Source organism: Brevibacillus sp. GCM10020057 (assembly GCF_042683565.1).
Taxonomy (GTDB): domain Bacteria; phylum Bacillota; class Bacilli; order Brevibacillales; family Brevibacillaceae; genus Brevibacillus.
In genome coordinates this window covers 626450-857135 of sequence record NZ_JBHUJW010000043.1, presented here as the reverse complement: position 1 = coordinate 857135, position 230686 = coordinate 626450, and the positions used below count along the sequence as shown (strand labels likewise).

Sequence of the window (230686 nt, the reverse complement as noted above, 5' to 3'; positions counted from 1 at the left end):
AAACAACGAAATCCGCCTGGTTCGCAGAGCTGGACAACAGCATGTGTACTGGAATGACACCGATGTGACTGACTGGATTCGTACGCCGGAAGTGAGCCAGTACGCGTCCATCGTAGCCAGCTACGGTGCCGTTCGTGAACAGATGCTGGTGCTGCAGAGAAATTTGGCAAGGCAGGGCAACGTCGTCATGGACGGCAGAGACATCGGCACACATGTGTTACCTGACGCCGAGGTCAAGATTTATCTGACCGCTTCCATCCGGGAGCGGGCGGAGAGAAGATGGAAAGAATTGCTCGCAAAAGGCAGCTCGGCACAGTTGGCTGATCTGGAAAAAGAGATTGAAGAGCGGGACTTTCGCGACATGAACAGAGAAGTGGCTCCTTTGCGCCAGGCGGAAGATGCCGTCCTGGTGGACACGACAGGGATGACCATTGATCAGGTAGTGGAAAAAATCCTGCAAATTTGCGAGCGAATGGGAGAGTCAACCCTGTGAGCTATTATCGTACTTTTCGCAGCTTTTTTCGGATTATTTTTTCGCTTGTCTTTCGATGGCAAGTGATCGGGCGGGAACATATACCTAAGGAAGGCCCAGTCATTCTTTGTGCCAATCATATTTCGCTGTGGGACCCTCCCTTGCTCGGCTCGGGCATTGAACGCATGGTGAACTTCATGGCCAAAGAAGAGCTTTTCCGTATCCCTGTGCTGTCCTTTTTGATTACGAAGTTCGGCGCCTTCCCCGTGAAGCGTGGAGCTGGCGACCGTGCGGCGATCCGCACGACGTTGAAATTGTTGGAAGATGGAAAAGTCTTGGGAATCTTCCCCGAAGGAACGCGCAGCAAAACAGGAGAACTGGGTGAAGGAATGCCGGGGACAGCGATGTTTGCACTCAAATCGCAAGCGACAGTGATTCCTGTCGCGATCATCGGGCCTTACCGCCTGTTCCGCCCCATCAAGATCGTATACGGCGAGCCGATCGATCTCACCCAACTGCGTGAGGCCAAGCCGAGCGCCGATACGTTGAAACAGACGACTGACCTGATCATGCAGCGCATCCGGGAGTTGCACGATCAGCATCGCTTCTAGGCAGGCGGTATAGAATTACCGATGGGTAGAATACTAATTCTACTGGAACATACTGGCTTCATCAGCAGGAACTGCGAGCCTTCGGGCGGCAGTTAAAAATATACATGCTCCCGCTTCTTGTAACGTGGTGAATTTGTAACGTCTACATAGATGGCCTGGGACTGGATGGTATTTAAGGAGGTTTTTTGGATGATGGAAGAAACGAACGTAAGTCTTACAGATGCAGCGACGGTTTCCGTGGGGGATGTCGTAAAAGCGACCGTTACGAAAGTAGAGGACAAACAGGCATTAGTGGATGTAGGCTACAAATACGACGGTCTTATTCCGATCAGCGAACTTTCCCCGTTGCATGTAGAAAAAGTCTCTGACGTTGTAGCTGTCGGCGACACTTTTGATGTAAAGGTCATTAAGCTGAACGATGAAAAGGAAGAGCTCGTCGTATCCAAGAAAGCAGTTGCGATGGCATCTGCCTGGGCTGAGCTGGAGCAAAAAATGCAATCCGGCGAGATCATTGAAGCAACTGTCAAGGAAGTTGTGAAGGGCGGCCTGGTAGTAGACGTCGGCGTCCGCGGCTTCATTCCGGCTTCCATGGTGGAGCGCCATTTCGTTGAAGATTTCTCCGACTACAAAGGCAAAACGCTGACCCTCAAAGTCGTGGAAATGGATAAGGAAAAGAACAAGGTTATCCTTTCCCACAAAGCAGTGCTGGAAGAGGAAGCCAAACAGCAAAAGCAAAAAGTGCTCGAATCAATTCAGCCAGGCCAAATCCTGGAAGGTACCGTTCAGCGCATGACCGACTTCGGTGTATTTGTTGACATCGGCGGAGTCGACGGATTGGTACACGTCTCCGAGCTGGCGTGGAACCGTGTGGAAAAACCGTCCGATGTTGTAAAAGAGGGCGACAAAGTAACGGTGAAAGTCCTGAAGGTCGACAAGGCAAACGAGCGGATCGGGCTGAGCATCAAGGAAACGCAAGCAGGTCCTTGGGCGAAGGTCGCAGAAGAGTTCAAAGCCGGTTCGATCGTGACAGGTACCGTGAAGCGGCTGGTTTCCTTTGGTGCATTCGTGGAGGTGGCTCCTGGCGTCGAAGGTCTGGTGCACATTTCCCAAATCGCCAATCGCCGTGTAAACACGCCAGGTGAAGTGCTCAAGGAAGGCCAGGAAGTACAAGTGAAAGTTCTCGATGTTGTTCCGCAAGAGCAGCGCATCAGCCTGAGCATCCGCGCAGTCGAGGAAGATCGTGCCGAGCAGGCAGAACGCGCCAGCAAAAAAGAGCAGCAGCAATTCCAGCAAGAGAACAACCAGCCTATGGGTGTGACGCTGGGCGAGCTGTTCGGTGACCTGAAAGACAAGTTCAAGTAAGCATTTGACTGAAAAGATGGGGGATACGCGTCTGGCGTGTCCTCTTTTTATATTTATGCAGGAATGTATCGGATTCCGGTACACGAGTGAAGCGAAGGCACCGCCATAAGGGTTGGAGCCGCCCATTATTTCCAGGATGATGCCGCATGGTGCAGGGCAGAGTAGGAAATCAGATTGGATCGTTCTGTACGCAAGCTAGAGCATATTCAACATGCTTTATCCACCAACCCATTTGCACGCAATGCTTTTGACGACGTGAGCTTTGTCCCGAACAGTTTGCCAGGCATTCCGTATGAGAGCACTTCCCTTGCTTGCGATCTGGGACCCTTTCGTCTGGCGTCGCCGATCCAGATCAATGCCATGACCGGGGGAGCAGATGCGACGACGACGATCAACCGGAAGCTCGCCGTCATCGCGCGGGAACGTGGATTGGCGATGGTTGTCGGCTCGCAGATGGCGGCGTTGCGAGATCAGGGCGTACGGGACAGCTATTGTGTAGTGCGGAAGGAGAATCCGCACGGGATCGTATTTGCCAACATCGGAGCCGAAGCGACCGTGGCAGAAGCGTCAGCTGCTGTCGAGATGCTGGAGGCGGACGGGCTGCAAATTCATTTGAATGTCATGCAGGAGCTGCAGCAGGCAGGCATTTCTCTCATCGATGTCGGCGGCAAGGGTGGAACAAACTTTGCGAAGGTCGAAAATATGCGCCGGGACGAGCCGTTATGGATGTTCGAGGACTGGGGATTGAGTACCGTAGAAAGTCTGTTGGAGGCTTCATGTGTCAAAGCAGAAGGGCTAAGTCTCATCGCGACCGGAGGGATTCGGCACGACCTGGATGCAGCCAAGGCGATTGCGCTGGGGGAATGGGCGCAAAAGGCGTGAGCGGGCAAAGCATCGACTCATGAAAGGTTGGGACTTGAGGCATACTTTGGGGAGACCACCACTTTTGAGGAGATGAACATGAACGACGGTACCATTGCACTCCTCATCCAGTGGAGCCTGCTTTGTCTCGTCTGGATGGGGAGCATGGATGCACAGCTGCAAGAAATGGGACTGCGGCGCAAGCCTGTACTCGCGTTTATTTGCGCCTTTTTGCTTTCTACCTTTGTTTCCTGGAAGCTGTATTTTGCACCGGTTGAAGTCAGCCTGAGCGGCATGCTGCTTCCGTTCATCGCCAGCGTTTGCCTGTACGCCAGACTGCCTGTTTTGTGCAGGCTGTATCTGGTGGGAGCCTGTGCCACGGCCATCTTGCTGTTTTGGTTGAGATGGCTGTTTTTTATCGACCCTGTATTGCTCTTCTGGGATGAGCGTGTCATCCTCCCGACAGCGGCGATCTTGTCCATTTTTGTGATGAGCCGTCATGGCGGGGCGCAGCTGTTTCAGGTGATGGTTTCCTTGCCGCTTGCGGACTTGCTTTACTCGCTGTTTATGTGGAAGCTTTCCGGTACGTGCCGGCTGGGAGATGACTTTTCCCAAGACTTGCTGTGGAGCACAGTCTCTCTCTGGACGGTCGCAAGCATTGTGCGGTTGGCCGTCATACGTATCACGAAAGGGCGGAAAACCGAATCCGCCTCGTCCAATCAGAAAAGGGGATGAGCGCTTTGTTCAAGCAACTGCTGGCCAATGAATACGTGTTTCCGCTCATGCTCGGCTTCGTGTTTGGCATTTTGTGCAGGGTCAGCTTGCTGCGGACCGATTATCGCCAGTACCCGACGTACCCGCACGGAAAGATCATACACGTCTCACTCGGGGTCATTGCCTCGGCACTGGGCGCTCTCGCCATTCCTGCCCTGCTCAAGGAAAACTATACGGCTGTCACTTTCCTCACGCTTGCTGCCCAGCAGTTTCGCGACGTGCGCAACATGGAGCGGACTACCTTGAGCGAGATTGACAAGCAGGAGCTTGTTCCGCGCGGCGGTCCGTACATCGAAGGCATTGCTATGGTGTTTGAGGGACGAAATTACCTGGTGATGTTCACATCGCTCGTGACGACGACAGCGATGATTTTTTTCAATTGGTGGGGCGGGATCATCGTCGGCTTGATTGCCCTTGCGCTTGCCGTCAAGCTCAAATCCGGCAAAACATTGGAGCTGATCGTGGACATCGTGCCAGCACCTGTGCGGGTAGTGGGCAAGGATTTGTACGTCGGGGACATCTACATCATGAACGTCGGCCTCGAAGAATCGCAAAAAATCATACGCGAGCAGGGAGTAGGATATATCCTGGTGCCAAAGGATGCGAACGCCAAAGTGACGATCGCGCATCCGGGCCAGCGCCAGGCGATTCTGCACGATGTGGCGACGCAGCTCGGGGTTTTCACCGATTCGGGGGAACCTTCGCTCACGCCGCTCGTCAAGCGCGATCTTTCTACAGGGCGTTTGGGCGTCTTTCTTCTGCCGCAGGTCAAGGACCCGGAACGCACAAAGGCGGTGATCGCAGCGGTGCCGATTCTGGAGAGTGTCTTCCGTATGCCGCAAAAGACGAAAACAGCCAAGCAGGAGGTGTAGGGCATGAGCAGCCAGATCGGCCAGATTTTGGCCGTCATCACCTTGTCCAAGGATAATATCGGAGGCGGAGCACCAATCTTTGTAGAGCCCACAAAGGAAAGGATGCAGCAGACCGCCTCTGCGCTGGAGAAGATTTTGGACGCGATGGTGCATGAAATCAGCGAGGAGACCCTCATCATTGTTCGGCATAAGTAGTCTATGGTATGATTAGCAAGTAAATCCTTGTCCGCAGCCTTTTTCGCGACGTCAGGCAGGTCTGCTGGATGAGGACGCAGGTGCGCGGGATTTTTTCGGCTGTACAGGTCGTGAGTTCCCGTCCGTTTAAATCGTAAATGAGAGAGAGTGTTGTTGATTATGGGATTGCCAGTGGTAGCCATTGTGGGGAGACCCAACGTGGGCAAGTCCACGATTTTTAACAGACTGATCGGCGAGCGGGTCGCCATCGTGGAGGATATGCCGGGAGTGACCCGAGACCGTCTGTACGGAAAAGGAGAATGGTTGACGCATTCCTTTCACGTAATTGACACCGGGGGGATTGAGTTCGGCGAGACGGATGAAATTTTGACCCAGATGCGCTATCAGGCGGAATTGGCCATTGATGAGGCGGATGTCATCGTGATGATCGCTGACAGCCGGACAGGCGTGACTGATGCCGATATGGAGCTGGCGCGCATGCTGAACCGGACCGGGAAGCCGATTGTGCTCGCCGTCAACAAGGCGGACAACCCGGACATGCGCGCAGATATTTACGACTTCTACTCCCTTGGACTGGGCGAGCCGTTCCCGATTTCCGGGGCGCACGGACTGGGGCTGGGGGACATGCTCGAGGAAGTCGTGAAACATTTCCCTGAGAAAAACGGAGAGGAGTACAGCGACGATGTTATCCGCGTATCGATCATCGGGCGTCCGAATGTGGGCAAGTCTTCCCTGACCAATGCCATTCTGGGGGAAGAGCGGGTCATTGTCAGCGATGTTGCGGGTACCACACGCGATGCAATCGACACGCCGTTCGAGCGGGACGGCCAGAGCTACATTCTCATCGACACCGCCGGGATGCGCAAGCGCGGCAAAGTGTACGAGAGCACCGAGAAGTACAGCGTGATGCGTGCGATGCGCGCCATCGAAGAATCTGACGTTGTCCTCGTGGTTCTCAACGGTGAAGAAGGCATCATCGAGCAGGACAAGAAGATCGCGGGCTATGCGCATGAAGCCGGGCGGGGCGTCATGATCGTCGTCAACAAATGGGATGCGGTGGAGAAGGACGACAAGACGATGCAGCGCTTCACGGAGCTGATCCGCGAAGAGTTCAAATACCTCGATTACGCGCCGATCCTGTACATATCCGCCAAGACCAAGCAGCGCGTGCATACGATCCTGCCCAAAGTAAATGAAATCGCCCAGGCGCATGCGATGCGGGTGCCGACCTCCGTGCTGAACGATCTGGTGACGGACGCGACCATTCGCACTCCTCCGCCGTCCGACAAGGGAAAACGGCTCAAGATCAACTACGCGACACAGGCAACGGTCAAGCCGCCGACGTTCATTCTGTTTGTCAACGATCCGGAACTTATGCATTTTTCCTATGAAAGGTACATAGAAAACAAAATACGCGAGGCGTTCGTCTTCGAGGGCACGCCGATACGTATTTGGACGAGGAAAAAAACGTAGGGAGAGAACAGCGCCATGGTGGTATTATCCTGGGTACTCAGCTATCTGATCGGTTCCATCAGTTTCAGCTACCTCATTGCCAAAAAGGTGGCGGGAATTGACATTCGTGCTCATGGGAGCGGCAATGCAGGCGCTACGAACACGCTGCGTGTGCTGGGGAAAGGTCCCGGCATTGCCGTCCTGATTTTGGACGCTTTGAAAGGCTTGGCGGCGATGGGCATCACTCATCTGATTACGGGCGACCCCACTGCTTATGCCGTATCGGGGTTATTTGCCATCGCCGGCCACAACTGGCCGATCTTTTTCGGATTTCGCGGAGGAAAAGGCATCGCCACCACGCTTGGTGTCGCGCTCGGCTTCTCGCCCCTCGCTTTCCTCGTCGGGGCGGTAGTGGCTGTGATCCTGATTGCCGTGACGCGCTACGTGTCCCTGGGATCGCTTGCCCTCGTTACCGTGTTGCCGATTGTTGTGTACGTGCTCGACAAGCCTGCCGCATTTTTCTGGACAAGCTTGATTCTCGCGGTTTTTGCTTACGTACGGCATCATAATAATATCCGAAATCTTCTCGCAGGAACCGAGAGAAAGTTGGGCGACAAGTCGAACCGCAAACTGGGCTAGCCTGATTCGCTTGCGGTGAAACAGGTTGTAGCTGGCGTATAGGGAGGAGATCGATTGATTCAGCGTGTAGCCGTAATCGGTGCCGGCAGCTGGGGAACTGCACTTGCTTCCGTGTTGGCGGATAACGGGCATGAAGTCACCCTCTGGGTGCGCGATCCCAAGCAAGCCGAGGCAATCAATACAACACATACGAACCAAAAGTATTTGCCGGGAGCCAAGCTCTCTGACCGGATTGTGGCGTCTGCCGATCTGCCGGGGGCTGTTGCAGGAAAGCGGATCGTGCTCCTGGTCGTACCATCACACGCCGTGCGGCAAATGTGCCGTGAACTGGCAATGCTGGTGGAACCGGATGTTTTGCTCATTCACGCCGTCAAAGGCTTTGAATTGGAAAGTCTGAAAAGGATGTCAGAGGTTATTCGCGAAGAATTCCCGCAGCCCATCGCATCCAGACTGGCAGTGATCTCTGGTCCGAGCCACGCCGAAGAAGTGGTCCAGCGGCAGCCCACCACGGTCGTCGTCGCTTCGGAATCCGAAGAGAGCATGCTTCGGGCCCAAGATTTGCTGATGAACAGAAACTTCCGCGTCTACACCAATCCCGACCTGGTCGGTGTGGAAATCGCGGGAGCTTTGAAAAACATTATTGCTCTTGGCGCAGGCTTGTCAGATGGCCTTGGCTTTGGCGACAATGCCAAGGCAGCCTTGCTGACGCGCGGTCTTGCTGAAATCACGCGGGTTGGCCTCAAGCTCGGGGCGTTGCCGCAGACGTTTTCCGGACTGGCCGGAATCGGCGATCTCGTCGCCACATGCACCAGCAGGCACAGCCGCAACTGGCGGGCAGGCTCTCTCTTGGGACAAGGAAAGTCGCTGGATGAGGTTCTGGGCGAGATCGGGATGGTCGTGGAAGGTGTACGCACGACACAAGCGGCCTTCGCGCTCGCGAAGCGCGAAGATGTAGAAATGCCGATCACGCATGTCCTCTACGACATTTTGTTTGCGGGCAAAGATCCGCGCCAAGGTGTGGAGGAACTGATGGGCAGGCTGAAAACCTATGAGATGAAATATTTGAATCCGGATCATGTGTAGGCAAATGTCTCACACATTTAGGCTCCTGCACATACCATAGGGTGTAAACCCAGGTAGCAGGAGGAGATCCATTCATGAGCAATCCATTCTCAGGCGGTTTTCTGGATCGGTTGAAGGGCAAAGGAATGGGCAAAATTGATGAAGCCAAGCTTCGTTCCTTAGCGAGTCAGGTCAAGAAAAGCGATTTTGAAGACGAGGAAAAGCTGCGGCAAATTATCAAGACGCTCGCTACGCTTAGCGGAAAACAGCTGACGACAGAAAAAGAAGACAAGATCGTCGAGATGTTTTACAATCAGGAAATTAACATCCACGATATGTCTTCTCTGACAAAGCTGCTGAAATAAGAGAAATGGGCGGTTATGCCCGTTACCTGATGGGAAAACCGTCATACAGTAAGACTAGGAACAATCATGGCTCTACAGGGACATGGCTGACCTACAGAACGAAGAAAAGAGGGATCTTATCCCTCTTTTTTTCGTTGCTTGGAGTTGTTGCTGCCGACCGTTTGCGTCAGCAGGCTTTGCACCAGAGGGGACTGCAGCAGGCCCAGCAGCTGACCGATGTCGATATTTCCAAGCGGATTGCTGCTCGTTGTCGTTTCCGGCTCGCTTGCTTCTTCCGCCATTCGTGATGCCTCCGATACTCCTTTGCGCCTGGTGGCCGGTTTTTCTGCCGCAGCGACCGTCTCTCCTTTTTCCGCCGGGCTTTTCCCCAGGTTCTCAATAATTTCTATAGCTCCGTACAGCGTATCCATCGTTTCTTCTACCTGGCGGATGGTACTGCTGATTCCTTTAATATTGTTGCGCATTTTTGATACCGACGTGCGCAGGTCAACGGCTGGCACGATTTTTTTCGGAGTAACCGCCAGCGATACGTCAGTCACTTGCTCACTCAGCTTCTTGCTGGGGATCGGGGCGTAGGGATTGCGCCATTTTCGGCTGCCGCTCAGTTTGTTGCTCAATTGCCAACCCTCCTATGGGCGAATTCATCACGATAGTCTATGCGAATGTCCAGTAGGAGGTTCGCAACCGTCAGACGACAATGGAGAAGTATGGTATAATGAAGCAAAAAATGCAAAGGATGCTGTATGGCCAGATGTATATCGACCCTATGACCAAGATGAACATCTCCTTAGTGGCGATGGGACTGATGTTCGTCTGCAACCTGATGATGGTATTTGCCAGGAAAATGTCCAATGCGCTGCTGCGCTTTTTCGTGAAGACGGTAGCCTTCCTCATACTGGTAGCCATTTTTGTCATGATCCTGATCGTGATTTTCGTGTAAGGAGAGGAAATGATGTCGCAATTAACGCTTGTGACGCGTGCGGGAAGCCACGAACTGCCCGTAGAGTTGAACCAGACCGTCGTCAACATTGCCAAAAAGCACAAGATTATCTGGGGACATGCTTGTCAGCGGGGCATATGCGCGCAGTGCCGCACCCACGTCCTGGAGGGCGCCGAGTTTCTGAATGAAGTGACACCCGAAGAAAAGCTGCGGCTGCGCAAGGCGGAGCGGGCAGAAGGCTACCGGCTCGGCTGCCAGATTCAGATCGTCCGGACGGGCAATGTGAAGCTCGCTCACCGGCCGTACTGACAGGAGATTGACAGGATGGGAAAAATAACGTTTTTACCGAGCGGCAAGAGCATCAAGGCACGGCCGGGACAGACATTGGTCAGTGCAGCAGCGGCGGCCCGCGTGGTCATTCCGCAGCGCTGTGGCGGACATGCCTCCTGCCTGATGTGCCGCGTCGTGCTGGAAAAGGGTGAATTGTCCGCTCCCAGCGCGCTGGAACGCAGGAAAATGCCGGAAAACGACTTGCTGGAGGGAATCCGGCTCGGCTGTCAGGCGAAAGCGACGGACAAAGACTGTACGGTTCGCATCCCGGAAAGCCGCTGGAAATCTGTCGTTCAAGCCGCACTGGAGCGACAGCGCAATGGAGAAGATTAAGGTAAGAGGTGTAGCTGCATCATGAAGCATTCATGGCGTAAACCGGTCAGGCTTTTGCTTTGCTTGACCATTATCTCCGCCCTGCTATCCGGCTGTATGTATCCGGATGAGCGGCGCGCGGAGAATCAGGTGCCGAGCGCGTTCTATCTGGAGGCGACGCAAAAGGCCGTGGAACAGTTCCAGAAGGATACGGCTGTCCTGCCGATCGTCACAAAGCCGTTGGACACGCCGATCTTTGAGAAATACGAGATCGATTTCCTGAAAATGAGACCGAAATACTTGCCGGACGCTCCGGGGAACTCATTTGAGAAAGGCGGCATCTACAAGTACGTCCTGATTGATGTGGAGACCAAGCCGCAAGTCCGGCTGCTCAATTTGAGCGCGGTCAGCATCGTCGCCGATGTACAGTCGGCTGTCAACCGGTACCGCAATTTCTACAACAAGCTCCCGGTCAAAGAAGACCTGGGGAACGGCTATTACAGAATCGACCACGAGGAGCTCGGCGTCAAGACGTGGCAAGTCCCGTCGACGCTGGGCAATACGCTGCTGCCGCTCGTGATGAACGCCCAGGGCGAGGTAGGCATCGACTACGCGGCGGATATTGCCACGGTGCTGCGGGATACGAAGGCGACTGTGCCGAAAAATACAGACCCGCGCTACGTTTTCGCCCGCGAATCCATGTTTGTCCCGGCCAAGTCCTTCCCGTACGAAATGGTGAACGGAGAGCCTCGGCTGCTGAAACTGTAAAAGAAGAAAAAACGACTCGTCACGGAGTCGTTTTTTTTGTTCTAGCTCTCCCATACAGACATATATTTGTACTGTCCACAAAACTAGTACGAGATTCCCGGGAAAATACTGGCGGTCAGGGATAATTCGGAAAAACGGTCATAGTGTAAAAATAGACAAATAGAAGGAGGTCATCGATGGTGGAACGAGTCGACATCTTTAAAGACATTGCCGAACGGACGGGCGGAGATATCTACCTGGGGGTGGTAGGGCCCGTACGTACGGGAAAATCGACCTTTATCAAGCGGTTTATGGAGCAGGTCGTCATCCCGAATATTCAATCGGAAGCAGAGCGAATCCGCGCCACGGATGAATTGCCGCAGAGTGCTTCTGGTCGAACGATCATGACGACAGAGCCAAAATTTGTTCCGAACCAGGCCGTCAATGTACATGTAACCGAAGGGCTCAGCATCAACGTCCGCCTCGTTGACTGCGTCGGCTATACGGTACAAGGGGCAAAAGGATTTGAAGACGACAACGGCCCGCGCATGGTCAATACGCCATGGTACGAGGAGCCGGTCCCCTTTGAGGAAGCAGCAGAGGTGGGAACGCGCAAAGTCATTCAGGAGCACTCGACGATCGGGATTGTCGTCACGACGGATGGCAGCATCGCGGAAATACCGCGTGTCGGATACATTGACGCGGAGGAACGCGTCGTCAATGAACTGAAAGAAGTCGGGAAACCGTTCGTGATCGTCGTCAACTCCACACGTCCGCGCTCGGATGAGACGCAAAACCTGCGCCTGCAGCTCCAGGAAAAATACGATGTGCCCGTGGTCGCCTTGTCTGTGGATCACATGACGGAACAGGAAATCTTGCTTCTCATGAGAGAGGTGCTGTTTGAGTTTCCTGTCCATGAAGTCAACGTCAATCTGCCGAGCTGGGTTATGGTACTGGAAAGCGGACACTGGCTGCGTCAGAACTACGAAGAAGCCGTACGTGAGACCGTGCAGGACATCCGCCGGTTACGCGATGTGGACCGTGTCGTCGGCTTTTTCAATGAATACGACTTCGTGGAACGTGCCACACTCGCAGGCATGCACATGGGGCAAGGGATCGCGGAGATCGACCTGTACGCGCCGGATGAGCTGTACGACCGCATCCTGATGGAAATCGTCGGCGTCGAAATCAACGGCAAGGATCACTTGCTCAAGATCATGCAGGAGTTTGCGCACGCCAAGCGGGAGTATGACCAGGTGGCGGAAGCCTTGCATATGGTTCGCAGTACAGGTTACGGAATCGCGGCTCCGTCGCTGCATGAGATGACCTTGGACGAACCCGAACTCATTCGCCAGGGACCTCGCTTCGGTGTCCGCCTGAAAGCGACAGCGCCGTCCATTCACATGATTCGGGTAGACGTCGAATCCGAATTTGCGCCGATTATCGGTACAGAGAAGCAGAGCGAGGAGCTCGTCCGCTACCTCATGCAAGACTTTGACAAAGACCCGCTCTCGATCTGGAACTCGGATATTTTCGGGCGCTCCCTCCATTCCATCGTGCGGGAAGGCATACAGGCCAAAATCACCATGATGCCGGACAATGCCCGCTACAAATTGCAGGAAACGCTGGGACGAATTATAAACGAAGGCTCGGGCGGACTGATCGCGATTATACTCTAAGAATCAGGAGAAAAGTACCAGGAATTGAAATGCGATAAGGGGCACCCGGCGTGACGGGATGCCTTTTTTCTTGTATTTCGCTTTATTTCGACAGGAGGGGCTTGAATTTAAGAAATCTGTGTATTACTATAAGCTTGTCAGAACGGTAAAAACAACCAATCGTGTATAAAACGACCCGTTTCGGTTAAGAAAAATAGTAACGGTCTTGGTGTTCTTTGAGGGGAGGTGAACAAGAATGAACAAAACAGAACTGATTGCAAAAGTGGCTGATACCACTGAACTCACCAAAAAAGATGCTACCAAAGCAGTTGACGCGGTGCTGGATGCGATTGCGGAAGCATTGAAGACGGGTGAAAAAGTACAGCTGATCGGCTTTGGTAACTTCGAGGTTCGTGAGCGTGCGGCTCGCAAAGGTCGTAACCCACAAACAGGTGAAGAGATCGAGATCGCTTCCAGCAAAGTACCTGCGTTTAAACCAGGTAAGCAACTCAAAGACTCCATCAAGTAATCGTCACTTTTCGTGATCGAAACACTTACATAAAAAAATCCACATGATCCAATGTGGATTTTTTTCTTCCCCAAAAAACAGTTTACATAGGAAAAACCTTTTTCGATCTTTTTGTTTTTTTGTAGACAGTATGGTAAGATGGGCTTGTTTGTCCGTTACACTCACTTTTGGAAGCAGAGAGCGAGAGAGTAGGAGGTACCGCAATGAACGTCGATCTCGATAAAATCAAGCAGGCGGTTCGCATGATCCTGGAGGCAGTGGGAGAAGATCCGGATCGGGAAGGGTTGCTTGACACCCCAAAACGGGTAGCGAAAATGTACGCCGAAGTATTTGAAGGCATGCATATAGACGAGGAAGAATATTTTGAAACGATCTTCAGCGAGCAGCACGAAGAAATGGTGCTGGTCAAAGACATTCCGTTCTATTCGATGTGCGAGCATCATCTCGTGCCGTTTTTCGGCAAAGCGCATGTCGCCTACATTCCGCGCGGCGGACGTGTAGTGGGCCTGAGCAAACTGGCGCGGGCAGTCGATGCCGTCGCGCGTCGTCCGCAATTGCAGGAGCGCATTACTTCCACCGTCGCTGACGCGATCATGCGCAAGCTGGACCCCCACGGCGTGGTGGTAGTGGTGGAAGCCGAGCATATGTGCATGACCATGCGTGGCGTGAAGAAGCCAGGCTCCAAAACGGTGACGTCTGCGGTTCGCGGGCTGTTTGAAAAGGATGCGGCCGCACGGGCGGAGGTATTCAGCCTGATTCGCTAACCGCCCCCGAAACTCGGCTGATCACAAGAAAAAAACCGAGAAGCTATTGACACTACAGGTAAATTATTGTATAGTAAGGATGTACGTCGGGATGTGGCGCAGCCCGGTAGCGCGCACCCTTGGGGTGGGTGAGGTCCAGGGTTCAAATCCCTGCATTCCGACCATTTACATCGCGAAGCAGAAGCCTGAATTATCAGGCTTCTTTTTTTATCCAGGCAGCAGTGCGAGATCCCTGCGAAATGATTCCATATTCATTGTTGGCTTCCTGTTCGATCTTTTCTATAATGAAGAGAGATACAGTCGAAGAAAGGTTGTTAGTAACCATGAATGTACCCGTATCGCTACAGCCGTATTTGAGCCAGCTATCGACTTTCAGGAGCGCTACGCCTGCGCAGGCCCCACTTGCTGGCGCAGATGACGGATTGTTTTCCGACATGCTGCAGGAACAGCTTGCAGCAGGGCAGCGTGTGATTACTGCGGAGGAGATCATTGCCGACCTGGACGGCTCGCCTGAGTGGACGTATACGCAGGGCAGTGCCGCTTCCCGGGCAGGCCGGACTGCCGAAGCGACCGGTAGCGGACGAGCCCCTTCTACTGCTGCGCTGCTGGAAAAAATCGACCGCGTGGCACAGTCCATCGGGGTGGATAACGATCTGGTGCGTGAGGTGGTGCGCGCCGAGTCCAATTTTAACCCGTCAGCCTTGTCAAAAGCGGGAGCCAAGGGACTTATGCAGCTCATGGATCAAACGGCGCGGGCGATGAATGTGCGCAATGTGTACAATCCGGACGAGAACCTGGCAGGCGGGACCAAGTATTTGAAGAGTCTGCTGGATCGCTATGACGGCAACGTGAAGGTCGCGCTGGCTGCGTACAATGCCGGGCCGGGACGGATCAACCGCCTTGGTATCGACAGTGACGAGGAGCTCGAAGAAAAATATAGCCAACTGCCGAAGGAAACACAGCGCTATGTGGAGAAAATCATGAACAGATTGCAGGGAAGCCGGACATCTTAGAAGGCAATGACACATAACGCAATGGGCAAGGAGGAAGCAACGTGAGTCAACCATCCTCGTATAACCAGGATTATTTTGTGGTGAAAGCAAAAGAAAACGGGGTGCATGTCATCGGACTGACCCGAGGTTCGGATACACGCTTTCATCATACGGAAAAGCTTGATAAAGGCGAAGTGATGATCTTTCAGTTCACCGAGCATACATCGGCAATCAAAGTGCGCGGGAAGGCCGTCATCTACTCGCAGCACGGAACGATCGACACGACCGAATAGGCAAGGCATTTTGTGCAAAAGCAGGCATAGCCTGCTTTTTTTGTTTGTACAATGGTGGAGAGGAGGGATGTCTATGCCACGAAGACTGTTTGCGGCCATTGTTGTTTCTGCCTTTTTGGCTCTGATGCTGTCACTTGTCCCGCGAGCGGGCTGGAAACACACGGATGTACCCGCCTTTCTGGCAGCTGGCCCCATCCATCTTGACGAGCAAAATGCGCTGGATTTGTTTACAATGGTGAAAACAAATTATATGATAAAGCGTATAAAATGGGAGAACCCGTCGGTATATGTCGATCTGGCGGTGAAACCAGCCGAAAAAGTCGAGCTTTCACGGGTTTACCGGGATTTTTACAGCTTGACACACGAGCTGTTTACACGCACAGACAACGTCAAACAAGTATACTTCCGGGTGCTGGAGGTAACAGACGCCCCGAAGGAGTCGCGTCTCCTGGTGGCATTGGAGACTGGCAGCGCCAGGGAGGCAGCGTTTGAACAGGCCCCCGATCAGTTGACGGATGTGGAGTCTTACGTGAAACGAACGTTCCCTGTGACAATCGATCCGTATTTTTACGAGAGAATTAGTCCCTGATGATAGAAGTATGGTATGATAATAAGGACGGCCATTTGACCGGGTAATACAGATTGACCGACCGTGAGCGGAACAGGCATACATCATCAGGTTGTGCACAGCTTGTGGAGGAGGACGCATGAGCAAAGAACATACCCCATACGTAGAAGAAGTTCGGTTGATTATCGAACAGATCTACAAACGCAGTACCCATCCCTTTGTAGAGCATTATGTGGACGTTCCTTCCATGGCGGAAAATCGTCTGGCCTTGTTGTATCTGTTTTTGATGGAACAGGGGATGACAAAGGAACGCTCCATGGTATTCTGCACGGCGACTGGGCTTGTCCAATTGGGTTTGGACATTCACGAGCATGTGAAAAACGATTACGACCGGAGCTTGCACGAGGAGCGCAATCGGCAATTGACCGTTTTGGCGGGCGATTATTACAGTGCCCGTTACTACGCTCTGCTGGCGGAAGCAGGCGAGATCGAAGCGATTCAAGTATTGTCCGGAGCGGTTCAGCGTGTGAACGAAGCGAAGATGAGGCTCTATCTGGCAGGCCAGAACGGCAAAATATCGTCGACAGAGGAGTATTGGGAGCTGCGCAATACGATTGACACCGGGCTGTATGTGGCGGTCGTGGAGGCGTATGCCGATTCCGAGGATAACCGCCGTTTTTGGACGAACCTGATGAAAGAGACGGCAAAAGTAGAGAGCGTGATCGGGGAATGGGAGCAGCTGAAATGGCAAGAACAGGTTCCGTTTGGTTTTGCCCGTTTCATGCTGCAAAAACCGGGAGCGACCATTGCGCAGGTCATGTCCGGCATTGAGCAGAAAGCGCTGGAAATGATCGGTATGTGTGAGCAGATGGTCCGTACGCTGCATCCTGCCGAGACGCGCAATATGCTGGCGACGATGACGGCCCGTTATGCCCACCGGATCAACCGGCTGAAACGGGTTATTGAGGAGTTGTAGTCCAATTGAACCACACCCAAATGAACGAGAAGGCAAAGTACGTTCATTCCGTGTTTGAAAGCATCGCGGAAGAGTACGACAAAATGAACAACGTCATCAGCTTTGGGAGCCATGTAGCCTGGAGAAACTACACGATGAAGCAGATGAACATCCAGCCGGGACAAAAAGCGCTCGACGTCGCCTGCGGGACAGCTGACTGGACGATTGCGCTCGCCCAGGCGGTCGGCAAACAGGGGAGCGTCATCGGTCTTGACTTCAGCCAGAACATGCTGGATGTTGGCGCTTACAAGGTCGCACAGAAAGGACTCGGAGATGTTGCCAAGCTGGTGCATGGCGATGCGATGCAGCTGCCTTACGATGACAACACGTTTGACTTTGTGACGATCGGCTTCGCCCTGCGCAACGTGCCGGATATTCAGACCGTGCTCAACGAAATGACGCGCGTCGTCAAGCCAGGAGGGAAAGTCGTTTCGCTGGAAGTGTCCAAGCCTCCGAACTTGGCGTATCGCAAGCTCTTTTATCTTTACTTCTATAAAATTTTGCCGCTCATTGCAAAGTGGACGGTGAACAAATACGAGCAGTACGCTTGGCTGCCCGCATCGCTGACAAACTTCCCAGACAGCCGCGAACTGGCGCGCATGTTCCAGCAGGCCGGACTGGACCCTGTTCAGGTCAAGCTGTTCATGGGTGGCGTAGCTGCCCTGCACATGGGAGTCAAACCTTAATGTACGCAGCTGGTCGCCTGCATGATTGGCAGCGTGGTTGCCAGCAGGACAGGGCGGGGGTGTCCCATGTATTTTTTCAGTGATAGGAAGTGTATTTCATGAGTCTTAGCAAGTTGAAAATTATTTTGGAAATGATCAAGTTCGAGCACTCCCTCTTCGCCCTGCCCTTTGCTTTTATGGGAGCTGTTTTGGGGAATATTGTAATTGAAAAAACCTGGCCTACCTGGACAGAAATTTTTTGGGTCACCGTCGCCATGGTAGGGGCGCGCAGCGCAGCCATGTCGCTGAACCGGGTCATTGACCGTTACATCGATGCGAAAAACCCGCGGACTGCGAACCGGGCGATTCCCGCCGGTCTGATTTCGATTGTTGAGGTCATCCTGTTCATCATCGTTTCGTTTGCAGTCCTTTTCATCGCCGCGTTCCAATTAAACGCTCTGGCTGTGAAGCTGTTGCCTCTGGCCGTATTCGTACTGGTCGTGTACTCGTACACCAAACGCTTCACCTGGCTGTGCCACTTTGTGCTTGGCGTTGCCATCGGGTTCGGGCCGCTGGGCGGATGGGTAGCCACGACCGGGCAAGTGGACGGGACCGGTTTGCTGTTGTTCGCATCTGTCCTGTTTTGGACGGCTGGCTTCGATATTATCTACGCGTGCCAGGACAGCGAGTTTGACAGGAAAGAAGGCCTGTTCTCGATGCCGAGCCGGTTTGGCATCGCCAACGCGCTGATGATTGCGCGTTTTTGCCACGTCTTGACTTTCATCGGTCTCTTGTCCTTGTACGCAGTGGCGCATCTGTCCATCTGGTTCCTGGTAGGTGTGCTGATTTCAGGCGCCATACTCATTTATGAGCACACCTTGGTCAAGCCGACCGACTTGTCCAAGCTGGACGTCGCTTTCTTTAACATGAACGGGATTTTGAGCGTCGTCATGTTTGCCTTCACTATGATCGATCTGGTGATCTCATGAGCCAGCAGAAATGGGCTGTCGGCATCACAGGAGCGAGCGGCGCGATTTATGGCGTACGGTTGGTGCAGGAGCTGCTTCGTGCCGGACATATCGTTCATCTCATGATTACCGAAGCGGGCTGGCAAGTTTTTCGCGACGAGCTGGACTGGAGCGCGGATGATCGGGAGGCCCTGCTCCAGGAAAAGCTTCGGCAAAATTTCCCCGGAGAGCTGCACTATTGGGGCCTGCGCGACTTCAGTTGTCCGGCAGCCAGCGGTTCTTACCGCTGCGACGGCATGATCATCGTGCCTTGCTCTATGGGGACGTTGTCTGGCATCGCCCACGGCGCATCCGGCAACCTGCTGGAGCGGGTAGCCGACGTCATGCTCAAGGAAGGACGGCGATTGGTTATCGTTCCGCGTGAGACGCCATTGAATGCGATCCATCTGGAAAACATGCTGAAACTGAGCCGTCTGGGAGTCAAGATTTTGCCCGCCATGCCCGGCTTCTATCAAAAGCCGCAGACGATGGACGACCTGATCCATTTTGTCGTAGGAAAAGCTTTGGATGCCATGGATGTACCGCACTCGCTGTTTCGGCGTTGGGGAGAATAGTCCGTGCCGCGGACTGCCTTGAGCACTGCGTCAGCCGCGACTGTCAATCTGCTGCAAATGATTCTCCACAAGTTCTACGGTTACGAGATTTCAATCGTTACACAGGAACTGCACCTGGCAGAAATGTTGCGGGAGGCAGCCGCTGTGCTGATGATCGGAGATGAGGCGATCCAGGCGGCGAGCAAAGAAAAGGCAAGACAAGACAATGGGCCGCGCATCTGCTATGCCCAAACCCGTTTCGGGTGAGACAAGACAGAATGGGCCCTTTATTTTCAAGGTTTGCAGCACGATTTCGGCGACGTACAGCGGATTGGACTGGAGTATTACTACCGATGCGCAGCGGAGCTGGGACTTCTACCGGCACCGGCAACCGTCGACCTTTGGCAGGCTGGTGGACGGCAGACCAATACTACGTTGACGAGATAGGTGGAACGGATGAACCTAGTCGATATTTACTTCAAAATGAAAAAGGACGTCCAGTACATTGAGGATGAACTGGAAAAATCCATTGATACAGATATGCGGGAGCTTTACCAATCTGCCACGCATCTGCTGAAAGCGGGCGGCAAGCGGATACGCCCGGTCTTTGTGTTGCTCGGAGGAAAGTGGGGAGAGTACGACCTCAAGCGGCTGAAGCATGTGGCCGTTCCGCTGGAGCTGATTCACATGGCCTCGCTCGTTCACGACGATGTGATTGACGATGCCGACAAGCGCCGGGGCAAAGACACGGTGCGGATGAAGTGGGACAATAAGGTGGCGATGTACGCGGGTGACTATATTTTCGCGCGCGCCTTGGCCATCGCCGCGCAGCTTCCGATTCCCAAACTTCACCAAATCTTGTCCAATGCCATGGTCGAGCTGTGCAAAGGCGAGATCGAGCAAGTCAAAGATTTGAAAAACTGGAACCAAAACTTCCGCACCTATTTGCGCCGCATCAAGCGCAAAACGGCTCTCCTGATCGCGATCAGCTGCCAGCTGGGGGCAGTGGCAAGCGGTGCGAGCGAAGAGCTGATCCGCCGGATGTACTGGTATGGCTACAATGTGGGCATGGCGTTTCAAATAACCGACGACATTCTCGACTTTACAGGGACAGAGAAGCAGCTGGGCAAACCGGCTGGCAGCGACCTCGCGCACGGAAACATTACGTTGCCTGCACTCTACACCGCTCACTTCGGTCGGGCACGAGACCGCTTCCAGCAGTGGATTGCGGAAAATACGTTCTGGGATCATGTGGACGAAGCCATCCAGCTGGTGCGTGCGGATGAGGGCATCGCCTTTTCCCAGCGGCTGGCGGAGCGTTACATCGCGCGTGCCCATGCGTTTTTGGCCGATCTGCCGAACAACCAGGCCAAGACTTCACTCGCCGGGATTGCAGATTTTATTATCGAGCGCAAATTTTAATCGGTTTTTGCGGGCGTGACGGTTGCCTGTCCCCTGTTCTTTTGATAAAATTTTCGTTGGTGTGTGATGCACCAATACATAGTTCTGATGGAGGCATACTTACGATGGAAAAAACGTTCCTTATGGTTAAACCTGATGGCGTACAACGCAATTTGATCGGGGAAATCGTTTCCCGTTTTGAGAAAAAAGGCTACCAGCTGGTAGGCGCAAAATTGATGGTAGTTAGCCGCGAGTTGGCTGAACAACATTACGCAGAACACAAAGAGCGTCCTTTCTTCGGCGAGCTGGTTGACTTCATCACGTCCGGTCCTGTATTCGCAATGGTATGGCAAGGCAACAACGTTATCTCCACAGCGCGTGCGATGATGGGCAAAACCAACCCTGCTGACGCTGCGGCTGGAACGATCCGCGGAGACTTCGCTACTTCTGTAGGCATGAACATCATCCACGGTTCTGACTCCCCAGAGAGTGCTGAGCGTGAAATCGCCCTGTGGTTCTCCCCAGAGGAAGTTCTTTCCTATGAAAAAACGATCCAACGCTGGATCTAAGCCCAAGTCTGTCAAAAGCCCCGATCTCGGGGTTTTTTTCATTTTTTCGCCACAAAACGTTGCGGAATTCGTAGGATTAGCATGAAAAATGGCGAATTAAAAAATAAGCTGGCGAAGGAGGGCACACATATGGAGGACAAAGATTTTCTTCAATTTATAGCAAGTGTCAAAAAAATGACCGGAATCGATCTGGCCCTCTATAAGGAAGCGCAAATGAAGCGCAGGCTGACCTCGCTGCGACTGAAGCGGGGATATCAGTCGTTTTCCCATTACTTTGATGCCATTGCCAAAGACAAGGCGCTATTTTACGAGTTTTTGGATCGAATGACGATAAACGTATCAGAATTTTTTCGCAATCCGGGCAGATGGGAAGTGCTTGAGAACAAAATCTTGCCGCGCCTCGTGAAGCAATCGCCCCGGATAAAATGCTGGAGCGCCGCCTGCTCGACAGGAGAGGAGCCGTACACGCTGTCCTTGATTTTGCTGCGCAAGCGGATCGAGGCGACCCTGCTCGCTACCGACATCGATGAAGGGGCGCTCACCAAGGCAAAGCAGGGGGTCTATACGGACCGTTCTTTGCAGGATTGTCCCCAAGACCTCGTTGCGAAGTATTTCTTCAAGGATGCGCTTAGCTATCGGATCGCGGACGAAGTGAAAAACCGCGTGACGTTCAAGAAGCACAATTTGCTCGCCGACCCTTTCGACACCCAGTTCGATCTGATTATTTGCCGCAACGTCATGATTTACTTCACGGAAGAAGCCAAGCACGAGCTGTACCACAAATTCAGCCGCGCTCTGCGACCGGGCGGCGTGCTGTTCGTCGGGAGCACCGAGCAAATCTTCCAGCCGCAGCAATACCAGCTTGAGACAGAAGATACGTTCTTTTATCGAAAAATGGGATGATTTCTGGCATGGCTTTGTATATCTCTGCCCTTTTTTCCCAACACTAATGCTACCGACATGAAAAATCTGGGGGGCATCAGATGGATAAACACAAAGTCATCGAGGCATATCGTCGGGGACTCATCACTCTGCAGGAGTGTGGGCAAATACTGGGTGCGGAGAAGCAGCAGCTGGACGATCTGCTGCGTGTGGATCATTCCCGCCAGCCGCTTGGCTCCAATCCATTTCTAATGGTTGACCACTTTTAATCAACGCCATGACATGCTGCAGCGCTTCTCCCATCCGGAGGGGCGTTTTTCCTGTCACGGGACAGTTTCTCCGGCAGATTGCGACTTGGGTATTTCCAGCAGGTTATAGGTATGATATTATAGCGCTTAAAAGTGATAAAGGACAGCGCCCGATTTGTCAGCAGAAAAGTCGGGGAGAAGGCTGCCTGGAGGATGGAGGAAGCTAGACATGCGTTATTTGACAGCAGGAGAGTCTCACGGACCGCAATTGACGGCGATCATCGAGGGCGTACCGAGCAATCTGCCGATTTCCGTCGAGGCGATCAATGAGCAGCTGGCGCGCCGCCAAAAAGGGCACGGACGCGGCAGAAGAATGCAAATAGAAAAGGACCAGGTAAAAATTTTGTCCGGTGTGCGGCACGGTTATACGACAGGGGCGCCGATCACACTGGTCGTAGAAAATAAAGACTGGACGCACTGGCAAGGGATCATGAGTCCAGAGCCGGTCGACGGAACAGAAGAAAAACGCCGTGTGTCACGTCCACGTCCAGGCCATGCGGATTTGAACGGTGCGATCAAATACCACCAGCGCGATATGCGCAATATTCTGGAACGTTCCAGCGCGCGCGAGACGACTGTTCGCGTCGCGGTCGGCGCTGTTGCCCGTCAGCTGCTGGCAGCGTTCGGCATCCGGATTGGCGGACACGTCCTGCAAATCCATGACGTGGTGGCAAAAAGGGAGCAGGTGAGCCTGGAAGAGCTGATTGCCCGCACGGAAGAATCACCGGTTCGCTGTCTGGATAAGGAAGCGGAGATAAAAATGATGGAAGCGATCGACAAGGCAAAAGAGGACGGGGATTCCCTTGGGGGCACCGTGGAAGTCATCGTCGAAGGCGTGCCGATCGGTCTGGGAAGCCATGTCCAGTGGGATCGCAAGCTGGATGGACGACTGGCGCAGGCGATCATGAGCATTCAGGCCTTCAAAGGGGTAGAAATCGGTATCGGTTTTGAAGCGGCAGGGCTGAAAGGCTCCCAGGTGCACGATGAGATCGTCTGGAGCGAAGAAACGGGCTACAGCCGCAAGACCAATCGCGCTGGCGGGCTGGAAGGCGGCATGACGACAGGGATGCCGGTCGTTGTGCGCGGCGTGATGAAGCCGATCCCGACCTTGTACAAGCCGCTCATGAGCGTCGACATCGATTCAAGAGAGCCATTCGCGGCAAGCATCGAGCGCTCCGACAGCTGTGCCGTACCAGCGGCGAGTGTCGTGGCAGAAGCGGTCGTGGCATGGGAGATTGCCAATGCCATGTGCGAAAAATTCCCGTCCGACTCCATGGATGACATGTTGGCAAACGTCCAGGAGTACCGGGCGTACACGGAGAAATTCTGATGAAACACGAGACGTTGACAGTAGAGCTGGGAGAGCGCTCCTATCCCATCGTCATTGGCGATGGTCTCCTGCAGCAAGCACCGCGTTTGCTGCAGGAGGCTGCGATCTCAAAAGCGAGCCATCACTTGATCGTTACGGATGAACATGTAGCAGCGAATTACCTCGAGCCGCTTCGCGAAGCTTTGGCGGAAGCGGGCTATCGCACCACGGCGAGCGTCATCGCCCCCGGTGAGCAGTCCAAAAGCCTGGCGGTGTACGAGCGCATCATGACGGAAGCGATCCAGAGCGGACTCGACCGCAAGTCTGCCGTATTGGCGCTCGGCGGCGGTGTGGTCGGCGATTTGGCGGGGTTCGTGGCGGCGACGTACATGCGGGGAATTTCTTTTGTCCAGCTGCCGACGACGCTACTCGCGCACGACAGCTCGGTGGGAGGCAAGGTCGCGATCAATCATCCCCTGGGCAAAAACTTGATCGGAGCCTTCCATCAGCCGCGAGCGGTCATTTATGACACGTCCGCGCTGCGTTCATTGCCCAAGCGGGAAGTAGCGGCAGGCTTTGCCGAAGTGATCAAGCACGGCTTGATCTCCGACGAGGCGTTTGTCGAGTGGCTCGAGGAACATGCCGACCGTCTGTGGGCGTTGGATTCTGAATGGTTGGCCAAAGCGATCCACCGCGGCTGTGCAGTCAAGGCGGCGATTGTGTCCGAGGATGAAACGGAGCAAGGCAAGCGCGCTCTCCTGAACCTGGGGCACACGTTCGGGCATGCCTTTGAGGCGCTCAGTTCCTATTCTGTGCTGAACCACGGCGAGGCGATCGCAATCGGAATGTGCCTGGCTGCCAAAGTGGCTGAGCGGGTCGGATTTGCAGAAAAGAGCGTGTACGAGCGCACAGAAAGGGTGCTTCGGCTGTACCACCTGCCGACGAAATGGCCGGGAAATCTCGCGCCGGAAGCGGTGCTCGAAGCGATGAAACGGGACAAAAAGACGGTCGGGGGCAAGCTCGCCCTTGTTTTGCCGCGGGCAATCGGACAGGCAGAAGTCGTCAAAGACATCGAGGAAGACATCATCTTGACAGTCATGCGAGAAGAAGCGGAGGCAAAGTAATGGGAATGCGAGGAATCAGAGGAGCGATCACGGTAGAAGCTGACACGCGCGAGGAAATCGTCTCTTCGACGAAATGGCTGCTGGAGGAAATGGTCAGCCGCAATGAAGTGGCACCGGAAGACATTGCCAGTATCATCATCACGACGACTGATGATTTGACCGCGACGTTTCCGGCGCAGGCTGCCCGCTTGCTGGAGGGAGACGGCTGGCAGTACGTTCCCCTCATGTGCGCGCGGGAAATTCCGGTGCCAGGCAGTTTGCCGCTCTGCGTGCGCGTGATGATGCACGTTAATACGGAGAAAAAGGCGCGAGACATCCATCACGTGTTCCTTCGGGATGCGGTCAAGCTCCGCCCTGATTTGACAAATCGATAGTTGACATTCCGGGCGCTCTCTTTTACGATAGGTGAAACGAGAGCGTCTCGTTTTCCGGTTCGATACATTACCGGCTGAGAGCAGAGCAAGCAGAGCAGAGTTGAGATGAGTTAGGTTGAGGAGAGAAGAGCAGGCTGGGTATAGCAATAGACCCATTCCAGTGCTCGCACTGGTTTTTTTATGAAAAACATTCCCCGTTTTTCATAAATCAAGATCGTCGCCTTACGCGGTCACCAAATAGCGGCCTTCGCTGTTGTTTGTATCGTATTTCTCCCCCTACCTCTCGCTCTAAGCAGCGGGCAGGAAAAAGAACAGGCAGTCCGCCGTCTTTTTTCCCCCGAAAAGGAGATGAGAGTCCATGTTTTTCCCTTCCCTGGCCGAGATTCAATCCCTTTCGGCTACCTATTCGTTACTCCCTGTGAGCATGACTTTACTCGCTGACCATGAGACACCGATCCGCCTGTACCAGAAGCTGCGCACCAGCGACTCGTTTCTGCTGGAAAGCGTGGAAGGCGGTGCGAGATGGGCGCGGTTTTCGTTTATCGGCATGAACCCGTTCCAGATTGTCGAAGCCAAGGGCGAAGACATCACCATTACCCGCCGCAGCGGCGAGCGAGTGACGCTGCAAGGCAATCCCGTTACGTTCTTACGTGAGGAAGCCGATCGCTACAAAAGTCCAAAGCTGCCCCGGCTGCCCCGGTTGAGCGGCGGCGCGGTCGGATTTTTCGGCTACAACACGCTGCGATATTTTGAAAAGCTGCCGGCTCACCGCCACGAGCCGCTGCGAGTGCCTGACATGCGCTTTCTGTTCGTGGACGAGATGATCGCCTTCGACCACCTGAAGCAGGAAATTCAGCTGATCGTCAATCTGCATGTCGAAGCAGGCGATACGCCGACTGCCATCGCCCGAAAATACGCGCAAGTCTGTGAACGGCTGGAAGAGCTGGCTGCCAAAGTAACGGCACCGATGGCGGCAGAGAGCCGCATTCAGGTCGGCGAGCAGGAGGCTGCGCCGCTGAAGGTAGAGCCGAACATGACACGCGAAGAGTACGAGCAAATGGTCGTGAAGGCGAAGGAATACATCGCGGCAGGTGACATTTTTCAAGTCGTTCTCTCCCAGCGTTTTACTGTCAAGACCGACGTCGATCCGTTCGCCGTCTACAGGCTGCTGCGCACCTTGAATCCTTCCCCGTACATGTACTACCTCGAGTACGAGGGAGAGACGGTCGTGGGCACTTCTCCGGAGCTGCTCGTGCGCGTCGAGGATGGAAAAGTGGAAATGCGCCCGATTGCAGGCACTCGCAAGCGGGGCGGGACACCTGCGGAGGACGAACGACTGGCGGCCGACCTGCTGGCGGATCAGAAGGAGCGCGCCGAGCATTACATGCTGCTGGACCTGGGACGCAACGACGTCGGCAAAGTATCGGCTTACGGCAGCGTGAAAGTGGAAGAAGCGCTGGTTATCGAAAATTACTCCCACGTCATGCACATGGTCTCGCATGTCACAGGCAAGCTGCGCGAAGGATTGCACCCGTTCGATGCGTTGCTGTCCGCGTTTCCGGCGGGGACGGTATCAGGCTCGCCCAAGCTGCGGGCGATGGAGATCATCGCCGAGCTGGAGCCGGATGCCCGCCACCTGTACGCGGGCGCGATCGGATACATTTCATTTGACGGATCGGTCGACAGCTGCATCACCATTCGGACGCTGTTCTTCCAGGACGGATACGCACACGTCCAGGCGGGGGCGGGAATCGTAGCCGACTCCGTACCTGCAAGCGAATACCAGGAGACGATCAACAAGGCGGCAGCGATGATTTCCGCGCTGGAAAAGGCGGAGCAGCTGTTTGCGCGCAAGGAGGAATTGTCATGCTGACACAGGCGCTGGAGCACATTTTGCAGGGGAAGCACCTCGATACGGAAGTCGCCGAAAGAGCCATGGGCGAGATCATGGATGGGAAAGCGACTCCAGCACAAATCGGAGCTTTTCTCGCCAGTCTGCGACTGAAAGGCGAGCAGGTGGCGGAGATCATCGGCTTCGCCCGCGCCATGCGAGCACGAGCCACGAGATTCCCGCTCGACATCCCGGGCCTGGTCGATACGTGCGGAACCGGCGGAGACGGAGCGCACACCTTCAATATTTCTACCGCGAGCGCCTTTGTGGCGGCAAGCGACGGCGTGCGGATTGCCAAGCATGGCAACCGCGCCGTCTCCAGCAAGAGCGGCAGTGCCGATGTGCTGGAAGCGTTGGGCGTGCCAGTCAATTTGACGCCAGAGGCAGCAGCGGACTGCTTGCGCATCACCAATCTGTGCTTCCTGTTTGCGCCGCTTTACCACCAGGCGATGAAGCACGCTGCCGGGCCGCGCAAGGAGCTGGCCGTACGCACTGTTTTCAACTTGCTTGGCCCGCTGACCAACCCGGCAAATGCCAGCCATCAGTTGATGGGAGTCTATGACGCCAGGTTGCTGTCGACAGTGGCATCCGTCCTCGGGCAGCTCGACGTCAAACGGGCGTTGGTCGTGGCGGGAGCAGACGGACTCGATGAGTTGACCGTGACAGGGATCAGCCACATCGCGGAGCTGCGCGATGGACAGATCAAGACCTACGAGATAGAACCGGAGCAGTTCGGACTGCGCCGCCATGACAAAGAAGCACTGCGCGGGGGAGATGCCGCTGAAAACGCGGCGATCATCCGCGATGTATTCGCCGGCAAGCGCGGCGCGGCCCGTGATATTGTCCTGCTGAACGCAGGGGCGATTCTGTACCTCGCAAACCGGGTAAGCTCGCTGGAGGCGGGCGTCATCCGCGCAGCGGAGTTGATCGACGACGGACTGGTCATGAGCAAGCTGGAGCAAATCCGCGAGGTCGCAGGGGGTATGGTACATGCTTCGTAAAATTGTCGAGAAAAAACGGGAAGAGGTAGCCCGCCTGCGCAGTGTCAGCTCGCTTCCATCCTTGCTGGCAGCCGCGCAGCAAAAGGGAAAGCCGCGCGGATTTCGCCAGGCGCTTGAGACGAGTGTCCGGCCTGTCAGCCTCATCGCCGAGGTAAAGAAAGCATCGCCGTCCAAAGGGCTGATCCGCTCCGACTTTGAACCGGTCGCGATTGCCAAGGCGTATCAGGCAGCCCAAGCGGAATGCATCTCCGTACTCACGGACGAATCGTTTTTCCAGGGCAGTCTCGCTTATTTGCGAGCGATTCACGATGCGGTAGAGCAGCCGCTGTTGCGCAAGGACTTTCTCATTGATGAGTGGCAGGTAGTCGAGGCGAGGGCAGCAGGGGCAGATGCGGTTCTGCTCATCGCGGCGATCCTCGACGGTGAGCAGCTGCGGCATCTCTATCAGACAGCCAGGGAACTCGGCATGGACGTCCTGGTCGAAGTGCACGATCGCCGGGAGACCGATTTGGTGCTCACTTCGATCACGCCGACGCTAATCGGCATCAACAATCGCAATTTGCACACGTTTCAGACCGATCTTGCTGTCACTCGCGAAGTGATCGCGGACATTCCGGCTTCCATCACAGTGGTGAGCGAGAGCGGCATTTCCCTTCCGGCCGACATCGAATACGTGCGAACCGCCGGGGCACGTGCCGTATTGGTGGGGGAACATTTCATGCGGCAAAGCGATGTGGCAAAGGCAGTCATCTCCCTCGTGGGCGAAGCTGCTATGCGGCAGGCGGGGGTGAGAAAGTGACCCGCATCAAGATTTGTGGCATCAAACGGGCGGAAACTTTGGCACAGCTCGCGTCACTGGGAGTGGATTACGCCGGCTTCGTCTTCGCTCCGAGCAGACGCAGGGTCGAGGCAGCCGCCGCGCGAGCGCTGCTTGACGCCGTGCCTGACCACCCGCCAGCAGTAGGTGTATTTGTCAATCCGACGCTGGACGAACTGGACGAGGTCCTGGGACAGGTGCCGCTTGCTGTGGTTCAGCTGCACGGGCAAGAATCGCCGGAATATTGCCGCATCGTCAAGGAGCGCTATTCGCTGCCAGTCTGGAAAGCGCTCGCGGTGGGCGGAGAAGACGACGCGGTGTCAGAGATCGGACGGTATGCGAAGGCCGTAGGCGCTTTTCTGTTTGATACCTACGACCCAGGCCAGGCTGGGGGCACGGGAAAACGCTTCTCCTGGGAGCATATCCCGCAGCTACAGGCGGCTTGCCAGGATCGGACCTGCATCATCGCTGGCGGCATCAACGCCGAAAATGTCCAGGAGCTTGTCCTTCGCTATCAGGCGGGGATGATTGATGTATCGAGTGGAGTAGAGACAGACGGAGAAAAAGATACAGAGAAAATAAAAACGTTGGTGGAGAGGGTGAAGGCGCATGTTGGATAAAGCGACAGCTACGCGAACCGTGCCGGATGAAAAAGGCCGGTTCGGAGCCTATGGAGGAAAATTTGTACCGGAGACGCTGATGAACGCGTTGACCGAGCTGGAGGCAGCGTTTGCGGAAGCGAAGCAGGACCCGGCTTTCTGTGCGGAATTGAACCACCTCTTGAGCGAGTATGCCGGCCGGCCGACGCCGCTCACCTACGCCGAGCGTCTGACCGAGGAGTTAGGCGGCGCGCGCATTTACCTGAAGCGGGAAGACTTGAACCACACCGGCGCACACAAGCTGAACAATGCCTTGGGGCAAGGACTGTTGGCCAAGCGGATGGGGAAAAAGTCGATCATCGCGGAGACAGGGGCAGGTCAGCACGGGGTGGCTTCTGCAACTGTGGCAGCGAAGCTCGGCCTCTCCTGCAAAGTATTTATGGGCGAAGAAGACATTCGCAGGCAATCCTTGAACGTCTTTCGCATGCGGCTTCTGGGCGCGGAGGTCATCCCGGCTGTCTCCGGCTCCCGCACGCTCAAGGATGCCACCAATGAAGCGATCCGTTACTGGGTCTCCAACGTGGACGAGACGTTTTACGTGATCGGGTCCGTAGTCGGTCCGCATCCGTATCCGTACATGGTGCGCGAATTCCAAAAGATCATCGGGGAAGAGACGCGCGCGCAAATTTTGCAAATGCTCGGGAGACTGCCGGATGAAGTTATCGCATGCGTAGGCGGCGGCAGCAACGCGATCGGGATGTTCTATCCCTTTATCCAGGATGAGACAGTGGCGCTGCGGGGAGTAGAGGCAGCCGGAAAAGGCTTGGAGACAGACAAGCATGCCGCCACACTCACACTCGGTCGCCCAGGCGTCATCCACGGCTCGCTGACCTACTTGTTGCAGGACAGCCATGGCCAAGTGCAAGAAGCGCATTCGATCTCGGCCGGGCTGGACTACCCAGGCGTCGGTCCCGAGCATGCATACTTGAAAGACAACGGCCGTGTGACCTACACCTCTGTCACCGATGCCGAAGCGCTGGAGGCTGTGCAAATTCTTTGCCGGACAGAGGGCATCATCCCGGCGCTGGAGAGCGCGCATGCGATCGCGGAAGCTGTGAAGCGCGCCCCGCAAATGTCCAGGGACGAAATTCTCGTCATCTGCCTGTCCGGTCGCGGCGACAAGGACGTGCTGACCATTCAGGACGCATTGGGACAACAAATCGAAGGAGGCGTTCAGTGATGACGGCAACCGTGAATCGCATTGACCGTTTGTTTGCAGACCGCAGCCGCAAACGTTTTATCCCTTTCATTACCGTCGGAGACCCTACCCTCGAGGCGACGTACCAGCTCGCCCATGCCTTGGTAGAGGCGGGGGCAGACATCCTCGAGCTGGGCATCCCGTATTCAGATCCGTTGGCGGACGGACCGACCATCCAGCGGGCTTCACAACGAGCGCTGGCGAATGGCATTTCCATCCAGGATGGACTGGAGCTGGTGGCTCGGCTGCGCTCGTCAGGCATGGAAACGGCGCTCGTTTTATTCACCTATGTCAATCCCGTGCTGCAGTACGGCATTGGACGCTTTTTTGCCGATCTCGCCAAATACGGGGCAGACGGCGTCGTCATTCCTGATTTGCCGATCGAGGAAAACGGCCCGGCGGTAGCGGCAGCGCAAAAATACGGCATCCATGTGATTTCGCTGGTGGCACCGACCTCCCAGTCGCGCATCCGGACAATCGGCGAACAGGCGACGGGCTTCCTCTACTGCGTCTCGTCTCTCGGCGTGACCGGTGCGCGTGCCTCCTTGCGCGACGATCTGGCAGATTTCCTGGGCAGAGTAAAGGCAAGTACGAAGGCCCCGACTGCTGTAGGCTTTGGCATCTCCACGCCGGAGCAGGTAAGAGCCGTCGCTCCCCACACGGACGGCGTGATCGTCGGCAGCGCCATCGTGCTTGAAATCGAACGCCATGCCGAGCAATTGAAGGAGCCCGATCAGTCCGCAGAGGCTGTCGCAAAAATAAAAACGTTTGTACATCAGTTGGCCAGTGCGTTACAATAGTTTCAAAAACGTGACTGGAGTGAATCGTGGATGCAACCGAAGCAGCGCATATTGAATGCCCCGGTTTACCAACCTGGGAAACCGATTGATGATGTCAAGAGGGAGTACGGTTTGACAGATGTAATCAAGCTGGCGTCCAACGAAAACCCGTATGGCTCCTCGCCAAAAGCAAAAGAAGCGATCACCGCGCATCTGGACAACCTGGCGCTCTATCCCGACGGGGCCAGCCTGAACCTGCGCTGGGATTTGGCAGAGTTTCTCGGAGTCAAGCCGAGTCAACTGATTTTCGGAAACGGATCGGATGAAAACCTGTTGATGATCGCCCGTGCCTATTTGAGCGAGGGGACCAATACTGTCATGGCGAAGCCGACGTTTTCCCAATACCGCTCCAATGCGATCATCGAAGGGGCAGAGCTGATTGAAGTGCCGCTGAAGGACGGGGTTCACGATCTGGAAGCGATGGCGGCGGCGATCAACGAGCAGACTCGGGTCGTCTGGGTGTGCAACCCGAACAATCCGTCCGGTACGATCGTGACAGCGGCAGAGCTGGAAGCATTTCTGAAAAAAGTGCCGAAAAACGTTCTCGTGGTACTGGACGAAGCGTATTACGAGTACGTCGTAGACCCGGAATATCCGCAAACGGTGCCAATGCTGGCTGACTATCCGAACCTGATCATCCTGCGCACCTTCTCCAAAATTTACGGCCTTGCGACTTTGCGCGTCGGCTACGGCATCGCTTCCGAAGAGATTGTCTCCCATCTGGAGCATGTGCGCGAGCCGTTCAATACAGGGACGCTGGGTCAGGTAGCAGCTCGTGCTGCGCTGCACGACCAGGAGTTCGTGAAAACCTGCCGCGAGCGTAACCGCGAAGGCATGAAGCAGTTCACGGATGCGTTTGACGCGTGGGGTCTGGATTACTATCCATCCCAGACGAACTTTATCCTCGTCAACCTGAAACAGGATTCAGATGCCGTATTCAAACAGCTGCTTAGCCAAGGCATTATCGTTCGTTCGGGGAACGCGCTCGGCCATCCTGGTTACCAACGAATTACCATTGGTACGCCGGAGCAAAATGAGAAGGTTCTCTCCGCACTGAAAGAGATAGTCACAGGCGCATTGAAAGAATAACGCGGATGCCGGGACACCCCCCGGCATCTTTGTCTACATGCAACCAGGAAGGATCGAACTTTTCTATGAAAAAAACAACCATAGCTGTGCTGGGCGTCGGGCTTATCGGCGGATCGATTGCCTTGTCCATGCGCCGTGACCCGGCGATTCGCGTCGTCGGATTCGACGTGCGTCAGGATCGGTTGGACAAGGCTTTGACGCTGGGCGTGATTCATGCCGGGACAACCGACTTGCAGACGGCCGTGCGAGAAGCAAACATCATTTTTTTGGCCGCGCCCGTGGAACAGATTTTCACGACATTGCGGCGTCTGTCCGAGGTGGAGCTGCAGCCGGATGTGATCGTGACGGATGTAGGAAGCACCAAGGCCAAAATCGTTCGGGAAGCGCTCAAAGTGATTCCGCCTCACGTGACCTTTATCGGCGGGCATCCGATGGCGGGCTCCCACAAATCCGGAGTGGAAGCAGCCTCTGACCGGCTGCTGGAAAATGCTTATTACGTACTGACCCCCGACGCGAACACACCTGATCATCTCGTTAACCGCCTGATCCAAGTCCTCTCCTTGACGCGGGCGAAAGTCGTGCAGATGGACCCTGAGACACATGACCAGGTAGTCGGAGCCGTCAGTCATTTTCCGCACATTCTGGCCTCTGCACTCGTTAATCTCGTTGCCGGCTACGATGGCGATAACGCTTGGCATGCGCGCCTGGCAGCAGGCGGCTTCCGCGACATTACCCGCATCGCCTCCAGCAATCCGCGGATGTGGCGGGATGTCTTGCTGCAAAACCGTGAGCCGCTGCTGAAGATCGCGAAAGACTGGACGAAAGCGCTGGAAGACGTGATGGAACTGGTGGAAGCGGGCGATGCGGAGAGGATCGAACAGTTTTTCCAGACGGCGAGAGATTTCCGCGAAGGCTTGCCGGAGCGAAAAGCTGGTGCCTTGCCGCCGTTGTATGATCTGTATATTGACATTCCCGACCATCCAGGGGAAATCGGCAGGATTACCACGCTCCTTGGGGCGAAGCAAATCAACATCATCAACCTGCAAATCCGCGAGACTCGCGAGGACATTTACGGTGCCCTGCGCATTACGTTTCAGTCACAGGCGGAATTGGAAAAAGGGGAAGAATTGCTCCGTTATTTCGACTACAATGTATACAGACGGACGTAGTTTTTGCTGCCATCCGACTTTACAACGAAGACGCTTCACAGCATGACTGTTAGACAATTAAAGGGGAGTGGAACCGTGCTTCGCGTAAGACAAGCCAAAAAAATAAAAGGAACCGTTCGAGTTCCGGGAGACAAATCCATTTCGCATCGGGCGGTCATGTTCGGGTCTCTGGCTGAAGGGACGACGACCATTGAAGGCTTCCTGCCAGGTGCCGACTGCCTGAGCACGATCAGCTGCTTCCGCCGCATGGGGATCGTGATCGAACAGGCAGGGGACAAGGTAACGGTACACGGCAAAGGATGGTACGGGCTGCAAGAGCCGACGGAAAGGCTGGACGTGGGCAACTCCGGCACGACGATTCGCCTGATGGCCGGCATCATGTCAACACAGCCTTTTCATGTTGTGATGGAAGGCGACGAGTCCATTGCCAAAAGGCCGATGCGCCGGGTAATCGGGCCGCTCCGCCAGATGGGCGCGAAAATCGACGGCCGCAAAGACGGGGAATTCACGCCGCTGGCCATTCGCGGGGGAGAACTGCAAGGTATTTCGTACCAATCTCCCGTCGCCAGCGCGCAAGTCAAGTCGGCCATATTGCTCGCGGGCTTGCAGGCGAAAGGGGTTACCAGCGTGACAGAGCCGCACTTGTCCCGCGACCATACGGAGCGGATGTTGCAGGCGTTCGGCGTGCAGGTCGTTCGTGACGGCCTGACCGTCTCGGTAGAAGGCGGCCAGACGCTGCGTGGACGAGCGATTCAGGTGCCAGGCGACATTTCTTCCGCAGCTTTTCTGATCGCAGCCGTGATGATGGTCCCAGGCAGTTCCCTTCTGATTGAAAACGTAGGGGTCAACCCGACACGGACGGGAATCATCGACGTGGTCAGGGAAATGGGCGGAGACCTTGTGTTGCTCAACGAACGGGTAGTGAACGAAGAGCCGATTGCCGATCTGCTGGTCAAGCATTCCCCGTTGCACGGAATCGAGATCGCGGGTGACATCATTCCACGGCTGATTGACGAAATTCCGGTGATTGCCGTCATGGCGACACAGGCAAAAGGGCGTACCGTCATTCGCGACGCCCAGGAGCTGAAGGTGAAAGAAACGGACCGGATCGCCACGGTTGTAAGCCAGCTGTCCAAATTCGGGGCGAAAGTGATCCCGACAGACGATGGCATGATTATTGAAGGGGAGAGCAAGTTGACAGGAGCGTCGATCGATAGCATGGGCGATCACCGGATTGGCATGGCGATGGCGATTGCCGGCCTTGCTGCAGCAGGCGAAACAGAGATCGCCAATGATGAAGCGATCAACGTTTCGTTCCCTGGGTTCGCGGCTTTGCTGGAGCAAATCAGCGAGTAAGCAAAACGAAGAGGCACCCGCATGCGCGCATGCGGGTTTTGTTTTGCCCAGGGATGGGGGAGCTGACCTTGCTTCCATCAGCAGAAAAAAATTTACGCTCTCTGTTTTTAGCGAAAATGATTTGACAAGCGCTTACATTCCGTTTATTATAAAAATACAGTATGGTTTCTCTCCACTCCTATCCAATATCTATAGCACGATCGTGCTACCGTCGTTTGAATGCGCTTACATCAACGGCGGTATTTTTTTGTACTTTTTGCCTGATTCACGCATATGCTCGTACAAATCGGAACTCGAGGACCAGGGATCGTGAGGGGGACGAGCAGTGGTGAGAGAAGAAATCGTCATTCGCGGCGGGAAGATTGTGACCCCGTTCTATGTGAAAGAGGCAGATATTTGGATCGCAAACGGCAAGATCACGCGTGTTGCCAAAGATACGATGCCAAAAATTTCACTGACGAAGCCCCCTGTCGAGCTGGATGCGACGGGAATGTACTTGCTGCCCGGTTTTATCGCCATTCCCGACAGCCCAATCTATCGGGTGAAGGAGCGGAATCAATACATGTCATGCATCCAGAACTTCATCAAAAGAGGCTGTACAAGCCTTGTCGATACGTTCGATCCTGAAGCCTGGATGAATGACTCCCAGATTCGTTATCAGCAAACGGCCCATTTTAATAGCATGATCGATTACGTGTGGCATGTCGGAATCGATGCGAGGCAGTTGGGCGGAGGAGAGGCAGCCAGGTGGTTCCATTCCGGATATCCTTCTCTGCTCATCCGGATGCGGGATGAAGAAGATTTTTCCAGCATAAACTGGGAAACGATTTCGCGTTTACATACGTCAAATAAGACGATTCTTCACTTACACGTGCCTCCTGGTTCGATGGCCAAGGAGCAGAGAGAGAGGCTCCTGCAGCTTTGGCTCACAGCCACCCGGTATTGGAAGCTTCGCACGGTACTCACCGATTCCACAGCAAGGTACGATCTCGATACGGATTCGTACTACCATATTTTTCGACTCAGCAGAGAGTGGACAGAGCGAGCCATGCGGCAAATGCACCGGCATTGGTTCCGCAATTTGCCCTACATCGCTCCGCTGCACGACATCCAGTTCGACGTTCGCCGAAGCTGGTGCAGCGATGAGGAACTGCTTTGTCTGATCGTCCGGCTCGCCTCGGCAAACGTGGCGAAGGCAGTCGGTCTTTATCCGGCAAAAGGAGCGTTGCTGCCTGGCTCTGACGCGGATATCGTTTTCCTGAAAACGGAAAACTGGTTGACAAAGTTTGATGTTTCCACTATTCTCAATTTTAGCGAAACGCACCTTCCAACATCTGTTATGTCGAATGGAAGATGGATCTATCGAGATATGCGGTTTTGCTCTTCAATTGGCATGGGACGGCGTCTGTTCGACACCAGGCCCTACTCATATGTCATATAACCCCATATTTGGGGGTTTTTTCGTGAAGGATTCCAGGAAACTACCGAGAAAAGAATCGTAGGCACGCGCAACTTTTTACATCCCCGGCAGTCTAATTATGCAAAAGGCCGCTTGGGGATCGGAATCGCAAGGAGGTAATCCTGATCATGACCGATTCCCAGCTTATCCGAGAGATTAAAGAAGGTAATCTGGAATGCTATGCTGAACTGATTCGTCGATATGAGAAAAAGATCCTCTCCTTTGTTACTCACTTACTTCGCCAGGCTCATCTGGAACATATCGCAGAGGATATCTGTCAAGAGACGTTTTACAAGGCGTATAAAAGCATTCACTCTTTCCGAGATGTAGAAGCTACTTTTTCTACCTGGCTCTATACGATTGCCCGCAACACCGTGCTCAGCGAGCTGCGCAAAAGCCGCAATTCGGACGTGTATCTCGATGATACACTGCAAGTTCCTGTTGCCTCTGCCAAGGCGTTGCCCGAACAAGTGCTGCTTCGCAACGAACGGGAGCTGATGGTCAGACAGGCGATCAACAACTTGCCGGAAAAACAGCGTTCGGCTCTCATTTTGCGAGAATATGAGCAGATGGATTATTCCGAGATCGCGACGATCCTCGATTTGACAGTCAGCTCCGTAAAATCATTGCTGTTCCGCGCGCGGCAAAGTATTAGAGGACAGTTGGAAACCTACATCCTGGACCCTCATTTGGATGAAGCTGAAGGGATGAATCGATGATGAGATGTGAAGAAGTTCAGGAAATGTTACCTGAATACGCCGAAAATCTGCTACCCGAGGTTACCAGGCGCCGTGTAGACAATCACATGGCAACCTGTTTTGCCTGTCGCGCTGATTATGAGGTTTGGTCGGACAGCGGAGAATGGATGAAGATGGACAAGGAAGAATACCACTCTGTCACTCCATCTCGCTCGATCGTTGATGCGGTCATGGCTCGAATTCTCTCCGAAGAGAAATGGGCCATTCCGATTGGACGGAAAATCTTTAGCGTGACAGCCAGAATGCGGCGTATGGGCGCGAGTGTTGCCGTCGTGCTGCTGATGTTGTTCAGTTTCACGCTGTATTTGAATACCAGCTCGACAGAACAGGCAGACTCCCTGGTGATTAACGGTGAAGTCATGGCGCTGAACACGCCAAAGGTACAGGTGATTTCTTCCTCCATGCAGTCTGACGATGGTACCTATGTAGTAGAAGCGGGGACGCCAAGCGCGCAAGACGAGCCCCTCGCGAACGCAACTGCATCCATCGTGCCGGTCGATGGAAAGCCGGACAACAGCGACTTTACCAAACCCAACTACAGCGTCGTGCTCAGTGTTTTTGGCATTCTTGTTACGGTGATTACAATGAGCTGGCTAACGCGAGCATAATGGTATATGATCGTAAGGTAAGAAAAAGACCGTCCTCGGACGGTCTTTTGTAGCTCTACAACGGGTGGTATCATCCGCGCAACTTTACATATGAGGTGAGCAGCAATGCCGAAAAAATGGCTCTATGTCATAGACGAAGCAGTCAAGCGTATCGAGAACGACGAAGTGGAACTTGGACTGACCGCCCTGCAAAAAGTGCAGGAACACGGCAGGGATTTGCCGGAAGTGATGATATATCTGGCAGAAGTATGGTACCGGCTGGGACATCTGGAGGAGGCGTCCGCCCTGCTCACCGAAGTCGTGGAGAAAAATTCGGGAATGGAGCCGTCGCTGCGCCGCGAGTGCCAAATGCTTATGGCAGAAATCGCGCTTGATTCCAGCGATTATGAGACGGCGCAGCACTTGCTTTACGAATTGAAGGAGTCCGGCTATGAGAGCATTCAGCTCGATTTGCTGCTGGCAGATCTGTACGCCTTGCAGGATCTGGACGAAGTCGCTGTGAAATACCTGGAACAGGCGCGCCAGAAAGAACCGGACAACCAGGACTTGCTCGTTGCCCTTGGCAATCTGTACTTCCGCATCGGCGAGGATCAGAAAGCCTTGAAGGTGCTGGAGCAGGCAGGGGAGGAGAGTCTCTCCTTGCTGATGATCAAGGGACGGTCGCTCGCGCAGGGAGGTCAGTTTGAACAGGCTTATCAAGTGTTCCGGCAGGCGCTTTTGCTCGACCATTCCCCGGAGGTTCTCTACGGGTGCGCAATGATGGCGTTCCACCTTGGCCGCCTGGAGGAAGCCTCTGATCTGGTCAACAGCTTGCAGGCCCTGGATGAGGAATACGTCGCGGTTTACCCGCTCGCGGCAGACATCGAGCTTTCCCTGGGCCGAACGGAAAAGGCAATCGAATCCTTGAAGCAGTACGTCGCTCTGTCAGGGTTTGATCTGGACCAGATTCGCCGTCTGATCGCCCTCTTGACCCAGGCAGGTCGCTACGACGAAGCCAAGGAATACCAGCAGTTGCACGATCTGTGGGACGAACAAGCCGAAGAGGAGTAACCTTAAACGCAAAGAAATCAGGAAGTCACGCTGGTGGCTTCCTGTTTATTTTTCCGCATATTGGCAAGAATGAGGGATACAAGGATGTCATCGCAAAGAAGGGGTGCAAGGATGAACTTGGCTGAGATCTTGGTGTACACCGATATCCGGCAGCTCCATCAAATTGCCAACCATTACGGATGCGAATGCAACCCTCATTCCAAAAACGACCTGATTACGTCACTGTTGTCCAGTCTGCGGCACAGGCTGACAATCTCGCAAGAAGTTGAACAATTGACGAGCGAGGAAACGCATTTTTTCTTGCTGCTGTTCCTCGATAAACGAACGGTCATGTCGCTGGAAGACTTGCTGGCCAAGGCGGGGATCGTGCTGGATTGCAGCAAGGAAAAAAGGCAGGAGGAAGCCCGCCGCTATATTGCTGCCGCGATGCGACGGGGATGGATCTTTCCGGCCAAGAGCAAAACGGTGGGAATGTACCAGATTCCTTCGGACATCCGCGAGCCGTACTTGCAGGGCTGGCTGGAGCGGTGGCGCGGCGAACACCGGTTGGTCACACCAGGGCCAAAAGCCTATCGCGATGAAGGAACTGCGCTTTGTGACGATATCATGCAATTTTTACAATTCCTGCAGCAAGCGCCGCTTCCCCTCACGGCAGAGGGCGGAATGTACAAGCGGCACCAGCAGCAGCTGTTCCAGTTCCTGCACGTGAAGGAAGAGCCGCTGCAGCCGCAAAAATGGCGCTTTGGCTACGGGCTGCATTTTGACCAGTATCCGGATCGGTTTTCGCTGCTCTACGACTATTGCTACTTTCACAAATGGATTGAAGAGGCAGACGGGTGCGTCGCCATCACAGACGAGGGCAGGGAGCGATTGCAGCTTTCTTACGAGGATCAGCATTACCACGATCTGATACGCTTCTGGATGCGTCTGTACAAGCGAGCGATCCCGAATCTGCCGATGCTGGTTCAGCTCATTCCGCTGATTGCGGCAGGCGGGTGGGTCAGCCTGCAGACATTGCAGGAGACGCTCCTGCCGTGGATCAAGGAGTTCTACTACGATGAACCTTCCAACATTTTGATGAACCGCGTCTGCAAGATGATGGTACATCTCGGATTGCTCCGGGTCGGCCAGGACGATGACGGGCAATGGCTGTACACGGCGACGTACGCCAGCCAGACATGGCTTCGCAAATACAATGGCTTTACGGAAACGACTATTTCATTGAAGTGAGGGATGGGTATGGAGTGGCCAAGTTTCTATTCCAACGCGTACGGAACAAACAATCAAATGGTAACCGGACTGCTGTCAGAGATGGTGATCGACGAGCAGATGCGCCTTTATCGAAAGCGCACATTGTATCAGGAAATTGACGAAGCCTTGGCGAACAAGGACAAGGAAGTGTTCTTGCGCCTGACCGACGAACTCAAGGAAATCATGTCCTACGAACAGGCGTAGGAGGAGCAATTGCCAGTCTCCGCAGATTCATGGTACGCTAGTTTCCATAATCTACGTGTGGAAGAGGAGACGACGTTATGCAGTGGAATGTGGCTGAAACCGAAAACTGGGAGGAGATGCGGGTTTTTGTGGACACCGCACTTCTCCCTATTTATTTGTACCGCTCCGGCGTGTCCGTGTCCGAGCATGTGCTGCGGATGAATTACCTATTGAACGTAGCGGCGGCAATCGAACAAAAACTAAAGGGCAGGGTACTCCTGTTTCCGGTCAGCTACCATTTCGCGGACGAGCAGCCTGCGCAGCCGATACCGGATGGCTTTGACTTCTGTGTGCTCCTTCATTTTCGCAGCGATCGCGTGCGTAGCGTGGAGGCTGAGACGGGACGCAATGTATGGATGCTTCCAGTCGGGGATGAGGAACTTGAATCTGCGCTTCGTTTTGAAGTGACCGTTGATGTATTGTACAAAGAAATCATTCGTTTTTGGCAAACGAACAGGAAGCAATAGAGAAAGCGGTTTCAGGTAATACTACAGGAAAATGGGAGGGGCAATACGCTATTTTTGACAAAATAGCAACAATCATCTTCCTTGCAGGGATTGGAATCAGACATGTCCACTGGACATTCTTGACATCTGAAAAGGCGTTAGCTATGATTGGGATTGACCTAGTGTATATGTAAGAAAACGCCATCGCAGCGCTATTTTACAGGATAAGGAGGGAAAAAAGAGATGGGCGACAAACGCGAAATGTCCAGACGTACATTCTTGAACTACGCTCTGATGGGAACTGGCGGGTTCCTTCTAGCGGGTATGACCACTCCAATGATTCGCTTTGCGGTTGATCCCTTGCTAAAAGGACATGCAGGTGGAGATAAAGTGGCAGTTGGCAGTCCGGATGAGTTTGGTGCCGAGCCGAAGCGCGTGGAATTTAAGGTACATACCAAGGACGGTTGGTATGAATCCGAATCTACACTGTCTGCCTGGATTACCAAAAACGACAAGGGTGAGATCCTCGCTCTGTCCCCGATCTGTAAGCATTTGGGTTGTACAGTAGACTGGAATGCCAATCCTGAACACCCGAATCAGTATTTCTGTCCGTGCCATTTGGGCCGTTATACCATTAACGGTGAACACATCCTGGGTACACCTCCGACAGTATCCCTCGATGAGTATGAGACAGAAGTAAAAGATGGAAAGCTGTATCTGGGGAAAGTAAAAGCAAATCCTCGTCCGGGGGTGACAGGCTAAGATGTTGCAAAAAATGTATGACTGGGTCGATGAGCGCCTGAACATCACTCCGATGTGGCGCGATTTGGCAGACCATGAAGTACCTGAGCACGTGAACCCGGCGCATCATTTTTCCGCTTTCGTTTACTGCTTTGGTGGCCTAACGTTCTTTATTACTGTTATTCAAATCTTGTCTGGCATGTTCCTGACGATGTACTATGTGCCAGACATCATCAATGCGTGGGAATCCGTCAACTACCTGCAGAATGAAGTGGCCTTCGGGGTAATCGTACGCGGTATGCATCACTGGGGTGCCAGCTTGGTCATCGTGATGATGTTCCTACATACGTTGCGCGTATTCTTTACAGGGGCTTACAAAAAGCCTCGCGAGCTGAACTGGGTAGTCGGCATGCTGATCTTCTTCGTCATGCTGGGCCTTGGCTTCACCGGTTATCTGCTTCCTTGGGATAATACCGCTTACTTTGCGACCAAAGTAGGTCTGGAGATTGCTAACTCCGTTCCGCTTATTGGTCCTTATGTCAAGATGCTGTTGACAGGCGGAGACATCGTAGGGGCACAGACGCTTTCCCGCTTCTTTGCCATCCACGTGTTCTTCCTGCCAGGCGCACTGCTTGGCCTCCTGGGAGCTCACTTTGTAATGATTCGCACACAAGGTATTTCCGGACCCCTATAATCAGTCTTCGATCACTAAGGAGGTAATAGCATGGCTAAACATGACAAAGATGCTACCTTCGTCGGAGACTCGCGGGTATCGGCGAAGCGCATCCCGAACATTTCTCCATCCTACTCCGATTTTCCGGGAAAAACGGAACCTTTCTGGCCGAACTTCCTGCTGAAAGAGTGGATGGTGGCAGCTGTCTGCCTGGTCGGATTCCTCGTGCTGACGGTTTCCCATCCGTCGCCGCTGACTGACAAGGCAAACCCGAACGATACTTCCTTCGTTCCGTTGCCAGACTGGTACTTCCTGTTTCTGTACCAAATGCTGAAATTTCCTTGGGCATCCGGTGACTGGGTAGTCCTCGGAACCATCATTATCCCTGGCGTGGCATTCGGCGGTTTGATGCTGGCTCCTTGGCTGGATAGCAGCAAAGAACGCCGTCCAAGCAAGCGCCCTGTAGCGACCGGTTTGATGCTGACGGCTCTGGTAGGGATTTTCTATCTGACCTGGGCAGCCGACCACGAGCACTCCCTCAATCACCCGAAAGCGGGCGGTGGACATGGCGGAGGCGGCGGTTCCAGTGCTGCAGCTCCGGCTCCTGCTGATTCCAGCTTCAAGGCGGATGCCATTTGGAAAGCGCAAACAAGCTGTATGGGTTGCCACGGTCAAAACATGGAAGGGGCCGTTGGTCCTAACCTGCAAAAAATCGGTAGTAAATACGATGCCACGCAAATTGCCGACATCATCCATAACGGGAAACCGCCTGCAATGCCTGGCGGTATGATCAAGGATGAAGAGGAAATTAAAAAGCTGGCTGAATATATGGCAAGCTTGAAATAAGCTAATAGGGAAAAAGCTGGCTGACGCAAAGGTCAGCTTTTTCTTTAGCGGCGTACATAGCGGGAGACGATAATCATATGATCTGGTGGGAGTGGTTTAGGCATTCGTTGGGGAAAAGATGGTTTCTTTGGACGCTGTTTGTCATCAATCTGCTGGGGACGATCTACGGATTTATTTGGTACGGCAACCAATTGGCAGAGACACCCGCGTTCTTAACACCTTTTGTTCCGGATAGCCCAACCGGGAGCGGACTCTTTACGCTGGTTCTGCTTACCTATTTGTTGGGTCGCCACATTCCCGTACTGGAAGCATTAGCGGGCATAACCAATTTTAAATATGGTGTTTGGGCGGTATGCGTGATCTTGGCTGGATGGATGATGGGGAATGAAGTGCGCTGGACGGACGTCATGTTAATCATCTCGCATTCAGGAATGGCTGTGGAATCTGTCCTGTATGCACGGTTTTACAAGTTGAGTCTGCTGCCTGTCGGAATCGCGGCTTTATGGACCCTGAATAACGACTTTCTGGATTACGTGATGAATATTCATCCATGGTTGCCGAGTGTACTCGACCCTTACGAAGGGATTGTTGGCTTGTTTACGGTTCTTCTCAGCCTGATTTCCATCTCTGTCATCTGGTTTGTGAATAGCAAATCCATAACAAACAAGGTCTAATCTTGTCCTCCTTTCCATAGTCTGTACAAGGGAAAGGAGGTTTTTGCGTTGAAGAAAAACATCCGCTACTTGCTGTTTTTCCTGGTGATCGGTCTGTTCTTGTCATGGCCCATCCACAATCTTTATTCCAAGCTGGATCAGCCTGTTGAAGAAAAACAGTTGGCAGCTCTCGATCAGATCGCAAACGAGCTGTTAGCCAATGTAAAAAAAGGAGACATCGAGAACGCGCAAAAGCATATTAAGGAGCTTGCGGAGCAATTTCCCAACCAGCATTTGCCGGTGCCGATCCGGATTGAGAGCCTCAATGCGGTTACGCAGTCGATCCTCGCAGCCAAGCAAAGCTTCGCCTCTGCGAATGCAAGCGAGCAGCAACTGCTGTGGCATGCCACACAGGTGCGGGTAGCGATTGATGCTTTGACACATGTGCATCAACCGATGTGGAGAAGCTACTATTCTTCTTTTGCGACCCAGGTGCAAAATTTGCAGCAATCTGCGGTCGAGCGGAATTATTCGCAATTTCGCGATCAATTTGACGAAAACTATCGATTGTATCTGGCAATCAAACCAGCCATGAGCATTCGCCTGCCGGAAGAACAGATGGCGTCGATTTCCCAGGCTTACGACGACATATCCAAAGAATTACGCAATGCGCGGATTGATTGGCAACAGGTGCGAGAGGCGCTGCGAGATTTAAGCGGATCGATGCAGCTTGCTTTTCTGGGCGAAGAGAGAAGCACCTTTGCCCGGTTGATCATGCGCCCGGATTCTCCGATGACGATGATCATCTCTGTAGGGGTAGCCTTGCTTATCTGCCTATCGTATGCGGCGTGGCGAAAATACGATGGAGAAATCCGCTCTGCCTGAAACAGGGGGGAATGAAGCTGGGGCTTCCAGATATGGAAAAAGACGCGGGCCAGTATCGAGCCGCGTCTTTTTGTTTCGGTACTGCTGTCTAGCTTTGGATCGGCTGCTTGTTTTCGTCGAGTGTAAAGCCTTCGCCCAGCACCTCGTGAACGTCGTTGACGATGACAAAGGCGTGCGGATCTACTTCCTGGACGATGCTTTTGAGGCGCATGACTTCATTGCGGCTGACGACAACGTAAATGACCTGCTTGTCGTTGCCAGAAAATGCTCCTTTGCCCGAAAACAGTGTAACGCCGCGGCCAAGATCCAAAATCTGCTTGCAAATTTCTTCCGTACGCTCGGAAATGATCGTCAGTGCTTTGCCAGCGTACGCGCCGTCCTGGAAAAAGTCGATCACGCGTGCCGCGATGAAAACGGCGACGAGCGTGTACATCGCGCTCTCCAGATTCAAATAGACCAAAGAGGCGCCGATGACGAGAATGTCGCCCAAAAAGAGCGTACGCCCCATGCTGACTCCCATATATTTTTGCAACAGCCGCGCGATGATATCGACGCCGCCTGTAGTCCCGCCGTAGCGGAAAATGATGCCCAGGCCGACACCAACAGCCACTCCCGCATACAGTGAAGCGAGCAAGCGATCGTTCATCGGGAGGGGGAGAACATTGTCAAACACGGACAAAAAGACGGAGAGGGATACGGTTCCAAGGATCGTATAAAAGAAGGATGTCCGGCCGAGAATTTTCCACCCGAGAATGAACAGCGGCACGTTTAGCACCAGGAATACGATCCCTTGATCCACGCCGGGGAACAGCAGCTTGATCAAAATGCTGATGCCTGTGATGCCGCCCTCTGCCAGGTGGTTCGGAATGTTGAAGGAGTTGATGCCGAACCCCATGATGGCAGATCCAAGGATGATGGCAATGATGCTCTTGAGACGTACATTCATAAAGTCCTCCTGTTCGCCAAGCGGTTTGATGGCGCTCCCGATTGGCCTGTGATGCAGCGAAATGCCACGTTACCTGATGCCATACGATTGCCATTATAATGGAACGTTTCTTCCATTGTCCATATGCTGGAAAGCGGAAGCATTGAGATTTGGCAAATGAAGCCTTTTCGGTTACGATAAGTGAAAGAGACAAGCATGTTCAAGGAAATGGAGTGAGCCGATGGAACGACAAAAGACCATGCAGGAAATGCAGCAGGAAGTGGACAAGTACATATCGCAATTCAAAGAGGGCTATTTTTCTCCCCTGTCCATGATGGCGCGTATGACCGAGGAAGTAGGAGAGCTGGCTCGTGAGATTAATCACTACTACGGCGAAAAGCCCAAAAAGCGCGACGAGGGTGAAAAAACCGTGGAGGAGGAGCTGGGCGACGTGCTCTTTATCGTCATCTGCTTCGCCAACTCCCTGGGAATCGACTTGCAGGAAGCATTTGATCGTATTATGCACAAATTTAATACACGCGATAAAGATCGCTGGACGAGAATAGGAGCGAAGCAGGACTAATGGAAAAACAGATTCGTGTCGCAGTCGCAGGAGCAAATGGTCGAATGGGTCAAGAGGTCGTCAAAATGCTGGGGGAAGATGCTCAGCTCATCTATACAGGCAACCTGGAAACGCGTGGGGATGAGGCGTCCATTCAGGAGCAGATGGAAGCAATGAAACCGGATGTGCTGGTGGATTTCACAACGCCGCACAGCGTATACCGCCACTTGGAAATTTGCTTGCAATACGGAGTGCGGCCTGTCGTAGGGACGACCGGGCTGACGCCGGAACAGCTGCAGGAGATGACGGAACGCTACCACGAGGCAGGTCTTGGGGCGATTATCGCACCGAACTTCGCGATCGGGGCGATTTTGTGCATGAAGTTTGCGGTGATGGCGTCCAAATACATGCCGCATGTAGAAATTATCGAGCTGCACCACGACCGCAAGCTTGACGCTCCGAGCGGCACTGCGCTGAAAACGGCGGAGATGATTGCAACTGTGCGGGAAAATATTCGACAAGGGCATCCGGAAGAAAAGGAAATCATCCCGGGCGCGCGCGGCGGAGAGTATGAGGGTTTCCGTATCCACAGCGTCCGCCTGCCGGGCATGGTCGCGCATCAGGAGGTGCTGTTCGGAGCTGTCGGGCAGACGCTGTCCATTCGCCATGACTCCATCAGCCGCGAATCCTTCATGCCGGGCGTCAATATGGCAATCAAGGCAGTTGTCAACATGTCGAATCTGATCTACGGTTTGGAACATTTGATTGATTAAACAAATGTATAAAACAAGGGCATGAGCGATCACAAGAGAACAGGAAGGGAGAGGTCTATATGAAAATTGCTTTGATAGCTCACGATCGAAAAAAGGAAGAAATCGTTCAATTGGCGATGGCTTATGCAGCGATCTTGAGTCAGCATACGCTGTTTGCGACCGGAACGACTGGTCTGCGCATCATGGAAGCGACAGGCTTGCCCGTCACCCGCGTCTTGTCCGGACCGATGGGCGGAGACCAGCAGATCGGTGCCATGATCGCCCGTAACGAAATGGATCTCATCATCTTTTTGCGTGATCCGCTGACAGCTCAGCCGCATGAGCCGGACATTACCGCGCTGCTTCGCCTGTGCGACGTGCATAAAATCCCGTTTGCCACCAACCTGGCGACGGCAGAAATCTTGCTCAAGGCGTTGCAGGGGGGTGAACTGGACTGGCGTGATGTGGTACATAAGGAGAATGAACAAAAATGAATGACCTGGATATACTGGCGATCGGGGCACATCCGGACGATGTGGAGATCGGTGCCGCCGGCAGCTTGATTGTGGCAGCCAGGCAGGGCAAGCGCGTCGGGATATTGGATCTGACCCGTGCGGAGCTGTCGTCCAACGGAGATGTAGAGCGCCGTCAGCAGGAAGCGGCGGCAGCCGACAAATTGCTCGGTGTTATCAGAAGGTACAACTTCGGCTTGCCGGACCGTGGTCTGGAAGCCGTACGGGATGAGGCGATCAGCCGGGTGGTTGAGCTGATTCGCCAGACCCGTCCGAAGATCGTGCTGGCTCCATACCATCAGGATCGGCATCCCGACCACGAGAGCGTCAGCCGAATCGTCCGTGAAGCTGTCTTCAACGCGGGAATCCGCAAATATCAGGCAGAAAAAGGACATCCGGCATATCGGCCAGGGCAATTGCTCTACTACTTTATCAATTCGACGGTGACTCCACAGGTTGTCGTCGATGTCACCTCCGTTTACCCGGACAAAATGGAGGTTCTGCGATGTTACCGCAGTCAATTTGAACTGGAGGAAGGCAGTGTTGCCACTCCGCTGACAAACGGGTACCTGGAGATGGTCGAGTATCGGGAGCGTCTGTTTGGCCAGCAAGCCGGCGTCACCTACGCAGAAGGTTTTGTGAGTGCTGCGCCTTATGTATTGGCCAACCTGTAGAAGGAGTGACTTCCAGAATGAACATCGGGATTACCTGTTACCCGTCCCTGGGCGGATCAGGCGTCGTTGCCACGGAATTGGGCAAATTGCTTGCGGAGCGGGGACATCAGGTGCATTTTATTACCTCGGGCATGCCGTTTCGCCTCGGGGCCTTTCATCCGAACATTTTTTACCACGAAGTAGAAGTAAACAACTACGATGTGTTCAAATATCCGCCTTACGATTTGACACTGGCCAGCCGAATGGCGCAAGTCGCGCACAATGAAAAGCTGGATTTGCTGCATGTGCATTACGCCGTACCGCACGCCTTGTGCGCGTTTTTGGCAAAGCAGATGGTCGGACCGCATCTGAAGATCATGACAACGCTGCACGGGACGGACATTACCGTGCTCGGCTACGATTCCAACCTCAGCGAGCTCATTCGCTTCGGTATCGAGCGCAGCGACATGGTGACAGCCGTCTCCAACGATTTGATCCGGCAGACGAAAGAGTTGCTAAACGTAGAAAAAGAGATCGTTCCCGTTTACAACTTTGTAGACAAACGGCGCTACTACCCGAAAGAAGTCGGGGAGCTGAAGAAAAAATTTGCGCCTCGGGGCGAAAAAATTCTCATGCACATCTCCAATTTCCGTCCGGTCAAACGAGTGCCGGATGTCGTGGAGGTTTTCGCCAAGGTGCGCGAGGTAGTACCTTCCCGCCTCATTCTGATCGGAGAAGGGCCGGAGATGGGCGCCGTCCGCAATATGATTGCAGAGCGAGGCTTGACCAGGGACGTTTGCTTTTTAGGCAAGCAGGAAGACGTGGCTGAGGTCCTGTCTTTGGCGGATGTCATGCTGCTGCCTTCCCAAAAGGAGAGCTTCGGGCTTGTCGCGCTGGAAGCGATGGCGTGCGGAGTGCCTGTCGTGGCTTCATCTGCCGGCGGTTTGCCGGAAGTCGTGCTCGACGGGGTAACCGGCTACTTGTATCCGATCGGCGATGTCGAGGGGATGGCGCAGGGGACGATTCGTCTGCTTCAGGATGAAGAGATGTACCGGACTTTTTCCCGCAACGGCATTGAGCGGTCCTGCCAGACGTTTTGCCACGAGACGATTGCGTCCCAATACGAGGCGCTTTATAAGCAGCTGCTCGGATAACAGTAGCATGAACATTATGGACGATGGCTGTTGCTTTTGGCGATTTGGTGCAATTTGGAAATAAAGATGAAGAGACCGTATAAAAACTTCATCGCAGATTCCTCCTTTGGCAGGTGGAAGGGATGGGAACAGAGGGAGCGAGCATGGGAAAAGAACAGGCGGTACGGATACTGCAAACCTTGGAGGAGCATGGCTTTGAAGCCTATTACGTCGGTGGCTGCGTCCGCGATTGGCTGCTCGGAAGACCCGTTCACGATATAGATATATGTACGAATGCCCATCCTGGCGACGTGATTCGCCTTTTTCCCGACCCTGTCCCTACCGGGCTCAAGCACGGGACGGTCTCTGTAAAGATGAACGGCCTGTTTTTTGAAGTGACGACGTTTCGCACAGAAGGAAAGTACGAGGACTACCGGCGGCCGAGCGATGTGCAGTTTGTCGCCGAACTGCGGCTGGATCTCGAACGGCGCGATTTTACGATGAATGCGATGGCGATGGATCGTCGCGGAAATTTGCAAGACCCGTTTGACGGGCGAAAAGATCTCGCGGATCGCGTCGTACGCGCTGTTGGAGAGCCGGAGCAGCGTTTTCGCGAAGATGCTTTGCGTTTGCTGCGGGGCATCCGCTTTGCCGCACAGCTGGACTTCGCGATTGAGCCGGGGACGCTGCTGGCGATGAAAAAGACAGCACCCCTGCTCGCGCACATTGCTGTCGAGCGGGTGCGGGAAGAACTGAACAAGACATGGGACAGCCAGGCGCCCCACAAAGGCTGCCAGCTGCTCCACGAGACGAAGCTGTTCGCGTACTCCCCGCTGCTCGTGCAATTGGTCGAGCGGGCGAGTGCCCAAGCGTGGCGGTTGGTCCATCTGGAGTCATTAACGCAAAAATGGGCCGTCCTCATGTACGCTGCCGCTTTTGACGAAGAAGCGGCCCGGCAGATTTGTGCCCAGCTGCGCATGTCGAAGCGTGATACGGAAGCGATCGCTGTACTGGTAGCCTTGTTGAACCGGGTGCAACCGGATTGGGACGTCTCAAAAGCCGTGGAATGGGGACCGCTGCTGCTGGCGAAAGGTGAAAAGACTTGCCGCGAGCTGGCGTCGGCCCTGCGCGGTTGCTGGTGGAACAGGCGGGAAGAAGCGGTCTTCCGGGACCTTGAGGCGACGTATAATGCGATGCCCGTCAAATCGGTGAAAGACCTTGCTGTGACCGGCATGGATTTACAGGTAGCCATGCAGAAGAAACCGGGCGAATGGATCAGCCGCGTCCTGGACACATTGCTGATACAGGCTGCCTTGCACGGGCTGCCAAACACACCGGAAGCCTTGCTTGAGGCAGCGAAGAGAGAGGTAGCACGAGATGAACATTAAACAGGTCATTATCAAAGCGTTTCACGATCATCCCGGCGAGTTTATTTCCGGCGAAGAATTGAGCCAGACGTGCGGCTGCTCGCGGACGGCTGTCTGGAAGCACATCGAGGAGCTGCGCAAGGACGGCTATGAGGTAGAGGCGGTTCGCAAATCGGGTTATCGGCTGATTGCGGCTCCCGATCGCCTGTCCGCCGCCGAGATTACGGCAGGCCTGGACACCAAACACATCGGTCAGCGCGTGATCGCCTATGATGAAGTTGTGTCAACGCAGCCGCTCGCCCAGGAGGCTGCGGCAAAGGGCGCAGAAGAAGGCACGCTGGTGCTCGCAGAGATGCAGACGGGCGGAAAAGGCCGGCTGGGCCGTCCCTGGCATTCGCCAAAAGGAACAGGCATCTGGATGAGCCTGGTCATTCGTCCGGCGATCCCTTTGCCCAAGACGCCGCAGATCACGCTATTGACGGCCGTGACTGTCGCACGAACGATTCGCGAAGAGACGGGACTGCCGGTGAAAATCAAATGGCCCAATGATATTTTCATCGGGGATAAAAAGGTGTGCGGGATTCTCACCGAGCTGAATGCGGAATCCGACCGCGTCAATTATCTGGTAATCGGCATCGGCATCAATGCGAACAGCGTGGAAGCAGACTTTCCGGAAGAACTGGCCGCGATTGCGACCTCGCTTCGGATCGAATCGGGTCAGCCGGTGAAACGGGCTGCGTTTATCCGGCAATTTTGCCGCTTTTTTGAAGAGGAATACGACTATTACTTGCAGCACGGCTTCGAGCGGGTAAAGACGGAATGGGAGAAGAACTCCTACACGATCGGCCGGTGGGTGAGTGTCCAGACGATCTCGCAAAAGCTTGAGGGGCGTGCCGTGGCGCTGGACGATGAGGGCGTGCTGATGGTCGAAGACGAGACAGGCGCCATCCACAAAGTGTATTCAGCTGACGTCAATTATCGTGCAAATCCGTAAATCTTCTGTTATACTCCAGGTGGAGGCTGTATCACTGCGGTGAACGGTACTCCCGGAGTATTTTTGGTCTATTTGCGTATACCTAAGTGAATGAATCGTGTATGGACAAAAATCTGCTCAGAGCCTGTGAGGACCGAGACAGAAGGAAATCCGTAAAGATGCTGTATGTCTCTTTGGCATGGACAACCTTCTCCCGTATTCGGCGAGAAGGTTTTTTGATTCCATTTGCCCACAGGTTTAGCGCGTACAGAGGTGGAAAAGAATGGCAAATGGCAACAAACCAATCACGACTTCCGACATTCGGAAAAAGAAAGAAGCGGGCATTCCCATCACCATGATGACAGCATACGACTACCCATCGGCGAGGCTGGTCGAAGAAGCCGGGGTCGACATGATTCTCGTCGGGGATTCGCTCGGTATGGTCGTCCTTGGCTACGACTCGACGATTCCCGTGACGATGGAAGACATGGTCCATCATACGAAAGCAGTGACCCGTGCGGCGAGACGGGCTTTTGTCGTGACCGACCTGCCGTTTCTCAGCTACCACGGCACGGTGGAGGAAGGCGTGAAAAATGCAGGACGGCTGATGCAGGAGGGCGGAGCGAAAGCCGTCAAAATGGAAGGCGGAAAAGAGCTTGCCCCGCTCATCACACGCTGTGTCCAGGCAGGCATCCCTGTGGTCGGGCATATCGGGCTGACGCCGCAATCCGTCCACCAGCTGGGCGGCTACAAAGTGCAGGGCAGAGACCTGGAACAGGCACAGCGGCTGCTGGATGACGCCCTTGCCCTGCAGGAAGCGGGAGTGTTTGCGCTCGTTCTGGAGTGCGTGCCAGAAGAGGTGACCGGGATGATTGCGAAAAAATTGGAAATTCCGGTCATTGGCATCGGAGCGGGTGTGACTTGCGACGGTCAAGTCCTCGTTTTCCATGATGTGCTCGGCTACGCTTCGCAGATCACGCCGAAATTCGTGAAGCGCTATGCGGACATCGGCGCGGCCATCAAGGAAGCGGTGGCGTCGTATGTCAGCGAAGTGGAGAACCGCAGTTTTCCTGCTTCCGAGCATGTCTTTCACGCTTCGGAGGATACGATCAAACAGTTGTACGGTGAAAGGGTGACTCAGTCATGATTCAGACGATGCAGCAAATCAGCACGATCGCAGAAATGCGCGTTCATATAAAGGAAGCACGGCGCCAGGGCAAGACCATTGGCATCGTGCCGACCATGGGCTTCCTGCATGAAGGCCATCTGAGTCTCGTGAAGGCGGCGAGAGAAAAATGCGACCTGGTCGTCATGAGCATTTTTGTCAACCCGTTGCAATTTGGCCCCAACGAAGACTTCGACCGCTATCCGCGCGATTTGGAGCGCGACCGGGAGCTGGCCCGTTCGGCGGGCGTCGATCTGCTGTTTACCCCCGAAGTGAGCGAGATGTATCCGAAGCCGATGCTGACGAACGTATCCGTATCGACGGTGACGGAGCAGCTGTGCGGCAAATCCCGTCCCGGCCATTTCGATGGCGTGGCGACAGTGGTGACCAAGCTGTTTCAGATCGTTCAGCCGGATTACGCCTTTTTCGGGCAAAAAGACGCGCAGCAGGTCGCAGTCGTCACCCAGATGGCGTTCGACCTGTCCATGCCAGTCGAGATCGTCCCTTGTCCGATCGTGCGGGAGGCGGACGGCCTTGCTTTAAGCTCGCGCAACGTGTATTTGTCTGCAGAGGAGCGCGAGCAGGCGTTGGTTCTCTCGCGCAGCCTGAAACATGCGGAAAAGTGGCTGGCAGAAGGGGTTGCCCTGGATGAGGTGCGCGGACGAATCATCCAGATGATTTCAGAAATGCCGCTGGCGCAGATCGATTATGTGGAGCTGCTTACCTATCCGGATCTTTCCCCCGTTTCGGCGCGCACCCCGGGACAATCGATCATCGTGGCGCTGGCTGTCCGCTTTGGAAAGACGCGACTGATCGACAATTTGATTACCACCATCTAAGAGCGACAGAAGACCAAGGGAGGAATATGCGTGCTGCGCACCATGATGAAAGCGAAAATTCACCGTGCCAGAGTGACAGAAGCGAACCTGAACTACGTCGGCAGCATTACGATCGACAAAAACATCCTGGATGCCGTGGACATTTGGCCCAATGAAAAGGTGCAGATCGTCAACAACAACAATGGCGCCAGACTGGAGACGTACGTCATTGAAGGTGAGCCGGGGAGCGGAGTCATTTGCCTTAACGGCGCAGCCGCCCGGCTCGTGCAGGAAGGGGATGTCGTCATCATCATCGCCTATGCCATGATGACCGATGAGGAAGCTCGCACGTACAAGCCGCGTGTGGCGATCATGGACGAGAATAACCGGATCAAGGAAATGCTCGGGGAAGAGATCCACGCAACGATCCTCTAGCTGGCCGTTCTGTATAGAGCCACCCGCCTTGTGAGACAATGAAGGTACTCACGCCTCACAGGGGGTGGCTTTTGCGTGAATATAGACGAATGGTTCCACGATTTGCGAAAGAAAGTGGAAACGATCGAGGAGAAATGGCCGGGCGCTTCGGAGGAGGAACGGCTGCAGCTTGTCGACCAACTGTATCATTTGCGCCAGGTCAGCGATACGGTCGTGGATCATTGGCTGCAATTTGAGGAGCGCCTGTCCGAGACAATTCGCCGGGTCAAGGAAATGGAAGGCCAGCTGCCGCCAGCAGAAGGCAAGGTGCCGGCAGCAGCGGCGAATGAAGCGGCCAGTACAGCCGCGTCGATACAGGATGAAAATGAGGCAGATGCCCCCAAAAAAGCTGCGCCAGACAGCCAAAAAAAGGAAAGCAATCCGTACGAGCCGATGTTTCGGCGTGGGGAAGGCTTTTACCATTTGCGGATGTATCAGGATGCCAAAAAGTGTTTTGCCGAACTGATCGAACAGTCGCCTGACTGGGAGAGCGGACGGCTGTACTACGCCTACAGCCTGTTGTTCTCCGAGGAACGGGAGGCCGCTCTTCGTGAATTCCGGCTCTTGAGCAGGTCAGCCAGCTCCCCTGCCGTAGTCGCCATCAGCTACAACGCCATCGGGTGTATTCTCGCCGAAGAACGGAAGTGGCTCGAGGCCGCCCAGGCGTTCAAGCAGTCACTCGAAGTCAAGCCCGACCAGGAGGAGGCGCGCTACAATCTGGCGCTCTGCTACTTCAAGGACGGAGATGCCAAAGAAGCCCTGGATGAGATCGAGAAGTGCCTGCATAGGGACGAGAACGACTGGGAAGCGCAACTGCTCTGGCTGCGGGCTGCCCAAAAGCTGCAAGCCATGGACGTGAATGCCGAGTTGACGCCGCCTGCATCTTTGCAATTGCCTTCGCGTGAGCTGGACAACGAAACGCTGCAAGAAATGGCCTCCCTGTATGAATCAGCGGGGAACTACCACCGGGCGCAAGTCTGTTATCATTTCCTGACGGAGCGGTTGCCGAGAGAGGGCTGGGCTTGGCATGGCCTCGCCTGGAACACCTGGCTGATCGCCGGGACGAAGAGGGCAATCACGCTATTGAAAAAGGCGATCAGCCTGTCTCCGCAGCACAACGATTTTATTTTCAGCTATGGCTGGATGCTGTTGTTTGACGGAGATGTGGACAAGGCCATGGCCGTTTTTCGCCGCTTGCTGGAGCGGGATCGGGACAATCGGCTGGGGCAATCCGGCATGATCTCCGCTTACGAAAAGCTGGGAGAGTTGCAGGCTGCCAAACGTTTGGCGAAGCAGTTCGCGGACGATCCGGAGCCGTATGTCCAATCTCTTGGTTACTTTCACCTGGGGCGGCTGGCACTCGTCGAGGAAAACTGGCGTTTGGCGGAGCAATACTTCCGGCGGATTCTCCCGCATGCTGACCAGTTCCGGGAAGTTCCCGTCTACATGCAGCTGTGTGCCAGCAAATTAGGGGAGCCGGTGCGGGAGATCGAGTTGCTAAGTCCCTAAACCAGGCGAAAAAGCAGGAAATTGCCATGCTGCTGCCGAATGGGGTAGAGTGAGCGGATGCAAGAACCCGCCCAGGTTATGAGGTGACAAACGCTTGAATCGATTACTGGTAGTAGATTTTGAAACAACGGGAAGCCATCCGCGCCACGGCGACAGCATTATCCAGATCGGAGCTGTTGCCATTGACAACGGGCAAGTGACAGACAGCTTTTCTACCCTGGTCAATCCGGGACAACCGATCCCGTCTTTTATTACACAATTAACGGGCATTACGGAGGAGATGGTCCGCGATGCTCCTTCGCTCGAGGAAGTTTTCCCACGTCTTTTACGAATGCTGGATGGCCGGGTCTTCGTCGCCCACAATGCCAGCTTTGATCTCCAGTTTTTACAAGAAGCCCTGCTTAGTCAGGGCTATTATGCGTTTGACGGCTACGTGCTGGACACGGTGGAGCTCTCTCGCCTCCTGATGCCGACGCAGAACAGCTACCGGCTGGGGGAGCTGGCATCGGAGCTTGCGATTGAGCATGACAATCCGCATCAGGCGGACAGCGATGCGATGGCAACGGCACAGCTGTTCCTGCATTTGCTGGAAATTTTGCAGAGCCTGCCGCTGGTGACGATCCAGCGACTGCAACTCCTGGTGTCCTCCTTTCGTTCCGACATCACTGTGCTGCTGCGCCATGTGGAAATGGAAAAAATGGCTTTGCTCCCGCAGCTGGACACCGATGCTTCCCCGGGCGAACCGGCAGACATGTGGGATGTGTACCGCCAACTCGCTTTGCGCAAACGGGAAGAAAAACTGACGGCGTCCTTTCAGCGTCCGCCGCAAACAGAAGCCCCGCCTGCTGCCTTCCCGCAGCTTTTGGAGGACGTCCTGGGCGATGGCGGAAGCATGTCGACGCACGTCGCGGGCTATCAGCGCCGGGATGCGCAGGAAGCGATGATGCACGCCGTCTATGACGCGATACAGGACGGTGCGCATCTGCTGGTGGAGGCAGGTACTGGCACGGGCAAATCGCTGGGCTATTTGCTTCCGGGGATTGTCTGGGCGAAGCAAAATCAGCAACAGCTCGTGGTCAGTACCAATACGATCCAGCTGCAGGAACAGCTGTTTCACAAAGAAATTTTGACGCTGCAGCAGACGCTTCCTTTTGACTTTACCGCCTCTACGCTGAAAGGCAGAGGAAACTACCTGTGTCTCCGCAAGTTCGAGCAGGCGCTGGAAGAGCCGGTGGAGGGCAGCAGCCAGGAAATGCGGCTGGTCAAAGGCCAAATGCTGATCTGGCTCACCCAGACAGAGACCGGCGATGTGGAAGAGCTTAGCATGCCGCCGGCGGGACAGCTGTTCTGGCAGCAGGTCAAAAGCGATACGGGCTCCTGCCTGAACCGGGCGTGCCCGTGGTTTAGCCGCTGTTATTACTTTCAGGCCAAGGAGCGGGCGAAAGACGCTGACGTCCTGATCGTCAACCACGCGCTGTTCATCAGTGATCTGCAGGCCGAAAACCGCATCCTGCCCCCATATGAAGTCGCGATTCTGGATGAAGCACACCATTTGGAAGACGCCGCTACCCAGCACCTGGGCAAGCAGTTCACGACGACGCAGTTGCTGTTTCTTCTGGACCGGGCTTCTGTAGAGGAGGGCAGCGCCTTGTCCCGGTTCGTCGAGGAGTGGGAGAACTGGATGGGCGCCCCGCAAAGCTTCGTTGAGGAGCAGTTGGCAGAGCTGACGCGGGTGTCCGGTACTTTGCGCGACAAGGCGCAGCACTGGACGCAGCTGTTGTACGCCTGGGCGTCCGAGCGTGCGGAGGAAACGACGGACGCTGGCAGGGAGACCGTTCGCTATCGGCCGGAATCATTTTCAGGCAAGCACGAGCGCATTCGCAAGTCGACCCGAAAGCTGATCGAGGTCATGACGGCTTTCGGAGAGGTGCTTGATCGGCTGGTTAGAGAGGTTCCGTCCGAGGAGAAGCCGCCATTTGCCCTGCGCAGCCTGCGTACCGACCTTTCAGGGCTGCTAAACGACTGGCAAAAAACGGTAGAGCTGCTGCACTTCTTTTTGCTGGAGCAAGATCCTGAATATGTGTACTGGATGGAAGTCGAGTCGCGGCTGGCGCGCAAGCAGGTGCATCTCTCCGCTGCGTTGCTGAAGGTCTCCGATTCGCTCTCTGAGCCGCTTTTTGCCCAAAAGCGGAGCCTGATTCTCACCTCGGCGACGTTGACGGTGAAAAACAGCTTCTCGTACATGCTGGGCCGCTTTGGACTGGACCTGTTGCCGGAAGGGAGGGTCCGCACGTTGTCGCTGCCTTCCCCGTTTGATTACGAGAACCAGGGGCTGCTTTTGATCCCGTCTGATTTCCCTGCGCCGGGCAAGGAAAACGATGGGACTTATCTTGATGCTGTCGTCCAAGGCTGTCTCGATGTCGTTCAGGCTTCCGGCGGCCGGACGCTGATCCTGTTCACGTCCCATTCGATGCTGCGGCTCGTTTATCAGGCGATGAAGGAACGGCTGGCAGGTTCCCCGGATTCGTACACGCTGCTGGGACACGGCATCGACAGCAACAACCGCAGCAAGCTGGTGGGACTGTTCCAGTCGATTGAGCGCAGCGTGCTGCTCGGGACCAGCAGCTTTTGGGAAGGCGTGGACATTCCGGGGGATGCCTTGAGCAGTCTGGTCATTGTCCGTCTGCCGTTTACTCCGCCCAATCATCCGGTCTATCAAGGACGCGCCGAGATGCTAAAGGCAGAAGGAAAAAATGCGTTCATGTCAATGGCTTTGCCGCAGGCGGTCATTTTGTTCAAGCAAGGTGTCGGAAGATTGATTCGCCACCATCTGGATCGGGGTGTCGTTGTCGTATTTGACACGCGGGTCGTGGAGTCCAGATACGGCCGCGCCTTTCTGCAATCTTTGCCGCCGTATACGATCGAGAGCGGTCCGTGGCCGACGCTGCGCGAGAAGATCGCTCCATTCCTCGGTATGTCCCCCCTGTCTGGCTCATAATAATGAAGCAATAGTCTCCCAGGGATTTAGGTGATAAAATAGATGGGATGGAAAACGACATGGCGCTGGCTGTTGCTTGGTTTTACTGCGGCCTTCCTGTTTACCTGCACGCTTGCAGGACAGTCCCAAAGTGCCATCAAGGTGGAAGATCCGTATGCCAGCGACAACGAGCAAGACTTTGTCGGTCTGGTGCTTACTTTCTTTGCGCTGCCTCACGGGGAAAGCACCCTCGTCCGGTTTCCAGGGGGCCAGACAATGCTGATCGATACGGGCAGTGAGGAAGACTGGTCTGTTTTGGCGGAACGATTGGCAGAGCGGAAGCTGACGCGGCTGGACTATCTGGTCGTGACGAACGACCAGCCGGAGCACACCGGAGGATACGCGTCGTTGGCCAAAACGATTCCGGTGGACACCGTCATTTTGCCTAAACTGATTGAACAAACCATCTTCAAGGCTCTGCCGATTGAAGCCTCCCAAAAACGGATGACGGCTGTCGCTGGCCAGGAAATCAGGCTGGAGGATGGCGTCACGATGCAAGTGCTGCTTCCCGAGGAGCCGTTGTTTTTGTCGCCGCAGAACAATTCGCTCGTCTTTCGTCTGCAGCATGGTCGCTTGCGCTATTTGTTCGCAAGCGGAATCAACGAAGAGGCGGAAGAGCGGCTGCTGGAGCGGCATCCGGAGCTGCTCGCAGCGGAAGTGCTGAAAGTAGGGGGACAAGGCAGCAACCAAGGTTCGTCCCAGCCCTTTCTCACCAAGGTGGACCCCCAGGTGGCCATCATCCAGACGGGCAAGTCGCGCGAGAGCATGAAGGAAAGCCGTACGGAAGTGCTGGAGCGGCTCGGCGAATCGTGGGCCGAGACGTATATGACCGACCGCGACGGGACGATTACGATCTTGTCGAACGGGAAGGACTACCGCATCCTGAAGCAAAAGAAATGAAGAGGGGTGGCCGAACGTGGCCAAACAAGAGAAGATTTCAGAGGCGGTTGTCCGTCGTCTGCCGATCTATCTGCGCTACCTGAGTTATTTGCAGCAAGTGGGCGTGGCAACCGTTTCCTCCCAGCAAATGGGCAAGAATCTGGACGTCAATCCTGCGCAAATCCGAAAAGATCTCGCCACGTTCGGAGATTTTGGCAAAAAGGGGATTGGCTACGAAGTCAATTATCTGATAGAGAAAATACGCCAGATTCTGAAATTGACCGATGAAATTCGGGTTGTGCTGGTAGGCGCGGGGCATCTGGGCCATGCCATCAGCAATTATAACGCTTATTTGAAGGATAACATGCGGATTGCGGCCATTTTTGACTGCGATCCCGAGAAGCTGGGAAAAAAGGTGGCAGGACTGACGATCCAGCCACTGGAAGAGCTCGCGGAGACGATCGCGGCTCTGAATATCAAACTGGCGATTATCACTGTCCCTGCATCCGCAGCGCAGTCCGTATGCGATCAGTTGACCGAAGCGGGGATCAAAGGGATCTTGAACTTTGCGCCTACCACAATTCGCTCTGCCAAGGACGTGCGTATCCACTATGCGGACGTCACGTCCAACCTGCAGAGCCTGGCTTATTATTTATCGTAAAAAGGACGGAGTGTATTCATGAAAAAGACGATCCTCATCCACGCAACCGTAATCACTGCAAACGACCAGAACGAAGTCATCCACGATGGGGCAGTAGCCTTTGAAGGGGACAAGATCACCTACGTCGGACCAACGCCGGAAGACCTCACAGATGCCGGCTACGATGAAGTCATCGACCAAAGAGGCGACTATATTCTGCCGGGTTTCATCAATACTCACGGACATGCCGGCATGTCGCTCCTGCGCGGCTATGCCGACGATTTGCCGCTGCAACAGTGGCTGGAAGACAAAATGTGGCCGCTGGAAGCGCAGTTCACCGGCAACCACGTAAAATGGGGCACGCAGCTGTCGCTGATCGAAATGATCCGTACAGGTACTACGACGTTCGTCGATATGTACGACCACATGGACGAGGTAGCCAAAGCGGTTGAGGCAGCAGGGATGCGCGCCCGTCTCTGCCGGGGAATGATCGGGCTGTGCTCGGAAGAAGAGCGCCAGGTGAAGCTCGCGGATGCTACGGCATTTGCGAAGGAATGGCACAATCAGGCAGACGGACGCATTACCGTCATGATGGCGCCGCACGCTCCTTATACGTGCGACCCGCGCTTTATTACGCAAATCATCGAAAAAGCAGACGAGCTGTCGCTGCCGCTGCACATCCACATGTCGGAAACGGCCTGGGAAGTGGGGCAAAACGAAAAGGATTACGGGCTTCGTCCGGTCGCCCATCTGGAGAAGCTGGGCATGTTTGCCCGTCCGACGCTCGTGGCTCACGCTGTCCATTTGACGGATGAAGAGATTGACATCTTGGCAAAATACCAAGTGAGAGTTTCACATAACGTAGTGAGCAACCTGAAGCTGGCGAGCGGCGTGGCACCGGTACCGAAGATGCTGGCAAAAGGCATCAGCGTCTCGCTGGGAACGGACAGCTCGGCCAGCAACAACAACCTGAATCTGTTTGAAGAATTGAAGCTCGCGGCGATCTTGCACAAAGGCGTGAACAACGACCCGGTGGCCGTGCCTGCGGAGGAAGCGCTGCGGATGGCGACCCGCTACGGAGCGGACGGCGTATTCCAGGCAGATACCCTTGGTTCGATTGAGGTAGGCAAGCAAGCGGACCTGATCGTGCTGGACAGCCATCAGGCGCATTTCCACCCTGCGCATGAGCCGATCTCACATGTCGTGTACGCAGCAAATGGCCGGGATGTGAAGGATACTATCGTCCAAGGGAAATACTTGATGCGCAATCATCAGCTGCTCACGATCGACGAGGAGCGGGCGATCTACGAAGCGAATCGCGTATTCCAGACATTGAAACGGTAAAAAAGGCCCCTGTCTTGGTGAGGACAGGAGCAAGAGGGTTAGGTGTAGGTAGGGGAAATTGGGTAACACAACTGCTTGCCGTGCCTATTTTCGCCACAACTCGGTCAGGTGATGATGGCGAAAGTGAAGAGTGGGTGTGTGAGACGAACTGCGAAGTGGTGAAGACAAGGCTGCCCAGGAGACGCGGTATTCCTGCAACAAAAACCCTAGCAAGTCAGGTGATGGAGTCTGCCCAGAGCTTTTCACGCGCTCACCTCCTTGGGGTGTACATGTAGTATGACCGTCGTGCCCCATGCTATGATTAGCAACTTTTCCGTCCTGTTCTAAAACCTTCCCGTTGCGCATAGGCATAAGAAAAAGAACGGGACAGGGGGAGTGGGACATGTATGTCCGGCCCAAACTGCTCTGGTGGCTCATCCCCATTTTTCTTTGCCTGTTTCTCGTGGGCATGTTGCTTGGAAAGTTTGGCGACCAAGGCGATATGAAAGGCGGGCGGGTTATGGAGCAGGGAGCAGGCTCGGGTTATGACCCGATGACACTGTCGATGCTGCTTGACCAGCTGACGAGGGACGAGGAGCGTTCCTTTGTCGTCTACGTGCACAGCGAGGCGCTAAACGGAAGGTACCAGCAGGAACGGTTTGAACTCTCCGGGGAGATGGCGGGCCATCAGGTGCACATTTCCCGTAACGGTGAGCAGCAAGTAAGCGTAATACAAGATGGACAACCTCTGGACCAGGCGACGACACTGCCCTATGCGCTCTATACGCCGTATGAGCACGCGGCCGTAATCAAAAGCGTCATGCATTCCGTGGCGCCGATTGCCGTGCAAGACCCGAGCGGCAGCGGCTGGAGGGGATATCGCCTGACGGTGCCGGAGCGCGAGATGGGTTCCCTGCTCTCGCTTTGGCTGGGTCCTGCCTTTACCGGAAGCGAGCTGAAGCCTGAACTGACCAAAGGATTCGGCGTCACCTACCAACTTTGGTACGAGCCTGTTTCGGGTCAAATCAGGCAAATGGACATCGCGTTGCAAATCAGGACCGCTGCAGGCGAGAAGCGCGACGAGCTGCGGTTTCGCCTGTAGCGCCATGGAAAAAAGGAGTTTGAACTGTGGTTGTGCGTATGATCGTGGTCGTAATTGCCGCCCTGCTGGTCGTGGGAGCGGGATTTGCGTACCATCTGACCTCCTTTGTTGTGGGGGGGAGAAGCAGCTTTGACGAGCAAGTGATGAAATGGGTGGAGGAGCGGACGACAATCAGCCAGGTGGAGTCGATTGACGAGTACCGCGGGAAGCAGAGCTACGCTGTCGTGATCGGGAAAAACCAGGTCGGTACTCCTGTCGTGGCGTGGCTGACGGACAAGACGGCTGCGTTCGACCGGATGGACCTCGCCGTCCCGCGCAAAAACGTGGAGGAGGCTGTCGCCAAAGGATTTCCGGGAGCAAAGGTGACGCACATCGTGCCCGGTATGGAAGGCGACAAGCGCTTCTGGGAAGTCACCCTGAAGGACAAGGACGGGCGATTCCGCTATTTGCACTACGATTTGTTCAGCGGCGCTCTGCTTGCTTCTTATGTATTGTCTCCAACCTCTTGAAAATCGATGCTTGTCTGGGGCCACTCCTGCGGGGGAGGCCTCTTTGTATTGTTCTGAACTTCGTCAATGGCTTGACATGCACGGCAGATGGAAGTTCAACCAGGAAGTGTAAAAAATTTTGATATACTCATGTGATATACTGAATGGGCAGAGAATGAGAAACGAAAGTAGTTTAAGGGGGAGAAGCTGTGCAATTGAAAAAGGGTGCGATTGGAATGTCCCTGGTAGCGACACTCGCTCTCCTGTTCGGTGGATGGTTCTTGTATCAAAAGATCGAGATTGAAGAACCGATCCGGACAGAAATCGGACAGCTGCAATCCGCTTCACTGACACATCTGGATGTAGGCAAAGACAAGATTGAAATAGATTTGAAAGTGACCAAACCAAAAGCATTTCCACAGGACTTTCGCCACCTGCAGGAGACGACAGCCAGCCTGTCCGCAGGCAAGCAGGTCGAAATTCGCGTGGACAATCAGTCGCGAAGCTTGAAGGATGTCTGGAATAACGGTCAGTTCGTGTTTACGGAAGCGATTGAACTGCACCAATACAGCCGTATTCCGCAGCTGGTTGAACAGTGGAAGGCGGAGCATCAGTTAGACGATGCATCGGCGTTGATGGATGACACGAACATTTACGTTTATTTGAAAAAGGGATCGGAGGACTTTTATACGATCGTCCCCCGTTCCACGGAAGATGAGGTGACGGCTCGTGGGTAAAGAATGGTTGCTCGGCGTCATTCCCGGGGTCTTGATCTTTCTCCTGTTTTTGGGTGTCAATATCGTGCCGTTCGTGTTGTTTGCCCTGGTGCTCGGGGCGATTTTTTTCCTCATCAGGCGGCAGCAGAGCGGTCAGGGAGGCAATTTTGCGCTCGGCAGCAAGAGCAGGCAGAACGGGCATGTCATCCCGAAGACCGACATCCAGTTTGCTGACATTGGCGGACAGGAGCGGGCGAAGAAGGAACTGAAGGAGGCGCTTGATTTTCTCGTCTACAAGGACAAAATCGAACAATACGGCATCCGTCCGATCAAAGGCGTGCTGCTTACGGGTCCTCCCGGGACAGGGAAAACGTTGATGGCAAAGGCAGCAGCCAATTACACGAACTCTGCTTTCGTGGCAGCTTCCGGCTCTCAGTTTGTGGAGATGTACGTCGGAGTAGGGGCCCAGCGAATTCGTGACATGTTCAAGGAAGTCAGAGCGATGGCAGAGAAAAACGGGCAGGACAGCGCGATCATTTTCATCGACGAGATCGATGTCATCGGTGGCAAGCGAGACGGGCAGCAGCAAAAGGAATACGATCAGACGTTGAACCAGCTGCTGACGGAAATGGACGGAGTGGCGACGAGCGACAAGCCGCGCGTCCTCGTCATGGCGGCGACCAACCGGAAAGATATGTTGGACGCGGCACTGCTTAGGCCGGGACGCTTTGACCGGCACATCAATGTCGACTTGCCGGACAAGCCTGCTCGCGAGCAGATTTTGACGATTCACACGGCCAATAAGCCTTTAGGTGATGATGTCGTGCTGGATAAGGTGGCGCAGGAGACGTTTGGCTTCTCCGGTGCGCAGCTGGAGAGCGTGGCCAACGAAGCAGCGATCTATGCGATGCGGGAAAACAGCAGCAAGATCGAGGCGCGTCATTTTGCCTACGCGGTCGACAAAGTCATGCTCGGGGAAAAGGTAGACCGCGAAGCGTCGGAAGAAGAAAAACGAAGAGTGGCACTCCACGAACTGGGCCATGCGATTGTCAGCGAAGTCGTGCGTCCCGGTTCGGTATCCCAGGTGACACTGAGTCCGCGCGGGCAAGCGTTGGGCTATGTCCGGCAAAATCCGATGGAAGACCGCTACCTGTACACGAAGGAAGCGATGGAAAAACAAATCATGGTCAGTCTGGGCGGGGCGGTTGCCGAGGAGATTTACTACGGCGGGCGCAGCACTGGCTCCAAAAACGATTTTGAGCAAGCACTCGGGATGGCACAGGAGATCGTGCAGAGCGGGATGTCCCGTCTGGGGATCGTCCATCTGCAATATGTGGACAAGACGCGGATTCACGAGGAAGTGGAGTTTTTGCTGGAAAGTCTGCTGAAAAGGACGCGTGAGCTGCTCGGCAAGCATGATGCGGTCTTTCAAAACAGCCTGCAAACCTTGCTGGATGCCGAAGTGCTGCAAGGAGACGAATTTCGCGCGCTGCTTTCGCAAAATCAGGTGCAAGACACTGTGGCTGTGTAACGATTCCCCGAACGGGAAGCACAGCCGCATCTACCCGTTTGGCCAATTGCCATATTGGCCGGCGGGTTTTTTGTTTGCTGCGGGTGCCAAACGCCTAGTCCTCTGAATAACCTACTAAAGATACGGGATAGACATCAGGAGGCAAGGAGACTCTATGGCAAATGTAAACCGGCGAAAGCTGAACAAAAACCTGGGGAAATCGTTCAAGCATAGTTCATTGGAGAACGAAATCCCTCTGCTGAAGACCAAATCGGAAGCAGATTGGCTGCACGATCTGGAGGTCGAGCTGCTGGACTCGGAGCTGAATGCTGCTTCCTTTGAGCCGCCACCTTATTCGCAGAGGAGCAGTCATGCAGTGACGCCTCCTCTGCAAAAACTTCCGTCCCAAGGAATTTCCTCCAATCAGACGACGTTCACCCGCGTGATTAAAGACCGCAACGACGACCGAGATCGATCCTTTGTGTACACGGACGATTTGACGGATCAGTCCGTCACCAGCGAAAAAATCGCCAATCGCTCCATTGACGCATCCAAAATCAAACCAGGGACGCTGGAGACATCTCTGCTCAAAGACTATGCGGTGGACAGCAGCAAGCTGGCCGATCATAGCGTGACTTCATCCAAGATCGCGCCGCAGGCGATCCAGGGCGAGCACATAGGCAAAGGAATCATCACAAACGACATGATCTGCGACCGTTCGATCACCGGCCAGAAGCTCGCCAACAACAGCATCACGGCCGAGAAGCTGGCAGATAAAGTCATCGACTCCATGAAATTTGCCGAGGGTGCCATTTCCAGCAAGCACATTCAGGAGCAATCCATTACAACCGAGCTCATCCAGGATCAGGCGGTCACGGCGGATAAGATCAAGACGGGCGGCGTACAGACGAGACATTTGGCCAATTACGTCATCAATTCGGTCAAACTCGAAGACGGGGCGGTGACGAATGACAAGCTGCGGGATGCGGCCGTCACCGCAAGCAAGATTGACGAAGAAGCGGTTGAATCCCGGCACATTCGGGAAGGCGCGATTCTGCACCATCACATTGCCGAACAGGCGATCGACGGAAGCCATCTTGCTCCGGGAGCAGTCTCGGACGTGCATATCGCCTTTCAGACGATCTACAGCCAGCATCTGCATCCCGAAGCCGTCACGAGCGACAAAATCAGCGCGTACGCCGTTTTGACCGAGCATCTGGACCATTCCAGCGTCACCGCTGAGAAAATTGCCAAGGAATCGGTGGGAAGTCTGCATCTGCAGGCAGCCAGCATCCAGACGACACATCTGCAAGACAACGCCGTGACGACGAAAAAAATCGGTGACCAGCAAGTGACGACGCTAAAACTGGCGGATAAATCCGTAACGAGCGACAAGCTCAGCAGCAGAAGCGTATGGAGCCACCATCTGCTGGAGGAAAGCGTCCAGACAAGACATCTGGCAGACAGTGCGGTAACGCCGGAGAAGCTGGCGAAGCGCTCTATCGAGGAACAGCATCTGACGGAACGTCTCATCGGCGGCGCGCATTTGCGCGAGTACGCGGTGCAGACGCATCACTTGACGGATCACGTCATCACGACCTCCAAGCTCGCTCCCGAATCAGTCTCCACGGATAAAATTACGGAGCTTAGCGTCACTACGGGCAAGCTCGCGGATGCGGCGGTCACAGCGCAAAAGATGGCTAGCGAAGCGGTGAAAACCCGCCATCTGAGCAAAGCCGCCGTCACGAGCGACAAGCTCGCCGAGAAATCCGTGACGTCGTCGCACATCGCCAGTCTGTCCATTCAAAACGAACATCTGCAGCCCAAGTCGATCTCCAAGGAAAAGCTGCAGGAAGGCAGCGTCACGCGGGAGAAGCTTGTCGATCGGGTCGTCGACGGCAACAAGCTCGAACTGAAATGCGTGACGGGCGAGCATGTTGTCCCCGAGTCGTTGACCAGCAAACATCTTGCAGAAGGCAGCATCACCGGGGAAAAACTGACGCAAAAGGTCATAGAAACGAAGCATCTGACCGATGGAGTCGTCACGGAGGAGAAGCTTGCAGACAGCAGCGTGACCGGCAGGAAGATCGTTCCGGGAGCGATACGCGATGCCCATTTGGCAGACAATACCATTACGGCGGAAAAGCTGGCCTTCCAGCCTGTGGAAACGAATCGGCATCTCGGAGTAACCTTTCAGCAGTTCGGATTTACTCCGTTTCGGCTGGAGTCGAACCAGCTATGTGCAGACGTCAAGGTGACCTTGCCGCATGCGTATGCGAATGAGAACTATTGCATCGTGGCCATGACCAATCAGGCGGGAGTGGGCGCATCGCTCAAAAAGCAGGTGAAATCAGGCGCACTCATCTCCGTCTTCCGTGGACAGGGCACAGCAGAGACGAGCGGCATTCTGCAGTGGATTGCCATCGGTGAAAAGGGGAGCGAGAGAGGCAGCGAGAGCGACTTGGCTTTGCTGCTGGAAGAGCAAGAGTCTTCTTCTGCTGCGGCAGGGCAGGCGGCAAGCGGGCTGGACGATCTGCTTGCAGAGCAAGAATTGCGGGCGGAGTTCGAGATTCTGAATGAGGAAGAACCGGTTTTGCCAGATCTGGAGAATACCGGAGAGGCGGAGCCATCCGAGCACGATAAGGAAACGGAAGATGCTTGACAGGGATGGCAGTCGTCCAAAGAAAACGGAAAACAGCAAGAGAACCTTTCTGCCAGATGCAGGAAGGTTTTTGTTTTCATAATAATATTATGGTAAACTGAATGGAGGAGTCTTTCATTGAATTTGCCTGACCCCGATAGTATAATTGTGAGGTATACCCGCTATTGACTTGCGCGGGATGGTAAATGGAGGGAATGGTTCCGATGTTGACGACGATTGCTCAAATTGGGCAGCATGTTGGACAAGAAGTGCGATTGGGTGGCTGGCTCTACAACAAGCGAGGCAGCGGAAAAATCCAATTTCTGCAATTGCGTGACGGCTCCGGCTTTATCCAAGGGGTCGTGGTAAAGGCAGAGGTAGCCGAAGAAGTTTGGGAAAGAGCATCAAAACTGACACAAGAAAGTTCTCTATACATAACAGGCGTCGTTCGTGCAGACGATCGCGCGCCAAGCGGATATGAGCTGAACGTAACGGGACTGGAGATCATCCAGCTCGCGGAAAACTATCCGATCTCCTTGAAAGAGCACGGGGTCGACTTTTTGATGGACCATCGTCATCTGTGGCTGCGCACTCCGCGTCAGCGCGCCGTTATGTCTATCCGCTCCGAAGTGATTCGCGCCGTGTACGAATTTTTCCACCAAAACGGGTTCTACAAGGTCGATCCCCCGATTTTGACCCCTACCTCTGCGGAAGGGACGACCAATCTGTTCCATACAAAATATTTCGATGAAGACGCTTACTTGTCTCAGTCCGGGCAGTTGTACATGGAAGCAGCGGCGATGGCATTGGGCCGCGTATACTCCTTTGGCCCGACATTCCGTGCCGAGAAATCCAAAACTCGCCGCCACCTGATCGAGTTCTGGATGATCGAGCCGGAGATGGCGTTCGTGGATCACGAGGAGAACCTGCGCATCCAGGAAGCATTCGTCTCCCATATCGTGCAATCCGTGCTGAAAAACTGCCAACTGGAACTGAAAACGCTGGAGCGGGATACGACCAAGCTGCAAAACGTGACCGCACCGTTCCCGCGCATCAGCTATGACGATGCGATCAAACTGCTGCAGGAAAAAGGCAGCGACATCAAATGGGGCGACGACTTCGGCGCACCGGACGAGACGGCGATCGCCGAGCACTTTGACAAGCCGGTGTTCATCACCAACTACCCGACCGAGATCAAGGCGTTCTACATGAAGCCTCATCCGGAGCGCCCGGAAGTCGTGCTGTGCGCCGACCTGATCGCGCCGGAAGGATACGGCGAGATCATCGGGGGCAGTCAGCGCATCGATGATCCGGAGCTCTTGGCGCAGCGCTTCGCCGAGCATCAACTGTCCGAAGAAGCGTACCAGTGGTACATGGATCTGCGCAAGTACGGTACCGTGCCTCATTCCGGCTTCGGGCTGGGTCTGGAGCGCACCATCGCCTGGATCTGTGGACTCGACCACGTGCGTGAGACCATTCCGTTCCCGCGCATGCTGTATCGTCTCTACCCGTAATTCGTCTCGTCAAGTGGACACCCTGTTGCTGGAGGGCAGCAGGGTGTTCCTGTTGTCGCGCGAGTAACCGGCAGAATCTGCACTCCCTTGTCATTCCAACACAGAGGTGATTTTGGCTTTATGGATTCTCAAATATTGCAACTGTTGCAAGAAGGTGCAACATCCGTCTCCAACCTGCTCCTGAAAATGTACAAACGCATGTCGCTGGCTGATGACGAGATGATGCTGCTCATCCATTTGCTTTCCTTTCAGCAGGAGGGGAACCGTTTCCCGACCTTGACCGAACTGGAAGAGCGCATGTCCATGTCCAACATGAGACTGATCCAGTCGCTGCAAAAGCTGTTGAAGGAAGAGTGGATTAGCATTGACGAATTTGTCGACCCTCAAACCGGGATGCGGCATGAGCAATACAATTTGACGCCTTTGTATCGGAAACTGTACCAGACCTGGAGAGAGCAGCAGACAGCGACGCACCTGTTCGACGAGGTGGGCGGGCAGCACAGGCAGACAGCCAGCGCGAGCGATGACGAGCCGGTCGCGATCTACAGCCGCTTCGAGCAGGCATTCGGGCGGCCTTTGTCTCCGTTCGAGCTGGAGAGCATCCACATGTGGACGGGACAAGACGGATATTCCGACGAGCTCATTTTGACCGCCCTGCGCGAGGCTGCTACCGTTGGAAAGCTGCACATTCGCTACATTGACCGCATTTTGCTAGAATGGCAAAAACAGCAAATTACCAGTGTGGAGCAGGCCCGCCACTACAGCATGAACTTCCGTCGGCATCGCCAACCGCTTTGATTGCGTGCAATCGAGGCGGTTTTTTCTTTGCTTCGGTACTGGTTACGTACCCATTTTCCCAAAGCGTCATACCCTATAGCATACTTATCCCCCAAATGGCAGGGGCAACAAGGCTGGAGGGAATGTCTCGTGGAAAAAAGGAAAAAAGGCGATCTGCCGCATTGGGTCATGCCGGGCGTTTTTTCTGGCAACTTTGTGGTAGAGGAAGCAGTTGAGCGTATTACGATTGTCAAACCGATGGAAAAAGAGCCGGAACCGACAATGGAGGCGCCGCACGCGCCCGTCGTCGAAGCAGTGACACAGCCGATAGCAGGAGCGAAGCCGGAGCAGCCCATCGAGATCATTTTGACGCAGAAGGAATCCGTTCTCCGCGATCAGGTAGAAAAGCTGGAGCTTGCAGTCGCCGCCTTGAAAGAGGAAATCGCCTCCTGGGAAAGCCGCTTCAAGCAACTGGAAGAGAAACAGGCCAAGGAACTGCAGTATTTGTATCAGGTCGTGCTTGCCTTGAAAAAGGAGTGGGAGAGCGAACGTAATGAAGATCGCCATCATTAGTCCGGGCCCTTTCTCCGTCCCGCCGGTCAAAGGCAGCTCAGTCGAACACGATATAGACGAAGTAACCAAAATGATCGATCCCGAGCACCAGGTCACCATCTATACGCGCACCTGCGCTGCTTATCCGAAATCGGCGGTGGAAGAGAACCGCCAGTTTATTCGCTTCCCTTATCACGGGCCAAAGCCGTATTTGCGGCGGATTATTCAGCATCTTCAAAAGCACAAGCCGGATGTCATCATGGTGGAGAACAGGCCGATCTACGTACTTGCCATCAAACGAAAGCTCCCGAGCATTCCGGTTTTCGTCAATATGCATTCCCACGTTTACGGCTCCCAGGCGATCATCAGCAAGGAAAAGATGAGGAAAGTCGTCCGGCTCGCGTCCGGTTTTTTTACAAACAGCGAATTTTTGCGCCGCCACTTTATGAAGTCATGCAATATCCCTGCCCATAAAATCCATGCCGTACATCTGGGTGTGGATGTCACCCCGTATCAGGTGGCCAGAATCCACTACGCAATCCGCAAGCTCCGCAAACAGATCGGCCTTTCTCCGGAAGATCGCGTCCTGCTTTATGCAGGCAGGCTGATGCGGGCGAAAGGGGTGCATGTACTGCTGGAGGCTTTCCGCGAGGTCAGCCGGCAAGACCCGCTGGCCCGGCTCGTCATCGTAGGCGGTACGGGCTATGGAAGCAACCGGCTGAATCCGTACGTGCGTGAATTGCATCGGCTGGCAAAGCCGCTGGGCGACAAGGTCAAGTTCGTCAATTTCGTACCGACCGCGGAAATGCCGTTATACTACCAGCTCGGCGATATCGTCGCGACGCCGTCGGTCTGGAAGGAGGCATTCTGCCGCGTCAATCTGGAGGCGATGGCTTCCGGAAAACCTGTCATCACGTCGCCCAGGGGCGGCATCGGAGAAGTCGTGAAGCACCAAGAGAGCGGGTTTTTGCTTGCGCCCAGGCGGTGGAAGAAAGAGCTGCCCGCGATATGGGAATTTCTCTGGAGCGCCCCGGCAGTCCGGGCGGAGATGAGCAAAAATGCGGTGATGAGAGCCAAGCAGTTTTCCTGGTATGCCACCGCCCAAGGTTATTTGCACGTATTCGAGAAAGTGCTGAACAAGCAGACAGCCGTCCCCATTCCCAAAGAGCCGCTGCGCAAAACGGGCTAATGCCCGTGCGCTTTTACCCATTCTTGCTCCCCATTGGACGTCAGCCCTGTCCAGCAAGCAAGCAACGCATACTTTATAAGTATCGCAGAGCACCTTTGGGGAGTGATACTTGTGAAAGGGTTAATCTTGTGTGCTGGACGGGGTACGCGACTTCATCCGTTCTCCTATTCGCAGCCCAAAACCCTCCTCCCTGTGGCCAATCATCCGGTATTACACTACTGCATTCGCAAATTGCGTGAAGTGGGTGTCAATGACATCGGGATCGTCATTCACCCTTCCCAAGTACAAATTCCTCCTCTCGTAGGCGATGGTAGTCAATTCGGGGCTACCATTACGTTTATTGAGCAAAAGGAACCGCTGGGAATCGCACATGCCGTCCAATTGGCGCAACCGTTCCTGCATGACGAACCGTTTATTTTGTTACTCGGTGACAACTTGTTGATGGATTCGTTGCACGGACTGAAGCGTGTGTTTTCGACGGAAGCATCCGACGGCGTTGTGATGCTAAGTGAGGTGGAGAGACCACAGGATTATGGGATCGCCGAAGTACAGGGAGGGCGTCTGGTCTCGGTTGAGGAAAAACCCCGCCAGCCGAAGAGTAATCTGGCGGTGATCGGCGCATACCTGTTCACCCAACCCATTTTTGAGTCGATTGCTGCACTTCAGCCATCTGCCCGAGGTGAATATGAGATCACGGATGCGATCCAGTCGATGATTGATCGCGGTTTCCATATCGCTCATGCTGTAACAACCGGGAAGTATTCGGATGTCGGTACGATCGAGCGCTGGCTGGAGGCGAATCGCTGGATGCTGGACAGTGATTTGGGCAAAACCCATCAGATTGGGCCAAACTCTGTCGTGGAAAATTGTGAAATCGTCGGACCTGTCTTGATCGGGGATGGCTGCGTCATACGCAACTGCAGGCTGGGCCCTTTTGTTTCCATACAAAACGGCGTCCATTTAGACAACTGTGCCCATATCGAAAACAGTATTTTACTGGAAAACTGCACGTTGCGAGATGTTGCCTGGAAGGTGACGGACAGCGTGTTTGGCCGATCGTCTCGCTTGACAGGAAATTTATCGGACAACAGCGGCATCTTCATTTTGAGCGATAAATCTTCCATTCGCATGCCTGCCGCGAAGAGGGAGGAGCCATGAATCCGACCTTCACCGTTGTGATCCCGACGTATAATCGCGCCCAGTTTATTCGGAAAGCGATCAGAAGCGTGCTCAGACAGACCTGCACGGACTGGAAGCTGCTGATCATGGACGATGCCTCTACGGACAATACCCGAGCCAAGGTTGAAAAATATTTGTTCTATCCGAATATTACGTACTATCGGATGGAGAAAAATTCAGGCATTTCCAAAGTGATGAACCAGGCGCTCTCCATGGTGGATACGCCCTACCTCGTTCAGCTGGATTCCGACGATTGGCTGCCCAAAAGGACGCTGGCCGTGCTGAAGAAATACATTCGCAAAAGCAAGCCGAGCACAGCCATGTTCTACGGAAACGTGAAAATCTGGCGGGTGAGCAAAGGGCGGTATTACAAGCCGTTTCTCGTCAAGCACAAGCATTTCCGCAACAAATACCAGTTTCTGAAGTACAACCGCTGGATGGTCGCGCCGCGCTGTTATCGGGTAGCGGCTTTGCGGGAGGTCGGCGGTTGGGACACTTCCGACAAGTACGAAGGGCGAATCATGGAAGATCGCCGCATCATTTTGCGGCTGATTGAACGCTACCGTCTCCGCTATATCAACAAAAAGCTCTACAACCGCACCAAACACCGCGGACAGCTCACAGACGGAAAGATGAAGCGCAGGCGCAATCAACTCCGCCGCAAAACATTTAAATACTATTTGAAACGTTGGGGAAATAAATACAAGCCGGTTTTTGGGTATAAAAACGGCTATCTGATCATTAAACGGTTACGGAAAGTGAGGCGGCGACGGCGATGACAAAAGCGCTTGTCACCGGGTGTGCCGGGTTTATTGGGTCCCACCTGACTCAACGCCTGTTGAGTGAAGGGGTAACAGTCATTGGTGTCGATGGGTTCCTCGACAATTACGATGTAGCTGCCAAGCTGCGTAATTTGGGGGAAATCGGAAATCATCCGGCCTTTACCTTTCATTCGGCGATGCTGCAAGCGCAGCGGTGGAAGGATTGGCTGGACGGAGTGGATGTCGTCTATCACCTCGCTGCGCTGCCGGGAGTGCGAAACAGCTGGGGTAAAGCGTTCGCAGACTATGTCAACCACAACGTGCTGGCGACGCAAATGCTGCTGGAGGCGTGTCTGCAACAGCCAAAACCTCCGACCGTCGTCGTCTCCTCGTCTTCCTCTGTGTACGGAACGATGCAAGGGACGTTCACGGATGAGACAGCACCGCTCCGTCCTGTATCGCCCTACGGCGTGACCAAGGAAGCGATGGAGCAAATCTGCCAGGTATACGTCAAAGCATACGGCCTGCGGGTCACTATGCTGCGTTACTTTACCGTATACGGCCCCAGACAGCGTCCGGACATGGCCTTCCACCGCTTTATCCGTCAACTGCTGAAAGGCGAGCAAGTGGTCGTCTACGGGAACGGCCAGCAATCAAGGGACTTTACCTACGTGTCAGATGCGGTGGAGGCCAATCTTCTGGCAGCGCGCCATGCTTTGCCGGGGGAAATCTTCAACGTCGGCGGGGACCGGGAGATCAAGCTGCTTGATGTGCTGGCGATCATGGGCAGTCTGCTGAACGTGACGCCCAAAATCGTGTTCCAGCAAGGACCGGCCGGCGATTCCTTGCGCACCTGCGCGGATATACAACTGGCCAGGACACGGCTCGGATACCGGCCGAAAGTGACGCTCGAAGAAGGTCTTCGCCTGCAGTTGGCCGACATGCGCGCACAAGCCAAGGGCTAACTTGGAAAAAGGAGGCCGGTTGCATGCATCGGGTGCTCGTCTACCGAAGAAAATTTCTGCCGAGAAGCGAAACGTTTATTTACGAGCAGTTGCTGGGACTTCGTCAGGTAAAGCCGCTGGTATTAACCCGGCAGCGTCCATTTAACCGCAAGCAGTTCCCGTTTTCGCCGGTCTATGTCCGCAAGCGTATGGCCGGCCTCTCCGCATGGTTGAAAAAACGGAAGATCAAGTGCTTGCACGCGCGATTCGGACCTGCCGGGCTGGAGTTGCTTCCGTTCGCCCGCAAAACTGGGATTCCGCTCATCACGTCTTTTCACGGATTTGACGCCACCAAGCGGGTCCGGACCAATCCCCGGTACAGGAAAGCGCTAAGGAAGCTCTTTCGTAAGGGCAAAGCGTTTACGGTCGTCAGCGATCATATGAAACGGCGGTTGATTCGGCTTGGCTGTCCTGCGAAGAAAATTACCTTGATCCGGTCGGGAATCGATCTGCGCAAGTTTCCCATGCTGCCGCCGCAGCCTGTGGAAGACGGCGCTTTTCGGCTGCTTAGCGTGGGACGGTTGACGGAGAAAAAAGGAATGGACACCTTGGTCAGGGCGTTCGCCAGCGTGCGGAAAAAGCATCCACGCGCCAAGCTCGTCATTGTGGGAGAGGGCGATCAAAAGCCGAAGCTGCGGCGATTGATAAAAAAATACCGGCTCGGGAAGCAGGTCGTGCTCAAAGGCGCGCTGCCACACCAAGAGGTGCAACGGGAAATGGCGAGATGCCACCTGTTCGTGATCGCCTGCAAAACGGCGCGAAACGGAGACCAGGAAGGCATTCCCAACGTGCTGATGGAAGCGATGGCAACCGGAAGACCTGTCGTTACTACGCATCACGCGGGCATTCCCGAACTGGTCAAACACAAGGAGACCGGGTATCTCGTGCCAGAGCGGGCACCGGCCAAACTGGGACGCATGCTCAACCGCGTCCTGGACTCGCAGGAGGAATGGCCGCAGGTCGTTGAGCGGGCTCGGGAGAAGGTCGAACGCAACCATAACATCGACAGGCAGCGCGAGAAGCTGGAAGAGCTGTACCTGCGCGTAATGAAAAAATGATGGGGTGAAAGCATGAAGGTTGCCGTTATCGGTACCGGATATGTAGGAGTGACGACGGCTGTTTCACTTGCGATGAACGGCCATGAGGTCCTTGGGATCGATCTGGTGAAAGCGAAAGTGGACCAGCTGCGCATGGGAAAGTCGCCTATTTATGAGCCGGGTCTGGAAGCAGCATTGGCAGCAATGCTGGCGCAAGGGACGCTGAACTTCACCACGGACATCGCGGATGCGCAGGATGCGGAAATCTTGTTTGTTTGTGTCGGGACACCCGAGTCTGCAGACGGAACTGCTGATTTGTCCTACTTGCAAGGCGCTGTTGCTGACATTGCCAAGCTGCAGCAGGCCAGCCCCCGCAGCCGTGTCATCGTCATCAAAAGCACAGTCCCGGTCGGAACGGGTGACAGGATCGCCGAACAGCTGCGGGACTTCAAAGGCGTCCACGTGGCGTCCAATCCCGAGTTTTTGCGGGAGGGAAGCGCTCTGCAGGACGCGCTGCAGCCATCGCGCATCGTCGTCGGGACCGATCATCCGGACGCGGCGGCAGCGCTGGAGCAGCTGTACGAAGGGGTGGCGGCTCCGCGAGTAGCGACGACCAGAGCCAACGCAGAGCTCATCAAGTACGCATCCAACGCTTTTTTGGCGACCCGGATTTCGTTCATGAACGAACTGGCGAGACTATGTGCCGCACTTGGTACAGACATCGTGACGGTGGCGCAGGGGATGGGACTGGACAGCCGGATCGGACCTGAATTTTTGCGGGCAGGCGTCGGCTACGGCGGCTCCTGTTTTCCGAAAGACACGATTGCCCTGCTGCAGCTTGCCCGTCATCACGGAATCCCTTTGACGATTCTCGAACAAGTGCGAGAGGTAAATGCGACGCAGCCCGCCTGGTTTTTGGGGCAACTGCAAAAGCGGTTGGGCGAGCTGCGCGGAAAAACCATTGCTGTTCTGGGCCTTGCCTTCAAACCGGACACGGATGACATTCGGGAAGCGCCAGCCCTGAAAGTGCTGGATGCGCTGCAACGGGCAGAAGCCCATGTGACCGCCTACGATCCGATCGCGATGCCTGCCGTCCGCGCGCTTTTCCCTCGTGTCCACTATACGGCTACCGCAGCCGAAGCATTCCAGGGAGCACATGCCGCGCTGCTCATTACCGAGTGGAAAGAGTGCGTGCGCCTGGATTGGCAGGAAGTAAAAGCAGCCATGGCGGCTCCCGTATTGTTCGACGGGCGCAATGCATGGCCGGCAAAAGAGCTGAAGGAAGCCGGATTCGACTATACGGGTGTAGGCAGAAGCTGACTTTTCCAGACGGGAGAAGTTGGCTTTTCTTCTGCCTGGAAACGTACGGGCGGCAGGCTATGATTTGAACCGGGAGGCATAATGCGATAGGATAAGCATATGGATGATTTCACCAGATAAGCAAATGACAAAGGGAGTGATCGTGGTGAACAAAAGCAAAACACTGCCGAAACGCAGTGACATCCCTGCCGAATTCAAGTGGCGTCTCGAAGATATTTATGCGACGGACGCCGACTGGGAAAAAGATGTGCAAAAAGCAAGGCAGCTCGCCGAGCAAATCGCCGGCATGAAGGGCAAGCTCGGCCAGTCCGGCCAGGAGCTGCTGGATGCCCTGAAGCTGCAGGACGAGGTGCTCCAGACGCTCGATCAAGTGTACGTCTACGCGCGCATGCGCCGCGATGAAGACAATGCCAACAGCAAGTACCAAGGCTTGACGGATCGGGCGACGAGCCTCAGCACCCAGGTGTACGGTGCGATTTCGTACATACAGCCGGAAATTTTGACCATTCCTTCGGAGGAGCTAAGCAAGTGGCTTACCGATGTGCCGGGCCTTGCGCACTACCGCATTTTGCTCGAGGAGATCACGCGCTTCAAGCCGCACACGCTGTCTACCGAGGAAGAGGCGCTGCTCGCCAATATGAGCGAATTGTCATCTGCGCCCAGCAAGATTTACGGGATGCTCGCCAATGCCGACATGAAATTCCCGATGATTACGGATGAAAACGGCGAGGAAGTCGAGCTGACGAAGGGACGCTACACGCACTTTATGGAAAGCAAGGACAGACGCGTGCGCAAGGAAGCCTTCGAGGCGTTGTACGCTACCTACGGCAAGTTCCGCAATACGATTGCAGCCTCGCTCACGTCTGCCATCAAGGGTGACGTCTTCCACGCCCGTACTAGGAAGTATCCGTCAGCACTCCACGCTGCGCTGTTCGCAGACAATGTGGAGCTGTCGGTCTACGAGAACCTGATCGCCACAATCCGCGAGCATTTGCCGCTGATGCATCGCTACATCGCGCTGCGGAAAAAGCTGCTCGGAGTCGACGAGCTGCACATGTACGACCTGTACGTGCCGATGGTCCCTGATGTAGACATGAAAATTCCGTACGAGCAGGCGGTCGCGACGATCAAGGAGGCGCTGCGGCCGCTGGGAGAAGAATACGGCCGCGTTCTGGAGGAGGGATTCTCCAACGGCTGGATCGATGTGCACGAGAATGAGGGCAAAACGAGCGGTGCCTACTCGTGGGGAGCGTACACCACGCATCCATACGTGCTGATGAACTACCAGGACAACGTGAACAACATGTTTACTCTGGCGCACGAAATGGGGCATGCCCTGCACAGCTACCACTCCAACCACGCCCAGCCTTACACGTATGCCGATTACAAGATTTTCGTGGCGGAAGTGGCTTCGACCTTGAACGAAGCCCTGCTCATGCATCATCTGCTGGAGAAGACGACGGACAAAAATGAGCGTCTGTTCCTGATTAACTACTACCTGGAGCAGTTCCGCGGGACCGTGTTCCGTCAGACCATGTTCGCCGAATTTGAGAAGATCGTGCACGAGAAGGAAGAGCAGGGCGAACCGCTGACAGCCGATTCGCTCAGCGAGATATACCGCGAATTGAACGTGGCTTACCACGGTCCGGACATGGTCGTAGACAGCCAGGTCGATCTGGAGTGGGCGCGGATTCCTCATTTTTATCGCAACTTCTACGTCTACAAGTACGCCACCGGGTTCTCCGCCGCGACCTCGCTCTCGAGGCAAATTTTGGAGGAAGGGCAACCTGCAGTGGAACGTTACCTGAATTTCCTGAAGAGCGGCAGCTCCGATTACCCGCTGAACCTGCTGAAGGCGGCAGGGGTGGATATGACGACACCCGAGCCGATCCGCGAAGGAATGGCCGTGTTCCAGCAGCTGCTGGAGGAAATGGAGCAGCTGGTCGCAGAAAAGTAAAGACGATGGCAAGGGCAGTTGCAAGTCAAAAAGAGTAGTCGCCTCGGCTGCTCTTTTTTGCATTTGTTCGCAATATCCTTGAAAAGCGGTAACTTTTCCCAATGCCATTCGTATATATGGATGTCTTGCGGATCGGCTGGCCCTCTCCGCCTTTGGACGGAGAACAAATTCCACCTGCTGGCTCTTTTGGGCGAGAGGGAAAAACTGGCACAATGAGGCAAGGAAATGATTGCGAATTATTTGGAGGAATTCAGGTGAAACAAAGAGCATCGATGATTATGGCTCTCCTGTTGCTCGCCACGACTGCGTGCGGGCCGGCTCCGGAAGCGCCGCCGCAAGCAGAGGCGAAGGCAAAACTGGTAGAGGTCGTGAAAGTGCAAAAGGCAAGCGGCCCCGTATGGGTAAGCGTGACCGGAATGGTAGAGGCGAAGCGGGATGTCGTGCTGCCTTTCGCCACAGGCGGGACCATCTCGGCTATCTCGGTCGGCAAAGGCGCGAGAATCGGCCAAGGGCAGCTTCTGGCAACGCTGGACACCCGGTATTATCAAAAGGAAGTGGAAGTGGCAGCGAGCCAGGTAGCAGAGGCGGCTGCACGCAAAGTTCAGACCCTCAAGGGGGCAACGGCCGAGGCGATTGAACAACAGCGCTTGCAGGTCAAAAGCGCACAAAGCCAGCTGGAAAAAGCGCGGCAGGACGTTGCAATCGGGGAGAAGCTGCTTGCTGGCGGCGCTATTTCGCTAAGCGAGATAAATGACCGGAAAAGGGCGCTGACACATGCGGAAATCGCTGCGAAGAATACGCAGCTGGCCCTGGATGAGCTGATGAGAGGGGCGCAGCCAGAAGATGTCGCCGTTGCCGATGCGACCATCAAGCAGGCAACCGGACAGGTGGAGCGGGCGAAAAAGAACCTCGACGACGCAAAAATCGAAGCTCCCTTTGCCGGAACGGTCGTGGATGTGTTCAAGCAAGCGGGCGAGCAGGCTTCCCCCGGTGAGGGCATCATTCATTTGGTAGACTTGTCCGAAGTGAAAGTGACTCTGGATGTCGCTGGCGACCTGATCAGTCAATTCCATGAAAAGGAAAACGTGCAGATCATGTCGGGCGACGGTAAGAAGAGCGAAGGGACGGTCACTTTCATTTCCCCCGTCGTTGATAAAGAGACGGGCAAATACCGGGTGGAGGTGACGGTCGCCAATCCGGACAGCTACTGGCGCGGCGGAATGACGGCGACGGTAGAGGTGCCGCGCAAGGTCAGCGGCTTCCTCGTGCCGCTGGAAAGTGTAGGCGTGAGCCAGTCCCAGCATTACGTGATGGCAGTCGAGAACGGCCTTACGGTACGCAAGGAAGTCAAAACCGGACAAATGGCAGGCGACCAGATCGAGATTTTGTCGGGGGTCAAAGAAGGGGACTTGTTGCTGCGCTCAGGCATTACGTTTTACGTCGAGGGGCAAAAAGTAGCGGCGAAAGGAGAATAGCGGGATGAACAAGATGATTCTCTTTTTGCTGAAACGAAGGCTCATTGTCTACCTGTTTACGTTTCTGATCGTCATGGCGGGCATCGGCTCGCTGCTCAGCTTCAACATCGAGCTGGTTCCGAAGACGAACTTCCCGATCTTGACCGTCAATATATCCGGAGGCGCGATCCCGCCGGAAGAGATGGAAGAAAAGGTCACGAAAAAGATCGAGCAAGAGCTGAAATCGATCGCGCAAATCAAGGAATATTCCTCTTCTTCCAGCTCAGGCTCCGTCAGTATCCAAATTACCGCCCAGGAAGGCGCTGGGGAAAAAGTCAAGCAGGACGTGCAAAATGCCGTAAACCGGCTGCGAAACGGCTTTCCGAAGGCGATCGACAGGGTAGAAGTGAACCAGATGAACTTCGGGGATGATGCCTTGATCGATTACGCGCTCGTCGGCGCCGATCCGCAGTCGATGCTCAGTCTGGCGAAGACGACCATCAAAGACAGGATCGAAGCCGTCCCCGGCGTCAAGGAGGTGGAAATCTCCGACCGCAGCTTTGAAAACCAGATCGCGGTGACGCTGCGTCCCGAGCAGCTTGGCGCGTACCGGGTGACAGCGCTGAAAGTCATCGGGCAGCTGCAGGAGACGAACTGGAAGCAAGCGGTAGGCACGCTGGAAAATGCCGGCTTTGACACCGTTGTCATGGTGGATGATTCCTACAGCACCGTGCAGGAGATTGCGGAGCTGCCGATCGAGACGCCAAAAGGGACTGTCCCGCTCAAGCAGCTGGCACAGATTCAGGACTTGCGGGGGCAGGTAAAGGACTCCGTGGCGCTGACGAATGGCAATGTCTTTATCCATATCAGCGTCAAACGGGCAGACGGCAGCGATCTGATCAGCACCCAGGGAAAGGTCGAGGAAGTCGTTCGGCAAATCAACGCGGAGGCAAACGGGCAGTACGAGATGAAAGTCATGGTGGAAGCTGTCTCGTACATCCAGCACGCCGTGACCAATTTGAGCCGTGACGTCCTGATCGGGGGCGCGCTGGCGATTATCATCCTGTTCGTCTTTTTGCGCAACTGGCGGGTCACGCTGGTCATTGCGACGACATTGCCGCTGTCTGCACTCCTCACCTTTATTGCCATGAAGCTCGGCGGGTACAACATCGACATGGTCACGCTGCTCTCGCTTAGCCTGTCGGTCGGATTGATCGTCGACGCGGCCATCGTCGTGCTGGAGAGCATTTACCACTTCCGGGAAAAGGGCGAACCGCTGCAGCAGGCGATCGTGAAAGGGACCCGGGAAGTGCTGACGCCCGTTTTTACTTCGCAATTGACGATTATCATTGTCTTTTTGCCGCTCATCTTTGCGGATTTTGAAGACTGGCTGAAGCCGATTTTGGCAACCATCGCCTTTACGGTCTCCTCCGCCATTATCGCTTCGACGATCGCGGCATTTTTCTTCGTCCCTGTCTTTTCCGACCGTTTTTTGCAAAAAGACAAACAAGTGTCGCTGGAAGGCCAAGCCAAAGAGCAGGCCATCGTCCGCTGGTTCGGCAGGCTGCTGGAGCTGGCGCTGCGCCACCGCTTCAAGGCGCTGCTGATCGCTCTCATCGCGTTCGTCGCAGCCGGCATGATGACGCCGTTTATGAAGATGGGGCAAGGCATTGACGCGAACGAAAACCTGGTGTTCGCCACAATCGACATGCCTGTCGGCTCCACGCTGGAGCGGACCCAGCAAGCCGCGCTGGCCGGTGAGCAGGCGCTGCGGGCCATACCCGAGGTGAAGGACGTCTTCTTCTTCTCCTCCAAAGAAAACTCGGAAATCTTCATTTCTTTGCGTCCGAAAAGCGAGCGTCAGCGCGACAAGGAAGCACTGACGGCGGACATCAACGAGCGGCTGAAGGCGATCCCGGGCATCGAATCGATCTCCACCAACTTTGGCGGGCAGGGGACAGATGCTCCCATCCAGCTCGATATCAAGGGAGACGACATGGAGCAGATGCGCAAGCTCGCAGCAGACGTCGAAGGCATGCTTGCCGCCATACCCGGCGTGAACAACATTCGCAACGACTTCAAGGATGGCAAGGAAAAGGTCACGCTCGTGCCAAAGCAGGAAGCGATGTCCCGTCTGAATGTGGACCCGCGCTCCATGCTGCAACAGCTTGGCACGATGATTGGCGAGCAGCCGATTACCACCATTACCAGGGACGGAATCGAGGTCGACGTCGTCGCGAAGCTGCCTGACAGTTGGCTCAAGCATCCCGACCAGCTGCGCAGCCTGATGATCGAAAACCGGAGCGGGGATCAGGTGCCTCTGGCAGAGCTGGTAGACTGGACGTACAGCAAATCTCCTGTCGTCATCACCCACGAAAAAGGCGAACGCATCGTCACCGTTTCCGCAGAGCTGCAGGGCAGTGACCTGGGGACGGTTGGGCGGCAGATCGCAGAAAAGCTGCCTGGCCTTGCCGTACCGGCTGGCTATGCGGTCGAAGTAGCCGGCAAGCTGAAAGAGCAGAGTGCCAACATGACACAAGGGGTGTTCGTGTTTGCTGGGGTGCTCGCCTTGATCTACGTCGTCATGGTCGCGCAGTTCGGATGCCTCTCCCAGCCGTTCATCATCCTCTTGACCATTCCGATGGCACTCGTCGGCGTCGTGGCCGGATTCATCCTGACGCAGCGCGTGTTTGGCGAGATGGCGATGATCGGGATCATCATGCTGGTCGGCATCGTCGTGTCGAATGCCATTTTGCTGATCGACCGGATCAACCTGCTGCGGGGACGCGGCATGAACCTGAAAGAGGCGATTGTCCAGGGCACGAAGGAGAGGGTGCGCCCGGTCATCATGACCAAGCTGACAGCGATTTTGGGCATGCTCCCGATGGGGCTTGCGATGGCGGAAGGCTCCGATCTGGAAGCGCCCCTCGCCACTGCTGTCATTTCCGGGCTGATCTTTCACACGATCGTGACGCTTGTGCTGGTCCCGGTGCTCTACTCGCTGTTTGAAGGAGCCAAGGAAAAGCGGCAGGCACGCCGGGAAGCACGATTGGCCAAACGGCTGCAGAAGCGAGCGGATAAGGCAAAGCTGCAGCCTACCGAGCTGTAGGTGAGCGTGCAAGCTGAGAAGAGGAGTGTGTTTTCCTCTTTCTCTTGCTTTTCGTCTGTCAGAAAGTTCTGTAGAATAAAAGCGAAGTCATAAGGATAGACTGAAAGGCGTCATGAAAGGAGAATGGACATGGATTTGCAATTGCAAGACAAGACGGCGATCGTTCTCGCCTCGTCAAAAGGACTGGGGAGGGCGACCGCCATTTGCCTCGCCAGGGAAGGTGCGAACGTGACCATTTGCGGCCGCGATGAAGCCGCGCTTGCGGTCGTGCGGGCGGAAATCGAGCAGGAGACAGGCAGGGCACCCCTCGCCGTGACCGCCGACGTGACCCGCGACGAAGACATCCGGCGTGTGGTGGACGAGACCGTGCGCCATTTCGGCGGCGTACATATTTTGATCAACAACTCGGGCGGCCCGACCCCAGGGACATTCGACCAGCTCTCCGACGAGCACTGGATCAACGCCTTCGAGCTGAATCTGCTCAGCTACGTACGCGCCATCCGCGCTGTGCTCCCGCATATGCGCGCCAATCAGTTCGGCCGGATCGTCAATTTCGCTTCGTCGTCTTTCAAACAGCCGCTGGATAATCTGATCCTCTCCAACACGTTTCGCACAGGCGTGCTGGGATTGGCCAAGACGCTGTCCGCAGAGCTCGGCCCAGACGGCATCCTGATCAACACGGTCGGGCCAGGACGGATCGCGACAGACCGCGTGAAGCAGCTGGACGCACTGGATGCACAGAAGCGAGGGGCAGACGCCGACGAAGTGCGAACAAGATTTGAAAAGATGATCCCGCTCGGCCGCTACGGTCAGCCGGACGAGTTTGCGCGCATGGTCACCTTCCTCGCCTCGCCTGCCAACAGCTACGTGACCGGACAATCGTTCCTCGTGGACGGCGGACTTGTGCGGGCCATCTAGCTGCAGGCGAGTCTCGGGGCTACTTTCGGAATATCGGAAAGGGGTCTTTGCATGAGCAAGGAAAGCTCGTTTGATATTGTCTCAAAGGTCGATCTGTCGGAAGTCAGCAACGCCGTCCATACAGCACTCAAGGAAATCGAGAACCGCTTCGACTTCAAAGGGAGCAAAAGCAAGATTTCGCTGGAGAAAGAAGAGCTGGTCCTCGTCTCGGACGACGAATTCAAGCTCAGCCAGGTCAAAGACATTTTGCTCGGTAAGCTGGTCAAGCGTGACGTTCCCATCAAAAATCTGGACTTCGGCAAGGTGGAGCCGGCGGCAGGCGGTACGGTGCGCCAGCGCGTCAAGCTGATCCAGGGCATCGACAAGGAAAATGCGAAAAAAATCAACAGCATCATCAAGGAGGTCGGCCTGAAGGTCAAGACGCAAATTCAGGACGACCAGATCCGCGTAACGGGAAAAAGCAAGGACGATCTGCAGCAGATCATCCAGGCGCTCCGCAAGTCAGACCTTCCGCTGGATGTGCAATTTATCAACTATCGCTAACTGCTAGAAATTTTTGCTTCTAACTCTCTGTATTTTCGCGTATGCATGTACAAATAAGTGACAAGCACGAGCGAAAGGGAGAGTAGAGACATGAAGGTCTTTATCATCAGTATGCGCAACCTCATTCTGGGCGGGATCGTCTTCCTGGTCGTACTGGTGGCGGGCATCGTGTTATTGGTAAAAGACCCGCTGCACGCCTCTGATCCGTATCGATCGGCAGACGAGAGCGTCACCGCGTCGACTGTACCTATGGAGCCGCCGACGGGCTCGGCAAAGCCATCCTTGAACATGGATATCAAGGTGGACGGGACTACCGCAGAAGTTTCGCTGCTCACGAAAAACTTCCAGTTTGTCCCGGACGACATGAGCCAGCAGCCGGTGTTTGGCCAGGGCCACGCGCATCTGTTTATCGACGGCGAAGCGAAAGGCATGATTTACCAACCGGAATTTTTGCTGAAAAAGCTGCCCAAGGGCGAGCACGAGCTGCGAGTGGAGCTCAACTACAGCAACCATTTACCGTACAAGATCGAAGCTACGCAAAAGTTCGTCGTGAAGTGAGGAAAATGCGTTCCGATCACGGGACGCTTTTTCTTTTTCCAGGAGGAATACGCTGGAGAAGGGCGAATCATTCCATTGAAAGATTGGAATCGTCTGAATATTCGGAGGTGTTTACATGCTGCGCGAGATTACAATCGGTGATTTGTTGGATGAGACGACGAGCCGTTATCCGGACAAACAAGCGCTCGTTTATCAGCAGAGTGGACTTTCCTACTCGTACTCCCAGTTCCAGCACATTTGTAACCAGGCAGCGAGAGGCTTCATGTCCCTGGGCATTCAAAAAGGCGAAAACATCGCCATCTGGGCGACCAATGTGCCGGAGTGGGTCATCACCCAGTTTGCAACCGCGAAGATGGGCGGGGTGCTGGTGACGGTCAATACCAGCTATCGGACGCATGAGCTGGAATACTTGCTCCGGCAATCGGAGTCGACGACGCTGCTCCTGATTGATTCGTACCGGGATGCAAGCTACCTGGAGATGATTCGGGAAATATGTCCGGAGCTGGCCGAAGCCGAGCCTGGGCAGCTGCAATCGGCGCGCCTGCCTCACTTGAAAAATGTCATCTACATCGGCGAAGAGCGTCAGCCCGGCATGTTTTTGTGGAGTGATCTGTTCGAGCGGGCCGGACAGGTCAGCGAAGAGGAGCGCATCGCAAGGCAGCAGACGCTGTACCCCGACGATGTGATCAATATGCAGTACACCTCCGGGACAACAGGTTTTCCGAAAGGGGTCATGCTTTCCCACCGCAACATCGTCAACAACGCGATCAAGGTCGCCCAGTGCCAGCGGCTTGGCGAGCAGGACAAAGTGTGCATTCCGGTTCCGTTTTTTCACTGTTTCGGCTGCGTGATGGGGACGCTCGCATGCGTGGCAACAGGAGCGACGATGGCACCTGTCATCGCTTTCGATCCCGGGACCGTGCTGGAGGTCGTGGAAAAAGAGCGCTGCACGGCTCTGTACGGCGTTCCGACGATGTTCATCGCCGAACTGAACCACCCGACGTTTGCACAGCGCGATCTCAGCTCCTTGCGCACAGGGATCATGGCTGGCTCGCCCTGCCCGATCGAGGTCATGAAAAACGTCGTCCACAAAATGGGGATACGCGATATTACCATTGCCTATGGGCAGACGGAGTCCTCTCCGGTCATTACGCAGACCGTGCCCGAAGATTCCATCGAGCGCAAGGTGACGACAGTCGGACGGGTCCACGAAGGCGTCGAAGCGAAAATCATCGATCCGGTCACAGGCGAGACATTGCCTCCGGGCGTCCAGGGCGAGCTGTGCACGCGCGGCTATCTGGTCATGAAAGGCTATTACAACATGCCCGAGCAGACGGCGAAAGCTATCGATTCGGAGGGCTGGCTGCACACCGGCGATCTGGCGACCATGGACGAGGAAGGCTACTTCCGGATCACCGGCCGCTTAAAGGACATGATCATTCGAGGCGGCGAGAACATCTATCCCCGCGAGGTCGAGGAGTTTCTGTATACCCACCCGAAAATTTTGGACGTGCAAATCGTCGGCGTCCCTGATCCGAAATACGGCGAGCAGGTGCTGGCGTGCATCCGCGTGAAGCCGGGCGAGACGCTGACAGAAGAGGAAGTGCTGGCTTACTGCGACGGCAAGATCGCCCGCTTCAAAATTCCGAAGTACATCCAGTTTGTGAACGAATACCCGATGACGGCCTCCGGCAAAATCCAGAAGTTCAAATTGCGCGAGCAGGCGCTCCAAGCATTCGGGCTAATGGAAGCGGACGGAAGCGAGACAGCCTAGTGGGAAAGCAGCGAGAGAGGGGCAAGGGATGGAGATCAGACAGCTTGGGCCGGAGGATGCAGAAGCTTTTGCTGCAATAAGACTCGAGGCCCTGCAAAATGAACCGAACGCGTTCGGGGCAACGTACGAGGACGAGAAAAAGCGAACGCTCGCGGAATGGAAGGAAAGATTTACGGCACCAAGGGAAAGTGGCTACTTCGGAGCCTTAGTGAATGGAGAAATCGTAGGCACGATCGGCTACTTCCGGCAAAAAGGAAAGAAAGTACGGCACAAGGCGGCGATCGTTTCCATGTACGTGAGGGAAGCGCATCGCGGCTCAGGAATGGCGGCAGGGCTGATGAACGCCGCCTTGGCGTACTTGCGTGAACTCGGTGACGTCGATCAGGTGCAGCTTGCTGTCGTCGCGTCCAATCCCGCAGCGGTTCGATTTTACGAAAAAATGGGATTTGCCGTGTACGGGTTGGAGAAGCGAGCCTTGAAAGCAGGGGACACCTATTTCGATGAGCTCCTCATGAATCTGTTTTTGGAATAGCGTGGGATCGTCCGTCCCAGATAGAAAAAGCGAAGGCACAACCTTACCCGTGCCTTCGCCTCTCTTTTGTTTGCCAATCAACAATTGTGCCGCTTAGCGCCTGGCCGCCTCGTAGGCGGCAATCTTGTCTTCGTGCTGCAGGGTAAGCCCGATGTCGTCGAGGCCGTTCAACAGGCAGTAGCGGCGGTAAGGATCGACTTCAAACTTATAGCAGAGTCCGTCATTGTCTTTTACGACTTGCTCGTGCAGGTCGATCGTCAACTGATAGTTTTCCCGTCCCTCGGCACGCTTGAACAGTTCATCTACCTGTTCTTCGCTGAGCTTGATGGGCAAAAAGCCGTTTTTGAAGCAATTGTTGTAGAAAATGTCCGCGAAAGACGGTGCGATCACAGCGCGGAAGCCGTAGTCGGTGAGGGCCCAGGGAGCATGCTCGCGGGAGGAGCCGCAGCCGAAGTTGTTGCGGGCCAGCAAAATGGTCGAATCTTTGTACGCCGGTTGATTCAGGACGAACGATTCAATGGGGCTGCCGTCTACATTGAAGCGCCATTCGTAAAAAAGGAACTGGCCAAAACCGCTGCGCTCGATGCGCTTCAAGAACTGTTTCGGGATGATGGCGTCTGTATCTACGTTGACACGGTCGAGCGGGGCGACGAGTCCGGTATGGATGACAAATGGATTCATTATTGGAATACCTCCTTGCTCGCGTTTTCCTTTTTCCATTCGCGCACGTCTACGAAGTGGCCCGCGATGGCTGCCGCTGCTGCCATTTCCGGGCTGACGAGATGCGTGCGTCCGCCGCGTCCCTGACGGCCTTCAAAGTTCCGGTTGGAGGTGGAAGCGCAGCGCTCGCCCTCCGAGAGAATGTCCGGGTTCATGGCGAGGCACATCGAGCATCCGGATTCGCGCCAGTCAAAGCCGGCTTCCTGGAAGATGAGATGCAAGCCTTCTTCTTCGGCGCGCTGTTTGACTGCCTGTGAACCAGGGACGACCATGGCGTGAACGGAAGGGGAAACCTTGCGTCCTTTTGCCACTTCAGCCGCTTTGCGGAGGTCTTCGATGCGGCCGTTGGTACAGGAGCCGATAAACACGCGGTCGATTTTGATTTCGCTCATCGGTGTGCCAGGCTCAAGCCCCATGTAGGCGAGAGCGTCTTGTGCCGCTTTGCGCTGCGCGGCAGTTTCAAAGGATGCGGGATCTGGCACCGTGCTGGTAATGCTCGTACCCATGCCCGGGCTTGTGCCCCAAGTGACTTGCGGAGCGATCTCGGACGCATCGATTTCCACGACGGTATCGAACTCTGCTCCTTCGTCCGTGCACAGCTGCTTCCAGGCCTCGACCGCTGCGAGGAAGTCTTCGCCTTGCGGAGCGTAGCGCCGGTTTTTCAGGTAGGCAAAAGTCGTTTCATCCGGGGCGATCAGACCGGCGCGGGCACCGCCTTCGATCGTCATGTTGCACACCGTCATGCGCTCTTCCATCGTCAGCTTGCGGATAGCTTCTCCGGTATACTCGATGACGTAGCCCGTAGCGAAATCAGTACCGTATTTTGCGATAATCGCCAAAATCAAGTCTTTTGCGCTGACGCCGAAAGGAAGCTCGCCGTTGACTCGCACTTCCATCGTTTTGGGCTTGTGCTGCTGCAGGCATTGCGTCGCCAGAACGTGCTCCACTTCGCTCGTGCCGATCCCGAATGCGAGCGCGCCGAAAGCACCGTGAGTGGACGTGTGGCTGTCGCCGCAGACGATCGTTTTGCCGGGGGTGGTGAGGCCGAGCTCAGGGCCGATGACGTGCACGATCCCTTGGTCCGGGCTGTTCAGGTCTGCCAGCGTAATGCCAAACTCCTTGCAATTTTCAGTCAATGTTTCCATCTGCTGACGGGAGATCGGGTCTTTGATGTTGAAACGGTCTGCTGTCGGCACGTTGTGGTCCATCGTCGCGAAGGTCAGGTCGGGGCGGCGAACCTTGCGTCCGGCCATGCGAAGTCCTTCAAACGCCTGCGGGGAAGTGACTTCGTGAACGAGGTGCAGGTCGATGTACAGCAGGCTTGGTTTTCCAGGCTCCTCATGAATCACGTGATTGTCCCAAATCTTTTCAAACATGGTGCGAGCTTTCATAGTGTGGATTCCTCCTTCGTGCGAAACTCTTATCAAGGTTGTATCATGGCAAAGGAAATAGTACAAAGATATAATAATTATGAGAAGGATAGTTTTTGCCTATCGGGAGGTTTTTATGGAGTTACGACAAATTCGCTATGTGCTGGCAGTGGCCGAAGAACGCAGCTTTTCCCGAGCCGCCAACCGCTTGCACCTGGCCCAGCCATCGCTTAGCCAACAGATTGCCAAACTGGAAAAACTGCTCGGCGTCAGCTTGTTCCATCGGCTGCCCCAGCATGTGGAGCTGACAGATGCGGGTCAGCGGTTTGTCCAGGTGGCGCAGACCTTGGTCGACATGTCGGAAGGACTGGAGCGGGAGATGCGCGCTTATGCCGTCGGTGAGAGCGGCAAACTTTTGGTCGGCAGTCTCCCTATTACGGGAGCGTACGTCCTGCCTCGGGTCATCTCTGCTTTTACCCAGCAGTTTCCCGGCGTGGAGCTGCAGTTGATAGAGGATACGTCCAGCCATCTGGAGCAGCTGCTGGTGCGAGGAAAGATCGACGTCAGCCTCTTGACCATGCCGATCAGCGACCCGTCGCTGGAAATTATACCGGCGATCAACGAGGACATCTTTCTGGCCTTGCCGCCGCAGCATCCGCTGGCGGACAGAGAGGAGATCGACCTCGCGGAAGTTGCGGATCAGCCGTTTATTTTGCTCAAGGAAGGGCAAGGCTTCCGCACGATCTCGCTGCGGCTCTGTGAGCAGGCCGGCTTTCGTCCGCGCATCGTGTTTGAAAGCAGCAACATCCAGACCGTGCAGTCGCTGGTGGCCGCAGGTATGGGGCTGTCTTTCGCGCCGAAAATGATCGCACTTGCCCCGGGAACAGTGGCACCGCCTGCATACGTGCGCCTGACTTCCAAGCCGTATCGCACCCTCGTCGTGGCGTATCGCAAGGACCGTCCGCTGTCCCGTCCGGGGGAAGCGTTCGTGCAGAACCTCGTGGAGCAAGGGGCGCATATTTGATGGGAAGAGGCAAGCCGGGCTGTTTGGCCTGCTTCGACACTTCCGAATACACATTCGCGCTGCGATTGTGATACACTATGTCAAGAACATTTCTGGGAGGGAACAGACATGAGAGAAGTAAAGACCGAAGTCGATTTTGAACAAGCTATTTCCTCTGCCAAGCCGGTAGTGGTGAAATTTTATACAGACTGGTGCCCGGACTGCCACCGAATCGATCCGTTCATGCCAGCCGTGGAAGAAAAGTACAAGGCGGAGCTGGACATGATCGCCGTGAACCGCGATACGCTGCCGGAGCTGTCGCAAAAGCTGGACGTGTTCGGGATTCCGAGCTTCATCGCTTTTCAGGAAGGCAAGGAGCTGGTGCGCTTCGTCAGCAAGCTGGGCAAGAGCCGCGAGGAAATCGAGCACTTTCTCGATCGTGCCATTCAGGTGAGCAAAGGATTGGAGCAAGCCTGAGGAGCAGGCACGACAAAGCAGGGAGACATGACAACGATGCAAGCCATGAAAAAAGAAGGGGAGTGGCTCGTCACGCGCTTGACTGCCGCCGACGCCGACGCTCCAATCGGAAACCTGCTCAGAGAGGGATGGAAGCTGCCTCGCAAGCAGGTCCATCTTTTGTTTCAGCATAAAGAAGTGCTGCTCGACTGTCAGGCTGCTATGCAGCACGCAACCGTCCGGGAAGGACAGGAGCTTCGCCTGCGCCTGTGCCAGCCTGAGCCGCTCGGGATTGAGCCGATCATGCAGCCGCTGTCCGTCCTGTACGAAGACGATCATCTGCTGATCGTGGAAAAAGAGGCAGGAATCCTTTTGCATCCCACGGAGCCGCAGCATCGCCGCACGCTCGATCACATGGTGGCGGGCCACTTATCCCGGACGGGTCAGCAAGTGAAAGTCCGCCATGTGCACCGCTTGGACCAGGATACGTCAGGAGTCGTGCTGTACGCAAAGCATCCGTGGGCGGCGGCCTTGCTGGACGAAATGCTGCGGGAGCGCACGATCACAAGGACCTATGTAGCATTCGTCCACGGTCAGGTAGCCAGGGACAGCGGTAAAATCGATGAACCGATCGGCAAAGACCGCAATCACCCCACCCGGCGCCGCGTGACGCCGAGTGGCGACAGAGCCGTCACCCATTACAAGGTGCGACAAAGGTACTCGCACGGGACGCAGATCGAATGCAGGCTGGAGACGGGGCGCACACATCAGATTCGCGTCCACCTCAGCTACATCGGGCATCCGCTCATGGGCGACGCTTTGTACGGAGGACAGCGCGATCAGATTGCGAGACAGGCTCTGCACGCCGAACGGCTACGGTTCGAGCATCCGTTTGGCGGCCAGCTCGTGGAAGTGTCGGCTGCGCTGCCGACCGATCTGGCGGCATTGGAAAAGAAGCTGCGATAAGTGCCCCCGTCAGCCTGAACAGAATAAACTGCCAGGGAGGAATCGAGAGGTGGTGGAGTGATGAAACGACCCATTATCGGCGTTCTGACCTGGCGGGAAGGAAAGCGTTTTGCGGAACCGGCCTATTTCCGGCGGCTGCTCCGGGCGGGGCAAGAGTTGGGAAGCACGGTCTTTTTGTTTTCCCCAAAGGATGTGCTGGCCGGGGGAAAGCAGGTGCGGGGATTTGTACTGGACGCGAACGGACGTTGGCAGGCGCGTATTTTTGACCGCCCGGACGCCGTCTTTGACCGCTTTCGCTATACCCCGACACAAGCCTTCAAAGAGTACGTGGCGTTTCGGCGCACGAGCAACTTCTTGTACGCCAACAACCGTTTGGCCAACAAATGGCGCGTGCATGAGGTGCTGGAGCGGGACGAGCGGATGCACAGATGGCTGCCGGAGACCTTGCTCTACAACCGCGCCAATCTCGTAAAGATGCTGGGGCGGCATTCGTTTTTGTACGTCAAGCCGCTGAACGGGACGGGCGGACGCAACATCCTGTCCATCGAGCGGTCGGAGCAAGGCTATCGCCTGCTGGGGCGAGACAGGAAGCGGGCAAAAATTTCGACGATCATCAAGCAGCCGGCGGCGTTGCAGCGCTTCGTGGATCGCTGGACAAGGGCGGAAAAATTCATCGTGCAGCAAGGGCTGCGTCTGCAGCTCGTGCCGAAGCGGGCGGTCGACATGCGTCTGCTGATCCAAAAAGACGGCAATGGCGACTGGTGCGTCACGGGACACGGCATGCGGGTTGGAGGAGAGCGCAGTGCCACGTCGAACCTGCACGGGGGCGGCAAGGCGATGCCTGTTCCGGAGTTTTTGCGCCCACGCTTTGGAGAGGCGCGCACCGCTGAAATCGTGCGAGACTGCGAGCAGCTCGCCTATCAGACAGCAGAAACGCTGGAGAATCACTTCGGTCGGATGGTGGAATTCGGCCTGGATATCGGCATCGATGTCAACGGACGTCCCTGGCTGATCGAGGTTAATCCGAAGCCTGCGCGAGAAGTGTTCCGCGAGATGGGGGCGCTCAAGCAGTACAGACAGGCGATTAGCAGGCCGTTGGAATACGCGATGTACCTGGCCCGGACGAGGGGGCAAGAGGAAAAAGAGCGAAAGTATGCACGCATATCTGAGGCGCAGAGGGAGCATGCTAAAGCGGGAAGCAAGGCTTCGCAATTGCGGGGGAACTGAAAAGCGCACGTTGTAACAGACTGCAGCGATCGTTGCGCAGATGATGGGAAAGCCGGACCGGCAGCAGGTTCGGCTTTTGAGTTTGCCGCAGCCGAGGGTGGAAAATGAATTGGCAAGCATAGTTACATAATTTTTATTATGTTAACAAAATGCATATCTGATAGCAAGAGCAAGTCTATCGGGGCAGGGCTGCCTGCAGGCGATTGAGAGAGTGGACACGCGAAAAAGCAGGAGATCCCGCGCCTTATCACGAATACATTCCTTTGCCATTCACGTTCGCATGAATACCTACCCCGGATTTTTGGCGAGAATGGCGAGTGAAGGAGTGATCAACGTGGAACAACTTCTGCAGCTGGCGAAAGATTACTGGCCGGTGGCGCTTCTCATCGTCGTCGCCATCATGGCAGCCCAGTGGATCGTGCGCAGGCTCTTTCGCATCATTTCCCTGTTTGTGGTCATTGGCGTCGTGCTCGTCCTCTTCTTCCAGTTCAGCCCGGAAGAAGTGATCCAGATGGGACGGAAAACGGTGCAAGCCACGCAGGAGGTGGTCGACAAGACGATCAAGCCTGTGCTGGATAGAGAACTTGCGAATGCAGACATTTCGTTTCAGCCGGATGGCAGCTATGAAGTCAGGACGGCGAGCATTCGAATCGTAGGGAAAAAAGGCGAGTCCAAGGCGACCGTTTATTACAAGGATGAAAAATGGGAAGTGGACATCGGGCAATTGGGCAAGGTGTTCCAGGATCGGCTCGGCAAGGCCGAACAGGAAGGGAACACGATGTAGGGACCGGACAAAAGGAAGACGCAATCTCTCAGGAGTTGCGTCTTTTTTTGTGCGAGATTCGGGCTGCAGGTCAGTACCTTTTTCCTCCCCCCAAACAAGAGGCGCGGCGCTGGTCGTCATTCTGAACGAACAAAATTTGCAGCTGAAGCCTTCCTGGTATAACGCCGGGAAGGTTTTTTGGCGTTTTACGCACATGTTCCTTCACGAGCTTTCCAAAAAGTGCGCTCGACCCCTTAATCCCGTCAGTCCGTCCAAAGGCACGCGTTGAGCCCGTGTACAAAAGGAGACAAAACGAGACAGGTGTCCACTTTTGTTCCCTGCAAATAGGAAAGCGGATACAAAAAAGCGCGATGCGACCGGCTTCGGCAGTTGGCATCCTTTTTGCGTTATCTCCTTTGTCAAAGACTTGACCTCAACCAAACATGTTCGAGGAGGAGATACGCAAATGACGAAAGTGGATCAGCAAGTCAAAGGGATTCCGTTGTCCCGTGAAAAGGCCGCCTGGATGTACCAAAAAATGCTAGAGATCCGGAAGTTTGAGGACAAGGTGCACGATCTGTTCGGACAAGGGAAAATCCCCGGATTCGTCCATTTATACGCCGGGGAGGAGGCCATCGCGGTGGGGCTTTGCGCGCATTTGGACGACCAGGACACCATTACCAGTACGCATCGCGGCCACGGCCACTGCATCGCCAAAGGGTGCGACCTGAACCGCATGATGGCGGAGATTTACGGCAAAGCCACAGGGCTTTGCAAAGGAAAGGGCGGCTCCATGCACATCGCCGATTTGGACAAAGGAATGCTCGGAGCAAACGGCATCGTTGGAGGTGGCTATCCGCTGGCGTGCGGTGCTGCTCTGACAGCGAAGTACAAACAGACAGGCGCTGTCAGTGTCTGCTTCTTCGGTGACGGAGCGAACAACCAGGGGACGTTCCACGAGGGCATCAACCTGGCTGCCATCTGGAAGCTACCCGCCGTGTTTGTCGCGGAGAACAACGGATATGCGGAAGCCACGCCGTTTACGTACGCCTCCAGCTGCAAAACGATCGCGGACCGCGCCATCGCCTACAACATTCCCGGCATCCGGGTGGACGGCAAAGATGTGCTGGCCGTGTACCAGGCGGCACAGGAGGCGATCGAGCGAGCGCGCCGGGGAGAGGGGCCGACGCTGCTCGAGTGCGTGACGTATCGCAACTACGGCCATTTTGAGGGCGACGCCCAAAAGTACAAGAAAGAAGAAGACAGGAAGGCGCATTTGTCGGAAAAAGACGCGATCAACAAATTCCGCAAAGATTTGCTCGACGGAAAGCTGTTTTCAGAAACCGAGCTGAATGAAATCGAAGCAGCGGTTGACAAAGCGGTCGAGGAAGCAGTCGCGTTTGCGGAAAACAGTCCGTATCCGCAGCCGTCCGAGCTGCTGACAGACGTATACGTATCATACTGAACCGATGAGAGCAAAGGGGGAAGGCGAACATGAGCCAAAAAATGAGCATGTCGCAGGCGATCAACGAGGCGATGAAACTCGCCATGCGCAGGGACGAAAACGTAATTTTGATGGGCGAAGACGTCGCCGGGGGAGCACAGGTCGACCATTTGCAGGATGAAGAGGCATGGGGAGGCGTGCTCGGGGTGACGAAAGGGCTCGTCCAGGAATTCGGCCGTGAGCGCGTGCTGGATACGCCAATTACCGAAGCGGGCTTTGTCGGTGCGGCGATGGCTGCTGCGGCCACGGGTCTGCGTCCGATTGCGGAATTGATGTTCAACGACTTCATCGGGAGCTGCCTGGACCAGGTGCTGAACCAGGGGGCCAAGTTCCGGTACATGTTCGGGGGTAAGGCGCAGGTGCCGGTGACGATCCGTACGATGCACGGCGCCGGATTCCGGGCAGCGGCGCAGCATTCGCAAAGCCTGTATGCGCTGTTCACGGCCATTCCGGGTATCAAGGTGGTGGTTCCGTCCACCCCTGCCGACGCGAAAGGGCTGCTCTTGGCATCCATTGAGGACAACGACCCCGTGATCTTCTTCGAGGACAAGACGCTCTATAACATGACAGGTGAGGTGCCGGACGGTTATTACACCATTCCGATCGGCAAGGCGGACATCAAGCGCACCGGTTCGGATTTGACCATCGTCGCGATTGGCAAACAGGTGCACACGGCTCTTGAAGCAGCGGAGCAGCTCGCCAAAAAAGGAATCGAAGCAGAGGTCGTCGATCCGCGCAGCCTGTCGCCGCTTGACGAGGATGCGATTCTGGACTCCGTGAAAAAGACGAACCGGCTGATCGTCATCGACGAGGCGAATCCGCGCTGCAGCATCGCGACAGACATTGCGGCCTTGGTCGCGGACAAAGGCTTCGACAGTCTGGATGCGCCGATCAAACGGATCACGGCACCGCATACGCCGGTACCGTTTTCACCAGTGCTGGAAGATTTGTATTTGCCGACGCCGCAAAAAGTGATCCAGGCAGTTTCCGAACTGCTCGGCGACAAATCGCTGCTTAGCGTCTGATCCAGAACGAAAACGGAGGGAAAACCGATGGCAGTAGAAGTGCTCATGCCGAAGATGGGAATGGCGATGAAAGAGGGAACGGTTTCCCAGTGGAATAAACAGGTCGGCGATCTCGTATCCAAGGGTGAAGTAATCGCCAGCATCAGCTCAGAGAAAATCGAGGCGGATTTGGAGGCGCCAGCCGACGGCGTCTTGCTGAAAATCGCTGTGCCAGAGTGGGAGGGAGTGCCGCCGGGGACGGTCATTGGCTATATCGGGGAGCCTAGCGAGCAGATTGTACAAGAAACGGCCGCAACGGCGACGGTCGAGATGGGTGCGCCCGAGAAAAAGGAGGAGCCCGCGGCGACGGATGAGGCGCCCGCGATCGGGGAAAATCGGGCGAGCGGAAAGGAAGTGAAAATTTCCCCGGTCGCACGCAAGCTGGCAGAGGCTGCGGGTCTCCCCGTAGGATCGCTCGTCGGAACAGGTCCAGCGGGGAGGATCACCAAGGAAGACGTCGAAAAGGCGATCGCGGAACGGGAAGCGAAGCAGGAATCGGCAGCAGAAGAAAAGCAGTCAGCGGGCGTCTCCGCAAAAGCCGCCGTCACTTCCGAGGAAACGGTGGAGAAGCTGCCGGTCACAGGCATGCGAAAAGTGATCGCTTCCCGGATGCTGGCCAGCTTGCAGGAAAGCGCGCAGCTTACCATCACGGCACGGGCTGATGTCACGGAGCTGATCGCTTTGCAAAGGAAGATGAACGAGTTCACGCAAAACGAGTATGACACAAAGCTGACCTTGACCGATCTCATCGCGCGGGCGGCGGTTCTGTCGCTGCAAAAGCACAAGGAAATCAACAGCGCCTTCATCGATGACCGCATCCATCGTTTCGGGCACGTCCACCTGGGCATAGCCGTTGCACTGACGCAAGGGCTGGTCGTACCAGTCGTTCGGCATGCCGAAACCGTCTCATTGCTTGAGCTCTCTCGCCAGATCAAGGCGCTGGCTGCGCAGGCGCGGGAAGGGACTCTCGGCATGGAAGCGATGCAAGGCTCTACCTTCTCCATCACGAACCTTGGCGCGTACGGCGTCGAGTTCTTCACCCCTGTGCTGAATCCGCCGGAAGCAGGCATACTTGGCGTGGGTTCCGTACAGGATACGCCGGTATTCATCGGCGAACAAGTCCAGCGGCGGAGCATTCTCCCTCTTAGCTTGACGTTCGACCACCGTGTACTGGACGGGGCGCCGGCAGCCGAATTTTTGCAAACGCTGCGTAAATATCTGGAAGAGCCGCATCGGATGCTCTTGTGAAGGACGTGACGGGATGAGTGCGATTGCCATAATCGGAGGAGGGCCAGCAGGCTACGTCGCGGCGATTGCCGCAGCCAGGCAAGGGAAGCAGGTCACCCTGATTGAGCAGCAAGCATTGGGCGGAACCTGCCTGAACGAAGGCTGCATGCCGACCAAATCGCTACTGGAGTCCGCCGAGATGGCCGAGAAAGTACAGCACGCGGGCCGTTTTGGCATCCGGTTGCCGGAGAAGGGCGTATCCATTGATTGGCCGGGCGTGCAACAGTATAAAAACGAGATCGTACAGCAGCTTGTCACGGGAATCGGCTTTCTCATGAGAAAAAACAAAGTCAGGGTGATCTCGGGCAAGGCACGCTTCATCAGCCAGCACCAGATCGCAGTGGAGAAGGAACAGGGAGAAGAAGGGATAGAGGCCGAAAAGTTCATCATCGCAACAGGCTCGGAACCGATCGCCCTGCCGTTTGCGCCGTTTGACGGCAGATGGATCATCCACAGCGGACAGGCGATGTCGCTCTCGGCGATTCCGCAGACGATGCTGATCATCGGCGGAGGTGTCATCGGCTGCGAGTTTGCCAGCATCTACAGCCGCATGGGAACCCGGGTCACGGTAATTGAAATGGCGGATCAGTTATTGCCCGGCGAAGATGCGGATATCGCAGGACTCCTGCAAGAACAGCTGGAATCTGCGGGAGTCAAGATCTTGACTTCCACATCGGTGACAGCGGTCGATTGGCAGACGAAGACCGTTCGTTACAAAAGCCCGGATGCCAGCGGGGATGCAAAAGCAGAAGTCGTGCTTGTCGCCGTCGGCAGAAAACCGCGGACGGGAGGCCTGCAGCTGGAGCAAGCCGGTGTGGCGTACGGCAAGCAAGGCATTTTCGTAAACGAGCACATGCAGACGAACGTGCCGCATATTTACGCATGCGGGGATGTCATCGGGGGCATCCAGCTCGCCCACGTCGCTTTCCACGAAGGAACGGTGGCCGCCTTGCACGCGTGCGGTCTGGACGCCAAAGCCAATTATCGGGCCGTACCGCGCTGCATCTACACTGCGCCGGAAATCGCCAGCGTCGGCCTCACGGAAAAGCAGGCCAGGCTGCAATATGGAGACGTGCGTATCGGGGAGTTCCCTTTTTCCGTCAACGGCAAGGCCATGATTCTCGGTGAGACGGTCGGAAAGGTGAAGGTCATCACAGAGCCGATCTATCACGAAATACTGGGTGTGTCCATTGTCGGCCCGCGCGCGACAGAGCTGATCGGGCAAGCAACGGTCATGGTTCACGGGGAAATGACGGCGGATATGATGGAAACGTTCATTTCTGCCCACCCGACGTTGTCAGAAACCATTCACGAAGCCTTTCTGTCTGCCATCGGTCATGCCGTGCACGCCTGAAGCACCAGTACCAGCAAAATGCCCCCTGTGATCCGGGAGGGCATTTTGCTTTACAGCCATTGTAAACGCTGCCATTATTGATTAGAATTTAGACAAAGAGCGAGCGACGTAGTATACATTCTGGCACGAGTTACTTCAGGCGAGTTACTGGGGGAGGGAATGTATCTTGTTTGAATCAGCATGGAGTTCACAGACGTGGAAGCGGTTTGTCCAGGAAGGCGTGCTGGATTCTTCGCGGATTCACCAAGCCATCGTCGAATCCTGGTATCGCTCCCGGAACGCCCAGGTCAGCCCGTACCTGGATCGGGGAAGGCACATACTAAGCGGCGAATCCCTCCAGCGTCAACGGCAAAAGAACGCTTTGCTTACGGATATTGCGGCCCCGTTCCTCGAAAAAATGGATCGAATGGCGAGAGAGATGGGAATGATCGCGCTTTTGATCGATCCGGAAGGCTACGTGCTTTCGATGAAAGGGAGCGAAAATGTCCGGGAGATCGCCCAAAAAATACGATTCGTAGAGGGCGTGCGCTGGACGGAAGCCGAGATGGGGACAAACGCGATCGGCACGGCGCTGTCACTCGGGCAGCCAATTATGGTCACCGGTTCGGAGCACTATTCCATCGCTTCTCATGGCTGGAGCTGTGCGGCTGCTCCGATCCGCAACGATGACGGGGAGGTTCTGGGCATCCTCGACGTTTCGTGCCCGCTCGACAGGGCGCATCCGTATATGCTAGGGATTGTCACCCAGGCGGCCTATACGCTGGAGAAAGAAGTGAAGCTCCGCTCACAACGCGACGAGATGGAATTGCTGCAGCGTTCGATGGAAGTGCTGGAAAAGGAGCAGCCGCTCGTCATTTGCACCCCGCGGGAAAGCGTCGTGGCGGCGAGCAAGTCGATTCGTCAGAACATTCCGAATTGGCGCGGGATGCGTGTCGATGAAATTTACCTTTGCGGGTATCGCAATCGGATGGAGGTGCCGATTTGCTCGGCGGAGCACGGCCGTTTTATCGGCAAATGCATCTACCTGCTGAAAGCGGAGGAGCAACAGGCAAGGCCTGTCTTCTATCAGGACAAAGGTTGGTCCGTCACGGGGCCGTTCCGGTTTCTCGGCGAGGCAGGCACGAGCCGTGTATTCCGACAGACGCTGGAAGAGCTCGGGCGGGTAGCTTCCGCAGATATCCCTGTTTTTGTCCTGGGCGAGACAGGCACCGGCAAAGAGGTGATTGCTCGTTCGATCCATGAGAACAGCAAGCGGGCAGGCGGGCCGTTCGTTGCCGTGAACTGCGGCGCGATCCCGCGAGACCTGCTGGAAAGCGAATTGTTCGGGTATGTGGAAGGGGCGTTCAGCGGGGCGAAGAGAACCGGGGCGAAGGGCAAATTCCAGCAGGCCAATCAAGGCACCATTTTCCTGGACGAAATCGGGGAAATCTCGCATTCCATGCAGGTGGCGCTGCTCCGCGTCTTGCAGGAGCGGAAAATTACTCCATTGGGCGGCAGCCAGGAAGTTCCCGTCGATTTTCGCGTAATCGCAGCCACGCACCGCAATGTCCATCAGCTGGTCAAGGAAGGCAAGTTCCGCGAAGACCTGTTTTATCGCCTGTACGTATATCCCGTGCATGTTCCGGCACTTAGGCAGCGCGCAGAGGACATTCCGCACCTCGTTCACCATTACTGCGAAAAGCATGACTGGGACGTTGTGTTCCCTCCGGAATTTTTTGCCACGCTGATGGATTACAGCTGGCCAGGAAACATTCGCGAGCTGATGAATGTGCTGGATCAATTGCGGATTCTCGCCATGAACAGCGCCGACGACATCCTGCATTTTCTGCATTCCTTGTTCGATCAAAACAGAGCGCTTGGCAAAAACGACGCTTCCAGCCTTGACTTTCCCGAACAGAGGGCGGAAGAGGACCGGGTTTCTCTTACGTTTCGTGACAAAATCCTGCAGCAGCAAATGGTCGAGGCGCTGCAAAAGACGAACGGGAATGTGTCGAAAGCGGCAAAACTTTTGGGAATTCCCAGGAGCACGTTCTACAAGCGCATGAACCGGTTTGTAGAAACGGCAAAACCTCCGCGCAGCTAAAGTCCACCCCCTGAAAATCCGCATTGGAAAAGCAACCAGCCATCCGTACATGCAAAAAAGCTGACTCCACACGGGAATCAGCTTTTTTTGCTCTGCGGAAAACAGTTGTTACGATTGCGTCGTGCCTGCCGCCGCGAGCTTTGCCTGTTCTTCGGCTTCCACGTAGCGGTTGCGCGGATGTTCGCGGCACTCGTCCGAGCAGGAGCGCTTGTATTTGACTTCGCATTCCGGGCAGCAGAAGTGTTGTTTGTTGCAGAACGGGTTAGCGCAGTTTACATAGCGGTCTTCCACCTTGCCGCAGTAGTAGCAACGGCCGATGACGACATCTTCCTCGGTGCGGTTGACCGGCACGGAAATGCGCTCGTCAAACACGTACAGTTTGCCATCCCACAGACGGCCTTTCACTTCCGGATCTTTGCCGTAGGTGACGATTCCGCCGTGCAGTTGGTACACGTCCTGGAAGCCTTGGTCAAGCAGGACGCCGGTCAGCTTTTCGCAGCGGATGCCGCCTGTGCAATAGGTGAGAACTTTTTTATCTTTGAACTGGCTCATGTTCTCGGCGATCCACTCAGGGAACTCGCGGGAAGAATCGACTTCCGGACGGATGGCGCCGCGGAAATGACCCAGGTCGTATTCATAGTAGTTGCGTCCGTCCAAAATCACGACGTCATCGCGCTGCATCATTTCGTAAAACTCTTTTGGAGTCAAATATTTGCCAGTTTTCTTGTTCGGGTCGACGTCGTTTTTCAGCCGCCATGTCACCAACTCTTTTTTCGCACGGACGAACATCTTTTTAAACGCGTGCCCATCCACCTCATCTATTTTAAACCAGATATCCGCGAACCGCGGGTCTTTACGTACGTATTCCATGTAAGCATCCGTCTGTTCGATCGTGCCGGATACCGTTCCGTTAAGCCCTTCCGGAGCTACGATAATGCGGCCCTTCAGACCAATTTCCTTGCAAAATTGCAGATGCTCTGCAGCATACTCCTCGTAATTTTCAACCGGGGTATACTTGTAGTACAGCAAAACGCGATAGGGCTTTTGTACTTGCAATGTACAGTCCACCTTTCTTTACTTATATTGATTTTTTTCATGCAACGGAGATTATATCATATCAGAAACGATAATGCTCAGAAAATGTGAGGGATTTGTGAGGATTCTATGAAATCGGGACGAGGACGCGCCTTGCTGGAAGGGGGGGCTTCCTGTAAACTATGAGAGGATAAAAGGCTGACAGAGGAGAGACCATTGGATGAACATGACGAGCGACCGAGTAGCTGTACAAGTGAAAATAAAAAAACTCCATCCGGATGCGGTTGTCCCCAAATACGCACGCGCCATGGACGCAGGCTTTGATCTGGTGGCCGTAGAAGACGTGTTGATCGCGCCGGGACAGTCTGCGAAAATTCCGACGGGACTGGCGTTTGCCTTGCCGGAAGGCTTCGAGCTGCAGGTGCGCCCGCGCTCCGGGATCAGCGCGAAGACGAAGCTGCGCCTGTCGAACGCGCCGGGAACCGTTGATGCCGGTTACCGCGGGGAAGTGTGCGTGCTCATCGACAACATCCGCATACCCAGTGCAGAACGCAAAAACAGCTGTCTGGATGCGGGAGAGAAAGAAACGCCAGTGGAAGAGCCGGTCGATCCCAACAGCTATTTGATCAGAAAAGGGGACCGGATCGCCCAGGGCGTCATCGCGATTGTCCCGGTCGCACAATTTGCAGAAGTGGACGAGCTGGATGAGACAGAGCGCGGTGCCGGCGGTTTCGGCAGCAGCGGCATCCAGGGCTGAACGGACAGAAAAAAGCCCCTTCCATGACGGGCGGTTGATCCCGAGCGGATCGCTCCCGTATGGAGGGGCTTTTCATTTTTGCCTGCGGGCAGCAAGTCGTGCGCCAAGACGCCTACACCTTCGCCGTCAGGAACCGGTCGATCCGCAACAGATCGTCCGGCGTCAAGGACTGGCCGTCTGCCTTGACAAAGACACATGTCCCGTACACCCAGTCCAGGTATCCATCCGTGGTGACAGGGAAATTGTTCGCTTCCACGCCGCGTGCGTCTTCGTTTACGATGAGAGAAATACCTGTGAGGCCATCATCAGAAACGACCTCATAAGCGCCGCCGATGAGCTCCTCCAGGTCGTTCATCCCGGACACTTCAGCCGGGACACCCGCCTCGTGCGGACGTTTGACATAGACGGTAATCATATTCGTTCACTCCTTTGTCTTCCCCTCCATCATACCCGATTCGGGCGGGAGAAGCGACAGGGCGAGGGATGCAGCCTTCGCCATTGGTTATCCTAAAGAGAAGTACGGATGAGGAGAACGACACATGAAGCTGATGAACGGAAAATTGTACTGGCCGACGACCCTCCCCAACCCGCCTCGCTATCCGGCCCTAGACACGGACATGGCATGTGATGTCGTCATTGTAGGAGGCGGCATCGCCGGGGCATTGTGCGCATACTACTTGATGAAACACGATGTGAAAATCGCGCTGCTGGAAAAGCGTCAGATCGGGGGAGGCAGCAGCATGGCGAATATCGGGTTGCTGCAATTTGCCAGCGACAAGTCGCTGACCTCCTGTATTCATTCGTTCGGGGAAGTGAAGGGAACGAGATTTTACCAACTGTGCAAGCAGGCAATCGATCAGTTGGAAGCCATCTCGCATGAAGTCCAGCCGTTCCCCGACTTTCAGCGAAAAGACAGCCTTTACTACGCAAGCAGCCCGGAGGACCTCGATGCGCTGCGAACGGAATACGCGCTATTGAAGCAGCATGGGTTTCCTGTGTCCTTTTGGGAACGTGCAGACATCGAGAGACATTGCGCCTTTTCCAAGCCCGGGGCCATTTACGCAGGCGGGGATGCCCAGATCAACCCGTATCGGTTGACGGCAAGCATCATTGCGGCAGTAGCTGCGCGAGGGATGAACGTATTTGAAAAAACGGAGTTCGTACACGTCAAGGCAGATGCCTGCGACATGCTCGTCTACACGGAGAAGGGACATCGGATACGCTGCAAGAAAATCGTGTTTGCGACCGGCTACGAGGCGCAGGCCATGAAGCGAAACAGAAACACCAAATTGTCCAGCACTTCCGCGATTGTGACGGCGCAGGTACCGGCATTGCACCGATGGCCGAATACCTGCCTGATCTGGGAAACGGCCAGACCGTACGTGTACATACGCTCGACCCGTGACGGGCGGATTATTGCAGGCGGCATGGATGAGCCGGTTACCGACCCGCAGAAGCGGGAAGCGACGCTATTCGGCAAACGGGACAAGCTGCTGGCTCGCGTGGCGGAGCTGTTTCCGCACATCCCGTTGACAGCGGAGTTCTTTTGGTCTGCGGCCTTCGCCTCGACCCATGACGGGTTGCCGCTGATCGGCGCACAGCAGGACGAGCCGGACTGCCTGTTCGTCCTTGGCTACGGGGGCAACGGAACCGTTTATTCGACCATCGGTGGACAGATCATTGCCGACCTCATCGTAAAAGGAAAGCACCCTGACGCGGAACTGTTCAGCCTGGAACGGACGAGATTTCCATCTGCTGCTGCCCGCCCGCGACTGTAACGGATGTTGTCGATTTGACAGTCCGTTTTTTGTGTTCGCCTAAACACCCGCACCGCTCGCCACAAGGGCAGGCACAGGCTCTTCCGCAAAGGGAGGGCTTTTTTGCATGCAGCAATCACAGCCCATTTTTTAGCCTGGGCGAAAGACACCCGAACTTCGCCTGGCACATAGGCATAGTGTAGATGGGAAAAATGGTTGACAGGAAGCGATGGGAATGTATAATTCAGTATAAACAAACTAATCCGATTAAAATACTCAGGATTGCAGAGGAGTGAAAAATTCCATGATCAAGACTTTCCATCCCATCCAGACATTATGGAAACGAGTAGGCATCATCGCGCTGGCTGCTGTGATCGGCGGATGCTCGGCAGCGACGACGGCGCCTGACGGCGAGAATGCAAAGACGGATGCAGATGCGCCTCCCGCAATAGAGCTGCTAAACGTCTCCTACGATCCGACCCGCGAGTTTTACCAGGATGTGAACAACGCATTTGCCGCCGAGTGGAAGCAGAAAACGGGGCAGACCGTCACCATCAAGCAATCGCACGGTGGCTCGGGCAAGCAGTCGCGCTCGGTCATTGACGGCTTGGAAGCGGATGTCGTGACACTCGCGCTGGCATATGATATTGATGCGATTGCGGAGCGGGGCCTGATCCCGGCAGACTGGCAAAAGAGATTGAAGGAGAACAGCTCGCCGTACACTTCGACGATCGTCTTCCTCGTGCGCAAAGGAAACCCGAAGCAGATCAAGGATTGGGACGATTTGATCAAGCCCGGCATTTCCGTCATCACTCCGAATCCGAAGACTTCCGGCGGGGCGCGCTGGAACTATCTGGCGGCCTGGGGTTATGCGCTGGAAAAATACAACCACGACGAAGCGAAAGCCAAGGAATTCGTGACCAAACTGTTTAAGAACGTGCCCGTTCTGGACTCCGGAGCGCGCGGCTCGACGACGACTTTCGTGGAGCGCGGCATCGGGGATGTGCTGATCGCCTGGGAAAACGAGGCGTATCTCGCAGTAAACGAGCTGGGGAAAGACAAGTTCGAGATCGTCAACCCGTCGCTCAGCATTCTGGCGGAGCCGCCGGTCACTGTCGTGGACAAATACGTAGATAAGCATAAGACGCGGGAAGTAGCGGATGCCTACCTGCAGTTTTTGTACAGCCAAAAAGGGCAGGAGCTGGCAGCCAAACATTACTACCGTCCACGCAGCGAAGAAGTGCTGAAAGCCCACCAGCCAGCCTTCCCGGACATCAAGCTTCACACCATCGATGAATGGTTCGGCGGGTGGACAAAAGCCCAACAGGATCATTTCTCTGATCAAGGCGTCTTCGATCAGATTTACAAACCATAATCACTCATCATCAGAGGAGTTAGCTCCATGAGAAAATTACTTAGCAACAGAGGGTTTTTGCCAGGCTTTGGCATGACGATGGGCTATACGATCATTTACCTCAGCCTGCTGGTGTTGATCCCGCTATCCGTGCTGTTCCTGAAGGCGTCCTCGATGAACTGGGAGCAGTTCATCGGGACGATCCTCGATACGAGAGTGCTCGCCTCTATCCGGGTGAGCATTCTGTCCTCCTTTTTTGCAGCATGCGTCAACGCGGTGTTCGGCGTCCTGGTGGCGTGGGTGCTGGCGCGCTACCAGTTTTTCGGTAAGCGCATCATCGACGGGATCGTGGATTTGCCGTTTGCCTTGCCTACGGCCGTCGGCGGAATTGCCTTGACTTCGATCTATGCGGAAAACGGCTGGTTGGGCCAGTATTTGGCCCAGTGGGGGATCAAGGTCGCGTACACGCCGCTGGGCATCTGGGTTGCGCTAACCTTTATCGGCCTGCCGTTCGTCGTCCGTACCGTACAGCCCGTTCTGCAAGATTGGGATTTGCAGATGGAAGAGGCAGCAGCCACGCTGGGAGCAAGCAGGTGGAGCACCTTTCTGCGTGTAATTTTGCCGCATCTGTTGCCTGCAGTCGTCACCGGATTTGCTCTGGCGTTCGCCCGCGCCTTGGGGGAGTACGGCTCCGTCGTGTTCATTTCGGGAAATATGCCCCTGAAGACAGAGATCGTCCCGCTGCTGATCATGACCAAGCTGGAGCAGTTTGACTACGCAGGGGCTACGGCGATTGCCACCGTGATGCTCGTCGCTTCCTTCGTGATGCTGCTCATCATCAACTACTTACAGTGGAGAATCAACAAATTCGATGCTGCCCGATAGGAGGTCCAACCCGTGAAGCATTTGACGGAGCCGCGTTTCGTACGCTGGCTGCTGATTGGTCTTGCACTGCTGTTCCTAGCGCTGTTTCTCATCCTGCCGCTCATCGCCGTCTTTAGCGAAGCGTTCAAACAGGGAGCAACTGTTTTCGCGGATGCCATCACGGAGCCGGAGACCTTGTCCGCTGTCAAGCTGACCTTGTTCGTGGCTGCGATCAGCGTGCCGCTCAATGTCACATTCGGCATCGCAGCCGCCTGGGCAATCGCCAAATTTTCCTTCCGGGGAAAAAACGTGCTGCTGACTTTGATCGATCTGCCTTTCGCCGTGTCTCCCGTCATCGCCGGCCTGATTTTCGTCCTGCTGTTCGGCAGCCAGGGATTGCTCGGACCGTGGCTTGCGGCGTACGACATCAAGATCATTTTCGCCGTTCCCGGCATCGTGCTGGCGACGACCTTTGTCACCTTTCCGTTCGTCGCCCGTGAGCTGATTCCGATCATGGAAGCGCAAGGAAAGGACGAGGAGGAGGCAGCCGTCTCCCTTGGGGCAAGTGGCTGGAAAACGTTCATTCGCGTGACGCTGCCCAATGTGAAGTGGGGTCTTTTGTACGGCGTCATCCTGTGCAACGCCCGGGCGATGGGCGAGTTTGGCGCGGTGTCGGTCGTCTCCGGTCATATACGGGGAATGACCAATACGCTGCCGCTGCACGTCGAGATTTTATACAACGAGTACCAGTTCGCCGCAGCGTTTGCCGTGGCTACTCTGCTCGCCGTGCTTGCGCTCGTGACACTGGTCGTCAAAAGCCTGATCGAATGGAAGACGGAAAAGCAGAAAAGCGCGCATGAGGAGCATTATCATTACGTGGATCAGGAGAGAGAGCCGTATGAGCATAGAAGTCGTGAACATAACCAAGTCGTATAAAAACTTTACGGCGTTAAAGGATGTCAGTCTGCATATCCCCGAGGGCGAACTGGTTGCCTTGCTCGGTCCGTCCGGCTCCGGCAAAACGACCTTGCTGCGCCTGATTGCCGGACTCGAACAGCCGGAGCAAGGCAGCATCCTGTTCAACGGGGAGGACAATACCGACCGGGATGTGCGCGAGCGGCGCGTCGGCTTCGTCTTTCAGCATTACGCGCTGTTTCGGCATATGACCATTTTCGACAACATCGCGTTCGGCTTGACGGTCCGCTCGCGCAAGACCCGTCCGAGCAAGGCAGAAATCCAGGAGCGCGTGCATTCCTTGCTAAAGCTGGTGCAGCTCGAAGGACTGGCACATCGCTACCCGTCCCAGCTTTCCGGCGGTCAGCGCCAGCGTGTCGCACTGGCCAGGGCGCTTGCAGTGGAGCCGAAGTTTTTGCTGCTCGACGAACCGTTTGGCGCCCTCGACACCAAGGTCAGGCAGGAGCTGCGGCGGTGGCTGCGCCATTTGCACGAAAAGCTCGGCTTGACCATTCTGTTCGTCACCCATGATCAGGAGGAAGCGATGGAGCTGGCCGATCAGGTAGTCGTCATGAACGAAGGCAGGGTCGAGCAGGTCGGCTCGCCGGAGGAGATCTACAACCAGCCCGCCAATCCATTCGTGTACAGCTTCCTTGGGAGGGTCAACCTGTTTCACGGGAGAATTCACGACGGCAAGGTCAAGCTGGGCGAAGCCGAATTCGAGACGCAATGGGCACAAAGGCCGGGAGAGTTCCCGGCGGTCGGGTATATGCGTCCGCATGACGTGGAAATCACGCTCGCGCCGAAATCGCGACAGTCCGTACAGGCACAGATCCGGCACATTTCCCTGCTCGGCCCGATCGTCCGCCTCGATCTGAAGCGACTGGATACGAATGAGGTGTTTGAAGCAGAGCTGACGCGCCAACGGTTCGCGGAGCTTGCACTAGAGGAGAGAGGCATCGTCTACGTCACGCTGCACAATCTTTCGTTCTACGTGGAATCGGCGCCTGCTGTTGCCCCGACCCCGGTACTCGTACCGCTGCGCGCCAGCATGTGAGCAGGAAATACGAAAAACCGGACTGCAGCGGAGCATTCCGGTTTACCTGTAGGCACGATTTACTCCCCGCGCTGTTTGGAGCGGGTTTCTTCTTTTCCCACCGTCGTAGACGACCGGGTCTGCGACGGGTTTTCTTTGTTGCCCATCTCGTTTTTCACGCCGTTTTTCTTGGACATGTGCTTTACCTCTTTCTATCTGGATTGGAAGTTCAGGGCTAGTTTTCCCCGTCGTTCCCGGTTCTATAAAAAAGGGCCGCTTTTTTGCATTATTGCTCCAACTCTGTTAAGATAGGTGTTTGAACGATTCAAAAAAGGCAGGTATTGCGACGATGATAAGCACTCAGAACGTGACGCTGCGCTACGGCAAACGCGCCCTGTTTGAAGATGTATCCATCAAGTTTACCCCCGGTAACTGTTACGGCCTCATCGGCGCGAACGGTGCGGGAAAATCTACATTTCTCAAGATTCTCTCCGGCGAGATCGAACCGACCAGCGGCCATGTCTCTGTGACCCCAGGCGAGCGGATCGCCGTATTGAAACAAAACCACTTTGAATTTGATGAATTTGAAGTGCTGAAGACCGTGATCATGGGCCACAAACGGCTCTATGAGATCATGGAAGAAAAAACGGCTCTCTACATGAAAGAGGATTTCTCCGAAGCGGACGGCAACCGCGCCTCCGAGCTGGAGGGCGAATTTGAAGAACTGAACGGCTGGATGGCCGAGGCTGACGCGGCAAGCCTCCTGATCGGCCTTGGCATCCCGACCGATCTGCACGACAAGCTGATGAAGGATTTGTCCGGTACGGAGAAAGTGCGCGTGCTGCTGGCACAGGCACTGTTCGGCAATCCGCACATTCTGCTGCTTGACGAGCCGACCAACCACCTGGACATCGAGTCGATCCGCTGGCTGGAAAACTTTCTGGCGGATTACGAGAACACCGTCATTGTCGTATCCCACGACCGTCACTTCCTGAACAAGGTGTGCACGCACATCGCCGATATTGACTTCGGCAAGATTCAGATGTACGTGGGGAACTACGACTTCTGGTACGAGTCCAGCCAGCTGGCGCTGAAGATGGCTCGCGAGCAGAACAAGAAAAAAGAAGAGAAGATGAAGGAACTGCAGGAGTTTATCGCGCGCTTCTCCGCCAATGCTTCCAAGTCCAAGCAGGCGACGTCGCGGAAAAAACTGTTGGAGAAAATTACGCTGGAAGACATTCGTCCATCCAGCCGCAAATATCCGTTCATCAACTTCAAGCCGGAGCGCGAGGCAGGCAAAAACTTGTTGCAGATCGAGGGCCTGGGCAAAACCGTCGATGGCGAGAAGCTGTTTGAAAAGCTGCACCTCGTCATCAACAAAGGAGACAAGGTGGCGTTTGTCGGGCCGAACGAGCTGGCGAAAACGACGTTCTTCCAAATTTTGATGGGTGAAGTGCAGCCGGATGAAGGGACGTTTGAATGGGGCATCACGACTTCTCAGGCATACTTCCCGAAAGACAACTCCGCCTACTTCGATACTGATCTCAATCTGGTCGACTGGTTGCGCCAATACTCCAAAGAGCAGGATGAGACGTTCATCCGCGGCTTTTTGGGACGCATGCTGTTCTCCGGCGACGAAGCGCTGAAAAAAGCGAACGTGCTGTCCGGGGGAGAAAAAGTGCGCTGCATGCTGGCCAAAATGATGCTGTCCGGCGCCAACGTGCTCATCATGGACGAACCGACGAACCACCTGGATCTGGAATCGATCACGGCGCTGAACAACGGCTTGATCGACTTCGACGGCACATTGCTGTTCGTCTCCCATGACCACCAGTTCGTGCAGACGATTGCCAACCGCATCATCGAGTTCACGCCGAAAGGCATCATCGACAAAATGATGACCTACGACGAATACCTGGAAAGCGAAGAAATCAAACAGCTGCGCGAAGCACACTACGCGTAAAGCCTGATATGCACAGCAAATAGACCTTGCCAGCACGACGCATCGTGACGGGCAAGGTCTTTTCCCATGCGGAAGCTATTCCTCCACAAATTCCACTTTGCTTAGAAAAGACTCCTTGCTGGAAAAGATCACGCGCTCTTTTCGGGGAGCCGTAAAGTACACCACGATGTAATCATCATCGACATACTCTACGATGCCGCGCTTTTTTGGCCGTTCGATCGTTTTCACCGGCCTGTTTTGCCAATCTTCCATACTGTTGACTCCTCCCGCCTGACAACTGGTTTCATTATAGCAGACTCCCGGTTTTGCCCCAATGGTGCAGGGGGCAGGGCGAGCGGGAAGCAAGTGCCTGGAGGTAACTCCTGTGGAAAAAGCCCGAAATTGCAGGAAGGTTCTTAGGTGTAATCTGTATACAGGGAATCGAACTCTGACTGTACTACTGGTAAAGAATGGTGAAACCGTGGTAATACCTAATTCAGGAGAAAATTACCAGGATTGAATACCGTGAAAGTGAGTTGTTTTCGTATGCTGGATTAGAAATTCGATCGAACCCTCGAGTAAAGTTGAGAAGCAAAACGTAAACAAGTAGAGCCTGATAGCGGATACGGGAAGGCGTCAGATTTACACCTGCGCAAAGGGGGTGTTCTGGCGCCCTTTTTATTTTTCATGCAAGCGGGATAAGTCGACCGGATGATCGTAATTCACTACTAGGAATGGGACGAGGCGCATACGATTTTGGGAGAGGCAACAGGTGATGGCTGTTGCACGTACTGCTAACCATGATGAACGGAGAGCTTGTCTATCCAAAAAGGACGAGGAGGTCAAGCAATCATGACCGGAAAAGTGAAGTCGTTCACCATTAATCAGGATCGGCTGCAGAAGCGAATCCGCGACCTTGCGCAGATCGGGAAAATCAGCGAGACGGGCGTATGCCGTTTGGCTTTGTCGCCACAGGATCGGGCAGGGGTGGAACAGGTCCGCCGCTGGATGGACGAGGCAGGGCTGCAGACGCGGATCGACCATTTCGGCAACCTCATCGGGCGCCTGAACGGCCGCAATCCCGACGCGCCGCTGCTGCTGGTCGGGTCCCACATCGACTCGCAGCCGTACGGCGGGCAGTACGATGGCGTCATCGGCGTGCTGGGGGCGCTGGAGGTCTTGCAGACGATGCAGGAGCAAGGGCTCGTGCCGGACAGAAGCGTAGAAGTGATCGCGTTTTGCGACGAGGAAGGCTGCCGTTTTCAAAAAGGGCTGTTCGGCGCGAGAGGCATCCTGAACAGGCTCGAGCCAGGGGAGTTGGAGCGCGCGGACAAAAACGGCGTGACGCGCAGACAGGCGCTGGTGGAGTTTGGCTGTGACCCGGAGCTGCTCGCGGAGTCCGTCTATCCGGAAGGCAGCATTGGCGCATACCTGGAACTGCACATCGAGCAAGGTCCCGTCCTCGACCGCGCAGACGAACCAATCGGGATCGTCTCCGCCATCTCCGGACCGCTCTGGTGGACGGTGGAAATGACTGGCTTTGCCGGACACGCAGGCTCCGTCCCCATGAACATGCGTCAGGACGCCTTGCTCGGCGCGGCGAAAGTCATTCAGGCAGTCAACGAGCTGGCCAGGCTGGACCCGGAAGCACCTACGGTCGGCACGGTCGGGCATCTCGAGGTGTTCCCGGACTCGCGCAACATTATTCCCGAGCGCGTGCGCTTTACCGTCGACCTGCGGGATATTGACCTGGCGCGCAGAAACGAACGGGAGCAGGCGCTGCGCGAAGCGATCGAACTGGCGGCGATGGAGGGCGGGTTGCAATACACCATCACGGAAGACACGAACAGCGAGCCGCGCTATTGCGCACCGTGGATCAAGGACATCATCCGCGAAGAGAGCAGAGCGCTCGGGATCGAAGCGCGCGAGCTGATGAGCGGGCCGTTCCATGACGCGCTGGCCCTGTCGTACGTCTGCGACTACGCAATGATTTTCGTTCGCTGCAAGGACGGGATCAGCCACAATCCGCAAGAGTTCGCCTCGATGGATGACATCGCGCTCGGGACGGAGGTGCTGTACAGGACCGTCCTGCGCATGACGAATCCGGTGAAGCGATAGCCTGCATAATCGCCCATCTTCTCGGAAGGTGGGTGTCTTTTTGCTCACCCGTAAGCGAGACATGATAGCTGGTTTTTGCTATATTTTAGTCATGTGAAAAAGGAAAGGGTGTGACTTGGCATGAAAATGCGCGTTTCCGCCGTGCAGTACCATCTGCATACGATACATAGCTTTGACGAATTTGCCCATCAAGTAGAGCACTATGTGCGAAACGCTCAGGAGTACGACACGGAATTTTTACTGTTTCCGGAATTGTTCACCACGCAATTGATGTCCATAGGAGACGGACAAGGAAATGCCCTGCCGATTACGGCGTTGCCTTCGTTTACCGAACAGTATGTCAGCTTGTTCCGCTCGCTGGCAGCCAAATACGACATGCATCTCATCGGGGGAACCCACGTTATCGAGGAAAACGGCAAGCTGTACAACACGGCGTTCCTGTTTTATCCGGACGGGCGCGTCGGCCAGCAAAAGAAGATCCATGTTACGCCGTGGGAAGTCAAAGGCTGGAACATGGGCGCCGGGGACTCCCTGCAAATTTTTGAGACCAACAAAGGAAAAGTAGCGATGATTATCTGCTACGATATGGAATTCCCGGAATGGGTGCGGATCGCCAAGGCAAGGGGCGCCGACGTCATTTTCTGCCCGTCCTGCACCGATGACCGCCACGCTTTCCACCGCGTCCGTTACACGAGCCACGCGCGGACGATTGAGAACCAGGTGTACGTTGTTGTGACCGGCACGATCGGCTCGCTGCCGACCGTCGATTTCATGCGGGCCAACTTCGGACAGGCAGCCATCCTGACGCCAAACGACATTCCATTCCCGCCGCGCGGCATCCTGGCGGAAGGGGAGATCAACCAGGACATGCTGGTCACAGCTGATCTGGATCTGAAGCTGCTGTACGATGTACGGGAAAAAGGCTCCGTCACCACATGGCGGGATCGCCGGACCGACCTGTACACCGATTGGAACTAAACTGCGCTGCACGGGAGGCCAAGGATGTACCGAAAAGAGCTGTACGTGTTTGAAAAAGGCAGGCCGCGCAGAGCGGTGGTACGCAACTACACGGCGGAAGACTTTGATGAACTGATCCAGATTCAGGCGGAGAGCTTTCCGCCGCCCTTTCCCTCCGAGCTGTGGTGGAACCGGGAGCAACTGACAAACCACGTCACGCTGTTTCCGGAAGGTGCCATCTGCGTCGAGGTAGATGGGGTGCTTGCCGGCTCCATGACCGGACTTTTGGTCGCATTCGATCCCGCCCATCCGGAGCACAGCTGGGAGGAGATTACGGACAGCGGTTATATCCGCAACCACGATCCGCACGGGGATACGCTGTACATCGTGGACATTTGCATCCGTCCCAGCCACCGCAAGCTCGGTCTCGGGCAGCTGATGATGCAGGCGATGTACGAATTGGTCGTGCAGCGCGGGCTGAAGCGGTTGCTCGGCGGCGGGCGGATGCCGGGTTATGGACGCTATGCAGACGAGTGGACGCCCGAGCAGTATGTGGAGCGCGTCGTCGCAGGGGAAGTACAGGACCCTGTCATTACCTTTCTCATGCGCTGCGGGCGTACCCCCTTGCAAGTGGTCGAAAATTATTTGGACGACGAGGAATCGCGTAACTGCGCGGTTTTGATGGTATGGAATAACCCGTTTTTGCGAGGCTAATACCGGGGGCGCCGAAAAACGGACAGACAAGGCATACAGTCATTGAAGGAGGCTTCATCATCCATGGAGTTCATACGTATTTCCCATATCGACAACCCGCTGTTCGCCAGCATGCACCGCTTGATGCAGGAAGTCTTCCCGCCCGAGGAAGTGCTGGACTTTGAGCTGTGGAGAGAGCCGCTCGAAGACCCGGGCATTCGCGTATTTGTGGCGGTGCACGAAGGCGAAGTGGTCGGTGCCACCGAATACCGCTACTACCCTGATCTGAACGTGGCGATGACAGACTTCACCATCATCGGTCGGGAAAGTCTCGGCGTAGGACGTTTTCTGGCGAGAGAACGCCAAAAAGACTTGCAGACGCTCGCCAGGGAAAACGGCAAGGAGCTGTACGGCATGTTTGCGGAAATTTACGATCCGTACCGTGTAGAAGAGCATGCGTTTGGCGGGATCAAGCCGATGGACCCGTTTGTGCGCCGCGAAGTGCTGTCCCATCTGGGTTACAAGCGCACCAATCTCGATTACGTCCACCCGTCCTGGCAGAACGACGGGGAAGCGGTCACCGGTCTGGATTTGTGCTTCCTGCCTGCCGACGAAAACCAGACCACGCTGGAAGCAGACCTGATTGTCACCTTCCTGCAGCGTTACTACGCCGTTCTGCCGCAGAAGCCGCAGGCGTGGCTGGACATGGTGGCGAGCTTGTCTGCCAGGAAAACGGTCGAACTGCTGCCGATTTGATTCCGTCTGCGGCGGCTAGTGCGAGTGTATTGCCCATCCGGTACGGGCATATGAAGGGAGTACCCCTGCCCTAAGAGGTGGCGGGGGGATTTTTTTGCCAAAAAAGTTGATTAATCCATCCAAATTTTTTTATACTAGCGGCAAGTGCAAAAAACGCGGGATACAAGGAGAAGAAAAGGCGGCCTTTGCCAGTCCCGGCGGTTGGGGGAAGGCCATTTTTCTCATGCTGACCGCAGAGAGAGCGCACAAATTGCAGGACCAGACGAAGGAGGCGCACGCCGATGAACATGCGATGGAATCTGGACGTATTGTACACGTCATTTGACTCGCCGAAGTGCAAGGAAGATTGGGATACATTGTGCAAGGAAACAGAAGAAGTGAAAAGATGGGCTGCCGAAGAATTGCAAGGTGAGGACGATGCCGTCGCGAAGGTGGAAGCGTACATCACCAAGATGACCTCCATCCTGCAGACCCAAAGCCGTCTCTACAACTTCGCGGAACTGACGGCCAGCGTGGACGCCAAAAACGAAAGAGCGTTGCAGTTGATAGAGCGGATTCAAAATCAGTCCGTTGAACTGGTCGAGCCGAGTGTGCAATTCCAGAAGTGGCTGGGGGAAATCGACGATCTGGATGCCCTGATCCGGCAGTCCGCGCTGCTCGAGACCCATCGTTACATGCTGACGGAGCTGGCAGAAAAAAGCAAGTACATGTTAAGCGAAAAAGAAGAAATCATTCTCGCCAAAATGAAAAATACAGGCTCCCATGCATGGACAAAGCTGCAGGAGATGCTGACTTCCACTTTGCTCGTGGACGTGACGGTAGACGGCAAACGGCAGCAGTTGCCGCTCCCCGTCGTGCGCAACCTGGCGTATGAAAAGGATGCAGCATTGCGTAAGCAAGCCTATGAAGCAGAATTGGCAGCCTATAAAAAAATCGAGGAGTCGTCTGCAGCGAGTCTCAACGGCATCAAAGGCGAGGTCATCACGATTGCCAAACTGCGCGGGTACGAGTCTGCGCTGGACAAAACGCTCAAAGACTCCCGCATGGACAAGGAAACACTGGATGCGATGCTCACAGCGATCCGCGAGAGCCTGCCGACATTCCACAAGTATTACCGCAAAAAAGCGGAGCTGCTGGGCCATGCAAATGGAAGGCTGCCGTTTTACGACCTGTTCGCGCCAGTAGGGGACGCGGATATGCGGTTCACGTACCAGGAAGCGCGCGACTTTATCGTCTTGCACTTCGCCAGCTTCAGTGAGAAGCTGTCTCAATTTGCTGCGCGCGCATTCGACAACCAATGGATCGACGCCGAGACCCGCGAAGGGAAGCGGGGAGGAGCGTTTTGCGCCAACCTGCACGTCGTGGGCGAGAGCCGGATCATGGCGAACTTTACGGGCAGCTACAACGATGTGAGCACACTCGCCCATGAGCTTGGACACGGCTACCACGGGGAGTGCCTGGTGAAGGAAGCATTTTACAACAGCGACTACCCGATGCCGATTGCGGAGACAGCGTCTATTCTGTGCGAGACGATCATCGCCAATGCCGCGCTGCAAAAAGCCACTCCGGAAGAGGCGTTCGCGATTTTGGAAAACGACATTTCCGGAGCCGGACAGGTAATCGTGGATATTTACAGCCGCTTCCTCTTTGAGTCGGCCTTGTTTGCGCGTCGGGAAAACGGCTCGCTGTCCGTCAACGAGCTGAAAGAGCTGATGCTGCAGGCGCAGAAAGACGCATATGGCGACGGCCTGGATCACGATGTACTGCACCCGTACATGTGGGTATGCAAACCGCATTACTACAGCGCGGATTTCAACTACTACAACTTCCCGTACGCATTCGGCCTGCTGTTTGCCAAAGGCCTGTACGCCGTCTATCTGGAGCGCGGCGAAGCGTTCGTGGAGCAGTACGACCAATTGCTGTCGGTGACGGGGAAATTGAGCATAGCGGACGTGGCAGCCATTATGGATGTGGACGTGCGTTCCGTCGATTTCTGGCGCAATTCCTTGTCATTGATCGCCAAAGACATCGAGAAATTTGTGGAGCTGGCTGAGCAGCGGACGAAGTAATCAACTGGATACCGGCTATTCAAGGGGCGTCTCCCAGTCAAAAAATTGACTTTTGAGACTGCCCCTTTTTGCGCATAGCCAGGTGGGTGCAGGGAGAAAGTAAGAAAAACGGATGAGGTGATTACGTGGTGAACGGACTGCAGTTGCTCGATCTTTTGCGGGAGACGGAAAATAAAATGCTGCATTTACATAGAGCCATCGACAAGGTAAGCAGCGAGCCTGATTTCAAGGAGACGGTGAGCGTACTGACAGTAGTCGTCCGGGACTACCAGCTTCAACTGGACAAAATGAAGCAGGCTCTCGGCAATCTCGAAATCAACACAAGCCAAAACATCTCCCAGTCCTCTTCCCAAGTTCAAAACACCCACTAGGGCAGAGAAAAAGCAGCAAGCGAATCAGGGTCTCTCGATTCACTTGCTGCTTTTTGTGAATATATTTGTCCCGAGGCCTATTGGAAATCCAGATAGCGCTTGGCTCCATAATAGGGATACAGCTTTTGCATATACTCGACCTTGCCGTACCGGACGTCATCTCCGTTGGCATGGACGATGAGACCATCCCCCATGTAAATGGCTACGTGGGAGACTCGGCCTTTGCCCAGAGCGTCATAGAACAGCAAGTCTCCAGGCTGAATCTGCTCCAGCGGGATGGGCTTGCCGCCGCCGAACTGTTCCTCGGACGTGCGCGGCAGATTCACACCGAGCTGCCGGAAGACATAGGAAGTGAAACCGCTGCAGTCAAAACCGCTGGTCGTCGTTCCGCCCATCACGTAAGGCGTATTCAGCAATGGGGTAATGACCTTTTCCAAACGCCGCAGGCTTGCCTGATCTACGTTGCCCGCGTCGGAAGGCAGCAAATCTGTGCTCAAATACGTGGTGGATATGTACGCCTGGCGTGCGTCCTCGAATTTGATCCTTGTCCATTCGTCGCCAGGCTCGACTACTTCGACGATGTCGCCGAAGTGCACCTTCCCGATAATTTTGCTCTCAAGAGAAGGGGATTTTCGGACATTCACGACGTCTCCTGTCACGCGGGCTTGATGCCCGCTTGCCTTGTCCTTCGTATCAGATTGGGCAAAATCTTCCGTCGGTTCACTGGTTTCCACAGCTTGTCCCACATCAGGAGGAGCTGATTCGGTGACATCGGGAAGGTTATCCCCAGCCAGTGCGAGGGTCTGACCAATTGCCAGCCGGTCCGAATTCAAATGATTGACTTGCATGAGTTGGCTCACCGTGGTGTTGTGCTCACGGGCAATTTTGCTGAGGGTATCACCTGCTGTCACCACGTATACAGGAGATGCAGCGTGGGCAGCAGTCGGCAGCAGAGTGAAGAGGGCGAGGAAGGTGAATAGCCTCGAAGTATGTTTCATGTCATCGTCTCCACCAATCTACGAATTTCTGCATATCTCTATAAAATTCTAGCGGAAAATCGTTGGTAAATCTATGAAAAAATCAGGATTACAAAAAGTTTTTAAAAACTATTGCATAATGAAATCGAATCATGCTATATTACAGAAGTCGCTGTGAGCAATACGTCGAACGGCGAAGGAATGACGATCATGGAGCTGTGGTGAAGCTGGAGTTCACGCCGGTCTGTCACACCGGAGGTCGCGGGTTCGAGTCCCGTCAGCTCCGCCATTTCTAAACAGAACGGCCCGCTTAAGCGGTTGCAAAGATTCGCTCTCAAAGAGAGGAAAGCACGTTATTACGCCGGTGTAGCTCAATTGGTAGAGCACCTGACTTGTAATCAGGGGGTTGTGGGTTCAAGTCCTATCGCCGGCACCATCGTTCATCTATACATGCGGTCATGGCGGAATTGGCAGACGCGCTAGATTCAGGTTCTAGTGGTGGCAACACCGTGGAGGTTCAAGTCCTCTTGACCGCACCAAATAGATGCATGGTAGCGGTATTCGTTCATCATTTACATGCGGTCGTGGCGGAATTGGCAGACGCGCTAGATTCAGGTTCTAGTGGTGGCAACACCGTGGAGGTTCAAGTCCTCTCGACCGCACCAACTTTCGCATTCTTTACGGACTTGCCCGAATGGTTTCGGGCTTTTTTATGTTCAAAAAACGACTTTCCTTCTTTTACAGGTACGGGCAGTTGGCTGTCCGTGCTTTTTCGTGTCCGTGCGTTTGTTTCGTTATGGCTGTATGCCTGTTTGTGCTTACGAAACATAACTTTCTTACATTTTTCATGGAAATCCGTTACAATGACTACAACGACAGGAAGGAGAGGCTACCTGATGATTATAGAAGTTTTTCAAGATACGATTTGCCCGTGGTGCCGCATCGGCAAAAAGCACTTGTTTGAGGCGATTGCCAGATGGGAGGGCGAGCCGATCGAGATCCGGTATCGCGCCTACCAGTTGGACCCGCATTCGCCGAAAACCAGCCAGCCATTCTGGGAGACGATGGCGGCAAACAAAGGCGGCCGGGCCACCGTTGAACAAATGGTACAGCACGCCGCGCGGGCGGGAGAGGCGGCCGGCATTGCTTTTCATTTTGACAAAGTAGCCGTCTGGCCCAACACGCTCGCGTCCCATACGTTGCTCAAATGCGCCCCGGAAGCGCGGGTGACGGAGGCTGTCGATGCGGTCTACAAGGCCTATTTCGAGGATGGCAAGGACATCGGCGATACGGACGTCCTCGTGGCAATAGCCGAAGAACTGGGGATGGACGGAGCAGAAGTGCGGCAAGCGATTGAAACTGGTGCAAGGCAAGCGGAAATCGACGAAGATACCGCTTTCGCCCGCGAACTGCAAATTACCGGCGTACCGTTTTTTGTCATTGACCGGAAACTGGCGCTATCCGGTGCCCAAACGCCGGAAAACTTCCTGAAAGCCTTCCGGCAAGCAACGGAAGGGTAACGGTCGGGCAATAACCGGGGGAACCGTCTGGCTTTGGCGTTTTTTGCTGGTGCCGTTCGCCCAACATTTGCAGGTTGATCGCGTCTTTCCCTGTAAGGTAGAGTAGAACACGACGAAAGTGGCCGATACCGACAGCCATGACTGAAGCGAGGGAAAGAGCGATGAAAAAATTATCCGTCACGATGAGCGTTTTGGCTGCAATCATTCTGTTTGCCGCAATGCCCGTGTCTGCACAAGTGCCCCAGCCTGCAACAGAGCCTTTGACCGCAGGGGAGCTGCGGGAGAAATACGTCGACAAGATGGATCTCAAACCAGAGAAAGTGCTGGGATTTTTTCACACCTCCATGGAAGGCAGCACGGACGAGCGCATTCACAATATCAAAAAGGCCATGAAGAAAATGAACGGGACGAAGCTGGCGCCCCACGCAGTCTTTTCCTACAACGAAACGATCGGGAACTCCAATATCGCAGAGGACGGGTGGGAGAAGGCAGGGGTTATCGCTGGCGGACAGCTGACGGAAGGCTACGGTGGGGGCATCTGCCAGGTGTCCAGCACGCTGTACAACGCAGCCGAAGAGGCCGGCATGACCGTACTGGAACGCCATGCCCACAGCAAGACAGTCGGGTACGTGCCAGCAGGCATGGATGCTACGGTGGCGTACGGCTACCTGGATTTCCGGTTCGCAAACCCGTATGATTTTCCCGTAAAAATCAAGGCCAAGACGTACGGCGACAAGCATGTTGTAGTGGCCATCGTGCGCGCATAAACGGCAGCCAAAAGCAGGCGGCTGCAACCAGCAGGGAAGCTCCTAGGAAAAAAGGGGCTTCCCGTTTTGTTTTTTTCGGGTGAAAACAGGGACGAACAGAGAGAATCCGATTGAGCTTACTTCCTTTTCGGATGCGGCTTTTCCCACGCTGCCAGGCACTTTGGGCGTCCCTGTCATGTTGCTCTTCGCGTGCGCCGTGATATAGTAAAAAGGGAGAAAGTGAGACAGGCGTCAGACGCGCAAAGGAGCGAGAAGATGGAACAGATCCGAAATATTTATTGTGTAGGACGAAACTACAAACTGCATGCGCAAGAACTCGGCAATGACGTACCTGCGAAGCCGATGATTTTTGGCAAGCCGACGCACGCACTGGCCGAGGCGAACGGAGCGGTGATCGAGCTGCCAGGCAGTCAAGGCGAATTGCACTATGAAACAGAGCTGGTCATCCATATCGCACGGTCGTATGAAGAGGGCGTTTCCCTGGAGCAAATGGTTGACAAAATCGCGCTGGGGATCGATTTTACCTTGCGGGACGTGCAGGCGGAATTGAAGAAGAAAGGACACCCGTGGCTGCTCGCCAAAGGGTTTCAAAATTCAGCGATTTTGACCCCGTTTCAACCGTTCCCCGGACTGGAAGCGTGCTTGCAGACCGATTTTGCCCTGCTCAAAAACGGGGAGCAGGTGCAGCGCGGCAACATCGGCAATGTCATTTTTGATTTGATGACGCTCATCCAATACATCGGGGACAACTTTGGGCTGGATCGGGGAGATGTGATCTATACCGGCACGCCGGAAGGGGTCGGTCCCGTCTCAGACGGTGATGTGCTGACCCTCCTGTGGGGAGATCAAAAATGGGGTGAATTTACGGCCCGCCTGCGTTAAACGAGGGCCAAGCAACAGCTGAAAAAATCACCAGCTTCTGCCGGAACCTGACAGAAGCTGGTTTTTTTCTGCTTCCCATCGCTGTTTGATAGCAATTCTCAATAGTGCTGGTACATTTGTACTAAAAGGCTGCAACCACACAGTTTTGCACATGATTTCCATCTAGTCCAATGCTCCCAAATTCGGGTTTGGTAAATTTTACGGTCTTATCCTCCTGTTTCCTCCTGCGGTAATCTGTCGGTGTACCCCGCGAAGGGTGCCACAACATGACAAGGAGGAAAAGAACGTGACGAAACGAGATTGGGTAATGAAGTCAACAGTAGCAGTCATCCTGAGTACATCCCTGTTAATGGGTGGTCAAGTTGGACAAGCATCAGCGGCCGCTAGCACGAGTGTTACACAGCAGACAGAAGAGGTGGCGACGATTGCCAAATCGCTCCTTGGAAAGCCGTACAAGTCCCAGGCGACAGGACCGAGCCAATTCGGCTCTGCCGGGCTGGCGACCTACGCATATCAACAAGTTGGGGTAAAAATCGGCAGCACCATCAGCGCGTTATACAAAGCTGGAACGAAAGTATCGCAAAGCAAGGTGGAAGCAGGAGACTTGGTATTCTTCTCCACCAGCGGTTCCGGAAGCCCTGCGTTTATGGGGATATACATAGGCAATGACCAGTTCGTCTACGCTTCCGAAGGCGCGGGCAAGGTTGTCTTGAAGACTTTTTCCGCTTATGACAAGAAGTTTCTTGGTGCTCGCCGAATTTTGAACGAGTCGTCCAATCCGTCGTCGAATTCATCCGATTCTTCGAGGAAGTCAGCAACGGATATTGCCAACCAGGTGATCAAGGCCGGCGAGAAGTATTTGGGGACCAAGTACAAGTACGGCTCCAGCAGCAGCACGACGAAGACATTTGACTGCTCGTCGTTCACCCAGCGCGTATTCAAGGAAGTGGGCATTACTTTGCCTCGGGATTCCCGCCAGCAGTCCACAGTGGGCACAACCGTGTCCAAAAAGAATTTGCAAAAAGGTGATCTGATCTTCATGAAGGCGTCCGTCAACAGCTCTTCCGACCGGATCACGCATGTGGCGATTTACGCCGGCAACGGGAAAATTTTGCATACGTACGGCAGCCCGGGCGTCACGTATTCCAAGTTTGACGGCACCAACTGGGAAAAACGCGTCGTCAAAATCAAGCGCGTCATTCAATAAAGGAAAATGATCGAATGTTCTGAACAGGCCTCGTGCACAAGCATGGGGCCTTTGTTTGCTCAGCCGAATGTTTCACTCGCAGGGGCGGGGGAAACATTTTTTGTCCGAATAGACAGCAAAGAGGAAATATTACAAAAACGTCGAAATCAAAATGATGTACAGGTAAAAAAAGTGGGGGTGTGTCATTTGGAATTGAACATGCCAGAGTTTTATAACTTCGCTGCACAGGTGGACGAATGGGCGGCCCAGCATCCGGACAAGCGCGCGGTATGGGAGCTGGATGAACAAGGCCGGGAAACGGTTCTGACATACGAAGAGCTGCGCCGCTACTCCAACCGTATCGCAAACGGGCTTTCCTCCATCGGGATTGCGCAGGGGGACAAGGTGCTGGTCCTGGTTCCTCGCGGGACGGCTGCTTATGGCCTTTATCTCGCGCTACTGAAGCTGGGGGCAGTCATCATGCCGGGGTCGGAGATGCTACGCAGCAAAGATATTGAATACCGCGTCAACCACGCAAAGGCGAAGGCGGTCATCGGCTTTGACAGCGTGCTGGAGGAAGTAGAGCCACTGCGGGGCCAATGTGCGAGCCTGACACATTATGTGACGATCGGGACGAGCAAGGAAGGGTGGGTCAGCCTGCAAGATTTGCTTGCGGATCAGGACGAGGAGTTTGCCTGTGCCAAGACGCGCGCGGACGAACTCGCTTTCCTCTCGTATACGTCCGGCACGACAGGCGGGCCAAAAGGGGTCATGCACGTGCACGGCTGGCCGTTCGCACATCTGGCCGTGGCAGCCAAACAATGGCTCGATGTGCGCAATGAGGATACCGTCTGGGCGACGGCAGGGCCTGGCTGGGCGAAGTGGATCTGGAGCCCGTTCGTCTCCACACTGGGGATGGGGGCCACGGCATTTGTCTATAAAGGAAGATTTGGCGCCGAGACGTATTTGAATCTGCTGCAAAAATACCCGATATCGGTGCTGTGTGCTACGCCGACAGAGTACAGGCTGATGGCCAAAGTGTCCGATCTGGACCAGTACAAGCTGAAAGCGCTTCGCTCCGCCTGCTCCGCCGGAGAGCCGCTGAACCGGGAAGTCATCGACACCTTCCGCCGCGTGTTCGGGCTGACCGTTCGCGACGGCTACGGACAGACGGAAAATACGTTGCTCGTCGGAACATTCGTAGGTGTCGAGCCAAAGCCAGGTTCGATGGGCCGGCCCTCTCCCGTTGTGCGTGTCGCCATCGTGGATGAAGAAGGAAGCGTGCTGCCGGAGGGAAAAGTCGGCGACATCGCGATTGACCGCAATATGGTCGCCCTGTTCAAAGGGTATCTGGACGATCCGGAGCGCACGGCCAAAGCATTCCGCGGCGACTGGTACATCACAGGGGATCAGGGACGCATGGATGAAGACGGTTACATTTGGTTTGAAGGCCGTTCCGACGACATCATCATCTCGGGCGGTTATACGATCGGACCATTCGAGGTAGAAGATGCCCTGGTGAAACACCCGGCAGTGGCGGAGTGCGCCGCTGTTGCCAGTCCGGACCCGGAGCGGGGAAATGTCGTCAAAGCCTTTGTCATCCTGAAGAAGGGACACGATCCGTCTGACGAACTGGTCGCCGAGCTTCAGGAGCATGTGAAGCAGTTGACAGCGCCTTATAAATATCCCCGGAAAATCGAGTTCGTCGCTGAACTGCCCAAAACGTCGTCCGGCAAAATCAGACGGATCGAGCTGCGCCAGCTGGAACAAGTAAAGCAGCGCTCTTAGGGGAGCTTACTCGCGCACAGCTCCCGAAAGCGCTTCTTGTCAGGGCGCCTGCACCTGCTCGCAAATCTACTCTCAGCTTCTCTGTTCACAAGGGCAGAGGAGCTTTTTCTTTGTCCAAGGCGTTGGGACGGCAAGGCGGGCGCGCTTACGTGGTGCGGTTGACAGCTTTGCTCAAGGCATCCTCCAGCACATGTGCATACTGCATGGTCGTCTCGATTTTCGAGTGGCCGAGCTGGGCCTGCAGCTGGTGAGGGTCGGGATTCAGGCGCAAAAACTGGGTCGCAAAGCTATGGCGCAGTTTATGTACGGACAGATCGGGAATGCCAAAGGCTTTGGCGTACTTCTTGACCAGCTTTTGCACAGAGCGGACCTCGATCCGGTGCCCGTACGGATTCGACGGGGAGACAGCCAGAAAAACGGCGTCCTCGTTCGGGTCGGGACGGTATTTGCTGCGGACTTGCAGGTACCGGGCCAAATATTCTTTCCCCCAGTCGCTAAAGAAGGGAGCGTCTTCCTTTTTCCCTTTGCGGATCATCTTCAGTTGGTTCTTTTCCAGCACGATGTCGGACAGATTCAGGCTGACGACCTCCGACACGCGGAAGCCTCCGGACAAGATCAAGGCGACGATGGCCGTGTCGCGGTCGCGGTTTTGCAGATGGTACTGCTGTTTTTTTGTCGTCTGGCAGTGGGCGAGATACCCGTTGTAGACGAAGTCGACGAACTGGTAGATTTCATCGTCGATCAAGATTTTCGCCCGGATGGCATGGGCGCGTGCGAGCGGTGTCAGCTCGGTCGTCTCCAGCTCGATTTTGGCAAGGACATTGCGCGTGAGGTACGACTCTCCGTTCTCGTCCTCGGCCAATGCGGACAAATAATGAAACAACGACTTGAGACTGGATACTTTGCGGCTGATCGTCCGGTCGCTGTATTCCTTTCGCGAGCTTTTGGTAGGGTTGGTGAGCAGGGCGGATCGCTCGTACAGATGAGACTCCTGCAAGTAGAGGATGTAGCTTTCCACCGTTTCTTTCTTCAGCTCGTTCAGGTCGGAGAGCGGGATTTCTCTCATTTCGGTTGCGGCTGTCAATCCTTCCGTCATCATCCAGCGAAAGAAAAACGCGAAGTCTCGCAAGTAGCCAAGCAGGGTGGAAGGCGATTTTTTCTTCGTTTTTTTATGTTCGATAAACTTTTCGACGTACCATGGATAGTTCCCGATCATTTGCAACAGCAGCAAGGCATCGCGCTGTTTGGTTACGGACATGTTAGCACCACCTGTCAACTTTTGTAGTATACGAACATATATTCTAGCAGAAAGAAATGAGTCTGGGAATTGCTTAATTGGGCTATAGACAAGGTGCTGGTGCACACGGTAAGATGGAAAAGTATGAAAACAGATCGTAATCGTTACGTTTTGTATGGGAATGGGAGGAATCAGCTTGGCGACATGGGATTTGACCAAAACTAAGCATCACGTCCTGCTCTGCAATGGCGGGAGCTGCAATCGAAAGGGCGGAGAGGAATTGACGGTCGCGATCCGCAGTGCCATCGCGGAAGCTGGACTGGACGATCAGGTACATACTACGAGAACGCGCTGCAATGGCCGCTGCGAAGACGCTCCCGTCATGATCGTCTATCCGGAGGGGACCTGGTACGGGAAATTGACGCCGGAGTTGGCTCCGCATTTGGTCGAACAACATTTTTGCAAAGGGTTGCCGGTTACCGAACTGGTCACGCATCGGTATGGACAGGAATGCTTCGTCAGGGAAGAAGGAGTTGCGCCAGGTATTCTCAAATCAGAAAAAGCAGGGAAGTAAGAAGGAACCGCACTTTGGCTTCACGGCCGGAGAGCGGTTTTCTTGTTGGAAAGACATCTGCGGCGCGGCGCGGAAACAGCGCGTGACGAGCCTGGGTTTTTCGTATGGCTAAGTTGGGCAATTCGGGAGAAATTATGAGAGATAAGGAGAAAAAAACGGTGAAAACGTTCTCTTTTATGTCTTTGTGATATGGACACGAAAGTGTAAAGATGGTAAGATTATCTTAAATAAAGTTGATATTACGCCATTTTTCAAATTATACAATGTCCATTCCGGATGAACATGTGTTTTCGTGGAAATTACTTACCCCGTCTGCCGTTGTTCGTACGGAGACTGAAATGTTGGAGGGATAGAGCGTGGCGAGCAAAACTTTGGAAGCTTTTTTACATGAAAATCTGGCCGATCTGAAAAGCAAAGGTCTCTACAATGTGATAGATCCTTTGCAAAGCGCGAACGGTCCTGTCATCACCATCTCGGGCAAAGAACTGATTAACCTTTCCTCGAACAACTATTTGGGCCTGGCTACTGACCAGCGATTGATCGATGCCGCAGTAGCTGCCGCCCAAAAATACGGGGTCGGTGCAGGCGCGGTCCGCACGATCAACGGCACGCTCGATCTTCATGTGAAGCTGGAAGAAAAGCTGGCTGCATTCAAGCAAACCGAGGCGGCGATTGCCTACCAGTCCGGATTCAATTGCAACATGGCAGCGATCTCCGCTGTCATGGACAAGGACGATGCGATTCTTTCCGACGAGCTGAACCACGCCTCGATCATTGACGGCTGCCGCCTGTCGCGTGCCCAGATCATCCGCTTTAACCACTCGGATATCGACGATCTGCGGGCGAGGGCAAAAGAAGCGAAAGAATCAGGCAAATACAAAAAGCTGATGGTCATTACGGACGGCGTCTTCTCGATGGATGGCGATGTTGCGAAACTGCCGGAGATCGTGGAAGTGGCGGAAGAATTCGACCTGATCACATACGTGGACGATGCGCACGGCTCTGGCGTGCTGGGTAAAGGTGCAGGGACTGTGAAACATTTCGGTCTCTCCGACAAAATCGACTTCCAGATCGGCACGCTTTCCAAAGCAATCGGGGTAGTCGGCGGTTATGTGGCAGGAAGACGGGAACTGATAGACTGGCTCAAGGTGCGCAGCCGTCCGTTCCTGTTCTCGACTGCATTGACACCTGCAGATGTGGCGGCTTGTATCGAAGCCATCGACATTTTGCAAAACAGCACAGAGCTGCACGACAAGCTGTGGGAGAACGGAAACTACCTGAAAAAAGGTCTCAAGGAGCTGGGCTTTGACATCGGCGCGAGCGAAACACCGATCACGCCTTGCATCATTGGGGATGAGCAACAGACACAGGAATTCAGCAGACGCTTGTATGAGGCAGGCGTGTACGCCAAAGCAATCGTGTTCCCGACTGTACCGAAGGGAACCGGACGCGTTCGCAACATGCCGACTGCGGCTCATACGAAGGACATGCTGGATCGTGCCCTTAGCATCTACGAAAAAGTCGGCAAAGAAATGGGGATTCTGTAATGAAAAAGATATTAGTCACCGGGGCGTTGGGGCAAATCGGATCGGAGCTGGTTACGAAGCTGCGCGATGTGTACGGGGCAGACAACGTCATTGCGACGGACATCCGCAAAAACGAGGAGAACGAAGTCGTGCATTCGGGTCCGTTTGAAATTCTCGATGTGATGGATGGCGAGCGGATGTTCGAGCTGGCAAAGACGCATCAGGTGGATACGATCATGCATCTGGCCGCCTTGCTGTCTGCGACAGCGGAAGCAAAACCGCAGCTTGCCTGGAACCTCAACATGGGCGGACTGGTCAACGCACTGGAGACGGCGCGCGAGCTGAACTGTCAGTTTTTCACGCCGAGCTCCATCGGGGCTTTCGGTCCATCGACGCCAAAAGACAACACGCCGCAGGATACGATTCAACGTCCAACGACAATGTACGGTGTAAACAAAGTATCCGGCGAGCTGCTGTGCGACTACTACTTCCACAAGTTTGGCGTCGACACGCGCGGCGTGCGCTTTCCCGGCCTGATCTCTTACGTGGCGCCACCGGGAGGCGGTACGACCGACTACGCGGTTGACATTTACTACAAAGCGATTCAGGAAGGCGCGTACACCTCCTATATCGCCAAAGGCACGTATATGGACATGATGTACATGCCGGATGCGCTGAACGCCATCATCACCCTGATGGAAGCGGACGGCTCCTGCCTGAAGCACCGCAATGCCTTCAACGTGACCGCGATGAGCATCGAGCCGGAACAGGTGGCTGCAGCGATCCGCAAGCACATTCCGGATTTCAAGCTGTCCTACGAGGTGGATCCGGTTCGCCAGGCGATCGCGGACAGCTGGCCAAACTCGATCGACGCGACATGCGCCAAAGAAGAGTGGGGCTTCACCTATGAGTACGACCTGGAGAAAATGACCGAAGACATGCTGGAGAAATTGCGGGGAAAGTTGCTGCAAAAGGTCGTCTAAACGATGACCGCAAATGACACGAACGAAGCAAAAGCTGCCCTGGCCGGACGATTTTGGCCGGGGCGGCTTTTTTGCTTTGCTTTCCCGCTTTCCGGGTATATTGGTTGTTTTCTGGCACGCGTATTCTTCTGCGCCCCATGAAAAAAGGCAGTTGCAGCCCGGACTTTTGGTCCAGGCCGGCAACTGTCTGTATGTGCTGCGTGTTACATTTTGCTGCGCGCCTGCTTGAGTGCGACAGAATTGGCGATCGAGGTCCAAACATCTGTCGATTCAGAACCGATATACCAGTAGGCCAAGCCGCCGATTTGACTGTTCAGGCTCACCTGCGCTTTCAGCCCCAGGGAGCGGCTTTCTTCCAGCCACATCGTGTGGGTCGCGCCTTGTTTTTTGTAGGTGGAACGGTATTGCTGCGTGGCCGTATCCCATTTGGTCGTCGCTTTGTACTGGGAGATCAGCTGGTACGATTGCGGGATGCTGATGTCGGTGGAGACCAGCTTGCCGCCGGATTGGTACCAGTCCCTGGTATAGAGCGGCATGCCCACGATCAGTTTTTGGGCAGGAACGTCGTCGAGCACACCTTTGATGACATCTGCAAACCAGGGGAGTGATGCGACAGAGCCTGCCTGCGAGCTTCCCACCCAATGCTCCTCATAGGCCATCACGACGAGGTAGTCGGCATAGGCGGCCAATTTTGCATAGTCAAACGGTTCGCTCCAATCTGTGCCGGTGTCTGGCGGAACATCGACCGACAGCGAAGCGTTCTTGGCGTGCAAGGCAGCCGCGAGCTCCTTGATGAATGCGGTAAAATTGTCCCGGTCGCCAGGATTGAAGCCTTCAAAATCTACATTGATTCCGTCGAGGTGGTACTCGTCGATGAACGCGCCTATTTTTCCAATGACAGCCGTCCGCTTGGCTTTGTCAGAGAGCATGGTGTGCGTCGCCGCAGGATCAAACCGGTTTCCGAACAAGGGCCATACTTCTTTTCCGTTCTGTTGCGCCCAATGCACGAGCGATGCATCCGAATTGTCGCTGACTGTTCCGTCCTTTTGCAGGAAGTACCAGCGCGGCGAGAGCGTGTTGATCCCGGCTTTTTGCACTTGTGCGATAAACTCCTGGGTGGTCGACTGATACTGCCAGCCAAGGGAGACCAAAGGTTTTGCCGATACAGCCTGTGCGCCCAACTCATCGAGAATGCGCTTCAAAATGACGGCCGTCTCTTCCCGGGAGAGGGGAGAAGTCGGACGAAAGCTGCCCTGATAGCCGACGAGCCACTGTTTTTTCATCACAGCGCTCACGGAAGGGCGTGCCCAGCCAGAGATGGCACTTGCATCATTGACTGACAGGGTGGGCGAAGAAGACAGCGAAAGTCCTAAAGCCCGGGCGAGAAAAGCAGCGGCCTCCTGCCGGGAGATCGTCCGGCTCGGCGAGAAGGTAGTCGCGCTGGTGCCGCTTGCCAGATTCAGGGAGACAGCCGCTTGTATGTACCCGTATGCCCAGGATGATTTGGGCACATCGGCAAAGGACGGGACGGTGCCTGAAACGGGCTTGATGCCGAGCGTCCGCGCCAGCATCGCTACGAATTCCGCGCGCGTCACGGAGTTTGCCGGGTGAAAATACCCGTTCTCATCTCCGGAGATGATGCCGGCTTCCTGCAGCGAACGGATTTGCTCGTGCGCATAACTGTCGGAAATATCGCGCAGGCTACCGGATGATGCTGTTGAGGAGGGCACACCGACGCCCAGCGTGAAGCAATACGTGAGCAAGACGATTGAAACGAGCCAAATATGTATGTGTTGTTTTTTCATCATAACCCCAGTATAAGGAGGGGGAACCAATCTTTCATTGATCATTTTTTGGCAGCAAGGCAAGTGTTGACAACCTGGGGCGAACGCTTTTTCAGTCTGCCGGATATGTTATGATAGTACAGGAACGGAAAAGAAGAGAGAGAAAGCGAGGCGGGAGAGATATGGAAGACGTACTGATTGTCGGGGCGGGTCCGTGCGGGCTGGCAGCCGCGATTGCTTGCAAGAGAGCGGGGCTAAACCCTGTCAACATAGAAAAAGGTTCATTGGTCCACTCCATTTACCGCTACCCGACGTACATGATTTTTCACAGTACACCGGAGCTGCTGGAAATCGGGGGGATTCCTTTTACCACGCCAAACGAAAAGCCGACAAGGCAGGAGGCGCTGCAGTATTACCGGCTGGTTGCTGCGCGAGAACAGTTGCGGATTCGCAGCTATGAGACCGTGACGTCGACAGTGAAGACAGACGCCGGGTTTTTGGTAGAGACAGTGGACCGGTTGGGTGAAAAGCGTACATATGAGACGCAGAATCTCATCATTGCGACGGGATATTTTGACAATCCGAACCGGTTGAACGTGCCGGGCGAGGACTTGCCAAAGGTCTCGTCGTTTTACAAGGAAGCGCATCCGTATGCCGGTCTGCGTGTCGCAATCGTGGGCGGAAACAACTCCGCCGTGGATGCCTCGATGGAACTGGAGCGGGCAGGGGCTGAGGTGACGGTCATCTATCGTCGCTCGGTAATTTCGGAGAGAGTAAAGGCGTGGACGCGTCCCGTGTTTGAAAGTCTGGTGAACAAAGGACGCATCCGCATGATGTACAATTCCACGGTGGAAGCCATCACGGAGCGCACCATTCGGGTCCGGACGGGCGAGGAAACGGTAGAATTGGAGAACGACTACGTCTTCACGCTGATCGGATATCGGCCGGATCGATCCTTGTTGCAATCGCTGGGCGTCCAGATCGATCCGGAGACGGGCAGCCCCGAGCATCATCCGGAGACGATGGAGACGAACGTGCCGGGCCTGTATATTGCCGGAGTAATCGCGGCGGGGCACCGGGCGAATGCCATCTTCATCGAAAACGGCAGGCTCCACGGGGATGCGATCGCCCGCCACATCACGTCCCGACTGGGGCGGTAGGGCGCATTTACACGGTCCACTTCAGCTGTCTGCCGCCGATCAAATGGTAATGCAGATGGAAGACCGTCTGCTGACCGTGCTCGCCGATGTTGGTGATGACGCGAAAGCCGGAGTCTTTGACTTCCATCGTCTCCGCTACCTTATGCAGGGCGAGGTGGAGGTGTCCGATGAGCTCCTTGTCTTCCGGCTCGATGGCGAGGAGAGATTGGATATGTTTTTTCGGAATCATCAGGATGTGGACGGGTGCGATCGGGTTGATATCGTGAAAGGCGACGACGTGTTCGTCCTCATACACTTTTTTGGCGGGCAAATCCCCGTTTACAATCTTGCAAAAAATACAATCCATGTTGCTCGACATCCTTTCCAATAAAAATAAGGGTAAAGCCTACTTCGTCATCGGAGTAGGCTTTCCCTTTCTGGTCGCGCTCGAATTATCCGGTTACTTGCTTGTACATCCAGAAGTACGAAAAGAGAATGAGGATGCCAAAGAGAATCGCGTACACGGGCTTTACCCAACTCGTGAGGACGTAGCAGGATGCGACGAACAGCACCAGCCCGAAAGCGCCCAAAATGCCGCTCTTTTGGGCCAGATGGAATTCTTGCGTGTTCATGTATTGGAGCTGGAGCATCATGTTCAGCAGCGTAATGATCGGCAACGTCGTGATGATACCGGACAAAAAAATGTTTTTGGTCTTGCTGAAGTAGGTTGCCAGGACGACGATAAAGCCGCCGATAATGAATTTGATCACATAGTCGATCATGGTTGGAATGCCTCCGATATGCACACAGGAAATGACAGGAATGATTTTCCCATTCGACCTGTCCATTATAATCCTGAAAGCTGAAAAAGAGTAGAGGAAGTTTAGTGTAGTTGTAATCGGTTAGCATTTTTCTCCTTTTTGCGGAGAGAGCTTTCCTATTGACTCTCCTCTTGGAGGAGCCTTTATGCTGACTGATGAGGAGGTGAACGAGATGCTGTACACGGTAAAAGAAGTATCCGCCATGTCCAAGGTCACGATCAAAACGCTGCACCATTACCACAAAATCGGCCTTCTCTTGCCGCAGCAAACGAGCGAGGCCGGGTACCGCTTGTACGGCACAAGAGAGCTGGAGCGGCTGCGGACGATCATGGAGACGTTGGAAAAATCAATCAATGCGACGGAGGTAGGCGAACGAATGGAAAACGGGGATCTATTCAAAGGGTTTGACAGTGAAGCGGAATGGGAGCAAGCGCTCTCGAAGCAACATGAATATTTGCAAAAGACCTATCAGGTGGAGCTGAAGACGAAAGGCATCGACGTAGTGGAAATGAATGAGCAGGCCCGGGAAGCGGCCGCCTTTATGAAGGAAATGGCGGACGCGTTGCGCGCAGGGATCAAGCATACAGATGAAAAGATTCGCGGAATGATCGAAGCGCATCTGGCGTTTCTGAATCACAGCGGCCTCACTATCACTCCTGCCGATTTTGCGGGGCAAACGCGCTTCTTTTTGCAGGACGACTTTCACCTCGCTATGCTGGAAGGGCAGCAGACAGGTCTGGCCTACTATTTGGCGGCAGCCGCCGAGGCGTTTGCGGCAAATTAGCACGATTCCCAGTCGATGCAAAAAGCTTGGGCAAAATGTTTCGGCCTGAGCTTTTTACATGCAGCGGCGGGGGTGATCGCCGCTCCTGACCATTCCAAGTCAACAGCTAACGCAATGGGAAGTACGAACACTGTTTTTTCAAAACAGACGCCTGCCATTGTGTAATGACATCAGGGGATGGAGGAATCATATCCTCATCCTTCATTATAGTCCTAACTCCTTGGCTGTAAGAGAGTCCCAGTTTCTATCGATCTTCCATGATTCATTTTCTTTTACCAATGTTACTTGGCCGTTAACATGGTAGTCCGTGTTTGCACCATTACCGCTTATCGAAATGATCATCAAGTAATCGACATGTAAGGATTTGTTGTCATCTAATGAAGCGATTCTACTTATTTTTATTTCTTTTACCTGAATGTATCGATTTAATTTCGCTTCTTCAATCGTAATGAATGCTTCCCGATTCTTTACGAAATTTTGATAGTCCTTCTCTGTTAATAATGTCTTTACTTTGTCGTTCAGCAACGGATAAAGAGTTTGCTTATCAGGAATGGAGAACTCCTCCTGGGTAAGTTCAAATTTCGCTTCGTTAAATTTCATCAGGATCGCTGATACTTCTTTCTCTGTTGGCGTGGAGCCACAACCGCAAAGAAGAAAAATTGCCCCTAAAACAATCCAGAATATTTTCATTGAAATACACCTCGTTTTTGTTATGGCATTCATAATATCTTACGTTTTTTCCTTTTTCAGTTTTCGGGTAAAATTAGCTGCTTCAAGGCGTCTTTTGTATTACCCTAACCGAACCAGACCGAAAGATAGTCAACAGATTCATGCTGGCATCTCGTCGTCTCATGCACTAGAATATGGATAAGTAGTCCATTCTTGATGAGGAGTTGCTACGCATGACGGAGCCGAATCCAGACGAAAAAGACAAGCAGGAGCAAAAGCCGGGGAAAATCAGTCTGCAAGAGGCGATGAAACGCAGACTTGCGGAGAAAAAGGCGGCACAAGCGCAGGCTAACAAACAGGCCAACTATAAAGCGAAGAACCAGATCATGAAAAGCCAGCAAACCAAAAAACCTAACAATCAGCGCAGACGCACGGGTGTATGACGCGCTCCGTGATACATGAGCAAAGAACAGGGGATGGGCAGTGCAACAGGTGCTGCCCGTCCTTTTTCTATTCTATTTTTTCTTCACAGGTCTCCGATACATGGGAGAGTGTGTGGCAGAGGAGAGGAGTCAGCGACAGATGGAGTGGTTTACGAACGTAGAAGCATTGGCAGAACAGATTCGCTCCTGGGGGGTTTTCGGCATCGTCGGGAGCATCGCGCTCAACATCGTCATCAGCGTCGCCGGGGTGCTGCCTTCGATCTTTTTATCGGGAGCGAACGCGGTTGTCTACGGACTGGTTGGAGGATTTTTCGTCTCCTTGACTGGAGAGGTGCTGGGCGCCGCAGCTGCCTTTTTGCTGTATCGCAGCGGCCTGCGCAAAGTCAAGGGGATCGAGCGGCTGGAGAGGTTCTCCTGGATCGCCTCCATCCAACAGTCGTCCCGCATTCGCAAATGCGTCGCGATCGCATTGCTGCGGATGAATCCGCTGATCCCCTCGGGGGTCGTCAACCTGGGGGCGGCAATCGGAAAGATGCGTTTTGCCGATTTTTTGCTCTCCACTCTTGTGGGCAAAATTCCGTCGATGATTTTTGAGACGTTCGTCGGACACGATCTCGTCTATCTGTCCGAAAACAGGTACCGGCTGCTTTTCTCCTTGCTTGCAGGCCTGCTCGTCTTCCTGCTTTTCCGCAAGAAGGAGAAAAGCCGCATCTCTCGGTGATGCCTGCCGTTACTTGGTGAAAAGCTGTGCTTCGGCGGCTTGGGCGGATTGTTTCTTTTCCAGCCCATGCGCATCCGGCTTCCTGTAGCGGATGAGCAGGGCAGTTGCCAGGAGAGCGAGCCCATTGATGATAAAAACGGCGCGGATCGGAATCAGTCCGCCGAGCACCCCGCCGATTACCGGGCCGAGCATGGTTGCGATCTGGTTCGACGACTGGTTGAGGCTGAATGCCCTGCCGCGAAACTTGGGATCGGTGACTTTGACGATCATGGCGTTGATGGACGGATAGACCGCTGCGAAAAACAAGCCGTACACGAACCGCAAAATCCCGAACCCGTACAGATTCGTGAACAGGAATTGCAGCAGGTTGCCGACAGCGCCTCCCATTAGGCCGATAAACAAAATCCTGGAGTAACCGAGCTTCGTCCCAAGTTTGCCCCAGCGGGGGGCAGCGAGGACGGTCGCGATCCCGACGGCGGCGAAGATGATGCCGGCGCTAAGCGAGGCTTCCTTCTGGGAAGCGCCGAGTTGCAGGACGTACACGGTCAGGAGAGGCTCCAGCAGCATGACAGACATCGTCACGATCAGGCTAAGTCCGAGAATGGTCATGAGCGGCTTGTTGGCGATGGCGAGCTTCAAATCTTCGCGCACATTGGTGCGGGTGCCGGAACGGTTCATATTCGTCTCTTTCACCAGAAAGGTGGCGATAAGAGCGGCTACGAGCACGACCGCGCCGGAAAACAAAAAGGCTTCCCTGTTCCCCCACAGGTGGCTGACAACGCCGCCGACGAGGGGACCGATGATGCCTCCGGTCGCACCGGCTGTCGCCATGACACCCAGTGCGTAGCCTACATGTTTTTCAGGTGTGTTCGTCGCAACCAGCGCGATCGAGGCAGGTACGAAGCCGGCCAAAAGTCCTTGAAAAACACGGAGGACTAAAAACAGATAAGGGTTGGTGATGAAGAACGTCGTGAAATACAGTACAGACAGGCTGAAGCCGGACCGGATCAACATCGGTTTTCGGCCGTATTTGTCCGCAAGCGAGCCCCAATACGGGGAGATCAGCGCGCTGGCCAAAAACGTGATGCCGAAGGAAATACCCGACCAAGCCTCCAAGTGTTCCGTAACTCCGAGTGAACTGTGAAGGAAGATGGGCAAGAACGGTATCGAGATCGAATAGGCTGTGCTGCAAAAAAAGACGCCAAGCCACAGGACAACTAGGTTTCGTTTCCAGGAAAAATCCATCTTTCTGTCACAACCTTTGCATGGAAGAAGCAGGATATTCGCATTGATTATTCTAGCACTGCAATTTCCCCCTGACTAATAAAGAAATACGATCATTCTTATGCCAAAGTGAAATAAGCAAAAACTGGATGAACCACGCGGCGGGCAGAATTGCGGCTTGCGAAGATACGGCGGTTTTGGACAACAAAAGGGGCGTCTCCAAGTCAACAATCGACTGTTGAGACGGCCCCTTTTTCGAGACACTCAATCGTTGGAATTGCCCGGTGCCTTGCCATAGTGCCTCCGGACGGCATCGAGGAATCGCTGCCACGCTTCCGGCAGCTTCGCCGTATGCTCTTCCGTGCGTTCTTCGCCGGTCGGCTCTGCCTGCTTCTGCTCGTTCACATCCATCTGCCCTATCATCCTTTCGTTCCTGACCATTCATGGCGCAGGGCAAACAGTTCACGCAGCTCGGAGGTCGACAGCTCGGTGATCCAGGACTCGCCTGCGCCGACGATCTGCTGGCTGAGGGAGAGCTTGCGTTCCATCATCTCGTCGATCCGCTCCTCAATCGTTCCCAGCGAGATGAACTTGTACACCTGGACATTGCGCCTCTGCCCGATCCGATGGGCCCGGTCGGTCGCCTGATTTTCCACTGCCGGATTCCACCAGCGGTCGAAGTGGATGACGTGGTTGGCTTCCGTCAGGTTCAGCCCGGTGCCGCCGGCGCGCAAGGAGAGGATAAAGACGCCTCCTCGCTCCCGGTCAGGCAAGGATTCGTCCTGAAAACGGGCGATCATTTCGTCGCGCCTCTCTTTTTTCGTCGAACCGTTCAAAAAGAAGACCGGACCATAGCCTTCGCGGGTGAGCACTCGCTGGAGCATATTCCCCATCTCGATGTACTGGGTAAAGATCAGGCAGCGCTCGCCCTTTTGCCGAATGTCCGCGACCAGCTCCAGCAGGCGCTCCAGCTTGTGAGAGCGGCTTGCTTCGTCTCCCGCGGCGATTTCGCTTATGATCAGCGCCGGGTGGTCGCAAAGCTGCTTGAGCCGCGACAAGGTCGTGAGGATGAGGCCGCGCCGCTCCATGGGGCTTGAATTTTCCATGCGGGCAAACATCTCCTGGATCGCTGTCTCGTAGAGTGCGCCTTGTTCGGCGGTTAGCGGGACGTATTCCTTGCTCTCGTTTTTCTCCGGCAGATCGAGCTGGATTTGGGGATCTGTTTTCACCCGGCGGAGCAAAAACGGCTGGATGAGCCGCTGTACTTCTGCGATGAGGGCAGGGTCCTGATCACGCTCGATCGGCTGCACATACCGTCTGGCAAAGTCGCCAAGGCTCCCCAAATATCCCGGGTTCAAGAAGTCGAAGATGGACCACAGCTCGCTCAGGCGGTTTTCGATCGGCGTTCCTGTCAGCGCGATCCGGTGCCAGCCGCGCAGGTCGCGGACGGCAGACGACTGCTTGGTATACGCATTTTTGATATTTTGCGCTTCGTCCAGACAGATCGCATTCCACGTGACCGATGACAGCTCCGCCTCGTCGAGATGAGACAGGGCATACGACGTGATAACCAGGTCGGCTCCTGCAATGGCGGGCAGGAAGTCGTCCTTTTTCTGCCGGGCGTTGCCGTAATGGATGAAGACCTTCAGGGACGGGGCGAATCGCTCCAGCTCCTTCTGCCAGTTGCCAATCACCGAGGTCGGGCAGATCAGCAGCGAGGGCGTGTCTGAGATACCGTTTTGCTTTAGATGCAACAGGTAGGTGATGAACTGCACCGTCTTGCCCAGGCCCATGTCGTCAGCGAGACAGGCTCCCAACCCAAAGCGCCGCAAAAACAGCAGCCACGAGCTTCCTTCCAGCTGGTATTTGCTCAAAGTTCCCCGAAATCCCGGCGGTTGTTCGAGAATGGGGATTTCTTTTATTTCCTGCAGCTGGCGCATGAGCTGCAGCAGGTGCTGGTTCAATTCCACTTCTAGTGAAAGGGAATAGGAGCCGGTATCATCGTCCGCATCGAGTTCTTCAGCCTGCTCGTTCGGTGCTGTCAAATGCATTTTCATGACATCGCGGAACGTCAGGGCGTTTTTCCCGCGCGATTTTTTCAGCGTCTCCTGCAGCTGCAGGAACAGATCGGGCGTCAACTGCACCCAATGCCCGCGAATTTTGAGCAGCCGCTGCTTCTGGCGGAGCAACTGCTCGAATTCTTCCTCGCTCAGCTCGACAGGCCCGAGAGCGAGCTTCCATTCAAATTCCATGACTTGCGAAATGCCAAGGAAGGACGGTCTGCCCGCTCCGAACGAGGAGGTGACTTTGGCTTTCAGCTTCGGTCTCACGCGCCGGACCTGTTCCCACCAGGCGGGAAGGAAGACGTGGATGCCCGCCTGCACGAGCTGCAAACTGCTGGTCGTCAAAAACGTCCACGCCTGTTCGTTGGAGAGTCTAGGACGCAAGCCTTTTCCCGCGTCTGCTGGCTGCTCCCACGACAAAATGTCCCGGCATTTGTCCAGATCGTGCAGGAAACGCGCCTCGTGTTTCAGCCAGTCCGGGGGAAGCCCCTCCGTCGCATAGCCCGACTGCGCATCCGGGTCAGGCTCGAGGAGGAACAGCCGGTCTGGCTCCTTGCGATCCTGCAAGTATACGGAAAGCTGCCAGTCGCCGAAGCTGTCGTCGGCTTCGATGAGACGCAGGCAGGTGCGAAAAGGAGTAAGATCAGGCAGCCAGCCGATCGACTGCAGCCATTCGCGCTCTCCGAGATGAGGGGAGATGTCCCTGCCAGTGACAGCGAGCGCCGGGTACTGGGTCACCAGCTCTTCCCAGGCAAGACCGACATCGCCATTGGCGAAAAGGACATCCTCCAGGGCGAGCGACAGCCACTTGTTTCCGTACAGCGGAAAATCAGCAGAGGCGTCTGCCAGCTTCCATCCGTAGCGGCCCGCTTTCCAACCGGCGAAATCAGGGGCGATGGCTCCAATTGCAAGAGCCTCTTGCAAGATCACCGCGGTCTTGCGGTAAGCGGCAAACGCCGGGCTGACTTCGTAGGAGACATGTTCGAGCCAGGCTGGGGCGGTAAAAAACGACAGCGCCTCCGCAGGGCCAAGGAGCAAGCCTTGTTCGTTTTTTTCCAGAAAGGTGCCATAGTACGATGCTTCATCCCAGGCGAACAAGATCGCCGCGAGCCGTTCAGGGTCAATTGTCTCTCCATGTGCTCCCGCTGCGGTGATCAAAAAACGCCCGTCTGGCAAAAAGTCTGCAGCGAGCACCAGCGTAGTCGCAGTGGTCATAGGTTCAGATTTCCTCTCCTTAACTCCTCCTGGAAAGCGCGCAGTCGATTGTGCTTGGCCGTCAACCGGTCGATGTACCGCTCCCAACGAGTTTCCAGGTTCGCTTTGCTGTAAGCCGTTCTCACTTTTTTCAGCAGCTTGATCGCCTCTTTGTACGATGGCCTGTTCCGCTCGCCGATCAGCCGGTTCACCTCGCGGACGTAGAGCGGAAAGAGCAGGCCGGGTTCGCTGTTTTCAATCTCCTTGAACTGGGTGGCATGGATCTTCGTCAACGGGACCTGATAGGACATTTGCAGGTCGATCCATTGCCGAAACTGTCTTTGTTCATACAAGTACGCGGCGTACTCGTGAAAGCTGCCGGGCAAAAATTGCTTTAAGCCCGGCCCGCACTCATCGCCGCGGCCGACCCGTTCCATGGCTTCCTGCCAGATGGCGATGACGAGCTGGTAGGTCTGCGGCTCTGCCTGGCCAATCAACGATTGCAGCCACTCTATCCACGTGAGAAAGCGGGACCAGTCCTTGCTGCGGGCGAACATTTTCAGATAGGGGAGGTAAAAAGAAAGAGACAGCCGACTGTTCGGCAGCCAAATGTCGATGGCGGACTTGTCCGCTCCTTCCATGACGTAAAAGTGGGCGCGCAGCAGCTTGTATCGCTCCAGAGCAGTTGCATCTGTGTCCGGGTCATGGATTTTTTTGTCCAGCTCTTCGACCTCTGCCCGTATCCAGTCCGGTTCCTGGAGCAGATTCCACCAGAGCAGCCGATAGGCAAACGACCAGTAGAGGGCGGACGAATCCGTGTCCTTTAGCTGCCTGGCCGTGTGCATTGTCTGCTCCAGCAAGGGGTAATGATGCTCGCGTAAATAAGCCGTGTCCATGTAAAAGAGCGTCCCTTCCAGCATCTCCACCAGCCGCTCCGCCGTCTGCGACAGGTCCTGAAACCAGAACGATTGCCGATTGGTCTTCACGAATTCCTGCAGCTTCAACAGATAAAACAGATTGGCATGGACGGCAAACAGCTGGGCACACGCCGCCGGCCAGGCAGAAGCGACGCCGAGCACATTTTGGCTGCTGGACAAGAGCTCCGAGGAAGCCCGGTACGTCTCCATGGAAGAGGGCAGATTCCGCGTCCAGCCTTCGAGAAATGTCCACCAGTCGCGGACAGAGCCATCCGGATTGAGCGGGGACCGGGCAGCCGCTCCTTCCTGTGAGCCCGGCTGGAACACCTGTCTGTAGGCAGGCTCGAGCATGGCAGGGGAAAATCTGGCGCGCCTTGGCTGCTGGGCACGGGACAGGTAATGGCGGGGATTGTCAAATACGCTGTACATCTGAAAAAAAGCAGCGGCAATATGCTTGCACAGACGGGTATACGGACAGGTGCACGTGCTGCTTTGCACATCTTCCAGGTTCAAAACGACATGGTAGACCTGCGAGCCCTGCACATCGCAGGCGAGGAGAGTGCCATTTTCGACGCGGGTGTTAAAGACGACGCCATCCGAAAAATAGGTGTAGCCTCTCTCCAGGATCGCCCTCTCGGCATACGCGAGGAGCTGCTCTCCAGTCTGTACGGCTTGCTCCCGGGTCAGTTCTCTTTGCAGCATCTGGTGAAATCCTCCGCACGAAGTGTTATCCCTCCATTATAACGCAAAGAGCGGGGAATGGAAAAAGAGGAGCCGCCGTTATTCGTTCCTCCGTCCAAAAGCAGTAAATTTCGCCGTATCACGGGTACTTCGTCGGGTACAGGCTGACCATCTGACAAGCGGGCTGTCTCAGAGCGATGGGGATTTGAATGTTTTTGGAAGTTTTTTGATTGAAATTGAATGAAAATGATTGATTTTGAAAGTTTTCTCTCTTATAATCAGTGACAGGAATATCGCTTTTCCAAAAAGGAGGTTGTCATGCTCACTCCTGAACGACATCAACTCATTTTATCCATGCTCAAGGAACGAGATACGGTTCGCATCGCGGAATTGGTCGAAGTGACAGGGGCTTCGGAGTCCACCATCCGCCGGGATTTGAGCGAGCTGGAAGAGCAGGCGCTGCTGAAGCGTGTACACGGAGGGGCGTCCTCGCTGCAAAACAAGATCGAAGAACCGACGATGCTGGAGAAATCGGTCAAGTACGAGAAGGAAAAAACAGCGATTGCCAAATACGCGGCAAGTCTCGTCAAGGAGCGCGATTCCATCTTCATCGATGCCGGTTCGACGACTTCGCGTATGGTCCCTTTTTTGTCCCATGACAACATCGTCGTCGTGACGAACAGCCCGGACATCGGCATTCAGCTGATCAAGCGAAACATCAAGACGTTCCTCATCGGCGGAGAATTGAAAGCGGCTACATGGTCGCTGGTGGGACGCGAGGCGGTTACCTCCATCGGGCAATACCGTTTTGACAAATGCTTTATCGGGACGAACGGGATTGACACGGAGCACGGACTGACGACGCCCGATCCGGACGAGGCCTACGTGAAGCAACTGGCGCTGCAATTCTCTGATCGGCGGTATGTGCTGTCCGATTCGCACAAATTCAACCGGGTGACCTTTGCGAAAGTCGCTGATCTGTCGGATGTCACTATCATTACGGATGACGGAATGAGCGAGGAAGACCAGCGCTTGTACGCCAAACTAACGAATGTAAAAGTGGTGAAAGCATGATTTACACAGTGACCCTGAACCCTTCGATCGATTATCACGTCTGGCTTCCGTCGATGCAGGAAGGCACGATTCATCAGGTACAAAAAGAGTGGAAGGTCGCAGGGGGAAAAGGGATCAATGTCTCCAAAGTCTTGCGCAATCTCGGATGCCGAAGTATCGCGCTCGGCTTTATCGGAGGATTCACAGGGGCATTTATCCGGCAGCAGCTCGAACAGGAAGGGATCGAGCATCGCTTGATTCCGGTTGCCCAAGACTCGCGCATCAATGTCAAGATCAAGGCAGAGCGGGAGACCGATCTGAGCGGCGTCTCTCCGCTCATCTCTGCGGAAGCGCAAAGCCAGCTCATGGAGCAGCTGGATCAGCTGGGCAGCGGCGATTTTCTGGTGCTGGCCGGCAGCGTACCCGAGAGCATGCCGCCAAATATTTACCAGATCATCATGAATCAGATGAATCGGCAGCAGGTCCGCGTCATTCTCGATGCCAAAGGCGCCGCGCTGGGCAACTCGCTGGCCGAGAAGCCGTTTTTGATCAAGCCGAATCATCACGAACTCGGAGAGCTTTTTGGCGTGAATGTGCAGACTGCTGAAGAAGCCGTCCGCTGCGGAAAACGTGCATTGGAAATGGGTGCTGTCAATGTGATCGTGTCCATGGCGGGAAAGGGAGCCGTGTTCGTCAACCGGGAGCAAGCATTTGTCGCCGAGTTTCCCAGACAGCAGGCGATCAATTCCATTGGCGCCGGTGACTCCATGGTCGCCGGATTCCTGTATGCGTTCACTCGCGGTCTGGATGTGCGGGAATCTTTTCGCTTCGCAGTCGCATCAGGCTGCACGACCGCCATCTCGGAAGGTTTTTGCACCCCGGCGGCGATCGAGGCATTTTTACCATTGATTACGATACATGAGGCTTAAGGGAGGGAATTTCGCTTATGCAAAATCAGATTCGGATCGCAGACCTGCTGCAGGCTGATACAATCGTCATCCCGTTGAAAGCGAGGACGAAGGAAGCTGTACTGGATGAGTTGATTGACCGTCTCGATGAGGCAGGGCGGCTGAACAGCCGGGAAGAGATGAAAGCCGCCATCATGGCGCGCGAAGCCCAGGGCTCCACGGGGATCGGGGAGGGCATCGCCATTCCCCATGCGAAGACGGCAGCGGTGAAGCAACCGAGTATCTGCTTCGGACTGTCGCCGGAAGGGATCGATTTCGATTCCCTGGATCAGCAAAAAGCACACCTGTTTTTTATGATTGCAGCGACAGCAGAGGCCGATTCAGCTCATCTGGAGACGCTGGCACTGCTTTCCCAGATGCTGATGGAAGACGATGTTCGCCAGAGGCTGTTGTCGGCATCTACCCGGGAGCAAGTGCTGGAGGTGTTGACGAGGAAAGAACGGGAGATACGGGGAGAAGAAAAGGAAAGCGCTGTGGAATTGACTGAACATTCTACGTTTTCAGCAAAGATCGTCGCGGTGACGGCCTGCCCGACCGGCATTGCACATACGTATATGGCTGCAGATGCGTTGAAGAAAAAGGCTGACGAGCTGGGAATCGCCATTAAAGTGGAAACCAACGGCTCCGGAGGCGTGAAAAACAAGCTGACGGCGCAGGACATCGCCGAGGCGACCGCTGTGATCGTCGCAGCGGATAAGCAGGTCGAAATGGAGCGTTTCGCGGGAAAAACCGTCATCGAGGTGCGGGTAGCCGAGGGCATCCGCAATCCGGAGCGGCTGCTGGAACGCGCCCTCAAGCAGGAAGGGCCAGTTTATCAGGCAGAAAAGCGGGAGCGCTACGAACAAAGGGATGCTGGCAATGCTCACGGGCAGAAGCGTGAATCCTACTTTTACAAGCATCTGATGAACGGCGTGTCGAACATGCTGCCGTTTGTCGTGGGCGGAGGTATCATCATCGCCTTGAGCTTCATGTTCGGCATCAAAGCCTCAGACCCGAACGATCCATCCTTCCATCCGCTGGCTAAGCTTTTGATGGACATCGGCGGCGGCAGCGCGTTTGCCCTGATGATCCCGGTCCTGGCCGGCTTCATCGCGATGAGCATCGCAGATCGACCGGCCTTTGCTCCCGGAATGGTAGGAGGGATGCTGGCGACGTCTGCAGGCGCCGGATTTTTGGGCGGATTGATCGCAGGCTTCCTGGCCGGATACGTCATTGTCCTGCTGCGCAAGCTTTTTTCCCGGTTGCCCGCGTCGCTGGAAGGCATCAAGCCGATGCTTTTGTACCCGCTGTTCGGGGTATTGATTACCGGTTTTTTGATGATCTTCGTCGTGTCGGGTCCTGTGGCTGCGATCAATACGGCACTCGGCGGCTGGCTGAAAAACATGAGCGCGGGCAACGCTGTCCTGCTCGGTATGGTCCTTGGCGCGATGATGGCCTTTGACATGGGCGGGCCTTTGAACAAGGCCGCATTTACATTCGGCATCGCCATGATCGCTGAAGGTACCTATACACCGCACGCCGCAGTCATGGCAGCGGGAATGACGCCGCCGCTGGGACTGGCGCTGGCAACGACACTGTTCAAGCAAAAGTTTACCCCGGAAGAACGCCAGGCCGGCAAGACGGCGTATGTGCTGGGTGCGACCTTCATCACGGAGGGAGCCATCCCCTTCGCCGCAGCCGATCCGACCCGCGTCATTCCATCCATTATGGTCGGTTCCGCAGTAGCAGGCGGCCTCTCGATGTTCTTCGGCTGCACGCTGCCTGCACCGCATGGAGGGTTGTTCGTCCTGCCAGTCGTCGGCAACGTCGGAATGTATATCGTCTCCATCCTCGCAGGCACCGTGGTAACCGCCTTGATGCTGCGCGTGCTGAAAAAAGACGTTGCTGATCATGTTCTCATGCATCATCATGGATAGCGCACTTGTACTGTTCCGCCGCTTACTCAAAACTACAGCCAGCCTGTCATTGGACGGGTTGGCTATTTTTTTCGCCCGGAGTGGGAAAGATGAAACTATCGAAAAGGGGAAGGATGGGACGAATGGAACACGCAGGTACAGCTACGACCCATAAGAGAGCAAGAAAAAGAAGAATTGTAATGAGAGCACTCATCATCATGATTGGCGCGTTTCTCGTATCGGTCGGACTGGAAATCTTTCTCGTTCCGAACAACATTATCGACGGTGGAGTGACAGGCCTGTCGATCATGCTGGCCCATTTGACGGGACTTCGGCTCGGGTTGTTTCTTTTTCTGTTGAACCTGCCGTTCTTGATAATTGGCTACAAACAAATTGGCAAGACGTTTGCCATTTCCACCTTGTTCGGGGTCGCCGTCATGTCAGTCGGGACTTCCTTGCTGCTGCCTGTACCGAGCCTGACGCATGATTTGCTCCTCTCTGCCGTATTTGGCGGCATCATCGTGGGGATCGGTGTCGGTCTCGTCATTCGCGCAGGCGGGTCGCTCGACGGAACGGAGATCGTCGCGATTTTGCTGACCAAAAAAAGTCCGTTCTCTGTCGGCGAAGTCGTCATGTTCTTCAACATCTTTATTCTGGGCAGCGCCGGATTTATTTTCGGATGGGACCGGGCGATGTACTCGCTGATCGCCTACTACATCGCATTCAAAATGATCGACCTGACCATGGTCGGGCTAGATCAGTCCCGTTCGGTGTTCATCATCAGCGACTATCCCGACCAGATCGGGGATGCGCTGGCCGCACGGCTGGGCAGGGGCATTACGTATTTGAGCGGGGAAGGCGGGTACACCGGCGATGACAAAAAGGTGATTTTTTGCGTCATCACACGGCTGGAGGAGGCGAAGCTGAAAGAGATCGTCGACGAACTCGACCCGTCCGCTTTCCTGGCGATCGGGCATATTCACGACGTTTCCGGCGGCAGGTTCAAGAAAAAAAGCATTCATTAAGAAAAATGCAGTGGAGAGGCGCTCCCTTGCAGCAGCTCAGCGTTCTGTATGCAAGGGAACGAGAGATGCATTTTTTCAGAACCTTGCACCATTTTGTTACGGTCAGGCAAATGATAAAATATGGACAAACCAAACGCCGGACGAAGTAACAAACATCGGAACAGGAGGAGCGAGCCGTTGCCATATCATGAATTCTTTCCGCTGGGGGATTCGGGTGTGATCGTCAAGCTGGGCAAGGCGATCGACGAGAGCACCCATGAAAAAGTGAAAAGGCTGTCCGATTTCTTGCAGGAACACCTTTTCCCCGGGATGGTGGAGATTGTGCCGGGCTTTACTACCGTAACCGTTTATTACGATCCTGTCGCTCTGTACGATCCGCATTCCGGTCAAATTCCTTACGAGAAGGTCATCGGCTTGCTGGAAGAGGTGATCGCCAGCACGCGAGGGGGTACTGCGCGGGAACCTAAGCTGGTGGAAATTCCGGTCTGCTACGGGGGGGAATTCGGCCCGGACCTGGAAGACGTGTCCCGGCACAGCGGACTTGATCCGGAGGAAGTCATTCGCATCCATTCCGGGCGGCAGTATTTGGTGTACATGATCGGCTTTGCGCCGGGATTCCCGTATTTGGGCGGATTGGATGAGCGGCTCGCAACGCCGCGGCGCGCTACACCGCGCACCGCCATCCCCCAGGGAAGCGTAGGTATAGGGGGCTCGCAGACAGGAATCTACCCGACCAAAAGCCCCGGGGGCTGGAACATCATAGGACGGACCGCCCTGCCGCTGTTTCGTCCGGAATCGCAACCGCCGAGCTTGCTGCAGGCAGGTGATCGAGTGCGTTTTCGTCCGATCTCGCCGGAGCAATGGCAAGCATCCTGGGAGGTGACGCGATGAGCGTGGAAGTCATTGCGTCAGGCGTTTGCACCACGGTGCAGGATGAAGGGCGATACGGTTTTCAGCAGTACGGGGTCATCGTCGGTGGGGCCATGGATTCGGTGTCGATGCGGTTGGCGAATCTGCTCGTCGGCAATCAGGCGGAGGAGGCGGTGCTGGAGATGACGCTGAAGGGACCGAGCCTGCTCTTCCACGAAGATTTGCTCGTCGCCGTATGCGGGGGAGATTTCGCCCCCTCCGTCGACGGCAAAAAGATCGCGCGCAACCGCGCTGTATGGGTGCGAAAGGGCAGCACGCTGCAATTTTCCCACGTGAAAGAAGGCTGCCGCGCCTACCTCGCTGTCGCAGGCGGCTGGGATGTGCCTGTGGTGATGAACAGTCGCAGCACGAATTTCCGCGCCGGGTTTGGCGGCCATGAAGGAAGAATCCTGCGGGAAAACGATCGGCTGCGTATCAACCGACCTGGGGAGTTCAGCCGCTTTCTCGCTTCCAGACTGGCCAGGCAGGCGGGAAGCAGTGCGGTTGTCCAGGCTGGTTGGTACATCCCCGAGTCCGTTTTTCCAGACTTGTCCGATCCGGTCGTACGCGTCATGCGGGGAGAGCAGTATGGCGATTTCTCCGAGGAGAGCCGCCGGCAATTCTGGGATCAGCCGTACTACGTCTCGCCACAGTCCGACCGGATGGGCTACAGGCTGGCAGGTCCAAAGCTATCGCTGTCCGCTCCGCGAGAGCTGACGAGTGAAGCGGTGACGGCAGGGACGATTCAGGTGCCGCCCAGCGGTCAGCCGATCATTTTGCTCGCGGATCGGCAGACAATCGGGGGATACCCCAAGATCGGCTACGTCGCTACTGTCGATTTGCCGCTATTTGCCCAGTTGAAACCGGGGGATGCCCTGCGGTTCCAGGAAGTATCCGTGGGGGAAGCACAGCGAGCCTTGTACGAACGAGAAAGGGAGCTGAAGCAGTTGCAAGTGGCGATTCAGCTCACGGCAGGATGGAGGTAAACGATGAAATACGTCGACATCAACTGTGATTTGGGAGAAGGCTTTGGCGCATACCGCCTGGGAGACGACGCGGCGATTCTCGACTACATCAGCTCGGCGAATATCGCCTGCGGCTTCCACGCCGGCGACCCGGCGACCATGCGAAAGACGGTCCGCATGGCGCTGGAGAAAGGCGTTGCCATCGGAGCACATCCGGGGCTGCCAGATCTCGTCGGTTTTGGCAGACGGAACATGGATATTTCCCCGCAGGAAGCGTATGACATGGTCGTGTACCAGCTCGGGGCCCTGCAAGCTTTTGTCCAGGCGGAAGGAGGCGTCATGCACCACGTCAAGCCCCACGGTGCCCTGTACAATATGGCAGCGGTGCGCGCCCCGCTGGCGGAAGCAATCGCCGAGGCGGCCTACAAGGTGAATCCGTCCCTGATCCTGTATGGGCTGGCGGGGAGCGAGCTGACGAGCGCCGGAGCGCGGATCGGGCTGCGCACGGCGCACGAAGTGTTCGCAGACAGGACGTACCAGCAGGACGGTACGTTGACGCCGCGCAGTCAGCCGGATGCCCTGATTACCGATCAGGCCCGGTCGCTGCAGCAGGTGGTGCGGATGGTAAAAGAAGGACGCGTCCTGTCCTGCCAAGGCGTAGACGTGGCGATTCGGGCAGATACGATTTGCATCCACGGAGACGGAGCTCATGCGCTGGAATTTGCCCGCAGCATACAGGCGGCCCTCACCCAGGCAGGCATCGGGCTTCGGGCTTTTGACTAGCCCACGATGAAAAAGAGCACCGCGTCTTGTTGACGGTGCTCTTTCCTATATGAGGGCTTGCTATTTAGGGTTCACTTTTCGCTGAAACAGCCATACGAGGAAGATGAAAAACAGGTAAACAACGGTAAAAACAGCCGCTAATGCAATGCTGTCCGCCTGAACGCCGTTTCCGAGAATGTTGGTTCGGTTCCAGACAGACAGGATGGCCAGAGCCAGCAAAGAAAGGACCCAGAGAAAAGTACCAAGAATATAGGCCATTTCAACCACTCATTTCCGGTATGCTACATTCGATTATCGGAATGGGGGAAGAAATTTTTAACAGAAAAAAGGAAGTAAATGGTATAAAATGTCGAATTTCTGAAAAATAATCACAAAGAACTATGTTCAAATAGAGCGAACGAAATAGCGAGAAACAAGTGTTCGGTGAACATTTTCCCATGATTTCCACCTAGCGCGCGCCAAAAAAAGCAGCGGAGAACGCATTCCCGTTTCCGCTGCCGCTTCATTATGCCCAGTTACCATTTCGGAAGAGCGGCTCCCGCACTCCGTCTGCAGTTTCCCCGTCGATGCTCATATCTGCTGACCCGATCATGAAATCCACATGGGTGATGCTGTTGTTAAGTCCATACGCAACAAGCTCCTCCTGGGTCATGTTCGCCCCGTTCTCGATGTTGACCGGGTACGGATTCCCGATCGCCAGATGATGGGAGGCATTTTCATCGAACAGCGTGTTGTAGAAGATGATGTTCGATTGGGAGATGGGAGAGAAATGGGGTACCAAAGCGACTTCCCCCAGGTAGTGCGAGCCTTCATCGGTTTCGATCAGCTTGGTCAGGGCAGCTTCTCCTTTTTCCGCAGCGGCCGAGACGATCCGTCCTTTTTCAAAGGTCAGGGAAAAGTTTTCGATCAGATTCCCCTGGTAACTAAGCGGCTTCGTGCTGCGGACCGTTCCGTTGACCCCTTCCTTCAGCGGAGCCGTAAATACTTCCTCTGTCGGCATGTTCGCCATGAACGGCGTGCCGACCTTGTTGACGCTTCCGCCGCCGATCCAGATGTGCTTCGGAGGCAGTTCAATCGTCAGGTCTGTGCCGGGAGCGGAATAGTGCAAGTAACGGTACTGCTTGGCGTTGAGCCGTTCGACTTTCTCGTTGAGAGCCGCATGATGATCGCGCCAGGCTTGTACCGGATCTTCCTGGTCGATGCGTGTCGCCCGGAAAATCGCTTCCCAAAGGGCACGCTCCCGTTCTTCCGCAGGCAAGTCCGGAAACACGACAGCCGCCCAAGCAGCAGAAGGGATCGCGATGACGCTCCAGCTGACTTTATCCGACATGGTGTAGCTGCGGAAGGTTTGCAGCGCTTGTCCGGCCGTACGATTGGCGGTACTGATTCGTTCGGGGTCTACGCCTTTGAGCAGATCGGGATTGGAGGCATTGATATAAAGAAAGGCAGCGCCGCTTTCCGCCAGTTCCTCCAGACCTTTCGCTTTCCACAGCGGATATTCGCGGAAGGCTTCATCGGGAGCCAAATCGTACTTCATCCTCGTCAGCTCGTCGTCCGTCCACTCGATCTGGACGTTCTTGGCTCCTGCCTCGTATGCCTTCCGTGCCACCTTGCGCACAAAATCGGCGGCTGAGATCGGGGCAGTTACGACCAGTGTCTGCATCGGCTGTACGTTAACACCTACTTTTACAGCTACCTCTGCATATCGATCAATCATGAATTCCAATTCCATATGTAACATCCCCTTTTGCAGTTTGGCTGTTGCTTCTTCACGAATATAGCTGTGCATCTGGTTTTTTCTTCTATTTCTTCAGCGGATTTCCTGGGCAAGCGCAGAAACAGACACGAAATCGCAGGATTCGAGCCGCAGGGAGAAGAATTCCTTCTTATGTTCACCGTACAAGCCCTTTTGCTGTGTTACCACCCTGCCGTATCTGGAGGAGTATATCATGGAAGAATTTACTAAGCGGGCCATAGCGATCATTGCGAGCATCCCCGCAGGGAAGGTCATGACTTACGGGCAAATCGCTTCGCTGGCGGGCAGTCCGAGAGCGGCACGTCAAGTTGTCCGCATACTGCATGCGATGAGTAAAAAGCATAGACTTCCCTGGCATCGGGTGATCAATGGAAAAGGGCGAATCGGGTTGCAGGACGAGGTTTCGTTCACTTTGCAAAAAATGAATCTGGAGGCAGAAGGGGTAGCCGTCTCCGCAGAAGGAGCGATTGATTTGTCCGTCTACCAATACGCTCCTGCCCGGATTCCGGATGCTCACGCCATGGATGAGTGAGTGCTGTCAGCCTGGCTGCGGCATGAAGTCAGAGAGGGCGGCGAGCAGGCCGCTCTCTCGTCTAGTAGCCGACTTCTACGGAAGCGATGACGACGTAAGCGAGGTCGTTTTTGTCCTCTTTCTCCGCAATGACGACGCCGCTCGAGGTGAGCATTCCGCCTTCTACCACTTCAAACGTCACTTCCCCGTACGGAAGCTCCGCCCGCACAGTGTCGAGGTCGAGCTTGTCCGCATCAGCAGGTACAGCCAGGCGGACGTTGACCTTCATGTTATGGATGTCGTTATTCGGCAGTACCATGCGCAGTCCCGGCATGGAATTGTGGTGGATGGCATTTTGAACGGCGCGGACTGCTGCTTTTGTGACATTTTGTCCGTGCAGGTCAATCCCCATGCCAATTTCGATAAACATAACTTTTTCCATTTTCATTTCACTCCTATGCAGTGCCCAGGTTACCTTCCTATCTTACCACGTTTTCGCCAATGAGTAGCGATCGAAGCGGTTCTTGAGCGCGCTTCCTATGCATGCCTGCTGCCTCTGTCTTAGCTTTTTGACCCAGGCGTATTGTTTTTATAGTCAAGTCGTGTCATGATTACATCCTGGATTCAACCATGCCGAGGCATTTTTTCATTATAGGAGGCACGACAGAAGTGGAACGGTATCCTTTTGCATACGACCCCGCCCAGCCATTTGTTTCGCAAGTGAGCGACTGGGCGGCGGACGTTTTTTATGACAGATTGCCCGAAGCGGGTTTCGAGGTGCGCGACGAACAGATTTACATGGCGTTCCAGCTCGAACGCGCCTTCGCCGAAAAGCAGACGATTTTCGCGGAAGCAGGTGTCGGGACGGGCAAGACGCTCGCCTATTTGCTCTACGCCGTCTGCTATGCCCGCTATACGAGAAAGCCGGCGATAATCGCCTGCGCCAACGAATCGCTCATCGAACAACTGGTAAAGCCGCAAGGGGACATCGCCAAGCTCGCGAAACACCTTGGTTTGACCATCGATGCGCGATTGGCGAAGTCGCCGGATCAATATTTGTGCTTGCGCAAGCTGGATGAAGCGAATTTCCACCCCGATTTCGCAGAAGATTTCCAGAGGATCTACCAGGAGCTGCCTCCGTTTGTGCATAACTACGAAGCCTTGCAGTCTTTTTATCCATACGGAGATCGAAGCGGTTATCCCGGGCTCGACGATGAGAAGTGGAGCCTTATCAATTGGGACGCGTTTCAGGACTGTTTCGCCTGCGAAAAGCAGCATCGCTGCGGCCAGACCTTGTCGCGCAATCACTACCGCAAAGCCGCCGAGCTGATTATTTGCTCGCACAACTTTTACATGGAGCACGTCTGGACCTGCGAAGCCAGAAAGCGGGGCGGTCAGCTGCCGCTATTGCCAAGTCACAGCGCCGTCATTTTCGACGAAGGGCATCTGCTGGAGACGGCTGCGCAAAAGGCGTTGACGTACAAGCTGAACCATTCGGTCTTCGAGGAGATCATTACGCGGCTGCTTCGCGGGGAAATCCGCGAATCTCTCGCTGTTGCGGTCGAAGAGGCGATCAATCGAAGCGAGGACATGTTTTTCCAACTGGACAGTCACAGTCAGGCGGTCATCGGATCGAACCGCAGGGAGATTCGGTTGGAGGAAAAGCTGCTGCAGGCAATTGCCCGCTTCACCGAGCAGATCGGCTGGATCGAAGAAGAACTGGCTTTGGAGAGCGGATTGTATACCCTCGATGAGTTTCAACTGCGCATTGTCGAAGAGCATCTGGAAATGATGCATCTTGCGCTCGGCCTCTTCCGGCAGCCGAACGGCGTCATCTCATGGATGACCGAGGATGCGACCGGTACAGGCTCCACACTGGTCGTCATGCCGCGTCTGGTTCAGGAAGTGCTGAAAGAACGCGTATTCTCCGAGCGAATGCCGATCGTCTTTTCCTCCGCGACGCTTTCGGTAGACGGGTCGTTTCAATACGTGGCAGACAGTCTGGGCATCAGCCGCTACCTGTCTTTCTCCGTCCCTTCGCCGTACGATTACCCGCAGCAAATGCAGGTGTTCGTGCCAGAGCTGGCAGGAGAGGACGTGTTCGCGGAAAAAATGGCGGCAGTCGTCCCGCTTTTGCAGCGCACCGAAGGAAGGGCTTTGCTGCTGTTCTCGTCCATGGAGGAGATGAAGCAGTTCAAGCAGGCGATTGCGGATGTACCAACCTGTGCCGGGCTGCGCTTTTTCTACGAGGGCGATCAGGAAATTACGCATCTCATCTCCTGTTTCCAGGAGGATGAGAGAAGCTGCCTGTGCGCGGTCTCCCTTTGGGAAGGACTCGATGTGCCTGGCCCGTCGTTGTCGAACGTCGTGATCTGGTCTTTGCCATTCCCGCCGAACGATCCCGTGTTTGCGGCGAAAAGAAGGAGCGCAGCTGCCCCATACGAAGAAGTCGACTTGCCGTACATGCTGCTGCGGCTGCGGCAAGGCATCGGCAGGCTGATTCGTTCCCGGGAAGACAGCGGCATTGTGGCAATCTTGAGCGCAGAGCTGTTCCGGGACGAGGAGCTGAGAGAACATGTCCGGGCTGTGTTCCCGCCCGGTGTCGAGTGGAAACCCGTGTTGGAATAAGCGGTCGAATCGAAGAAGGGAATGAGCGGCTGCTTCCAGCCTCGCTTTCCCCCTCCTGGCCAAGGCGCACAGGATGTTTGACACTTCTGTTACGGAATGGTTGAAAATTCGGCTGCGAGTCAGACTTCCTGTTATAATGGAGTATCAACGACGAAAAAATGGAAAGCAGAATCGAATGCAGGGTAGGTGTATGAGTTGGGCAATGTAGACTTTGCGAGCTTGCCGTGGAGCTTGTTCTGGGTAGGAGTCGCCTATTTTCTGGTGACAGGAGCTTTATTCTGCCTGGGCTTCATGCGTCTGTTGTCGCAACGAATTCGCAGCGGTGTTATCTTAATCGTGATTGCTGTCATTAGCGGCGGTTTTTTCTTAAATTACTTGTTTACACATCACATTTAATGGTGGAAAATGGTCTTGGATGGGCAGATCGCTTCCGGGACAAGACAGCATTAACCTTTGAAAGCTGTTGGCAGGATAGGATGCCAGCAGCTTTTTTATGTTTTTGTCGATTTTTTCCGGGAAACATCGTGTAACAGGTACTGCCTTCGAGCCGTCTAATAAGCAAGGTTCTGGGGATTGCCCATGCCGTCGCTGCTTAAAAAATGACCGGGAAGAATAACCGGTTCGGCCAATCGCGGCGGAAGGGGAATTTCCTGCAAACAATACGGGAAAGAGGCGATGGCGCATACATATAAAGGAAGGCAGGACTTCTTTACACTGTAAGTCGTTTCACACATCCTGAATACGGGCAATATGATTGGAACCATGTAAAGGATACCAACCCCCGTTTTCGATCCCAGGCAAAACAGGGGGTTTTGCATTCATACAGCGCGCATTTTCCGATGTGAAAGGGCTGACCCCGTCAACTTGCGTCGATGAACAGATATGGAATCAAAAGGGGAGAATGCAGATGAGCTGCATGTCGAGTGCGGAACGGATTGACCAATGTGTTGATTGGTTTGCAAACCAACTATTTATCTTGCGGGCGACGAATACCTTGCCGCTCACGACTGCATGCAGGGGAGGCTGTCACCATGCCTGAACCATGGAAAGGCACTAGCCGATACATGGCTGGAATCGACGGACTGAGAGCCTTGGCTGTGCTTGCTGTTATTTTGTACCATCTGAATTACAACTGGGCGCCTGGAGGCTTGCTTGGTGTCGGCATTTTTTTCGTCCTCTCGGGTTATCTCATTACTGACTTGCTCATCGCCCAGTGGAGCCGGCATAAACGACTCGATATGAAAGATTTTTGGCTGCGCCGCGCAAGGCGTTTGCTGCCAGCTCTCTTGCTCCTGCTCGTCCTCGTGACAGCATGGGTAGTCTGCTTCAAGCCCGAACATCTCCCCAGCATGAAGGGGGACGTACCTGCGGCCATCTTGTACGTCAGCAACTGGTGGCTCATTTTTCAGGATGTTTCCTATTTTGAAAAGTTTGGTCCGGCCTCGCCGTTCGGCCATTTGTGGTCACTTTCGGTCGAGGAGCAGTTTTACCTGGTTTGGCCGCTTTTGCTGGCGCTGGGATTGCGCTATGTCAAGCGCCGCATTCCGCTCGTATGCCTCACTTTATTTGCCGCAGCCTTGTCTGCCGGGGCTATGGCCTGGCTGTATGATCCGGACTTCGACCCGAGCCGCGTCTATTACGGAACGGACACGCGGGTGTTCGCGCTGTTGATCGGGGCGGCGCTCGCAATGGTCTGGCCGAGCCGGAAACTGTCGGCGGCGGTTTCGCGACGGGCTCGCCTTTCCATCGACGTGACAGGGGGCATCGGTCTCGCCATCCTGCTTTTCGCAATCTGGAAGTCGAACCAGTACGATGAGTTTTTGTACCGCGGCGGGCTTGTGTTCTTGTCCATCACGAGTGCCGTGGTCGTGGCAGCAATGGCCCACCCGGCGAGCTTGCTGGCGCGGTGGATGGGCTGCAAACCGTTGAAGTGGCTCGGCGTCCGGTCGTACGGGATCTATCTTTGGCATTATCCGATCATTATCCTGACCAGTCCGGGAGTCGAACAGACGGATGCGTACGCTATCCCGCGGGCGATTTTGCAAGTGCTCGCTTGTATCGTTGCTGCCGCCGTCTCCTGGAAATACATCGAGGAGCCGATCCGCCACGGCGCACTGGGCCGGATCTGGCCTGGGCTCCGGCGGCAGCAGGACGGCAGGAAAGGACGCTACACGCGCTGGATCGCCTCTGCCTGTGCCGTATGGCTGTGCGCGACGTATTTTGGCGTCGCATCCTTGACCTCCGACGCGACTGCCAGACAAACACCGGCTGCTTCGCAGACAGAAGCCGCAGCCAAGCAGCCGCGCGCTGATTCTCATCCTCCGCAGCAAAAGCAAGTCGGTCCAGCCGCTCCTGTCCACGCCGAGTCCGGGTTGGAACAGCCGACAGAAAAAGCAGGCAAAGCGCCCCAAAAGCCGCAGCGAGCATCGAAACCAGAGCCGCAAAATCAGCAGCCCGCCGCAACAGGGAGAGCAGGGCAAGGACCGGCGCAGCCTGAGCCGCAAAAGCCGGATGCGTCGGGACTGAATCAACAGCAAACAGAGCAGCCAGCAGGCAAGCCAAAGGAATCGGTTGGCACTGCCGCAGAAGTTGACGCGAAACAGACGCCGATCGCGTCTGGCAAAGGCGTGACTGCCGTGGGCGACTCGGTTATGCTCGACATCGCTCCTTACCTGGAGCAGCTCTTGCCGGGAGTTGTTATCGACGGCAAGATCGGCAGACAGATGTCACAGGCTCCCGATGTCATCGCCAGCCTCAAGGCCCAGGGCAAGCTCGGCGACATCGTCATCATCGAGCTGGGAACGAACGGTGCGTTTCGCGAAAAGCAGCTGGCGAAGCTGATGCAAACACTTGCCGGAACCGAGCAGATCATTCTGGTCAATACGAGAGTTCCGAAGCCTTGGGAAAGTGTCGTCAATTCCGTCCTGGCAGAGGCCGCTGCCGCCAATCCGCAGGTGACGCTCGTGGACTGGTACACGGCCAGCGCGGGCAAAGACAATTTCTTTTACCAGGATGGCGTCCATCTCAATCCCGAAGGCTCAGCGGTTTACGCGAAACTGGTGGCCGAAGCAGTGGCGAAGGCCGCAGGCGAAAAGAAACAGCAGGAATAAGAAAACGGAAGGTGCAGGAACAAGGACAGCGAGGCAGGCTGTCCTTGTTGTCGGTAGAAATATGTAAAATGTTACATCTGCAAAAGCGAAATATGGTTCATAAACACATGGACTTTTGCGAAAGTCTCAGGTAATATATCGAAGCGAAGATTTCCATGTAACGGGCGAAAGAAGGATTGACCATGATTCGTTCATATTTGCTACTGCTGTTCTGTGTCACTCTGTGGGGAAGCAACTTTGTATTTGGGAGCATGTTGGTAAAACAATTCCCGCCGCTGTTTTTGGCAGATGTGCGACTGATGTTTACCTCCCTGTTTTTGCTCAGTTACGCATGGCTAACCAAGAAGTTTGTGAAGATCAGGCCGAGAGAGTGGGGACTGTTGATCCTGCTTGGCCTCATCGGGACGTTGGCGAACCAGACTGCCTACTTCAATGGCCTGCTCACCACGGATGCTACTACGGCTTCCCTGATTTTGTCGATGGCACCGATCGTCACGGCGGTGCTGGCTTCGCTGTTTTTGAAAGAAAGGTTTACGCGCCGTATGCAAATCGGGTCTGTGCTGGCTTTGGCAGGCACGTTTTGCGTAGTCGGGATTGGGGCCGGGTTGACCTTGTCCAAGGGTGTCATGCTCATCGTGATCGCGATGGTGACGTTCTCTGCATCGATGATTATCGTGCGCAAGCTGACGGAGACAATGAACCCGTTCATCTCTACCGTCTATTCTACTACAGTGGGCACGGTGTTTCTCACGCCGGCAGCCTTTCTCACGCTCGATTCGTCCGCTCATATCAGCCACGAAGTCTGGGCGTGGGCCATGCTCATCGTGACCGCCATTTTTATGCAAGGCATTTGCGGGCTTGTCTGGAACCAGCAGCTGAAGGTCGTAGGTACCGGAAAAGCGGCGATTTTTCTCAATTTGCAGCCATTTGTAGCCATGCTCGTCGGATTTTTGCTGCTAGGTTCACAAGTGACCGCCATTCAGGCAGGCGGATCGCTGTTGATCGTCACAGGCGTGATCGTCGCAACGGTCCGATCGCAAAGGTCTGCGAAGAAACAGCCGCAGCGGGTCAAGGAGCAAACGGAATCCATCTGCTCGTGAACACAGAACATGCGGGCAAGCCGGAAGGAGCATTCGCTTCTGTATCCGGCTTGTTTTTTGTGGCCAGGAAGCACCTGTGAGGTGGACTTTCTTTTTGCCCAACAGGTACAATCAAGCTATGTAAACGTTTGGAATCGACAGGAGGCGAAAGGATTGAGCAGTGAAGCGAATGCATACCAGCTGGCGACTTTTGCGGGCGGGTGCTTTTGGTGCATGGTCAGCCCGTTCGATAAGATGCCAGGGATTCAGAAAGTAGTCTCAGGCTATACGGGCGGCCATGTCGAAAACCCGACGTACGAGCAGGTCTGCTCCGGTACGACAGGGCATTATGAGGCGGTACAAATTACATTTGATCCCGCCTTGATCTCCTACGAGCAGCTGCTGGACTTGTACTGGCGGCAAATCGATCCGACCGACGCCGGCGGGCAGTTTGCCGATCGCGGGCAGTCGTATGCCACGGCCATTTTTTATCACGATGCCGAGCAAAAACGGCTGGCGGAGGAATCCAGGCAGCGCCTTGAGGAGAGCGGGCGATTCCAGAAACCGATCGTCACCCCGATTCTCCCTGCCCAGGTCTTCTATCCGGCAGAGGAATACCATCAGGACTACTACAAGAAAAATCCGCTGCGCTATCAATACTATCGCGCAGCATCCGGCAGGGCGCAATTCACGAAAGAAGCGTGGCGGGACCGCCAAAAACAGGAAGAACTGAAGCAGCGGCTGACGCCTTTGCAATATGAAGTGACCCAAAACAACGCGACGGAGCGCCCCTTCGCCAACGAGTTCTGGAACCATAAGGAAGAAGGTATTTACGTCGACATTGTCTCGAATGAGCCGCTCTTCAGTTCCCTGGACAAGTTTGATTCCGGTTGCGGCTGGCCGTCCTTCACGCAGCCAATCAAACAGGATGCCGTGACCGAACATATCGATCTCACACATGGCATGATTCGCACCGAGGTGCGCAGCAAGGAGGCGGACTCCCATCTGGGCCACGTATTTGAGGACGGTCCAGGGGCAAACGGGCTTCGTTACTGCATCAACTCGGCAGCGCTGCGCTTCATTCCAAAAGATCGGCTGGACGAAGAAGGATTCGGAGAGTTTAAACGTTTGTTTGAAAAATAATGGAGAGACCGTCTGTCCCACATCGCCGGGTGCCAGGCGGTCTTTTCCAGTTTCAGAAGGGGCAAGCTCCATAGCGCTCGAACTGAGCGCTTGTTCCGAGGCGAAACCTATCTGGATATAGCCAAGGAGTATAGCCGGAATAGCCAAAATGCATAGAATAGTGAAACTGCTTAAAGTAAAATTAAAAAAACAAAAAGATTCAAAGAGTGGAGAGAGAGCCGTGAATAGAGTAGAGAAAATCAGCAAGTTTGTCGGGAGTACGTTTTCGGTTTGGGTCATCTTGTTTGCTGTCGTCGGATTTTTTGTACCAGAAGCGTTCATAGGGGCCAAAGGGTATATCTCCCTGCTGCTCGGAATTATCATGTTCGGGATGGGGCTGACCTTATCGTCAGAAGATTTCCGTGAAGTATTCCGTCGGCCGGTGGATGTGCTCATCGGGGTCATCGGCCACTACCTGATCATGCCGTCGCTGGCCTTCCTTCTGGCGATCGTGCTGCAGCTGCCGCCGGACATTGCTGTCGGAGTGATTTTGGTAGGATGCTGTCCAAGCGGTACGGCCTCTAATGTCATGACCTATTTGTCCAAGGGGGATGTCGCCCTCGGTGTATCCATTGCGGCAGTCTAGACACTGATCGCTCCGCTGGCTACACCTGCCCTCATTTCCTTGCTTGCCGGTCAATGGATGGACATTAACGCGCAGTCTTTGTTCATGGATATCGTGACGGTCGTCATCGTCCCTATCGTGCTGGGTGTCATCGTCAAAGCGCTGTTCAAAAAGCAGGCTGAGGCCAGCGCGAAAGCTTTGCCGCTCGTCTCCACCATCGCCATCGTCCTGATCGTCGCCATCGTCGTCGCGATCAACAAAGGAAAAATCGTAGAGACCGGGCTCGTGATCTTCGCGGTCGTGATTTTGCACAACGTTTTGGGATACTTGCTGGGCTACGGTTTTGCCAAACTGTTCGGCCTGAACCTGGCCAAACGCAAAGCAGTTACGCTGGAGACCGGCATGCAAAACTCCGGACTGGGCGCAGCCTTGGCAGCAGCGCACTTCAATCCGATCGCCGCCGTGCCGAGCGCCATCTTCAGCGTGTGGCACAATATTTCCGGTTCGATTTTGGCCACCTGGTTTTCCAAAAGGGAAGAGAAGTAGGATCGATTTTGCGAAAATCTTGTTGTATCGGCATAGGGCAAAAACCTTCACTCCATCCACGCACGCAGCATGAGATGGGGCGAAGGTTTTTTTCTATTTGCCGGATTTTGCTGCAAACTGTAACGAAAACGAGTGGTTGTATGTCATAATCAATACGTACGCCAAACATGATCTGCAAGAAACTTGGGAAGATGGGCAGCCGCATGCGGAGCACCTGAAAGGAACGACAAGATGAGACGAGTACATAAGACTTGCGCGAAACAAAATTTTCTTCTGGCTTCTGCCGTCGTGCTGCTGCTCGCAGGCTGCAGCAGCACAACGGCCCCGGGACAACCGGATGCAGCCACGCCGACGACTCCGGCAGAGCAGACTCAACCTGCGCCAGCCAATGCAGTACCAAACCAGCCAGCGAAAAATGCGCCCCAGCCGTCAGCAGACCAAAAGCCGGATGAAGCGCCGAAGCCATCGACCGAACCAGCCAAAGGCCCGGCGACAAAGCCTGCACAAAAACCAGCGAAGGCGCCATCGTCGTATGCTGACCTTCCAGATTTGGAGGTCGTAGCCGAGCCGGAGAGCATTACGGTGCTGGTCAACAAACAGCGTCAGCTCCCTGATGATTACGAGCCGACCGATCTCGAATTCCCGAATGTCCCGTACTTGCTGCCGGAAAAAAGCGTCAAGCGCCAAATGCGAAAGGAAGCGGCCGCGGCTTTGGAGCAGCTGTTTGCCGCAGCGAAAAAAGACGGGATCGCACTGGCAGGCGTCTCGGCCTATCGTCCGCATTCCTACCAGAAGGCGCTGTTTGAACGGTATGTCAAGCAGGATGGACTCGAGAAGGCCCGCACGTACAGCGCAGTGCCGGGCACCAGCGAGCATGAGACAGGTCTTGCCATCGACGTATCCGGCATCGACGGCAAATGTGCGGCCACCAGCTGCTTCGCCGGGACAAAGGAGGCCAAGTGGCTGGCCGAACACGCCCAGGAATACGGCTTCATCATCCGCTACCCGGAAGGCAAGGACGCCATCACCGGCTACATCTACGAGCCATGGCATCTGCGCTACGTCGGCAACGAGGTGGCCCAGGCGATCAGCGAGAAGCATATTACGCTGGAAGAATACTTCGGGGTTGTGCCGGTGTCGTCGGAGAAGTAGGGAGAGGGAAGGGAAAGGATCGGGTAACGTGTGCGTGTTGTCCGATTGATATTATAAGTAAGCAGAAAACAAGCGAGCCTTCAGGAAGCTTCCGGGGGTTCGCTTGTTTTACCTTGGAACGAATTGGGGAAGGATGCAGAGTGCTTGACCCATCACCTATAGCCGCGCTAACGCCTATTCGGAAGACAGCAAACATTTGCCTGGGTGACAGAGCAAATCATCGCCTCGAAAAAACGTTGTAAAGGGAAGGGGTCGCTTTTTTATTCCGCTCTGAGATTCTTTGGGTATTAACCTTAATTGGAGGGCTTAGCATTTGGCTGTTGGGGCATTGCACACTGTAAAGAGATTTTATTTAGCGAACGAGCTGAATGACGCTTTGTTAGTGGGATCTATGTATTCGGTTATTGGCGTTATGACGACAATGGGTTCTATTTGCGCGCCATTGTTATTAAAGCGCATTCCGATTGGCAGAGCAATTGTCCATGTCTCGAATTTGATGGTAATCAGCGGTTGCATCATGTTAATCCCAAAAATATGGTTTATGCCTTTGATTGGGTACGGAATTATTACTATGGCTTCAACGATCCGGGTAGTTTATACTTTTACGATCCGTCAGTTAGAAATACCAAATGAATTTATTGGGCGAATTAATTCTTCCTATCGAATGATTTTAACTATTCCTTTCCCAATATCAGCTTTGTTACTTGGTGGATTGGCTAATGCATATGGGACAAAGGTCGCCTTCATGTGCACTACGCTTATCTTGCTTTTCGTGTCGATTTGTATTGGACGTTCCAAAGTTAGTGATTATGAGATCAACAAAAGTGAAATTATGAGTTAATTCGTTTACTTATCCATCAGGAGGAGCTTACAAACAACAAGGAGATAATATTCTAGGCTTTTGGTTTTGCCGTCCTCGATCAGTGCGGACACGTTGCAAGTCGGAATCTAGCCGTCACGTTTGCCTTTCTTCCCGCTGCTGCGACTGCGAAACAAGCGATTGCGCACAGGGCGAGGAACGCTCGTACGATGGACGATCTGCTTGTACGAGGATTACTCTCTCCAACATGACTGTTCAATGCTATGATGAAAGCATCACCTATTCGACTGGAGGAATGTAGCGTGAATCACCCATACATGGGACAGGCGGACGTTTATTCATACAGTGAAGATGAGCGGCAAGTGCGAGCGCTCTACGACAAGGTAATCGCAGGCTGGAACGAACGGAATGCGGAAGGGATGGCCGCGCCTTTTGCGCCGGACGGCTTTCTGGTCGGATTCGACGGCAGCCAGGTCAGCGGGAGGGAGGGCATCGAGGAGCATTTGCGGCCGATCTTTGCCAGCCATCCGACACCTCCGTACTACACGATCGTGCGCTCTGTCCGCTTGCTGGGAGCAGACGGCGCGATCTTGCGGGCAGTAGCTGGCATGGTGCCGCCAGGAAAGACAGATGTAGAGCCGGCTCTACACGCCTTTCAAAGCCTGGTAGCCGAAAAGCGCGACGGAGCGTGGCAAGTCGTCCATTTTCAGACGACACCCGCTCAATTCCACGGGCGTCCCGAGCTGGTGGAACAGCTGACAGCAGAGCTGCGGGCGGTGCTGCCAGATGCGCTTCGCGGGTGAGGCCGAGTCGCGGGCAGTCCGTTTGAACCCACTACGTTCAGGGGAGAGGGATATCCATGTGCCGAAACATTAAAACGTTGTTCAACTTCGATCCGCCCGCTACGGACGAGGAAATCCATGCCGCGGCCCTGCAATTCGTGCGAAAGCTCTCGGGCTTTCAGACCCCATCGAAGGCGAACGAGGCAGCATTCAACAAGGCGGTCCACGAGGTGGCAGCAGTCTCCAAAAATTTGCTCGATTCGCTGGTGACAGCAGCCGAGCCGCGCAATCGGGAGACGGAGCGTGAACGCGCCCGCGCCCGAAACGAAAAGAGATTTGGGACAAAGCCGCAAACAAACTAGCGTCGGACGGGCAGACAAGCCCGTCTTTCTCCGCATGTTCAACTTGTGCCGCAACGAGGTGACGATGCCTCATCTTGTGCTATAATGACTACGGGTGAAGATAATGAGCGAGAAATCAATCAGAGAACGCATTATTGAAACGTCCATGCGCTTGTTTGAAGCGAATGGCTACCACCGGGTGACGGTCGATCAGATTGTGAAGGAAAGCGGTACGTCCAAAGGCGGTTTTTATCACAACTTCAAATCAAAGGATGAGCTGCTCTACATCATCCACGATCAGTTTATTTCGTACGTGCTGGAAAAAGCGGAGGAAGCGTACGAGCAATGGGAGAAGCCTACGGAACGGCTGCAGGCCATCGTGAAGTCCTTTGTCAAAATGATCGATCTGTACCGATCGCAGGTCACGATCTTTTACCAGGAGAGCCTGTTCCTCGCACCAGAATACTTCCGCGACATCGAGATCAAGCGGGACCGCTACAAAAAAATGATGTTCACGGTCGTACAGGATGGCATCGACTCCGGAGAATTTCGCCCCGAACTGCCAGTCCCCATCGTCTCCATGGCCATTTTCGGGATGGTCAACTGGATTTACAAATGGTATCAAAAATCAGGGACGTACTCGATCGAGCAAATCGCGGATATTTACGCGGACATGGTCCTGCACGCGGTACTGAAACCGGCAGCCATGGAAAACCCTGATTTTCATCGTTTTTTTCTGCAAGCCCCTGAATTTCCTTTCAAGCCGTAAATGACACTCGACAGCGACTTTGCGCCTGCTCATCTATTGAATGCCGTAGAGGAGAGCGTTGGTCGCTTCTGCACCCCCCTCGCGCCAAACTAGACAGTCAGTTGCATGTAAAAAAACCAGACTGCGAACCAATAACGGGATAACAGACCAACCAGTTGGTCTGTACTAGTATTCAGAAATTTGCTATACTCAAGAAAAGACCAACCGGTCGGTCTCGTAAGCGCTATCCAAACCAACTGGTCGGTTTGTGCAGCGCATCAGACAGTGAATACAGGAGGAATGGTTGTGCTGACGATTTATGAACTGAGAGAACTGGTAAAACTACTCGAGCAGACAGATGTGGAATCGATCGAAGTGAAGGAGGAAGGAGCCCGTCTCTCCATTAAACGCAGAACAGGCGGCGTAATGGTGCAAGCACAACCAGCCTTGACGGTTGTTCCCGCACCTGTGAAAGCGGTTGCTTCTGCAGAGGGTGCGCCCGCCAAACCGGTCGTCGAAGTCGTGCACCCTGTAACAGCCGATGCACCAAAACCAATAGCCGCAGCTCCGGCAGTGGAGGATACCGCCCATCTGCATAAAATCACATCTCCGATGGTAGGAACCTTTTACGCGGCGCCTGCAGTCGACGCCCCTCCGTATGTGTCTGTCGGCAGCCGTGTGGAGAAGTCCACCATTGTGTGCATCGTCGAGGCAATGAAGCTCTTTAACGAGATCGAAGCGGAAGTGGCCGGGGAAATCGTTCAGGTTCTGGTCGAAAACGGACAGTTGGTAGAGCCCGGCCAGCCGCTGTTCCTGGTCAAAACCGCACAATAACAGGTGAAGCGGATCACTAATCGGGGAGGTCAAGATTTGTGAACAAAGAGACACTGTTTCAACAATTTCCCGTTCCGACATACGAGCAGTGGAGAGAAGCGGCGGAGAAGACGCTCAAGGGAGCCTCGTTTGACGCCAGGCTGCTGACGAAGACGTACGAAGGCATCACCCTGCAGCCGATTTACCGACAGGAGGATGTCGAAAAACTCCAGCACATTCACTCCACGCCGGGCACTGCCCCATATTTGCGCGGGACAAAAGCGCCAGGCTCGCGGGAAGCCCGTGGCTGGGAGGTTTCCCAGGAGATTTTGGCCGCGGATGCAGAGGAGTTTGCACGCATCGCCTCGCACGATCTGGAGCGAGGCCAAACGATGCTGAATCTGGTGCTTGACTCTGCGACGCTTGCCGGACGCAATCCCGACGCGCAGCATCCGGAAGCCATCGGAGACAAAGGGCTTTCCGTCTTTTCCTGCGAAGACCTCGACGTGGCGTTCGCAAATATTTCGCTGGAAGAGGTGCCGATTTTCGTCTACGCAGGACCGATTGCGCTGCCGCTGCTGTCCTTGTTTGCCGCACACGCGAAGGCAAATGGTCAGGACGTCTCCAAGCTGCGCGGCTGCATAGGGGCAGATCCGTTCGCCGCTTTGCTCGCCTTTGGCAGCTTGCCGTACGGGTTAGAAGCGGCTTACGACGCAATGGCGCAAACGGTTCGCTGGGCCGGGAAAAACGCGCCGCAGCTGAAAACGATCCTCGTCCAGGGTCATCCGTATCACGATGCTGGCGCAACTGCCGTCCAGGAGCTGGCGTATGCGCTGGCGACAGGCGTCGAGTATGTGCAGGCGATGCTGGAGCGGGGGCTTTCCATTGAGGAAGTCGCGCCGCAAGTCCAGTTTGCTTTTTCCATCGGGTCGAACCTGTTCATGGAAATCGCCAAAATCCGCGCCGCCCGCATGCTCTGGTCCGCGATCGTCGAATCGTACGGCGGTTCGGAAGCGGCACAAAAAATGACCATCCATGCCCGGACCTCTGCCTGGAACAAGACGATGCTCGATCCGCATGTCAACCTTCTGCGGGCGACCACCGAAGCGTTTTCGGCAGTCGTTGGCGGCGTCGACAGCCTGCATGTCTCCGCCTTCGACGAAGCGATCCGGCCGGCGAGTGAATTCTCCCGGCGCATTGCGCGCAATACGCAAATCATTTTGCAGCAGGAAGCGCATCTGGCGAAGGTCGTAGACCCCGCTGGCGGCTCGTGGTATGTCGAAGCGCTGACAGACGAGCTGGCAGAAAAGGCGTGGCAGCTGTTCCTGCAGACCGAAGAGCAGGGCGGCATGCAAAAGTCGCTCGAGGCGGGCATTCCGCAGGCACAGATCGAAGAAGTCGCCGGAAAAAAAGCCGAGAGCGTCGCGACGAGAAAAATTCGCATCGTCGGAACGAATATGTACCCCAATACACAAGAGCAACCGGAGCAGGCGGTCAAGCTGGCCGCTGACCCGGCGAAACGCACAGCGGAGCTGGCTGCCCACCTGACCAAAGGGGATCGACAGGAAGCAGCTGCGTTGCTCGGGAAGCTTTCACTGCAGGTGGACGATGCGCTGGAAAAGGCTTCCAAAGCTGCGCAGGCTGGAGCCACTTTGGGTGAGCTGACCGAAGCGTTGATCCAATCCCGGCAGAATACGGTACACGTGAAGCCGCTGCCGCGTCGTCGCTTGGCGGAAGCCTATGAAACGCTGCGTCAGAACGCGGCTTTGTACGAAGCCAAAACCGGTGCGAAGCCAAAAGTGTTCCTCGCCAACATGGGTCCGGTCTCCAAGCACAAAGGGCGCGCCGATTTCGCAGCCGAGTTTTTCGCAGTCGGCGGCTTCGAGGTTGTGCGCGACCAGCAGTTTACAGATCCCGAAGCTGCGGCGCAGGCTGCTGTCGCATCGGGTGCTTCCATCACCGTCATTTGCTCCGATGACGAGAGCTATCCGCAGTTCGTCCCGGCGCTCGCTGGTGCGATCAAGGCTGGAAAACCGGAGATGACGCTGCTGCTCGCAGGACTGCCCGCTGCCGAACAGCTCGCCGCATACAAAGAAGCCGGACTGGACGACTGCATTCACATCCGTACGAACTGCTATCAAACACTTCGCGACCTCCAGGAACGCATAGGGGTGATCTCATGAAGAAGAGACCTGATTTTGCCAAGGTGCCTTTTCGGGCCATCCGCAGTGCCGCTGCAGCATCGCATCCGTCCCAACCGCTGAATCAGCAGCAGCTGGATGAGATGATCTGGCAGACGCTGGAGCAGATTCCGGTAAAGCCGCTCTATACAAAAGAAGATTTGCAAGGAATGAGTCATCTGGGCTACATGCCGGGTCTGCCGCCGTTCTTTCGCGGGCCATACCCGACGATGTACGTGACCCAGCCCTGGACTGTGCGCCAGTACGCCGGATTTTCCACTGCCGAGGAGAGCAACGCCTTTTACCGCCGCAACCTCGCAGCAGGGCAAAAGGGGCTGTCCATCGCTTTTGACCTGGCAACTCATCGCGGCTACGACTCCGACCACCCGCGTGTCGTCGGAGACGTAGGAAAAGCGGGGGTCGCCGTCGATTCGATCCTCGACATGAAAATTTTGTTCGACGGCATCCCCCTGGATCAAATGTCCGTGTCCATGACGATGAACGGCGCTGTCCTGCCGATTATGGCGTTCTACATCGTTGCCGCCGAAGAGCAGGGCGTCCCGCAAGAGAAGCTGACCGGGACGATCCAGAACGATATTTTGAAAGAATACATGGTGCGCAACACGTACATTTATCCGCCGGAAGCGTCGATGAAGATCATTTCCGACATTTTCGCCTACACGTCCAAGCACATGCCGAAGTTCAACAGCATCAGCATTTCCGGCTACCACATGCAGGAAGCAGGGGCGACCGCTGACATCGAGCTGGCGTACACGCTGGCGGACGGGCTGGAATACGTGCGTACAGGTTTGAAGGCCGGGATCGACATCGACGCCTTCGCACCGCGTCTGTCCTTTTTCTGGGCGATCGGCATGAACTACTTCATGGAAGTCGCCAAAATGCGGGCAGCACGGCTGATCTGGGCGAATCTCATCAAACAGTTCAACCCGAAAAACGAAAAGTCGATGGCCTTGCGCACCCACTCGCAGACGTCTGGTTGGAGTCTGACTGAGCAAGATCCGTTCAACAACGTCGTGCGGACGTGCATTGAAGCGATGGCGGCGGCACTTGGCCACACCCAGTCGCTGCACACGAATGCGCTGGACGAGGCGATCGCCTTGCCGACCGACTTTTCCGCCCGTATCGCGCGCAACACGCAGCTGTACTTGCAGGACGAGACGGAGATTTGCAAGGTCGTAGACCCGTGGGCAGGCTCGTATTACGTCGAGTCGTTGACCAAGCAGCTCGTAGAAAAAGCGTGGGCACACATCGAGGAGATCGAAGCGCTGGGCGGGATGGCAAAAGCGATCGAGACCGGTTTGCCGAAGATGAAAATCGAAGAAGCCGCAGCGCGCCGTCAAGCACATATCGACTCCGGGAAAGAAGCGATCATCGGCGTCAACAAGTACCGTCTGGACAAGGAAGATCCGCTGGAAATTTTGGAAGTGGACAATACAGCGGTCCGCGAAGCGCAAATCAAGCGTCTGCAGGAGCTGCGGGCAAACCGTGACGAGGCGAGAGTGCAGGCGGCTCTCAATGCCATTACGACCTGCGCGGAGACGGGCGAGGGCAATCTGCTCGCGCTGGCGATCGAGGCGGCACGGGCGCGCGCGTCGCTGGGTGAAATCTCGGATGCGTACGAAAAAGTGGTAGGCCGCCACAAGGCTGTCATCCGCTCGATCAGCGGCGTGTACAGCTCGGAATATGCGGATGCCGAAGAAGTGGCAGCGGTGCGCAAGATGGCGGATGAGTTTGAGCAATGGGAAGGCCGCCGCCCGCGCATCATGATCGCCAAGATGGGGCAGGACGGCCACGACCGCGGCGCGAAGGTCATCGCGACGGCTTTTGCGGACCTGGGCTTCGATGTCGACATCGGACCGCTGTTCCAGACGCCGGAGGAAACGGCCAAGCAAGCAGTCGAGAACGACGTGCACGTCATCGGCTTCAGCTCGCTTGCCGCCGGACACAAAACGCTCCTGCCCCAACTGGTGGAGGAACTGAAAAAGCTCGGGCGTGAAGATATTGTCGTCGTCGTCGGCGGTGTCATTCCGCCACAGGACTACGACTTCCTGAAAGCGCACGGAGCGGCCGCCATCTTCGGTCCAGGTACTGTCATTCCGGTCGCTGCGCAAAACGTGCTGCAAGAGGTCGTACGGCGCCTGGAGGCTGCAGGTCTATGAGCGAGGCTTCCAATGGGAGGACTTCCCTGAACTTTTCGTCGCGAGTCCGTCTCCCTCGCTTGTCTGTCGAACAGTACGTCCGCGGCGTGCGGGAAAACAACCGGACGATCCTGGCACAGGCAATCACGCTGGTCGAGAGCAATTCGCCCGTGCATATGGCGATGGCGCAGGAAGTCATCCAGCAGCTTTTGCCTCATACAGGAAATTCCATTCGCATCGGCATCACGGGGGTTCCGGGAGCCGGGAAAAGTACGTTTATTGAGGCGTTTGGCACGATGCTGTGCGAGAAGGGCCATCGTGTCGCCGTGCTGGCGGTCGATCCGAGCAGTACGGTGACGCGGGGCAGCATCCTTGGAGACAAGACGCGGATGGAGCAGTTGTCCCGCAATCCGAACGCGTTTATCCGCCCGTCCGCGACCGGCGGCACCTTGGGCGGCGTCAATCGGAAGACGCGGGAGACGATGCTGATCTGCGAAGCAGCGGGGTACGACGTCATTTTGATAGAGACAGTCGGCGTAGGGCAAAGCGAAACGACAGTCCGGTCGATGGTCGATTTCTTTTTGCTGTTGATGTTGACAGGAGCAGGGGATGAGCTGCAAGGGATCAAAAAGGGCGTCATCGAGATTGCAGACGCGCTGTTGATCAACAAAGCAGACGGAGAAAACAAACAAAGGGCACTCGTCGCGCGCGGCGAGTACAATCGGGTCTTGCATTACCTCCAGCCGGCGACAGCTGGTTGGCAGACGAAGGCGTACATGTGTTCAGCGCTGACGGGGGAGGGCATCGAGGAAATTTGGAACGTTGTTCTGCAGTTCCGCGAGCAGACGACCCGGACGGGAGGCTTCGATGCCCGCCGCAAAGCCCAGGCACTGGATTGGATGCACAGCATGACGCAAGATTATTTGCGCTCCACCTTTTACAGCAATCCGCAAATTGCGAAGGTGCTTCCCGAGATCGAAGGAGCTGTCGCAAGCGGACAGATGTCTGTGACGAGCGCCGTCCAGCAGCTGGTGGCCCTTTTTGAAAAAACGAGACAGTGACGGTATGGAAAGAGAGGTTGGACGATGAGCAGCATGCATGAAAAAATCGACGAACTGATGGAGCGAAAATTCAAGGTCCAATTGGGCGGCGGCGATTCCCGGATCGATGCCCAGCACGACCGCGGGAAGCTCACGGCAAGAGAGCGGATCGAGCTGCTTCTTGACCCTGACACCTTCATGGAGCTGAATCCGTTCGTGGAGCACCGCGCGACCCACTTTGGCCTCGACAAGATGGAGGCGCCGGGCGAGGGCGTGGTCACCGGATACGGAAAAATCAACGGACGCCCGGTCTACCTGTTCGCCCAGGACTTTACGGTGTTCGGCGGAGCTCTCGGCGAGATGCACGCCATGAAAATCGCGAAGGTGATGGATTTGGCAGCGAAAAACGGCGCTCCCTTCATCGGCCTGAACGACTCCGGCGGCGCCCGCATCCAGGAGGGGGTCAGCTCGCTGGACGGGTACGGGACGATTTTTTACCGCAACTCCATCTACTCCGGCGTCATTCCGCAAATTTCAGTCATCTTAGGTCCGTGCGCGGGCGGTGCCGTCTATTCCCCGGCCATTACCGACTTCGTGTTCATGGTGGAAAAAACGAGCCAGATGTTTATCACAGGTCCGAAAGTCATCGAGACGGTAACGGGCGAAAAGATTTCGTCCGAAGACCTGGGCGGTGCCAAGGTACATTCGACGATCAGCGGCAATGCCCACTTCACGGCAGAGTCCGAGCAAGAGGTGCTGGAGCAGGTGCGCAGACTCCTTAGCTTCCTGCCGCAAAACAACAAGGAAAAAGCGCCAGTACATGCGCCAGAGGAAGGGAAAAACTGGCAGGAGGAGCTGCTGGAGCTCGTTCCGGCGGAAAGCACCAAGGTGTACGATGTGCGCAAGGTGATCGAGCAAATCGTGGACTTCGGCGACTTCATGGAGGTGCAGCCGAATTTTGCCCGCAACATCGTCATCGGTCTGGCCCGCATCGACGGGCACAGCATCGGCATCATCGCCAACCAGCCGAAGATGATGGCAGGCGGTCTCGACATCCATTCCTCCGACAAGCTGGCGCGCTTCATCCGTTTCTGCGACTGCTTCAACATTCCGCTGCTCACGTTTGAAGACGTGTCCGGTTTCTTCCCTGGGATCAACCAGGAGCACGGCGGCATTATTCGCCACGGCGCGAAAATTCTTTACGCCTATTCCGAGGCGACTGTACCGAAAATTACCGTCATCCTGCGCAAAGCGTACGGCGGGGCGTATGTCGCCCTGAACTCGAAGTCGATCGGCGCGGATATCGTTTACGCCTGGCCCAATGCAGAAATCGCTGTCATGGGGCCGGAGGGCGCGGCCAACATTATTTTTGCCAAAGAGATCGAGCAAAGTGCCGATCCGGCGGCGACCCGCGCGGAAAAAATTGCCGAGTACCGCGAGAAATTCGCCAACCCGTACGTGGCGGCGAGCCTTGGGATGGTCGACGACGTGATCGATCCGCGGGAGACGCGCATGAAGGTGGCGCAGGCGCTGGAAATGCTGCGGAACAAGCAGGAAGAACGTCCATATAAAAAGCATGGGAACATCCCATTGTAGAAGGGATCGATACAGATGAAACTGCACGATATTCGCGAGCTGGTCAAACTCGTCCAGCAGACTGCCATCGAGGAACTGGAATGGGAGCAAGGCGCGACCTCGATCGTCATCAAGAAAGCGGCTCCTGCCGTGGTCGCAGCAGTTGAACTGCCCCTCGTACAAACCGAGGAAGTAGACAACGGCTACGAGCAAGCGGCAGCGACGGCAGAAGTGACAGAAGCGGTTCAGGAGACGCAAGCGCCCGCAGCGGTCACGCAGACGATCTTTTCGCCGGCAGTCGGCGTCTTCACCGCGACCGTGGCGATCGGCCAGCAAGTCAAGGCAGGCGATGTAGTCGGGCGCTGCAGTGTGGACGCCCTGCAGCTTTCCCATGACATCCTCTCTCCTGTCGATGGAGAAGTGACAGACATTTTTGCAGCGGACGGTCAGCTCGTCGATTACGGCAAAGCATTGATGGCTGTCAAACAGAGCTAGGAGGAGAACACACATGTTTTCAAAAATTTTGATCGCCAACCGCGGGGAGATCGCTGTCCGCATCATCCGCGCCTGCCGGGAACTGGGCATCGCCTCCGTTGCCGTCTATTCGGAAGCGGATCGGGAAGCGCTGCACGTCCAGCTCGCGGACGAAGCGTACTGCATCGGGCCGACTGCATCCAAGGACAGTTATCTGAACATGCCGCGAATCATGAGCATCGCTTTGCTGACAGGAGCGGATGCGATTCACCCCGGATACGGCTTTCTGGCGGAGAACGCATCTTTCGCCCAATTGTGCCAGGACTGCAAAATCACGTTCATCGGGCCGGAACCTGACGCGATCACGAAAATGGGCGACAAATCCGAGGCGAAGGCAACCATGAAGCTGGCGAATGTCCCGCTGGTGCCCGGAACAGACGGACTCATCGGCGACATCGAAGAAGCGCTCGAGGTGGCAAAAGGCATCGGCTATCCGGTCATCGTCAAGGCGACGGCGGGCGGCGGCGGACGCGGCATGCGGCTCGCGTACGATGAGGAAGAACTTGAGCGGGCGATTCACCAAGCGCAGAAAGAAGCAGAAGCCGCTTTCGGCAACGCGGGCGTGTATCTGGAAAAGTATGTGGAAGAACCGCGCCACGTGGAAATCCAGATCATGGGCGACAAGCACGGCAACGCCGTCTATTTGGGCGAGCGCGACTGCTCCATCCAGCGCCGCCACCAAAAGCTGGTCGAGGAGGCACCGTCGCCTGCTCTGGACAGCGAGCTGCGCGAGAAGATGGGGCAAGCTGCCGTCGCAGCGGCCAAAGCAGTGAACTACCACGGGGCGGGCACCGTCGAGTTTTTGCTGGATAAGCACGGCCAGTTTTACTTCATGGAAATGAACACCCGCATCCAGGTCGAGCATCCGGTGACGGAAATGATTACGGGCATCGACCTGATCAAGGAGCAAATTTCTGTGGCGGCAGGCAATCCGCTCTCGTTCACCCAGGAAGATGTGAAAATCAACGGCTGGGCAATCGAATGCCGGATCAACGCGGAAAATCCAGCGAAAAACTTCATGCCGTCTCCAGGCAAGGTCATCAACTACTTGCCGCCGGGCGGCTATGGCGTGCGCGTCGACAGCGCCGTCTATCCCGGCTACGAGATCTCACCGTTCTACGATTCCATGGTAGCAAAGCTGATCGTCTGGGGGACAGACCGCAGCGAGGCGATCGCCCGCATGCGACGCGCGCTGGACGAATTCGTCATCGAGGGCGTACACACGACCGTGCCTTTCCACGAAAAGCTGCTGGAGCATCCGGATTTCGTAGGAGGACGCTTTGCAACAAACTTTCTGGAGAAAAACAAACTGGAGCTGTAAAGGAAACAGGATAGTGAAACAGCGAAGAGAGTCGACTGGAGAAGTCGGCCCTCTTTTCTTCTTTCCCGCGTGTATTCACTTGGATACAGTGAGAGCCGCTTCAAAGGAGTCAAGGATTTCCAGGAAATGCGAGGCTTCCCTAAATACGTGGTCGGCGAGAAGGGGCGGGATGATGCTTTTGATTTTGCACGCTTCAATCAGTTCATACGCGGTTTTCTTGAAATCGCGCAGCTGTCGGACAGACACCCGGTTCTGATCGACGAACTGGCTAAGCAGCGGCCGCGTTTGCGATTCGGGGCGCATGGAATCCAGGTCGATGGCCTGGAACAACAGTTGATCGAAGTCGTGGCTGAAGTCTCTGGCTTGCTCGACCAGCTTTCTTTCGGACGGGTCCAGCAGGTGATTAATAAACTTCGCGTGGTCCGCCATAATGCGGAGGAAGAAGACGTTTTCGTTGATGACGGCATCCGGAAGGGGATCGAGCGTTCCCGTATTCAATTGCTCGAGCCGTTTCATGAAGTACGCGGCTTCTCTGCTCACGTGATCGACGAGCAAGGGAAAGTTGTTCCCGCCGATCTGGCAGCGAATGATCAGGCCGAGCACCTTGCGTTTGAAAGCCCAGATGTGCGAGACTGCATTGTGGACAATCCGATTAAACTCATAGATTTTTTGGGGATCTACATCCGACGTAAAGGAATGGGCCCTGCTCTCGATTTCTTCAAAAATGTGATAGTAGCGGTCGGCTTCCTGGATTAACTGCATATCTTCGCAAGAAAAGCCCAGCTTCAGAAAGAGCGAGTGTTCCTTCATAATGCGCGACCAGAAACGAATTTCTTCCAGGGATCGATCTACAAACTCTGTGGCCATGCCAAACCTCCTGTTTTTCATCGTACTTCCAATGGGAATGTCAGGGCTGAGGAATTGATCTTGAATATTCCTATGCGTTTACCCAATTACAGGGAATAGACATTCGGGCAAATTAGGCGCAAAGCCCTATTCGGGTGGAGGAAGTGTCTGTCCCGTCACATGCGTTCTGGGGAAGCCAGAGCGCTTTTTTTCAAAACAGGAAATCGATGTGGCGTGATAGGTGATGGATTCGGTAAACTGATTGAAGATATTGTCACTTCAGACATTCCTGCAAAAGATGGAGGGTGTACATGGGTAAAAAGTTGGTTCGCGCAACAGTCTTTTTGCTGGCATTTTTGTTTGCGGCATATGCCATCATTCAGTTTGGCTTTTTCAGCCCGCGGAAAGCCGGTCTGGTTTCTTTCAAACTCAGAAGCTCTGATTTTCATTTGGAGCCATGGATTTATATACTGTACATCCATATCGTGACAGGGGTACTCGCACTCGTGATCGGACCGTTCAATCTGTTTCGATCTCCGCTGCACGAGAAAACCAGGCGCCGCCACCGCTTGATGGGGTATGTTTACGTCGGAGCCATCACGGTCAGCGGGCTCGTCAATCTGTATTTGTCCTGTTTTGCCACAGGGGGATGGGTCGCAGGGCTTGGTTTCGCCATGCTCGATATTTGCTGGATGCTGACCACCTGGTACAGTGTGCTCTTGATCTCGCGAAATGACATGCAGGGGCATAGGCGTTGGATGCTGCGCAGCTACGCGCTGACCTTTGCTGCCGTGACGCTGCGGCTGTGGCTGCCGATTCTGCTGCTGCTTTTTGGAGGAGACTTTATTCTCGCCTATCAGATTGTCTCCTGGCTCTGCTGGATGGGGAATCTGCTCGTGATCGAGGCGGTCATCCGGTGGCGCTTTAGACAAAGCAAGCTGGAGCCTTGGACTTGATGACAAGCGGAAGGACGTTTTCCGCGGGCGTGGTGGGGGATGAAAGCATATAAAGAAGCCGACCATCGCACTGGTCGGCTTCTCCTTATACTATTGCGCCGTCAGGATTTGTGGTCCTTCAGCCGTAATGGCGATCGTATGCTCGTATTGGGCAGCGAGCTTGCCGTCCAACGTCCGCGCGGTCCAGCCGTCGGGATCGATGGACATGGAATAGGTGCCTTCGGTGATCATAGGCTCAATCGTGAACACCATGCCTTCCTTGATGCGGGGGCCTCTGCCGGGTTTGCCGACATGCGCATAGTTGGGATCTTCGTGCAAGTCTCGGCCGATGCCATGACCGAGGAGGTCGCGCACGACGCCGAAGCCGTTCGATTCGGCATGGCGCTGGATCGCGCTCGTCACGTCGCCGATCCGATTGCCGGGCTGCGCCTGCGCGATGCCCAGGTAAAGGCATTCCTTCGTGACGCGCATCAGTTTCTCAGCTACAGGAGAAATCTTCCCGAGTGCATAGGTCCAGGCGGAATCTCCGAGCCATCCGTCGAGCTCCGCGACTGTATCGATCGTCACAATATCGCCTTCCTCGAGTGGCTTGTTGCTCGGAAAGCCATGGGCGATCACGTCGTTGACGGAGGCACAGGTCGCGTATGGATAACCTTTGTAGCCCTTCGTGTATGGCTTGGCGCCGCTCTTTACAATTATTTCCTCGAATATCCGTTCAATATCGTTCGTCGTGATGCCCGGTTTGATCATCGGGGCGATCGTGCGATGGCATTCGGCTACCACTTGGCAGGCCTTGCGGATAGACTCAATTTCCTGCTGGCTTTTGAGAATAATCATGTTCGTATTCGGACTCCTTTGTAATAGCGTGCATGGCGAGCTGAGCGATCCGATCGACGTCCAGATCCGAAGTGCCTGCATAGTAGTGCAGTCCGCAGCAACCAACCAGCACAGCAAGCATATGGTCGACGCTGTCGTCTGTTCGCTGGGCGATCGACTGGAGTGGAACGTACAGCCGTTCCATGAACCGTCTCTTGGCGGGCTGCCTATCCTTTTCGGGCAAGCCGGCATAATGTTCAGAGGCCATTTTGTAGACGAGATAGGCGCGGGCGTCCGACTGCCACAGCCGGAGCAGCGCTTTGCAATACGTCAACAGCTGCTTGTCATCTGGGCTTTCGCCGCGCAGGTTTACCCATTCTGCCAGGGCTTGCTCGCATCGTTCAAAGCCGCTGCCGAGCACATCATCTATTAATACATGCCGGTTGGGGTAATAATGGTAAACCGTGCCGTAACCGAGCCCGGCCACACGGGCAACGTCGCGAATATCAAAGCTGCCACCCGTGCGGAAGTAGGTACGAGCGGCGGCGTCCAAAATCTGTTCTCTGCGCTGCATGCGAATGAGCTCATTTTGTTCTTTGGTACGGGGGCTCATGGAAGTATGATCCTCCTTGTTTAGACATGCAAATTTGTCGATGTAAAAATGGTAGCAAATGGGGCGGAGTTTGGCAAATGATTTTTTCTGGTGGCTTTCCAGCAGGCATTTTCCCGCCAACATCCATAGAAAGAACCCGAGACCGCGATCCCGGGTTCTTTCTATGGATTCTATTTTTGTGTCAGTTCCTGTACAGCGTGGATGAACCTCTCGACTTCTTCTGCGGAGTTATAGGGAGCAAGACCTGCCCGAATCCAGCCGCCGCTGTCCACCAGACCGAGCTTGGCGGCAAGCGTACTTGCGTAAAAGTCGCCGTCTGCAATGAAAATCCCGTACTTCTCGCTCATTTTTTCGCAAAACGACTGCGGCGTCCAGCCGTCGACGCGAAAGGCGATAGTCGGCGTCTTCGGCACATCAGGTCCTGCCTGGTAAAGCGTCACAGCGTCGATCTTGGCCAAAGCGGTGCGGATTTGCTCCGCCAGGGCATTTTCATACGCTTCAATCGCTTCGTAGCCGGATCGGATCTGCTCACGCAGCGTTTCGCCTCGCCCGAGACTGGCAATGAACTCGATGGCAGGGCGAATGCCGGCGATACCCTCGTGGTTTTGCGTGCCCGTCTCCAATTTGTCCGGTATGTAGGCTGGAGCAGGAGCGAGCTTGTACGGAACGAGCTGTTCAAACAGCTGCTGGCGAATCACGGCAATGCCCACGTGCGGACCGAAAAATTTGTAAGCGGAGCAGAGGAGAAGGTCGGCGCCCAGTGCATCCCAGTCGATCGCGAAGTGCGGAGCGGCGTGCACGGCGTCTACGGCGACGGGAATATCCAGCGCGTGCGCTTTCTGCGAGATGGCGGCAATGTCGTTGACCGTTCCGACTGCATTGGAGGCAAGACCGACAGCCACGAGACGTGTGCGCGGAGTGAGCAGCTCATCCAGCTGTTCGTGCTGCAGCGTCAAGGTATCCGGGTCTACAGGCAGCCAACGGACCGTCATCCCCCGATCTGCTGCGATGGCGAGCCACGGATCGACGTTGGCCCGGTGGTCAAGCTCGGTGACGACGATTTCGTCCCCTTCTTTCCAGCTTCGCCCCAAAGCCCTCGCGATGGCGAACGTCAAAGTTGTCATGTTGGCACCGAACGCGACCTCCTGCGGTTTTGCGCCAAAGAGGGCAGCGACCGCTTCTTTCGCATCTGCAATGATTTTTTCCGTCTCCCGGCTACTGGGAAACGAGCCGTGCAGGTTCGCGCCGCCATTGGCCATATAGGCGTAGATCGCGTCCATGGAGCTTTTGACCACCTGCGAACCGCCGGGACCGTCAAAGTAGACTGCCGATTTGCCGTTGCACGTGCGGCGCAATGCGGGAAACTGCTCACGAACTGCCTCGATCGGAAAGAGCTCGGCTGTTTTTGTCATCTTCCACGTCTCCTTTTGATTGCCGAATGTACGTACAATCTTCATATTATCACAATTGTTGGTAAATTCAGAGGTTTACTGTCAAACAAAAGGGCTGCTTGCACCTGACATTTCACCGGATTCAAATTGTACAAACGGACAATGGGTATCTATACTGGTAGTAGATTCGTACTACTTGTATGAGCGTGCTGCAATGCCGCCTGATCAAGAAGTTGAGGCGAGGGATATCATGCAAACATGGATTACAGCTTTTCTGGAACAGTTCAGCTATATCGGCATCTTTTTGCTGATGGCCCTGGAAAACGTGTTTCCTCCGATCCCGTCGGAAGTGATTTTGACATTCGGAGGCTTCATGACGACCTATACGACATTGACCCTCCCGGGGGTCATCATCTCCGCGACGATGGGTTCCGTATTTGGCGCTTGCCTGCTTTACTTGATCGGTTACTATTTGGATATCGAAAAAATCGAGCATCTCGTGGATCGTTGGGGGCATGTGCTGCGCTTGAAAAAGGACGAGATCGCCCGCGCGAATGCGTGGTTTGACAAGTACGGCTTCTGGACCATTTTCCTCTGCAGGATGGTGCCGCTGGTCCGGAGTCTGATTTCGATCCCGGCTGGCATGACCAAAATGAACATCTGGCTGTTTTTGCTGTTTTCAACACTCGGAACGCTTATCTGGAACGTGGCACTGGTGTTGCTGGGCTCCTATTTGGGACAATCGTGGGAAGATATACTCGCGTTTATGGACCTGTATTCTACCGTCGTGTACGTGGTCATCGGCATTGGCGCGGTCGTTTTTCTTTGTCTGTACTTCCGAAAAAGAAACGTGAAGTCGTAACGTCGCAAACGGCACAGAGCCGAGAGCTTTGGCTCTGTCGTAGAACGTGCGGTCCGTGAAGCCCGTCATCCGCGGGATGTGGGGAAGGCAGACACGGGCACGCCAGGATTGTCCCAAGGTCCGTTCCGCAGTTGTGGGCGGTGGCACCTTTGCTGGGCTTGCGCATAAAATAGGAGAGAATTTCCCTACCGGAAGCGCGGTATTGGAGAGGTGTGCCATGGGAAATAACAATATCGGTCAGGATCTCGGTCTGATCGGCGCATGGCTCTCAGTGATGGCAGACCTGTTTACCGCTATCGGAGCGACTGTGTCAGCCGAACCCGACGATCCTCCGTCCCATACGAACAACCAGCAGCAAATGAGCGATTTGCAGGCACAGCTGCAAGCCCAGAAGAGACAATTGCAAAAACAGCAAATCCAGTTTGAGCTGTTCCAGATGCAGCTGGAATTAAAAGAATTGGAGCAGCAGGTCAAGAAGCGGAAAAGGTAGGTTGGACTACCCGATCACTTACGATCGAGAGGGGATGCGGATGTCATCTTGTAACGATGATGATGTGGGAGTCATCGCTTTGTGGATTATAGCCATTGGTTTTTTTATTCTCGCCGTCGATAAAACAACCAGGCTGGGCAATAAAGCGGAGACGAACAACAAACCACCGCTCCCTTCGTGTCCGCCCTGCAACCAATCGGACGACATCCAATTCGATCAGATCAAGCAGCAGTTGGATCAGCTCAAGGACGGATTGACCCAGTTGAAAAAATGGTGTAAGCCCGATCCGTAATTCTCTCTCTGCCCAAACGGAGCCCGAGAATTCACGTTTGGGCTTTTTCATTTTGTTGTTTTGGCCGTTCGCCGTGCGGAAGAAGAAGGCACCTGCATTCACGGAGACACGAAGAGGAGAACTGCGCTGTACATCAATAACAGCCCCATCCCCACATGGAATGCCCGGTTGTAAGAGGAGACGGCCGTCCACGCAGCGACGCCCAGAATAAACGGAAGCGTCTTCCGATAGCCGTACTTGGCGGCGAAAGACATGGACATGATGTTGTTCGGTCCAGGGGTGAACGAAGTCACGAATACATAGAGAAAAAACGGAGGGAGAGTCAATCAAATTCAAGGCGGATCGGACTCATGCGTATCACAATTCCGGAGAGGTACGCACGCGGATGAGCATGGTCATTTACTATCCTGCCTAGATCGTACGCGCTCGACGAATCCCGACCGCCAAAGAAAAAACCGATCTCCTGAATGCAGGGATCGGCTTCATTTTGCCTGCGGGGAGAAACTGCGGAAGGGGCACGAAACAGGGGGTGGTCCAATTGGCTCCTTACAAATAGCCGAGCAGATCGAGCAGCGAGTGGATTTCGCAGGTCGGCTTGATTCCCAGTGTGTTTTCTTTCCGCATCGGGTTGAACCAGCACGTATCGATACCGTAATTTGCCCCGCCCTGAATATCGGAGGTCAGCGAGTCGCCTACAATCAGTACCTTCCCCTTGTCCGTCAACCCCATTCTGGCGAACAAATAATCGAAGATGCGCGGATCTGGCTTTTGCGCGCCTGCTTCCTCCGACGTCACAAGCACTTCAAACGCAGCAGCGAGAGAAGAGCCAGCGACTCTGGCGTGCTGCACGTCGCGAAAGCCGTTCGTGACAATCGCCAGCCGACAGTCAGACAGGCTGCTGCACAGCTCGACGGCACCGTGGATCAGGTGGACTTCTTTGCCGAGATTGCCGAGATAATCGCGGCCGAACACAGCCGCATCCAGGTCCAGCTCATGGGCAAGAAAGAGCCGTTTGAATCTTTCTACCCCCAATTCGGCCAAAGTAGTGCGGCCTTGTTCCAAATCCCTCCACAAGCCGGAGCTGATTTTCTTGTAAGCGGGTAGCAGTTCATCCAATGGCAGGGAAATCCCATGTGCATGCAAGGTTTTTTCCAGTGCCATCCTTTCCGTCATGCTGAAGTCAAACAGTGTATCGTCCAAATCAAACAGGATGGTATCGTATTTCATCGCAGCCTCCATTCGTCATCCGCTATACCTCCCGAGCCGATCGAAGAACTCCTTGAGAAAGTCGTAGAACAGCTTCTCGGACGGCGGCAAATCCCGGTTTTTGGGGATGATGATGCCGACGGTTCTCGTTACGTGTGGCTCGTGGATGCGCAGCTTGACCGTCTCCCGCGGAACGTTGTCGGCCAGCGTCAACTCCGGCAGCAGCGTCACCCCCAGCCCCGCTGCCACCAACCCCTTGATCGCGTCGATGTCCTCACCCTCGAAGGCTACCTTTGGCTCGAAGCCCATCTGGGCGCAGGCGTTCACGGCAATGCTGCGGAGAATGTAGCCGGTCGGAAACAGGACGAACGTATCGTGCATCAGCTCGTTTAACCTCAGCGTCTGCTGCCTTGCAAGCGGGTGCTTCGACGGCAGCAGCGCGACGATTTCTTCCGCGAAAAAAATGTGGCTCTGCACGTTCTTTTCCTGCGTCGGAACAGGGCCAAGGAACGCGATGTCCAGCTCGCCCTTGATGACGGAATCGATCAAAGGCAAATAGGCACCTTGGCGCAGCTGGAAGCCGATGTCCGGATAGCGGGCACGAAAAGCGGAAATGACGGCAGGCAGCGGATTGGCGGCGAGGCTGCTGGTAAAGCCGACGCGAATCGTCCCGCGCTCCGGATCGAGCATTTCCTGGATCTTTTTCTTCGCCTTTTCCATTTCCCCCAGCGACAGTTCGGCATGATACAGAAACATTTTTCCTGCGTTCGTCAATTTGACGTTGCGCCCTTCCCGGATAAAGAGGGGGACGCCCAGCTCTTTCTCCAGAATCGCGATGTGCCGGCTCAGGGCGGATTGCGCGACGTGGAGCGAGTGGGCTGCCTCGGTGTAATGCTCCCGTTTGGCGACTTCGATGAAGTATTGGATCTGTCTGAAATCCATTTTCCTCTCCTTACGCACAACCAATCTGATTTTGAGATGAATTCACCAACAATTATATATTGTTTATATAATTCGCTCAATCTAAAATAAATGCTAACAGAGAGAGTTAAGGAGTGGAGATGATGAAGATGCGTGGAATGCCTGCACGACAGGGTCTCTATGATCCGATGTACGAGCACGATGCCTGTGGGATCGGCTTTATTGCCAACCTGAAAAACAAGGCTACACACGAAATGGTAAGAAAAGGACTGCAGATTCTCTGCCATCTGGAGCATCGCGGCGGACAGGGAAGCGATCCCGAGACAGGAGACGGCGCCGGTATTTTGACGGCCATTCCCCATGCCTTCTTCAAAAAGGCGTGCGAGGGGCAGGGCTTCAAGCTTCCCGCCCAGGGCAAATACGGCGTGGGCATGTTGTTCCTCCCGATGGATGAGACTCTCCGCAACACGTACGAAAAACAACTGGAAGCGATCATTGAGGCAGAAGGGCAAAAGCTGCTCGGTTGGAGAACGGTCCCTGTCGACGCCGATAAAATCGGGAAGACGGCAAAAGCGAGCCAGCCCTTTGTCCGGCAAGTATTTATCGGTGCCAGCTCCCAGATGAAAGATACGCTCCAGTTTGAACGGAAATTGTATATCATCCGAAAACAGATGGAACAGGCTGCCGGCGAAGGCTTCTACGCCGCGTCGATGTCCAGCCGCACCATCGTTTACAAAGGTCTGGTCACCCCTGAACAGCTTGACCAGTTTTATACCGATCTGCAGGACGCATCCTATGCTTCTCCGTTTTCCGTGGTTCACTCACGGTTCAGCACAAACACGTTCCCGACGTGGGAGCGTGCCCATCCGAATCGCTATCTGATCCACAACGGCGAGATCAACACGCTGCAGGGCAACATCAACTGGATGCGCGCCCGCGAGCAGATGTTTTCGTCCGAAGCATTCGGCGAAGACCTGAAAAAAGTCGTGCCGGTCATCGATCTTGAAGGCAGCGACTCTGCCATTCTCGACAACTGTGTAGAATTTTTCTCCCTCGCCGGACGCTCGCTGCCGCATGTGGCGATGATGCTGATTCCGGAGCCGTGGGACCAGGATGCAAACATGGACGCTTCCAAAAAAGCGTTCTACGAATACCACAGCTGCCTGATGGAGCCATGGGACGGTCCGACCGCCATTTCCTTCACGGACGGCAAACAGATCGGGGCAATACTCGACCGCAACGGTCTGCGCCCGGCCCGTTATTACGTTACCTCTGATGATACTATTATTTTTTCCTCGGAGGTAGGGGTTCTCGACATTCCGGATGAAAAGATCGTCCAGAAAGGCCGACTTAGCCCGGGCAAAATGCTCCTCGTCGATCTCGAGGAAGGCCGCATTGTCTCCGACGAAGAAATCAAGAAACAGATTGCAAGCGAGCAGCCGTACGGCGAATGGATCAACGCGAATCTGGTATCGCTGGAAAGACTGCCGAAGGCTCCTGTTCGCGGAAAACTGTCGGGCAAAGCGCTGCTGGCAAGCCAAAAGGCGTTTGGCTACACCCAGGAAGAGCTGTCCAAGGTGCTGACGCCGATGGTTGCCGAGAAAAAAGATCCGATCGGCTCCATGGGGATCGACACGCCGCTCGCGGTGCTGTCTGACCGGCCGCAGCTTTTGTACAACTACTTCAAGCAATCGTTCGCCCAGGTGACCAATCCGCCGATCGACGCGATTCGCGAGGCATGTGTGACGTCGACGCTGTCCTACCTGGGGGCAGAAGGCAACTTGCTCGCGCCTGCCGCTGAAAACTGTCGCCGCATCCGCCTTGACTCGCCGCTGCTCTCCAATGATGAGCTGCCCCGGCTGGCGAGTAGCCCTTATCCGGAGTTCAAGGCGAAAACGCTGCCGATCCTGTTTGCCGCAGACGGAGGAGCTGCCGCGCTGGAGCAGGCGTTGGAAGATTTGTTTGCAGCAGCCGAAGAGGCGATGGCAGAGGGCCATACCTTGCTGATCCTCTCTGACCGGGGCGTAAACGAGTCGCAGGCAGCCATTCCGGCCCTTTTGGCAGGCAGCGGTTTGCATCATCATCTGGTGCGCAAAGGGACGCGGACACAGGTGAGCCTGATCGTCGAGTCCGGAGAACCGCGGGATGTCCACCAGTTTGCCATGCTGATCGGCTACGGTGTCGATGCGATCAATCCGTACGTCGCCATCGACTCTCTGGTGGAACTGGCGGAAGGTCAAAAACTAAACGGTATGAGCGAGGAAGAAGTCGTCGCCACCTATCTGCGCACCGCAGTGGAAGGCGTTGTGAAAGTGATGTCCAAGATGGGCATTTCCACCGTACAAAGCTACCGCGGCGCCCAAATTTTTGAAGCTGTCGGGATCGATTCTTCCGTCATCGACCGTTACTTCACGCGGACCGCTTCCAAAATCGGCGGAATCACGCTGGAAATTATTGCGCAAGAGACTTTGCTGCGCCATGCGAAAGCATTCTTGCCGGAACATTCCGAAGAATCGCTGGAAGCGGGAAGCGACTTCCAGTTCCGCCGCGACGGAGAATTCCACCTGTTCAATCCGAAGACGGTGCACGCCCTGCAAAAAGCGGTGCGGGAAGGCAGCTACGAGCATTACAAAGTATATTCGGAGCTGGCAAACGAGCAGCAATTCGCGTTCCTGCGCCATCTGCTGGACTTCAAATCGGACCGCAAGCCTGTTCCGCTCAATGAAGTAGAGTCGGTCGATTCCATCGTCCACCGCTTCAAGACCGGTGCGATGTCCTACGGCTCTTTGAGCAAGGAAGCGCACGAGACGCTCGCCATCGCCATGAACCGACTTGGCGCGAAGAGCAACAGCGGCGAGGGCGGGGAAGACCCGCAGCGCTACGTGGTGGATGAAAACGGCGATCTGCGGCGCAGTGCCATCAAGCAAGTGGCTTCCGGACGCTTTGGCGTATCCAGCCATTATCTCGTCAACGCCTCGGAAATTCAGATTAAAATGGCCCAAGGGGCGAAGCCGGGTGAAGGCGGTCAGCTGCCAGGCAACAAAGTGTATCCGTGGATCGCGGAAGTACGCAAGTCTACGCCGGGCGTCGGACTCATTTCCCCGCCGCCGCACCACGACATCTATTCGATTGAAGACCTGGCACAGCTGATCTTCGACCTGAAAAATGCCAATCCGCGGGCGCGCATCAGCGTGAAGCTCGTATCCAAGGCAGGGGTCGGCACGATTGCGGCAGGCGTTGCCAAAGGGCTGGCCGATGTCATCGTGATCAGCGGACATGATGGCGGTACGGGTGCATCCCCGAAAAGCAGCATCAAGCACGCGGGACTGCCGTGGGAGCTGGGCCTGGCCGAGACCCATCAGACCTTGCTGCTGAACCAGCTGCGTGACCGCGTCGTCCTGGAGACAGACGGCAAAATGATGACCGGACGCGACGTCGTCATCGCTGCGCTGCTCGGGGCAGAGGAATTCGGCTTTGCTACCGCGCCGCTCGTCTCCATCGGCTGCGTCATGGCGCGCGTCTGCCATATGGATACGTGCCCAGTCGGGGTCGCTACGCAAAATCCGGACCTGCGCAAAAAATTCAAGGGCGATCCGCAGCACGCCGTCAACTTCATGCGCTTTGTGGCGCGCGAGGTTCGCGAAATCATGGCGTCGCTCGGCTTCCGCACCTTTGATGAAATGGTCGGCCGCAGCCAACTGCTGACGATGAGCGAGAAAGCCAAGTCGCACTGGAAAGCGAAGCACATCGACCTGTCCCCGCTGCTGCATCAGCCTGCAGTGCCGGAGGAAGTGGGACGCTTCCATCAAAAGGCCCAGGACCACAAACTGGATGCAACCCTGGACCGCAGAGAACTGCTGGCTCTGGCCAAACCGGCTCTGGAAAAACAACGTCCGGTCGCAGCCGAGTTGCCGATCAACAATACGAACCGCGTCGTCGGTACGATTCTCGGCAGCGAAGTGACGAAACGCTACGGCGAACACGGTCTGCCGGAGGACACCATCCGCCTGCAGTTCCGCGGATCGGCAGGGCAGAGCTTCGGCGCATTCGTGCCGCGCGGGATGACGATGCTGCTCGAAGGCGATGCCAACGACTACGTGGGCAAAGGGCTGTCTGGCGGTAAAATCGCGGTCTATCCATCCCCAAAAGCAGCCTTCGCGCCAGAGAAGAACATCATCATCGGAAACGTCGCTTTCTACGGAGCGACTTCCGGCGAAGCCTACATCAGCGGCAAGGCGGGAGAGCGCTTCTGCGTGCGCAACTCCGGCATGACCGCTGTCGTCGAAGGCGTCGGTGACCACGGCTGCGAATACATGACTGGGGGACGCGTCGTCGTCCTTGGTGAAGTCGGGAAAAACTTCGCTGCCGGGATGTCTGGCGGTACGGCGTACGTGCTGGCGGAAGACCAGGAGAAATTCGCCGCTACCTGCAATCAGGAAATGGTGCTGCTGGAGCCGCTGCAGGAAGAGCGGGACATCGCAGAGGTGAAGAAGCTGCTGCAAAACCACGTCGAGTATACAGGCAGCAAGCATGCGCAAAAATTGCTCGATCAGTGGGAGCAGACAAAGGCGAAGTTCGTCAAAGTCATTCCTAAAGACTACAAGCAGATCGTCCAGACCATGGAAGAGCTGATGCAGTCCGGCATGAAACGCAGCGATGCGATTCTGGCCGCATTTGAAATGAGCCAAAAGAAAAATGCCGAAAAACCGGCGAAAGCCAAAACCGAAGCCAAGACCGATGCGCCAGTCGCTGCACCGGTAGGTAAGTAAATCTCAAAGAGCCGATTTCCCCGAACAAGGACGGGGGATCGGCTTTTTTCTATCAGTTGGGCATGAAGCGAACGGAAGCAAGGGGTGGCCGGGTGCGCGGTCAGTCCTTTTTTCCTGTCAGAGAACGTAACAGGAAAGCGAGAAAAAATTACCATTATCTTATTGACACTAATAATCATTATCAATTATTCTGTATGTGCAACCTTCATATGTTGCAAATGATTATCATTATTATAAAAATGCGCGTAAGGAGTGAATATGCCTATGATGTTTCGACCTGACACGGAATCAGGAGGTACTAGTCGTGACGTTTTTGATTCCATTGTTTCGTGCGTAGGGCGCACCCCCCTGGTCAAGCTGAACCGGCTGTTTGGGGACAGCGGAGCAGAGGTGCTGGCAAAACTCGAACTGATGAATCCTGGCGGCAGCATGAAAGACCGCCCGGCGCGGTACATCATCGAGCAAGGGCTGAAGGACGGAAGTATCCATAAAGGGACGCACCTGATTGAAAGCACGTCCGGCAATCTGGGAATCGCGATTTCGATGATCGCGCGCGTCTACGGCTTGACTTTTACATGCGTGGTCGACCCGAAAATCACGAAAACCAACCTGAACATCATCAGGCAGCTCGGGGCAAACATCGAAATGGTGCAGGAGCCGGATGATCAGGGGGGATATTTGAAGACGCGCATTCGACGGGTGAAAGAGCTGGTGGCATCCATCCCGAATGCTTTCTGGATTAATCAATATGCAAATGAAAACAACTGGAAGGCCTACTATTACGGAACCGCGAGCGAGTTGATCGAGCAGGCAGGGGGGCGTATCGATTATCTGGTCATGGCCGTCAGCACGACAGGGAGTATTTTGGGCACAGCGCGAAGATTGCGCGAAGTGAACCCTGATTTGAAAGTCATCGCCGTGGATGCAGCCGGTTCGGTCATTTTCGGAGCGCCTCCTGCCCCGCGCGAGCTTCCCGGCATTGGCTCCAGCCGTGTGCCTGAGCTTCTCAAGCGGGACGAAATCGACGAAGTCGTCTACGTGAGCGACATCGAATCCGTTCGCGGATGCCAGGCATTGCTGGCGGCCGAAGGGATATTCGCAGGCGGCTCGTCTGGCTCAGTCATTGCAGCATTGCAGAAAATCGTCCCGAAACTGCCGGCAGGCGCGCGTGTGGCGACGATACTCCCGGACAGAGGCGAGCGTTATTTGGACAGCGTATACGACGAAGCATGGGTACAAAAACTTGGCCAGCCGGTGGCTACAGCCTAAGAAAGCCTAAGAAGGAGAGAAGCAAAACAATGACAAGCAACCATACGATCTTATATGTAAGCAAGGCAGATATTGTGAGACTCGGGGGCGATTCCTCCGATTTGTACGTCACGGCAGTGAGCAGGGCGCTGGAGCTGCACGCCAAGCGCGACTTCGTACAGCCGCTCAAGCCGTATTTGCGCGTCGACGAAAAGGATGGTCACATCGCCGACCGCATCATCGCGATGCCTGCCTATATCGGCGGGGAATCGCCCGTGGCGGGAATCAAATGGATCGGCAGCAAGCACGACAATCCGAGCAAGCGGGGAATGGAGAGAGCAAGCGGCTTGATTATCCTGAACGATCCCGTCAGCAATTACCCGATCGCGGTGCTCGAGACCAGCCTGATCAGCGGGATGCGCACGGCAGCCGTATCGGTCATCGGCGCCCGTCATCTGGCGAAAAAAGGATTTTCGCGCATCGCGTGCATGGGCTGCGGCGTCATCGCAAACATGCAGCTGTTGTCCATGCTCGAGCAATTCCCGCAAATCCGCGAGATCCATCTGTTCGATCTGAATCCCGACGCTGCGCGCAGACTGAAAGAGCAGCTGCGGGAGCGGTACCCGCAGGTAGACGTGATCGTTGCCGCGAGTGCCGAGCATGCAGTGCGTGAAGGGGAAGTCGTTCTCACATGCACCGTGGCCGACAAGCCGTACATCCCGTTTGAATGGCTGCAAAAAGGAGCGTTTGTCAGCAACATTTCCATCATGGACGTACATAAAGAAGTATTTCTGCAGGCGGATAAGGTGGTCGTAGATGACTGGGACCAATCCAACCGGGAGAAAAAAGTGATCAACCAGCTCGTGCTGGAAGGAGCCTTTTCCCGTGAACAATTGCACGCGGAGCTGGGGGAAATCTTGATCGGAGCGAAAGCAGGGCGGGAATCGGATGACGAGATCATCCTGCTGAATCCAATGGGCATGGCGGTAGAAGACATTTCAAGTGCCTATGAAATCTACCGAAAAGCCGTCGCGGAAAACGTCGGTACACGGTTGCCTCTGTAAATGGGAGAGAGGGGGAGACCGAGTATGGAAACCGACCTGAAAGAGAGAGAGGCGTCGCTCCAGCACCAAGCCGAGCAGCTGGTATTTTGCGACCTGATCAATGCGCTGTTGCAGGAAAATTTGGCAGGTATGGTGGACAGGGCGAAGACCGGGGTCGAGTGGTTCGGCCCCTCCGAGCACGAATGCTGCAAGCTGAACGGGGAAGAGCTGTATTTTTACTTGCCGATTGATACCCATCGCTGCATCGTCTTTCGCGTCAAGGCCCAGCCGTTTATTCAGCCGTACAAAATCAGCCGTCTGCCCGTAGTGGTCCTGGACGAGCGGAATGAGGAAGTGCGGCAGCTTGACCCGTTCACCTTCATGCAGACTTTTGCCGAGGCTCTGCCTGCGAGTGAGCGAACTTCCTCCATGCCCAATCTGGCGGGTTTTCTGGACGAATTGCGAGATTCTATCCAGCATACGGCGCTCTCCTTGCAGTCGATGACGGCACCTGTCAAACGCGTGAGAAGTGAAGAGACGTCACTTGTGCACATGGAGCGGCTGTCCGCCTTGCGAGATCGCCCTTTCCATCCGACATCGCGGGCCAAACGAGGCTGGAGCAGCGATGATTACAAACGCTACAGCCCGGAGTACGGACAATCGTTCGGCCTGGATTGGATCGGCGTGCGACGGGATCACATCCGGGCAAGTACAGACAAGGAAATCGCTCCTTTCATACTGGCGGACCACGAGCTGGAAACGCTGCGGCGGGCCGCAAGCCGGGCCGGGATCGATGAGCGGGACTATTTGCTGCTGCCCGTCCATCCCTGGCAGATGGAACATGTGCTGCCAACCCACTATCGGGCAGAATGGGAGCAGCGCATCTGCGTGCCGGTGATCCGCGGTTTGGGGGATTTCCGCCCGACATCCTCCGTACGGGCTGTCGTTCCCGTACACGGCGGGACCTATCATCTCAAAGTGCCGATCGGGATTACTTCTCTGGGCGCATTGCGGATACTGCCGCCGCGCTATTTGCACAACGGGGCCAAAGGCCAGGCTCTGCTGCAGCAGGTGATCGAGAGAGACAAATGGCTGCGGGAGCGGCTCCGGTTGTGCGACGAATCCAACTGGTGGGGCTTCCACAATCCGGCGGCCGATCCGTTCGCAGACAAACCGGGACATCTCGCTTGCCTTATCAGAGCCTATCCGGCTGACCTTCTGGAGAATCACGAGGAAGTGGCATTAATCCCGATGTCTGCGCTGGCAGCGATAGACGGCAACCGTCAGATTCCCGTGTTTGAGAAGTGGCTGGCACAGCGCTCCGGGCAAGGATCACAGCAAGGGGAAGCCCGCATTCTTGCGCTGCTTCGCGAAATTTGCCAAATGTTGATCGGCACGTCGCTGCGCTTGTTTCGCTACGGGATGATGCCGGAAATCCACGGTCAAAATGTGCTCCTGATCGTGCGCAATCACAGGGTTGACGGCATCCTGCTGCGGGATCACGACACGATTCGCCTGCATCCGGCCTGGCTGAAGCAAGCCGGATTGGTACCGCCGCCCTACATCGTGAAGCCGGGCACTCCCAACAGCTTGATCCATGATACACCCGAAAAGCTGCTCGCCTATTTCCAGACGCTTGGGGTGCAGGTCAACCTGTACGCGATTGCAGACGCCTTGAACAAGGTGTATGGAATCGAGGAAGCCGTATTTTGGCGCGTGATCGAGAGTGTCGTGCGCGAGTCGGCAAACGAACACGACTTGCCTGCAGAAGTGAGGGATGTGCTGGAAAGACAGCTCCTCGCTGCCGAAACATGGCCGATCCGGCTGCTGTTGACACCATTATTGAAACGCGTCGGCACTGGCGGCGGGAGCATGCCGGCTGCTGAAGGAAATACAAGTAATCCACTGCGTTTAATCAGAGAAGAAGATGACAAATGAATGCGAGCCAAGCGAAAAGAAACTTGAGCATGCTGTGGCTGGGCCAGTTTTTCTCTACGTGCAGTCTGAACATCGTCGTGCCCCTGCTTCCCTTTTACATGGCGGAGCTGGGGGCGACCCAGCCCGGACAAAACCGGATATGGACGGGACTGGCGCTGGCAGCTCCGGCTGTCATGCTGTGCCTGTCTTCCCCGGTCTGGGGGAGATACGGGGATCGCTTCGGAAAAAAGTGGATGGTCGTCAGGGCGCTGTTGGGAATTGCCATCAGCTTGACCTGGATGGGCATGGCTGCGTCTTTCTTGCAGTTTTTTCTGGCGCGTCTGCTGCAAGGAACATTCGGAGGTGTCGTAGACGCTGCTGCGGCGTTCACCGGCTCGCAAGCCAGCGAAGGGGCAAAGGGCCGTGCGCTCGGTAGCCTGCAAAGCGCGACAGCTGCAGGCTCGCTCGCAGGACCGCTGATCGGCGGCATACTGTCCGATTGGTTTGGCTTGGCGCCTATTTTATTGTCATGCGCCCTATTGACCGCCATTTGCGGTATGGCATCCGCATTCGTCTTGCAGGAGACGCCTCGACAGTCTGCCGACACAGTGCGAGAGAAATTGTCGATCTCTCTTGCGTCACGGGAAATGCTGGGCCATCGCCGAATCCGAAATTTCCTGGCTGCGGGGGTCCTTGCCCAATTCGGCGTGTATGCACTGGTCTCGATCTTCGCCCCCTATGTGCAGGGGATGGTCGGAAATGCACATGCGGCCTCATGGGTCGGTGTCCTGCAAGCGGTGACGTGGGGGGCGAGCTTTCTGGCTTCCCCATGGTGGGGCCGACTCAACGACAGAGCCCAGATCGAAAAAAACGTGTGTGCGGCGCTGCTGGGCTTAAGTCTTAGCGTATTTCTGCAAGCCTGGCAGACGGACGTGATCTGGATGATTCCGCTCCGGGCGCTCCAAGGTTTTTGCTTTGCAGCCCTGGTGCAGTCGATCTTTCTGGTAGTGACGCTGGAGACAGATGAGGGGCGAAGAGGCGTCCACATCGGGCTGGCCAACTCCACGCTGACGATCGGTCAAATCATCGGATCGCTGCTCGGCTCCGCACTCGGCGCGATTTTTTCCATGGAATGGGTGCTGACGATGGCAGGGGCCTCGTTTCTGGCCGGAGCCATCAGGCTGGCGTTCAGCGTCTGGCATCATCCGGCGGCCCAAGACGCGCTGCCAGATTATCAAAAAGAGGTGAACAATCAGTGACACAAAGCACGATGACAATCGGACGCCATCTGGCGCAGACGGCAGCCATCGAGCGGCTGTTAAATGCATTTTTGCGGGAGAGAGGCGTATTCGATCCGACAGTGTCAGCGGATGACGACAAGCTCACAAATATTCCCGCGCCGATCGTCACACAGCTGGCGAAAGAGGGCTTGCCGATGCGGCTTTCCTTGCCAGCGACTGCGGTGGACATCCTGGGTTCCGTCACTTATTTGTCCAGCTTCGGCCACCATCGCTACGGGGGATCGCTTTGGCTGGCGAGCAAAAGGGAACAAATCGTCGAACAGGTCCAGCAGCCAAAGGAGTTGGCAGAGGCGCTGCTGCTGGAGCTGGCGGCATCTGCACCGCTGCAAAAAACCGGCCTGGTTGATACGCTTTTGGGACAGCTGGAAAACTCGGTGCAAAAGACGACCGTCTATGCCGACCATAGCCTGCGGACCGGACGTGACCTGATGCAGTTGCCTTTCTCGGAACGCTTTTTCGCGGCAGAGCAGTCTTTGGTGTTCGGGCATCCTTTTCATCCGACACCGAAGAGCACACAGGGCTTTACGGCGCAGGACATGACGAAGTACGCTCCGGAGCTGGGTGCTTCCTTCGCTCTGCACTATTTCGCCTGCGCCCCACAGCTGCTTAAGGAGTCGTTTCTGGATGCGGGCACGGGCGATGCGGGATGGATTTCTGCGGAAGTAACAGAAGCAGCCCGGCAAAAGCTGCCGGCGGAAAAGCAGGCATACCGTCTGCTTCCTTGCCATCCGTGGCAGGCAGAACACGTAAAAAGCTGGAAGGTCACACAGGATTTGCTCCGCAGAGGAGTGCTGATTGATCTTGGCCAGCTGGGCGGCAAGGTGTACCCGACATCCTCGGTGCGCACCGTTTGGGACCCGACCCATCCTTACTTCTTCAAGCTGCCGTTGAACGTGAGAATTACCCATTTCATCCGGGTCAATCCCCTCGAGCAGCTGGAGAGGACGATGGATGCCAGCCGTGTCGTGGCATCCGTGGCAGAGCGTCTGCCGTATCCCGCCTTCACGATCTTGCGCGAAGCCGGTTATCGCACGATTGCACCGCAGGACGTCACGGAAGTAGAACGAGAGAGATTGACGGAGAGCTTCGCCGTTATCTTCCGGGAAAACCCCGTGCGGCTCCCTGCCGACACGGAGCCTCCGATCGTGATAGCCGCGGCGCTCGAGCACCCTCCCCATGGCAACATGCCGCCGATCATGGACGCGATCCGCGAGGCGGCAAAGCAATACCCGGGGGTGGGACAGCGAGAGCTTCTGCAAAGCTGGCTGAGGCGATATTTGGAAATATCGCTGGTTCCGCTGCTCTGGCTGTTTGTGACGCATGGCATCAGCATGGAATCGCACGTCCAGAACGCGATGATCGCTTTTCGCGGTGGGTGGCCCGCTCATTTCTACGTCCGCGATCTGGAAGGAGTGAGCATCAGCCGCGAACGGGCGATCGAGCAAGGATTGTTCCGCGTCTGCATTGCTCCGGACAGCCCGGTTCTCTACGCAGAGGAGGAAGCGTGGCTCCGGTTCAAATATTACGTGGCCGTCAACCACGTGGGGCATTTGATCCATACGCTGGCTTGCTATGGCGCGACATCCGAACAGGAGTTGTGGAGCGTGGCGGCTGACGTCATTCGTTCTGTCGATTTCTATGAACAGGGCAAGGCATTTCTTGCAGATCTGCTGGAGTCGAAAGAACTGCCCGCGAAAGCGAACCTGATCAGCAGCTTTCAACAGCGCGGCGAAAAGCCATTATTCGTAAAGATTCCAAATCCGTTGGCTCAATCGAGGGGGAACGTATGAATCAGACAAAGGATATGATCGGTCGTGATTTTGCCAGTATGACGGAGAGGATCGACGCCGCGATTTCGTCCGAACAATATGTCGCCGTACGCCGGAGGATGTTCCGCCAGTTGGTTGAGGCGCTGTTGTTCGAGGGCGTCGTCGCTGCGCGGACCGAAGAAGCAGACGGAGAGATGTCCTTTTGGCTGGAAGGGAAAACGGAAGCAGGAGAGCCAGTGGCGTATGTTTGCCGGGGGAAACGCCGACTTACGTTCGGGCGGATTCGCCTCACGGAAACGCCAATCCAGCGCCTGAAGGACGAGTGCAGCCAGGAGGCAAAGTCACTTGCCCAGTTTCTGCTGGAGCTTCGCCACGCGATCGGTGCAGATGAGGCTCGGCTGGCATCGTTCATCAGCGAGCTGGAACACACTCTTTTGAAAGACACCTTGGCCCAGTACGAGCGGCTGGCAGAAGGGCGTGAAATTCGGCTCCACGATTACGATGCGCTGGAAGCAGACATTATGGACGGCCATCCATACCATCCAAGCTACAAATCGAGGATCGGCTTCGACTGCATCGACAATGACGAGTACGGACCCGAGTTTGGCCGAGAGCTTCGTCCGCTCTGGCTGGCCGTTGAAAAGCAGCATGCCCGCCTTTCGCTATCCAGTCAGCTCGAGTATGAACGATTGCTGGCGGAAGAGCTGGGAGAGGCGCAGCTGGCATCCTTTGCCCATATCATCCAGGGAAAGGGGCGAGAGGCGGATGACTATTGGTTCGTCCCCGTCCATCCGTGGCAGTGGACGAATATCACCACGACCGTACAGTTGGAAGATTTGCGGGCGAAGCGGCTCATCCTGCTCGGGGAATCGCGTGACACGTACCGGCCGCAGCAGTCGATCCGGACACTGGCGAACGCTTCCTCTCCGCACAATGCCTACCTAAAGCTCGCCATGAGTCTGATCAACACGTCAACGGGACGCATACTCGCCCCCCACACGGTGATGAATGCTCCCGCCATCTCCGACTGGCTGTACGGGATCGTCAAGGCCGACCCCTTTTTGCGGGACGAGGCGAGAGTCATCTTGCTGCGTGAAATCATGGGGATTTCCTACGATGCACCTGCCCACTCTGCGCTTGTGCAAGCCAAGACGTACGGCGTGCTGGGATGCATCTGGCGGGAAAGCCTGCACCGTTTCCTCGAGCAGGGAGAATCAGGGCTGCCATTCAATGGACTATGCTCCCGCGATGTTCACGGTCGTCCTTTGATTGAGCCGTGGGTACGACGATATGGCGCTGAGGTGTGGCTGACACGGCTGCTTGAGGCAAGCGTCCTGCCGATCGTCCACATGCTCTACGCTCACGGCATCGCGCTGGAATCCCATGCGCAAAACATGGTGCTCATCCACCGGGATGGCATGCCTGTGCGCATCGCGCTGAAAGACTTCCACGACGGCATTCGCTTCTCGAGACAATACCTGACAGCCCCCGAAAAATGCCCGTCATTGCTGGGGACACCGGAGTACCATGCCCGCGTCAACCGCAATTCCTTTATCGAAACGGACGATCTTAGCGCGATTCGCGACTTTATGCACGATGCGTTTTTCTTCATTAATATGGGCGAACTTGCGATCCTGATGGCAGACGCATTCGGGTACGACGAACACAAGTTTTGGGAGCTTGTGCGCGAGGTGCTGGAGCGTTACCAACAGCGTCATCCCCATTTGGCTGAACGGTTCGCGCTGTTTGACCTGTTCGCGCCGACGGTCGAAGTCGAGCAGCTGGCAAAGCGCAGGCTGTTCCCGGATACGGAGCTGCGTCTGCACACAGTACGAAATCCGCTCAGCCGTCTCGACGCCATGCCGCGATCGGAAGGAGAGGTGTGAATGCTCCAGGAAAATGCGCTTAAACGAAAACTGCGCGCAGGGGAAACCGTATTCGGCCTGTTTTGCTCCATTCCAGCCCCCATTGTGGTAGAAATGATCGGCTGCGCCGAATTTGATTTTGTCATTATCGACTGCGAACACGTTTCCATCAATCCGGAAACGCTCGAGAACATGATTCGGGCGGCCGAATGCGCACGCATCACCCCGTTGGTCCGCGTAGCCGATGCGCAGCCCGGCACGATCCTGCGCGCCCTGGACAGCGGGGCACAAGGAGTAGTCGTGCCGCACGTCCAAAGCCGGGAGCAGGCAGAGCACATCGTCCGCTGCAGCCGGTACTACCCGCTGGGGATGCGCAGTCTGAACAGCGGACGGCCGGGCGCTTTCGGCAAACACGATCTGGCTGCCTATCTGGAACGTGCGAACGAGGAAGTCATGGTCGTCCCGATGATTGAGAGCAAGGAAGGGGTGGAGCACGCGGACGAGATTCTCCGCGTGCCCGGGATCGACATGGTGCTGGAAGGCGCTGCCGATCTCTCGCAGTCGTTCGGCCGGCCATGGGATACCCGAGGTGCCCTCGTAAAAGCGGCACTGCAGACCGTCCAGGCAGCAGCAAGGCGCCACGGTGTGCCGTACTGCGCGATTCCACGTGCGCTTGAAGACCTGGACGGCTGGCAGGAGAGAGGCGTGCAAGCATACGTGCTGGGAGACGAGCGGGGGATCGCATTTCGCGCCATGCGCCACCAGCTCGGGATATTCCGGGACAGAGTGAGCGATCTGGATGAAAAGGAGAGCAGTTATGAAGCAAGTCGTTGAATATATCAAAGAGATGCACGAGAAAAGCGAAAAACCTTTCTGCGCCTATCTGTACGATCTGGACCACCTGAAGCAGCACGTCCAGGCAAAGGCGGGCTCACTGCCCGCCGCCTGCCGGCTCTTCTACGCGATCAAAGCCAATTCCGAGCCGCCGATTTTGCGTGCGCTCGCACCTTATGTCTACGGATTTGAAGTCGCCTCGCTCGGCGAAATTCGCAAAGTTCGGGCGGTTTCTCCCGACATCCCGATCCTGTTCGGCGGGCCAGGCAAGACGGATGAAGAGCTGGAGGGAGCCATTGAGCACCGGGTCAGCCTGCTTCACGTCGAGAGCATGAACGAGCTGCGGCGGGTCGATCAGCTGGCGAAAAAGCGGAATGTCGTCGTCCCGATTCTTCTGCGGGTGAATTTGCGCGGTCCGCTTCCGTCCGCTACTCTCGCCATGGCTGGTCGCCCAACCCAGTTTGGCATCGACGAGACGCTCGTGCCGGACGCGATTCGCTTGGCCCTTTCCCTGGAAGGCGTGAAGCTGCAAGGATTTCACTTTCACTCGATTTCCAATCATCTGGATGCGGGCAAACACGTCGCGCTGATCGCCCATTACTTGCGGCTCGTGCGCGATTGGATCACGCAGTTTGACCTCGACATCAGCTACCTGAACGCAGGAGGCGGCATCGGGGTGAACTACGCTGATCTTACGCAGCAGTTCGAGTGGGAACCGTTTGTGTCGGGCCTGTCCTCCTTGCTGGACAGTGCGGCTCCGCCTGGGCTGCGCATCCTGTTCGAGTCCGGACGTTACTTGACGGCTTCTTGCGGGTACTATGCGGCGGAGGTGCTGGACGTCAAACAGAACCACGGCAAAACGTACGCGGTTATTCGCGGCGGGAACCATCATTTCCGGCTGCCGTCTTCCTGGCAACACAGCCATCCGTTTCACGTCATCTCGACGGAAAAATGGGCGTATCCGTTTGCGCGGCCGACGCACGAGAATGGTGCCGTCACGGTAGTCGGCCAGCTCTGCACGCCTAAAGACGTACTGGCGAGCGATGTCTACGTGCCGAAGCTGCGGGCAGGTGACATCGTTTGCTTCCCGTATGCGGGTGCGTACGGCTGGGCGATTTCCCATCACGATTTTCTCAGTCATCCGCATCCTGACCAGTTTTATTTGGAAAAGGTCGGCATTCTTGAATAAGGAGGAGTCCAGGAGTGATCCATGTTTTGTCTTCCCTACAGGTCGTGGGCAGCGACCAGATTTGCTTGCATGAAGATCATGAGCCTGGCAGACTGCAAGTTACGTGCAAGGCAATGACCGATCAGGGCGTACTGCTTCACCCACCGCTCGCCAAACGGATGCGGGACGGGAGATACCTGATTCTGGACGGCGCCCATCGCAGCGCGGCGATGCGGCAGATCGGCTGCCGCTATTTGCCCGTGCAGGTCGTAGATGACAGCCGTTATCAGCTTACGGCGTGGGATCATCTCGTTCCAATCGGGACCTGGCTCTACTGGTTGCAGCACGATGCGGCGTTTGACTGGCAGGGCGAGCCGCTTGACATACGGCATCTGGCTGAAATGATCTACCCGAGCGGAAAAAGACTGTTCGTGTATCCGTCAGGCAGCGATGCGGATACAGCCGCTTCTCTCTCTCTCTGGCATCGGCTCGTCAGGGCGTACAGCAGCAAATACCCTGTGAAACGCGTCCCGCAAGATCTGCCGGATTTGCCGGAGGAGGGGATGGTCCGGCTCTGCTATCCCGCTTTCCCGATTGAGCATATCGAAGAAATTGTCGCAGCAGGACAGGTCATGCCGGCGGGCGTCACGCGGTTTCTCATCAACGGGCGTCTGCTGAATTTGCGCATTCCCTTGTCGCTTTTCACCAGCAGCCACTTTCCTGTGCAGGAATGGGAGAATTACCTGCGGCACTGGGAAAACTCCTTGCGACTGTACGCTGAGCCAGTCTACCTGAACGAAAAAGAATTCGCAGAGGTTGCGCAAGTCTAGTCGATTTCCCGGATTCCGCCTCCGCTCCGATGCTTCCTATGAAGCGGCCGAGCGGAGGCGTTTTGCGTTGGCTCCGGCGCCAATCCCTTCCCCCAAAGGACAGGATTCGTTTTGGGGAAAAAGGTGATAAGATGAAAAGAAAGATGGTGGACAGGGAGATGCCGGAAGCGGACGCTTTCCATGTGCCATGCGCCCATCAAGAAAGCGGGGGAGTCCTTTGACCATGACCGAATTTGCATGGGTGGTTCAGCCGGATGCCGTACACGACGGCCACGTGAACAACGTGAAGTACCTGGAATTTTTGGAGCAGACGCGAAAGCCGTGGTACCAATACTTTGCCAGTCTGGGCTTTCGTTCCCTCGTGGCGCATTTGGATGTCACGTACAAAAAGGAAGCGTTTCTGGGAGACCTGCTCCGTATCCGTACGGAGATTGACCGCGTCGGAAACACGAGCCTTGACTTGCAGCAGACGATTGTCAATCAGCATGAGGAGCTGGTGTTGAATGCACGGGCGACTTTTGTGGCGATCAGCATCGCGACGGGGGAGAAAATGCGCATCCCGGACGAAATGCGCGGCGCCTGGCAACAGTCGTAAGCGAAGCTGGCCCTCGCGGCAAAAGCCTTTTCGAGAGCAGGCAAGCTGTTGCCGCGGCAAGTGACGGCTTGCTGCAGGCATTCGCCCGCATGCTGCGGTTTCGCCCAAGGAAGACGTTTTTCGGGAAAAGCCGCTCTTTTTTTTGAAAAATAATTAACGTTGACGTTAACGTTAATACTGTGTTACTTTATACTTTGTAATTTTCCAGTAAAAGAGGGGGGATGGCATGGGCATTTACAAAATCGAAGAAGTCGCCAAGGAATGCGGCTTGACCAAGCGCACGATCCGCTATTACGAGGAAATCGGCTTGTTGTTTCCGCCTGAACGGAGCGAGGGCGGCTATCGTCTATACACCGACCGGCACATCGACCAGCTCAAAAAGATCATCAGCGCACGAGACGTCCTTGGCTTTTCCTTGACAGAACTTTTAGAATTTATTCAAATGAGCGATATGATCAATAATCAACGCATAGAGGCGAAGCAGACGGATGATCTGGCGCAAAAGCTGGAGAAAATCGAACAGCTTGGGCGGACGCTGGAGAAGCAGCTTCACATGATCGATCAGAAGCTGGAAAAACTTCAGCAGTTTCGGACGGAACTGGTCGACTTGCAGGAGCGCGTTCAGGCGGCCAACAACAAATACAAGAACAATCAGGAGTGAGAAAAGGAAATGTCACATACAGGCAATGCAGCCGCTCACGCGAAGAACGCAGAAGGGCGCAAATCCGGAGTGCTGCATCAACCCAGGTCCGTGTGGGCGGTATTTTTCGCGGGCATCATTGCTTTTATGGGAATCGGCCTGGTCGACCCCATCCTGCCGGCGATCGCAGAGAAAATGCATGCCACCCCAAGCGAGGTCAGCATGCTGTTTACCAGCTACAACGCCGTAATGGCGGTGGCTATGCTGTTTACGGGGATGATCGCTTCCCGGCTCGGCGTCAAAAAGACGCTCTTGACCGGCATTATTGTCATCGCTTTGTTTTCGTTTTTGGGAGGCTTGTCGAATCAGATCTGGGTACTCGGAGGATTGCGCGGGGGATGGGGATTGGGGAATGCCCTGTTCGTCGCGACTGCGCTGACCGCTATCGTCTCGTTGTCCAACAGCGGCGTGACGAAAGCGATCATCCTGTACGAGGCGGCAATCGGCCTTGGCATTTCCGTCGGCCGCTGCTCGGAGGTGAGCTCGGAGCCATCTCGTGGCGAGGCCCGTTCATTGGCGTGGCCTTGCTCATGGTCGTCGCCTTCATCGCGCTGGTCGTCTGGATGCCGGCTGCACCGAAAAACGCGGCGAGTGCCAAAGCAAAGTCGTCCTTGGCAGATCCGTTCCTTGCGATGAAAAACCATCGATCACTGGTTGTTTTCGGCTTGACCGCCTGCCTGTACAACTTCGGCTTCTTTACGCTCATGGCGTACGCTCCGTTTGTCATGGGGCTGGATGAACACGGTCTCGGTTATGTGTTCCTGGGCTGGGGCGTTCTGCTCGCCGTCACCTCGGTGTTCATGGCGCCAAAGCTCCAGCAAAAGTTCGGGACCGTCACTTCCATGTCCTCCATGCTGACGCTGTTTGGCCTGACGCTCTTGGCCATGGGCATCTGGACCAACACGCAGATGGTCGTGATCGTCGCCGTCATCTTCTCCGGCGCACTGCTGGGGAACAACAACACACTGATCACGACAGGCGTCATGAACGCTGCGCCAATCGAGCGCTCCACGGCGTCGGCGGCGTACAGCTTCCTCCGTTTTATCGGCGGTGCGATCGCGCCGGTCATGGCGGGAAAACTGGCGGAATGGTTTAATCCGCATGTGCCGTTTATCGTAGGTGCCGGTTTTGTTCTTTTGTCTGTACTGTTCGTTACGATCAATCGCCGCCACGTCATGCACGTGGATCACGCCGGCGCCGGGCATTGATCCTTTTTGAATCCGCTTTGGAAGCGGAAAAAACGTGGAGCAAGCACTGCCGAAAGTTGCCTTCCGGATGAAGGGCGGGCAGCTGCCATCCATGCCGAAAGCCAGCTTGACACGACGTCCTGTGTCAGGCTGGCTTTCTCTTTTTTTCTATTTGATTCCCAGGCTCCGCTTTTTCCTCACCAGTGTAGATATGTTGATACCCAGCCTGTCGGCGCACTCCTGCATCGTTCTCGTCTCGCCAAGGATGCGCTGGATGTACTCCCGCTCGAATCGGTCGACCGCCTCTTTCAGCGGCAGAGAAGAGTCGATTTTCGCCATCTGCAGCGGAAGCGAAGCTTGCTGCGCCTTGCGGATGGACGCAGGCAGCTGGTCAAATGTGATTTTCTCGTTCTCGCACATGTGATAGGCGCGCTCGATCACGTTTTTCAGTTCGCGGATGTTCCCTGGCCAGTCGTATTCCATAAAGGCTTCCAGCGCGTCGGCTTCGACCCGGATTTGGCGCTGATACTTTTTCTCCAGCATCTTCAAAAAGTAGAAGATCAGCGCAGGGATGTCATCGCGGCGCTCTCGCAGCGGCGGGACGGTAATCGTCAGCACATTCAGCCGATAGTACAAATCTTGCCGGAATTGCTTGCGCTCGACCATCGCTTCGAGGTCGCTGTTGGTCGCCGCGATGATGCGCATGTTTACCTGGCGCGACGTCTTGCCGCCCAATCGGCGGATTTTCCCGTCCTGCAACACGTTGAGCAGCTTCACCTGCAGCGGGTAGGGCAAATCGCCCACCTCATCGAGGAAAATCGTGCCGCTGTGCGCCAGCTCCAGCAGTCCCTCCTTGGCCTGTGTCGCTCCGGTAAACGCCCCTTTTTCGTAGCCGAACAGTTCGGATTCGAGCAAGTGGTCCGGGATGGCACCACAGTTGATTTTGATAAAATCGCCGGTGCGGCCGCTGCGGGCGTGGATGTAGCTGGCGAGCACGTCCTTGCCGACCCCGGACTCGCCCAGGAGCAGAATGGGGGAGTCGTTTACCGCAAAGCGGTCGGCCAGTGCGGCGATGCGGTGCATCAGGTTGCTCCGGTAGATCAGCTGCCCCTCGTAATCGATCTCGTTTTGAATTTTTTCCAGTGCCTGCTGGAAGGCGGAATTGATCTGCCTCGTCTCCTCCAACTCCTGCTGCAGCTGGTTCAGTTCGGTAATGTCGCGGACGTTGCCCACCACGAACAGCAGCTCCTGGTTCTCATCGAGCAAGGGCGTCGCCGTGTTGATCGCTTTGCGGCCGTTGGCATAGTCGATGATGACGCTGTGGGTCTGCTTGGTCTGGATGGCCCTGGCGGCGGAAGAGTCCGGCACCAGATGCAATTCCTTCTGTTCGATGAAGCTGTAGCGATCGAGCACGTCGGCAGGGACGCCGGTGATGTGCAAGTAGGCCTCGTTGTAGAGCAGCACGTATCCGTCGCGATCGCAAATCGCAAGCCCGTCGTGGGACGTATGGAAAATGGTCGTAATCAGCTTGAACAGCTCGTCGTTGTCACTCGCCTGGTAAAATCTCGTTTGATTCATAATGACCCCCTTGGACCGCAGGTGGAATCGCAATAGTCAGAATTGAGCATCCTTGTGCAAAAACGCATATGCAAAACTGAGCAAGCGCTCTGTCAATGCGGCTCGATTCACATCGTTTCGCTTGGCACAGTATTTGCTATTGTTCGTTTATGAAGAAAATAGCTGACGCAACTCGCTCGCGTTATCGCTGATGTCCATAGCAATATGAAACGGCTGGACTGAATTCGGAAAGAGAGGGATGTTTGAATGTCTCCATTATATCAGGTATTGACCCCAGAGGGTGAACTGGCGCATGACATCGCCGGACTGCCAGATGCGGCCACGATGGTCAAGATGTACGAAAACATGGTGCTGGTCCGCCTGTTCGACCGCAAATCGATCAACCTGCAGCGGCAAGGACGGATGGGCACATACGCACCTTTTGAAGGACAGGAAGCTTCGCAAGTCGGCAGCGCCATGGCGCTTTCTCCCGGCGACTGGCTGTTCCCGACCTACCGCGACCACGCCGCCGCAATCGTACACGGACAGTCGATGGCGCGCGTATTTTTGTACTGGATGGGCCATATGGAAGGCAGCATCAGCCCGAAAGGCTTGAACATCATGCCGCCGTGTGTGCCGATCGCGACGCAGATGGTGCACGCAGTCGGGACCGCCTGGGCGAGCAAGCTGCAAAGCGAGCAGCACGTCAGTCTCGCGTACTTTGGTGACGGGGCGACTTCCGAGGGCGATTTCCACGAAGCGCTCAATTTCGCGGGCGTCTTCAAGACCCCGACCATCTTTTTCTGCCAAAACAACGGCTACGCGATCAGCGTACCTTTCTCCCAGCAATCCGCTTCCCGGACGATCGCGCAGCGGGCGGCTGCCTACGACATTCACGGCGAGCGAATCGACGGCAACGACATTTTCGCTGTCTGGATGACGATGAAAAAAGCAGTAGAGCGCGCCCTGGCAGGCGAAGGCCCGACCTTGATCGAAGCGATTACCTTCCGCTACGGCGCCCACACGACGGCCGACGATCCGAAAAAGTACCGCGACCAGGAAGCGCTGTCGGCACAGTGGCGCGAGCAGCGCGACCCGATCCACCGCCTGCGCCTTTATCTCGAAAAACAAGGGCTTTGGAACGAAGAAAAAGAAAGCGCATTCATTTCCGCCGCAGGAGCGAAAATCGATGAGGCGCTGGCAGAAGCAGAGAGCTATCCGAAGTCGCGTCCGGAAGACATGTTCAAGCACGTCTATGCGGAGCTGACGTGGATGGCGGTCGAACAGCAAAACGAGCTGACAAACCCTGACAAACAGGAGGAAATCCCGGCATGAAACGAAAACTGACGATGATTCAGGCCATCACCGAAGCGATGGACCAAAAGATGGCAGAAGATGCGCGCGTCATGCTTCTCGGCGAAGATATCGGCGTCAATGGCGGCGTGTTCCGGGCGACGGAAAACTTGCTGGAAAAGTACGGAGCGAACCGCGTCGTCGATACGCCCTTGTCCGAGGCGGGCATCATCGGCGCGGCGATCGGCCTGGCTTTGAACGGATTGATTCCCGTGGTGGAAATCCAGTTTCTCGCCTTCATCTATCCCGGCTTCGAGCAGATCGTCTCCCATGCCGCACGCATGCGGTACCGGACGCGCGGCCAATACCACGTACCGATGGTCATTCGCACGCCATACGGTGCCGGTATTCGCGGGCCGGAGCTGCATTCGGAGAGCGTGGAATCGTTCTTCGCCCATGTGCCCGGCTTGAAGGTCGTGGCGCCGAGCACGCCGTATGACGCCAAAGGGCTTTTGATCGCCGCCATGGAGGACCCCGATCCCGTCCTGTTCCTGGAGCCGACAAAGCTGTACCGGGCGTTCAAGGAAGAGGTGCCACAGGAAATGTACCGCGTCCCGATCGGCAAAGCGAGGGTGGTACGCGAGGGAGAGGATTTGTCCATCTTCGCCTGGGGTGCCATGCTGCGCGTAGCGGATGAGGCGGCGAAGCGAATCGAGCGGGAGCGGGGCATCAGCTGCGAAGTGATCGACTTGCGCACGATCTACCCGCTGGACCGGGATGCAATCGTGGCTTCGGTCAAAAAGACGGGCAGAGCCGTCGTCGTCCATGAAGCACACAAAACGGTCGGCATCGGTGCGGAAATCATTTCGATCATCAACGATGAAGCGTTGATTTACTTGAAAGCGCCGGTCAAGCGGATCACGGGCTTTGACGTTCCGGTTCCGCAATTTAGCATCGAGGACGATTATTTGCCGACGCCAGAGCGCGTCATGAACGGCATCGTGGAAACGTTTACGTACTAGAAAGAAGGAGCGAGGGCAATGGTGGAGTTCAAGCTCCCCGATGTGGGAGAAGGCATGCATGAAGGCGAAATCCTGAAAATTCTCGTGCGTCCCGGCGATGCGGTCACAGCCGATCAGCCAGTGATCGAGGTGCAGACCGACAAAGTAAATGCAGAACTGTCTGCACCCGTGAGCGGCGTCATCGGAGAAGTGCTCGTTACGGAAGGCGAGACGGTGAAAGTCGGCACGACCTTGCTGGTTATTCATACTGGGGAAGAGGTGAAGGGGGCGCCTGGCAGCGAGCAGGCTGCAAGCGAGCCAGAGGAGAAGCCTGCAGCGAAAACGGCGGAAAAGTCTGTCCCGATAGACGCACCCCGTCCGCGGACAGTCCGCGCCCTGGCCACGCCGTATGTGCGGCAGCTCGCCCGCGAATGGAAGATCGATATCGAGAAAGTGAGCGGCACCGGCCCGGCTGGTCGTGTCACAGAAGAAGATTTGCGCCTGTTTATGCAGGGCAGCAAGCAGGCAGCGTCCTCCGATCATGCCTTGGCCGCCCCGGCTGAGGAAGCCAAGTCTGCTTCGCATGTGGCAGCAGCGCAAATGGCGGCGACGGCTATCGCGCAGGAAAAAGAGGCCCACGCACAGGAACGTGTCCCACAGACACTGCAGCAAGCGCCGATCCATCAGGCGCCAGCCGCTGCGGAGCCGTCGATCGAACGGCTGCCGCTGAAAGGAATCCGGAAAAAAATCGCGGAACATATGGTCAAGTCAGTCACCATCATCCCGCATGTCACATCGGTCGACGAGTTGGAGATGGACCGCCTGCGCGCTTTGCGGGAGCAGCTGCTTCCTCACGCCAGTCGGCGCGGCATCAAGCTGACGTATTTGCCATTTTTCATCAAGGCGCTGGTGATCGCGCTGAAGGAATTCCCGGTGATGAACGCATCCATCGACGATGCGGCCAACGAAATTTTGCTGAAGCGCTTTTATAACATCGGCATCGCCACTGACACACCGGAAGGGCTGATCGTGCCTGTCATCAAGGATGCGGATCGCAAGTCGATCTTCCAGCTCGCGGACGAGATCGCCAATCTGGCAGAGCTGGCCAGATCCGGCAAGCTGACGATGGAACAGATCACAGGCGGCACCTTCACGATCAGCAATGTCGGTCCGATCGGCGGCCTGCAAGCGACCCCGATCATCAACCATCCGCAGGTTGCAATCATGAGCTTGCACAAAATGGAAAAACGCTGGGTCGTGCGCGAAGACGAGGGCGTGATCCGCTGGATGATGAACATTTCGCTCTCCTTCGACCATCGCCTCATCGACGGGGTGACGGCTGTGCGCTTTACGAACCGGATCAAGGAGCTGCTCGAAGACCCGAATCTGCTGATGGTGGAGATGGTATAGATGGTAGTAGGAGAAGTAGCAATCGAAACGGATGTTGTCGTAATCGGCGGGGGCCCTGGCGGATACGCGGCTGCCATTCGTCTGGGCCAGCTGGGGCTGTCCGTCGTGCTCGTAGAAAAAGACAGTCTGGGCGGCGTCTGCCTGAATCGCGGGTGTATTCCCTCGAAGGCGCTCATTCACAGTGCGACCCAGTTTGACAGCCTGCGTGGTCTGGAAAAGCTGGGCATCGAGCTTCCGGAAGGGACCGCCGCTTTTCGCATGGCAAAATGGCAGGCGTGGAAAGAATCCGTCGTCTCGCAGCTGCGAACGGGTGTAGCCCACCTGTGCGAAGCGAATGGCGTGGCGGTCGTGAAAGGGTCTGCGACGTTTTTGTCCTCTGACCGGATCGGTGTCGAGACAGGGGGAGACTTCGAGACGTACAAGTTTCGCCATGCCATCGTCGCGACCGGATCGAGACCGTTTCTTCCCCCGTTTGTCGAGCGGGACGGCGAGATCATTCTGGACTCTACGGATGCGTTGAACCTTCAGGAGGTGCCAGAGACGCTCGCCATCATCGGCGGAGGATACATCGGGATGGAACTGGGCATGGCCTTTGCCAAGCTCGGCTCGAAGGTCACCATCGTGGAGGCAGCTCAGGACATTTTGCCGCAGACGGCAGCATCGCTCTCGCAAGTCGTAAAAAAACAGGGCAAAAGGCTGGGCATCACGGTGAAAACAGGGGCCAGAGTGGAGTCGGTTGCCGTCGCGGAAGGGCGCGCGCAGCTGACGATCAGCACCAGCCAGCAAGGTACGCAGGAGCAAATCGCTGCGGACAAGGTGCTGGTGACAATCGGCCGCGTGCCGAATACGGGAGAGATCGGGCTTGCCCAAGCCGGGGTGCAGGTTGATAACCGCGGCTATATTCCGGTCGATGATGCATGCCGTACGAATGTGTCGCATATTTACGCGATCGGGGATGTGACGCCGGGACCCGCGCTTGCGCATCGGGCCGCGAAGCAAGGTATCGTAGCCGCCGAGGTGATTGCCGGTCTGCCCAGCAGCGTAGACTCGCCGTATGTTCCGTATGTGATCTTTACAGAACCGCAAATCGCGGGCGTCGGGCTGACGAAGGAAGAAGCCGAGCAGCACGGGTATCGGGTCAAAGCTGCGTCTTTCCCGTATCGGGCGAACGGCAAGGCATTGGCGACGGACGAGGGAGAAGGCTTCGCCGAAGTGATCGTGGATGAGGAAAGCCATCTGCTTTTGGGCATGCATATCGTGGGCGCTGACGCCTCCAACCTGATCGGCGAAGGGGTGCTCGCCCTGGAGCTGGCTGCGCGGGTCGAAGATTTGGCTCTGACCATCCATCCGCACCCTACCTTGAGCGAGGTTTGGCTCGAAGCCGCAGAAGCCGCGCTCGGACACGCCATCCACATCGTCAACAAGGCGAAAGTGACGCGCTGACACAGGGAGCAAAAAAATTTAGGGGAACGGCAGGAAAGATCCTTCCCGCTCATGACAAAAGCGAAGGCAGAGAGCAGCAGCCTTCGCTTTTGCGTTTTGGCACTAGTTGGCCCTATGGGACGATGTTGCCGGCAGCTTTGTAGATTTGGTACCATTCTTCTCTGGTCAAGCTCACATCCACACTTTTGCAGGCGTCCTTGAGCCTTTGCGGATTGGTCGTTCCGAGCACGACCTGGATGCGGGCGGGATGGCGCTCGATCCATGCGACAGCGATGGCCGTGCTCGTCACGCCGTATTTTTTGGCGAGCGCATCCAGAACATCGTTCAATTCCGGAAAATTCGTCCGATCGCCGATGAATGGGCCCTGGAAAAATCCGTGCTGAAAAGGCGACCAAGCCTGCAGGGTAATGTCGTGCAGGCGGCAATAATCGACCACGCTGCTGTCCCGATTAATCGCCTGGTCGACCTTCATGTTAAACGTCATGCCTGAGTCGATCACGGGAGTATGTGCGATGCTAAACTGGAACTGATTGACCACCAGCTTGCAGGGAAGGGCGCGCTGGAGTAGCTCAATCTGCGCAGGCGTATGGTTCGACACGCCAAAGTACCTTACTTTTCCCTGACTGTGCAGCCTGTCAAACGCTTCGGCTACTTCCAGCGGCTCGACCAGCGGGTCCGGGCGATGGAGGAGCAGAACGTCCAAATATTCCGTCTTCAGCCGCTTCAGAATGCCATCGACGGACTGCAGGATATGCTCCTTGGACAAATCGTACATGTTTTCTTTGGTGCGGATGCCGCATTTGCTCTGGATGATCATGCTCTCGCGAATGCGGGGACTCATCTGCACGGCATCGGCAAAAATTTCCTCGCAAACCCCCTGGCCGTAAATGTCGGCATGGTCGAAGAACGTAATCCCTTCTTCCATTGCCGTCTTGATCAAGACTTCTGCCTCGGGCACGGTAAGCTGCTGCAACCGCATGCATCCGAGAATCAAGGACGATACTTCCAGATCCGTATTGCCCAAACGTACGTATTGCAAACAAAGTCCCTCCCTTATTTTGGCACAGATGCTGTCCTCTCCCTGATTATAGTCGAACACTCCCATGCATGGCTACAACCGGTATTCACCACAACTATGCCCCAAAGCGAGCAGTCTGCTCCTTCGGGGCTTTTTGTAAACAATGTCCAGACGTTGTTTATGGCAAAAGGTGTGGCTGCTGCTTACACCGCCGGCTCCGGATAAGGAAACAAGTCTATTACGCGGAAGCTCTGTCCTTTTTCGTCGGTAAAGACGACATGCTCGCGGTTCAGCTTCCGGGGGCTGTCCAGTCCGCAAGCAGCCGTCAAGGAAAAGACCCCTTCCCGCAGCTGGAGAATGTAGTTCATCACACGCCATTGCTTCTCCTCAGGCGCAAGCGCTTCCTGGTACTTGGAATCCGTCGTCGTGATGCCTGTCGGACATTTTCCGGTATGGCATTGCATCGCCATGATGCAGCCGTTGGCCATCATGAAGCCCCGCGCGGAGTTGACGCAGTCTGCGCCGAGCGCCAGCGCGATCGCCACCTTGTCCGGGGTGATCAGCTTGCCGGATGCAAAAATTTTGAAGCGATCGCGCACGCCGAACTTCCTCGCCGTATCGTCCAGGATGAGCAGAGCAGCGTACAGCGGCAAGCCCATTCCGTCCGCCATCGCTTTGAAGGTGGCGCCAGAACCGCCCTCCGAGCCGTCCACCGTGATGAAATCGGGATAAATGTCGAGGTCGATCATCGTCTGGAAGAATGGTTCCAGCCGTTTGGGGTCGCCGACGACGATCTTCACGCCGACCGACTTGCCGCCTGCTTCCTGTAACGTTTGGATAAACTGCAGAGCTTCTTTGGGGTTGGTCAAAAACTCGAAGCGATTAGGCGAGTTCACCGTCTTGCCGACAGGTACGAGCCGGGCTGCCGCGACTTTTTCCGTCACCTTGGAGCCTTCCAGATGGCCCCCGCGGATTTTGGCGCCTTGATGGAATTTCAGTTCAAACGCTTTGATATTCGTGATCTGTGCTTTCGCCTTGTATTCCTCCAGTGAAAATTTCCCTTCCTTGTCGCGGTAGCCAAACATCCCCGGCCCGATCTGCGCCACGATGTCGGCTCCGGTCTCCAGATGGACATCGGCCACGCCGCCTTCACCCGTATTGATCCACGACCCGCCCGCCATGCGAGCGCCGTTCCCTGTGGAGATGATATAGTTCTCTCCGACAGCCCCATACGAGGTGGCCGAGGCGCCGAACATGCCTTTGATGCGCCACGGATGACGGCGGTTTTCCCCGACCACGATTGCATCTTCATCCGGCAGCAGCCAAGGCTTGACCTGGTCAACCACCCATTTCTCCCTGCGCGTGAACAAGCCTTCGTATGTAATGACGTACTTTTTGCCGGTGACCAATGTATCGTTGTCGACGCGAAGCTCGGATGTCAGCCGGGGGAACATGGCATTCGACAAGTAGAAGCCGGGCTTCTCATAGTCTCGCCTGCCGCCAAACGAAATGAGGTCCGTCCGGTACTTCGCGGCATAGACCAGCCCGACGAAATCAGCCCGGGAGAACGGCTTTCCTTCCGTATCATTGTCAAACCAGTATTGGCGAAATTCCGGACCCAGCTTTTCGAGCAAATACCGGACCCACCCGAGAAAGGGATGGGAGCGGATGATGGAATGTTTTGGTTTTTTGGACAACGCATACATGTACCCGAGAAAACAGACCGGGGGAAGGAGCACAATAATCAGCAAAATGACCAGCAGCACGTTCGTAAACAAATGCCAAACCTCCTATAGCGCAGCAATGAAAGCCAAGTTGATCGTAGTATTCCACATGCTGCCAAGGCCCATTCGACCGGACGGGTGATCAACGGGATCTCGCATGCAATGCGGATCGCTCGCACACGTCCTACGGGCTGAAAAGCGGTTTTTCCAAAAATGTATGTCGTACCACTTGCATTACGTGTATTAATTCGTATAATACACTATAGACACATAATAGGGCAGGAGGTAAGCCCATGGAAGAACAAAAGGTTGGCGCATTGCGGTTCAGCATTGATTTCAGCCAACCACTTTATGAGCAGGTGTTGGATCAAGTCAGAAGCGCTATCGCAAAAGGAGAAATCAAATTGGGAGAAAAAATGCCTTCCGTCCGTGAGTTGGCCCTGGAGCTGCGCATGAATCCGAACACGGTGATGCGCGCCTATCAGGAACTGGAGCGCGACGGATTGACGGAAAAACGGCGGGGACAGGGAACCTATGTCACTTCATCGGCGGATCGCGTGCAGTCGTTTCGCACGCAGCTGGCAGCGAAGTACGTGGATCAGTTTCTCGAGCAGATGGCCAGTCTCGGTATTTCCCTGGATGAAATTCAGGGCTATATCAACCAAAAATATTCGCCAGACAAGGGAGGTACCCGCTGATGACACAGCCTGTTGTCGCCGCGTCGCAACTGACGAAGCGTTACGGCAAGAAACATGCACTCGACCAACTGAATGTGACCATCCCCTCCGGCCGCATCGCAGGAATTCTCGGTCCAAACGGTTGCGGCAAGTCGAGCTTCTTTCGGGCACTGACCGGTTTGATCCGGCCTGACGGAGGGAAGCTGGAGGTATTCGGGCAGACCCCCGGCTGGCAGACCAATCATCTTATTGCCTATTTGCCGGATCGGGCACGGTGGTATCCGCGGCATACGGCGCAGCAGGCGTTTGAATGGGGGGCGTCGTTTTTGCCGGGATTTGATCTGGAAGCGGCCCGCAAGCTCGCCCGCTATATGGACGTTGATTTGGACATGCGAATCGGGGGGATGAGCAGAGGGCAGGAGGCGAGAGTCATGCTGATTCTTTGCATGGCCCGCCAGGTTCCGCTCATCATTCTCGACGAGCCGTTCGCCGGAATTGATGTCATTTCGCGCGAGGCGATTGTTGCCGGTCTCATCGATTACCTGGCGGAACGGGAACAGTCGGTGTTAATCAGCACACACGACATTCACGAAGTAGAAGGGTTGTTTGACTACCTCGTGCTGATGGATCAGGGCCGGGCGATTTGGAGCGGCGATTCGGATGTGCTGCGGGCAGAACACGGGTCTCTCCATGACGTGTTCCGGACGTTTTATAAAAAGGAGTGGAGTCGATGAACTCGCATACGTTTTGGGCACTCGTCCGTCACGAGTTCACTTGCAAGGGGAACAGAAGAAAGCTGTCCCGCTCGCAGTCGACTATACAATGGCGGGCGATTTACCTGACGATCCTCGCCCTGTTCGGAGCGGGTACAGCCGTCTATTATGCCGTCCACGGACAACTCCCCTTGCAGAAACTATGGCTGGTAGCTATCGGGTTTCCGTATATACTGCTCGCTCTTGCTGTAGCGATGCTGAAAAGGGAATGGGACAACGAGACGCACGGCTGGTGGCTCACGCTTCCGTATTCGCGGATGGCGCTGGTCGGCGCGAAGTTCGTGGCGGCCTGGCTGCGGGTGGCGGCAGTGTGTGCGGGCGCGTTTGTACTGATCCTGCTGTTTGCCGGGATGATTGCGCTGCTTCTGGCTCCCTATACGTCGGCAGATGTGCTGTCTACCTTGCTGACGGGGCTGAACGTGATTCTGATTGTGATCGGGTACGGCCCGTTGATTCTCTCTTTTGGCCTCATGCTGGCGACGATGAGCTACACAACGCTGCGTCCTTTCACTCCGCTTTTGTGGATCGGGGTCATGATCTGCCTGAGCATGTTCTATAACGGCATCCACGTGCTGTTTCCCCAGTCGTTTCCAGGACAACTGCATCTGCTGTTCCCGTATTCCTGGGCAGTCTGGGCAGGAATGGGGATCAGCTGGATCGCCGCTTATCTGTTGATCCGCTTTTCGGCATGGATGCTCGACCGAAAATTGACGATATAGCACAGCAAGAGCTTTTTCATAGGTTTTCATAGGAATAGAGGAAAGGACTGACACGAATATGCAATCATTGATTTCCCTGGCGTTTCCCTTGGTGATCATCGGTTTGGTGTTGTGGATCAAAAGCAAGAGAGAAAGAAAGCCGATCAAAGGGAGAGGTTTGAAAATCCTGGCGCCCGTGCTGGTGATGGCTGTAGTCTTTCCCTTGAGCTTGTACCAGCTGATGCACATCCCAGGCAAACCCTTTCATGCACCTGCTCTCTGGGAGATGGTGCTTGCAGGATTGTTGGGGGTCCTGTTTGGCGCCGTGATGCTGAAGCAAACCGAGTATGAATGCAGAGAGGACGGCATGATTTACTTGAAGCCGAACCGTTACTTGCGCTACATCCTCATCGCGCTCGTGCTGCTTCGCCTGTCGTTGACGCAATACTTCAAAACAGCCGATGTCGTGGAAATATCCATATTGATGATCCTGATGGCGGGTGTGTACCTGGGCATCTGGAGAATCGGGAGCTACATCAAGTTTTCCAGGACGTTGACAGCCGCAACGCGCATATCTCCATAATCCGCAAGCAGGCCGCAGGCACCTTTCGTGTCGCGGCCTGCTTGTTTGAGTCCTTTTCTGTCGCTGTACACTCTGGCGGATCGCAGCCAAAGCCGCGATTGAACAATTCCGGGAAAGCGACTATGATAACAATGAAAAGCAAGGCAGCAAGCAGCGCGCGTTCAGGCGGCTGCCTTTCATGACTCGAGCGAAAACCGCCGCTGCAGACGACTGACTGTAAATGGATACACGGGAGGTGCAGAAATTGACGATAGCGAAAAAGAAGGACCCATTCATTCGGAACGAAAAAGAAGCCAGGCTGGTGGAAATGGCTGCTGAGCTGGCCGCGCGTTTCGCTGAAAGGGCGCCGCTGCACGATCGCGAGGGCAGCTTCCCTTTTGAAAATTTTCAGGATTTGAAGGACGCGGGATACGTGGCTTTGACGGTTCCTCGCGAGTATGGCGGCGAAGGTATCTCGCTCTATGAGCTGCTACTCATACAAGAGCAGCTTGGCCGGGGAGACGGCTCAACCGCCTTGTCCATCGGCTGGCACATGGGGCTGATCTTGCATTACCGGACGACTCGCTCGTGGCCCGAAGAGCTGTTCCGTTCGTTTTGCCAGGAAGTGGTGGAGAAAGGCACGCTCCTGAACCATTTTTCTACGGAGCGAATGTCCGGCAGCCCGAGCCGAGGCGGAACTCCGCAGACAACGGCGAAAAAGACGGACGGGGGCTGGCTTCTGTCCGGCAGAAAGACCTTCAGCACGCTAAGCCCTGTGCTCGATACGTTCCTCGTCTCGGCCAGCATCGCGGCTCGGAATGAAGTCGGGGTTTTCCTGATGCGTTCCTCGGATCGCATCACCATCGAGGAGACGTGGGACACAATCGGCATGCGGGCAACGGGAAGCCACGATGTCATTTTGGACCGCGCCTTTGCTCCAGACGACGCGTTGATCAGCGCCTATCCCATCGGGCAGAAGCCGAAAGCCTCGAGCGATGCCAGCGCCTGGCTGCTGCACATTCCAGCCTGCTATCTCGGGATTGCCCTTGCAGCACGGGACTTTGCCGTCTCATTTGCGAAAAACTACCATCCTGCCAGCCTGCCGTCACCGATAGCAGACCTGCCCACGGTCCAGCAGCAAATCGGTCTCATGGAAGCGGAGCTCCTCACCGCCCGCCATCTCATGTACGCCATCGCAGACCGCTGGGACACGCAGCCGGAAGGGCGTCTGGAGCTGATCCCGGAACTGGGTTTGGTCAAATATGTGGCGACGAACCATGCAATTGCCGTCGTGGACAAGGCGATGCGGATCGTAGGCGGGGCGAGCCTGTCCCGTTCGCTGCCGCTCGAGCGGATGTACCGCGATGTGCGCGCAGGGCTGCATAATCCGCCGATGGATGAGAACGTGATTCGCAATTTGGCGCAGCGGGCGCTTGAACAATGCGAATAGCGGGGAGGAGGGGGCAGCTGTCCCAGTCGACTGCCTCCCACGGAAGCAGGAAAGCCTATTTAATAGGGGCTGTCCAAAAAGGGCAGAATTGCGAAAATCACCAAATTGAAAACCATTGAATTTTCAACGTTCTTGAACGGCAAAAGGGGCGTCTCCAAGTCAAAAATCGACTTTTGAGACAGCCCTTTTTCGTAACCCCAAAGCGTGGAAAGTAGTTCTCTATTTGCTTGCCATCGTTCTGCCTATGCTTATTATGATATCTTCAACAAATATTCTGCCAGTTGATCGAAGGTACCAGAAAACCCTTCTTTAACCATGTCTTTTGATTCACGAAAGATTTTGTCCTCTGCCTCGGTGGGGGATACGGGGGCCAAAACCACTGTCAAGATCGTTTTTCCTTCACTCTCGGTGAACGTCAATGTAGTCAGGGTTCCCATTGGCCAATTTTCGTCAAAGGGTGCTCGTACCTTGTTACCTTCCGCATCAGAAAAGTAACTGGTGTAAACAATTTTCTCTGATTCGACAATTTCACTGTATTCAAATTTCACCCACATTTTATTGCCGTCTTCAGGTTTCTGGCTGTAGTGAAAGACCCCACCCGGACGGAAATCTGCTTGAAGAACCTCAAATGCCCATCCTTTTGGCCCCCACCAGTTCTGAAGATGTTCGGATTTGGTGAATGCTTGAAACACGAGTTCACGTGGGGCCTCGAAAGTGTGTGTAAGTTTGATTTGAGCTGACATTGTGATTCCTCCCAATCAATTTATTGATCATTATTTGCAGGTTCTCTTTCTTGCAGACCCTGCAAATAATCATCCAAATGGTTGAATTTTTCTTCCCAAAGATCTCGGTAATTTTTCAGCCAAAAGTCTAAAGCCTTGAAGGGCTCTGACCTCAGTTTGTAGATGCGACGATTCGCTTCAGCGTGAAATTCTACCACCCCGGCTTCATATAATACGCGGAGATGTTTGGACGCCTGGGGTTGTCGCATGGAAAGTCGATCAGCAATTTCACCTACGGTTAGAGGTCCTTCGTGCAGTAAGTCTACAATTTGCAACCTGCTTGGCTCGGCAAGAGCGCTAAAGAATTCCGTTTTCATTCCCCAACAATCAGCCCCTTGCCCGAATAAGGGGGATTTTGGGAAAGTCATGGAGGACCGTTCTTGAGCCTGCTGGCGTATGTGACAAAATGGAATTCATCAAAAGAATTTGATGAAAAATAGGTTGCATTTTGCAAATAACAAGTGTATAAAGAGGGTAGGAGGTGAGGAAGTGGAAAATATACGCGAAATCGTACAGACCATGACTCGACGTATTGGGCTTTTGAACAAGAACTGTTGTTCAGTGGAGGGCATTGACGTATCCGTTGCACAAAGCCACATTCTATACGAGATCAACCGGACTCATCAGCCATCCATTCAACAAATTGCCGAGATTTTAGGCATGGATGTCACGACATTCAGCCGCCAGGTTCAATCGCTGGTTGAGGCAGAACTCGTAAAAAAGACTCCCTTTGCAGAAGACCGCAGGGTGCAAATCCTTTCCTTAACAGAAAAAGGGGAGCGGATTCACGATTATATTGAGAAGATCATGAACACATACTACGATGACATCTTCTCTCACATGAGCGAATTTGAAAAAGAAACGGTGATTCGTTCCCTGCAACTATTCAACCATGCGATGGCAAAAACAAAGCAATGCTGTAATCCTGTGGGTGGCTAAGCCCATTTTTCACCACATATATTTGCATAATGCAAATAAAGGAGGGTGGCACGCGTGTGGCTTGAAGTACTAAACAGCTTTTTATGGATTGCCCTGGAGTTGACGGTATTGTTCGTTGTGATCTCATTCGCCATCAGTCTGCTCCAGAGCTTTATCCCGTACGAGAAGGTTGAACGATTCTTGGCAGGGCAAAACAGAGCACTGGGAGCATTCATGGCATTGGTATTTGCTTTCGTGACACCATTTTGCTCTTGCTCAACCATACCGGTGGTTGTGAACTTGCTAAACAAAAGAATCCGCTTCGGGATCGTGATGGTGTTCCTGTTTGCCTCACCGGTTCTGGACCCTACAATCATTACCTTGATGGGGGCGATGCTTGGGGTAAAGGTTGCGATTGCATACACGGTCATTACCTCGGTATTATCTGTCATCATCGGATTTGCGCTGGAGCGATTAGGGTTTGAAACTCAAGTCAAACAAGTCGTCATGACGGGATACAACGAGACAAGTAAGTCTTTCAACATCAAAACTGCTTTTGCCGAGACGATCGGGTTGATGAAATCGGTTTATCCATATCTCATCATTGGCGCTGCGATCGGTTCTGTCATTCATGGTGCAGTACCTACCGAATGGATTACGACCTACATCGGCGGCGATCAGTGGTGGATGGTGCCCATCGCAGCCATCATCGGCATTCCGCTATACATCAGGCTTTCAACGATGATTCCGATCTCCCAAATTATGATTGCCAAAGGGATGGCTCTCGGTCCCGCAATGGCACTCATGATCAGCTCTGCCGGGGCAAGCCTGCCGGAACTGATGCTGCTGAACTCGATTTTTCGGAAGCGGTTGGTTGGAGCGTTTGTTGTATCCGTGTTCACGATGTCCACGATTTCTGGTCTATTATTCTACTTGATCTGAGGAGGAGTATCATATGGGATTCTTGAAAGGTTTGCTTGGGAAAAAAGAGGGTTCTTGCTGCAATGTGAAAATCGAAGAAATCAAGGAAACAAAAGATTCTTGCTGCAGCGATGAAGAGCCGGTAATAAAAGAAGCAGAGCAAAAGAGCGATTCGTGTTGTAAATAAATCGTACAAAGGGGAAGCGGGCCATGAACCTTTTCGTTCGCAAAGCAAGTGAAGCAAATCTTTCTTCCAATCTTGGCGATCCACAATCAAGGGATTGGTGACCGTATTGCAACCCTGGAGTCAGAGGAGAAGGATGACGCGTACATCCGCGTTGATGTGATAGCCATGGAAAAATTGCTTGAAGGAGGTGCGGGAGTCGTGAAAGTGAATAGGGGAAGTGTACTGAGTAAGCAATATTTTCTGGCTTACCTTTCTCATGTTATGCGAGTTTTCCAATGTAATGCGGAAGAGGCAAAAGTCAAAACAATGGAACAGTTTTTTCGAGGAGACTTGCAAGCTTATGGTGATGACACACGCGAAAACTTCACAAACGCTTTTATGGAACTCACTCGAGCAAATGCAGTGGCTTCCGGCATAGCGAAGACGGAAGTGGAAACAACGAGTTGAGTAGTCCTATTATCAAACAAATCAATTTTTTCGTCCTTTGAGGCACCTTATTAAGTCGAAATCAGGAGCTGAGTTCTTCGGCTCCTGATCCTGGTTCGATTGCGACATCTATTTAATTTCCGTTCATGAAATGACATTACATGAACGGAAATTAAAGCAAAGAACAATTCGTATTATGGCCTTATGACCCTTGATCGGGATTATCTGAGCGATACGATTTTCTGCATAGGTAAAAAATCTCCACTGAAAAGTTACCAGACCCGTGCAAAAAATAAGTGACACCCCCAATAAACTATGGATAACGAACTCGAGCTCGAGCTCAATATTGCAGCTATAGACATCATTACACAGCACATAACCAGTTCGTATACATGGAGTCATGTTCATGGCAATAATGCTCCTAGAAATGAATGCAGTTGTCTAGTGACAACAACTTAGGTGATAAAATTGTAGCATATGTTCCGATGAAAAAGGGATTTAGCTACTACCGTACCCCAAGTTATTGTCATTTTTTATTGACAACAACTTGGGGTATTGACGTTTTTTAACTTGGTAATCGGAGGGAGAAGATTTTTATCTTGCCATGGATCATGAAGAGGAATTCCGTTAAATCGTTAGAAATTTCTAATCATTTCTGCTTTCAATAAGTACGAGGAGGCATACAAGATGAATTATATTCCTCTATTAACAAAGCGAAACGGGTACATACGGGAATAACTTCTGGTATGTCTACAGTCCAAAAACAAAACGGAATCTCCAATTGTTTAGTGATTTAGAGTATGAGCACTGGCTTCTCACCGAACTTGATCCAAACGTGATTAGTTTCTGCGAGCAGCCGTTGAAGATTGAGGGATTCTATGGAACGCAAGAAGTAAATAGCATCTTTGACATGTAGATCAATTGGAAAGACGGCACACAAACTTTCGTGGAGATCAAATATGAATATGAATACGGATACTCCCTTAAGCCAGATTGCTACCGAAACAGGAATTTCCCCCAATAAATTGATTTATTTCATCAAGAGATACCTGTCAGTTGATTCAAAAGGGGGAATATGGGGGTTTCGAGCTCGAAGCTTGTAGACTTCCAGGGATCTCCATGAATGAATATCCTTTCACGACAAGTGATTTAGGAAGACGGGCCGTTTACCGATATGTAAGCAAGTAAAAAATCAATTTGCAACAGAAGCTGCCAAAAAATACGGGGATGATGCCGCCCGTCAAATTGCAGGTACTGGAATAGGCCAAAAGAATATGTGAAATTTTATGCATTGGAGCGAAAAGCTTGACTTCCAATAATCAACAATTTTATTCTGTCTTACCGAGAAATAATCGAGCCTTCCGAAACCTTTATTATGCCCATGCAATAAGCACGTTAGGGGATTGGTTTACTTCGATTGCCCTCATGATCGTGGTGTACAATGTTACACAATCAGGTCTGATGGTTAGCTTTACATTGATTACAAAAGCGTTACCTTCCCTTCTGATCAGTCCATTTCCTGGTGTCATTATTGATCGAGCCAACCGTAAGAAGATCATGATAGCATCTAATTTGAGAAACGCGATCTTGATCCCGTTTCTCATTCTAGCTCAGGACCACATCTGGATTGTGTTTATCGTGAACACGCTTACGAGTATCTCATCTGTCTTCTATTCACCGGCTAGGCAATCGGTGATCCCTCAAGTAGTGGAGGGTAGTAAGCTTACAATTGCCAACACGCTTTCCAGTACAACCTGGGGAGTGATGTCGGTACTAGGGGCATCACTTGGGGGGATCGTCAGTGAATATTTCAGTGTGAGCGCAATCTTCATAATGGACAGTGCTACTTTTGTCGTAGCTTTATTTTTTATCTGGTTCACCGATATTCCTGCAGCGGGTGCTAATAAGAGAAAGCTTACTTTCTTTCAGGACATGAAGCAAGGGTTTGTTTTTGTTTGGAAAAGTCCCATCATTCTGGCTCTAATTGCAGCAGGTTCTTCTTGGGGAGTCGTAGGTGGAGCTTATCAGGTATTGCTCACGTTTTTCGGGATGGACGTTTTTGGGGGAGGGAAAAACGGTGTTGGCTTATTGTACGCAGTCCAAGGAATTGGTGTGATCTTGGGCGGCTGGGTTGTGAAAAATCCACAAGCACGCTGGAATTATCAGGCGCAGCATGAAGTGAGGGCGCAGATAGCCAGGCTCTATCCGGAAGAACATTTTGTACAGGCGACGGTTATTTTCCATGCGAAAGAGCATGAGCTAAATCAAGTCGTGCCAGATTACAGCCAGATCCGAGCAGCTTACCCTGACGAAGTCAAACTACATGTCTACGCAATTGTGTTTGCATCAGTGACGGAGCAAAACAAGCGGGAGCACGCCGAAAAAATCACTGCCCTGCTCACGTTTTTGCAGAAAGCGGGTAATAAAAAGTTCAGCGTAGAAGTGGATTACTTTGATCCAATGATGGAGATGAGAGAGAAAGAAACCTTAGCAACGATGGGAACTCATGAGTTTACGTTAACCTATAAAGATCAGCACGAGTATCGTGTGGAGATTCCTCTTGAACGTGCAGCAATCACTCAGACACCTCAGCAGGTAGAAACGTATTTTTAAATCAATGCGCAGGAAGTAAGCCAAAGCGAGAGAGACCAATAAATAATGGGGGGAGCTAAAGGTAACAATAAAATTTTATGGTTACTTCAAAAGCGGCGTATGGATAAAGACTTAAACCCGGAATGGAACAAAGGGCGGAGGAACATAACTGAAAAACTAGTTCAAAATTGAGTATGCGGGGAAAGGGGGACAGATGAAAAGAGAGGCCAACAGAGATTGGAATGTATTTTCACCAATTTTTTCCAACAAAAATAAATCAAATTTATTAGCGAATTTAATTACATTTAATTAATTTAATTACGATGAATTTCAGTTCATAAAATTGTCATTTCATGAACTGAAATCAAAAAAAACATTTCGTTTTATGGCCTTATGACTCTTGATCGGGGCTGTCTGAGCGATACGATTTTCTGCATAGGTAAAAAATCTCCACTGAAAAGTTACCAGACCCGTTCAAAAAATAAGCGACGCCCCCAATAACTATTAGCTATGGATAACGAACTCGAGCTCATTTCTCATCATTGCAGCTATAGACATCATTACACAACACATAACCAGTTCGTATACATGGAGTCATGTTCATGACAATAATGCTCATAGAAATGAATGCAGTAATGTTACGTCAACAGCTGCTTGCTTGTCACGCACATCCCGGCGAATCCTTTTCTTTTTATAAGTTTACATAATATATATTATCGGACTCAAACAAAAAGAGCGCATCACAACCAGGGGACACCTCCTACTAGGTTTTTCCGGCGCGATCTTTCACAATCATTTCAGGCGAAGATAAACATGATGGCCATTCAACATCATGTCCGTTAGATGTCAGAAATGTTTCCTGTTTATTCAGCAAAGACTTTCAGTAAAACATTTGTTTCTGGAAGATTTCCAGTGGCTGCCGTTACGTTACGCATTGTAAGATTCAATGTCCATCCGTAATGACCAAGCTGATCTGTCTGGCACGGCACGCCGAACTGTTATTCGTCTTGATAACTGCAAACGCCGATACTCACTAAAATACACTCACCAAAATACACCCCCAATGAGGCCGAATGTTAACTGACAGCCGGCGCCCAGTACCAATCTTCATCAATCAAAAAAATTAAATGAAATCAAAAAAATTCACATATATTTTCAAAGAATGCGTTTACATTTTTTGGACTTTCTATTATACTATAATCAGGATAAATATAACTAAAAACCATAGGAGGTCCCCCATGAGCAAGACCAATCCTAAAACGAAAAATACGACGACTCCCCAAAAGAAACGCTCCTATCAGGATACATTAAACAATCTGGCCCACTACCTCGAGCGCAACAAGAAACGATGAAACAAAAAGAGTGCCAACGCCAACGGGCGGCACTCTGCTTTGCCGTGAAACAGGTTGTTCCCTTCTCCCTCTCCCTCATCTGTTCCTAGCCCACCTTACAGGCTTTCTATTTGCGCAAGTCAAACCCATCCTTGCCCTTCTCCTGCCACCCTGTGTCCAACATCCACTCGACCACTATCCGAACAGTCAGGCTTCGTGTCTCACTTGTACTTCATCGTAGCAGTGACAGCCCGCTTCCATCCTGCGTAGAGCTGGTCGCGACGTGCAGCCGGCATTTCCGGGTCAAACGACCGCTCCACGACCTTGTTCTGGACGATCTCTTCCTTGCTGCGCCAATAACCGACGGCAAGACCCGCCAAATAGGCTGCGCCCAGTGCCGTCGTCTCGTTGACACGCGGCCGCTCCACAGTCGTCCCCAGTATGTCTGCCTGGAACTGCATCAGAAAGTTGTTGGCAACGGCCCCACCGTCCACGGCCAGCTTCTGCAGCTTGATGCCGGAGTCGGCTTCCATCGCTTCCAGCACGTCCCGCGTCTGATATGCCAGCGATTCCAGGGCAGCGCGGATGAGATGATTCTCCGTGGTCCCGCGCGTCAGTCCGAAAATGGCGCCGCGCGCTTCCATATCCCAATAGGGCGCTCCCAAGCCGACAAAGGCTGGAACCAGGTAGACGCCCTCCGTGCTGTCTACGGCCAGCGCGTGCTTTTCCGAATCCTCCGCTTGCGTGATCAGCTTCAGCCCGTCACGGAGCCACTGGATCGCCGCTCCTGCGACAAAGATGCTGCCCTCCAAGGCGTACTCGATTTTTCCGTCGACTCCCCAGGCGATCGTCGTCAGCAGTCCGTTCCGGGACGCAACCGCCTTCTCGCCCGTATTCATGAGCATGAAGCAGCCCGTGCCATACGTATTTTTCGCGGCCCCTTCTGCAAAGCAGGCCTGACCGAATAGCGCTGCCTGCTGATCTCCCGCAATGCCTGCGATCGGGATCGGGCAGCTGAAAATTCGCTCATCCGTATAGCCGTACAACTCACTGGACGGCCTGACTTCCGGCAGCATGTGCGCCGGGATCTTGAGCATCCGCAGCAGATCCGGGTCCCACTCGAGCATGTGAATGTTGTACAGAAGCGTCCGGGAGGCGTTCGAGTAGTCGGTGACGTGTACTTTGCCATTGGTCAGCTTCCAGATCAGCCACGAATCGACCGTCCCGAACAAAAGTTCCCCACTCTCCGCTTTCTCCCGCGCCCCCTGTACGTGATCGAGAATCCACGCGATCTTGGTGCCGGAGAAATAGGCGTCAATCAACAGCCCCGTCTTCTGACGCACCATGGGGTCGTAGCCTTGCTCCTTCAATCGATTGCAGATGTCGATCGTCTGCCGGCTCTGCCACACGATCGCGTTGTACACCGGCTTGCCCGTCTGTTTATCCCAGACGACGGTCGTTTCCCGCTGATTCGTGATGCCGATCCCCGCGACCTGCTCCGGCTTGACATGGTTTTCCAGCAAGACAGCTTTCAGTACGTGCAGCTGCGTCTCCCAGATTTCCTCGGCATTCTGTTCGACCCAGCCCGGCTTCGGATAGAGCTGGGTAAACTCCTTTTGGGCGACCCCGATGATCGCTCCGGATTTGTCGAACAGGATGGCGCGGGAACTGGTCGTGCCTTGATCCAGGGAGAGCATGTAGGTTCGATCCATGCGCATCGCTCCTCCTCATCCATATGGGATACCGAACTAATTGGCCAGCGCGGCGCAAAACCCTGCTTTCTCGCCGCTGTTTGCGGAGAGCGAGCCCCTCCAAACGCGAAAAAAGCCAATACTCGCAAGACGAGGGGCGATGCCTCCTGGTTGCAAATATCAGCTCTTTCTGTCCGCTCCGATCCTGGGAGGGACGCCTGTAAATGGCCCGCGCTTATTTCAGCAGCGCCGCATCCAGCGCGACTTCGATCATTTCGTTGAATGTCGTCTGCCGTTCGTCAGCGGACGTCTCTTCCCCTGTCAGGATATGATCGCTCACGGTAAGAATGGACAGCGCGTTGCGTTTGTATTTTGCCGCCAGCGTATAGAGAGCCGACGATTCCATCTCCACGGCCAGCACTTGATAGGCAGCCAGCTTCTTGTACAGATCCATGCTCTCGCGATAAAAGCTGTCGCTCGTGAAAATGTTCCCGACCTTGACGGACAGGTTGCGCTCTACAGCTGCCTGATACGCTTTGTGGAGCAAGTCAAAGCTCGCTGTGGGAGCAAAATCGATCTGGTTGAACAGCAAGCGGTTGGTTTGCGAATCCGAGGAGGCGCTCATGGCGATGATGACGTCGCGCACTTTGATATCTTCCTGGATCGCACCGCACGTTCCTACCCGGATCAGGTTTTGGACGTCGTACGATTGCATCAGCTCGTTGACGTAGATAGAAATGGACGGCACGCCCATGCCCGTGCCTTGTACCGAAACCCGTTTTCCTTTATATGTACCCGTAAAGCCAAGCATGCCGCGGACGTTGTTGTAGCACTCCGCACCTTCCAGAAAAGTCTCTGCTATGTATTTTGCCCGCAACGGATCGCCTGGCAGCAGGATGGTTTCAGCGATGGCCCCTGGCTTCGCTCCAATGTGAATGCTCATCGTACAATTGCTCCTTTGCTTTCAATAATGGTCCACCCTGATATGGTACTATAAAACACGAACATTGCAAAATAAAACTTGCATAGCGGCAATGGGCCGGGAAACAAACCGGGAGGAAACTGATTCCGGCCTGCGTGTACGTCTCCTCCTGCACCGAAAGTATGCCCGTGCATCATTATGTCAGATCACGCTGTTCGTTCCAATAGGCGATCGCCTCCAGATGGTCGCCAAGGCAGGTCATTTCTTTTGCGCGGATCGCCTGGGCAGACAACCGTTTTTTTGCCAGAATCGCCTTTGGCCGCATCGGCACAGCCTCGATATTCAGCCCGCGCTGCATCGCCATCATTTGCACGAGCGGGGGCAAAAACAGCAGATCGACGCCGATGCTCGTCGCCGCCTGTACCGTCATGGCCAGCGGCAGCTCGCTCATGGAGGACATCCCGAGCCGTTCCTGTTCGAGCAAGCTGTTTACGTACATCTTGGCCAGCCCGACTGTACCCGTCCCGGAAGCCGGAACAGAAGCCTTGCGCATGGCAATATCGGCCCCGCGATAACAGGCACGGATGAATGGCGCCAAATCTTCCGCCTGGATGATCGTGTCCCCGCTCAGGAACAGCCATATGTCTCCGGTCGCTTCCTTCGCGCCGATCGCACGCCACAGCTCCTCGCCCAGGGGGAACGGATAGATGAAGCAAACGTGCAAGGGATGGGACATCTCCAGCACCCGGTCGATACTTCGATCCCGGCTTCCATGGATGATGAGTATGATTTCCTTTGGCATCAGCTTCTCTACTTGCCGCAGCAGTCGTCTGATCGTGTTTTCATCCTGCTGGACAGAGATGATGACACTGAGCCGTTCCTGGTTTTCAATCTGATCGCCTAGCGTGATTCCTTTATCTTTTCTTGCCGTACCCGGTCTGTTTCTTTTTTCGTTTGCCACCCCTCTTCCCCCCTGTATCTTCTCTTGGCTGTTGGTAATACACGGAGCGCAAATGAAGATGGCCTGGCACGAGCAGCAGAGCGCGGTGACGTTCGCCATCCGATAGTCCGCCTCTTTCTCCGATCGCTTGGATCAGCCATTGCATCGCCTGCGCATGCTCGCGCAATATGTGGCGTGTGCGCTTGACCAAAGACGAGCGCGCGCGCAAGTTCCGTTGTATGGCTGGCTGCGCGGTCACACCAGCAATCGGGAGCTTTTTCCATGCCGCCTTGGCAAAAGCGAGCGGTGGTGTCATTAGCGTCTCCCACCCCAGGACAGACAAAGCGCTGCGCGTGCAAGCGTAAGGAACCCGCGACATCGTTCCTTCTCCCAACTCGGCGTGCCCGAGCAGATGATTCAGCAAACGGTACGCGCTCTGACGCCCCTGTAGCTTTTTCTGGGCTGCTTCAGACGTTGGAAGGACCGTTACGGCAAGAGCGGCACCGTCTTGCAGGGCTGCGAGGTACTTTTGCATCCATTGAGTAGAGAGCAGCACGGTTTCATCTGTGAACAGCAGGATTTTTCCGCGTGCATGGCGCGCACCAACCGCCCTGGCCTCATCGTAGGAGCGAAAGGGTGCCGTTTCCAGGAGGCGCACCCACGCTTCAACCTCTGGCTGCACCGCCATGCGCACCCCTGTCGGACAGACGAGAACAGCTTCGACGGCCGCAGACAGCTGCCGGATGTTTGCGAGCATTTGCCGCAGTGTCCAGGTATCGCCGCTCACCGGAATGACGACGGACACTTCAGGGCAGTCACCTACTAAGTTGTCCATCTCCATTCCCCCTCGTCGGAAAATGTTTTCTACTCATACCATACGCACCATTGCTCGGCGTGGACACGGCTCTTGAATCACAAAAAAGCGCAGGATGCAAGAAGAACTTCTCACATCCTGCGCTGCTGTATGAAGGTTGCGGTTTTGCTGCGCGTCCGTATCCGTCAGTATGCACGGCGCTGCAAATTGCGGTTTCTCACATTTCTCATTCGGCGAGCGCGTCTCACCATAAAGTAGATCATAAACAGGTTCAAGCCTAACCAGACAAACATCAAGGCGTACTGCACGTCCGGATGCTCGCTATGCGATTCGGCCGCCTGTATCATCTGCGGTTTCTCTGGGGCTGGAGGCGGATCGTGACGCAGCAGCGGGTACGCGATTTCCAGGTTTCCCGCCTGCACGTGCAACTGCCCGCTTTGCGTCAGTTCTACCTGCGGTTCGGTCCCTTTGGGCACAGTCGCGTACAGGTCGTCCATGGCCGTATACGTAATCACATTGGCGTTGCCTGGCTCGGCACTGCGCGTATAGGCTTTGCCGCTTGCGGCCACTTGCTTCGTCTCGAAATTCGCAAAGCCGTAATCGAGCATCCTGGTTACGTCATGGTAGGCGTACGCGCTCGAGCCTGCCTTCATGGTGACGGCGATGAACTCCGTGTTCCCGCGTTTGGCGGAACCGACCAGCGTGTGCATCGCCTGATCCGTAAAGCCGTTCTTGATGCCGGTCGCCCCTTCGTATTCGCGCAGCAGTTTGTTGTGGTTGATCAACTCCGACTTCCATTCCCGGCCGTTCCAAGGCAATCGGTTGGTTCCGACGATCTCCCTGAAGGTAGGATTGCGCATGGCGTAACGGGCGATTTTGGCCATATCGGAGGCCGTCGTGTAATGGTTCGGATCGTGCAAACCATGGGCATTGGCGAAATGCGTCTCTGTGACGCCTACCTTTTCCCGCAAATAGGCATTCAGTTCTTCTGCGAACCGCTCTGTCGTCTGACTCATATGCTCGGCAATCGCCGTAGCAGCGTCATTTCCTGAATGCATCAAGAGTCCGTATTCCAGTTTGCGCAACGGAACCTGCTCGCCTTCTCCCAGGTACACGCGGGTACCTTCTTCGTATCTCGCTTTTTTGGATACGGTCACGATATCGTCAGGATTTCCCTTTTCGATAGCGTAAATACCGGTGGCAATCTTCGTAATACTGGCTGGATACAGCCTTTCATGAGGATTCTTTTCAAACAGGACTTGTCCTGTTGTCGCGTCGATCAGGATCGCTGACTCTCCGCTCAGGGCATCGGGTGAAAGTTTCACTGCGTCCTCAGCCGAAGCCATAGGTGTGCCTGGGCCGAAAAGCGCAGTGGCCAAAGCGAGGAGGCACGCAAGAAGAATACGCATGTTCGTCTATATCCTTTCCTCTCTCTGTCGTTCGTTTTACAGCCGGGGGCCTGCTTTTATCCTTCCTTATCCAAGTCGTTTGCCTAACAGGTCGTAAATCATCTTGAACTTGGGATTGTCCGCAAACGCTTCTTCAAAGCCGCTGACGTGCTTCCGATACAAGGCGGAAGCTGCTTCCAGGTCCTGCTTGACGTACAGCGAGAAAATTTCCTCCAGTTTGTCTTCCAGCGTAGGATCGACTTCTGGCGGAGTCAGTATTTCCTGCCGCAGGTTGTTCATCAAAATGTCCAGCTGGTGGGTAATCACGGATGCTTCCCGCAGTTGCTCCAGGACGTCCACAGGAATGTTGCCCGCGTATTTGTAGCGCAGCTCGTGCTCGTTGGTTGCCCAGAAGTTCATGCCCAACGTACGAATCTGGATTTCACAGAAGAGCGTAATTTTTTCGCTGCCGTGGTAGACCGTGTAGGACACGATCATGTGAATGCTGCGGTAGCCGGAGTCTTTCGGGGATGCGATATAGTCCTTGATGTCGTGAATGACGATATCTTCCCGCTCCTGCAAAAGCTGCTGTACTTCGCGGACGTCATCCACGTAACGGCAGACGACCCGCAAGCCGGCAATATCGTAAATCTCCCGCGCGACCTGCTCCTGCCAATTCGCGTGTTGAAAGTCGATGCCTCTTCCCTTTGCCTTTTTGATCAGGCTATCCACTTTTTTTACCCGCCCGACCACAAATTCAATCGGCGAATAGCGGCCGCTTTTTTGAAAGCCGTATTTGATACCTTTCAGCTTCAGCTTCAATTCATCTACAGCCTGTTCATAAGGTGCCAGAAAATGAACCATATTATTTAATACTTTGCTTGGCACATGTGAAATTCTCATGGTTTACACCTCATTTTACTTCCATTGGAACGGAGACGCCTCAAAGAAAGGCTGCGGGTTCACATAGGTGTTCCCGATCAACATTCCGTAGTGCAGATGGGGACCGGTGGAAAAGCCGGTGGTGCCCATACGTCCAATTTGCTGTCCTTGCGCCACTTCCTGCCCGGTCACTACCTCGAGCTTGGACAGATGCGCATAGATCGAAAAAATGTTCATTCCGTGATCGATAATAATGGTATTGCCTGTCAAATACAGGGAATCGGCGAGGACGACCTTGCCGTTGTTGCTGGCGTAAATGGAAGTGCCAGTCTTGTTGGCGATGTCGATAGCGGCATGCCGGTTCGCCGGAACGCCATTGACCACGCGCTGATACCCGTACGGCGTCGTCAAGGTCCCTGCCGCAGGCTGTATAAAGGCGCCGGTAAAATAGGGCACGCTGGCCGAACGGGAGCGCGCCGCATTGATTTTTTTCTGGTCTGCATTGATCCGCTTCGTGTCCTGGCGCATCTCGTTCAGATCGTTGCTTACGTTCAACACGTCCACCGCGAATTTTTTCGGAGAGATGGTCAGAGACGCTGCAAACTGTTTATCGGATGACATGACTTTGTATGTTCCCGGTTTGGCATTGAACGGGATGGGAATCATCCGGATGTACTCCCCCCGGGACGGCTGGAGTCGATACGTCTGCGCGAACAACGTCACGGACATGGCCCGATTGCTGCGCACAAAAATAACGTCGCCCGGATACGTGTTGCCTGGCATCACGCTGAGCGGCGGCTGTTGCTGCTGGTAGTACGCATGAACGTCTTCCATGATTTCCTTGGCATACGTGCTTGTCCCGGACACAAGCGTCAGGGCAGCCATCAGCACA

218 protein-coding genes, 5 tRNA genes and 3 pseudogenes (2 of these 226 cut by a window edge) are annotated in these 230686 nt (G+C 55.0%); 187 read left to right on the top strand and 39 right to left on the bottom strand.

Annotated elements, in window-relative coordinates; genetic code table 11:
• The 11 genes from cmk to ACFSO0_RS17830 all read left to right on the top strand — a co-directional run.
• On the top strand, positions 1 to 493 hold the 3' portion of the coding sequence (cmk, locus tag ACFSO0_RS17880; RefSeq protein ID WP_376882559.1) for a (d)CMP kinase. It extends 179 nt beyond the left edge of the window; 493 of the gene's 672 nt are visible here — the last part of the coding sequence; the start codon falls outside the window, past its left edge; it ends in the stop codon at positions 491 to 493.
• Entirely contained in the window at positions 490 to 1083 is a 594-nt protein-coding gene (locus ACFSO0_RS17875; RefSeq protein ID WP_376882556.1) for a lysophospholipid acyltransferase family protein, read from the top strand. Before cmk ends, ACFSO0_RS17875 begins: the two co-directional genes overlap by 4 nt.
• A 189-nt stretch (positions 1084 to 1272) precedes the next feature.
• Positions 1273 to 2445 (top strand): 30S ribosomal protein S1, encoded by a 1173-nt coding sequence (rpsA, locus tag ACFSO0_RS17870; RefSeq protein WP_376882554.1) that lies wholly within the window; start codon positions 1273 to 1275, stop codon positions 2443 to 2445.
• 174 nt (positions 2446 to 2619) lie between these two features.
• Positions 2620 to 3327, top strand: a complete 708-nt coding sequence (locus ACFSO0_RS17865; protein WP_376882553.1) for a beta/alpha barrel domain-containing protein — start codon at positions 2620 to 2622, stop codon at positions 3325 to 3327.
• A 78-nt stretch (positions 3328 to 3405) separates the two neighbouring features.
• Positions 3406 to 4041, top strand: a complete 636-nt coding sequence (locus tag ACFSO0_RS17860) for a YphA family membrane protein (protein WP_376882551.1) — start codon at positions 3406 to 3408, stop codon at positions 4039 to 4041.
• 5 nt (positions 4042 to 4046) lie between these two features.
• Entirely contained in the window at positions 4047 to 4952 is a 906-nt protein-coding gene (locus tag ACFSO0_RS17855) for a YIEGIA family protein (protein WP_376882548.1), read from the top strand.
• A 3-nt stretch (positions 4953 to 4955) separates the two neighbouring features.
• Positions 4956 to 5147, top strand: coding sequence for a capping complex subunit for YIEGIA (locus tag ACFSO0_RS17850; RefSeq protein ID WP_376882546.1), 192 nt, complete (start codon positions 4956 to 4958; stop codon positions 5145 to 5147).
• 159 nt (positions 5148 to 5306) lie between these two features.
• The gene (gene der / locus ACFSO0_RS17845; RefSeq protein ID WP_376883253.1) at positions 5307 to 6620 is read left to right on the top strand and encodes a ribosome biogenesis GTPase Der; all 1314 of its coding nucleotides are present in this window, start codon (positions 5307 to 5309) and stop codon (positions 6618 to 6620) included.
• Positions 6621 to 6635: 15 nt separating this feature from the next.
• Positions 6636 to 7238, top strand: a complete 603-nt coding sequence (plsY, locus tag ACFSO0_RS17840) for a glycerol-3-phosphate 1-O-acyltransferase PlsY (protein ID WP_376882544.1) — start codon at positions 6636 to 6638, stop codon at positions 7236 to 7238.
• Between the two features lie 54 nt (positions 7239 to 7292).
• Positions 7293 to 8321 carry an NAD(P)H-dependent glycerol-3-phosphate dehydrogenase gene (locus tag ACFSO0_RS17835; protein WP_376882541.1) on the top strand — a complete coding sequence of 343 codons (1029 nt, stop codon included), beginning with the start codon at positions 7293 to 7295 and terminating at the stop codon, positions 8319 to 8321.
• A gap of 74 nt (positions 8322 to 8395) precedes the next feature.
• Positions 8396 to 8665 (top strand): stage VI sporulation protein F, encoded by a 270-nt coding sequence (locus tag ACFSO0_RS17830; protein WP_376882539.1) that lies wholly within the window; start codon positions 8396 to 8398, stop codon positions 8663 to 8665.
• A 116-nt stretch (positions 8666 to 8781) separates the two neighbouring features.
• Here the strand turns inward: ACFSO0_RS17830 and ACFSO0_RS17825 are convergent, their stop codons facing one another.
• Complete coding sequence (locus ACFSO0_RS17825) at positions 8782 to 9282, bottom strand: hypothetical protein (RefSeq protein WP_376882537.1); 501 nt, start codon at positions 9280 to 9282, stop codon at positions 8782 to 8784.
• A 98-nt stretch (positions 9283 to 9380) separates the two neighbouring features.
• Between ACFSO0_RS17825 and ACFSO0_RS17820 the strand changes: the two genes are divergently transcribed.
• From ACFSO0_RS17820 to ACFSO0_RS17605, 44 genes are all read left to right on the top strand, one after another.
• The gene (locus ACFSO0_RS17820) at positions 9381 to 9605 is read left to right on the top strand and encodes a DUF2768 family protein (protein WP_376882535.1); all 225 of its coding nucleotides are present in this window, start codon (positions 9381 to 9383) and stop codon (positions 9603 to 9605) included.
• A gap of 12 nt (positions 9606 to 9617) precedes the next feature.
• Positions 9618 to 9914, top strand: coding sequence for a 2Fe-2S iron-sulfur cluster-binding protein (locus ACFSO0_RS17815; protein ID WP_376882532.1), 297 nt, complete (start codon positions 9618 to 9620; stop codon positions 9912 to 9914).
• A 15-nt stretch (positions 9915 to 9929) separates the two neighbouring features.
• On the top strand, positions 9930 to 10268 hold the full coding sequence (locus ACFSO0_RS17810; RefSeq protein WP_376882530.1) for a 2Fe-2S iron-sulfur cluster-binding protein: 339 nt from the start codon (positions 9930 to 9932) through the stop codon (positions 10266 to 10268).
• A gap of 21 nt (positions 10269 to 10289) precedes the next feature.
• A complete protein-coding gene (locus tag ACFSO0_RS17805; RefSeq protein ID WP_376882527.1) occupies positions 10290 to 11015 on the top strand; it encodes a hypothetical protein in 726 nt (241 codons plus the stop codon).
• A 179-nt stretch (positions 11016 to 11194) separates the two neighbouring features.
• A complete protein-coding gene (spoIVA, locus tag ACFSO0_RS17800) occupies positions 11195 to 12673 on the top strand; it encodes a stage IV sporulation protein A (protein ID WP_376883251.1) in 1479 nt (492 codons plus the stop codon).
• A 235-nt stretch (positions 12674 to 12908) separates the two neighbouring features.
• Positions 12909 to 13181, top strand: coding sequence for an HU family DNA-binding protein (locus ACFSO0_RS17795; protein ID WP_376882524.1), 273 nt, complete (start codon positions 12909 to 12911; stop codon positions 13179 to 13181).
• A 203-nt stretch (positions 13182 to 13384) separates the two neighbouring features.
• Positions 13385 to 13945, top strand: a complete 561-nt coding sequence (gene folE, locus ACFSO0_RS17790; protein WP_376882522.1) for a GTP cyclohydrolase I FolE — start codon at positions 13385 to 13387, stop codon at positions 13943 to 13945.
• Positions 13946 to 14032: 87 nt separating this feature from the next.
• A tRNA-Pro gene (locus tag ACFSO0_RS17785) sits at positions 14033 to 14109 on the top strand.
• A 159-nt stretch (positions 14110 to 14268) separates the two neighbouring features.
• The gene (locus ACFSO0_RS17780) at positions 14269 to 14958 is read left to right on the top strand and encodes a lytic transglycosylase domain-containing protein (protein WP_376882520.1); all 690 of its coding nucleotides are present in this window, start codon (positions 14269 to 14271) and stop codon (positions 14956 to 14958) included.
• A 41-nt stretch (positions 14959 to 14999) separates the two neighbouring features.
• On the top strand, positions 15000 to 15230 hold the full coding sequence (mtrB, locus tag ACFSO0_RS17775) for a trp RNA-binding attenuation protein MtrB (RefSeq protein WP_376882517.1): 231 nt from the start codon (positions 15000 to 15002) through the stop codon (positions 15228 to 15230).
• 73 nt (positions 15231 to 15303) lie between these two features.
• Positions 15304 to 15819 carry a hypothetical protein gene (locus ACFSO0_RS17770; protein ID WP_376882515.1) on the top strand — a complete coding sequence of 172 codons (516 nt, stop codon included), beginning with the start codon at positions 15304 to 15306 and terminating at the stop codon, positions 15817 to 15819.
• 118 nt (positions 15820 to 15937) lie between these two features.
• Positions 15938 to 16774: a heptaprenyl diphosphate synthase component 1 gene (locus ACFSO0_RS17765; RefSeq protein WP_376882512.1), complete on the top strand. Its 837-nt coding sequence runs from the start codon at positions 15938 to 15940 to the stop codon at positions 16772 to 16774.
• Between the two features lie 5 nt (positions 16775 to 16779).
• Positions 16780 to 17499, top strand: a complete 720-nt coding sequence (locus tag ACFSO0_RS17760; protein WP_376882510.1) for a demethylmenaquinone methyltransferase — start codon at positions 16780 to 16782, stop codon at positions 17497 to 17499.
• Between the two features lie 98 nt (positions 17500 to 17597).
• Positions 17598 to 18467, top strand: a complete 870-nt coding sequence (locus tag ACFSO0_RS17755) for a UbiA-like polyprenyltransferase (RefSeq protein WP_376882508.1) — start codon at positions 17598 to 17600, stop codon at positions 18465 to 18467.
• Entirely contained in the window at positions 18464 to 19060 is a 597-nt protein-coding gene (locus ACFSO0_RS17750; protein WP_376882506.1) for a UbiX family flavin prenyltransferase, read from the top strand. The genes ACFSO0_RS17755 and ACFSO0_RS17750 overlap by 4 nt, the downstream gene beginning before the upstream one ends.
• Positions 19061 to 19063: 3 nt before the next feature.
• Positions 19064 to 19306: an MqnA/MqnD/SBP family protein gene (locus ACFSO0_RS17745; RefSeq protein WP_376882502.1), complete on the top strand. Its 243-nt coding sequence runs from the start codon at positions 19064 to 19066 to the stop codon at positions 19304 to 19306.
• A 189-nt stretch (positions 19307 to 19495) separates the two neighbouring features.
• Positions 19496 to 20461 carry a polyprenyl synthetase family protein gene (locus tag ACFSO0_RS17740; protein ID WP_376882500.1) on the top strand — a complete coding sequence of 322 codons (966 nt, stop codon included), beginning with the start codon at positions 19496 to 19498 and terminating at the stop codon, positions 20459 to 20461.
• Positions 20462 to 20565: 104 nt separating this feature from the next.
• Complete coding sequence (gene ndk, locus ACFSO0_RS17735; RefSeq protein ID WP_376882497.1) at positions 20566 to 21009, top strand: nucleoside-diphosphate kinase; 444 nt, start codon at positions 20566 to 20568, stop codon at positions 21007 to 21009.
• A 129-nt stretch (positions 21010 to 21138) separates the two neighbouring features.
• A complete protein-coding gene (locus ACFSO0_RS17730) occupies positions 21139 to 21912 on the top strand; it encodes a CheR family methyltransferase (RefSeq protein ID WP_376882494.1) in 774 nt (257 codons plus the stop codon).
• 80 nt (positions 21913 to 21992) lie between these two features.
• Positions 21993 to 22160, top strand: a complete 168-nt coding sequence (locus tag ACFSO0_RS17725; RefSeq protein WP_376882492.1) for a hypothetical protein — start codon at positions 21993 to 21995, stop codon at positions 22158 to 22160.
• A 208-nt stretch (positions 22161 to 22368) separates the two neighbouring features.
• Positions 22369 to 23529, top strand: coding sequence for a chorismate synthase (gene aroC / locus ACFSO0_RS17720; RefSeq protein ID WP_376882489.1), 1161 nt, complete (start codon positions 22369 to 22371; stop codon positions 23527 to 23529).
• Positions 23529 to 24632: a 3-dehydroquinate synthase gene (gene aroB, locus ACFSO0_RS17715; RefSeq protein WP_376882486.1), complete on the top strand. Its 1104-nt coding sequence runs from the start codon at positions 23529 to 23531 to the stop codon at positions 24630 to 24632. The genes aroC and aroB overlap by 1 nt, the downstream gene beginning before the upstream one ends.
• Positions 24632 to 25006, top strand: a complete 375-nt coding sequence (aroH, locus tag ACFSO0_RS17710) for a chorismate mutase (RefSeq protein ID WP_376882484.1) — start codon at positions 24632 to 24634, stop codon at positions 25004 to 25006. Before aroB ends, aroH begins: the two co-directional genes overlap by 1 nt.
• A gap of 358 nt (positions 25007 to 25364) precedes the next feature.
• A complete protein-coding gene (gene trpE, locus ACFSO0_RS17705; RefSeq protein WP_376882482.1) occupies positions 25365 to 26879 on the top strand; it encodes an anthranilate synthase component I in 1515 nt (504 codons plus the stop codon).
• Positions 26873 to 27898, top strand: coding sequence for an anthranilate phosphoribosyltransferase (trpD, locus tag ACFSO0_RS17700; protein ID WP_376882480.1), 1026 nt, complete (start codon positions 26873 to 26875; stop codon positions 27896 to 27898). Before trpE ends, trpD begins: the two co-directional genes overlap by 7 nt.
• Positions 27888 to 28697 carry an indole-3-glycerol phosphate synthase TrpC gene (gene trpC, locus ACFSO0_RS17695; protein ID WP_376882477.1) on the top strand — a complete coding sequence of 270 codons (810 nt, stop codon included), beginning with the start codon at positions 27888 to 27890 and terminating at the stop codon, positions 28695 to 28697. Before trpD ends, trpC begins: the two co-directional genes overlap by 11 nt.
• Complete coding sequence (locus ACFSO0_RS17690) at positions 28694 to 29335, top strand: phosphoribosylanthranilate isomerase (RefSeq protein WP_376882474.1); 642 nt, start codon at positions 28694 to 28696, stop codon at positions 29333 to 29335. The genes trpC and ACFSO0_RS17690 overlap by 4 nt, the downstream gene beginning before the upstream one ends.
• Positions 29325 to 30554 (top strand): tryptophan synthase subunit beta, encoded by a 1230-nt coding sequence (gene trpB, locus ACFSO0_RS17685; protein ID WP_376882471.1) that lies wholly within the window; start codon positions 29325 to 29327, stop codon positions 30552 to 30554. The genes ACFSO0_RS17690 and trpB overlap by 11 nt, the downstream gene beginning before the upstream one ends.
• Positions 30554 to 31372 carry a tryptophan synthase subunit alpha gene (gene trpA / locus ACFSO0_RS17680; protein WP_376882469.1) on the top strand — a complete coding sequence of 273 codons (819 nt, stop codon included), beginning with the start codon at positions 30554 to 30556 and terminating at the stop codon, positions 31370 to 31372. The genes trpB and trpA overlap by 1 nt, the downstream gene beginning before the upstream one ends.
• Positions 31373 to 31402: 30 nt before the next feature.
• Positions 31403 to 32500 carry a histidinol-phosphate transaminase gene (hisC, locus tag ACFSO0_RS17675; RefSeq protein ID WP_376882467.1) on the top strand — a complete coding sequence of 366 codons (1098 nt, stop codon included), beginning with the start codon at positions 31403 to 31405 and terminating at the stop codon, positions 32498 to 32500.
• 65 nt (positions 32501 to 32565) lie between these two features.
• A complete protein-coding gene (locus ACFSO0_RS17670; protein WP_376882464.1) occupies positions 32566 to 33669 on the top strand; it encodes a prephenate dehydrogenase in 1104 nt (367 codons plus the stop codon).
• A gap of 75 nt (positions 33670 to 33744) precedes the next feature.
• Positions 33745 to 35025, top strand: a complete 1281-nt coding sequence (gene aroA / locus ACFSO0_RS17665) for a 3-phosphoshikimate 1-carboxyvinyltransferase (protein ID WP_376882461.1) — start codon at positions 33745 to 33747, stop codon at positions 35023 to 35025.
• Between the two features lie 325 nt (positions 35026 to 35350).
• Positions 35351 to 36466: an amidohydrolase family protein gene (locus ACFSO0_RS17660; protein ID WP_376882456.1), complete on the top strand. Its 1116-nt coding sequence runs from the start codon at positions 35351 to 35353 to the stop codon at positions 36464 to 36466.
• 146 nt (positions 36467 to 36612) lie between these two features.
• On the top strand, positions 36613 to 37203 hold the full coding sequence (locus ACFSO0_RS17655; RefSeq protein ID WP_376882454.1) for an RNA polymerase sigma factor: 591 nt from the start codon (positions 36613 to 36615) through the stop codon (positions 37201 to 37203).
• Entirely contained in the window at positions 37200 to 37850 is a 651-nt protein-coding gene (locus ACFSO0_RS17650) for a zf-HC2 domain-containing protein (protein ID WP_376882451.1), read from the top strand. The genes ACFSO0_RS17655 and ACFSO0_RS17650 overlap by 4 nt, the downstream gene beginning before the upstream one ends.
• A 105-nt stretch (positions 37851 to 37955) precedes the next feature.
• Positions 37956 to 38900, top strand: a complete 945-nt coding sequence (locus ACFSO0_RS17645) for a tetratricopeptide repeat protein (protein WP_376882449.1) — start codon at positions 37956 to 37958, stop codon at positions 38898 to 38900.
• A gap of 111 nt (positions 38901 to 39011) precedes the next feature.
• On the top strand, positions 39012 to 40130 hold the full coding sequence (locus ACFSO0_RS17640) for a hypothetical protein (RefSeq protein ID WP_376882446.1): 1119 nt from the start codon (positions 39012 to 39014) through the stop codon (positions 40128 to 40130).
• A 9-nt stretch (positions 40131 to 40139) separates the two neighbouring features.
• The gene (locus ACFSO0_RS17635) at positions 40140 to 40355 is read left to right on the top strand and encodes an IDEAL domain-containing protein (protein ID WP_376882444.1); all 216 of its coding nucleotides are present in this window, start codon (positions 40140 to 40142) and stop codon (positions 40353 to 40355) included.
• Positions 40356 to 40432: 77 nt separating this feature from the next.
• On the top strand, positions 40433 to 40861 hold the full coding sequence (locus tag ACFSO0_RS17630) for a DUF2487 family protein (protein WP_376882441.1): 429 nt from the start codon (positions 40433 to 40435) through the stop codon (positions 40859 to 40861).
• A 222-nt stretch (positions 40862 to 41083) separates the two neighbouring features.
• Complete coding sequence (locus tag ACFSO0_RS17625) at positions 41084 to 41602, top strand: Rieske (2Fe-2S) protein (RefSeq protein WP_376882438.1); 519 nt, start codon at positions 41084 to 41086, stop codon at positions 41600 to 41602.
• 1 nt (position 41603) lies between these two features.
• On the top strand, positions 41604 to 42275 hold the full coding sequence (gene qcrB, locus ACFSO0_RS17620) for a menaquinol-cytochrome c reductase cytochrome b subunit (protein ID WP_376882436.1): 672 nt from the start codon (positions 41604 to 41606) through the stop codon (positions 42273 to 42275).
• 30 nt (positions 42276 to 42305) lie between these two features.
• Positions 42306 to 43100, top strand: coding sequence for a menaquinol-cytochrome c reductase cytochrome b/c subunit (locus ACFSO0_RS17615; protein WP_376882433.1), 795 nt, complete (start codon positions 42306 to 42308; stop codon positions 43098 to 43100).
• 77 nt (positions 43101 to 43177) lie between these two features.
• Complete coding sequence (locus ACFSO0_RS17610) at positions 43178 to 43774, top strand: DUF1405 domain-containing protein (RefSeq protein WP_376882430.1); 597 nt, start codon at positions 43178 to 43180, stop codon at positions 43772 to 43774.
• 48 nt (positions 43775 to 43822) lie between these two features.
• Positions 43823 to 44638 carry a sporulation protein YpjB gene (locus ACFSO0_RS17605; protein ID WP_376882427.1) on the top strand — a complete coding sequence of 272 codons (816 nt, stop codon included), beginning with the start codon at positions 43823 to 43825 and terminating at the stop codon, positions 44636 to 44638.
• Positions 44639 to 44726: 88 nt separating this feature from the next.
• Here the strand turns inward: ACFSO0_RS17605 and ACFSO0_RS17600 are convergent, their stop codons facing one another.
• Positions 44727 to 45584: a YitT family protein gene (locus tag ACFSO0_RS17600; RefSeq protein ID WP_376882425.1), complete on the bottom strand. Its 858-nt coding sequence runs from the start codon at positions 45582 to 45584 to the stop codon at positions 44727 to 44729.
• Positions 45585 to 45804: 220 nt separating this feature from the next.
• Between ACFSO0_RS17600 and ACFSO0_RS17595 the strand changes: the two genes are divergently transcribed.
• The 37 genes from ACFSO0_RS17595 (at position 45805) to ACFSO0_RS17415 (ending at position 87995) form a co-directional block, all read left to right on the top strand.
• Entirely contained in the window at positions 45805 to 46146 is a 342-nt protein-coding gene (locus tag ACFSO0_RS17595; protein ID WP_376882422.1) for a nucleotide pyrophosphohydrolase, read from the top strand.
• Complete coding sequence (gene dapB / locus ACFSO0_RS17590; protein WP_376882420.1) at positions 46146 to 46898, top strand: 4-hydroxy-tetrahydrodipicolinate reductase; 753 nt, start codon at positions 46146 to 46148, stop codon at positions 46896 to 46898. The genes ACFSO0_RS17595 and dapB overlap by 1 nt, the downstream gene beginning before the upstream one ends.
• A 59-nt stretch (positions 46899 to 46957) precedes the next feature.
• Positions 46958 to 47371: a methylglyoxal synthase gene (locus tag ACFSO0_RS17585; protein WP_376882417.1), complete on the top strand. Its 414-nt coding sequence runs from the start codon at positions 46958 to 46960 to the stop codon at positions 47369 to 47371.
• Entirely contained in the window at positions 47368 to 48063 is a 696-nt protein-coding gene (gene bshB1 / locus ACFSO0_RS17580; RefSeq protein ID WP_376882415.1) for a bacillithiol biosynthesis deacetylase BshB1, read from the top strand. Before ACFSO0_RS17585 ends, bshB1 begins: the two co-directional genes overlap by 4 nt.
• 17 nt (positions 48064 to 48080) lie before the next feature.
• Entirely contained in the window at positions 48081 to 49196 is a 1116-nt protein-coding gene (gene bshA, locus ACFSO0_RS17575) for an N-acetyl-alpha-D-glucosaminyl L-malate synthase BshA (RefSeq protein ID WP_376882413.1), read from the top strand.
• A gap of 143 nt (positions 49197 to 49339) precedes the next feature.
• Positions 49340 to 50563, top strand: coding sequence for a CCA tRNA nucleotidyltransferase (locus ACFSO0_RS17570; RefSeq protein ID WP_376883249.1), 1224 nt, complete (start codon positions 49340 to 49342; stop codon positions 50561 to 50563).
• The gene (locus tag ACFSO0_RS17565) at positions 50553 to 51536 is read left to right on the top strand and encodes a biotin--[acetyl-CoA-carboxylase] ligase (RefSeq protein WP_376882410.1); all 984 of its coding nucleotides are present in this window, start codon (positions 50553 to 50555) and stop codon (positions 51534 to 51536) included. Before ACFSO0_RS17570 ends, ACFSO0_RS17565 begins: the two co-directional genes overlap by 11 nt.
• Positions 51537 to 51798: 262 nt before the next feature.
• Positions 51799 to 52662 (top strand): 3-methyl-2-oxobutanoate hydroxymethyltransferase, encoded by an 864-nt coding sequence (panB, locus tag ACFSO0_RS17560; protein WP_376882407.1) that lies wholly within the window; start codon positions 51799 to 51801, stop codon positions 52660 to 52662.
• The gene (gene panC / locus ACFSO0_RS17555) at positions 52659 to 53519 is read left to right on the top strand and encodes a pantoate--beta-alanine ligase (protein WP_376882404.1); all 861 of its coding nucleotides are present in this window, start codon (positions 52659 to 52661) and stop codon (positions 53517 to 53519) included. The genes panB and panC overlap by 4 nt, the downstream gene beginning before the upstream one ends.
• Positions 53520 to 53549: 30 nt before the next feature.
• The gene (gene panD, locus ACFSO0_RS17550; RefSeq protein WP_376882401.1) at positions 53550 to 53933 is read left to right on the top strand and encodes an aspartate 1-decarboxylase; all 384 of its coding nucleotides are present in this window, start codon (positions 53550 to 53552) and stop codon (positions 53931 to 53933) included.
• A 75-nt stretch (positions 53934 to 54008) separates the two neighbouring features.
• The gene (locus tag ACFSO0_RS17545) at positions 54009 to 55481 is read left to right on the top strand and encodes a tetratricopeptide repeat protein (protein ID WP_376882399.1); all 1473 of its coding nucleotides are present in this window, start codon (positions 54009 to 54011) and stop codon (positions 55479 to 55481) included.
• 94 nt (positions 55482 to 55575) lie between these two features.
• Complete coding sequence (gene dinG / locus ACFSO0_RS17540) at positions 55576 to 58479, top strand: ATP-dependent DNA helicase DinG (protein ID WP_376882397.1); 2904 nt, start codon at positions 55576 to 55578, stop codon at positions 58477 to 58479.
• Between the two features lie 42 nt (positions 58480 to 58521).
• Positions 58522 to 59418 carry a ComEC/Rec2 family competence protein gene (locus ACFSO0_RS17535; protein ID WP_376882394.1) on the top strand — a complete coding sequence of 299 codons (897 nt, stop codon included), beginning with the start codon at positions 58522 to 58524 and terminating at the stop codon, positions 59416 to 59418.
• 16 nt (positions 59419 to 59434) lie between these two features.
• Entirely contained in the window at positions 59435 to 60058 is a 624-nt protein-coding gene (locus tag ACFSO0_RS17530) for a redox-sensing transcriptional repressor Rex (RefSeq protein ID WP_376882391.1), read from the top strand.
• A gap of 18 nt (positions 60059 to 60076) precedes the next feature.
• Entirely contained in the window at positions 60077 to 61381 is a 1305-nt protein-coding gene (locus ACFSO0_RS17525) for an amidohydrolase (protein ID WP_376882388.1), read from the top strand.
• Positions 61382 to 61763: 382 nt separating this feature from the next.
• Positions 61764 to 62462: a hypothetical protein gene (locus tag ACFSO0_RS17520; protein ID WP_376882386.1), complete on the top strand. Its 699-nt coding sequence runs from the start codon at positions 61764 to 61766 to the stop codon at positions 62460 to 62462.
• Positions 62463 to 62488: 26 nt separating this feature from the next.
• Positions 62489 to 62971: a cell wall elongation regulator TseB-like domain-containing protein gene (locus ACFSO0_RS17515; protein ID WP_376882384.1), complete on the top strand. Its 483-nt coding sequence runs from the start codon at positions 62489 to 62491 to the stop codon at positions 62969 to 62971.
• Positions 62972 to 63159: 188 nt separating this feature from the next.
• Entirely contained in the window at positions 63160 to 63687 is a 528-nt protein-coding gene (locus ACFSO0_RS17510) for a hypothetical protein (RefSeq protein WP_376882382.1), read from the top strand.
• Positions 63680 to 65197: an AAA family ATPase gene (locus tag ACFSO0_RS17505; RefSeq protein ID WP_376882380.1), complete on the top strand. Its 1518-nt coding sequence runs from the start codon at positions 63680 to 63682 to the stop codon at positions 65195 to 65197. The genes ACFSO0_RS17510 and ACFSO0_RS17505 overlap by 8 nt, the downstream gene beginning before the upstream one ends.
• Before the next feature lie 154 nt (positions 65198 to 65351).
• Positions 65352 to 67838 (top strand): WIAG-tail domain, encoded by a 2487-nt coding sequence (locus ACFSO0_RS17500; protein WP_376882378.1) that lies wholly within the window; start codon positions 65352 to 65354, stop codon positions 67836 to 67838.
• Between the two features lie 203 nt (positions 67839 to 68041).
• Positions 68042 to 69331: an asparagine--tRNA ligase gene (gene asnS / locus ACFSO0_RS17495; RefSeq protein ID WP_376882376.1), complete on the top strand. Its 1290-nt coding sequence runs from the start codon at positions 68042 to 68044 to the stop codon at positions 69329 to 69331.
• Between the two features lie 120 nt (positions 69332 to 69451).
• Positions 69452 to 70129, top strand: coding sequence for a DnaD domain-containing protein (locus tag ACFSO0_RS17490; protein WP_376882374.1), 678 nt, complete (start codon positions 69452 to 69454; stop codon positions 70127 to 70129).
• Positions 70130 to 70258: 129 nt separating this feature from the next.
• Entirely contained in the window at positions 70259 to 70681 is a 423-nt protein-coding gene (locus ACFSO0_RS17485; RefSeq protein WP_376882372.1) for a hypothetical protein, read from the top strand.
• Positions 70662 to 71849: a glycosyltransferase family 4 protein gene (locus ACFSO0_RS17480; protein WP_376882370.1), complete on the top strand. Its 1188-nt coding sequence runs from the start codon at positions 70662 to 70664 to the stop codon at positions 71847 to 71849. Before ACFSO0_RS17485 ends, ACFSO0_RS17480 begins: the two co-directional genes overlap by 20 nt.
• A gap of 111 nt (positions 71850 to 71960) precedes the next feature.
• Positions 71961 to 73007, top strand: a complete 1047-nt coding sequence (locus ACFSO0_RS17475; protein WP_376882368.1) for a glucose-1-phosphate thymidylyltransferase — start codon at positions 71961 to 71963, stop codon at positions 73005 to 73007.
• Entirely contained in the window at positions 73004 to 73807 is an 804-nt protein-coding gene (locus tag ACFSO0_RS17470; protein ID WP_376882366.1) for a glycosyltransferase family 2 protein, read from the top strand. The genes ACFSO0_RS17475 and ACFSO0_RS17470 overlap by 4 nt, the downstream gene beginning before the upstream one ends.
• The gene (locus ACFSO0_RS17465) at positions 73804 to 74754 is read left to right on the top strand and encodes an NAD-dependent epimerase/dehydratase family protein (RefSeq protein WP_376882364.1); all 951 of its coding nucleotides are present in this window, start codon (positions 73804 to 73806) and stop codon (positions 74752 to 74754) included. Before ACFSO0_RS17470 ends, ACFSO0_RS17465 begins: the two co-directional genes overlap by 4 nt.
• Before the next feature lie 23 nt (positions 74755 to 74777).
• The gene (locus ACFSO0_RS17460; RefSeq protein ID WP_376882361.1) at positions 74778 to 75851 is read left to right on the top strand and encodes a glycosyltransferase; all 1074 of its coding nucleotides are present in this window, start codon (positions 74778 to 74780) and stop codon (positions 75849 to 75851) included.
• Positions 75852 to 75863: 12 nt separating this feature from the next.
• Complete coding sequence (locus tag ACFSO0_RS17455; RefSeq protein ID WP_376882359.1) at positions 75864 to 77150, top strand: UDP-glucose dehydrogenase family protein; 1287 nt, start codon at positions 75864 to 75866, stop codon at positions 77148 to 77150.
• A 103-nt stretch (positions 77151 to 77253) separates the two neighbouring features.
• Positions 77254 to 79107: an oligoendopeptidase F gene (gene pepF / locus ACFSO0_RS17450; RefSeq protein ID WP_376882356.1), complete on the top strand. Its 1854-nt coding sequence runs from the start codon at positions 77254 to 77256 to the stop codon at positions 79105 to 79107.
• Positions 79108 to 79361: 254 nt separating this feature from the next.
• Complete coding sequence (locus tag ACFSO0_RS17445) at positions 79362 to 80582, top strand: efflux RND transporter periplasmic adaptor subunit (protein WP_376882354.1); 1221 nt, start codon at positions 79362 to 79364, stop codon at positions 80580 to 80582.
• Positions 80583 to 80586: 4 nt separating this feature from the next.
• Positions 80587 to 83670, top strand: coding sequence for an efflux RND transporter permease subunit (locus tag ACFSO0_RS17440; RefSeq protein WP_376882352.1), 3084 nt, complete (start codon positions 80587 to 80589; stop codon positions 83668 to 83670).
• A gap of 129 nt (positions 83671 to 83799) precedes the next feature.
• Positions 83800 to 84588, top strand: coding sequence for an SDR family oxidoreductase (locus tag ACFSO0_RS17435; protein WP_376882350.1), 789 nt, complete (start codon positions 83800 to 83802; stop codon positions 84586 to 84588).
• Between the two features lie 51 nt (positions 84589 to 84639).
• Positions 84640 to 85131 (top strand): YajQ family cyclic di-GMP-binding protein, encoded by a 492-nt coding sequence (locus ACFSO0_RS17430; RefSeq protein WP_376882347.1) that lies wholly within the window; start codon positions 84640 to 84642, stop codon positions 85129 to 85131.
• Positions 85132 to 85221: 90 nt separating this feature from the next.
• Positions 85222 to 85689, top strand: coding sequence for a hypothetical protein (locus ACFSO0_RS17425; protein WP_376882345.1), 468 nt, complete (start codon positions 85222 to 85224; stop codon positions 85687 to 85689).
• 115 nt (positions 85690 to 85804) lie between these two features.
• The gene (locus ACFSO0_RS17420) at positions 85805 to 87463 is read left to right on the top strand and encodes an AMP-binding protein (RefSeq protein ID WP_376882342.1); all 1659 of its coding nucleotides are present in this window, start codon (positions 85805 to 85807) and stop codon (positions 87461 to 87463) included.
• A gap of 28 nt (positions 87464 to 87491) precedes the next feature.
• Positions 87492 to 87995: a GNAT family N-acetyltransferase gene (locus ACFSO0_RS17415; protein WP_376882340.1), complete on the top strand. Its 504-nt coding sequence runs from the start codon at positions 87492 to 87494 to the stop codon at positions 87993 to 87995.
• 93 nt (positions 87996 to 88088) lie between these two features.
• Here the strand turns inward: ACFSO0_RS17415 and leuD are convergent, their stop codons facing one another.
• Both leuD and leuC read right to left on the bottom strand, forming a co-directional pair.
• On the bottom strand, positions 88089 to 88676 hold the full coding sequence (gene leuD / locus ACFSO0_RS17410) for a 3-isopropylmalate dehydratase small subunit (RefSeq protein ID WP_376882338.1): 588 nt from the start codon (positions 88674 to 88676) through the stop codon (positions 88089 to 88091).
• Complete coding sequence (gene leuC / locus ACFSO0_RS17405) at positions 88676 to 90106, bottom strand: 3-isopropylmalate dehydratase large subunit (RefSeq protein WP_376882336.1); 1431 nt, start codon at positions 90104 to 90106, stop codon at positions 88676 to 88678. Before leuC ends, leuD begins: the two co-directional genes overlap by 1 nt.
• A 115-nt stretch (positions 90107 to 90221) precedes the next feature.
• On the opposite strand from leuC, the gene ACFSO0_RS17400 reads away from it, so the two are divergent.
• The 10 genes from ACFSO0_RS17400 (at position 90222) to ACFSO0_RS17355 (ending at position 101792) form a co-directional block, all read left to right on the top strand.
• A complete protein-coding gene (locus ACFSO0_RS17400) occupies positions 90222 to 91109 on the top strand; it encodes a LysR family transcriptional regulator (RefSeq protein ID WP_376882334.1) in 888 nt (295 codons plus the stop codon).
• A gap of 108 nt (positions 91110 to 91217) precedes the next feature.
• Positions 91218 to 91565 (top strand): thioredoxin family protein, encoded by a 348-nt coding sequence (locus ACFSO0_RS17395; protein WP_376882332.1) that lies wholly within the window; start codon positions 91218 to 91220, stop codon positions 91563 to 91565.
• Between the two features lie 36 nt (positions 91566 to 91601).
• Positions 91602 to 92510 carry an RluA family pseudouridine synthase gene (locus ACFSO0_RS17390; protein ID WP_376883247.1) on the top strand — a complete coding sequence of 303 codons (909 nt, stop codon included), beginning with the start codon at positions 91602 to 91604 and terminating at the stop codon, positions 92508 to 92510.
• A 60-nt stretch (positions 92511 to 92570) separates the two neighbouring features.
• On the top strand, positions 92571 to 93737 hold the full coding sequence (locus ACFSO0_RS17385; RefSeq protein WP_376882330.1) for a YheC/YheD family endospore coat-associated protein: 1167 nt from the start codon (positions 92571 to 92573) through the stop codon (positions 93735 to 93737).
• 334 nt (positions 93738 to 94071) lie between these two features.
• A complete protein-coding gene (locus ACFSO0_RS17380; RefSeq protein ID WP_376882327.1) occupies positions 94072 to 94521 on the top strand; it encodes a hypothetical protein in 450 nt (149 codons plus the stop codon).
• Between the two features lie 445 nt (positions 94522 to 94966).
• On the top strand, positions 94967 to 95965 hold the full coding sequence (locus ACFSO0_RS17375; protein ID WP_376882324.1) for a thiamine pyrophosphate-dependent dehydrogenase E1 component subunit alpha: 999 nt from the start codon (positions 94967 to 94969) through the stop codon (positions 95963 to 95965).
• A gap of 29 nt (positions 95966 to 95994) precedes the next feature.
• On the top strand, positions 95995 to 97029 hold the full coding sequence (locus ACFSO0_RS17370; RefSeq protein ID WP_376882322.1) for an alpha-ketoacid dehydrogenase subunit beta: 1035 nt from the start codon (positions 95995 to 95997) through the stop codon (positions 97027 to 97029).
• A 27-nt stretch (positions 97030 to 97056) separates the two neighbouring features.
• On the top strand, positions 97057 to 98316 hold the full coding sequence (locus tag ACFSO0_RS17365) for a dihydrolipoamide acetyltransferase family protein (RefSeq protein ID WP_376882320.1): 1260 nt from the start codon (positions 97057 to 97059) through the stop codon (positions 98314 to 98316).
• 13 nt (positions 98317 to 98329) lie between these two features.
• Positions 98330 to 99709, top strand: a complete 1380-nt coding sequence (gene lpdA, locus ACFSO0_RS17360; RefSeq protein ID WP_376882318.1) for a dihydrolipoyl dehydrogenase — start codon at positions 98330 to 98332, stop codon at positions 99707 to 99709.
• Positions 99710 to 99875: 166 nt separating this feature from the next.
• The gene (locus tag ACFSO0_RS17355; protein ID WP_376882316.1) at positions 99876 to 101792 is read left to right on the top strand and encodes a sigma-54-dependent Fis family transcriptional regulator; all 1917 of its coding nucleotides are present in this window, start codon (positions 99876 to 99878) and stop codon (positions 101790 to 101792) included.
• 108 nt (positions 101793 to 101900) lie between these two features.
• Here the strand turns inward: ACFSO0_RS17355 and trhO are convergent, their stop codons facing one another.
• Positions 101901 to 102848: an oxygen-dependent tRNA uridine(34) hydroxylase TrhO gene (gene trhO, locus ACFSO0_RS17350; RefSeq protein ID WP_376882313.1), complete on the bottom strand. Its 948-nt coding sequence runs from the start codon at positions 102846 to 102848 to the stop codon at positions 101901 to 101903.
• A gap of 199 nt (positions 102849 to 103047) precedes the next feature.
• Here trhO and dut point away from each other — a divergent pair, with 199 nt between their 5' ends.
• On the top strand, positions 103048 to 103584 hold the full coding sequence (dut, locus tag ACFSO0_RS17345; protein WP_376882310.1) for a dUTP diphosphatase: 537 nt from the start codon (positions 103048 to 103050) through the stop codon (positions 103582 to 103584).
• A gap of 112 nt (positions 103585 to 103696) precedes the next feature.
• Here dut and ACFSO0_RS17340 read toward each other — a convergent pair whose 3' ends face one another.
• Complete coding sequence (locus tag ACFSO0_RS17340; RefSeq protein WP_376882308.1) at positions 103697 to 103999, bottom strand: DUF3846 domain-containing protein; 303 nt, start codon at positions 103997 to 103999, stop codon at positions 103697 to 103699.
• 124 nt (positions 104000 to 104123) lie between these two features.
• Between ACFSO0_RS17340 and ACFSO0_RS17335 the strand changes: the two genes are divergently transcribed.
• From ACFSO0_RS17335 to ACFSO0_RS17310, 6 genes are all read left to right on the top strand, one after another.
• The gene (locus tag ACFSO0_RS17335) at positions 104124 to 105362 is read left to right on the top strand and encodes an NAD(P)/FAD-dependent oxidoreductase (protein WP_376882306.1); all 1239 of its coding nucleotides are present in this window, start codon (positions 104124 to 104126) and stop codon (positions 105360 to 105362) included.
• 283 nt (positions 105363 to 105645) lie between these two features.
• A complete protein-coding gene (locus ACFSO0_RS17330) occupies positions 105646 to 106716 on the top strand; it encodes a sulfate ABC transporter substrate-binding protein (protein WP_376882304.1) in 1071 nt (356 codons plus the stop codon).
• A 27-nt stretch (positions 106717 to 106743) separates the two neighbouring features.
• Positions 106744 to 107580, top strand: coding sequence for a sulfate ABC transporter permease subunit CysT (gene cysT, locus ACFSO0_RS17325; protein WP_376882301.1), 837 nt, complete (start codon positions 106744 to 106746; stop codon positions 107578 to 107580).
• Between the two features lie 12 nt (positions 107581 to 107592).
• Positions 107593 to 108495: a sulfate ABC transporter permease subunit CysW gene (cysW, locus tag ACFSO0_RS17320; RefSeq protein ID WP_376882299.1), complete on the top strand. Its 903-nt coding sequence runs from the start codon at positions 107593 to 107595 to the stop codon at positions 108493 to 108495.
• On the top strand, positions 108458 to 109570 hold the full coding sequence (locus ACFSO0_RS17315; RefSeq protein ID WP_376882297.1) for a sulfate/molybdate ABC transporter ATP-binding protein: 1113 nt from the start codon (positions 108458 to 108460) through the stop codon (positions 109568 to 109570). Before cysW ends, ACFSO0_RS17315 begins: the two co-directional genes overlap by 38 nt.
• A gap of 328 nt (positions 109571 to 109898) precedes the next feature.
• Positions 109899 to 111512 carry an ABC-F family ATP-binding cassette domain-containing protein gene (locus ACFSO0_RS17310; protein ID WP_376882295.1) on the top strand — a complete coding sequence of 538 codons (1614 nt, stop codon included), beginning with the start codon at positions 109899 to 109901 and terminating at the stop codon, positions 111510 to 111512.
• Positions 111513 to 111587: 75 nt separating this feature from the next.
• Here ACFSO0_RS17310 and ACFSO0_RS17305 read toward each other — a convergent pair whose 3' ends face one another.
• Positions 111588 to 111764 carry a hypothetical protein gene (locus ACFSO0_RS17305; RefSeq protein ID WP_376882293.1) on the bottom strand — a complete coding sequence of 59 codons (177 nt, stop codon included), beginning with the start codon at positions 111762 to 111764 and terminating at the stop codon, positions 111588 to 111590.
• A gap of 579 nt (positions 111765 to 112343) precedes the next feature.
• On the opposite strand from ACFSO0_RS17305, the gene ACFSO0_RS17300 reads away from it, so the two are divergent.
• The 6 genes from ACFSO0_RS17300 (at position 112344) to ACFSO0_RS17275 (ending at position 118455) form a co-directional block, all read left to right on the top strand.
• Entirely contained in the window at positions 112344 to 113609 is a 1266-nt protein-coding gene (locus ACFSO0_RS17300) for a M20 family metallo-hydrolase (protein ID WP_376882291.1), read from the top strand.
• Between the two features lie 120 nt (positions 113610 to 113729).
• Positions 113730 to 114587, top strand: coding sequence for a carbon-nitrogen hydrolase family protein (locus tag ACFSO0_RS17295; RefSeq protein WP_376882288.1), 858 nt, complete (start codon positions 113730 to 113732; stop codon positions 114585 to 114587).
• Positions 114588 to 114611: 24 nt separating this feature from the next.
• The gene (locus ACFSO0_RS17290) at positions 114612 to 115280 is read left to right on the top strand and encodes a GNAT family N-acetyltransferase (RefSeq protein ID WP_376882285.1); all 669 of its coding nucleotides are present in this window, start codon (positions 114612 to 114614) and stop codon (positions 115278 to 115280) included.
• A 63-nt stretch (positions 115281 to 115343) separates the two neighbouring features.
• On the top strand, positions 115344 to 116015 hold the full coding sequence (locus ACFSO0_RS17285; protein ID WP_376882282.1) for a GNAT family N-acetyltransferase: 672 nt from the start codon (positions 115344 to 115346) through the stop codon (positions 116013 to 116015).
• A gap of 281 nt (positions 116016 to 116296) precedes the next feature.
• Positions 116297 to 118084, top strand: a complete 1788-nt coding sequence (locus ACFSO0_RS17280) for a M3 family oligoendopeptidase (RefSeq protein ID WP_376882280.1) — start codon at positions 116297 to 116299, stop codon at positions 118082 to 118084.
• A gap of 125 nt (positions 118085 to 118209) precedes the next feature.
• Positions 118210 to 118455, top strand: coding sequence for a hypothetical protein (locus tag ACFSO0_RS17275; RefSeq protein WP_376882278.1), 246 nt, complete (start codon positions 118210 to 118212; stop codon positions 118453 to 118455).
• A 77-nt stretch (positions 118456 to 118532) separates the two neighbouring features.
• On the opposite strand, the gene ACFSO0_RS17270 is transcribed toward ACFSO0_RS17275, so the two are convergent.
• A complete protein-coding gene (locus tag ACFSO0_RS17270) occupies positions 118533 to 119453 on the bottom strand; it encodes a C40 family peptidase (RefSeq protein WP_376882276.1) in 921 nt (306 codons plus the stop codon).
• Positions 119454 to 119644: 191 nt separating this feature from the next.
• Between ACFSO0_RS17270 and ACFSO0_RS17265 the strand changes: the two genes are divergently transcribed.
• The 9 genes from ACFSO0_RS17265 to ACFSO0_RS17225 all read left to right on the top strand — a co-directional run bounded on the left by ACFSO0_RS17265 (position 119645) and on the right by ACFSO0_RS17225 (position 125575).
• Positions 119645 to 119721 (top strand) — tRNA-Asp (locus ACFSO0_RS17265).
• A 71-nt stretch (positions 119722 to 119792) separates the two neighbouring features.
• Positions 119793 to 119868 (top strand) — tRNA-Thr (locus ACFSO0_RS17260).
• Between the two features lie 16 nt (positions 119869 to 119884).
• Positions 119885 to 119971, top strand: a tRNA-Leu gene (locus tag ACFSO0_RS17255).
• 39 nt (positions 119972 to 120010) lie between these two features.
• Positions 120011 to 120097 (top strand) — tRNA-Leu (locus ACFSO0_RS17250).
• 231 nt (positions 120098 to 120328) lie between these two features.
• The gene (locus ACFSO0_RS17245; RefSeq protein ID WP_376882273.1) at positions 120329 to 120952 is read left to right on the top strand and encodes a DsbA family oxidoreductase; all 624 of its coding nucleotides are present in this window, start codon (positions 120329 to 120331) and stop codon (positions 120950 to 120952) included.
• Positions 120953 to 121113: 161 nt separating this feature from the next.
• A complete protein-coding gene (locus ACFSO0_RS17240) occupies positions 121114 to 121719 on the top strand; it encodes a VanW family protein (protein ID WP_376882270.1) in 606 nt (201 codons plus the stop codon).
• Between the two features lie 255 nt (positions 121720 to 121974).
• Positions 121975 to 122601, top strand: coding sequence for a fumarylacetoacetate hydrolase family protein (locus ACFSO0_RS17235; RefSeq protein ID WP_376882267.1), 627 nt, complete (start codon positions 121975 to 121977; stop codon positions 122599 to 122601).
• Between the two features lie 286 nt (positions 122602 to 122887).
• On the top strand, positions 122888 to 123808 hold the full coding sequence (locus ACFSO0_RS17230; protein WP_376882265.1) for a C40 family peptidase: 921 nt from the start codon (positions 122888 to 122890) through the stop codon (positions 123806 to 123808).
• A gap of 186 nt (positions 123809 to 123994) precedes the next feature.
• On the top strand, positions 123995 to 125575 hold the full coding sequence (locus ACFSO0_RS17225) for an acetate--CoA ligase (protein WP_376882263.1): 1581 nt from the start codon (positions 123995 to 123997) through the stop codon (positions 125573 to 125575).
• A 145-nt stretch (positions 125576 to 125720) separates the two neighbouring features.
• On the opposite strand, the gene xerS is transcribed toward ACFSO0_RS17225, so the two are convergent.
• Entirely contained in the window at positions 125721 to 126833 is a 1113-nt protein-coding gene (gene xerS, locus ACFSO0_RS17220; RefSeq protein WP_376882260.1) for a tyrosine recombinase XerS, read from the bottom strand.
• A 175-nt stretch (positions 126834 to 127008) separates the two neighbouring features.
• On the opposite strand from xerS, the gene ACFSO0_RS17215 reads away from it, so the two are divergent.
• The 3 genes from ACFSO0_RS17215 to ACFSO0_RS17205 all read left to right on the top strand — a co-directional run bounded on the left by ACFSO0_RS17215 (position 127009) and on the right by ACFSO0_RS17205 (position 129895).
• A complete protein-coding gene (locus ACFSO0_RS17215) occupies positions 127009 to 127386 on the top strand; it encodes a (2Fe-2S) ferredoxin domain-containing protein (protein ID WP_376882257.1) in 378 nt (125 codons plus the stop codon).
• A 356-nt stretch (positions 127387 to 127742) separates the two neighbouring features.
• The gene (locus ACFSO0_RS17210) at positions 127743 to 128933 is read left to right on the top strand and encodes a glycine C-acetyltransferase (RefSeq protein ID WP_376882255.1); all 1191 of its coding nucleotides are present in this window, start codon (positions 127743 to 127745) and stop codon (positions 128931 to 128933) included.
• Positions 128933 to 129895 carry an L-threonine 3-dehydrogenase gene (locus ACFSO0_RS17205; RefSeq protein WP_376882252.1) on the top strand — a complete coding sequence of 321 codons (963 nt, stop codon included), beginning with the start codon at positions 128933 to 128935 and terminating at the stop codon, positions 129893 to 129895. The genes ACFSO0_RS17210 and ACFSO0_RS17205 overlap by 1 nt, the downstream gene beginning before the upstream one ends.
• Positions 129896 to 130098: 203 nt before the next feature.
• Here ACFSO0_RS17205 and ACFSO0_RS17200 read toward each other — a convergent pair whose 3' ends face one another.
• Positions 130099 to 131700 (bottom strand): glycosyl hydrolase family 18 protein, encoded by a 1602-nt coding sequence (locus ACFSO0_RS17200; RefSeq protein ID WP_376882250.1) that lies wholly within the window; start codon positions 131698 to 131700, stop codon positions 130099 to 130101.
• 161 nt (positions 131701 to 131861) lie between these two features.
• On the opposite strand from ACFSO0_RS17200, the gene ACFSO0_RS17195 reads away from it, so the two are divergent.
• Positions 131862 to 132839, top strand: coding sequence for a YpdA family putative bacillithiol disulfide reductase (locus tag ACFSO0_RS17195; protein WP_376882247.1), 978 nt, complete (start codon positions 131862 to 131864; stop codon positions 132837 to 132839).
• Between the two features lie 7 nt (positions 132840 to 132846).
• On the opposite strand, the gene ACFSO0_RS17190 is transcribed toward ACFSO0_RS17195, so the two are convergent.
• Entirely contained in the window at positions 132847 to 133185 is a 339-nt protein-coding gene (locus ACFSO0_RS17190) for a histidine triad nucleotide-binding protein (RefSeq protein WP_376882244.1), read from the bottom strand.
• 85 nt (positions 133186 to 133270) lie between these two features.
• Positions 133271 to 133600 (bottom strand): DUF3147 family protein, encoded by a 330-nt coding sequence (locus ACFSO0_RS17185; RefSeq protein WP_376882242.1) that lies wholly within the window; start codon positions 133598 to 133600, stop codon positions 133271 to 133273.
• Positions 133601 to 133811: 211 nt separating this feature from the next.
• Here ACFSO0_RS17185 and ACFSO0_RS17180 point away from each other — a divergent pair, with 211 nt between their 5' ends.
• Positions 133812 to 134423: a MerR family transcriptional regulator gene (locus ACFSO0_RS17180; RefSeq protein ID WP_376883245.1), complete on the top strand. Its 612-nt coding sequence runs from the start codon at positions 133812 to 133814 to the stop codon at positions 134421 to 134423.
• Between the two features lie 204 nt (positions 134424 to 134627).
• Here the strand turns inward: ACFSO0_RS17180 and ACFSO0_RS17175 are convergent, their stop codons facing one another.
• A complete protein-coding gene (locus ACFSO0_RS17175) occupies positions 134628 to 135113 on the bottom strand; it encodes a hypothetical protein (RefSeq protein ID WP_376882239.1) in 486 nt (161 codons plus the stop codon).
• Between the two features lie 212 nt (positions 135114 to 135325).
• Between ACFSO0_RS17175 and ACFSO0_RS17170 the strand changes: the two genes are divergently transcribed.
• A complete protein-coding gene (locus ACFSO0_RS17170) occupies positions 135326 to 135535 on the top strand; it encodes a hypothetical protein (RefSeq protein WP_376882237.1) in 210 nt (69 codons plus the stop codon).
• A gap of 139 nt (positions 135536 to 135674) precedes the next feature.
• Entirely contained in the window at positions 135675 to 136256 is a 582-nt protein-coding gene (locus ACFSO0_RS17165; RefSeq protein WP_376882235.1) for a TVP38/TMEM64 family protein, read from the top strand.
• A 9-nt stretch (positions 136257 to 136265) separates the two neighbouring features.
• On the opposite strand, the gene ACFSO0_RS17160 is transcribed toward ACFSO0_RS17165, so the two are convergent.
• From ACFSO0_RS17160 to ACFSO0_RS17145, 4 genes are all read right to left on the bottom strand, one after another.
• On the bottom strand, positions 136266 to 137501 hold the full coding sequence (locus tag ACFSO0_RS17160) for an MFS transporter (protein ID WP_376882233.1): 1236 nt from the start codon (positions 137499 to 137501) through the stop codon (positions 136266 to 136268).
• 243 nt (positions 137502 to 137744) lie between these two features.
• Positions 137745 to 137891, bottom strand: a complete 147-nt coding sequence (locus ACFSO0_RS17155; protein WP_376882230.1) for a hypothetical protein — start codon at positions 137889 to 137891, stop codon at positions 137745 to 137747.
• Positions 137892 to 137899: 8 nt separating this feature from the next.
• Positions 137900 to 140758, bottom strand: coding sequence for a DEAD/DEAH box helicase (locus ACFSO0_RS17150; protein WP_376882227.1), 2859 nt, complete (start codon positions 140756 to 140758; stop codon positions 137900 to 137902).
• Positions 140755 to 142356, bottom strand: a complete 1602-nt coding sequence (locus ACFSO0_RS17145) for an SWIM zinc finger family protein (RefSeq protein ID WP_376882225.1) — start codon at positions 142354 to 142356, stop codon at positions 140755 to 140757. The genes ACFSO0_RS17150 and ACFSO0_RS17145 overlap by 4 nt, the downstream gene beginning before the upstream one ends.
• Positions 142357 to 142653: 297 nt before the next feature.
• Between ACFSO0_RS17145 and ACFSO0_RS17140 the strand changes: the two genes are divergently transcribed.
• The 7 genes from ACFSO0_RS17140 to ACFSO0_RS17110 all read left to right on the top strand — a co-directional run bounded on the left by ACFSO0_RS17140 (position 142654) and on the right by ACFSO0_RS17110 (position 149933).
• Positions 142654 to 143409 carry a DeoR/GlpR family DNA-binding transcription regulator gene (locus tag ACFSO0_RS17140; RefSeq protein ID WP_376882222.1) on the top strand — a complete coding sequence of 252 codons (756 nt, stop codon included), beginning with the start codon at positions 142654 to 142656 and terminating at the stop codon, positions 143407 to 143409.
• Positions 143406 to 144317, top strand: coding sequence for a 1-phosphofructokinase (gene pfkB / locus ACFSO0_RS17135; RefSeq protein WP_376882219.1), 912 nt, complete (start codon positions 143406 to 143408; stop codon positions 144315 to 144317). The genes ACFSO0_RS17140 and pfkB overlap by 4 nt, the downstream gene beginning before the upstream one ends.
• A gap of 17 nt (positions 144318 to 144334) precedes the next feature.
• Complete coding sequence (locus ACFSO0_RS17130) at positions 144335 to 146272, top strand: PTS fructose transporter subunit IIABC (RefSeq protein WP_376882217.1); 1938 nt, start codon at positions 144335 to 144337, stop codon at positions 146270 to 146272.
• 179 nt (positions 146273 to 146451) lie between these two features.
• Positions 146452 to 147276 carry a YitT family protein gene (locus ACFSO0_RS17125; protein ID WP_376882215.1) on the top strand — a complete coding sequence of 275 codons (825 nt, stop codon included), beginning with the start codon at positions 146452 to 146454 and terminating at the stop codon, positions 147274 to 147276.
• Between the two features lie 177 nt (positions 147277 to 147453).
• A complete protein-coding gene (gene pxpB, locus ACFSO0_RS17120) occupies positions 147454 to 148167 on the top strand; it encodes a 5-oxoprolinase subunit PxpB (protein WP_376882213.1) in 714 nt (237 codons plus the stop codon).
• Entirely contained in the window at positions 148164 to 149171 is a 1008-nt protein-coding gene (locus ACFSO0_RS17115) for a 5-oxoprolinase subunit C family protein (protein ID WP_376882210.1), read from the top strand. Before pxpB ends, ACFSO0_RS17115 begins: the two co-directional genes overlap by 4 nt.
• Positions 149172 to 149174: 3 nt before the next feature.
• On the top strand, positions 149175 to 149933 hold the full coding sequence (locus ACFSO0_RS17110; RefSeq protein ID WP_376882207.1) for a LamB/YcsF family protein: 759 nt from the start codon (positions 149175 to 149177) through the stop codon (positions 149931 to 149933).
• Between the two features lie 60 nt (positions 149934 to 149993).
• Here ACFSO0_RS17110 and ACFSO0_RS17105 read toward each other — a convergent pair whose 3' ends face one another.
• Positions 149994 to 150191, bottom strand: a complete 198-nt coding sequence (locus ACFSO0_RS17105) for a hypothetical protein (RefSeq protein ID WP_376882204.1) — start codon at positions 150189 to 150191, stop codon at positions 149994 to 149996.
• A 247-nt stretch (positions 150192 to 150438) separates the two neighbouring features.
• The gene (locus ACFSO0_RS17100) at positions 150439 to 151665 is read right to left on the bottom strand and encodes an aminopeptidase (protein ID WP_376882202.1); all 1227 of its coding nucleotides are present in this window, start codon (positions 151663 to 151665) and stop codon (positions 150439 to 150441) included.
• 217 nt (positions 151666 to 151882) lie between these two features.
• On the opposite strand from ACFSO0_RS17100, the gene ACFSO0_RS17095 reads away from it, so the two are divergent.
• Positions 151883 to 152221: an MGMT family protein gene (locus tag ACFSO0_RS17095; protein ID WP_376882199.1), complete on the top strand. Its 339-nt coding sequence runs from the start codon at positions 151883 to 151885 to the stop codon at positions 152219 to 152221.
• A 61-nt stretch (positions 152222 to 152282) separates the two neighbouring features.
• Here the strand turns inward: ACFSO0_RS17095 and ACFSO0_RS17090 are convergent, their stop codons facing one another.
• Positions 152283 to 152642: a Lin0512 family protein gene (locus ACFSO0_RS17090; RefSeq protein ID WP_376882197.1), complete on the bottom strand. Its 360-nt coding sequence runs from the start codon at positions 152640 to 152642 to the stop codon at positions 152283 to 152285.
• A 227-nt stretch (positions 152643 to 152869) separates the two neighbouring features.
• On the opposite strand from ACFSO0_RS17090, the gene ACFSO0_RS17085 reads away from it, so the two are divergent.
• The 17 genes and pseudogenes from ACFSO0_RS17085 to accC all read left to right on the top strand — a co-directional run bounded on the left by ACFSO0_RS17085 (position 152870) and on the right by accC (position 174775).
• On the top strand, positions 152870 to 154828 hold the full coding sequence (locus ACFSO0_RS17085) for an ATP-dependent DNA helicase (protein WP_376882195.1): 1959 nt from the start codon (positions 152870 to 152872) through the stop codon (positions 154826 to 154828).
• A gap of 1031 nt (positions 154829 to 155859) precedes the next feature.
• Entirely contained in the window at positions 155860 to 157938 is a 2079-nt protein-coding gene (locus ACFSO0_RS17080; protein ID WP_376882192.1) for an acyltransferase family protein, read from the top strand.
• Positions 157939 to 158120: 182 nt separating this feature from the next.
• The gene (locus ACFSO0_RS17075) at positions 158121 to 159038 is read left to right on the top strand and encodes a DMT family transporter (protein ID WP_376882190.1); all 918 of its coding nucleotides are present in this window, start codon (positions 158121 to 158123) and stop codon (positions 159036 to 159038) included.
• Positions 159039 to 159191: 153 nt separating this feature from the next.
• Positions 159192 to 160160 (top strand): peptide-methionine (S)-S-oxide reductase MsrA, encoded by a 969-nt coding sequence (gene msrA, locus ACFSO0_RS17070; protein WP_376882187.1) that lies wholly within the window; start codon positions 159192 to 159194, stop codon positions 160158 to 160160.
• A gap of 220 nt (positions 160161 to 160380) precedes the next feature.
• Positions 160381 to 161310 (top strand): annotated as a pseudogene (locus ACFSO0_RS17065) (bile acid:sodium symporter family protein).
• 231 nt (positions 161311 to 161541) lie between these two features.
• Entirely contained in the window at positions 161542 to 162462 is a 921-nt protein-coding gene (locus tag ACFSO0_RS17060) for a M15 family metallopeptidase (RefSeq protein WP_376882185.1), read from the top strand.
• 313 nt (positions 162463 to 162775) lie between these two features.
• Positions 162776 to 163303 (top strand): MFS transporter, encoded by a 528-nt coding sequence (locus ACFSO0_RS17055; protein ID WP_376882183.1) that lies wholly within the window; start codon positions 162776 to 162778, stop codon positions 163301 to 163303.
• A 296-nt stretch (positions 163304 to 163599) separates the two neighbouring features.
• Complete coding sequence (locus ACFSO0_RS17050) at positions 163600 to 164085, top strand: SgcJ/EcaC family oxidoreductase (RefSeq protein ID WP_376883243.1); 486 nt, start codon at positions 163600 to 163602, stop codon at positions 164083 to 164085.
• A 56-nt stretch (positions 164086 to 164141) separates the two neighbouring features.
• On the top strand, positions 164142 to 164426 hold the full coding sequence (locus ACFSO0_RS17045; protein WP_376882181.1) for a DUF2277 domain-containing protein: 285 nt from the start codon (positions 164142 to 164144) through the stop codon (positions 164424 to 164426).
• 103 nt (positions 164427 to 164529) lie between these two features.
• The gene (locus tag ACFSO0_RS17040; protein ID WP_376882178.1) at positions 164530 to 165174 is read left to right on the top strand and encodes a TetR/AcrR family transcriptional regulator; all 645 of its coding nucleotides are present in this window, start codon (positions 164530 to 164532) and stop codon (positions 165172 to 165174) included.
• Positions 165175 to 165459: 285 nt separating this feature from the next.
• Positions 165460 to 165987, top strand: a complete 528-nt coding sequence (gene accB / locus ACFSO0_RS17035) for an acetyl-CoA carboxylase biotin carboxyl carrier protein (RefSeq protein ID WP_376882176.1) — start codon at positions 165460 to 165462, stop codon at positions 165985 to 165987.
• 38 nt (positions 165988 to 166025) lie between these two features.
• Positions 166026 to 168149 (top strand): methylmalonyl-CoA mutase family protein, encoded by a 2124-nt coding sequence (locus tag ACFSO0_RS17030; RefSeq protein WP_376882174.1) that lies wholly within the window; start codon positions 166026 to 166028, stop codon positions 168147 to 168149.
• The gene (gene scpA, locus ACFSO0_RS17025; protein WP_376882172.1) at positions 168146 to 170326 is read left to right on the top strand and encodes a methylmalonyl-CoA mutase; all 2181 of its coding nucleotides are present in this window, start codon (positions 168146 to 168148) and stop codon (positions 170324 to 170326) included. The genes ACFSO0_RS17030 and scpA overlap by 4 nt, the downstream gene beginning before the upstream one ends.
• On the top strand, positions 170323 to 171366 hold the full coding sequence (gene meaB / locus ACFSO0_RS17020) for a methylmalonyl Co-A mutase-associated GTPase MeaB (RefSeq protein WP_376882170.1): 1044 nt from the start codon (positions 170323 to 170325) through the stop codon (positions 171364 to 171366). Before scpA ends, meaB begins: the two co-directional genes overlap by 4 nt.
• A 33-nt stretch (positions 171367 to 171399) precedes the next feature.
• Complete coding sequence (locus ACFSO0_RS17015; protein ID WP_376883241.1) at positions 171400 to 172941, top strand: acyl-CoA carboxylase subunit beta; 1542 nt, start codon at positions 171400 to 171402, stop codon at positions 172939 to 172941.
• Between the two features lie 15 nt (positions 172942 to 172956).
• Positions 172957 to 173415, top strand: a complete 459-nt coding sequence (locus tag ACFSO0_RS17010; RefSeq protein WP_376882167.1) for an acetyl-CoA carboxylase biotin carboxyl carrier protein — start codon at positions 172957 to 172959, stop codon at positions 173413 to 173415.
• Between the two features lie 13 nt (positions 173416 to 173428).
• Entirely contained in the window at positions 173429 to 174775 is a 1347-nt protein-coding gene (accC, locus tag ACFSO0_RS17005) for an acetyl-CoA carboxylase biotin carboxylase subunit (protein WP_376882164.1), read from the top strand.
• 75 nt (positions 174776 to 174850) lie between these two features.
• On the opposite strand, the gene ACFSO0_RS17000 is transcribed toward accC, so the two are convergent.
• Positions 174851 to 175663 (bottom strand): DUF2935 domain-containing protein, encoded by an 813-nt coding sequence (locus ACFSO0_RS17000; protein WP_376882162.1) that lies wholly within the window; start codon positions 175661 to 175663, stop codon positions 174851 to 174853.
• Between the two features lie 269 nt (positions 175664 to 175932).
• Between ACFSO0_RS17000 and ACFSO0_RS16995 the strand changes: the two genes are divergently transcribed.
• The gene (locus ACFSO0_RS16995) at positions 175933 to 176577 is read left to right on the top strand and encodes a DUF2306 domain-containing protein (protein ID WP_376882159.1); all 645 of its coding nucleotides are present in this window, start codon (positions 175933 to 175935) and stop codon (positions 176575 to 176577) included.
• A gap of 90 nt (positions 176578 to 176667) precedes the next feature.
• Here the strand turns inward: ACFSO0_RS16995 and map are convergent, their stop codons facing one another.
• From map to ACFSO0_RS16980, 3 genes are all read right to left on the bottom strand, one after another.
• A complete protein-coding gene (gene map / locus ACFSO0_RS16990; RefSeq protein WP_376882157.1) occupies positions 176668 to 177414 on the bottom strand; it encodes a type I methionyl aminopeptidase in 747 nt (248 codons plus the stop codon).
• Positions 177383 to 178006, bottom strand: a complete 624-nt coding sequence (locus ACFSO0_RS16985) for a TetR/AcrR family transcriptional regulator (protein WP_376882155.1) — start codon at positions 178004 to 178006, stop codon at positions 177383 to 177385. Before ACFSO0_RS16985 ends, map begins: the two co-directional genes overlap by 32 nt.
• Before the next feature lie 170 nt (positions 178007 to 178176).
• The gene (locus ACFSO0_RS16980) at positions 178177 to 179418 is read right to left on the bottom strand and encodes a cysteine desulfurase-like protein (protein ID WP_376882152.1); all 1242 of its coding nucleotides are present in this window, start codon (positions 179416 to 179418) and stop codon (positions 178177 to 178179) included.
• A gap of 229 nt (positions 179419 to 179647) precedes the next feature.
• On the opposite strand from ACFSO0_RS16980, the gene ACFSO0_RS16975 reads away from it, so the two are divergent.
• Together ACFSO0_RS16975 and ACFSO0_RS16970 are read left to right on the top strand one after the other, a co-directional pair.
• Positions 179648 to 180259 carry a DedA family protein gene (locus ACFSO0_RS16975; protein WP_376882150.1) on the top strand — a complete coding sequence of 204 codons (612 nt, stop codon included), beginning with the start codon at positions 179648 to 179650 and terminating at the stop codon, positions 180257 to 180259.
• A gap of 217 nt (positions 180260 to 180476) precedes the next feature.
• Positions 180477 to 180749: a hypothetical protein gene (locus tag ACFSO0_RS16970; protein WP_376882147.1), complete on the top strand. Its 273-nt coding sequence runs from the start codon at positions 180477 to 180479 to the stop codon at positions 180747 to 180749.
• A gap of 43 nt (positions 180750 to 180792) precedes the next feature.
• Here ACFSO0_RS16970 and ACFSO0_RS16965 read toward each other — a convergent pair whose 3' ends face one another.
• A complete protein-coding gene (locus ACFSO0_RS16965; protein WP_376882145.1) occupies positions 180793 to 181377 on the bottom strand; it encodes a hypothetical protein in 585 nt (194 codons plus the stop codon).
• On the opposite strand from ACFSO0_RS16965, the pseudogene ACFSO0_RS16960 reads away from it, so the two are divergent.
• Positions 181358 to 181456: pseudogene (locus ACFSO0_RS16960) on the top strand (DNA-binding protein); the annotation flags it as partial. The gene ACFSO0_RS16965 and the pseudogene ACFSO0_RS16960 sit on opposite strands and share 20 nt — an antisense overlap.
• Before the next feature lie 131 nt (positions 181457 to 181587).
• Here ACFSO0_RS16960 and ACFSO0_RS16955 read toward each other — a convergent pair.
• Together ACFSO0_RS16955 and gltC are read right to left on the bottom strand one after the other, a co-directional pair.
• Entirely contained in the window at positions 181588 to 182268 is a 681-nt protein-coding gene (locus ACFSO0_RS16955; RefSeq protein ID WP_376882142.1) for a YjjG family noncanonical pyrimidine nucleotidase, read from the bottom strand.
• Positions 182269 to 182283: 15 nt separating this feature from the next.
• On the bottom strand, positions 182284 to 183189 hold the full coding sequence (gltC, locus tag ACFSO0_RS16950; protein ID WP_376882140.1) for a glutamate biosynthesis transcriptional regulator GltC: 906 nt from the start codon (positions 183187 to 183189) through the stop codon (positions 182284 to 182286).
• Positions 183190 to 183311: 122 nt separating this feature from the next.
• Between gltC and gltB the strand changes: the two genes are divergently transcribed.
• From gltB to ACFSO0_RS16885, 13 genes and pseudogenes are all read left to right on the top strand, one after another.
• Complete coding sequence (gene gltB / locus ACFSO0_RS16945; protein ID WP_376882138.1) at positions 183312 to 187937, top strand: glutamate synthase large subunit; 4626 nt, start codon at positions 183312 to 183314, stop codon at positions 187935 to 187937.
• A 264-nt stretch (positions 187938 to 188201) separates the two neighbouring features.
• Positions 188202 to 189206, top strand: a complete 1005-nt coding sequence (sbnA, locus tag ACFSO0_RS16940) for a 2,3-diaminopropionate biosynthesis protein SbnA (RefSeq protein WP_376882136.1) — start codon at positions 188202 to 188204, stop codon at positions 189204 to 189206.
• Between the two features lie 29 nt (positions 189207 to 189235).
• Positions 189236 to 190249: a 2,3-diaminopropionate biosynthesis protein SbnB gene (gene sbnB / locus ACFSO0_RS16935; RefSeq protein ID WP_376882134.1), complete on the top strand. Its 1014-nt coding sequence runs from the start codon at positions 189236 to 189238 to the stop codon at positions 190247 to 190249.
• Positions 190250 to 190273: 24 nt separating this feature from the next.
• On the top strand, positions 190274 to 192166 hold the full coding sequence (locus ACFSO0_RS16930; protein ID WP_376882132.1) for an IucA/IucC family protein: 1893 nt from the start codon (positions 190274 to 190276) through the stop codon (positions 192164 to 192166).
• On the top strand, positions 192163 to 193404 hold the full coding sequence (locus ACFSO0_RS16925; protein WP_376882129.1) for an MFS transporter: 1242 nt from the start codon (positions 192163 to 192165) through the stop codon (positions 193402 to 193404). Before ACFSO0_RS16930 ends, ACFSO0_RS16925 begins: the two co-directional genes overlap by 4 nt.
• The gene (locus ACFSO0_RS16920) at positions 193401 to 195236 is read left to right on the top strand and encodes an IucA/IucC family protein (protein ID WP_376882126.1); all 1836 of its coding nucleotides are present in this window, start codon (positions 193401 to 193403) and stop codon (positions 195234 to 195236) included. Before ACFSO0_RS16925 ends, ACFSO0_RS16920 begins: the two co-directional genes overlap by 4 nt.
• The gene (locus ACFSO0_RS16915) at positions 195233 to 197101 is read left to right on the top strand and encodes an IucA/IucC family protein (protein WP_376882123.1); all 1869 of its coding nucleotides are present in this window, start codon (positions 195233 to 195235) and stop codon (positions 197099 to 197101) included. Before ACFSO0_RS16920 ends, ACFSO0_RS16915 begins: the two co-directional genes overlap by 4 nt.
• Positions 197102 to 197914: an HpcH/HpaI aldolase family protein gene (locus ACFSO0_RS16910; protein WP_376882120.1), complete on the top strand. Its 813-nt coding sequence runs from the start codon at positions 197102 to 197104 to the stop codon at positions 197912 to 197914.
• Positions 197898 to 199103, top strand: a complete 1206-nt coding sequence (locus ACFSO0_RS16905; RefSeq protein WP_376882118.1) for a type III PLP-dependent enzyme — start codon at positions 197898 to 197900, stop codon at positions 199101 to 199103. Before ACFSO0_RS16910 ends, ACFSO0_RS16905 begins: the two co-directional genes overlap by 17 nt.
• 14 nt (positions 199104 to 199117) lie before the next feature.
• The gene (locus ACFSO0_RS16900) at positions 199118 to 199912 is read left to right on the top strand and encodes a ParB N-terminal domain-containing protein (RefSeq protein WP_376882116.1); all 795 of its coding nucleotides are present in this window, start codon (positions 199118 to 199120) and stop codon (positions 199910 to 199912) included.
• Between the two features lie 223 nt (positions 199913 to 200135).
• Entirely contained in the window at positions 200136 to 200507 is a 372-nt protein-coding gene (locus ACFSO0_RS16895; RefSeq protein ID WP_376882113.1) for an acyl-CoA thioesterase, read from the top strand.
• Between the two features lie 226 nt (positions 200508 to 200733).
• Positions 200734 to 201168, top strand: a complete 435-nt coding sequence (locus ACFSO0_RS16890) for a MerR family transcriptional regulator (protein ID WP_376882111.1) — start codon at positions 200734 to 200736, stop codon at positions 201166 to 201168.
• A gap of 9 nt (positions 201169 to 201177) precedes the next feature.
• Positions 201178 to 202415: pseudogene (locus ACFSO0_RS16885) on the top strand (MFS transporter).
• Between the two features lie 147 nt (positions 202416 to 202562).
• Here the strand turns inward: ACFSO0_RS16885 and ACFSO0_RS16880 are convergent.
• Positions 202563 to 203972, bottom strand: coding sequence for a sigma-54 interaction domain-containing protein (locus ACFSO0_RS16880; RefSeq protein ID WP_376882108.1), 1410 nt, complete (start codon positions 203970 to 203972; stop codon positions 202563 to 202565).
• A gap of 246 nt (positions 203973 to 204218) precedes the next feature.
• Between ACFSO0_RS16880 and pdhA the strand changes: the two genes are divergently transcribed.
• From pdhA to lpdA (ACFSO0_RS16860), 4 genes are read left to right on the top strand one after another with little or no spacing between them, the layout of a single operon-like run.
• Positions 204219 to 205286 carry a pyruvate dehydrogenase (acetyl-transferring) E1 component subunit alpha gene (pdhA, locus tag ACFSO0_RS16875; protein WP_376882106.1) on the top strand — a complete coding sequence of 356 codons (1068 nt, stop codon included), beginning with the start codon at positions 204219 to 204221 and terminating at the stop codon, positions 205284 to 205286.
• The gene (locus ACFSO0_RS16870; protein ID WP_376882103.1) at positions 205283 to 206266 is read left to right on the top strand and encodes an alpha-ketoacid dehydrogenase subunit beta; all 984 of its coding nucleotides are present in this window, start codon (positions 205283 to 205285) and stop codon (positions 206264 to 206266) included. Before pdhA ends, ACFSO0_RS16870 begins: the two co-directional genes overlap by 4 nt.
• A gap of 18 nt (positions 206267 to 206284) precedes the next feature.
• The gene (locus ACFSO0_RS16865; protein ID WP_376882101.1) at positions 206285 to 207655 is read left to right on the top strand and encodes a dihydrolipoamide acetyltransferase family protein; all 1371 of its coding nucleotides are present in this window, start codon (positions 206285 to 206287) and stop codon (positions 207653 to 207655) included.
• Positions 207656 to 209098: a dihydrolipoyl dehydrogenase gene (gene lpdA / locus ACFSO0_RS16860; RefSeq protein ID WP_376882099.1), complete on the top strand. Its 1443-nt coding sequence runs from the start codon at positions 207656 to 207658 to the stop codon at positions 209096 to 209098.
• Between the two features lie 112 nt (positions 209099 to 209210).
• Here the strand turns inward: lpdA (ACFSO0_RS16860) and ACFSO0_RS16855 are convergent, their stop codons facing one another.
• Positions 209211 to 210137 (bottom strand): aldo/keto reductase, encoded by a 927-nt coding sequence (locus ACFSO0_RS16855; RefSeq protein WP_376882097.1) that lies wholly within the window; start codon positions 210135 to 210137, stop codon positions 209211 to 209213.
• Positions 210138 to 210319: 182 nt separating this feature from the next.
• Positions 210320 to 211894, bottom strand: coding sequence for a glutamate synthase-related protein (locus tag ACFSO0_RS16850; RefSeq protein WP_376882095.1), 1575 nt, complete (start codon positions 211892 to 211894; stop codon positions 210320 to 210322).
• A gap of 239 nt (positions 211895 to 212133) precedes the next feature.
• Here ACFSO0_RS16850 and ACFSO0_RS16845 point away from each other — a divergent pair, with 239 nt between their 5' ends.
• From ACFSO0_RS16845 to ACFSO0_RS16825, 5 genes are all read left to right on the top strand, one after another.
• The gene (locus ACFSO0_RS16845) at positions 212134 to 212538 is read left to right on the top strand and encodes a GntR family transcriptional regulator (RefSeq protein ID WP_376882092.1); all 405 of its coding nucleotides are present in this window, start codon (positions 212134 to 212136) and stop codon (positions 212536 to 212538) included.
• The gene (locus tag ACFSO0_RS16840) at positions 212538 to 213251 is read left to right on the top strand and encodes an ABC transporter ATP-binding protein (RefSeq protein WP_376882089.1); all 714 of its coding nucleotides are present in this window, start codon (positions 212538 to 212540) and stop codon (positions 213249 to 213251) included. The genes ACFSO0_RS16845 and ACFSO0_RS16840 overlap by 1 nt, the downstream gene beginning before the upstream one ends.
• Positions 213248 to 214009 (top strand): ABC transporter permease subunit, encoded by a 762-nt coding sequence (locus tag ACFSO0_RS16835; RefSeq protein ID WP_376882086.1) that lies wholly within the window; start codon positions 213248 to 213250, stop codon positions 214007 to 214009. The genes ACFSO0_RS16840 and ACFSO0_RS16835 overlap by 4 nt, the downstream gene beginning before the upstream one ends.
• Before the next feature lie 58 nt (positions 214010 to 214067).
• On the top strand, positions 214068 to 214571 hold the full coding sequence (locus ACFSO0_RS16830) for a CcdC protein domain-containing protein (protein ID WP_376882084.1): 504 nt from the start codon (positions 214068 to 214070) through the stop codon (positions 214569 to 214571).
• 244 nt (positions 214572 to 214815) lie between these two features.
• The gene (locus ACFSO0_RS16825) at positions 214816 to 216000 is read left to right on the top strand and encodes an acyl-CoA dehydrogenase family protein (RefSeq protein ID WP_376882082.1); all 1185 of its coding nucleotides are present in this window, start codon (positions 214816 to 214818) and stop codon (positions 215998 to 216000) included.
• A gap of 251 nt (positions 216001 to 216251) precedes the next feature.
• Here ACFSO0_RS16825 and ACFSO0_RS16820 read toward each other — a convergent pair whose 3' ends face one another.
• On the bottom strand, positions 216252 to 216743 hold the full coding sequence (locus ACFSO0_RS16820) for an SRPBCC family protein (protein WP_376882081.1): 492 nt from the start codon (positions 216741 to 216743) through the stop codon (positions 216252 to 216254).
• A gap of 20 nt (positions 216744 to 216763) precedes the next feature.
• A complete protein-coding gene (locus ACFSO0_RS16815; RefSeq protein WP_376882080.1) occupies positions 216764 to 217099 on the bottom strand; it encodes an ArsR/SmtB family transcription factor in 336 nt (111 codons plus the stop codon).
• A 172-nt stretch (positions 217100 to 217271) separates the two neighbouring features.
• Here ACFSO0_RS16815 and ACFSO0_RS16810 point away from each other — a divergent pair, with 172 nt between their 5' ends.
• The 5 genes from ACFSO0_RS16810 to ACFSO0_RS16790 all read left to right on the top strand — a co-directional run bounded on the left by ACFSO0_RS16810 (position 217272) and on the right by ACFSO0_RS16790 (position 221847).
• Complete coding sequence (locus tag ACFSO0_RS16810) at positions 217272 to 217721, top strand: MarR family winged helix-turn-helix transcriptional regulator (RefSeq protein ID WP_376882079.1); 450 nt, start codon at positions 217272 to 217274, stop codon at positions 217719 to 217721.
• A 54-nt stretch (positions 217722 to 217775) separates the two neighbouring features.
• The gene (locus ACFSO0_RS16805; protein WP_376882078.1) at positions 217776 to 218642 is read left to right on the top strand and encodes a permease; all 867 of its coding nucleotides are present in this window, start codon (positions 217776 to 217778) and stop codon (positions 218640 to 218642) included.
• 13 nt (positions 218643 to 218655) lie between these two features.
• The gene (locus ACFSO0_RS16800) at positions 218656 to 218808 is read left to right on the top strand and encodes a hypothetical protein (RefSeq protein WP_376882077.1); all 153 of its coding nucleotides are present in this window, start codon (positions 218656 to 218658) and stop codon (positions 218806 to 218808) included.
• A gap of 198 nt (positions 218809 to 219006) precedes the next feature.
• Positions 219007 to 219255 carry a hypothetical protein gene (locus ACFSO0_RS16795; RefSeq protein ID WP_376882076.1) on the top strand — a complete coding sequence of 83 codons (249 nt, stop codon included), beginning with the start codon at positions 219007 to 219009 and terminating at the stop codon, positions 219253 to 219255.
• A 1284-nt stretch (positions 219256 to 220539) separates the two neighbouring features.
• The gene (locus tag ACFSO0_RS16790; RefSeq protein ID WP_376882074.1) at positions 220540 to 221847 is read left to right on the top strand and encodes an MFS transporter; all 1308 of its coding nucleotides are present in this window, start codon (positions 220540 to 220542) and stop codon (positions 221845 to 221847) included.
• A gap of 1531 nt (positions 221848 to 223378) precedes the next feature.
• On the opposite strand, the gene glpK is transcribed toward ACFSO0_RS16790, so the two are convergent.
• From glpK to ACFSO0_RS16755, 7 genes are all read right to left on the bottom strand, one after another.
• The gene (gene glpK / locus ACFSO0_RS16785; RefSeq protein ID WP_376882072.1) at positions 223379 to 224869 is read right to left on the bottom strand and encodes a glycerol kinase GlpK; all 1491 of its coding nucleotides are present in this window, start codon (positions 224867 to 224869) and stop codon (positions 223379 to 223381) included.
• A 214-nt stretch (positions 224870 to 225083) separates the two neighbouring features.
• Complete coding sequence (deoD, locus tag ACFSO0_RS16780) at positions 225084 to 225791, bottom strand: purine-nucleoside phosphorylase (RefSeq protein ID WP_376882071.1); 708 nt, start codon at positions 225789 to 225791, stop codon at positions 225084 to 225086.
• A 175-nt stretch (positions 225792 to 225966) separates the two neighbouring features.
• The gene (locus ACFSO0_RS16775) at positions 225967 to 226731 is read right to left on the bottom strand and encodes a glycosyltransferase (protein WP_376882069.1); all 765 of its coding nucleotides are present in this window, start codon (positions 226729 to 226731) and stop codon (positions 225967 to 225969) included.
• Positions 226685 to 227545 carry a glycosyltransferase family 2 protein gene (locus tag ACFSO0_RS16770; protein WP_376882068.1) on the bottom strand — a complete coding sequence of 287 codons (861 nt, stop codon included), beginning with the start codon at positions 227543 to 227545 and terminating at the stop codon, positions 226685 to 226687. Before ACFSO0_RS16770 ends, ACFSO0_RS16775 begins: the two co-directional genes overlap by 47 nt.
• 164 nt (positions 227546 to 227709) lie before the next feature.
• Positions 227710 to 228933, bottom strand: a complete 1224-nt coding sequence (locus ACFSO0_RS16765; protein ID WP_376882067.1) for a D-alanyl-D-alanine carboxypeptidase family protein — start codon at positions 228931 to 228933, stop codon at positions 227710 to 227712.
• A 66-nt stretch (positions 228934 to 228999) separates the two neighbouring features.
• On the bottom strand, positions 229000 to 229815 hold the full coding sequence (locus tag ACFSO0_RS16760) for a GTP pyrophosphokinase (RefSeq protein WP_376882066.1): 816 nt from the start codon (positions 229813 to 229815) through the stop codon (positions 229000 to 229002).
• 15 nt (positions 229816 to 229830) lie between these two features.
• On the bottom strand, positions 229831 to 230686 hold the 3' portion of the coding sequence (locus ACFSO0_RS16755) for a M23 family metallopeptidase (RefSeq protein WP_376882064.1). The gene runs 23 nt beyond the window's last position; only the last 856 of its 879 coding nucleotides appear in the window; the start codon falls outside the window, past its right edge — the gene reads right to left on this strand; the stop codon is at positions 229831 to 229833.

Coding starts and splice junctions, on each gene's coding strand:
- ACFSO0_RS16880 (WP_376882108.1), bottom strand. CDS start 203,972: ATGAATCAAACGAGATTTTACCAGGCGAGTGACAACGACGAGCTGTTC.
- ACFSO0_RS16865 (WP_376882101.1), top strand. CDS start 206,285: ATGGTGGAGTTCAAGCTCCCCGATGTGGGAGAAGGCATGCATGAAGGC.
- ACFSO0_RS17305 (WP_376882293.1), bottom strand. CDS start 111,764: ATGGAAGATTGGCAAAACAGGCCGGTGAAAACGATCGAACGGCCAAAA.
- ACFSO0_RS17285 (WP_376882282.1), top strand. CDS start 115,344: ATGGAGTTCATACGTATTTCCCATATCGACAACCCGCTGTTCGCCAGC.
- ACFSO0_RS17655 (WP_376882454.1), top strand. CDS start 36,613: ATGACCGATTCCCAGCTTATCCGAGAGATTAAAGAAGGTAATCTGGAA.
- trpB (WP_376882471.1), top strand. CDS start 29,325: ATGTTGGATAAAGCGACAGCTACGCGAACCGTGCCGGATGAAAAAGGC.
- trpA (WP_376882469.1), top strand. CDS start 30,554: ATGACGGCAACCGTGAATCGCATTGACCGTTTGTTTGCAGACCGCAGC.
- leuD (WP_376882338.1), bottom strand. CDS start 88,676: ATGAATCCATTTGTCATCCATACCGGACTCGTCGCCCCGCTCGACCGT.
- ACFSO0_RS17040 (WP_376882178.1), top strand. CDS start 164,530: ATGAGCGAGAAATCAATCAGAGAACGCATTATTGAAACGTCCATGCGC.
- ACFSO0_RS17130 (WP_376882217.1), top strand. CDS start 144,335: ATGCAAAATCAGATTCGGATCGCAGACCTGCTGCAGGCTGATACAATC.
- ACFSO0_RS17525 (WP_376882388.1), top strand. CDS start 60,077: ATGAAAAAGACGATCCTCATCCACGCAACCGTAATCACTGCAAACGAC.
- ACFSO0_RS16995 (WP_376882159.1), top strand. CDS start 175,933: ATGGGTAAAAAGTTGGTTCGCGCAACAGTCTTTTTGCTGGCATTTTTG.
- panC (WP_376882404.1), top strand. CDS start 52,659: ATGATTCAGACGATGCAGCAAATCAGCACGATCGCAGAAATGCGCGTT.
- ACFSO0_RS16870 (WP_376882103.1), top strand. CDS start 205,283: ATGAAACGAAAACTGACGATGATTCAGGCCATCACCGAAGCGATGGAC.
- ACFSO0_RS17430 (WP_376882347.1), top strand. CDS start 84,640: ATGAGCAAGGAAAGCTCGTTTGATATTGTCTCAAAGGTCGATCTGTCG.
- scpA (WP_376882172.1), top strand. CDS start 168,146: ATGAAGAAGAGACCTGATTTTGCCAAGGTGCCTTTTCGGGCCATCCGC.
- ACFSO0_RS17155 (WP_376882230.1), bottom strand. CDS start 137,891: ATGGATGTGAACGAGCAGAAGCAGGCAGAGCCGACCGGCGAAGAACGC.
- ACFSO0_RS17100 (WP_376882202.1), bottom strand. CDS start 151,665: ATGGAATTGGAATTCATGATTGATCGATATGCAGAGGTAGCTGTAAAA.
- gltC (WP_376882140.1), bottom strand. CDS start 183,189: ATGGATTTCAGACAGATCCAATACTTCATCGAAGTCGCCAAACGGGAG.
- ACFSO0_RS16765 (WP_376882067.1), bottom strand. CDS start 228,933: ATGCGTATTCTTCTTGCGTGCCTCCTCGCTTTGGCCACTGCGCTTTTC.
- ACFSO0_RS17290 (WP_376882285.1), top strand. CDS start 114,612: ATGTACCGAAAAGAGCTGTACGTGTTTGAAAAAGGCAGGCCGCGCAGA.
- ACFSO0_RS17795 (WP_376882524.1), top strand. CDS start 12,909: ATGAACAAAACAGAACTGATTGCAAAAGTGGCTGATACCACTGAACTC.
- ACFSO0_RS16820 (WP_376882081.1), bottom strand. CDS start 216,743: ATGTCAGCTCAAATCAAACTTACACACACTTTCGAGGCCCCACGTGAA.
- ACFSO0_RS17815 (WP_376882532.1), top strand. CDS start 9,618: ATGTCGCAATTAACGCTTGTGACGCGTGCGGGAAGCCACGAACTGCCC.
- ACFSO0_RS17310 (WP_376882295.1), top strand. CDS start 109,899: ATGATAAGCACTCAGAACGTGACGCTGCGCTACGGCAAACGCGCCCTG.
- folE (WP_376882522.1), top strand. CDS start 13,385: ATGAACGTCGATCTCGATAAAATCAAGCAGGCGGTTCGCATGATCCTG.
- ACFSO0_RS17185 (WP_376882242.1), bottom strand. CDS start 133,600: ATGATCGACTATGTGATCAAATTCATTATCGGCGGCTTTATCGTCGTC.
- ACFSO0_RS16830 (WP_376882084.1), top strand. CDS start 214,068: ATGCAATCATTGATTTCCCTGGCGTTTCCCTTGGTGATCATCGGTTTG.
- ACFSO0_RS17565 (WP_376882410.1), top strand. CDS start 50,553: ATGAACATTAAACAGGTCATTATCAAAGCGTTTCACGATCATCCCGGC.
- ACFSO0_RS17080 (WP_376882192.1), top strand. CDS start 155,860: ATGCCTGAACCATGGAAAGGCACTAGCCGATACATGGCTGGAATCGAC.
- trpE (WP_376882482.1), top strand. CDS start 25,365: ATGTTTTTCCCTTCCCTGGCCGAGATTCAATCCCTTTCGGCTACCTAT.
- ACFSO0_RS17375 (WP_376882324.1), top strand. CDS start 94,967: ATGACGAAAGTGGATCAGCAAGTCAAAGGGATTCCGTTGTCCCGTGAA.
- aroC (WP_376882489.1), top strand. CDS start 22,369: ATGCGTTATTTGACAGCAGGAGAGTCTCACGGACCGCAATTGACGGCG.
- rpsA (WP_376882554.1), top strand. CDS start 1,273: ATGATGGAAGAAACGAACGTAAGTCTTACAGATGCAGCGACGGTTTCC.
- pdhA (WP_376882106.1), top strand. CDS start 204,219: ATGTCTCCATTATATCAGGTATTGACCCCAGAGGGTGAACTGGCGCAT.
- gltB (WP_376882138.1), top strand. CDS start 183,312: ATGAAGATGCGTGGAATGCCTGCACGACAGGGTCTCTATGATCCGATG.
- ACFSO0_RS17770 (WP_376882515.1), top strand. CDS start 15,304: ATGCCACGAAGACTGTTTGCGGCCATTGTTGTTTCTGCCTTTTTGGCT.
- hisC (WP_376882467.1), top strand. CDS start 31,403: ATGCAACCGAAGCAGCGCATATTGAATGCCCCGGTTTACCAACCTGGG.
- ACFSO0_RS17755 (WP_376882508.1), top strand. CDS start 17,598: ATGAGTCTTAGCAAGTTGAAAATTATTTTGGAAATGATCAAGTTCGAG.
- ACFSO0_RS17730 (WP_376882494.1), top strand. CDS start 21,139: ATGGAGGACAAAGATTTTCTTCAATTTATAGCAAGTGTCAAAAAAATG.
- pepF (WP_376882356.1), top strand. CDS start 77,254: ATGATTTCACCAGATAAGCAAATGACAAAGGGAGTGATCGTGGTGAAC.
- bshB1 (WP_376882415.1), top strand. CDS start 47,368: ATGAATGACCTGGATATACTGGCGATCGGGGCACATCCGGACGATGTG.
- ACFSO0_RS17610 (WP_376882430.1), top strand. CDS start 43,178: ATGATCTGGTGGGAGTGGTTTAGGCATTCGTTGGGGAAAAGATGGTTT.
- ACFSO0_RS17340 (WP_376882308.1), bottom strand. CDS start 103,999: ATGATTACCGTCTATGTCAAACGTCCGCACGAGGCGGGTGTCCCGGCT.
- ACFSO0_RS17670 (WP_376882464.1), top strand. CDS start 32,566: ATGAAAAAAACAACCATAGCTGTGCTGGGCGTCGGGCTTATCGGCGGA.
- ACFSO0_RS17600 (WP_376882425.1), bottom strand. CDS start 45,584: ATGAATGTACGTCTCAAGAGCATCATTGCCATCATCCTTGGATCTGCC.
- ACFSO0_RS17245 (WP_376882273.1), top strand. CDS start 120,329: ATGATTATAGAAGTTTTTCAAGATACGATTTGCCCGTGGTGCCGCATC.
- ACFSO0_RS16800 (WP_376882077.1), top strand. CDS start 218,656: ATGGGATTCTTGAAAGGTTTGCTTGGGAAAAAAGAGGGTTCTTGCTGC.
- cysT (WP_376882301.1), top strand. CDS start 106,744: ATGAGAAAATTACTTAGCAACAGAGGGTTTTTGCCAGGCTTTGGCATG.
- ACFSO0_RS17420 (WP_376882342.1), top strand. CDS start 85,805: ATGCTGCGCGAGATTACAATCGGTGATTTGTTGGATGAGACGACGAGC.
- ACFSO0_RS17635 (WP_376882444.1), top strand. CDS start 40,140: ATGGAGTGGCCAAGTTTCTATTCCAACGCGTACGGAACAAACAATCAA.
- ACFSO0_RS17810 (WP_376882530.1), top strand. CDS start 9,930: ATGGGAAAAATAACGTTTTTACCGAGCGGCAAGAGCATCAAGGCACGG.
- leuC (WP_376882336.1), bottom strand. CDS start 90,106: ATGAAAGCTCGCACCATGTTTGAAAAGATTTGGGACAATCACGTGATT.
- ACFSO0_RS17115 (WP_376882210.1), top strand. CDS start 148,164: ATGAGCGTGGAAGTCATTGCGTCAGGCGTTTGCACCACGGTGCAGGAT.
- aroB (WP_376882486.1), top strand. CDS start 23,529: ATGAAACACGAGACGTTGACAGTAGAGCTGGGAGAGCGCTCCTATCCC.
- deoD (WP_376882071.1), bottom strand. CDS start 225,791: ATGAGCATTCACATTGGAGCGAAGCCAGGGGCCATCGCTGAAACCATC.
- ACFSO0_RS17490 (WP_376882374.1), top strand. CDS start 69,452: ATGGATTCTCAAATATTGCAACTGTTGCAAGAAGGTGCAACATCCGTC.
- ACFSO0_RS17455 (WP_376882359.1), top strand. CDS start 75,864: ATGAAGGTTGCCGTTATCGGTACCGGATATGTAGGAGTGACGACGGCT.
- ACFSO0_RS17200 (WP_376882250.1), bottom strand. CDS start 131,700: ATGAAAAAACAACACATACATATTTGGCTCGTTTCAATCGTCTTGCTC.
- ACFSO0_RS17165 (WP_376882235.1), top strand. CDS start 135,675: ATGGAGTGGTTTACGAACGTAGAAGCATTGGCAGAACAGATTCGCTCC.
- ACFSO0_RS17010 (WP_376882167.1), top strand. CDS start 172,957: ATGAAACTGCACGATATTCGCGAGCTGGTCAAACTCGTCCAGCAGACT.
- ACFSO0_RS17645 (WP_376882449.1), top strand. CDS start 37,956: ATGCCGAAAAAATGGCTCTATGTCATAGACGAAGCAGTCAAGCGTATC.
- lpdA (WP_376882318.1), top strand. CDS start 98,330: ATGAGTGCGATTGCCATAATCGGAGGAGGGCCAGCAGGCTACGTCGCG.
- ndk (WP_376882497.1), top strand. CDS start 20,566: ATGGAAAAAACGTTCCTTATGGTTAAACCTGATGGCGTACAACGCAAT.
- ACFSO0_RS17390 (WP_376883247.1), top strand. CDS start 91,602: ATGCAAGCCATGAAAAAAGAAGGGGAGTGGCTCGTCACGCGCTTGACT.
- ACFSO0_RS17780 (WP_376882520.1), top strand. CDS start 14,269: ATGAATGTACCCGTATCGCTACAGCCGTATTTGAGCCAGCTATCGACT.
- ACFSO0_RS17315 (WP_376882297.1), top strand. CDS start 108,458: ATGAGCATAGAAGTCGTGAACATAACCAAGTCGTATAAAAACTTTACG.
- ACFSO0_RS17630 (WP_376882441.1), top strand. CDS start 40,433: ATGCAGTGGAATGTGGCTGAAACCGAAAACTGGGAGGAGATGCGGGTT.
- ACFSO0_RS17850 (WP_376882546.1), top strand. CDS start 4,956: ATGAGCAGCCAGATCGGCCAGATTTTGGCCGTCATCACCTTGTCCAAG.
- ACFSO0_RS17415 (WP_376882340.1), top strand. CDS start 87,492: ATGGAGATCAGACAGCTTGGGCCGGAGGATGCAGAAGCTTTTGCTGCA.
- ACFSO0_RS16835 (WP_376882086.1), top strand. CDS start 213,248: ATGAACTCGCATACGTTTTGGGCACTCGTCCGTCACGAGTTCACTTGC.
- ACFSO0_RS17295 (WP_376882288.1), top strand. CDS start 113,730: ATGAAAATGCGCGTTTCCGCCGTGCAGTACCATCTGCATACGATACAT.
- ACFSO0_RS17650 (WP_376882451.1), top strand. CDS start 37,200: ATGATGAGATGTGAAGAAGTTCAGGAAATGTTACCTGAATACGCCGAA.
- ACFSO0_RS17140 (WP_376882222.1), top strand. CDS start 142,654: ATGCTCACTCCTGAACGACATCAACTCATTTTATCCATGCTCAAGGAA.
- ACFSO0_RS16910 (WP_376882120.1), top strand. CDS start 197,102: ATGCTCCAGGAAAATGCGCTTAAACGAAAACTGCGCGCAGGGGAAACC.
- ACFSO0_RS17570 (WP_376883249.1), top strand. CDS start 49,340: ATGGGAAAAGAACAGGCGGTACGGATACTGCAAACCTTGGAGGAGCAT.
- ACFSO0_RS17625 (WP_376882438.1), top strand. CDS start 41,084: ATGGGCGACAAACGCGAAATGTCCAGACGTACATTCTTGAACTACGCT.
- ACFSO0_RS16895 (WP_376882113.1), top strand. CDS start 200,136: ATGACCGAATTTGCATGGGTGGTTCAGCCGGATGCCGTACACGACGGC.
- trpC (WP_376882477.1), top strand. CDS start 27,888: ATGCTTCGTAAAATTGTCGAGAAAAAACGGGAAGAGGTAGCCCGCCTG.
- ACFSO0_RS17075 (WP_376882190.1), top strand. CDS start 158,121: ATGATTCGTTCATATTTGCTACTGCTGTTCTGTGTCACTCTGTGGGGA.
- ACFSO0_RS17535 (WP_376882394.1), top strand. CDS start 58,522: ATGGGATGGAAAACGACATGGCGCTGGCTGTTGCTTGGTTTTACTGCG.
- ACFSO0_RS17330 (WP_376882304.1), top strand. CDS start 105,646: ATGATCAAGACTTTCCATCCCATCCAGACATTATGGAAACGAGTAGGC.
- bshA (WP_376882413.1), top strand. CDS start 48,081: ATGAACATCGGGATTACCTGTTACCCGTCCCTGGGCGGATCAGGCGTC.
- ACFSO0_RS17750 (WP_376882506.1), top strand. CDS start 18,464: ATGAGCCAGCAGAAATGGGCTGTCGGCATCACAGGAGCGAGCGGCGCG.
- ACFSO0_RS17105 (WP_376882204.1), bottom strand. CDS start 150,191: ATGGCCTATATTCTTGGTACTTTTCTCTGGGTCCTTTCTTTGCTGGCT.
- ACFSO0_RS17160 (WP_376882233.1), bottom strand. CDS start 137,501: ATGGATTTTTCCTGGAAACGAAACCTAGTTGTCCTGTGGCTTGGCGTC.
- ACFSO0_RS17425 (WP_376882345.1), top strand. CDS start 85,222: ATGAAGGTCTTTATCATCAGTATGCGCAACCTCATTCTGGGCGGGATC.
- ACFSO0_RS16845 (WP_376882092.1), top strand. CDS start 212,134: ATGGAAGAACAAAAGGTTGGCGCATTGCGGTTCAGCATTGATTTCAGC.
- dapB (WP_376882420.1), top strand. CDS start 46,146: ATGGAAAAACAGATTCGTGTCGCAGTCGCAGGAGCAAATGGTCGAATG.
- ACFSO0_RS17090 (WP_376882197.1), bottom strand. CDS start 152,642: ATGGAAAAAGTTATGTTTATCGAAATTGGCATGGGGATTGACCTGCAC.
- ACFSO0_RS17280 (WP_376882280.1), top strand. CDS start 116,297: ATGAACATGCGATGGAATCTGGACGTATTGTACACGTCATTTGACTCG.
- ACFSO0_RS17740 (WP_376882500.1), top strand. CDS start 19,496: ATGAACCTAGTCGATATTTACTTCAAAATGAAAAAGGACGTCCAGTAC.
- aroH (WP_376882484.1), top strand. CDS start 24,632: ATGGGAATGCGAGGAATCAGAGGAGCGATCACGGTAGAAGCTGACACG.
- ACFSO0_RS17820 (WP_376882535.1), top strand. CDS start 9,381: ATGAAGCAAAAAATGCAAAGGATGCTGTATGGCCAGATGTATATCGAC.
- glpK (WP_376882072.1), bottom strand. CDS start 224,869: ATGGATCGAACCTACATGCTCTCCCTGGATCAAGGCACGACCAGTTCC.
- dut (WP_376882310.1), top strand. CDS start 103,048: ATGAACATGACGAGCGACCGAGTAGCTGTACAAGTGAAAATAAAAAAA.
- ACFSO0_RS16955 (WP_376882142.1), bottom strand. CDS start 182,268: ATGAAATACGATACCATCCTGTTTGATTTGGACGATACACTGTTTGAC.
- ACFSO0_RS17190 (WP_376882244.1), bottom strand. CDS start 133,185: ATGGATTGTATTTTTTGCAAGATTGTAAACGGGGATTTGCCCGCCAAA.
- ACFSO0_RS17300 (WP_376882291.1), top strand. CDS start 112,344: ATGACCGGAAAAGTGAAGTCGTTCACCATTAATCAGGATCGGCTGCAG.
- ACFSO0_RS17110 (WP_376882207.1), top strand. CDS start 149,175: ATGAAATACGTCGACATCAACTGTGATTTGGGAGAAGGCTTTGGCGCA.
- ACFSO0_RS16925 (WP_376882129.1), top strand. CDS start 192,163: ATGAATGCGAGCCAAGCGAAAAGAAACTTGAGCATGCTGTGGCTGGGC.
- meaB (WP_376882170.1), top strand. CDS start 170,323: ATGAGCGAGGCTTCCAATGGGAGGACTTCCCTGAACTTTTCGTCGCGA.
- ACFSO0_RS17400 (WP_376882334.1), top strand. CDS start 90,222: ATGGAGTTACGACAAATTCGCTATGTGCTGGCAGTGGCCGAAGAACGC.
- der (WP_376883253.1), top strand. CDS start 5,307: ATGGGATTGCCAGTGGTAGCCATTGTGGGGAGACCCAACGTGGGCAAG.
- ACFSO0_RS16980 (WP_376882152.1), bottom strand. CDS start 179,418: ATGACAAAAACAGCCGAGCTCTTTCCGATCGAGGCAGTTCGTGAGCAG.
- ACFSO0_RS17175 (WP_376882239.1), bottom strand. CDS start 135,113: ATGAAAATATTCTGGATTGTTTTAGGGGCAATTTTTCTTCTTTGCGGT.
- ACFSO0_RS17015 (WP_376883241.1), top strand. CDS start 171,400: ATGCATGAAAAAATCGACGAACTGATGGAGCGAAAATTCAAGGTCCAA.
- sbnA (WP_376882136.1), top strand. CDS start 188,202: ATGATGTTTCGACCTGACACGGAATCAGGAGGTACTAGTCGTGACGTT.
- ACFSO0_RS17465 (WP_376882364.1), top strand. CDS start 73,804: ATGACAAAAGCGCTTGTCACCGGGTGTGCCGGGTTTATTGGGTCCCAC.
- ACFSO0_RS17125 (WP_376882215.1), top strand. CDS start 146,452: ATGAGAGCACTCATCATCATGATTGGCGCGTTTCTCGTATCGGTCGGA.
- ACFSO0_RS16815 (WP_376882080.1), bottom strand. CDS start 217,099: ATGAAAACGGAATTCTTTAGCGCTCTTGCCGAGCCAAGCAGGTTGCAA.
- ACFSO0_RS17235 (WP_376882267.1), top strand. CDS start 121,975: ATGGAACAGATCCGAAATATTTATTGTGTAGGACGAAACTACAAACTG.
- ACFSO0_RS17000 (WP_376882162.1), bottom strand. CDS start 175,663: ATGAAAAACAGGAGGTTTGGCATGGCCACAGAGTTTGTAGATCGATCC.
- ACFSO0_RS17145 (WP_376882225.1), bottom strand. CDS start 142,356: ATGCTGCAAAGAGAACTGACCCGGGAGCAAGCCGTACAGACTGGAGAG.
- ACFSO0_RS17365 (WP_376882320.1), top strand. CDS start 97,057: ATGGCAGTAGAAGTGCTCATGCCGAAGATGGGAATGGCGATGAAAGAG.
- ACFSO0_RS17860 (WP_376882551.1), top strand. CDS start 3,406: ATGAACGACGGTACCATTGCACTCCTCATCCAGTGGAGCCTGCTTTGT.
- ACFSO0_RS16840 (WP_376882089.1), top strand. CDS start 212,538: ATGACACAGCCTGTTGTCGCCGCGTCGCAACTGACGAAGCGTTACGGC.
- ACFSO0_RS17195 (WP_376882247.1), top strand. CDS start 131,862: ATGGAAGACGTACTGATTGTCGGGGCGGGTCCGTGCGGGCTGGCAGCC.
- ACFSO0_RS16975 (WP_376882150.1), top strand. CDS start 179,648: ATGCAAACATGGATTACAGCTTTTCTGGAACAGTTCAGCTATATCGGC.
- ACFSO0_RS17595 (WP_376882422.1), top strand. CDS start 45,805: ATGGAACGACAAAAGACCATGCAGGAAATGCAGCAGGAAGTGGACAAG.
- ACFSO0_RS17385 (WP_376882330.1), top strand. CDS start 92,571: ATGAAACGACCCATTATCGGCGTTCTGACCTGGCGGGAAGGAAAGCGT.
- ACFSO0_RS17440 (WP_376882352.1), top strand. CDS start 80,587: ATGAACAAGATGATTCTCTTTTTGCTGAAACGAAGGCTCATTGTCTAC.
- ACFSO0_RS17180 (WP_376883245.1), top strand. CDS start 133,812: ATGCTGTACACGGTAAAAGAAGTATCCGCCATGTCCAAGGTCACGATC.
- ACFSO0_RS17520 (WP_376882386.1), top strand. CDS start 61,764: ATGTATGTCCGGCCCAAACTGCTCTGGTGGCTCATCCCCATTTTTCTT.
- ACFSO0_RS17585 (WP_376882417.1), top strand. CDS start 46,958: ATGAAAATTGCTTTGATAGCTCACGATCGAAAAAAGGAAGAAATCGTT.
- ACFSO0_RS17640 (WP_376882446.1), top strand. CDS start 39,012: ATGAACTTGGCTGAGATCTTGGTGTACACCGATATCCGGCAGCTCCAT.
- ACFSO0_RS17765 (WP_376882512.1), top strand. CDS start 15,938: ATGAGCAAAGAACATACCCCATACGTAGAAGAAGTTCGGTTGATTATC.
- ACFSO0_RS16930 (WP_376882132.1), top strand. CDS start 190,274: ATGGAAACCGACCTGAAAGAGAGAGAGGCGTCGCTCCAGCACCAAGCC.
- ACFSO0_RS17500 (WP_376882378.1), top strand. CDS start 65,352: ATGGCAAATGTAAACCGGCGAAAGCTGAACAAAAACCTGGGGAAATCG.
- ACFSO0_RS17725 (WP_376882492.1), top strand. CDS start 21,993: ATGGATAAACACAAAGTCATCGAGGCATATCGTCGGGGACTCATCACT.
- lpdA (WP_376882099.1), top strand. CDS start 207,656: ATGGTAGTAGGAGAAGTAGCAATCGAAACGGATGTTGTCGTAATCGGC.
- ACFSO0_RS17395 (WP_376882332.1), top strand. CDS start 91,218: ATGAGAGAAGTAAAGACCGAAGTCGATTTTGAACAAGCTATTTCCTCT.
- qcrB (WP_376882436.1), top strand. CDS start 41,604: ATGTTGCAAAAAATGTATGACTGGGTCGATGAGCGCCTGAACATCACT.
- ACFSO0_RS16890 (WP_376882111.1), top strand. CDS start 200,734: ATGGGCATTTACAAAATCGAAGAAGTCGCCAAGGAATGCGGCTTGACC.
- ACFSO0_RS17335 (WP_376882306.1), top strand. CDS start 104,124: ATGAAGCTGATGAACGGAAAATTGTACTGGCCGACGACCCTCCCCAAC.
- ACFSO0_RS17470 (WP_376882366.1), top strand. CDS start 73,004: ATGAATCCGACCTTCACCGTTGTGATCCCGACGTATAATCGCGCCCAG.
- ACFSO0_RS16985 (WP_376882155.1), bottom strand. CDS start 178,006: ATGAGCCCCCGTACCAAAGAACAAAATGAGCTCATTCGCATGCAGCGC.
- accC (WP_376882164.1), top strand. CDS start 173,429: ATGTTTTCAAAAATTTTGATCGCCAACCGCGGGGAGATCGCTGTCCGC.
- ACFSO0_RS17615 (WP_376882433.1), top strand. CDS start 42,306: ATGGCTAAACATGACAAAGATGCTACCTTCGTCGGAGACTCGCGGGTA.
- ACFSO0_RS16760 (WP_376882066.1), bottom strand. CDS start 229,815: ATGAGAATTTCACATGTGCCAAGCAAAGTATTAAATAATATGGTTCAT.
- ACFSO0_RS16970 (WP_376882147.1), top strand. CDS start 180,477: ATGGGAAATAACAATATCGGTCAGGATCTCGGTCTGATCGGCGCATGG.
- ACFSO0_RS17460 (WP_376882361.1), top strand. CDS start 74,778: ATGCATCGGGTGCTCGTCTACCGAAGAAAATTTCTGCCGAGAAGCGAA.
- ACFSO0_RS16905 (WP_376882118.1), top strand. CDS start 197,898: ATGAAGCAAGTCGTTGAATATATCAAAGAGATGCACGAGAAAAGCGAA.
- ACFSO0_RS17170 (WP_376882237.1), top strand. CDS start 135,326: ATGACGGAGCCGAATCCAGACGAAAAAGACAAGCAGGAGCAAAAGCCG.
- pfkB (WP_376882219.1), top strand. CDS start 143,406: ATGATTTACACAGTGACCCTGAACCCTTCGATCGATTATCACGTCTGG.
- ACFSO0_RS17480 (WP_376882370.1), top strand. CDS start 70,662: ATGAAGATCGCCATCATTAGTCCGGGCCCTTTCTCCGTCCCGCCGGTC.
- ACFSO0_RS17150 (WP_376882227.1), bottom strand. CDS start 140,758: ATGACCACTGCGACTACGCTGGTGCTCGCTGCAGACTTTTTGCCAGAC.
- ACFSO0_RS17045 (WP_376882181.1), top strand. CDS start 164,142: ATGTGCCGAAACATTAAAACGTTGTTCAACTTCGATCCGCCCGCTACG.
- ACFSO0_RS16770 (WP_376882068.1), bottom strand. CDS start 227,545: ATGGACAACTTAGTAGGTGACTGCCCTGAAGTGTCCGTCGTCATTCCG.
- xerS (WP_376882260.1), bottom strand. CDS start 126,833: ATGTCCGTAACCAAACAGCGCGATGCCTTGCTGCTGTTGCAAATGATC.
- ACFSO0_RS17240 (WP_376882270.1), top strand. CDS start 121,114: ATGAAAAAATTATCCGTCACGATGAGCGTTTTGGCTGCAATCATTCTG.
- ACFSO0_RS17270 (WP_376882276.1), bottom strand. CDS start 119,453: ATGAAACATACTTCGAGGCTATTCACCTTCCTCGCCCTCTTCACTCTG.
- map (WP_376882157.1), bottom strand. CDS start 177,414: ATGATTATTCTCAAAAGCCAGCAGGAAATTGAGTCTATCCGCAAGGCC.
- trpD (WP_376882480.1), top strand. CDS start 26,873: ATGCTGACACAGGCGCTGGAGCACATTTTGCAGGGGAAGCACCTCGAT.
- panB (WP_376882407.1), top strand. CDS start 51,799: ATGGCAAATGGCAACAAACCAATCACGACTTCCGACATTCGGAAAAAG.
- ACFSO0_RS16915 (WP_376882123.1), top strand. CDS start 195,233: ATGAATCAGACAAAGGATATGATCGGTCGTGATTTTGCCAGTATGACG.
- sbnB (WP_376882134.1), top strand. CDS start 189,236: ATGACAAGCAACCATACGATCTTATATGTAAGCAAGGCAGATATTGTG.
- asnS (WP_376882376.1), top strand. CDS start 68,042: ATGTTGACGACGATTGCTCAAATTGGGCAGCATGTTGGACAAGAAGTG.
- ACFSO0_RS17370 (WP_376882322.1), top strand. CDS start 95,995: ATGAGCCAAAAAATGAGCATGTCGCAGGCGATCAACGAGGCGATGAAA.
- plsY (WP_376882544.1), top strand. CDS start 6,636: ATGGTGGTATTATCCTGGGTACTCAGCTATCTGATCGGTTCCATCAGT.
- ACFSO0_RS17095 (WP_376882199.1), top strand. CDS start 151,883: ATGGAAGAATTTACTAAGCGGGCCATAGCGATCATTGCGAGCATCCCC.
- ACFSO0_RS17830 (WP_376882539.1), top strand. CDS start 8,396: ATGAGCAATCCATTCTCAGGCGGTTTTCTGGATCGGTTGAAGGGCAAA.
- ACFSO0_RS17805 (WP_376882527.1), top strand. CDS start 10,290: ATGAAGCATTCATGGCGTAAACCGGTCAGGCTTTTGCTTTGCTTGACC.
- ACFSO0_RS17205 (WP_376882252.1), top strand. CDS start 128,933: ATGAAAAAGATATTAGTCACCGGGGCGTTGGGGCAAATCGGATCGGAG.
- ACFSO0_RS17060 (WP_376882185.1), top strand. CDS start 161,542: ATGAGACGAGTACATAAGACTTGCGCGAAACAAAATTTTCTTCTGGCT.
- ACFSO0_RS17435 (WP_376882350.1), top strand. CDS start 83,800: ATGGATTTGCAATTGCAAGACAAGACGGCGATCGTTCTCGCCTCGTCA.
- ACFSO0_RS17050 (WP_376883243.1), top strand. CDS start 163,600: ATGGGACAGGCGGACGTTTATTCATACAGTGAAGATGAGCGGCAAGTG.